Annotated in this window: 228 protein-coding genes, 5 pseudogenes and 2 riboswitches (1 of these 235 running past the window's edge); of the genes and pseudogenes, 113 read left to right on the top strand and 120 right to left on the bottom strand. The window is 73.3% G+C overall.

The features are described 5' to 3' along the window. From odhI to GA0070214_RS01120, 7 genes are all read left to right on the top strand, one after another. A protein-coding gene (gene odhI, locus GA0070214_RS01150) for an oxoglutarate dehydrogenase inhibitor Odhl (RefSeq protein ID WP_007071101.1) crosses the window boundary here: on the top strand, nucleotides 1-441 show its 3' portion. The gene continues 12 nt to the left of window position 1, outside the view; 441 of the gene's 453 nt are visible here — the last part of the coding sequence; its start codon lies beyond the left edge, outside the window; its stop codon occupies nucleotides 439-441. Further along, nucleotides 438-1,217 (top strand): transcriptional regulator FtsR, encoded by a 780-nt coding sequence (ftsR, locus tag GA0070214_RS01145; RefSeq protein WP_377463285.1) that lies wholly within the window; start codon nucleotides 438-440, stop codon nucleotides 1,215-1,217. The genes odhI and ftsR overlap by 4 nt, the downstream gene beginning before the upstream one ends. Before the next feature lie 216 nt (nucleotides 1,218-1,433). Further along, nucleotides 1,434-1,898 carry a bifunctional nuclease family protein gene (locus GA0070214_RS01140; RefSeq protein ID WP_091258060.1) on the top strand — a complete coding sequence of 155 codons (465 nt, stop codon included), beginning with the start codon at nucleotides 1,434-1,436 and terminating at the stop codon, nucleotides 1,896-1,898. Between the two features lie 208 nt (nucleotides 1,899-2,106). After that, complete coding sequence (locus tag GA0070214_RS01135) at nucleotides 2,107-2,685, top strand: MerR family transcriptional regulator (protein WP_091258058.1); 579 nt, start codon at nucleotides 2,107-2,109, stop codon at nucleotides 2,683-2,685. A gap of 457 nt (nucleotides 2,686-3,142) precedes the next feature. Continuing rightward, nucleotides 3,143-3,532, top strand: coding sequence for a group I truncated hemoglobin (locus GA0070214_RS01130; RefSeq protein ID WP_091258055.1), 390 nt, complete (start codon nucleotides 3,143-3,145; stop codon nucleotides 3,530-3,532). Between the two features lie 2 nt (nucleotides 3,533-3,534). Further along, nucleotides 3,535-4,686, top strand: coding sequence for a globin domain-containing protein (locus GA0070214_RS01125; protein ID WP_091258053.1), 1,152 nt, complete (start codon nucleotides 3,535-3,537; stop codon nucleotides 4,684-4,686). Continuing rightward, nucleotides 4,683-5,396, top strand: coding sequence for a DivIVA domain-containing protein (locus tag GA0070214_RS01120; protein WP_091258051.1), 714 nt, complete (start codon nucleotides 4,683-4,685; stop codon nucleotides 5,394-5,396). Before GA0070214_RS01125 ends, GA0070214_RS01120 begins: the two co-directional genes overlap by 4 nt. A gap of 51 nt (nucleotides 5,397-5,447) precedes the next feature. Here the strand turns inward: GA0070214_RS01120 and GA0070214_RS01115 are convergent, their stop codons facing one another. Continuing rightward, complete coding sequence (locus tag GA0070214_RS01115) at nucleotides 5,448-6,101, bottom strand: NAD(P)H-binding protein (RefSeq protein WP_091258048.1); 654 nt, start codon at nucleotides 6,099-6,101, stop codon at nucleotides 5,448-5,450. Nucleotides 6,102-6,184: 83 nt separating this feature from the next. On the opposite strand from GA0070214_RS01115, the gene GA0070214_RS01110 reads away from it, so the two are divergent. Continuing rightward, the gene (locus GA0070214_RS01110; RefSeq protein WP_091258047.1) at nucleotides 6,185-7,042 is read left to right on the top strand and encodes an NAD-dependent protein deacetylase; all 858 of its coding nucleotides are present in this window, start codon (nucleotides 6,185-6,187) and stop codon (nucleotides 7,040-7,042) included. Nucleotides 7,043-7,108: 66 nt separating this feature from the next. Continuing rightward, nucleotides 7,109-7,207, top strand: a riboswitch (glycine riboswitch). Nucleotides 7,208-7,280: 73 nt separating this feature from the next. Continuing rightward, entirely contained in the window at nucleotides 7,281-10,103 is a 2,823-nt protein-coding gene (gcvP, locus tag GA0070214_RS01105) for an aminomethyl-transferring glycine dehydrogenase (protein WP_091258046.1), read from the top strand. Between the two features lie 94 nt (nucleotides 10,104-10,197). Here gcvP and GA0070214_RS01100 read toward each other — a convergent pair whose 3' ends face one another. Continuing rightward, complete coding sequence (locus GA0070214_RS01100; protein WP_091258044.1) at nucleotides 10,198-10,398, bottom strand: DUF5999 family protein; 201 nt, start codon at nucleotides 10,396-10,398, stop codon at nucleotides 10,198-10,200. Nucleotides 10,399-10,521: 123 nt separating this feature from the next. Between GA0070214_RS01100 and GA0070214_RS01095 the strand changes: the two genes are divergently transcribed. Further along, nucleotides 10,522-11,715: a chorismate-binding protein gene (locus GA0070214_RS01095; protein ID WP_091258042.1), complete on the top strand. Its 1,194-nt coding sequence runs from the start codon at nucleotides 10,522-10,524 to the stop codon at nucleotides 11,713-11,715. A gap of 38 nt (nucleotides 11,716-11,753) precedes the next feature. On the opposite strand, the gene pip is transcribed toward GA0070214_RS01095, so the two are convergent. Continuing rightward, nucleotides 11,754-12,701 (bottom strand): prolyl aminopeptidase, encoded by a 948-nt coding sequence (gene pip / locus GA0070214_RS01090; protein ID WP_091258040.1) that lies wholly within the window; start codon nucleotides 12,699-12,701, stop codon nucleotides 11,754-11,756. Nucleotides 12,702-12,751: 50 nt separating this feature from the next. Here pip and GA0070214_RS01085 point away from each other — a divergent pair, with 50 nt between their 5' ends. Then, a complete protein-coding gene (locus GA0070214_RS01085) occupies nucleotides 12,752-13,240 on the top strand; it encodes a MarR family winged helix-turn-helix transcriptional regulator (protein ID WP_091258039.1) in 489 nt (162 codons plus the stop codon). Between the two features lie 100 nt (nucleotides 13,241-13,340). Here GA0070214_RS01085 and GA0070214_RS01080 read toward each other — a convergent pair whose 3' ends face one another. After that, entirely contained in the window at nucleotides 13,341-14,147 is an 807-nt protein-coding gene (locus tag GA0070214_RS01080; protein WP_091258038.1) for an ABC transporter permease, read from the bottom strand. Next, on the bottom strand, nucleotides 14,144-15,103 hold the full coding sequence (locus tag GA0070214_RS01075; RefSeq protein WP_091258037.1) for an ATP-binding cassette domain-containing protein: 960 nt from the start codon (nucleotides 15,101-15,103) through the stop codon (nucleotides 14,144-14,146). Before GA0070214_RS01075 ends, GA0070214_RS01080 begins: the two co-directional genes overlap by 4 nt. Nucleotides 15,104-15,176: 73 nt before the next feature. On the opposite strand from GA0070214_RS01075, the gene GA0070214_RS01070 reads away from it, so the two are divergent. Beyond that, complete coding sequence (locus GA0070214_RS01070; RefSeq protein ID WP_244167490.1) at nucleotides 15,177-15,965, top strand: TetR/AcrR family transcriptional regulator; 789 nt, start codon at nucleotides 15,177-15,179, stop codon at nucleotides 15,963-15,965. A gap of 10 nt (nucleotides 15,966-15,975) precedes the next feature. Next, nucleotides 15,976-16,485 carry a peptide deformylase gene (gene def, locus GA0070214_RS01065; RefSeq protein ID WP_091258034.1) on the top strand — a complete coding sequence of 170 codons (510 nt, stop codon included), beginning with the start codon at nucleotides 15,976-15,978 and terminating at the stop codon, nucleotides 16,483-16,485. A gap of 51 nt (nucleotides 16,486-16,536) precedes the next feature. Here def and GA0070214_RS01060 read toward each other — a convergent pair whose 3' ends face one another. The 3 genes from GA0070214_RS01060 to GA0070214_RS01050 all read right to left on the bottom strand — a co-directional run bounded on the left by GA0070214_RS01060 (nucleotide 16,537) and on the right by GA0070214_RS01050 (nucleotide 19,848). Continuing rightward, complete coding sequence (locus tag GA0070214_RS01060) at nucleotides 16,537-18,111, bottom strand: VWA domain-containing protein (RefSeq protein ID WP_091258032.1); 1,575 nt, start codon at nucleotides 18,109-18,111, stop codon at nucleotides 16,537-16,539. A gap of 159 nt (nucleotides 18,112-18,270) precedes the next feature. Beyond that, nucleotides 18,271-19,044: a GNAT family N-acetyltransferase gene (locus tag GA0070214_RS01055; RefSeq protein ID WP_091258030.1), complete on the bottom strand. Its 774-nt coding sequence runs from the start codon at nucleotides 19,042-19,044 to the stop codon at nucleotides 18,271-18,273. A 33-nt stretch (nucleotides 19,045-19,077) separates the two neighbouring features. After that, nucleotides 19,078-19,848: a sulfite exporter TauE/SafE family protein gene (locus GA0070214_RS01050; RefSeq protein WP_091258028.1), complete on the bottom strand. Its 771-nt coding sequence runs from the start codon at nucleotides 19,846-19,848 to the stop codon at nucleotides 19,078-19,080. A gap of 186 nt (nucleotides 19,849-20,034) precedes the next feature. Here GA0070214_RS01050 and GA0070214_RS01045 point away from each other — a divergent pair, with 186 nt between their 5' ends. Then, nucleotides 20,035-20,814 (top strand): endonuclease/exonuclease/phosphatase family protein, encoded by a 780-nt coding sequence (locus tag GA0070214_RS01045; protein WP_091259767.1) that lies wholly within the window; start codon nucleotides 20,035-20,037, stop codon nucleotides 20,812-20,814. Between the two features lie 12 nt (nucleotides 20,815-20,826). Here the strand turns inward: GA0070214_RS01045 and GA0070214_RS01040 are convergent, their stop codons facing one another. The 3 genes from GA0070214_RS01040 to GA0070214_RS01030 all read right to left on the bottom strand — a co-directional run bounded on the left by GA0070214_RS01040 (nucleotide 20,827) and on the right by GA0070214_RS01030 (nucleotide 23,853). Continuing rightward, nucleotides 20,827-21,708 (bottom strand): bifunctional 5,10-methylenetetrahydrofolate dehydrogenase/5,10-methenyltetrahydrofolate cyclohydrolase, encoded by an 882-nt coding sequence (locus GA0070214_RS01040; protein ID WP_091258026.1) that lies wholly within the window; start codon nucleotides 21,706-21,708, stop codon nucleotides 20,827-20,829. A 13-nt stretch (nucleotides 21,709-21,721) separates the two neighbouring features. Then, a riboswitch (ZMP/ZTP riboswitch) is annotated at nucleotides 21,722-21,803 on the bottom strand. Beyond that, the gene (locus tag GA0070214_RS32700; protein ID WP_091259764.1) at nucleotides 21,796-22,827 is read right to left on the bottom strand and encodes a hypothetical protein; all 1,032 of its coding nucleotides are present in this window, start codon (nucleotides 22,825-22,827) and stop codon (nucleotides 21,796-21,798) included. (Overlaps the previous riboswitch by 8 nt.) Before the next feature lie 18 nt (nucleotides 22,828-22,845). Continuing rightward, entirely contained in the window at nucleotides 22,846-23,853 is a 1,008-nt protein-coding gene (locus GA0070214_RS01030) for a tyrosine-type recombinase/integrase (RefSeq protein WP_091258024.1), read from the bottom strand. A 96-nt stretch (nucleotides 23,854-23,949) separates the two neighbouring features. Here GA0070214_RS01030 and GA0070214_RS01025 point away from each other — a divergent pair, with 96 nt between their 5' ends. After that, complete coding sequence (locus GA0070214_RS01025; protein WP_091258023.1) at nucleotides 23,950-24,819, top strand: aminoglycoside phosphotransferase family protein; 870 nt, start codon at nucleotides 23,950-23,952, stop codon at nucleotides 24,817-24,819. Nucleotides 24,820-25,040: 221 nt separating this feature from the next. Then, nucleotides 25,041-26,264: a neutral zinc metallopeptidase gene (locus GA0070214_RS01020; protein WP_139141729.1), complete on the top strand. Its 1,224-nt coding sequence runs from the start codon at nucleotides 25,041-25,043 to the stop codon at nucleotides 26,262-26,264. Nucleotides 26,265-26,333: 69 nt separating this feature from the next. Here the strand turns inward: GA0070214_RS01020 and GA0070214_RS01015 are convergent, their stop codons facing one another. Continuing rightward, nucleotides 26,334-27,296, bottom strand: a complete 963-nt coding sequence (locus tag GA0070214_RS01015; protein ID WP_139141728.1) for a helix-turn-helix domain-containing protein — start codon at nucleotides 27,294-27,296, stop codon at nucleotides 26,334-26,336. Between the two features lie 73 nt (nucleotides 27,297-27,369). Further along, nucleotides 27,370-27,807, bottom strand: a complete 438-nt coding sequence (locus GA0070214_RS01010; RefSeq protein WP_091258018.1) for a YybH family protein — start codon at nucleotides 27,805-27,807, stop codon at nucleotides 27,370-27,372. A gap of 411 nt (nucleotides 27,808-28,218) precedes the next feature. Between GA0070214_RS01010 and GA0070214_RS31660 the strand changes: the two genes are divergently transcribed. Continuing rightward, the gene (locus tag GA0070214_RS31660; RefSeq protein ID WP_167364169.1) at nucleotides 28,219-29,484 is read left to right on the top strand and encodes a COG1361 family protein; all 1,266 of its coding nucleotides are present in this window, start codon (nucleotides 28,219-28,221) and stop codon (nucleotides 29,482-29,484) included. Between the two features lie 65 nt (nucleotides 29,485-29,549). Here GA0070214_RS31660 and GA0070214_RS01000 read toward each other — a convergent pair whose 3' ends face one another. Further along, complete coding sequence (locus tag GA0070214_RS01000) at nucleotides 29,550-30,464, bottom strand: RNA polymerase sigma-70 factor (protein ID WP_091258014.1); 915 nt, start codon at nucleotides 30,462-30,464, stop codon at nucleotides 29,550-29,552. Between the two features lie 168 nt (nucleotides 30,465-30,632). Between GA0070214_RS01000 and GA0070214_RS00995 the strand changes: the two genes are divergently transcribed. After that, complete coding sequence (locus GA0070214_RS00995) at nucleotides 30,633-31,118, top strand: carboxymuconolactone decarboxylase family protein (protein WP_091258012.1); 486 nt, start codon at nucleotides 30,633-30,635, stop codon at nucleotides 31,116-31,118. Nucleotides 31,119-31,181: 63 nt separating this feature from the next. Here the strand turns inward: GA0070214_RS00995 and GA0070214_RS00990 are convergent, their stop codons facing one another. The 6 genes from GA0070214_RS00990 to GA0070214_RS00965 form a co-directional block, all read right to left on the bottom strand. Next, the gene (locus GA0070214_RS00990; protein WP_091258010.1) at nucleotides 31,182-33,560 is read right to left on the bottom strand and encodes an ATP-binding cassette domain-containing protein; all 2,379 of its coding nucleotides are present in this window, start codon (nucleotides 33,558-33,560) and stop codon (nucleotides 31,182-31,184) included. 83 nt (nucleotides 33,561-33,643) lie between these two features. Then, nucleotides 33,644-34,054, bottom strand: coding sequence for a VOC family protein (locus GA0070214_RS00985; RefSeq protein ID WP_091258008.1), 411 nt, complete (start codon nucleotides 34,052-34,054; stop codon nucleotides 33,644-33,646). A 5-nt stretch (nucleotides 34,055-34,059) separates the two neighbouring features. Next, nucleotides 34,060-34,512, bottom strand: coding sequence for a helix-turn-helix transcriptional regulator (locus GA0070214_RS00980; RefSeq protein ID WP_091258006.1), 453 nt, complete (start codon nucleotides 34,510-34,512; stop codon nucleotides 34,060-34,062). A 53-nt stretch (nucleotides 34,513-34,565) separates the two neighbouring features. Further along, complete coding sequence (locus tag GA0070214_RS00975) at nucleotides 34,566-35,510, bottom strand: TerC family protein (RefSeq protein WP_091258004.1); 945 nt, start codon at nucleotides 35,508-35,510, stop codon at nucleotides 34,566-34,568. Nucleotides 35,511-35,650: 140 nt separating this feature from the next. Further along, nucleotides 35,651-36,502: a pyridoxal kinase PdxY gene (pdxY, locus tag GA0070214_RS00970; protein WP_091258002.1), complete on the bottom strand. Its 852-nt coding sequence runs from the start codon at nucleotides 36,500-36,502 to the stop codon at nucleotides 35,651-35,653. Nucleotides 36,503-36,536: 34 nt separating this feature from the next. Further along, nucleotides 36,537-37,109 (bottom strand): GNAT family N-acetyltransferase, encoded by a 573-nt coding sequence (locus tag GA0070214_RS00965; RefSeq protein ID WP_091258000.1) that lies wholly within the window; start codon nucleotides 37,107-37,109, stop codon nucleotides 36,537-36,539. Between the two features lie 182 nt (nucleotides 37,110-37,291). Here GA0070214_RS00965 and GA0070214_RS00960 point away from each other — a divergent pair, with 182 nt between their 5' ends. Together GA0070214_RS00960 and GA0070214_RS32695 are read left to right on the top strand one after the other, a co-directional pair. Further along, nucleotides 37,292-38,713 (top strand): OFA family MFS transporter, encoded by a 1,422-nt coding sequence (locus GA0070214_RS00960; RefSeq protein ID WP_091257998.1) that lies wholly within the window; start codon nucleotides 37,292-37,294, stop codon nucleotides 38,711-38,713. After that, nucleotides 38,710-38,835 (top strand): MFS transporter small subunit, encoded by a 126-nt coding sequence (locus GA0070214_RS32695; RefSeq protein WP_262284204.1) that lies wholly within the window; start codon nucleotides 38,710-38,712, stop codon nucleotides 38,833-38,835. Before GA0070214_RS00960 ends, GA0070214_RS32695 begins: the two co-directional genes overlap by 4 nt. Nucleotides 38,836-38,885: 50 nt before the next feature. Here GA0070214_RS32695 and GA0070214_RS00955 read toward each other — a convergent pair whose 3' ends face one another. Then, a complete protein-coding gene (locus GA0070214_RS00955) occupies nucleotides 38,886-39,614 on the bottom strand; it encodes an SDR family oxidoreductase (RefSeq protein WP_091257996.1) in 729 nt (242 codons plus the stop codon). Between the two features lie 77 nt (nucleotides 39,615-39,691). Between GA0070214_RS00955 and GA0070214_RS00950 the strand changes: the two genes are divergently transcribed. From GA0070214_RS00950 to GA0070214_RS00940, 3 genes are all read left to right on the top strand, one after another. Next, nucleotides 39,692-40,534, top strand: a complete 843-nt coding sequence (locus GA0070214_RS00950) for a patatin-like phospholipase family protein (RefSeq protein WP_091257994.1) — start codon at nucleotides 39,692-39,694, stop codon at nucleotides 40,532-40,534. Between the two features lie 67 nt (nucleotides 40,535-40,601). Next, nucleotides 40,602-41,282, top strand: coding sequence for a hypothetical protein (locus GA0070214_RS00945; protein WP_091257992.1), 681 nt, complete (start codon nucleotides 40,602-40,604; stop codon nucleotides 41,280-41,282). A gap of 194 nt (nucleotides 41,283-41,476) precedes the next feature. Next, complete coding sequence (locus GA0070214_RS00940; RefSeq protein ID WP_091257991.1) at nucleotides 41,477-42,367, top strand: GNAT family N-acetyltransferase; 891 nt, start codon at nucleotides 41,477-41,479, stop codon at nucleotides 42,365-42,367. A 65-nt stretch (nucleotides 42,368-42,432) separates the two neighbouring features. Here GA0070214_RS00940 and cydB read toward each other — a convergent pair whose 3' ends face one another. Beyond that, on the bottom strand, nucleotides 42,433-43,431 hold the full coding sequence (gene cydB, locus GA0070214_RS00935; protein WP_091257989.1) for a cytochrome d ubiquinol oxidase subunit II: 999 nt from the start codon (nucleotides 43,429-43,431) through the stop codon (nucleotides 42,433-42,435). Nucleotides 43,432-43,444: 13 nt separating this feature from the next. After that, nucleotides 43,445-44,860 (bottom strand): cytochrome ubiquinol oxidase subunit I, encoded by a 1,416-nt coding sequence (locus GA0070214_RS00930; protein ID WP_208602609.1) that lies wholly within the window; start codon nucleotides 44,858-44,860, stop codon nucleotides 43,445-43,447. A 211-nt stretch (nucleotides 44,861-45,071) separates the two neighbouring features. On the opposite strand from GA0070214_RS00930, the gene GA0070214_RS00925 reads away from it, so the two are divergent. The 4 genes from GA0070214_RS00925 (at nucleotide 45,072) to GA0070214_RS00910 (ending at nucleotide 48,020) form a co-directional block, all read left to right on the top strand. Then, nucleotides 45,072-45,485 carry a VOC family protein gene (locus GA0070214_RS00925; RefSeq protein ID WP_091257985.1) on the top strand — a complete coding sequence of 138 codons (414 nt, stop codon included), beginning with the start codon at nucleotides 45,072-45,074 and terminating at the stop codon, nucleotides 45,483-45,485. Nucleotides 45,486-45,588: 103 nt separating this feature from the next. After that, nucleotides 45,589-46,365, top strand: coding sequence for a lysophospholipid acyltransferase family protein (locus tag GA0070214_RS00920; protein WP_091257983.1), 777 nt, complete (start codon nucleotides 45,589-45,591; stop codon nucleotides 46,363-46,365). Between the two features lie 73 nt (nucleotides 46,366-46,438). Beyond that, complete coding sequence (locus tag GA0070214_RS00915) at nucleotides 46,439-47,089, top strand: flavodoxin family protein (RefSeq protein ID WP_091257981.1); 651 nt, start codon at nucleotides 46,439-46,441, stop codon at nucleotides 47,087-47,089. Between the two features lie 88 nt (nucleotides 47,090-47,177). Then, nucleotides 47,178-48,020 carry an SDR family NAD(P)-dependent oxidoreductase gene (locus tag GA0070214_RS00910; RefSeq protein WP_091257979.1) on the top strand — a complete coding sequence of 281 codons (843 nt, stop codon included), beginning with the start codon at nucleotides 47,178-47,180 and terminating at the stop codon, nucleotides 48,018-48,020. Nucleotides 48,021-48,023: 3 nt separating this feature from the next. On the opposite strand, the gene GA0070214_RS00905 is transcribed toward GA0070214_RS00910, so the two are convergent. After that, a complete protein-coding gene (locus GA0070214_RS00905) occupies nucleotides 48,024-48,386 on the bottom strand; it encodes a DUF4180 domain-containing protein (protein WP_091257977.1) in 363 nt (120 codons plus the stop codon). Next, a complete protein-coding gene (locus tag GA0070214_RS00900) occupies nucleotides 48,379-48,831 on the bottom strand; it encodes a helix-turn-helix domain-containing protein (RefSeq protein ID WP_244167489.1) in 453 nt (150 codons plus the stop codon). Before GA0070214_RS00900 ends, GA0070214_RS00905 begins: the two co-directional genes overlap by 8 nt. A 99-nt stretch (nucleotides 48,832-48,930) precedes the next feature. On the opposite strand from GA0070214_RS00900, the gene GA0070214_RS00895 reads away from it, so the two are divergent. From GA0070214_RS00895 to GA0070214_RS00880, 4 genes are all read left to right on the top strand, one after another. Further along, a complete protein-coding gene (locus tag GA0070214_RS00895; RefSeq protein WP_091257973.1) occupies nucleotides 48,931-49,698 on the top strand; it encodes a glycerophosphodiester phosphodiesterase family protein in 768 nt (255 codons plus the stop codon). 16 nt (nucleotides 49,699-49,714) lie between these two features. Further along, nucleotides 49,715-51,112 carry an MFS transporter gene (locus GA0070214_RS00890; RefSeq protein ID WP_091257971.1) on the top strand — a complete coding sequence of 466 codons (1,398 nt, stop codon included), beginning with the start codon at nucleotides 49,715-49,717 and terminating at the stop codon, nucleotides 51,110-51,112. A 62-nt stretch (nucleotides 51,113-51,174) separates the two neighbouring features. Next, nucleotides 51,175-51,894 carry a thymidine kinase gene (locus GA0070214_RS00885; protein ID WP_091257969.1) on the top strand — a complete coding sequence of 240 codons (720 nt, stop codon included), beginning with the start codon at nucleotides 51,175-51,177 and terminating at the stop codon, nucleotides 51,892-51,894. Nucleotides 51,895-51,921: 27 nt separating this feature from the next. After that, on the top strand, nucleotides 51,922-52,677 hold the full coding sequence (locus tag GA0070214_RS00880; RefSeq protein ID WP_091257967.1) for an NPCBM/NEW2 domain-containing protein: 756 nt from the start codon (nucleotides 51,922-51,924) through the stop codon (nucleotides 52,675-52,677). 6 nt (nucleotides 52,678-52,683) lie between these two features. On the opposite strand, the gene GA0070214_RS00875 is transcribed toward GA0070214_RS00880, so the two are convergent. Next, nucleotides 52,684-53,145, bottom strand: coding sequence for an Rv0361 family membrane protein (locus GA0070214_RS00875; protein WP_091257964.1), 462 nt, complete (start codon nucleotides 53,143-53,145; stop codon nucleotides 52,684-52,686). A gap of 120 nt (nucleotides 53,146-53,265) precedes the next feature. Between GA0070214_RS00875 and GA0070214_RS00870 the strand changes: the two genes are divergently transcribed. Then, nucleotides 53,266-53,637: a VOC family protein gene (locus GA0070214_RS00870; RefSeq protein ID WP_091257961.1), complete on the top strand. Its 372-nt coding sequence runs from the start codon at nucleotides 53,266-53,268 to the stop codon at nucleotides 53,635-53,637. 48 nt (nucleotides 53,638-53,685) lie between these two features. On the opposite strand, the gene GA0070214_RS00865 is transcribed toward GA0070214_RS00870, so the two are convergent. Continuing rightward, complete coding sequence (locus tag GA0070214_RS00865) at nucleotides 53,686-54,513, bottom strand: SDR family oxidoreductase (protein ID WP_091257959.1); 828 nt, start codon at nucleotides 54,511-54,513, stop codon at nucleotides 53,686-53,688. A gap of 91 nt (nucleotides 54,514-54,604) precedes the next feature. Between GA0070214_RS00865 and GA0070214_RS00860 the strand changes: the two genes are divergently transcribed. Then, complete coding sequence (locus GA0070214_RS00860; protein ID WP_091257957.1) at nucleotides 54,605-55,006, top strand: winged helix-turn-helix transcriptional regulator; 402 nt, start codon at nucleotides 54,605-54,607, stop codon at nucleotides 55,004-55,006. A gap of 4 nt (nucleotides 55,007-55,010) precedes the next feature. On the opposite strand, the gene GA0070214_RS00855 is transcribed toward GA0070214_RS00860, so the two are convergent. Genes GA0070214_RS00855 through GA0070214_RS00840 form a run of 4 tightly spaced genes read right to left on the bottom strand, consistent with a single transcriptional unit; the run spans nucleotide 55,011 to nucleotide 57,932 of the window. Next, nucleotides 55,011-55,856 carry an LLM class flavin-dependent oxidoreductase gene (locus GA0070214_RS00855; RefSeq protein ID WP_091257954.1) on the bottom strand — a complete coding sequence of 282 codons (846 nt, stop codon included), beginning with the start codon at nucleotides 55,854-55,856 and terminating at the stop codon, nucleotides 55,011-55,013. A gap of 29 nt (nucleotides 55,857-55,885) precedes the next feature. Next, entirely contained in the window at nucleotides 55,886-56,260 is a 375-nt protein-coding gene (locus GA0070214_RS00850) for a VOC family protein (protein WP_091257952.1), read from the bottom strand. After that, a complete protein-coding gene (locus tag GA0070214_RS00845; RefSeq protein ID WP_208602608.1) occupies nucleotides 56,257-56,898 on the bottom strand; it encodes a TetR/AcrR family transcriptional regulator in 642 nt (213 codons plus the stop codon). Before GA0070214_RS00845 ends, GA0070214_RS00850 begins: the two co-directional genes overlap by 4 nt. 41 nt (nucleotides 56,899-56,939) lie before the next feature. Next, nucleotides 56,940-57,932, bottom strand: a complete 993-nt coding sequence (locus GA0070214_RS00840; RefSeq protein ID WP_091257951.1) for a tyrosine-type recombinase/integrase — start codon at nucleotides 57,930-57,932, stop codon at nucleotides 56,940-56,942. Nucleotides 57,933-58,168: 236 nt separating this feature from the next. Here GA0070214_RS00840 and GA0070214_RS00835 point away from each other — a divergent pair, with 236 nt between their 5' ends. Continuing rightward, nucleotides 58,169-59,203 carry a helix-turn-helix transcriptional regulator gene (locus tag GA0070214_RS00835; RefSeq protein WP_091257950.1) on the top strand — a complete coding sequence of 345 codons (1,035 nt, stop codon included), beginning with the start codon at nucleotides 58,169-58,171 and terminating at the stop codon, nucleotides 59,201-59,203. A gap of 59 nt (nucleotides 59,204-59,262) precedes the next feature. Here the strand turns inward: GA0070214_RS00835 and GA0070214_RS00830 are convergent, their stop codons facing one another. The 5 genes and pseudogenes from GA0070214_RS00830 to GA0070214_RS00810 all read right to left on the bottom strand — a co-directional run bounded on the left by GA0070214_RS00830 (nucleotide 59,263) and on the right by GA0070214_RS00810 (nucleotide 62,074). Further along, nucleotides 59,263-59,688 carry an Hsp20/alpha crystallin family protein gene (locus tag GA0070214_RS00830; RefSeq protein WP_091257949.1) on the bottom strand — a complete coding sequence of 142 codons (426 nt, stop codon included), beginning with the start codon at nucleotides 59,686-59,688 and terminating at the stop codon, nucleotides 59,263-59,265. 75 nt (nucleotides 59,689-59,763) lie between these two features. Next, nucleotides 59,764-60,225: pseudogene (locus tag GA0070214_RS00825) on the bottom strand (GNAT family N-acetyltransferase); the annotation flags it as partial. Nucleotides 60,226-60,312: 87 nt separating this feature from the next. Next, entirely contained in the window at nucleotides 60,313-60,834 is a 522-nt protein-coding gene (locus tag GA0070214_RS00820) for a DUF2087 domain-containing protein (protein ID WP_091257946.1), read from the bottom strand. Between the two features lie 100 nt (nucleotides 60,835-60,934). After that, a complete protein-coding gene (locus GA0070214_RS00815) occupies nucleotides 60,935-61,501 on the bottom strand; it encodes an isochorismatase family protein (RefSeq protein WP_091257944.1) in 567 nt (188 codons plus the stop codon). Nucleotides 61,502-61,570: 69 nt separating this feature from the next. Next, nucleotides 61,571-62,074, bottom strand: a complete 504-nt coding sequence (locus GA0070214_RS00810) for a MarR family winged helix-turn-helix transcriptional regulator (protein WP_091257942.1) — start codon at nucleotides 62,072-62,074, stop codon at nucleotides 61,571-61,573. A gap of 68 nt (nucleotides 62,075-62,142) precedes the next feature. Between GA0070214_RS00810 and GA0070214_RS32980 the strand changes: the two are divergent. Then, nucleotides 62,143-62,763, top strand: a pseudogene (locus tag GA0070214_RS32980) (MFS transporter); the annotation flags it as partial. A 94-nt stretch (nucleotides 62,764-62,857) separates the two neighbouring features. Beyond that, entirely contained in the window at nucleotides 62,858-63,379 is a 522-nt protein-coding gene (locus tag GA0070214_RS32050) for an MFS transporter (RefSeq protein WP_208602607.1), read from the top strand. Nucleotides 63,380-63,390: 11 nt separating this feature from the next. Here the strand turns inward: GA0070214_RS32050 and GA0070214_RS00800 are convergent, their stop codons facing one another. Both GA0070214_RS00800 and GA0070214_RS00795 read right to left on the bottom strand, forming a co-directional pair. Then, entirely contained in the window at nucleotides 63,391-63,786 is a 396-nt protein-coding gene (locus tag GA0070214_RS00800) for a cupin domain-containing protein (protein ID WP_091257940.1), read from the bottom strand. Nucleotides 63,787-63,813: 27 nt separating this feature from the next. Beyond that, nucleotides 63,814-64,299, bottom strand: a complete 486-nt coding sequence (locus tag GA0070214_RS00795; RefSeq protein WP_091257938.1) for a GNAT family N-acetyltransferase — start codon at nucleotides 64,297-64,299, stop codon at nucleotides 63,814-63,816. 98 nt (nucleotides 64,300-64,397) lie between these two features. Here GA0070214_RS00795 and GA0070214_RS00790 point away from each other — a divergent pair, with 98 nt between their 5' ends. Further along, nucleotides 64,398-65,945 (top strand): glycosyltransferase family 39 protein, encoded by a 1,548-nt coding sequence (locus tag GA0070214_RS00790; RefSeq protein ID WP_091257936.1) that lies wholly within the window; start codon nucleotides 64,398-64,400, stop codon nucleotides 65,943-65,945. A gap of 39 nt (nucleotides 65,946-65,984) precedes the next feature. Next, nucleotides 65,985-66,803: a TIGR04222 domain-containing membrane protein gene (locus GA0070214_RS00785; protein ID WP_091257935.1), complete on the top strand. Its 819-nt coding sequence runs from the start codon at nucleotides 65,985-65,987 to the stop codon at nucleotides 66,801-66,803. 49 nt (nucleotides 66,804-66,852) lie between these two features. Here GA0070214_RS00785 and GA0070214_RS00780 read toward each other — a convergent pair whose 3' ends face one another. Continuing rightward, a complete protein-coding gene (locus GA0070214_RS00780) occupies nucleotides 66,853-68,331 on the bottom strand; it encodes a vWA domain-containing protein (protein ID WP_091257933.1) in 1,479 nt (492 codons plus the stop codon). A 228-nt stretch (nucleotides 68,332-68,559) separates the two neighbouring features. Here GA0070214_RS00780 and GA0070214_RS00775 point away from each other — a divergent pair, with 228 nt between their 5' ends. The 7 genes from GA0070214_RS00775 to GA0070214_RS00745 all read left to right on the top strand — a co-directional run bounded on the left by GA0070214_RS00775 (nucleotide 68,560) and on the right by GA0070214_RS00745 (nucleotide 75,624). Next, the gene (locus GA0070214_RS00775) at nucleotides 68,560-70,020 is read left to right on the top strand and encodes a hypothetical protein (protein WP_091257930.1); all 1,461 of its coding nucleotides are present in this window, start codon (nucleotides 68,560-68,562) and stop codon (nucleotides 70,018-70,020) included. Between the two features lie 37 nt (nucleotides 70,021-70,057). After that, nucleotides 70,058-70,642: a hypothetical protein gene (locus tag GA0070214_RS32975; RefSeq protein ID WP_377463337.1), complete on the top strand. Its 585-nt coding sequence runs from the start codon at nucleotides 70,058-70,060 to the stop codon at nucleotides 70,640-70,642. A gap of 615 nt (nucleotides 70,643-71,257) precedes the next feature. Continuing rightward, a complete protein-coding gene (locus GA0070214_RS00765) occupies nucleotides 71,258-71,737 on the top strand; it encodes a hypothetical protein (RefSeq protein ID WP_091257927.1) in 480 nt (159 codons plus the stop codon). 47 nt (nucleotides 71,738-71,784) lie between these two features. Next, nucleotides 71,785-72,243: an HNH endonuclease gene (locus GA0070214_RS00760; RefSeq protein ID WP_091257925.1), complete on the top strand. Its 459-nt coding sequence runs from the start codon at nucleotides 71,785-71,787 to the stop codon at nucleotides 72,241-72,243. A 320-nt stretch (nucleotides 72,244-72,563) separates the two neighbouring features. After that, complete coding sequence (gene rox, locus GA0070214_RS00755) at nucleotides 72,564-74,048, top strand: rifampin monooxygenase (RefSeq protein WP_091257924.1); 1,485 nt, start codon at nucleotides 72,564-72,566, stop codon at nucleotides 74,046-74,048. Between the two features lie 84 nt (nucleotides 74,049-74,132). Then, nucleotides 74,133-75,155, top strand: coding sequence for an RNA polymerase subunit sigma-70 (locus GA0070214_RS00750; RefSeq protein WP_091257923.1), 1,023 nt, complete (start codon nucleotides 74,133-74,135; stop codon nucleotides 75,153-75,155). 13 nt (nucleotides 75,156-75,168) lie between these two features. Further along, nucleotides 75,169-75,624: a DUF6069 family protein gene (locus GA0070214_RS00745; RefSeq protein ID WP_091257922.1), complete on the top strand. Its 456-nt coding sequence runs from the start codon at nucleotides 75,169-75,171 to the stop codon at nucleotides 75,622-75,624. A gap of 10 nt (nucleotides 75,625-75,634) precedes the next feature. Here the strand turns inward: GA0070214_RS00745 and GA0070214_RS00740 are convergent, their stop codons facing one another. Then, the gene (locus GA0070214_RS00740) at nucleotides 75,635-76,120 is read right to left on the bottom strand and encodes a DnaJ family domain-containing protein (protein WP_091259758.1); all 486 of its coding nucleotides are present in this window, start codon (nucleotides 76,118-76,120) and stop codon (nucleotides 75,635-75,637) included. A 176-nt stretch (nucleotides 76,121-76,296) separates the two neighbouring features. Next, complete coding sequence (locus tag GA0070214_RS00735) at nucleotides 76,297-76,836, bottom strand: DUF1062 domain-containing protein (protein WP_244167486.1); 540 nt, start codon at nucleotides 76,834-76,836, stop codon at nucleotides 76,297-76,299. Nucleotides 76,837-77,175: 339 nt separating this feature from the next. Between GA0070214_RS00735 and GA0070214_RS00730 the strand changes: the two genes are divergently transcribed. Beyond that, nucleotides 77,176-77,598, top strand: a complete 423-nt coding sequence (locus GA0070214_RS00730; protein WP_091257920.1) for a YkvA family protein — start codon at nucleotides 77,176-77,178, stop codon at nucleotides 77,596-77,598. 181 nt (nucleotides 77,599-77,779) lie between these two features. Here the strand turns inward: GA0070214_RS00730 and GA0070214_RS00725 are convergent, their stop codons facing one another. From GA0070214_RS00725 to GA0070214_RS00705, 5 genes are all read right to left on the bottom strand, one after another. Then, entirely contained in the window at nucleotides 77,780-78,328 is a 549-nt protein-coding gene (locus GA0070214_RS00725) for a GNAT family N-acetyltransferase (protein ID WP_091257919.1), read from the bottom strand. A gap of 184 nt (nucleotides 78,329-78,512) precedes the next feature. Further along, entirely contained in the window at nucleotides 78,513-79,022 is a 510-nt protein-coding gene (locus tag GA0070214_RS00720) for an NUDIX domain-containing protein (protein ID WP_091257918.1), read from the bottom strand. A gap of 9 nt (nucleotides 79,023-79,031) precedes the next feature. Further along, nucleotides 79,032-79,856, bottom strand: a complete 825-nt coding sequence (locus tag GA0070214_RS00715; protein WP_091257917.1) for an SDR family NAD(P)-dependent oxidoreductase — start codon at nucleotides 79,854-79,856, stop codon at nucleotides 79,032-79,034. Then, nucleotides 79,853-81,166, bottom strand: a complete 1,314-nt coding sequence (locus GA0070214_RS00710; RefSeq protein WP_091257912.1) for a flavin-containing monooxygenase — start codon at nucleotides 81,164-81,166, stop codon at nucleotides 79,853-79,855. The genes GA0070214_RS00715 and GA0070214_RS00710 overlap by 4 nt, the downstream gene beginning before the upstream one ends. A 56-nt stretch (nucleotides 81,167-81,222) precedes the next feature. Beyond that, nucleotides 81,223-81,873 carry a TetR/AcrR family transcriptional regulator gene (locus GA0070214_RS00705; RefSeq protein ID WP_244167485.1) on the bottom strand — a complete coding sequence of 217 codons (651 nt, stop codon included), beginning with the start codon at nucleotides 81,871-81,873 and terminating at the stop codon, nucleotides 81,223-81,225. 71 nt (nucleotides 81,874-81,944) lie between these two features. On the opposite strand from GA0070214_RS00705, the gene GA0070214_RS00700 reads away from it, so the two are divergent. Further along, complete coding sequence (locus GA0070214_RS00700; RefSeq protein WP_091257910.1) at nucleotides 81,945-83,300, top strand: MFS transporter; 1,356 nt, start codon at nucleotides 81,945-81,947, stop codon at nucleotides 83,298-83,300. On the opposite strand, the gene GA0070214_RS00695 is transcribed toward GA0070214_RS00700, so the two are convergent. Beyond that, nucleotides 83,255-84,673, bottom strand: coding sequence for an MFS transporter (locus GA0070214_RS00695; RefSeq protein WP_091257908.1), 1,419 nt, complete (start codon nucleotides 84,671-84,673; stop codon nucleotides 83,255-83,257). The genes GA0070214_RS00700 and GA0070214_RS00695 overlap by 46 nt on opposite strands. A gap of 97 nt (nucleotides 84,674-84,770) precedes the next feature. Between GA0070214_RS00695 and GA0070214_RS00690 the strand changes: the two genes are divergently transcribed. The 3 genes from GA0070214_RS00690 (at nucleotide 84,771) to GA0070214_RS00680 (ending at nucleotide 87,191) form a co-directional block, all read left to right on the top strand. Further along, on the top strand, nucleotides 84,771-85,349 hold the full coding sequence (locus tag GA0070214_RS00690) for an XRE family transcriptional regulator (RefSeq protein ID WP_091257905.1): 579 nt from the start codon (nucleotides 84,771-84,773) through the stop codon (nucleotides 85,347-85,349). Between the two features lie 26 nt (nucleotides 85,350-85,375). Continuing rightward, nucleotides 85,376-86,527: a hypothetical protein gene (locus tag GA0070214_RS00685; RefSeq protein ID WP_091257902.1), complete on the top strand. Its 1,152-nt coding sequence runs from the start codon at nucleotides 85,376-85,378 to the stop codon at nucleotides 86,525-86,527. Nucleotides 86,528-86,600: 73 nt separating this feature from the next. Continuing rightward, nucleotides 86,601-87,191, top strand: a complete 591-nt coding sequence (locus tag GA0070214_RS00680) for a pyridoxamine 5'-phosphate oxidase family protein (RefSeq protein WP_091257900.1) — start codon at nucleotides 86,601-86,603, stop codon at nucleotides 87,189-87,191. Between the two features lie 7 nt (nucleotides 87,192-87,198). Here the strand turns inward: GA0070214_RS00680 and GA0070214_RS00675 are convergent, their stop codons facing one another. Beyond that, the gene (locus tag GA0070214_RS00675; protein WP_091257898.1) at nucleotides 87,199-88,680 is read right to left on the bottom strand and encodes a peptide MFS transporter; all 1,482 of its coding nucleotides are present in this window, start codon (nucleotides 88,678-88,680) and stop codon (nucleotides 87,199-87,201) included. Nucleotides 88,681-88,902: 222 nt separating this feature from the next. Between GA0070214_RS00675 and GA0070214_RS00670 the strand changes: the two genes are divergently transcribed. After that, nucleotides 88,903-89,244, top strand: a complete 342-nt coding sequence (locus GA0070214_RS00670) for an RNA polymerase-binding protein RbpA (RefSeq protein ID WP_046564157.1) — start codon at nucleotides 88,903-88,905, stop codon at nucleotides 89,242-89,244. A 67-nt stretch (nucleotides 89,245-89,311) separates the two neighbouring features. Here GA0070214_RS00670 and GA0070214_RS00665 read toward each other — a convergent pair whose 3' ends face one another. From GA0070214_RS00665 to GA0070214_RS00635, 7 genes are all read right to left on the bottom strand, one after another. After that, on the bottom strand, nucleotides 89,312-89,827 hold the full coding sequence (locus tag GA0070214_RS00665) for an FxsA family protein (protein ID WP_091257897.1): 516 nt from the start codon (nucleotides 89,825-89,827) through the stop codon (nucleotides 89,312-89,314). Nucleotides 89,828-89,882: 55 nt separating this feature from the next. After that, nucleotides 89,883-90,671, bottom strand: a complete 789-nt coding sequence (locus GA0070214_RS00660; protein WP_091257895.1) for a polyprenol monophosphomannose synthase — start codon at nucleotides 90,669-90,671, stop codon at nucleotides 89,883-89,885. Between the two features lie 25 nt (nucleotides 90,672-90,696). Next, complete coding sequence (gene lnt / locus GA0070214_RS00655; RefSeq protein ID WP_091259754.1) at nucleotides 90,697-92,301, bottom strand: apolipoprotein N-acyltransferase; 1,605 nt, start codon at nucleotides 92,299-92,301, stop codon at nucleotides 90,697-90,699. A gap of 69 nt (nucleotides 92,302-92,370) precedes the next feature. Further along, nucleotides 92,371-92,769: a hypothetical protein gene (locus tag GA0070214_RS00650; RefSeq protein WP_091257892.1), complete on the bottom strand. Its 399-nt coding sequence runs from the start codon at nucleotides 92,767-92,769 to the stop codon at nucleotides 92,371-92,373. After that, nucleotides 92,766-93,074 carry a hypothetical protein gene (locus GA0070214_RS00645; RefSeq protein ID WP_091257890.1) on the bottom strand — a complete coding sequence of 103 codons (309 nt, stop codon included), beginning with the start codon at nucleotides 93,072-93,074 and terminating at the stop codon, nucleotides 92,766-92,768. The genes GA0070214_RS00650 and GA0070214_RS00645 overlap by 4 nt, the downstream gene beginning before the upstream one ends. Before the next feature lie 483 nt (nucleotides 93,075-93,557). Then, nucleotides 93,558-93,971, bottom strand: coding sequence for a (R)-mandelonitrile lyase (locus tag GA0070214_RS00640; RefSeq protein WP_091257888.1), 414 nt, complete (start codon nucleotides 93,969-93,971; stop codon nucleotides 93,558-93,560). A gap of 10 nt (nucleotides 93,972-93,981) precedes the next feature. Further along, nucleotides 93,982-95,004 carry a zinc-dependent alcohol dehydrogenase family protein gene (locus GA0070214_RS00635; RefSeq protein WP_091257886.1) on the bottom strand — a complete coding sequence of 341 codons (1,023 nt, stop codon included), beginning with the start codon at nucleotides 95,002-95,004 and terminating at the stop codon, nucleotides 93,982-93,984. Between the two features lie 112 nt (nucleotides 95,005-95,116). On the opposite strand from GA0070214_RS00635, the pseudogene GA0070214_RS00630 reads away from it, so the two are divergent. Continuing rightward, nucleotides 95,117-95,401, top strand: a pseudogene (locus tag GA0070214_RS00630) (MmyB family transcriptional regulator); the annotation flags it as partial. A gap of 157 nt (nucleotides 95,402-95,558) precedes the next feature. Here the strand turns inward: GA0070214_RS00630 and GA0070214_RS00625 are convergent. From GA0070214_RS00625 to kdd, 6 genes are read right to left on the bottom strand one after another with little or no spacing between them, the layout of a single operon-like run. Further along, nucleotides 95,559-96,893, bottom strand: a complete 1,335-nt coding sequence (locus GA0070214_RS00625; protein ID WP_091257884.1) for a glutamate mutase L — start codon at nucleotides 96,891-96,893, stop codon at nucleotides 95,559-95,561. Nucleotides 96,894-96,951: 58 nt separating this feature from the next. Continuing rightward, complete coding sequence (kal, locus tag GA0070214_RS00620) at nucleotides 96,952-97,344, bottom strand: 3-aminobutyryl-CoA ammonia lyase (protein WP_091257882.1); 393 nt, start codon at nucleotides 97,342-97,344, stop codon at nucleotides 96,952-96,954. Beyond that, complete coding sequence (gene kamE, locus GA0070214_RS00615) at nucleotides 97,341-98,093, bottom strand: lysine 5,6-aminomutase subunit beta (RefSeq protein WP_091257881.1); 753 nt, start codon at nucleotides 98,091-98,093, stop codon at nucleotides 97,341-97,343. Before kamE ends, kal begins: the two co-directional genes overlap by 4 nt. Then, entirely contained in the window at nucleotides 98,090-99,649 is a 1,560-nt protein-coding gene (gene kamD / locus GA0070214_RS00610; RefSeq protein ID WP_091257878.1) for a lysine 5,6-aminomutase subunit alpha, read from the bottom strand. The genes kamE and kamD overlap by 4 nt, the downstream gene beginning before the upstream one ends. Next, on the bottom strand, nucleotides 99,646-101,217 hold the full coding sequence (locus GA0070214_RS00605; RefSeq protein ID WP_091257876.1) for an amidohydrolase: 1,572 nt from the start codon (nucleotides 101,215-101,217) through the stop codon (nucleotides 99,646-99,648). The genes kamD and GA0070214_RS00605 overlap by 4 nt, the downstream gene beginning before the upstream one ends. 5 nt (nucleotides 101,218-101,222) lie before the next feature. After that, nucleotides 101,223-102,284 (bottom strand): L-erythro-3,5-diaminohexanoate dehydrogenase, encoded by a 1,062-nt coding sequence (kdd, locus tag GA0070214_RS00600; protein ID WP_091257874.1) that lies wholly within the window; start codon nucleotides 102,282-102,284, stop codon nucleotides 101,223-101,225. Between the two features lie 143 nt (nucleotides 102,285-102,427). On the opposite strand from kdd, the gene GA0070214_RS00595 reads away from it, so the two are divergent. Next, entirely contained in the window at nucleotides 102,428-103,834 is a 1,407-nt protein-coding gene (locus GA0070214_RS00595) for a KamA family radical SAM protein (protein ID WP_091257868.1), read from the top strand. Nucleotides 103,835-103,944: 110 nt separating this feature from the next. Here the strand turns inward: GA0070214_RS00595 and GA0070214_RS00590 are convergent, their stop codons facing one another. After that, a complete protein-coding gene (locus tag GA0070214_RS00590; RefSeq protein ID WP_091257866.1) occupies nucleotides 103,945-104,139 on the bottom strand; it encodes a CsbD family protein in 195 nt (64 codons plus the stop codon). Between the two features lie 118 nt (nucleotides 104,140-104,257). Then, nucleotides 104,258-104,965: an SDR family NAD(P)-dependent oxidoreductase gene (locus GA0070214_RS00585; protein WP_091257863.1), complete on the bottom strand. Its 708-nt coding sequence runs from the start codon at nucleotides 104,963-104,965 to the stop codon at nucleotides 104,258-104,260. 101 nt (nucleotides 104,966-105,066) lie between these two features. On the opposite strand from GA0070214_RS00585, the gene GA0070214_RS00580 reads away from it, so the two are divergent. Both GA0070214_RS00580 and GA0070214_RS00575 read left to right on the top strand, forming a co-directional pair. Beyond that, entirely contained in the window at nucleotides 105,067-105,906 is an 840-nt protein-coding gene (locus tag GA0070214_RS00580) for a helix-turn-helix transcriptional regulator (protein WP_091259752.1), read from the top strand. A 48-nt stretch (nucleotides 105,907-105,954) separates the two neighbouring features. Continuing rightward, nucleotides 105,955-106,566, top strand: coding sequence for a histidine phosphatase family protein (locus tag GA0070214_RS00575; RefSeq protein ID WP_091257860.1), 612 nt, complete (start codon nucleotides 105,955-105,957; stop codon nucleotides 106,564-106,566). A gap of 55 nt (nucleotides 106,567-106,621) precedes the next feature. Here GA0070214_RS00575 and GA0070214_RS00570 read toward each other — a convergent pair whose 3' ends face one another. From GA0070214_RS00570 to GA0070214_RS00540, 7 genes are all read right to left on the bottom strand, one after another. Further along, entirely contained in the window at nucleotides 106,622-108,328 is a 1,707-nt protein-coding gene (locus GA0070214_RS00570; protein WP_244167484.1) for a CDP-glycerol glycerophosphotransferase family protein, read from the bottom strand. A 293-nt stretch (nucleotides 108,329-108,621) separates the two neighbouring features. Beyond that, nucleotides 108,622-109,104, bottom strand: a complete 483-nt coding sequence (locus GA0070214_RS00565; protein ID WP_091257855.1) for an Lrp/AsnC family transcriptional regulator — start codon at nucleotides 109,102-109,104, stop codon at nucleotides 108,622-108,624. Between the two features lie 91 nt (nucleotides 109,105-109,195). Continuing rightward, nucleotides 109,196-110,338, bottom strand: a complete 1,143-nt coding sequence (locus tag GA0070214_RS00560; RefSeq protein ID WP_091257853.1) for an acyl-CoA dehydrogenase family protein — start codon at nucleotides 110,336-110,338, stop codon at nucleotides 109,196-109,198. Continuing rightward, nucleotides 110,335-111,450 (bottom strand): M24 family metallopeptidase, encoded by a 1,116-nt coding sequence (locus GA0070214_RS00555; protein ID WP_208602642.1) that lies wholly within the window; start codon nucleotides 111,448-111,450, stop codon nucleotides 110,335-110,337. Before GA0070214_RS00555 ends, GA0070214_RS00560 begins: the two co-directional genes overlap by 4 nt. Before the next feature lie 43 nt (nucleotides 111,451-111,493). Continuing rightward, nucleotides 111,494-112,579, bottom strand: coding sequence for an FUSC family protein (locus GA0070214_RS00550; protein WP_167364168.1), 1,086 nt, complete (start codon nucleotides 112,577-112,579; stop codon nucleotides 111,494-111,496). Between the two features lie 99 nt (nucleotides 112,580-112,678). Then, nucleotides 112,679-113,515 (bottom strand): siderophore-interacting protein, encoded by an 837-nt coding sequence (locus GA0070214_RS00545; RefSeq protein ID WP_091257849.1) that lies wholly within the window; start codon nucleotides 113,513-113,515, stop codon nucleotides 112,679-112,681. Then, entirely contained in the window at nucleotides 113,512-114,549 is a 1,038-nt protein-coding gene (locus tag GA0070214_RS00540; protein WP_091257847.1) for an ABC transporter substrate-binding protein, read from the bottom strand. Before GA0070214_RS00540 ends, GA0070214_RS00545 begins: the two co-directional genes overlap by 4 nt. A gap of 85 nt (nucleotides 114,550-114,634) precedes the next feature. On the opposite strand from GA0070214_RS00540, the gene GA0070214_RS00535 reads away from it, so the two are divergent. The 5 genes from GA0070214_RS00535 to GA0070214_RS31655 all read left to right on the top strand — a co-directional run bounded on the left by GA0070214_RS00535 (nucleotide 114,635) and on the right by GA0070214_RS31655 (nucleotide 118,482). Beyond that, nucleotides 114,635-115,693 (top strand): FecCD family ABC transporter permease, encoded by a 1,059-nt coding sequence (locus GA0070214_RS00535; protein ID WP_377463333.1) that lies wholly within the window; start codon nucleotides 114,635-114,637, stop codon nucleotides 115,691-115,693. After that, nucleotides 115,690-116,715, top strand: a complete 1,026-nt coding sequence (locus GA0070214_RS00530) for a FecCD family ABC transporter permease (RefSeq protein WP_091257844.1) — start codon at nucleotides 115,690-115,692, stop codon at nucleotides 116,713-116,715. Before GA0070214_RS00535 ends, GA0070214_RS00530 begins: the two co-directional genes overlap by 4 nt. Nucleotides 116,716-116,741: 26 nt before the next feature. Continuing rightward, nucleotides 116,742-117,584: an ABC transporter ATP-binding protein gene (locus GA0070214_RS00525; RefSeq protein ID WP_091259750.1), complete on the top strand. Its 843-nt coding sequence runs from the start codon at nucleotides 116,742-116,744 to the stop codon at nucleotides 117,582-117,584. Between the two features lie 202 nt (nucleotides 117,585-117,786). Continuing rightward, nucleotides 117,787-118,005, top strand: coding sequence for a hypothetical protein (locus tag GA0070214_RS00520; RefSeq protein ID WP_139141727.1), 219 nt, complete (start codon nucleotides 117,787-117,789; stop codon nucleotides 118,003-118,005). 333 nt (nucleotides 118,006-118,338) lie between these two features. After that, the gene (locus tag GA0070214_RS31655) at nucleotides 118,339-118,482 is read left to right on the top strand and encodes a hypothetical protein (protein ID WP_167364167.1); all 144 of its coding nucleotides are present in this window, start codon (nucleotides 118,339-118,341) and stop codon (nucleotides 118,480-118,482) included. Between the two features lie 19 nt (nucleotides 118,483-118,501). Here the strand turns inward: GA0070214_RS31655 and GA0070214_RS00515 are convergent. Further along, nucleotides 118,502-120,159, bottom strand: a pseudogene (locus tag GA0070214_RS00515) (FAD-binding dehydrogenase). A gap of 96 nt (nucleotides 120,160-120,255) precedes the next feature. On the opposite strand from GA0070214_RS00515, the gene GA0070214_RS00510 reads away from it, so the two are divergent. After that, entirely contained in the window at nucleotides 120,256-121,446 is a 1,191-nt protein-coding gene (locus GA0070214_RS00510) for a PucR family transcriptional regulator (RefSeq protein ID WP_091257841.1), read from the top strand. A 53-nt stretch (nucleotides 121,447-121,499) separates the two neighbouring features. Beyond that, entirely contained in the window at nucleotides 121,500-121,880 is a 381-nt protein-coding gene (locus GA0070214_RS00505) for a YccF domain-containing protein (RefSeq protein ID WP_208602606.1), read from the top strand. A gap of 27 nt (nucleotides 121,881-121,907) precedes the next feature. On the opposite strand, the gene GA0070214_RS00500 is transcribed toward GA0070214_RS00505, so the two are convergent. After that, a complete protein-coding gene (locus GA0070214_RS00500) occupies nucleotides 121,908-123,053 on the bottom strand; it encodes an RNA polymerase sigma factor (RefSeq protein WP_091259746.1) in 1,146 nt (381 codons plus the stop codon). A 5-nt stretch (nucleotides 123,054-123,058) separates the two neighbouring features. Next, nucleotides 123,059-123,463: a YciI family protein gene (locus tag GA0070214_RS00495; RefSeq protein ID WP_091257840.1), complete on the bottom strand. Its 405-nt coding sequence runs from the start codon at nucleotides 123,461-123,463 to the stop codon at nucleotides 123,059-123,061. Between the two features lie 263 nt (nucleotides 123,464-123,726). On the opposite strand from GA0070214_RS00495, the gene GA0070214_RS00490 reads away from it, so the two are divergent. The 9 genes from GA0070214_RS00490 (at nucleotide 123,727) to GA0070214_RS00450 (ending at nucleotide 135,205) form a co-directional block, all read left to right on the top strand. Then, nucleotides 123,727-124,458 carry an FkbM family methyltransferase gene (locus GA0070214_RS00490; protein WP_167364199.1) on the top strand — a complete coding sequence of 244 codons (732 nt, stop codon included), beginning with the start codon at nucleotides 123,727-123,729 and terminating at the stop codon, nucleotides 124,456-124,458. Between the two features lie 195 nt (nucleotides 124,459-124,653). Continuing rightward, nucleotides 124,654-125,655, top strand: a complete 1,002-nt coding sequence (locus GA0070214_RS00485) for a LacI family DNA-binding transcriptional regulator (RefSeq protein ID WP_091257836.1) — start codon at nucleotides 124,654-124,656, stop codon at nucleotides 125,653-125,655. A gap of 121 nt (nucleotides 125,656-125,776) precedes the next feature. After that, nucleotides 125,777-127,453 (top strand): ABC transporter substrate-binding protein, encoded by a 1,677-nt coding sequence (locus tag GA0070214_RS00480; RefSeq protein ID WP_091257834.1) that lies wholly within the window; start codon nucleotides 125,777-125,779, stop codon nucleotides 127,451-127,453. A gap of 71 nt (nucleotides 127,454-127,524) precedes the next feature. After that, the gene (locus GA0070214_RS32970) at nucleotides 127,525-128,691 is read left to right on the top strand and encodes an ABC transporter ATP-binding protein (protein ID WP_091257832.1); all 1,167 of its coding nucleotides are present in this window, start codon (nucleotides 127,525-127,527) and stop codon (nucleotides 128,689-128,691) included. Further along, complete coding sequence (locus tag GA0070214_RS00470) at nucleotides 128,688-129,665, top strand: ABC transporter permease (RefSeq protein ID WP_091257830.1); 978 nt, start codon at nucleotides 128,688-128,690, stop codon at nucleotides 129,663-129,665. The genes GA0070214_RS32970 and GA0070214_RS00470 overlap by 4 nt, the downstream gene beginning before the upstream one ends. Before the next feature lie 3 nt (nucleotides 129,666-129,668). Continuing rightward, a complete protein-coding gene (locus GA0070214_RS00465) occupies nucleotides 129,669-130,706 on the top strand; it encodes an ABC transporter permease (RefSeq protein WP_208602605.1) in 1,038 nt (345 codons plus the stop codon). Beyond that, nucleotides 130,703-131,701 (top strand): ABC transporter ATP-binding protein, encoded by a 999-nt coding sequence (locus GA0070214_RS00460; protein WP_091257828.1) that lies wholly within the window; start codon nucleotides 130,703-130,705, stop codon nucleotides 131,699-131,701. The genes GA0070214_RS00465 and GA0070214_RS00460 overlap by 4 nt, the downstream gene beginning before the upstream one ends. Nucleotides 131,702-131,748: 47 nt before the next feature. Then, the gene (locus GA0070214_RS00455) at nucleotides 131,749-133,161 is read left to right on the top strand and encodes a GH1 family beta-glucosidase (RefSeq protein ID WP_091257826.1); all 1,413 of its coding nucleotides are present in this window, start codon (nucleotides 131,749-131,751) and stop codon (nucleotides 133,159-133,161) included. 151 nt (nucleotides 133,162-133,312) lie between these two features. Then, nucleotides 133,313-135,205, top strand: a complete 1,893-nt coding sequence (locus tag GA0070214_RS00450; RefSeq protein ID WP_341845044.1) for a ricin-type beta-trefoil lectin domain protein — start codon at nucleotides 133,313-133,315, stop codon at nucleotides 135,203-135,205. 43 nt (nucleotides 135,206-135,248) lie between these two features. Here the strand turns inward: GA0070214_RS00450 and GA0070214_RS00445 are convergent, their stop codons facing one another. Continuing rightward, nucleotides 135,249-136,481, bottom strand: coding sequence for an ROK family transcriptional regulator (locus GA0070214_RS00445; protein ID WP_244167483.1), 1,233 nt, complete (start codon nucleotides 136,479-136,481; stop codon nucleotides 135,249-135,251). Between the two features lie 297 nt (nucleotides 136,482-136,778). On the opposite strand from GA0070214_RS00445, the gene GA0070214_RS00440 reads away from it, so the two are divergent. The 3 genes from GA0070214_RS00440 to GA0070214_RS00430 all read left to right on the top strand — a co-directional run bounded on the left by GA0070214_RS00440 (nucleotide 136,779) and on the right by GA0070214_RS00430 (nucleotide 141,072). Beyond that, complete coding sequence (locus tag GA0070214_RS00440) at nucleotides 136,779-137,906, top strand: low temperature requirement protein A (RefSeq protein ID WP_167364166.1); 1,128 nt, start codon at nucleotides 136,779-136,781, stop codon at nucleotides 137,904-137,906. 68 nt (nucleotides 137,907-137,974) lie between these two features. Further along, nucleotides 137,975-139,333 carry a carbohydrate-binding protein gene (locus tag GA0070214_RS00435; RefSeq protein WP_091257818.1) on the top strand — a complete coding sequence of 453 codons (1,359 nt, stop codon included), beginning with the start codon at nucleotides 137,975-137,977 and terminating at the stop codon, nucleotides 139,331-139,333. 245 nt (nucleotides 139,334-139,578) lie between these two features. Further along, nucleotides 139,579-141,072, top strand: a complete 1,494-nt coding sequence (locus GA0070214_RS00430; protein WP_091257816.1) for an MFS transporter — start codon at nucleotides 139,579-139,581, stop codon at nucleotides 141,070-141,072. Nucleotides 141,073-141,211: 139 nt separating this feature from the next. On the opposite strand, the gene GA0070214_RS00425 is transcribed toward GA0070214_RS00430, so the two are convergent. Further along, nucleotides 141,212-141,622: a nuclear transport factor 2 family protein gene (locus tag GA0070214_RS00425; RefSeq protein WP_167364165.1), complete on the bottom strand. Its 411-nt coding sequence runs from the start codon at nucleotides 141,620-141,622 to the stop codon at nucleotides 141,212-141,214. Between the two features lie 31 nt (nucleotides 141,623-141,653). On the opposite strand from GA0070214_RS00425, the gene GA0070214_RS00420 reads away from it, so the two are divergent. Further along, nucleotides 141,654-142,067: a contact-dependent growth inhibition system immunity protein gene (locus GA0070214_RS00420; protein ID WP_091257812.1), complete on the top strand. Its 414-nt coding sequence runs from the start codon at nucleotides 141,654-141,656 to the stop codon at nucleotides 142,065-142,067. Between the two features lie 69 nt (nucleotides 142,068-142,136). Here GA0070214_RS00420 and GA0070214_RS31650 read toward each other — a convergent pair whose 3' ends face one another. The 4 genes from GA0070214_RS31650 to GA0070214_RS00400 form a co-directional block, all read right to left on the bottom strand. Beyond that, nucleotides 142,137-142,298 (bottom strand): hypothetical protein, encoded by a 162-nt coding sequence (locus GA0070214_RS31650; RefSeq protein ID WP_167364164.1) that lies wholly within the window; start codon nucleotides 142,296-142,298, stop codon nucleotides 142,137-142,139. Between the two features lie 12 nt (nucleotides 142,299-142,310). Next, nucleotides 142,311-144,116: a glycoside hydrolase family 15 protein gene (locus GA0070214_RS00415; RefSeq protein WP_091257810.1), complete on the bottom strand. Its 1,806-nt coding sequence runs from the start codon at nucleotides 144,114-144,116 to the stop codon at nucleotides 142,311-142,313. A gap of 43 nt (nucleotides 144,117-144,159) precedes the next feature. Beyond that, the gene (locus GA0070214_RS00410) at nucleotides 144,160-144,636 is read right to left on the bottom strand and encodes a hypothetical protein (protein WP_091257808.1); all 477 of its coding nucleotides are present in this window, start codon (nucleotides 144,634-144,636) and stop codon (nucleotides 144,160-144,162) included. 664 nt (nucleotides 144,637-145,300) lie between these two features. Next, the gene (locus GA0070214_RS00400) at nucleotides 145,301-146,272 is read right to left on the bottom strand and encodes a helix-turn-helix transcriptional regulator (protein WP_091257804.1); all 972 of its coding nucleotides are present in this window, start codon (nucleotides 146,270-146,272) and stop codon (nucleotides 145,301-145,303) included. A 91-nt stretch (nucleotides 146,273-146,363) separates the two neighbouring features. Here GA0070214_RS00400 and GA0070214_RS00395 point away from each other — a divergent pair, with 91 nt between their 5' ends. The 4 genes from GA0070214_RS00395 to GA0070214_RS00380 all read left to right on the top strand — a co-directional run bounded on the left by GA0070214_RS00395 (nucleotide 146,364) and on the right by GA0070214_RS00380 (nucleotide 150,869). Continuing rightward, the gene (locus tag GA0070214_RS00395) at nucleotides 146,364-146,879 is read left to right on the top strand and encodes a VOC family protein (RefSeq protein WP_091257802.1); all 516 of its coding nucleotides are present in this window, start codon (nucleotides 146,364-146,366) and stop codon (nucleotides 146,877-146,879) included. A 138-nt stretch (nucleotides 146,880-147,017) separates the two neighbouring features. Beyond that, complete coding sequence (rph, locus tag GA0070214_RS00390; RefSeq protein ID WP_091257800.1) at nucleotides 147,018-149,618, top strand: rifamycin-inactivating phosphotransferase; 2,601 nt, start codon at nucleotides 147,018-147,020, stop codon at nucleotides 149,616-149,618. A gap of 171 nt (nucleotides 149,619-149,789) precedes the next feature. Then, a complete protein-coding gene (locus GA0070214_RS00385) occupies nucleotides 149,790-150,506 on the top strand; it encodes a hypothetical protein (protein WP_091257798.1) in 717 nt (238 codons plus the stop codon). 60 nt (nucleotides 150,507-150,566) lie between these two features. Then, nucleotides 150,567-150,869, top strand: coding sequence for a hypothetical protein (locus GA0070214_RS00380; RefSeq protein ID WP_091257796.1), 303 nt, complete (start codon nucleotides 150,567-150,569; stop codon nucleotides 150,867-150,869). A gap of 50 nt (nucleotides 150,870-150,919) precedes the next feature. Here the strand turns inward: GA0070214_RS00380 and GA0070214_RS00375 are convergent, their stop codons facing one another. Then, complete coding sequence (locus tag GA0070214_RS00375; RefSeq protein WP_244167482.1) at nucleotides 150,920-151,312, bottom strand: TIGR03618 family F420-dependent PPOX class oxidoreductase; 393 nt, start codon at nucleotides 151,310-151,312, stop codon at nucleotides 150,920-150,922. A 5-nt stretch (nucleotides 151,313-151,317) separates the two neighbouring features. Beyond that, nucleotides 151,318-151,911 (bottom strand): dihydrofolate reductase family protein, encoded by a 594-nt coding sequence (locus GA0070214_RS00370; RefSeq protein WP_091257791.1) that lies wholly within the window; start codon nucleotides 151,909-151,911, stop codon nucleotides 151,318-151,320. Nucleotides 151,912-152,001: 90 nt separating this feature from the next. Here GA0070214_RS00370 and GA0070214_RS00365 point away from each other — a divergent pair, with 90 nt between their 5' ends. Continuing rightward, nucleotides 152,002-152,451 (top strand): winged helix-turn-helix transcriptional regulator, encoded by a 450-nt coding sequence (locus tag GA0070214_RS00365; protein ID WP_091257789.1) that lies wholly within the window; start codon nucleotides 152,002-152,004, stop codon nucleotides 152,449-152,451. 43 nt (nucleotides 152,452-152,494) lie between these two features. Continuing rightward, nucleotides 152,495-154,873: a phage holin family protein gene (locus GA0070214_RS00360; protein WP_377463255.1), complete on the top strand. Its 2,379-nt coding sequence runs from the start codon at nucleotides 152,495-152,497 to the stop codon at nucleotides 154,871-154,873. Here the strand turns inward: GA0070214_RS00360 and GA0070214_RS00355 are convergent. Beyond that, on the bottom strand, nucleotides 154,806-155,387 hold the full coding sequence (locus GA0070214_RS00355; RefSeq protein WP_091259742.1) for a DedA family protein: 582 nt from the start codon (nucleotides 155,385-155,387) through the stop codon (nucleotides 154,806-154,808). The genes GA0070214_RS00360 and GA0070214_RS00355 overlap by 68 nt on opposite strands. Next, entirely contained in the window at nucleotides 155,384-156,148 is a 765-nt protein-coding gene (locus GA0070214_RS00350; RefSeq protein ID WP_091257786.1) for an MBL fold metallo-hydrolase, read from the bottom strand. Before GA0070214_RS00350 ends, GA0070214_RS00355 begins: the two co-directional genes overlap by 4 nt. An 83-nt stretch (nucleotides 156,149-156,231) precedes the next feature. Between GA0070214_RS00350 and GA0070214_RS00345 the strand changes: the two genes are divergently transcribed. Genes GA0070214_RS00345 through GA0070214_RS00335 form a run of 3 tightly spaced genes read left to right on the top strand, consistent with a single transcriptional unit; the run spans nucleotide 156,232 to nucleotide 159,014 of the window. Next, complete coding sequence (locus GA0070214_RS00345) at nucleotides 156,232-156,660, top strand: MmcQ/YjbR family DNA-binding protein (protein ID WP_091257784.1); 429 nt, start codon at nucleotides 156,232-156,234, stop codon at nucleotides 156,658-156,660. Between the two features lie 51 nt (nucleotides 156,661-156,711). Further along, nucleotides 156,712-158,115, top strand: coding sequence for a Si-specific NAD(P)(+) transhydrogenase (sthA, locus tag GA0070214_RS00340; protein ID WP_091257781.1), 1,404 nt, complete (start codon nucleotides 156,712-156,714; stop codon nucleotides 158,113-158,115). Between the two features lie 26 nt (nucleotides 158,116-158,141). Next, nucleotides 158,142-159,014 (top strand): class I SAM-dependent methyltransferase, encoded by an 873-nt coding sequence (locus GA0070214_RS00335; RefSeq protein WP_091257779.1) that lies wholly within the window; start codon nucleotides 158,142-158,144, stop codon nucleotides 159,012-159,014. 14 nt (nucleotides 159,015-159,028) lie between these two features. On the opposite strand, the gene GA0070214_RS00330 is transcribed toward GA0070214_RS00335, so the two are convergent. After that, complete coding sequence (locus tag GA0070214_RS00330; protein WP_208602604.1) at nucleotides 159,029-160,129, bottom strand: DNA glycosylase AlkZ-like family protein; 1,101 nt, start codon at nucleotides 160,127-160,129, stop codon at nucleotides 159,029-159,031. An 82-nt stretch (nucleotides 160,130-160,211) separates the two neighbouring features. Here GA0070214_RS00330 and GA0070214_RS00325 point away from each other — a divergent pair, with 82 nt between their 5' ends. Together GA0070214_RS00325 and GA0070214_RS00320 are read left to right on the top strand one after the other, a co-directional pair. Further along, entirely contained in the window at nucleotides 160,212-160,550 is a 339-nt protein-coding gene (locus GA0070214_RS00325) for an ArsR/SmtB family transcription factor (protein WP_208602603.1), read from the top strand. Further along, nucleotides 160,547-161,029 (top strand): SRPBCC family protein, encoded by a 483-nt coding sequence (locus tag GA0070214_RS00320; protein WP_091257777.1) that lies wholly within the window; start codon nucleotides 160,547-160,549, stop codon nucleotides 161,027-161,029. Before GA0070214_RS00325 ends, GA0070214_RS00320 begins: the two co-directional genes overlap by 4 nt. A gap of 72 nt (nucleotides 161,030-161,101) precedes the next feature. On the opposite strand, the gene GA0070214_RS00315 is transcribed toward GA0070214_RS00320, so the two are convergent. Both GA0070214_RS00315 and GA0070214_RS00310 read right to left on the bottom strand, forming a co-directional pair. Further along, nucleotides 161,102-161,896, bottom strand: a complete 795-nt coding sequence (locus GA0070214_RS00315; RefSeq protein ID WP_091257775.1) for a S1 family peptidase — start codon at nucleotides 161,894-161,896, stop codon at nucleotides 161,102-161,104. Between the two features lie 133 nt (nucleotides 161,897-162,029). Continuing rightward, nucleotides 162,030-162,926 carry a helix-turn-helix domain-containing GNAT family N-acetyltransferase gene (locus GA0070214_RS00310; RefSeq protein ID WP_091257774.1) on the bottom strand — a complete coding sequence of 299 codons (897 nt, stop codon included), beginning with the start codon at nucleotides 162,924-162,926 and terminating at the stop codon, nucleotides 162,030-162,032. A 313-nt stretch (nucleotides 162,927-163,239) separates the two neighbouring features. Between GA0070214_RS00310 and GA0070214_RS00305 the strand changes: the two genes are divergently transcribed. Further along, nucleotides 163,240-165,702 carry a S8 family serine peptidase gene (locus GA0070214_RS00305; protein ID WP_091257772.1) on the top strand — a complete coding sequence of 821 codons (2,463 nt, stop codon included), beginning with the start codon at nucleotides 163,240-163,242 and terminating at the stop codon, nucleotides 165,700-165,702. Nucleotides 165,703-165,816: 114 nt separating this feature from the next. Here GA0070214_RS00305 and GA0070214_RS00300 read toward each other — a convergent pair whose 3' ends face one another. Next, entirely contained in the window at nucleotides 165,817-166,245 is a 429-nt protein-coding gene (locus GA0070214_RS00300; protein WP_091257770.1) for a DUF6010 family protein, read from the bottom strand. Between the two features lie 96 nt (nucleotides 166,246-166,341). Here GA0070214_RS00300 and GA0070214_RS00295 point away from each other — a divergent pair, with 96 nt between their 5' ends. Further along, nucleotides 166,342-167,280, top strand: coding sequence for a GlxA family transcriptional regulator (locus tag GA0070214_RS00295; protein ID WP_091257768.1), 939 nt, complete (start codon nucleotides 166,342-166,344; stop codon nucleotides 167,278-167,280). Nucleotides 167,281-167,312: 32 nt separating this feature from the next. On the opposite strand, the gene GA0070214_RS00290 is transcribed toward GA0070214_RS00295, so the two are convergent. Beyond that, nucleotides 167,313-168,074: a hypothetical protein gene (locus tag GA0070214_RS00290; RefSeq protein ID WP_139141726.1), complete on the bottom strand. Its 762-nt coding sequence runs from the start codon at nucleotides 168,072-168,074 to the stop codon at nucleotides 167,313-167,315. A gap of 111 nt (nucleotides 168,075-168,185) precedes the next feature. Next, nucleotides 168,186-169,658 (bottom strand): M1 family metallopeptidase, encoded by a 1,473-nt coding sequence (locus GA0070214_RS00285; protein WP_091257764.1) that lies wholly within the window; start codon nucleotides 169,656-169,658, stop codon nucleotides 168,186-168,188. A gap of 85 nt (nucleotides 169,659-169,743) precedes the next feature. On the opposite strand from GA0070214_RS00285, the gene GA0070214_RS00280 reads away from it, so the two are divergent. Continuing rightward, a complete protein-coding gene (locus tag GA0070214_RS00280; protein ID WP_091257762.1) occupies nucleotides 169,744-170,100 on the top strand; it encodes a VOC family protein in 357 nt (118 codons plus the stop codon). A 25-nt stretch (nucleotides 170,101-170,125) separates the two neighbouring features. Here the strand turns inward: GA0070214_RS00280 and GA0070214_RS00275 are convergent, their stop codons facing one another. The 3 genes from GA0070214_RS00275 to GA0070214_RS00265 all read right to left on the bottom strand — a co-directional run bounded on the left by GA0070214_RS00275 (nucleotide 170,126) and on the right by GA0070214_RS00265 (nucleotide 171,798). Next, the gene (locus GA0070214_RS00275; RefSeq protein ID WP_244167481.1) at nucleotides 170,126-170,560 is read right to left on the bottom strand and encodes a ChaB family protein; all 435 of its coding nucleotides are present in this window, start codon (nucleotides 170,558-170,560) and stop codon (nucleotides 170,126-170,128) included. Nucleotides 170,561-170,584: 24 nt separating this feature from the next. Continuing rightward, complete coding sequence (locus GA0070214_RS00270; protein ID WP_091257760.1) at nucleotides 170,585-171,028, bottom strand: phage holin family protein; 444 nt, start codon at nucleotides 171,026-171,028, stop codon at nucleotides 170,585-170,587. Between the two features lie 110 nt (nucleotides 171,029-171,138). Beyond that, the gene (locus tag GA0070214_RS00265) at nucleotides 171,139-171,798 is read right to left on the bottom strand and encodes a helix-turn-helix transcriptional regulator (protein WP_091257758.1); all 660 of its coding nucleotides are present in this window, start codon (nucleotides 171,796-171,798) and stop codon (nucleotides 171,139-171,141) included. Between the two features lie 103 nt (nucleotides 171,799-171,901). On the opposite strand from GA0070214_RS00265, the gene folE reads away from it, so the two are divergent. From folE to GA0070214_RS00245, 4 genes are all read left to right on the top strand, one after another. Further along, nucleotides 171,902-172,498: a GTP cyclohydrolase I FolE gene (gene folE / locus GA0070214_RS00260; protein ID WP_244167480.1), complete on the top strand. Its 597-nt coding sequence runs from the start codon at nucleotides 171,902-171,904 to the stop codon at nucleotides 172,496-172,498. A gap of 20 nt (nucleotides 172,499-172,518) precedes the next feature. Continuing rightward, complete coding sequence (locus GA0070214_RS00255; protein WP_091257754.1) at nucleotides 172,519-173,751, top strand: NAD(P)/FAD-dependent oxidoreductase; 1,233 nt, start codon at nucleotides 172,519-172,521, stop codon at nucleotides 173,749-173,751. Between the two features lie 81 nt (nucleotides 173,752-173,832). Beyond that, on the top strand, nucleotides 173,833-174,579 hold the full coding sequence (locus GA0070214_RS00250) for a helix-turn-helix domain-containing protein (RefSeq protein ID WP_244167479.1): 747 nt from the start codon (nucleotides 173,833-173,835) through the stop codon (nucleotides 174,577-174,579). 58 nt (nucleotides 174,580-174,637) lie between these two features. Beyond that, nucleotides 174,638-175,297, top strand: coding sequence for a dihydrofolate reductase family protein (locus GA0070214_RS00245; RefSeq protein WP_091257752.1), 660 nt, complete (start codon nucleotides 174,638-174,640; stop codon nucleotides 175,295-175,297). A gap of 37 nt (nucleotides 175,298-175,334) precedes the next feature. Here GA0070214_RS00245 and GA0070214_RS00240 read toward each other — a convergent pair. The 4 genes and pseudogenes from GA0070214_RS00240 to GA0070214_RS00225 form a co-directional block, all read right to left on the bottom strand. Continuing rightward, nucleotides 175,335-175,508: pseudogene (locus tag GA0070214_RS00240) on the bottom strand (VOC family protein); the annotation flags it as partial. A 46-nt stretch (nucleotides 175,509-175,554) separates the two neighbouring features. Further along, nucleotides 175,555-175,842: a GNAT family N-acetyltransferase gene (locus GA0070214_RS00235; RefSeq protein WP_091257750.1), complete on the bottom strand. Its 288-nt coding sequence runs from the start codon at nucleotides 175,840-175,842 to the stop codon at nucleotides 175,555-175,557. 60 nt (nucleotides 175,843-175,902) lie between these two features. Continuing rightward, the gene (locus GA0070214_RS00230; protein WP_139141725.1) at nucleotides 175,903-177,114 is read right to left on the bottom strand and encodes a hypothetical protein; all 1,212 of its coding nucleotides are present in this window, start codon (nucleotides 177,112-177,114) and stop codon (nucleotides 175,903-175,905) included. Nucleotides 177,115-177,219: 105 nt separating this feature from the next. Next, nucleotides 177,220-178,578, bottom strand: coding sequence for a glycoside hydrolase family protein (locus GA0070214_RS00225; protein ID WP_208602601.1), 1,359 nt, complete (start codon nucleotides 178,576-178,578; stop codon nucleotides 177,220-177,222). A 370-nt stretch (nucleotides 178,579-178,948) separates the two neighbouring features. Between GA0070214_RS00225 and GA0070214_RS00220 the strand changes: the two genes are divergently transcribed. The 8 genes from GA0070214_RS00220 to GA0070214_RS00185 are packed head-to-tail and all read left to right on the top strand — an operon-like array spanning nucleotide 178,949 to nucleotide 187,990. Further along, a complete protein-coding gene (locus GA0070214_RS00220; RefSeq protein ID WP_091257745.1) occupies nucleotides 178,949-179,995 on the top strand; it encodes a LacI family DNA-binding transcriptional regulator in 1,047 nt (348 codons plus the stop codon). 39 nt (nucleotides 179,996-180,034) lie between these two features. After that, entirely contained in the window at nucleotides 180,035-181,630 is a 1,596-nt protein-coding gene (locus GA0070214_RS00215; protein WP_091259731.1) for an FAD-dependent oxidoreductase, read from the top strand. A 27-nt stretch (nucleotides 181,631-181,657) separates the two neighbouring features. Beyond that, on the top strand, nucleotides 181,658-182,941 hold the full coding sequence (locus tag GA0070214_RS00210) for an ABC transporter substrate-binding protein (RefSeq protein ID WP_091257744.1): 1,284 nt from the start codon (nucleotides 181,658-181,660) through the stop codon (nucleotides 182,939-182,941). Between the two features lie 11 nt (nucleotides 182,942-182,952). After that, a complete protein-coding gene (locus GA0070214_RS00205; protein WP_091257742.1) occupies nucleotides 182,953-183,900 on the top strand; it encodes a carbohydrate ABC transporter permease in 948 nt (315 codons plus the stop codon). Next, complete coding sequence (locus GA0070214_RS00200; RefSeq protein WP_091257740.1) at nucleotides 183,890-184,732, top strand: carbohydrate ABC transporter permease; 843 nt, start codon at nucleotides 183,890-183,892, stop codon at nucleotides 184,730-184,732. Before GA0070214_RS00205 ends, GA0070214_RS00200 begins: the two co-directional genes overlap by 11 nt. Further along, entirely contained in the window at nucleotides 184,729-185,643 is a 915-nt protein-coding gene (locus GA0070214_RS00195; RefSeq protein WP_091257738.1) for an ROK family protein, read from the top strand. Before GA0070214_RS00200 ends, GA0070214_RS00195 begins: the two co-directional genes overlap by 4 nt. Continuing rightward, nucleotides 185,640-186,347, top strand: a complete 708-nt coding sequence (locus GA0070214_RS00190; protein WP_091257736.1) for an N-acetylmannosamine-6-phosphate 2-epimerase — start codon at nucleotides 185,640-185,642, stop codon at nucleotides 186,345-186,347. Before GA0070214_RS00195 ends, GA0070214_RS00190 begins: the two co-directional genes overlap by 4 nt. 2 nt (nucleotides 186,348-186,349) lie before the next feature. Next, nucleotides 186,350-187,990, top strand: coding sequence for a DUF4127 family protein (locus tag GA0070214_RS00185; protein WP_091257734.1), 1,641 nt, complete (start codon nucleotides 186,350-186,352; stop codon nucleotides 187,988-187,990). A gap of 77 nt (nucleotides 187,991-188,067) precedes the next feature. Here GA0070214_RS00185 and GA0070214_RS00180 read toward each other — a convergent pair whose 3' ends face one another. The 12 genes from GA0070214_RS00180 to GA0070214_RS00125 form a co-directional block, all read right to left on the bottom strand. Beyond that, nucleotides 188,068-188,436 (bottom strand): hypothetical protein, encoded by a 369-nt coding sequence (locus GA0070214_RS00180; protein WP_139141724.1) that lies wholly within the window; start codon nucleotides 188,434-188,436, stop codon nucleotides 188,068-188,070. 51 nt (nucleotides 188,437-188,487) lie between these two features. Then, nucleotides 188,488-188,976, bottom strand: a complete 489-nt coding sequence (locus tag GA0070214_RS00175; protein ID WP_091257731.1) for an EndoU domain-containing protein — start codon at nucleotides 188,974-188,976, stop codon at nucleotides 188,488-188,490. Then, nucleotides 188,969-189,457 carry a WXG100-like domain-containing protein gene (locus GA0070214_RS00170; protein WP_377463243.1) on the bottom strand — a complete coding sequence of 163 codons (489 nt, stop codon included), beginning with the start codon at nucleotides 189,455-189,457 and terminating at the stop codon, nucleotides 188,969-188,971. The genes GA0070214_RS00175 and GA0070214_RS00170 overlap by 8 nt, the downstream gene beginning before the upstream one ends. Nucleotides 189,458-189,465: 8 nt before the next feature. Continuing rightward, on the bottom strand, nucleotides 189,466-189,792 hold the full coding sequence (locus tag GA0070214_RS00165; RefSeq protein ID WP_091257727.1) for a WXG100 family type VII secretion target: 327 nt from the start codon (nucleotides 189,790-189,792) through the stop codon (nucleotides 189,466-189,468). 28 nt (nucleotides 189,793-189,820) lie between these two features. Then, nucleotides 189,821-190,642, bottom strand: a complete 822-nt coding sequence (locus GA0070214_RS00160; RefSeq protein ID WP_139141723.1) for a hypothetical protein — start codon at nucleotides 190,640-190,642, stop codon at nucleotides 189,821-189,823. A gap of 83 nt (nucleotides 190,643-190,725) precedes the next feature. After that, nucleotides 190,726-191,661, bottom strand: coding sequence for an ion transporter (locus tag GA0070214_RS00155; RefSeq protein ID WP_091257724.1), 936 nt, complete (start codon nucleotides 191,659-191,661; stop codon nucleotides 190,726-190,728). A 139-nt stretch (nucleotides 191,662-191,800) separates the two neighbouring features. Next, nucleotides 191,801-192,100 (bottom strand): DUF1330 domain-containing protein, encoded by a 300-nt coding sequence (locus tag GA0070214_RS00150; RefSeq protein WP_244167478.1) that lies wholly within the window; start codon nucleotides 192,098-192,100, stop codon nucleotides 191,801-191,803. 51 nt (nucleotides 192,101-192,151) lie between these two features. Then, complete coding sequence (locus GA0070214_RS00145) at nucleotides 192,152-192,868, bottom strand: copper homeostasis protein CutC (protein ID WP_091257721.1); 717 nt, start codon at nucleotides 192,866-192,868, stop codon at nucleotides 192,152-192,154. Continuing rightward, complete coding sequence (locus GA0070214_RS00140; protein WP_091257719.1) at nucleotides 192,865-194,982, bottom strand: ABC transporter ATP-binding protein; 2,118 nt, start codon at nucleotides 194,980-194,982, stop codon at nucleotides 192,865-192,867. Before GA0070214_RS00140 ends, GA0070214_RS00145 begins: the two co-directional genes overlap by 4 nt. Before the next feature lie 13 nt (nucleotides 194,983-194,995). Further along, nucleotides 194,996-195,919, bottom strand: a complete 924-nt coding sequence (locus tag GA0070214_RS00135) for an ABC transporter permease (protein ID WP_091257717.1) — start codon at nucleotides 195,917-195,919, stop codon at nucleotides 194,996-194,998. After that, on the bottom strand, nucleotides 195,916-196,875 hold the full coding sequence (locus GA0070214_RS00130; protein ID WP_091257715.1) for an ABC transporter permease: 960 nt from the start codon (nucleotides 196,873-196,875) through the stop codon (nucleotides 195,916-195,918). Before GA0070214_RS00130 ends, GA0070214_RS00135 begins: the two co-directional genes overlap by 4 nt. A 77-nt stretch (nucleotides 196,876-196,952) precedes the next feature. Further along, on the bottom strand, nucleotides 196,953-198,758 hold the full coding sequence (locus GA0070214_RS00125) for a peptide ABC transporter substrate-binding protein (RefSeq protein ID WP_091257713.1): 1,806 nt from the start codon (nucleotides 198,756-198,758) through the stop codon (nucleotides 196,953-196,955). A 289-nt stretch (nucleotides 198,759-199,047) separates the two neighbouring features. Between GA0070214_RS00125 and GA0070214_RS00120 the strand changes: the two genes are divergently transcribed. The 5 genes from GA0070214_RS00120 (at nucleotide 199,048) to GA0070214_RS00100 (ending at nucleotide 204,554) form a co-directional block, all read left to right on the top strand. After that, the gene (locus tag GA0070214_RS00120) at nucleotides 199,048-200,193 is read left to right on the top strand and encodes an ROK family transcriptional regulator (RefSeq protein WP_091257710.1); all 1,146 of its coding nucleotides are present in this window, start codon (nucleotides 199,048-199,050) and stop codon (nucleotides 200,191-200,193) included. A 12-nt stretch (nucleotides 200,194-200,205) separates the two neighbouring features. Then, nucleotides 200,206-201,675: a M81 family metallopeptidase gene (locus tag GA0070214_RS00115; RefSeq protein WP_091257708.1), complete on the top strand. Its 1,470-nt coding sequence runs from the start codon at nucleotides 200,206-200,208 to the stop codon at nucleotides 201,673-201,675. A gap of 4 nt (nucleotides 201,676-201,679) precedes the next feature. Further along, a complete protein-coding gene (locus GA0070214_RS00110) occupies nucleotides 201,680-202,639 on the top strand; it encodes an ROK family protein (RefSeq protein WP_091257706.1) in 960 nt (319 codons plus the stop codon). 118 nt (nucleotides 202,640-202,757) lie between these two features. Further along, nucleotides 202,758-204,182 carry a M1 family metallopeptidase gene (locus GA0070214_RS00105; protein WP_091257704.1) on the top strand — a complete coding sequence of 475 codons (1,425 nt, stop codon included), beginning with the start codon at nucleotides 202,758-202,760 and terminating at the stop codon, nucleotides 204,180-204,182. 126 nt (nucleotides 204,183-204,308) lie between these two features. Continuing rightward, nucleotides 204,309-204,554 carry a hypothetical protein gene (locus GA0070214_RS00100; protein ID WP_139141722.1) on the top strand — a complete coding sequence of 82 codons (246 nt, stop codon included), beginning with the start codon at nucleotides 204,309-204,311 and terminating at the stop codon, nucleotides 204,552-204,554. A gap of 47 nt (nucleotides 204,555-204,601) precedes the next feature. Here the strand turns inward: GA0070214_RS00100 and GA0070214_RS00095 are convergent, their stop codons facing one another. After that, nucleotides 204,602-205,570, bottom strand: coding sequence for a GlxA family transcriptional regulator (locus GA0070214_RS00095; RefSeq protein ID WP_091259727.1), 969 nt, complete (start codon nucleotides 205,568-205,570; stop codon nucleotides 204,602-204,604). 62 nt (nucleotides 205,571-205,632) lie between these two features. Beyond that, entirely contained in the window at nucleotides 205,633-205,986 is a 354-nt protein-coding gene (locus GA0070214_RS32180; RefSeq protein WP_244167477.1) for a hypothetical protein, read from the bottom strand. Here GA0070214_RS32180 and GA0070214_RS00085 point away from each other — a divergent pair. Together GA0070214_RS00085 and GA0070214_RS00080 are read left to right on the top strand one after the other, a co-directional pair. Continuing rightward, entirely contained in the window at nucleotides 205,985-206,623 is a 639-nt protein-coding gene (locus GA0070214_RS00085) for an HD domain-containing protein (RefSeq protein ID WP_091257701.1), read from the top strand. The genes GA0070214_RS32180 and GA0070214_RS00085 overlap by 2 nt on opposite strands. Before the next feature lie 62 nt (nucleotides 206,624-206,685). Next, entirely contained in the window at nucleotides 206,686-207,624 is a 939-nt protein-coding gene (locus GA0070214_RS00080) for an NADP-dependent oxidoreductase (RefSeq protein WP_091257700.1), read from the top strand. 56 nt (nucleotides 207,625-207,680) lie between these two features. Here the strand turns inward: GA0070214_RS00080 and GA0070214_RS00075 are convergent, their stop codons facing one another. Beyond that, nucleotides 207,681-207,968 carry a DUF2277 domain-containing protein gene (locus GA0070214_RS00075; protein WP_091259724.1) on the bottom strand — a complete coding sequence of 96 codons (288 nt, stop codon included), beginning with the start codon at nucleotides 207,966-207,968 and terminating at the stop codon, nucleotides 207,681-207,683. 159 nt (nucleotides 207,969-208,127) lie between these two features. Between GA0070214_RS00075 and GA0070214_RS00070 the strand changes: the two genes are divergently transcribed. Continuing rightward, entirely contained in the window at nucleotides 208,128-208,823 is a 696-nt protein-coding gene (locus GA0070214_RS00070) for a suppressor of fused domain protein (RefSeq protein WP_091257699.1), read from the top strand. An 85-nt stretch (nucleotides 208,824-208,908) separates the two neighbouring features. On the opposite strand, the gene GA0070214_RS00065 is transcribed toward GA0070214_RS00070, so the two are convergent. From GA0070214_RS00065 to GA0070214_RS00035, 7 genes are all read right to left on the bottom strand, one after another. Further along, nucleotides 208,909-209,556 (bottom strand): response regulator transcription factor, encoded by a 648-nt coding sequence (locus GA0070214_RS00065; RefSeq protein ID WP_091257697.1) that lies wholly within the window; start codon nucleotides 209,554-209,556, stop codon nucleotides 208,909-208,911. A 14-nt stretch (nucleotides 209,557-209,570) separates the two neighbouring features. After that, nucleotides 209,571-210,896 carry a sensor histidine kinase gene (locus GA0070214_RS00060; protein WP_091259722.1) on the bottom strand — a complete coding sequence of 442 codons (1,326 nt, stop codon included), beginning with the start codon at nucleotides 210,894-210,896 and terminating at the stop codon, nucleotides 209,571-209,573. Between the two features lie 17 nt (nucleotides 210,897-210,913). Continuing rightward, nucleotides 210,914-211,684, bottom strand: a complete 771-nt coding sequence (locus GA0070214_RS00055; protein ID WP_139141721.1) for an ABC transporter permease — start codon at nucleotides 211,682-211,684, stop codon at nucleotides 210,914-210,916. Beyond that, nucleotides 211,681-212,406: an ABC transporter ATP-binding protein gene (locus GA0070214_RS00050; RefSeq protein ID WP_091257694.1), complete on the bottom strand. Its 726-nt coding sequence runs from the start codon at nucleotides 212,404-212,406 to the stop codon at nucleotides 211,681-211,683. Before GA0070214_RS00050 ends, GA0070214_RS00055 begins: the two co-directional genes overlap by 4 nt. 98 nt (nucleotides 212,407-212,504) lie before the next feature. Continuing rightward, nucleotides 212,505-212,873, bottom strand: a complete 369-nt coding sequence (locus tag GA0070214_RS00045) for a YciI family protein (RefSeq protein ID WP_091257692.1) — start codon at nucleotides 212,871-212,873, stop codon at nucleotides 212,505-212,507. Nucleotides 212,874-213,022: 149 nt separating this feature from the next. Next, entirely contained in the window at nucleotides 213,023-214,261 is a 1,239-nt protein-coding gene (locus GA0070214_RS00040) for an RNA polymerase sigma factor (RefSeq protein ID WP_091257690.1), read from the bottom strand. Between the two features lie 43 nt (nucleotides 214,262-214,304). After that, nucleotides 214,305-214,676 carry a YciI family protein gene (locus tag GA0070214_RS00035; protein ID WP_091257688.1) on the bottom strand — a complete coding sequence of 124 codons (372 nt, stop codon included), beginning with the start codon at nucleotides 214,674-214,676 and terminating at the stop codon, nucleotides 214,305-214,307. 126 nt (nucleotides 214,677-214,802) lie between these two features. Here GA0070214_RS00035 and GA0070214_RS00030 point away from each other — a divergent pair, with 126 nt between their 5' ends. The 4 genes from GA0070214_RS00030 (at nucleotide 214,803) to GA0070214_RS00015 (ending at nucleotide 218,343) form a co-directional block, all read left to right on the top strand. After that, nucleotides 214,803-215,300, top strand: a complete 498-nt coding sequence (locus tag GA0070214_RS00030; protein ID WP_091257686.1) for a DinB family protein — start codon at nucleotides 214,803-214,805, stop codon at nucleotides 215,298-215,300. A gap of 744 nt (nucleotides 215,301-216,044) precedes the next feature. Further along, nucleotides 216,045-216,614: a GNAT family N-acetyltransferase gene (locus GA0070214_RS00025; protein WP_091257683.1), complete on the top strand. Its 570-nt coding sequence runs from the start codon at nucleotides 216,045-216,047 to the stop codon at nucleotides 216,612-216,614. Between the two features lie 86 nt (nucleotides 216,615-216,700). Continuing rightward, on the top strand, nucleotides 216,701-217,081 hold the full coding sequence (locus GA0070214_RS00020; protein ID WP_091259720.1) for a VOC family protein: 381 nt from the start codon (nucleotides 216,701-216,703) through the stop codon (nucleotides 217,079-217,081). Between the two features lie 233 nt (nucleotides 217,082-217,314). Beyond that, nucleotides 217,315-218,343 (top strand): LuxR C-terminal-related transcriptional regulator, encoded by a 1,029-nt coding sequence (locus GA0070214_RS00015; protein WP_091257680.1) that lies wholly within the window; start codon nucleotides 217,315-217,317, stop codon nucleotides 218,341-218,343. 45 nt (nucleotides 218,344-218,388) lie between these two features. Here GA0070214_RS00015 and GA0070214_RS00010 read toward each other — a convergent pair whose 3' ends face one another. Beyond that, on the bottom strand, nucleotides 218,389-221,346 hold the full coding sequence (locus GA0070214_RS00010; protein ID WP_139141720.1) for a M4 family metallopeptidase: 2,958 nt from the start codon (nucleotides 221,344-221,346) through the stop codon (nucleotides 218,389-218,391). A 182-nt stretch (nucleotides 221,347-221,528) separates the two neighbouring features. Further along, nucleotides 221,529-221,903, bottom strand: a 375-nt coding sequence (locus GA0070214_RS00005) for an FG-GAP-like repeat-containing protein (RefSeq protein WP_208602599.1), incomplete at its 5' end; no start/stop codon positions are given.

Genomic DNA, 221,903 nt, shown 5'->3' with positions numbered 1-221,903 from the left:
GACGACGAGTTCCCCCCACTCGACGTCACTTCGACGCTCAATCTCGGTTCGCTCGACGAAGTGCTGGAGGGCCCGGACACCGATGTGGTGCCGAGTCGCATGTCCGGCTCGTTGCCGCCCGGGATGGCGTTGCTGGTGGTTCGCCGGGGTCCGAATGCGGGCGCCCGGTTCCTGTTGGACCACGATGTGACGACGAGTGGCCGGCACCCGGACAGTGACATCTTCCTCGACGACGTGACGGTGTCGCGGCGGCACGCCGAGTTCCACCGGGACGGTGGCACGTTCACGGTGCGGGACGTGGGCAGTTTGAACGGCACGTACGTGAACCGGGAGCGGGTCGAGGCGGCGACGCTGAGCAACGGTGACGAGGTGCAGATCGGGAAGTTCCGGGTGGTGTTCATCGCCGGTCCGCGTCCGGAGGAGGAGGCCGGCCGGGGGTGAACGGGCCTGCGGCTTCGACGTCGCCCGGTGCGGCGAACGACCCGTCGGGCGCCGCGGCGCGGGCGGCTCCGCTGATGAGTATCGGCGAGGTGTTGGCGCAGTTGCGGGTGGAGTTTCCGGACGTCACGATCTCGAAGTTGCGGTTCCTGGAGGCCGAGGGCCTGGTGGAGCCGCAGCGGACGCCGGCGGGGTACCGGAAGTTCAGCTGGGACGATGTGGCGCGGTTGCGGTTCGTGTTGACCGCGCAGCGGGACCAGTACCTGCCGTTGCGGGTGATCCGGGACCAGTTGGCGGAGTGGGATTCGTCGGGTGCGGGGCCGGGGCGGCAGCGGCCGAATCTGGTGGCGGTCGGTCCTGGTGGTGAGGTGCCGGGCCGGGAGGTGGCGGAGTCCGCCGAGTCGCCGGAGGTGCGGCTGGGCCGGGCGGAGCTGATCTCCCGGAGCGGGGTCGACGAGTCGACGCTGGCTGAGTTGGAGCGGCTGGGTGTGCTGGTGGCGGATCCGCCGGGCTGGTACGACGCGGATGCGTTGATCATCGCGCGGGCGGTGGCGGGTCTGGCGGCGTACGGGTTGGAGCCGCGGCACCTGCGGGCGTACCGGACGGCGGCGGATCGGGAGGTCGGTCTGTTCGCGCAGTTGGTGGCGCCGTTGGCGCGGCAGTCGGATCCGGCGGCGCGGGCGCGGGCGGCGGAGACGGCGCGGGAGTTGGTGGCGTTGTCGCAGCAGTTGCACGCGGCGTTGGTGCGGGTGGGGCTGCGGTCGACGTTGGGCCGGTGAGGTGTGGTGTGGGGCCGGGTGTCGTGGGGGCGCCCGGCCTTCGCCGTGGGTGGGCGCGGAAAGATCTGTGGCGGGAAGCGTGTCGTAGGCTTGCCGGGGTAACCCGTTGCGGCGAGGCGTGGTGCACGTAGCGGATGGGACTCCCGTGTCGCGGTCCGTGTACCGTGCAGGGAAGGGCGCGGTGCGGGCGTAGGTGACAACGACACGGAGGCGGCGGTGCGCGAGCTGAGCGTGGTCGGAGTTCGGGTGGAGCTGCCCAGCAACCAGCCGATCGTCCTGCTGCGGGAGGTCGAGGGGGACCGCTATCTGCCGATCTGGATCGGCGCGGTCGAGGCGACGGCGATCGCCTACGAGCAGCAGGGGGTCAAGCCGGCGCGGCCGTTGACGCATGATCTGCTGCGGGACGTGCTGGCGGCGTTGAAGGCGCCGTTGCACGCGGTGGAGATCACCGAGTTGAAGGAGAACGTCTTCTACGCCGATCTGTTGATCGGTGACGGCGTTCGGGTGTCGGCGCGGCCGAGCGATTCCATCGCGTTGGCGTTGCGGGTCGGGGCTCCGATTCGTTGTGCCGAGCAGGTGCTCTCCGAGGCGGGGATCGTGATTCCGGACGAGCAGGAGGACGAGGTCGAGAAGTTCCGGGAGTTCCTGGAGCAGGTGCGTCCGGAGGACTTCGCGGGTTGAGGTGGCCGGCCGGTGGGCCGGTGTCGCGCGGCGGCGGTTGTCACGGTGGGTGACGGCTGGCCGCCGTCGGTGATCTTCGGGCCGGGGGTGCGGCGTGTCGCGGTGTCTCCTGCCGGTGAACTCCGGGTGCCGGCGCTAGGGTTGCGGTGTCGAGGGGTGCGCGCACGGGGAGACGGCGTGGCACCGCACGGGCGGGGAGGTAGTCCGGATGCATGAGCCGCGAGATCCTGGTCCGACTACGGAGCAGCAGCCCGACCCGGTCGTCGACGGTGAGGTGGGCTACCGGGGTGTGACCGCGTGTCACGCGGTGGGGATCAGCTACCGGCAGTTGGACTACTGGGCGCGCACGGGTCTGGTGGTGCCGAGCGTGCGGGACGCCTCGGGTTCGGGGACGTCCCGGTTGTACTCCTTCCGCGACCTGGTGGTGTTGAAGGTCGTGAAGCGGTTGTTGGACGCCGGGGTGTCGTTGCAGAACATCCGGAAGGCCATCGACGCGTTGCGGTCGCGTGGTGTGGAGGATCTGGCGGGCATCACGTTGATCTCGGACGGGACGACGGTGTACGAGTGCCGGTCGCCGGAGGAGGTCGTCGACCTGTTGCAGGGCGGCCAGGGGGTGTTCGGCATCGCGATCGGTGGCGCGTTCAAGGAGATCCAGGGTTCGTTGTCGCATCTGCCGGCGGAGCCGGTGGGTGGGCAGCCGGAGCCGGCCGCCGCGCCGGCGGAGGCGGAGTCCGAGTCGGTGGGTGACGAGTTGGCGGCGCGGCGTGCGCGTCGTCGGGCCGGCTGAGCCGGTCGTCTGCTCTGCGGGGCCGCGCCACGCCCAGAACGGGTACGGCGCGGTCCTGTTTTTTGGGTCACAGCGCGTGTCGTCGGGTCGGTGGGGTGCGGGGTGCCGGTCCGGCCGGGGTGGCCGGTCGGGTGCGGTGGCGGCGACGTGCGCAAACGGTGATCGTGTGGAGGGTCCGGGGGTGCTGTCCGAAAGGGACCGTGCCTCGATCTGGGATCGACGCAGCGTGTCGGTGTGCTCGCGGGCGGCGAGCGCTGCCCGGGGACGGTTGACTGTCCGTGATCGACGGATGTCGGGAATCCGATAGGGCAGGGCTGAACCGTTTCGGCGGGCACGCTATGGTCCGACACGGCCGCTTGCGCGTGGCCGTTCGGTGGAGCCGGAAGCGACGCGCGTGGGCTGCCGGTTGCCCCTCCGCGGCGCTGGTCGCGTTGCCCCCCTCCCGGAAGGACTCACCATGACGGTGACCGAAGAGACGACCCCGATCTCCCACTACGAGCGCATCGGCGGCGCCGCCGCCGTGAAGGCCGCGGTGGAGCTGTTCTACGAGAAGGTGCTGGCCGACCCGGAGCTGGCCGGCTACTTCACCGACGTGAACATGCCGGAGCAGCGGCGGCACCTGGCGTTGATGCTCGCCGTGGTGCTGGGCGGCCCGAACGAGTACGCGGGTCGGGGGCTGGCTGAGGCGCACCAGCCGCTGAACATCCCGGTGGCGCACTACGCGAAGGTCGGTGAGCACCTGACCGCGACGCTGGCGGAGCTGGGTGTGCCGGCCGAGGTGATCGCCGACGTGCGGGTCGTGCTGGGTCAGGTGCAGGACCAGGTCGTGTCGACGGGGAACGCCTGAGCGTGGACGCGGCACGGCTCAAGCAGAGCTGGAGCCTGGTCGCCGCGCACGGTGACCAGGTGCCGCTCTACTTCTACTCGACGCTGTTCCTGGCGCACCCGGAGACCCGGCAGATGTTCCCCACGAACATGGCCGGGCAGCGGGACCGTCTGGTGAACGCGTTGGGGCACATCGTGTCCCACGTGGACCAGGTGGACCGGCTGGTGGGGTTCCTCCAGGATCTCGGTGCGGATCACCGCAAGTTCGCGGTGCGCGCCGAGCACTACCCGGCGGTCGGTGAGGCGCTGCTGGCGACGCTGCGGCACTTCTCCGGCGAGGCGTGGACCGACGAGCTGGCGGCCGACTGGGCGGCCGCGTACGGGTTGGTCGCGCAGGTGATGGTGGACGCGGCGCAGGCGGCGGAAGCGAAGTCGCCGCCGTGGTACGTGGCGGAGATCCTCGGCCACGAGCGGCGCACGTTCGACGTGGCGGTGCTGACGGTGCGCCCGCAGTATCTGCTGCCGTTCACCCCGGGCCAGTCGATCGGGGTGTCGCATCCGGCGGTGCGGTCGTGGCGGTACTACTCGCCGGCGAACGCGCCGCGCCCGGACGGGACGTTGGAGCTGCACGTGCGGGCCGCGCCGGGTGGCGCGGTGTCGTCGCGGCTGGTGTACGGGTGCGCGGTGGGCGACCAGTTGCACCTGGCGGCGCCGGTGGGTGAGCAGTTGACGTTGTGGCAGGCCGGGTCGTCGGATCTGCTGCTGCTGGCCGGTGGCACCGGCTGGGCGCCGGTGAAGTCCCTGCTGGAGCAGGTCGCGGCGGAGGGTACGGGCCGCCGCGTGGACCTGTACGTGGGGGCCCGGTCCCGGTTGGAGTTCTACGACAGCGAGGCGATCGACAAGTTCGCCGCCTCGTACCCGTGGCTGCGGGTGACCTACGTGGCGGGTTCGGACCCGCGGCGGCCGGGTGAGTTCGTGCAGGTGGCCGATCAGGTCCTGACCGACGGGGACTGGCGGTCCCGGCACGTGTACGTGTGCGGCTCCGACGAGATGGTGAGCCATTCGGTGGCGACGCTGACCAACGCCGGTTACCAGCCGGGCCAGCTGCATCACGAGGGTTTCGGCAAGCACTGGTACGGGCCGGCGTTCCGGACGACGACGGAGGTGGCTCCATGAGCGCGACCCCGATCAGCAGGTACGAGGCGGGCCAGGTGACCGGCGGCGGGGTGCAGGTGCGCCTCACGGCGGACCGGGTGCGCCGGTGGGAGTTCGGGTCGGCGGCGTTCACCCGCCGCGGCTACGACCACGCCGACGTCGACCGGTTCCGGCTGCAGGTGGCCGACGAGCTGGATCTGCTGGCCACGCAGCTGGCGAACCTGCGGGCGGAGAACGAGCGGCTCAACGACCACCTGGAGCTGCACCGGCACGGGGTGATCCCGAGCGCCGACAACGCGGCGGCGGTGCCGGCGGCGAAGGAGGTGAACCTGCTGTCGGCGGCGCAGCGGGAGGCCGAGCAGATCATCGCGCAGGCCCACGACTACGCCCGCCGGGTCGCCGAGTACGCGCGGATGCAGTACGAGAGCTACATGCGGGCCGCGGCGGAGGAGGCGAAGCAGGAGGCGGAGCGGGCGGTGACGGAGTACCGCAGCACCGCCGGGGTGAACTTCGACGACTCGGTGGCGACCCGCGAGGCGCTGCGGATCTTCGGCGAGATGATGATCTCGCACATGCAGGCGGCGGCCCGGCACCTCGACGACGGCAGTGAGCAGTTGGCGCGGACGATGGACCGTATCGCCGTGGAGGCCGCGGGTGCCGTCGGCGGCGCCCGGGTGGACGGCGGCCGGGTGCGGGAGGTGGCCGTGGCCCCCCGTCACCAGCAGCGGTGAGCTCCCCCCGGCCGGCCCACACCTGCGCGGGCCGGCCGGGACCGGCGCGGGTCAGGTGACCGCGCGGACGGCCTCGCCGATCGGGGTCTCCCCGCCGACCAGTTCCAGGGTGAGCCCGGCGGTGTCCGGGGCGGACAGCAGGGCGAGCAGCACCCGGGCCACGTCGGCGCGGGTGACGGCGCCGGGGTCGACGTGCGGGGCCAGGGTGATCCGGCCGACCGGCTCGTCGTCGGTGAGCCGGCCGGGGCGCAGCACGGTCACGTCGAGGTCCCGTCCGGTGAGGTCGTCCTCGGCGGCCTTCTTCGCCCGCAGGTACGCCGCCCACACCTCGTCGGTGCCCGCCCGCGGGGGCCGGTCCACGCCCATCGAGGAGACCAGCAGGTAGCGGCGGACCCCGGCGCGTTGCGCGGCGTCGGCGAGCAGCACGGCGGCGGCCCGGTCGACGGTGTCCTTGCGGGCCGCGCCGCTGCCGGGGCCCGCGCCGGCGGCGAAGACCACCGCGTCGGCGCCGGCCAGCTGCCCGGCGACGGTGTCGACGTCGGTGTGTTCCAGGTCGCAGACGACCGGTTCGGCGCCGGCGGCGCGCAGCGCGGCCGCGTGGTCCGGGTTGCGGATCAACCCGACGGCGGTGTCGCCGCGGCCGGCGAGTTCCCGCTCCAGCAGTTTCGCGATCTTCCCGTGGCCTCCGGCGATGACGACGCGCATGCCCTCAACCTAGCCCCGCCGCCGGCCCCGCACCGGGTGAGCGGCGGGCCCGGGCTGGCCGGCGGCGGGGCGGGCGAGGCAGCATGGACGCCGTGACCGAGACGTTCGACGCGTTGACCCGGCTGGTGGGCGCCGGGGACGTGGTGGTGCTCAGCGGCGCCGGCCTGTCCACCGAGTCGGGCATCCCGGACTACCGGGGGCCCTCCGGCGCGGCCCGCCGGCACACCCCGATGACCTTCCAGGCGTTCACCCGGGACGCCGACGCGCGGCGGCGCTACTGGGCGCGCAGCCACCTGGGGTGGCGGCTGATCGCCCGGGCCGCCCCCAACGACGGGCACCGGGCGGTGGCCCGGCTGCAACGCGCCGGCCTGCTGGGCGGGATCATCACCCAGAACGTCGACGGCCTGCACACCGAAGCCGGCGCCACCGGCGTCATCGAGCTGCACGGCCGCCTCGACGGGGTGACCTGCCTGGACTGCGGGAACCTGACCTCCCGCGACGAGCTGGACCGGCGGCTCACCGAGGCCAACCCGGGTTTCGACGCGCACGTCGCGCACGTCAACCCCGACGGCGACGTGGACCTGCCCGACGAGGCGGTGGCCCGGTTCCGCACCGTCGACTGCGGCATCTGCGGCGCCGGCATGCTCAAACCCGACGTGGTGTTCTTCGGGGAGACGGTGCCCGCGCCCCGGGTCGCCGACTGTTTCGCCCTGGTCGAGCGGGCCCGGGCGCTGCTGGTGCTCGGCTCCTCCCTGACCGTCATGTCGGGGCGCCGGTTCGTGCTGCGCGCGGCGAAGCTCGGCATTCCGGTGGCCATCGTCAACCAGGGCCCCACCCGCGGCGACGGGCACGCCACCGTCATCCTCGACGCGCCGCTGGGCGCCACGCTGACCACCCTGGCCGACCGGGTCGCCGCCGGGGCGGTGCCCGCCGCCGTGTGACCGGCCCGCCGGCGGGGTACGACATGAGCCGGAAACATGGTCGCTGGTAGCGTTGACCATGCCGGTACCACCCACGTGGGAGAGACCGCCCGGGAACCACCCGGACGGCGCCGAAGGGGCAGATTCTCCCCGGAACCTCTCAGGCAAAAGGACCACGTGGGCAGGCGCTGTGGAGCGCGTCAGCGCGACTCAGGGGGAGGCCGACCCGTCGACCTCGCCCCCGCAAGGAGCGCAGCGCATGACCGCAGAGCAGTTCGCCGACCGGCACATCGGCCCCGGCCCGGACGACGAGCGCCGGATGCTGGAGACCGTCGGGCACAGCTCCATCGACGAGCTGATGGACGCCGCGATCCCCGAGGTGATCCGCTGGCACGGTGCCCTGGACCTGCCCGCCCCGGCCAGTGAGCGGGAGGCCATCGCCGAGCTGCGCGCCCTGGCCGCCCGCAACACCGTCGCCGTGTCGATGATCGGGCTGGGCTACCACGGCACGCACACCCCGGCGGTGATCCGCCGCAACGTGCTGGAGAACCCCGCCTGGTACACGGCGTACACGCCGTACCAGCCGGAGATCAGCCAGGGCCGCCTCGAGGCGCTGCTGAACTTCCAGACCATGGTCACCGACCTGACCGGGCTGGCCACCGCGAACGCCTCCATGCTCGACGAGGGCACCGCCGCGGCCGAGGCCATGACCCTCGCCCGCCGCGCGTCGAGGACCAAGAGCCCGGTGTACGTGGTCGACGCCGACACCCTGCCGCAGACCATCGCGGTGATCACCAGCCGCGCCGAGCCGCTCGGCATCGACGTGCGGGTCCTCGACGTGGAGCGCGACGAGCTGCCTGGTGAGTTCTTCGGCCTGCACCTGCAGTACCCGGGTGCCTCCGGCGCGGTCCGCGACCACAGCCCGCTGGTGGCGGCCGCGCACGCCGCCGGGGCGCTCGTGACGGTCGCCGCGGACCTGCTGGCGCTGACCCTGCTGCGTCCGCCCGGCGAGATCGGCGCCGACATCGCCGCCGGCACCACCCAGCGCTTCGGCGTACCCATGGGCTTCGGTGGGCCGCACGCCGGCTACCTGGCCGTCCGGTCCGGGCTGGAGCGGATGCTGCCCGGCCGCCTCGTCGGGGTGTCCAAGGACGCCGACGGGAACCCGGCGTACCGGCTGGCGTTGCAGACTCGCGAGCAGCACATCCGCCGGGAGAAGGCCACCAGCAACATCTGCACCGCCCAGGTGCTCCTCGCGGTGATGGCCGGCATGTACGCCGTCTACCACGGCCCGGACGGGCTGCGGGGCATCGCCGCGCGTACCCACGGGGCGGCGGCGCGGCTCGCGGCCGGGCTGCGCGCCGGCGGCGTGCAGGTCGCGGACGTCGCGTTCTTCGACACCGTCACCGCGACCGTGCCCGGGCGGGCCGCCGAGGTGGTGGCCGCCGCCGCGCAGCGCAACGTGAACCTGCGGCTGGTCGACGCCGACCGGGTCGGGATCTCCTGCGACGAGACCACCACGGCGGCGCACCTGGCGGCGGTGTGGGCGGCGTTCGGTGTCGACGGCGTCGCCGGCGACGTGGACACGGCGCTGCCGGACGGCCTGGCCCGCACCAGCGACTTCCTCACCCACCCGGTGTTCCGCACCCACCACTCGGAGACGGCGATGCTGCGCTACCTGCGCCGGCTGTCGGACTTCGACTACGCCCTGGATCGGGGCATGATCCCGCTCGGGTCGTGCACGATGAAGCTGAACGCCACGACCGAGATGGAACCGGTCACCTGGCCGGAGTTCGCGCACCTGCACCCGTTCGCCCCGGCGGAGCAGACCGCCGGCTACCGGGAGCTGATCGCCCAGCTGGAGGGCTGGCTGGCCGAGGTCACCGGCTACGACGCGGTCAGCGTGCAGCCCAACGCCGGGTCGCAGGGGGAGCTGGCCGGGCTGCTGGCCATCCGGGCCTACCACCGGCAGCGCGGCGAGGGGCACCGCGACGTGTGCCTCATCCCGTCGTCGGCGCACGGCACCAACGCCGCGTCGGCGGTGATGGCCGGCATGCGGGTCGTGGTGGTCGGCTGCGACGACGACGGCAACGTCGACCTCGTCGACCTCGACGCGAAGATCGACAAGCACCGGGACGCCCTCGCCGCGATCATGGTGACCTACCCGTCGACCCACGGGGTGTACGAGACGGGCATCGCGCAGCTGTGCGCGAAGGTCCACGACGCCGGCGGTCAGGTGTACGTCGACGGCGCGAACCTCAACGCCCTCGTCGGGTTCGCCAAGCCGGGCCGGTTCGGGGCGGACGTGTCGCACCTGAACCTGCACAAGACGTTCTGCATCCCGCACGGCGGCGGCGGCCCCGGCGTGGGCCCGGTGGCGGTGCGCGCGCACCTGGCGCCGTTCCTGCCCGGCGACCCGCTCGCCGCGCACGTCGACGGGCGGCCGGCGATCTCCGCGGCGAACCACGGGTCGGCGGGCATCCTGCCGATCCCGTGGGCGTACCTGCGGATGATGGGCGCCGAGGGCCTGGCCCGGGCCACCGGCGTGGCGGTCCTCGCCGCGAACTACGTGGCCACGCGGCTGCGGCAGCACTACCCGGTGCTGTACGCCGGCAACAAGGGCCTCGTGGCGCACGAGTGCATCCTGGACCTGCGGCCGCTGACCAAGGCCACCGGGGTGACCGTGGACGACGTGGCGAAGCGGCTCATCGACTACGGCTTCCACGCCCCGACCATGTCGTTCCCGGTGGCGGGGACGCTGATGGTGGAGCCGACCGAGAGCGAGGACCTGGCCGAGCTGGACCGGTTCTGCGACGCGATGATCGCGATCCGCGCGGAGATCGACAAGGTCGGCTCGGGGGAGTGGCCGGCGGGGGACAACCCCCTGTCCAACGCGCCGCACACCGCGGCGATGGTCTCGGGTGACGAGTGGCCGCACCCGTACCCGCGGTCGGTGGGCGCCTACCCGGGCGCGGTGGACCGGGCGGGGAAGTACTGGCCGCCGGTGCGGCGGATCGACGGCGCGTACGGCGACCGGAACCTGGTCTGCTCGTGCCCCGCGCCGGAGGCGTTCGAAAGCTGAGGCGCAGCGCGCCGGGGCGGTGCAGTGCCGCCGCCCCGGCCGGCGCGTCGGCCGGTGGGGCCGACGCGTACGCGCCATGACGGAGCGTGATCGTTCAGGCGACGAGGGCGTGCCGGGCGGGGCCGCGGTGCGGGGCGATGGTGCTGCCGTCGGGGAGCAGCTCACCGGTGTCCTCGAAGACGATGACACCGTTGCAGAGCAGGCTCCAGCCCTGCTCAGGGAAGCAGGCGATGACGCGTGCGGCTTCGCGATCGGTCGCCTCGGCGGAGGGGCAGGTGGGTAGGTGCTGGCACATCGGGTTCTCCGGACTGTGGGGGCACTGTGTCATGGTTCACATGACCAGTGACGCACAGTACCAAGCGTAAGTGCACGCTATCGAGCAAGGATGCGGCTTGTTCACCCGAAATCGGCTGAACGGATGAGCATGAACCGACCGGACGGTGTGGAAGCGCTCCCAAAGACGGGGATCGACGTGCCCGCGGCGCCGCCGCAGTGCCGGGCCCGGCTCGTCGAACGCGCCCGGCTGGAATGGTGGCTCGCCGACGGCGGCGACCCCGCGGCGCTCGCCGAGCAGTTCCTAGCCGCGCACGGCGTGGATTTGTCCGACCTGGGCCGGCCGGCCGCCCACGACCCGCACGGCACCTGCGGCGCCGCCCTGTTCCTGTCCGCCGCCGCCGGGGCCCGCGCCGCCGGCGGCCCGGTGGGCGCGCCCACCCCGGTGCCGGCGCTGCCGGACCTCGTGGCGGTCGTCTACGGCCACGCCGACGCGCCGGTCCCGCCGGCCCGCCCCGGACCCGCCGGCGGCTGGTGGCTGGGCCCGTGGCGGGACAGCTGGACCCCGGCCGCGCACGCCGAGGCGGTGGCGGCGGTCCGCGCGGCCATCGGGCGCGGCGACGTCTACCAGGTCAACGTGGTCGGCCACGCCGCCGCCGGATACGCCGGCGACCCGCTGCCCGCCCTCGCGCGGCTGGCCGGCCTGCCCGGCGCCCGCTACGGCGGCACCCTGTCCGGGCTCGGCTGGGCCATCGGCTGCGCCTCACCGGAGACCCTCGTCGCGATCGAGGACGGCCGCCTGGTCACCCGGCCCATCAAGGGCACCCGCCCGGCCACCCCGGCCGGCCGCCGGGAGCTGCTCGCCTCGGCCAAGGAACGCGCCGAGCACGTCATGATCGTCGACCTGGAGCGCAACGACCTGGCCCGGGTGGCCCGCACCGGCTCGGTGCGGGTCGACGAGCTGTTCGCCGTACGCCGGTGGTGCGACCTGTGGCAGGCCGAGTCGACCGTGTCCGCCGCGCCCGCCGACGGGCTGGGCCTGGCCGCGCTGCTGCGCGCGGTCTGCCCCGGCGGGTCGGTGACCGGCGCCCCCAAGCTCGCCGCGCTGCACGAGATCGCCGCCCGGGAGCCGGTGGGCCGCGGCGCCGGCATGGGCGCCCTCGGCTGGGTGGGGCCGGGCCGCGTCGACCTGGGGCTGACCATCCGCACCGCCGCCGCGGACGCCGACCGGCTGCACCTGTGGGCCGGGGGCGGCATCACCTGGGGCAGCGACCCGGCCGCCGAGGTCGCCGAGGCCGCCGCGAAGGCCGCCCCGATCCGCGCCCTGCTCGCCGCCTGACCCGCTCCGGTCGGCGCCGCCGAAGACGGCGGTGCGGGTCAGGCGCGGGCGAAGGCGTCCAGGGCGGCCACCACCCGCTCGCCCACCCCGTGGCCGCTGCCGTGGCCACCGGACTCGACGATCTCCAGCCGGGCGTCGGGCCACTCCCGGGTGAGCTGCCAGGCGATGTCCGGCGGGCCGCTGACGTCCAGGCGACCCTGCACCAGCACGCCGGGGATACCGGCCAGCCTGCCGGCGTCGCGCAGCAGCTGCCCGTCCGGCAGGAAGCCCAGGTTGCTGAAGTAGTGGGTGACCAGCCGGGTGAACCCGGCCCGGAACACCGGGTCGGCGTAGCGGGGGCTGGCCTGGAACCCGCCGGCCAGGGAGACGTGCACGTCCTCCCAGGCGCACCAGTCCCGGGCGGCCTGGTCGCGCACCTGCGGGTCCGGGTCGTTGACCAGCCGGGCGTACGCGGCGGACAGGTCGCCGTCGCGCTCGGCCGGCGGCACGCCGTCGCGGAACCGGGCCCACTCCTCGGGGAAGATCCGGCCCATGTCCCGGGTCACCCAGTCGATCTCCCGGCGGGTGTTGGCGACCACGCTGAACAGCACCAGCGCGGTGACCCGCTCCGGGTGGCGCTGGGCGTACGCCAGGGACAGCGACGAGCCCCACGAGGCGCCGCAGAGCAGCCACCGGTCGACGCCCAGGTGCGCGCGCAGCCGTTCCATGTCGGCCAGCAGGTGCGCCGTGGTGTTGACCGACAGGTCGGTGGCCGGGTCACTGGCGGGCGGGGTGCTGCGGCCGCAGCCGCGCTGGTCGAACAGGACGATCCGGTAGGCGGCCGGGTCGAACAGCCGCCGCCACGAGGCGTCCGCGCCGGAGCCGGGGCCGCCGTGCACGACGAGGGCGGGCCGGCCGTCGGGGTTGCCGCAGGTCTCCCAGTGGATCCGCTGGCCGTCGCCGACGTCGAGCCGGCCCTGCGCGTACGGCTCGATCGGTGGATACATCGGGTTCCCCTCCCACGGCCGGATACAACAGCGCTGTTACATTAGCGGACGTGACCGCCACTTCCGACCGCGAGGCCCTCGGCACCCTGCTGCGCCACGTCCTGGAGGTGCTCGACGGCGATGTCGCCGCCGTCTACGCCGACCTCGACCTGCCCGACTACCGGCCGCGCTACTCACCCCTGGTGCGGGTGCTCGTCGCCGACGGTCCGCTCGCGATCCGCGACCTGGCCGCCCGGGTCGGCGTCACGCACTCCGCGGCCAGCCAGACCGTGGCCCAGATGGCCCGCGCCGGCTTGGTGGTCCTCGCCCCGGGGGCGGACGCCCGGCAGCGCATCGTCACCCTCACCGACCGGGCACGCGCGCTGCTGCCGGTCGTCGAGGCCGAGTGGGCGGCCACCACCACCGCCATGCGGCGCCTGGACGCCGAGCTGCCCGTACCCCTGGCCGACGAGCTGTACGCGGTGCTCGCCGCGCTGCGCCGCCGCCCGCTGCGCGACCGCATCGCCGACACCGGCCTGGCGCCCACCCGGCCGGCCTGACCCCGCTCGGCCCGCCGGGCGGCGGCCCGAGCCGCGCCCGCCGCGGGCCGGGACCGAGCGGCGCCCGGGCCGAGCCGCCGGCGCGCGAAGCGGCCGCGGCTCAGCGGCCCAGGCGTTGCCAGCGGCGCACGGACAGCGGCAGGAACACGGCGACCAGCAGCAGCGGCCAGGCCACCGCCAGGGCCACGGCGTGCTCGGCGGGCCAGGAGCCGGCGCCCCAGCCGGGGTTGCCGAACAGGTCCCGGGCGGCGGCGACGGTGGCCGACAGCGGGTTCCAGGCGGCGAGGGCGGCCAGCCAGCCCGGCATGGTGGCCGGGGCGACGAAAGCGTTGGAGGCGAAGCCCAGCGGCCACACGAGGATCTGCAGCGCGGCGACGGTCTCGGGGCGGCGCAGCAGCAGCGCCAGGTAGACGCCGAGCCAGATCATGGCGAAGCGTAGGAGCAGCAGCAGCGCCACGGCGGCCAGGGCGCGCAGCGGGCCGCGGTGCGGCTGCCAGCCGACGAGGACGCCGCAGCCGAGCACCACGGCCAGGGCGGCCGCGGAGTGCAGCAGGTCGGCCAGGGCCCGGCCGGTGACCACCGCGGCGCGGCTCATGGGCAGCGACCGGAACCGGTCGGTCACGCCCCGCGCGGTGTCCACGGCCACCGCCGTGTAGGTGGTCTCCACGCCGAAGAGCATGGTCATGGCCACCATGCCGGGCAGGAGGAACTCCCGGTAGTCGGCGCCGTCGGGCAGTGCCATGGCGCCGCCGAACAGGTAGCCGAACATGAGCAGCAGCAGGACGGGGAACAGCAGGCCGACCAGCACCTCGCCGGGGCGCCGGGCCCAGTGCGCGAGGGTGCGGCGGGTCAGGGTGGCGGTGTCGGCGGCGGCCCAGCGGGCCCGCGACAGCGGCAGGGCGGTCATGCCGGCACCTCCGTGCGGGAGTCGGTGAGGTGCAGGAACACCTCGTCGAGGGTGGGGCGGCGGACCGCCACGTCGCCGGCGCGCAGGCCGGCGGCGTCGACGGCGCGCAGCACCGCGGCCAGGGCGGCGACCCGGTCGGTGACCGGGACGCTGAGGCGCAGCGCGGCGCGGTCGACGGTGGGCACGGCGCCGGTGGCGGCGGTGATCGCGGCGGCGGCCGGGGTCAGGTCGTCGGGGTGGTGCAGGACCACGTCGACGCGGTCGCCGCCGAGGGTGGACTTCAGTTCCTCCGGGGTGCCGGCCGCGGTGACGCGGCCGTGGTCGAGCACCCGGACGGTGTCGGCGAGCCGGTCGGCCTCCTCCAGGTACTGGGTGGTCAGCAGCACGGTGGCGCCGGTGTCGACCAGGTCGCGCACGGCGTCCCAGACGTCGCTGCGGGCGCGCGGATCCAGCCCGGTGGTGGGTTCGTCGAGGAACAGCACCGGCGGGTCGACGATCAGCGCGGCGGCCAGGTCCAGCCGACGGCGCATCCCGCCCGACCAGGTGGCCACAGGCCGGTCGGCGGCCGCGCGCAGGTCGAAGCGGTCGAGCAGCTCGTCGGCGCGGGCCGCCGCCCGGGCCGGGGAGAGGTGGTGCAGCCGGCCGAACAGCACCAGGTTCTGCCGGCCGCCGAGGATCTCGTCGACCGCCGCGTGCTGGCCGACGAGCCCCAGGTGCGCGCGGGCCCGGTCGGCCTGGCGGCGCACGTCGTACCCGGCGACCCGGGCCGTCCCGGCGTCGGCGCGCAGCAGGGTGGTGAGGATGCGCACCAGGGTGCTCTTGCCGGCGCCGTTGACCCCGAGCACCGCGCAGACCGTGCCCGCGGGCACCGCGAGGTCGACGCCGTCCAGGGCGACCACGTCGCCGTAGCGCTTGTGCAGGCCCTCCGCCTCGATGGCCGGTCCGTCCCGTCGCATGGACTCCTCCGCTCCTCGTTCCGGTACGCCGTACCGTACACCATACGACAACAGTGGTCGGTACAGTCGGCGGGTGACCACCGAGTACAGCGGCACCGGGGACCCGGCGCGCAGCCTCGCCCTGCTGTGGCGTACCCGGGAGAAGGCCAGCCGCAAGGGCGGCGACCTCTCCGTGGACCGGATCGTGCGGGCGGCCATCGAGGTCGCCGACGCCGAAGGGCTGGCCGCGCTGTCGATGCGCCGGGTCGCCGAACGGCTCGGGGTGGGCACCATGACCCTCTACACGCACGTGCCCGGCAAGGGTGAGCTGCTCGACGTCATGCTCGACACCGTCTACGGCGAGACCGCCCGCCCCGAGCGGGTCGAGGGTGGCTGGCGGGGCCGGCTCGCGCAGATCGCCCGGGAGAACTTCGCCCTCTACCTGCGCCACCCGTGGCTGCTGCAGGTCGCCACCACCCGCCCGCCGCTGGGCCCGAACCTGATCGCGAAATACGAGTACGAGCTGCGCGCCGTCGACGGCATCGGCCTGACCGACCTGGAGATGGACGCCGTGGTCACCCTGGTCACCGGCTACGTCCACGGGGCGGCCCGCCCCGCCGTGGAGGCCGCCCAGGCCAGCCGGGACACCGGGATGACCGAGCAGCAGTGGTGGCACGCGCACGCCCCGTACCTGGAGAAGGTCATGGACCCGAACCGGTTCCCCCTCGCCGCCCGGGTCGGCACCACCGCCGGGCAGGAGTACCAGGCCGCCGGGGACCCGGCGCGCGCCTTCGAGTTCGGGCTGGCCCGCCTGCTCGACGGCGTCGAGGTCCTGGTGCGCGACCGGGCGGGTGCCGCACCCGCCGGGGTAACGGGCGGATAGCCTTCCGGGCATGACTATGCGCCCGATCCGGATCATCGGCGACCCCGTGCTGCGCACCCCGTCCGAGCCGGTCACCAGCTTCGACGCCGAGCTTCGCGCGCTCGTGCAGGACCTCATGGACACGCTGCTCGGCGCGCCCGGCCGGGCCGGCGTGGCGGCCCCGCAGATCGGGGTGAACGCGCAGGTGTTCGTCTACGACGCCGACGGGCACCGCGGCCACCTGGTCAACCCGACGCTGGAGCTGTCCGAGGAGCGCCAGGACGACGACGAGGGCTGCCTGTCCATCCCCGGGCTGTACTTCCCGACCCAGCGGGCCATGCACGCCACCGCGCGCGGCTTCGACCAGCACGGCCAGCCGCTGACCATCGCCGGCAGCGGGTTCCTGGCCCGCGCCCTGCAGCACGAGACCGACCACCTGCACGGCCGCCTGTACGTGGACACGCTGCGCGGCGACACACGCCGGCGGGCGCTGCGGGAGATCCGCGCCGGCCGGTTCGACTCGCCCAGCCGGGGCCGCTGACCACGGCGGGGGTGGCCGGGACGGCCACCCCCGCACGTCGGTCCCGAACGGTCACTTCGGCGGCGGGGCCACCAGGCAGGTCGCGGTCGAGGTGTTACCGGAGTCGTCCACGCCGGTGATGATCGCGTCGCCGCGCAGCGTCACCTTGTAGTCGATGTCGCCGGTGCCGTCCTTGACCCGGGACTGCGCGCCCGGCGCCTGCACCAGCTTGATCTTCGTGCCGGCCGGGAACGGCCCGAACCGCACCGACGGGTCCGCGGCGTCGCCGATGTACACGACGACGGCGGTGTCGACGATGTCCGTCGCCGTGAGCTGGTAGAACCCGTCCGGGTTGTACGAGCCGGGGACGTTGCCGCCGCTCGGGTTGTTGGTCGGCACGCACCGCGTGACCGGCGCGGTGGTGTCGACCACCCGCATCACCGCGGTGTCGTTGCCGGTGTTGCCGGCCGCGTCGGTGGCGGTGCAGGTGACCGTGGTGGCGCCCAGCGGGAAGGTGCCGCCCGGCGGCGGCGCGCACGTCGGGGTGAGCGGGCCGTCGACGTTGTCCGTGGCGCTCGCCGGGTAGGTGATGACCGCGCCGGCGGGGCTGGTGGCCTCCACGGTCCGGTCGTCCACGACCACGGTCGGCGGGGTCACGTCGTTGACCGTCACCGCGATGTGCTCGACGAACGCCGGCCCACCGGGAAGCCCGTTGAGCAGGAAGTCCACCGTGCAGTGCAGGGTGGCGCCCTGCGACGCGTCACCGGCGACCGTGATGGTCTCCGCGAACGGCACGTCGGTGCCGCTCTGCTGGGTCTTCGACGGCGCGTCGAAGCCCACCGACAGGCCCGGGTCGCAGAGCACCTGCGGGGTGACGGTCACGTCGAGGTCCCGCAGCCCGGACAGGATCGCCGCCGTGACGGTGTCCGGGGCGCTGCCGACCACCTGCCCGCCGGTGGCCGCGGCCACCCCGGTGGCCTGCCCGGTCGCGTCGAGGCCGCCGCCCCCGCCGGTGACGTCGACCGCGAGCACGCGGGCGTCGTCGGCCTGCAGCGCGGCGGTGGCCTGCGCCAGGGTGTGCCCGGCGCTCGGGTCGTGGCTGGGCGCGTCACCGACCAGCACCACGATCCGGCTGCTGCCGGCCCGGTAGGCGATGGTGCCCTCGGACACCTGGAACAGGCCGTTCACCCACGCCTCCGGGACGTCGCCGCCGCCCCCGGCGACCAGCCCGTCCACCGCGGTCTGCAGCGCGGTGGCGTCGCCGGTCAGGTTCTGCCGGACCCGGAACAGCTCCGCGCCGTCGCCCTCGTCGCGGTAGGACGCCACCGCGAACTGGGCGCTGGGCTGCGCCCCGCGCACGTTGTCGATCACCTGCTGCAGGTTCGTGCGGACGTTGGCGATCGCCGCGCCCATGCTGCCGGTCGTGTCGACCAGCAGCACCACGTCCGGGTTCGGCGGGATCGGCGGCGTCGACACCACCTTGCTGATCGCAATCGTGGCGCCCGGGTCGGCGGACCGGTCCACGGTCGCCGGGTCGACGCCCGGCGCCGCCCACGCGGGCGTGGCCCCCACGGTCACCAGCGCGGTCACCGCGGCCGCGACACCCACCGCCGTTCTTCGCCCCCGGGGCAATGCTGTGAAACCCATCGTGTCTCCTTCAGCTCCGCCGCGCCCGCCCCGGGCACGGCCTCGAAGCCAGACGCTAGGGGCTGCGCCGCGCCGGGCCGGTCAGACACAAGCCCAGGTCAGGGTCGGGTTGTTGACCCGGCGTGGCGGCTGGACAGGACAGACTGACCGGTCAGGCGGTCACGGCAGGCGGCGCAGCGCGCACTCGGTGAACTCGGCCACCCGCGTGAAACCCAGCCGCTCGTAGAGGCGCACCGCCGCGGTGTTGTCGGCCTGCACGTTGAGCGTCACGTGGTCGACGGTGGGCCGCAGCCCCGCGCAGACCGCGGCGACGGCCGCACCGGCCAGGCCCCGCCCCCGCACGTCCGGGTGGGTCGTCACGTTGCCCAGGGCGGCCACCCGCCACGTCGGCGACCACACGTGCACCCCGGCCACCGCCACCAGGCGGCCCGCCTCCCGCACCCCCACGTACCGGCCGGTGTCCAGCATCCGCGGGTCGAACCAGTTACCCGGGTACGCCGCCGCGTACAGCTCCCGCAGCTCCGGCAGGTCCGCGCGGCCCAGCGGCTCCCCGGCCGGCGCCACCGCGCCCAGCCGGGCCGGGTCGGTCAGCGCCATCCGGTGGTGCACGGCCGCGTCGGACACCGCGTACCAGCGGGCCACCGTCGCCTCCAGGCCGGGGGAGAGGTGCGCCCACAGCCGGGCCGGCAGCACCGGCGCCGCCTCGGCCAGCAGCTCCGCCAGGTCCCCGGCGCGCTCCGGCGCGGCGAACGCCAGCAGCGTGGGCAGCTCCACACCGTGGTAGAGCAGCACCACCTGATCGTCGCGGCGGAACCAGGACGTGTACGGCCAGAAGAAGTCGTCCAGGTCACCCAGCTGGTACGCGTGCAGCACCGGGTCCCGGCCCAGCAGCTCGGCGAGGACGGCACGATCGTGTTCGGCGCGGACGGGCACCCGCCGATGATCACATGCCGGCAGCCGGCGCCGTCACGCCACCCACTGGTCGTAGCCCAGCTTGCCCACCAGCGCCAGCACCACGACCAGCAGCACCACCCGCACGAAACCCGCGCCGCGCCGCAACGCCATCCGCGCGCCCACCGCCGCCCCCGCGATGTTGCACACCGCCATCGCCGCGCCCAGCAGCCACCACACGTGCCCCGTCGCCGCGAACACCACCAGCGCACCCAGGTTCGTGCCCGCGTTGACCACCTTCGCCATCGCCGACGCGTGCACGAAATCCGACCCCAGCAGCGCCGTGAACGCCAACACCAGGAACGTGCCGGTGCCCGGGCCGATCAACCCGTCGTACAGGGCGATGCCCAACCCGGCCAGCGCCACGGTCGTCGCCACCCGCACCGGCGTGCGCCGCTCCGGATACGACACCACCCCCAGCCGCGGCCGGGTCAGCACGAACACCGCCACCGACACCAGCACCACGAGCACCACCGGCCGGTACGCCCCCGCCGGCACCGCACCCGCCAGCGCCGCACCCAACCCGGCCGTCAACACCGCCAGACCCGCGGCCGGCCCCGCCACCGCCCAGTCCAGCTTCGTGCGCCGCGCGTACGTCACCGCCGCCGTCGACGTACCGAAGATCGCGGCCAGCTTGTTCGTGCCCAACGCCGTCGCCACCGGCACCCCCGGCGCGCCCAGCAGCAACGCCGGCAACAGCAGCAGGCCACCGCCGCCCACCACGGCGTCCACCCAGCCCGCCAGGGCGGCCGCGCTCAACAGGGTCGTCAGCGACACAGGGTCCACGGGCCGCCATTCTGCCCACCCCAGGACCCCGACGAGGCTGCCCTGTGGCCAGCCTCACCGCAGCTCACCGCCCCCGGCGCCGCCGCAACCACAGCCCCACCGACGCCACCGCCACGAACACCAGCATCGAACACAGCAACGCCTTCAGCACCCGGCAAGACTGCCACGCGGACGTAGGGTGTGCAGGTGCGCCTGGCCACCTTCAACCTGCTGCACGGCCGGTCCCTCACCGACGGCCTCGTCGACCCCGACCGGCTCGCCGCCGCCGTCACCGCGCTCGACGCCGACGTCCTCGCCCTGCAGGAGGTCGACCGCGACCAGTCCCGCAGCGGCAACCTCGACCTCACCGCCATCGCCGCCCGCGCCCTCGACGCCCCCGAACACCGCTTCGCCGCCGCCGTCGTCGGCACCCCCGGCGAACAGTTCCGCCCCCTCACCCACGACGACGACGGCCACGGCGAACCCCTCTACGGCGTCGGCCTGGTCAGCCGCCACCCGGTCCGCTCCTGGCAGGTCACCCGCCTGCGACCCGCCCCCGTCCGCTCACCCATCTACGTCCCCGGCCCCGGCGGCGGGCTCGTGCTGCTGCGCGACGAACCCCGCGTCGTCCTCGCCGCCGTCCTCGACACCCCCCACGGGCCGCTCACCGTCGCCGCCACCCACCTGTCCTTCGTGCCCGGCTGGAACATCCTGCAACTGCGCCGCGTCGTACGCGCCCTGCGCACGCTGCCCGCCCCGCGGATCCTCCTCGGCGACCTCAACCTGCCCGCCGGCCCCGCCGCGCTGCTGTCCCGCTGGCGACCGCTGGGCCGCCGCCCCACCTACCCGGCCGGGCAACCCCGGGTGCAGCTCGACCACGTCCTCGCCGACCGGCGCGGCCTCGACCGGCTGCCCCCGGTCACCGCCGTCGACACCCCGCTGTCCACGATCTCCGACCACCGGCCGCTCATCGTCGACCTCGGCTGACCGGGCCGGCGCTCAGCCCAGCCCCGACGCCCGCTGCGCCGCCCGCACCGCGTTGCGGAACAACATCGCCACCGTCGTCGGACCCACCCCGCCGACCCGCGGCGTGATCGCCCCCGCCACCTCGGCACACGACTCGTCCACGTCCGGCAGCAACCGCCGCCCCTCGTAACGCACCCCGCCGCCCACCACCACACCACCCGGACGCACATGCTCCGGCTGGATGATCCCCGGCACCCCGGCCGCCGCCACCAGGATGTCCGCCCGCCGCGTGTACCGCGCCCAGTCCGGCACCCCCGTGTGCACCACCGTCACCGCCGCGTTCGCCGTCGGCCGCTTCTGCGCCAGCAGCATCGCCAACGGCCGGCCCAACGTGGCGCCCCGACCCAGGATCACCACCTCCCGGCCCGCCACCGGCACCCCGTGGAACGCCAGCAACGCCTCGATCCCCGCCGGCGTGCACGGCAACGGACCCGGCAGGCCCAACGCCAACCGGCCCATGTTCACCGGGTGCATCCCGTCCACGTCCTTGTCCGGGTCCAGCTCCGCCAGGGCCCGGTCGTAGTCCAGGTGACCCGGGATCGGATACTGCACCAGCACCCCGTGCACGGCCTTGTCCGCGTTGAAATCCGCCAGCACCGCGTGCAGGTCCGCCTGCGACGCCGAGGCCCGCAGATGCACGTGCGGCGACACGAAACCCAGCTCCGCCGCCTGCCGCTGCTTGATCCGGATGTAACCCGCGCTCGCGTCGTCGTCGCCCACCAGCACCGTCGCCAACGCCGGCGTCACACCCGCCGCGCGCAACTCCACCACCGACTCGGCGACCTCCGCCAGCACCTGCGCCGCCACCGGCGCACCCGGCAGCAGCCGAGCCGTCGTCGTACCTGAAGAAGACATGCCGCACCCCGCCCGCGGGAGCCCAGGCGGTCGACCCCCACGACGAGCTCCCCGATGGTTGACCCATCCCCGTGCCGCCAGTCGCGTTCACCCCCAGCCTGCCACAGCGCGCTCCGCGACCGCATCCGCCACCGCCTGCCACCGCGGCAACGACCCCAGCAGCGCCGCCGCCCGCCGCCGGCGATCCGCCGCCGACGCCACCCCCAGATCCGCCACCGCCGCCTCGAACGCCGGCCGCAACACCCGCTCCCGCTCCGGCGCGTCCACCGCCAGCACCGCGTGACACCGCGCGTACGTCACCACGATCCAGAACATCGCCTCCCGGTGCGCGCCCGCCGCCACCAGCTCCGCGCTCCCGTCCACCACTACCGGCCGCCCCACCGCCGACAGGTCCGCCGAGAACGGAAACGGGGTACGCCCCACCCGCGCCGCCTCGTCGAACGTCACCGCCAACCCCGCCAGGTGCTCCCGCACCCGGCCCGGACCCACCCCGCCGCCGTCGAGCGACGCCAGCAACTCCTCGTACCGGTCGGCGAACCCGTACGCGGCCAGCACCTCCCGCGCCCGCACGTACCGCCGCCGCACCGTCGGATCCCGCAACCCCGCCACCGCCGGCAGCAGCGCCAGCACCGACGTGGGGAACACCCACCCCAGCACCTGCTCCGCCAGCGACGCCCGCCCGTCCAGCCGTGCCAACCCGCCCTCGACGCGCCGCCGCACCCCGGCACACCGCCGGCGCACCCACACCCGATCCGCGTACCCGGCCGCCACCCGCTCCCGGATCGCCGCCAGCCGGCCCGACGGGTCCGCGATCACCGCGTCCGTGCGGAACATCGGCGCGAACACCCACGACCCCAGCACCTCCTCCGGCGACCCCAGCTCCGCCCACGTCAGCGCCGAGACCTCCAGCAGCACCCCCCGGTGGCGGAACTTGCCCACCTTCGCCGCCGGGCCGTCCCGCACCAGCAGCACGTCCACGTCCGACGACGCCGGCAGCACCGCCCCGTCCGGCAGGCCCACCGTCGACCCGCTGAAGAACGCGCCCCCGATCGACGGGTCCCGGCGCATCGCCTCGCGCACCCACCCGGCCGCCACCGCCCGCGCCGCACCCACCCGCATCCCGGCCATGCTGCCCGCTCAGGGCGCCGCCCGCCGCGCCACCAGGCCCGCCAGGGCCCGGTTCGTGCGGTTCGACGCCACCGCCGCGCGCTGCTGACCCGCCGTCACCTCGATGTACGTCTGCGACGACGCCAACGACGCGTGCCCCAGCAACCGCATGATCTCCGCGGCGCTCGCCCCGTCCTCGGCCAGCCGCGTCGCGAACGTGTGCCGCAACGCGTGCAGCCGCGCACCCCGCGGCACCCGGTCACTGATCCCGGCCCGCCGGAAACACGACTCCACCAGATACTGCAGGCCACCCCGCCGCAGCGCCGCACCCCGCCGGTCCACCAGCAGCGGCGAGTCCGGCCGGACACTGCGCGACCCGAACCGCCGCCGCCGGCTGTCCAGATAGTCCGCCAGCACCCGGTCCACACCCGCCTCGATCGGCACCGTCCGCGGCCGCCCACCCTTGCCGGCCACGTCAACCCGGCGCTCACCGTCCCGGCCGGCCACCGACGCCACCCGCAGCGCCAGCAGCTCGGACAGCCGCAGGCCCGCGCACAGCGCCAGCGCCAGCACCGCCAGGTCCCGCTCCGGCCACGGGTCGCGCTGCCGGCCGTCCTCGCGGGCCACCGCGGCCAGCAGTTCCTCCGGGGTGTCCTCGCCGCGCAACGGCTTGGGCTGGGGGAGCGGGGTCCGGGGCCGCCCCACCGCCGGCATGGGATTGCCGGGTACGACGCCCTCGGCGACCAGGAACGTGAAGAAGCTGTTCCAGGTGGACCAGGCACGATGGACCGACGCGGCGGCGCGGGGCGCGGCGAAGCGGGCGAACGCCGCCCGCATGACCCGGGGGGACAGGGCGGTGACCGGGAGCCGGTCGAGGGGGAGGGGAGTGGTCCCGTCCTCGGTGGCCACCAGTCCCGCGATGGTGGCGAGGTCCCGCCGGTAAGCCGCCAGGGTGTGCGGGGAGGGCTTGCGGGTGGCCCGGGCGGTCAGGAACTCCTCGATCAACCGCCCTACCGGTTCGTCCGGTTTGTCATGCATAAGGCATATTATGCATGATTTTCGCGTTCGTGTCAGCGGCCGATCCCGGGGGAGCGACCCCCGGAAACCACTTGTCGCCCCCCGCAGACTGGGTCCGTGGTGGACATCGACGAAGAACTCGTACGCCGGCTCGTCACCGCACAGTTCCCACGGTGGGCGCACCTGCCCGTCGCCGCCGTGCCGCGGCAGGGGTGGGACAACCGCACGTTCCGCCTCGGCGACGACCTCGTCGTGCGCCTGCCCAGCGCCGAGGGCTACGTGCCCGGCGTCGCCAAGGAGGACCGCTGCCTGCCGGACCTGGCCCGCCACCTGCCGCTGCCCGTACCCGAACCGGTGGCCACCGGAGCGCCCGGCGCCGGCTACCCGTACCCCTGGTCGGTGCGGCGCTGGCTGCCCGGCGACACCCTCGAGGCCGCCGGGAAGGTCGACCGGCCGGCCGTGGCGCGTGATCTCGGCGCGTTCCTGGCCGCGCTGCGGCGGGCGCCCACGGCGGGCGGCCCGGTGGCCGGGCGGCACTCCTGCTTCCGGGGCTGCCACCCGAGCGCCTACGGCGACGACGTCGAGCAGGCCCTCGACGTGCTGCGCGACCGGGTGGACACGGCCGCCTGCCGGGACGTCTGGGCGCGGGCGCTGACCTCCGCCTGGCCGGGGCCGCCGGTCTGGTTCCACGGCGACGTCGCGGCCGGCAACCTGCTCGTCGCGGGCGGGCGGCTGGCCGCCGTCATCGACTTCGGCACCTGCGGTGTCGGGGATCCGGCGTGCGACCTTGTGCCGGCCTGGACGTGGTTCCTCGGCCCGGAGCGCAAGGTGTTCCGGGAGGCGGTCGGCCTGCCCGACGACGCCTGGCGGCGCGCCCGCGGCTGGGCGTTGTGGAAGGCGCTCATCACGCTGGCGGGCGCGCACGGCCGGAACGAGGAGCAGTCCCGGATCCTCGCGGCGGTCCTGGCCGACCCGGTGGTGGGCTGACCCCTCTCGGGGAGGCCCCGGAACTGCTTACTTGACATAATGTACATTATCGACTTTGGCGCGGATGCGGCGTTGACGCTGGCGGTGCCGTCTGAATTCGGTCATGGCGACTTCCCGCCACCTGCGGGCTCTGTCGTTTCGTTCAGCCGGGCCCGATGCTGACTGCACCGGAGCCGTCCGCGATGCGGGCGGCTCCTGGCCGAACAACCCAGGGAGCGTACATGAGGAAAAGCGCCCTTTGGCTGGCCACCGCAGTCTCCAGCATGGCCCTCGTCGTGGGGCCCGGACTGCCGGCCGCCGCAGCTGACCCCGCCCTCGCGACGACCGCGTCGCAGGCCTACACCTACGACCTCGCCACCGCCACCACGAGCGACCCGGTGACCCAGGCGAAGATCGACAGGATCGCCGCGCAACTACCCGCGGACTGGCGTGCCCGGCTCGCCGCCGTGCGGGCCGAGTCCGGCATCGAGCCCTCCGGCCTGCGCAACGCCATCGCCGCAGCCATCGACCCCGGCGACTACGAGTGCGGCGACACCGCCTTCAGTGCCTGGGCCGACGAGATGATCGGCGGCATCGACATCGGCACGCTGTTCGTCCTGGTCATCTTCGGGGTCCTGGACTACCCGACCTACGACGCGGTCCTGTACGGCTCGTCGGCCGACCAGTCCGACTACGGCCTGCCCGCGGAGTACCAGAACTCGATGTCGCGGGCCTTCCGCGCCGCGCAGAAGTTCTGGGACGTACCGCTCGGCGACGTCGACTTCTTCGCCATGCAGAACGACATGCTGCAGGACCCGGAGCGGGTCGCCCGGATGGTCACGCTGTTCCTGGGTCTGAGCGGTGACGACGCGCGCAGCATCGCCGAGCAGCTCATCGCGATCATCGACTCCGACCCGGGTCTCGCCGGTGGGGACAGCCCGCTGTTCACCCTGAACGCCTTCGCGTTCAGCGCGGCGGACGAGACCGGGCCGCCCTTCGCGGGCCTGCCCGACAAGATGGTCTTCGGCGAGGGCATGTTCACCGCGCTGGAGGTGCTGGGCATCAGCGACGCGGGCCCGCGCGCGGTGCTCGGTCACGAGATGGCCCACCACGTGCAGTACGAGGCCGGCCTGTTCGACAGCCCGCTGACCGGTCCCGAGGCGACGCGCCGCACGGAGCTGATGGCCGACGCCTTCGGCACCTACTTCGTCACCCACGCGCGGGGTCTGGCCCTGAACGACCGCCGGGTCCTGGAGGCGGAGCGGGCCTTCTACGAGGTGGGCGACTGCTCGTTCACCGCGAACGGCCACCACGGCACCCCGAACCAGCGGCTCCGGGCCTCGACGTGGGGTGCGGATCTCGCCGACGGCGCCCAGAAGCAGGGTCACATCCTGCCGTCGGCCACCCTCGATCTGCAGTTCGAGCAGCAGCTGCCGGTGTTCGTCGCGCCGGACGCGAACGAGTGATCCGACGCGGCTGAAACCGGGCCGGCTGTCCCCCGTGGACGGCCGGCCCGGTTTCGGTTCGGCGGCGGTTCAGAGCCAGCCGCGGCGGGCTGCCTGCACCCCCAGCTGGAACCGGCTGCGGGCGCCGAGTGACTTCTGCAGGGCGGCGATCCTCCTGGTGACCGTGCGTTCGCTGACTCCCAGCTCCCGCGCGATCGATTCGTCGGTGAGGCCCGCGCCGAGCAGGGTGAGCAGGTGCCGGTTCGACTCGCTGGGGCCACCGTCGGGCGCGCCGTCGAGGGGTATGGCGGAGATGGGCACGCCGAGTGCCCAGAACGATTCGAAGACGCCGATCAGGGCGTCGAGGAAACCGCCGCCGAGTATCACCAGCCCGTGCAGGCGCTCGGCGCCGGGCATGGGTGCGGTGAGGACCGCCCACCGGTTGTCGGCGATGGTGAGGTTGCAGGGGATGTTGGGGAAGACCCGGGCGCTCTCCCCCGCTGAGATCGCCTGCTGGACGAGCGCCATGGCCGTGGGCTGCCGGAGGATGTGCGTGCTGTAGACCACGCGGTACGTGACGCCCCGCTGCATGGCCTCGGCGGACCCGGGTGCCTGCGCCAGCTCGGGCGCGCCGTTGCCGACGGGCCCGACGGACAGTGCCATGACCTGGGTGCGGACCTCGCGGTGCAGTTTCTCCTGGGCCGCGATCGTGCTGTCGGTGGTGGTGAGCACCTCCAGGTAGTCGGGCAGGGGTGACTGCTGCGCCCACAGCCGCCCCAGCGCCTCGGAGCCCTGTCGGGCCGCCGCGGCGGCGCGCAGGTGTTGTTCGGCGAGGACCTCGAGGGTGAGCCGGGGCGGCAGCGGGACCCAGCTCTCCCCGTCGAGCCTCACGAGGCCGAGGCCGGCCAGCTCGTCGAGGGCCTCGTCGACGGCGTTCACGTCGATGCCGAGCCGTGCGGCGAGCGTCTCGCGCTGTGGAGGTCCGCCCTGCACGAGGGCAAGGTAGGCGCGTTCGGTCAGGTCGGACATTCCGAGGTCGCGCAGTGCACCCACAACTGGTGTCTATCACGGTCTCTGGCTGGGCGGATGCCCCGTCGTTGCGGCTCGACCGGCCCCGGGCCGCCGGTCAGGGCCGGAGGTCGACCACTCCCTTGCCGGTGCGGATGTCGAGCGGCACGGAGACCTGGTCGTGGGCGATGAGCCAGGTCCCGTCGATCTTCTGGAGGCAGAAGGTGGCCCGGACCCACATGCCGTTCGTCGCGGTCCCGTCGTGCAGTGTGCCGCTGAGCCGGCCGAACGCGTGTCCGAACGCGACGTCGTCGCCGACGGTGAGGGTCAGGTCCCGGACCTCGTAGGACACGGTGTCGAAGAACGCGAAGACGTTCGCCCAGTTCTTGAGTTTGGCGTCGATCCCGACGTGTTGCAGTGGCGGTTCGACGTCGAAGGACACCACGTCCGTCGTGTAGAGCCTTCGCAGGGCCTCAAGGTCCTTGTTCCGCAGTCCTTCGACGATCCCGTCGATCTGCTGACGGATGCTGGTGTCGTCTGCGTCGTGTCGCGGCATGTTCTCCTACCTCTCCTTCGGAGGAAACTGTCCCGTGCCCGGCCGTGTTCGGCGGCGAAGGCTGATCTCGCGCTCCATGTGCGAGAGCTTGTGCGGATTACGCGCGGGGCGCGGGACGGCCTGGCGGACTCCCCCGCCGTCGCCCAGGAAGACGACGTCCGGGGCCAGGATGTCGAGCAGCCCTACAGGTCGCCCGTCTCGGTCGCCCGCTGGAACGCCGCGAGCGCGTCCCGGCTCTGCGCGGTGGGCAACGGCTGGAGGACGACTGCACCCTGGCGCCTGTTCAAGCGCGTGCGAAGTCGGAGGGCTTCCTGTGTGGCCCGACACGGGCCACGCGAGGGATATCCGAATCCGGCCGGTTGCCGATAGTGTCCACGGATCGCACCGTCCGTTCATCCGGAGGGCTCCGTCATGAGGTTCGGACTTCCGTGGCTGCCCCGAACGGTGGCCACCGTGCTGCTTCTTCTCGGAGGGGTCGGCGTGCCCGCCGCGTCCGCCTCGGCGGCGCCGACGCCGCCGGCGGGTACGGACCTCACCGTCGACCTGTCCGGCGGGACGATTGCGCTGGGGGTCACGAAGAAGACGCTTCACCTGAAGATCAGCAACCGGGGCGACGCGACCCCGACCCGGGTCGTCGTCCGGGTCGACGCGTCGGAGCTGGACGCGTTGGATTTCAGGCTCACGCTCTGGCCGACCGGCGGGCTGGCTGAGTGCGACGGGGACTTCTCCGGCTGGTACTGCGACCTGCTGCCGGATCAGCTTCCGGGGCCGGGCGAGACGGTGGACCTTCCCGTTGTCGCCACCGTCCAGACCGGAGAGCCACTCGCGGGCCGGATCAAGGTGACGGTCGAGGTCGAGCCGGTCGACACGAATCCGGCCGACAACATCAGGTGGTTCCCGATCGAGGTGGTCGATCACTCCGAAGCCGACCTCTCGGTGGTCGCGCCGGACGTGACGCAGTCGGTGCGGATCGCTGCCGACGGCAGCCTCGAATCCACCGGCACGTTGAATCCGGGCGAGACGGGCGCGGTGCGCTACACGATCGCCAACCAGGGGCGCAAGGCGGTCGACGGCGTCAAGGTCGAGCTGCGCCTGCCCACGGGCGTCACGTTCACCAGGCCGCCGGGCGAGTGCGTCCTGGGTGACGCCGGGCGTGCGGCGGTCTGCACCTACGACCGGCTGGCCCTCGTTCCTGTCGAGCAGGACACCGACCCGAACGACCAGCGCCACTCCGCCGTCGAGCTGTACCACCTGGTGACCGTGTCGGCGGCCACGAAGGCGCCGGTCACGTTGCGAAACGGGACCGTCCGGGTCGAGGGCCTGAGCGACCCTGACTCGGATCGTTCCGGCCCGGTGCGGAGCGTCCTTCCCGCGAACGCCGTCGCGGTACGGGCGGTCGATGTGGACGACAGCGACAACCAGGACGGGTTCGCGGTCGTGGTGGTCGCGAACAGCAGCGGCGGCGGTGGTGGTGGCGGCGATCCCGGTGCGGGTGGTGGCGCTGGTGGTGGTGGCGAGCCCGGTGGCGAGCCCGGTGGCGGTGGTGGCGGTGGCGGTGGCGGCAGCTTGCCGATCACCGGGTCCCGGGCGGGGCTGACCGCCGGGACCGGCCTCGCCCTGCTGGTGGGTGGCGGCGTGCTGCTGCTCCTGACCCGACGGCGCCGGGCCAGCCGCTGACCCTCGACGGGTGACCGGTGTCGGCGGTGCGCAACTGACGGAACTGGTGGCCACGGCAGGTGCGTTCACCGGCTCAGGCTGACCTCTCGCTCCATGTGGGACAGCTTGTGCGGGTTGCGTACGGCGTAGAGCCCGGTGACGAGCCCGTCGTCGATGCGTACGGCCAGGACGGCTTCGATCTCGCCGCCCTGCTCCATGATCAGCGCCGGGTAGCCGTTGACCTGTGCCGGCCGCAGCGACATCAGTTCGGCGATCTTGCCCAGCCCGGCGGCCAGCAGGCGGGCCACCTTGTCGGCGCCGACGACGGGCCGCGGGACGGCCTGGCGGACTCCCCCGCCGTCGCCGAGGAAGACGACGTCCGGGGCCAGGATGTCGAGCAGGCCCTGCAGGTCGCCCGTCTCGGTGGCCCGCTGGAAGGCCGCGAGCGCGTCGCGGCTCTCGGCGGCGGACACGGCCCCGCGGGGCCGGCGCGCGGCGACGTGTTCCCGGGCGCGGTGGGCGATCTGGCGGACGGTGGCCGGGCTCTTGTCGACGGCTTCGGCGATCTCGTCGTAGCCGAGGTCGAACACCTCGCGCAGCACGAACACGGCCCGCTCGGTGGGGGTGAGCGTCTCCAGCACCAGCAGCATCGCCATGGAGACGCTGTCGGCCAGCTCGACGTCCTCGGCGACGTCGGGTGCGGTGAGCAGCGGTTCGGGCAGCCAGGGGCCGACGTAGGACTCCTTGCGGCGGCCGAGTGTGCGCAGCCGGGCGAGGGCCTGGCGGGTGGTGATCCGGACCAGGTACGCGCGCTGTTCCCGCACCGTGCCGAGGTCGACGCCCACCCAGCGCAGCCAGGTCTCCTGGAGGACGTCCTCGGCGTCGGCGGCGGAGCCGAGCATCTCGTAGGCGACGGTGAACAGCAGGTTGCGGTGGGTGAGGAACACCTCGGTGGCGGGGTCCGGGCGGTCGTCGGGTGCGCTCTGCGCCGTGCCGGCCATGGGTGGCTCCTGTTCGGTTTCGACGGTGTCCCCCATGAGATGCCGGGGCGGGGCACCGTTGTGACACCGGGCCGGGTGTGGGGTGCGTCACGTGGTCGCCCTGTCACGGGGACGGGCCCCCCGGCATCTCGTGGTCGTCAGATGGGACACCACGAGGGAGGACGAGCCATGGAAGCTCGATTCGACATGATGGCCAACGAGATCGCCGTGAAGTTCGCCAAGCGGTTCGCCAACGCCGCGATGGTGATCCACCAGTCGCCGCTGCCGAGTTCCACGCAGGAACTGGTGTCGCTGCGGGCCAGCCAGATCAACGGGTGCGGGTGGTGCATCGACATGCACACCAAGGAGGCCGCGGCCGCCGGTGAGACGGCGGTACGGCTCAACCTGGTCGCCGCGTGGCGGGAGTCCACCGTGTTCACCGAGGCCGAGCGGGCGGCGCTGGCGCTCGCCGAGGAGGGCACCCGGCTCGCCGACGCCCACCAGGGGGTGTCGGACGAGACGTGGGAGGCGGTGCGCAAGCACTACGACGACGACCAGATCGCGGCGCTGGTCGCCCTGGTGTCGCTGATCAACGCGGCGAATCGGATGGCCGTGATCGTGCACCAGCGGGGCGGTTCGTACGAGGCGGGGATGTTCGCCGCGGCGCTCAACTGACCGGAGGGTTCGGCACCGGGGACGGCGTGGACATGGGGCCAGGCCGTCCCCGGTGCGGCCGGGTCAGGCGCCGACGTAGGCGGCGAGGTGTTCTCCGGTGAGGGTGGAGCGGTCGGCGACGAGGTCGGCGGGGGTGCCCTGGAAGACGATCCGGCCGCCGTCGTGGCCGGCGCCGGGGCCCAGGTCGACGATCCAGTCGGCGTGGGCCATGACGGCCTGGTGGTGCTCGATGACGATGACCGACTTGCCGGAGTCGACGAGCCGGTCGAGCAGGGCGAGCAGGTGTGCGACGTCGGCCAGGTGCAGGCCGGTGGTCGGCTCGTCGAGGACGTAGACGCCGCCGGTGTCGGCCATCCGGGTGGCCAGCTTGAGGCGTTGGCGCTCGCCGCCGGACAGCGTGGTCAGCGGCTGGCCGAGGGTGAGGTAGCCGAGGCCGACGTCGGCGAGCCGGTCGAGGATCTTGTGGGCGGCCGGGCTGCGGGCGTCGCCGGCGCTGAAGAACTCCTCGGCCTCGGTGACCGACATGGCGAGGACCTCGCTGATGTCGCGGCCGCCGAACCGGTATTCCAGCACCGACGCCTGGAACCGCTTGCCCTCGCACACCTCGCAGGTGGTGGCGACGCCGGCCATCATGGCGAGGTCGGTGTAGATGACGCCGGCGCCGTTGCAGGTGGGGCAGGCGCCCTCGGAGTTGGCGCTGAACAGCGCGGGCTTGACGCCGTTGGCCTTGGCGAAGGCCTTGCGGATGGGGTCGAGCAGCCCGGTGTAGGTGGCGGGGTTGCTGCGCCGGGAGCCGCGGATGGCGCCCTGGTCGACCGTCACGACGCCGTCGCGGCCGGACACCGAGCCGTGGATGAGTGAGCTCTTGCCGGAGCCGGCCACGCCGGTGACGACGACGAGCACGCCGAGCGGGATGTCGACGTCGACGCTCCGGAGGTTGTGGGTGTCGGCGCCGCGGACCTCCAGCACGCCGGTGGGGGTGCGGACGGTGGGCTTGAGGTGGGCGCGGTCGTCGAGGTGCCGGCCGGTGAGGGTGCCGCTGCCGCGCAGCCCCGCGACGGTGCCTTCGAAGACCACCTCGCCGCCGGCGGTGCCGGCGCCGGGACCGAGGTCGACGACGTGGTCGGCGACGGCGATGGTCTCGGGCTTGTGTTCGACGACGAGGACGGTGTTGCCCTTGTTGCGCAGTTGCAGCAGCAGGTCGTTCATCCGCTGGATGTCGTGGGGGTGCAGGCCGATGGTGGGCTCGTCGAAGACGTAGGTCACGTCGGTGAGCGAGGAGCCGAGGTGGCGGATCATCTTGGTGCGCTGTGCCTCCCCGCCCGAGAGCGTGCCGGAGGGCCGGCTCAGCGACAGGTAGCCCAGCCCGATCTCGACGAAGGAGTCGAGGGTGTGCTGCAGCTTCGCCAGCAGCGGCGCGACCGACGGCTCGTCGAGGCCGCGTACCCAGGCGGCGAGGTCGCTGATCTGCATGTCGCACGCGTCGGCGATGCTGATCCCGTTGATCTTCGACGAGCGGGCCGCCTCGCTGAGCCGGGTGCCCCCGCAGTCGGGGCAGGTGGTGAAGGTGACGACCCGCTCGACGAACGCGCGGATGTGCGGCTGCATCGAGTCGACGTCCTTGGCGAGCATCGACTTCTGGATCTTCGGGATCAGGCCCTCGTACGTCAGGTTGATGCCCTCGACCTTGATCTTGACCGGCTCCTTGTAGAGCAGGTCGTGCAGTTCCTTCTTCGTGAACTTGCGGATCGGCTTGTCCGGGTCGAAGAAGCCGCAGCCGCTGAAGATGCGCCCGTACCAGCCGTCCATGCTGTAGCCGGGGACGGTGAGTGCACCCTCGTTGAGGGACTTGCTGTCGTCGTAGAGCGCGGACAGGTCGAAGTCGGTGACCGAGCCCATGCCCTCGCAGCGGGGGCACATGCCGCCGGTGATGCTGAAGCTGCGCCGCTCCTTCGTGGTCTGCCCGGCGCGCTGGACGGTGACCGCGCCGGCGCCGCTGATGGAGGCGACGTTGAAGGAGAACGCCTGGGCCGAGCCGATGTGCGGCTGGCCGAGGCGGCTGAAGAGGATGCGCAGCATGGCGTTGGCGTCGGTGACGGTGCCGACGGTCGAGCGGGGGTTGCCGCCCATCCGTTCCTGGTCGACGATGATCGCGGTGGTCAGCCCGTCGAGGACGTCGACCTCGGGCCGCGCGAGGGTCGGCATGAAGCCCTGCACGAAGGCGCTGTAGGTCTCGTTGATCAGCCGCTGCGACTCGGCGGCGATGGTGCCGAACACCAGCGAGCTCTTGCCGGAGCCGGAGACGCCGGTGAACACCGTCAGCCGCCGCTTCGGGATCTCGATGCTGACGTCCTTGAGGTTGTTCTCGCGTGCCCCCTGCACGCGGATCAGCTCGTGGGTGTCGGCGACGTGCTGCGCGGGCGACGGGGTGTCCGTCCTCATCGTGTCTCCATCTGTCGCGTGGGCCGCGGTCGCGGCCCCGTCCGGCGTCGGCTCGCTCGATCTGACCATGTCGGTCCGACAGGTCAGCGCAGCTCCTTGATGCGGATCAGGTTGCCCGCGGGGTCGCGGAACGCGCAGTCGCGGACCCCGTAGGGCTGATCGATCGGCTCCTGGACGACCTCGGCGTCGCCGGCCTGGAGCTTCTCGAAGGTGGCGTCGAGGTCGTGGGTGGCCAGCAGGATCCACCCGTAGGTGCCCTTGGCCATCATCTCGACGATGGTACGGCGTTCCTCGTCGGTGACACCGGGGTCGGCGGCCGGCGGCGCCAGCAGGATGGACGTGCCGGGCTGCCCGGCGGGGCCGACGGTGATCCAGCGCATCCGGCCCTGTCCGACGTCGCTGCGGACCTCGAACCCCAGGATGTCGCGGTAGAAGGCCAGGGAGGCCTCCGGGTCGTCGTGCGGGAGGAAGGTGGTGTCGATGGTGATGTCCATGGCAGTCAGGCTAGGTGGGGCGCGACGGCGGGCGCTTCTCGATTCCTGATCGGTCTGGTGACCTGCTTCGCCACGCAGGGCGGCAGCTCGGCGGCCCCGCCGGCCGCGGCCCGGGCCCGGTAGGTGCTGGGCGGGATGCCGACCAGCTCGGTGAAGCGGGTGCTGAAGGTGCCCAGCGAGGAGCAGCCGACCGCGAAACAGACGTCGGTGACGCTGAGGTCGCCGCGGCGCAGCAGCGCCATGGCCCGTTCGATGCGCCGGGTCATGAGGTAGGCGTACGGGGACTCGCCGTAGGCCAGCCGGAACTGGCGGCTGAGGTGCCCGGCGGACATGTGGGCGCCGCGGGCGAGCGCCTCGACGTCCAGTGGCTGGGCGTACTCCCGGTCGATCCGGTCGCGGACCCGGCGCAGCCGGGCGAGGTCGCGCAGCTGCTGCGCCCGGTCGGAACTGCTGCTCACCTGCCCGATCGTGCCATGTGCCGTCGGGGTTGCCCACCGCGGTGCGGGGCGTGTCAGGGTGCCCGGGCGCTGCGGCGGGCGGCCACCGCGCTCCAGCCGATCGCGGTGGCGAGCGTCAGCACCACCACGGCGAGGGTGAGCCAGACGGGCAGCTTCCCCACCGGGGTCTCGGCGAGGATCAGCTTCACCCCGGCGAAGGCGAGCAGCACCGCCAGGCCGTAGCGCAGGTAGCCGAAGTGCCGCAGCAGGCCGGCCAAGCAGAAGTACAGGCTGCGCAGGCCGAGCACCGCGAACGCGTTGGCCGTCCAAACCAGGAAGGTGTTGGTGGTGATGGCCAGGATCGCCGCGACCGAGTCGATCGCGAAGACGACGTCGGTGGCCTCGATCGCCACCAGCGCGACCAGCAGCACGGTGCCCTTGCGGCGGCCGTCGACCCGGACGGTGAAGCGGCCGTCGTGGTAGCGGGACTCCGCCGGCACCAGCCGGCGGAACAGGCGGACGGCGACGTTGCGGTCGGGGTCGACGTCCGGCTCGCCGCGCACGGCGAGGCGCCAGCCGGTCCAGATCAGGAACGCGCCGAGCACGAGACCGGCCCAGGCCAGCCGGTCCAGCAGTTCGGCGCCGGCGAAGATGAACACCAGCCGGAAGCCGAGCGCGCCGAGCACCCCCCAGAACAGCACCTTGTGCTGGTAGACGGACGGCACCCGGAAGTAGTCGAACAGCAGCGCGAAGACGAACACGTTGTCGACCGACAGCGCCTTCTCCAGCAGGTAGCCGGAGTAGTAGGCCACGGCCGGCCCGCTGCCCCGCCAGAGCCAGATCACCAGCCCGAAGGTGACCCCGGCGGTGATCCACACCGCGCTCCACCGCAGCGCCTCGCGCAGTTCGATGACGTGGTGGTCGCGGTGGGAGAACACGTCGACGGCCAGCATGACGGCGATGACCGCGCCGACCGCCACCCAGGCCCAGACCGGCGCCGCGAAGGTGGTCTGGTCCATCCGGCGTCCTCCGCATCCGCAGCAGGGCGGGGCCGGGCGCCCGTGCCGGCCGGCCGGGGCCGGCGACGGGCTGCGTCATTCCCGAGCCTAGGCGAGCCGCCGCCCGGGGTACGGCGGTCCGGCGAAGTCCGCCCGTGGGCTCAGCGCAGCCGGCGGGCGCCGAACCGGGTGGGCGGGTCGGCGATGGCGTCCTGGGCGGCGACCAGCTGCAACTCCCGGGTGCCGGCGGCGAGGGTGGCCTCCAGGACGGCGTAGACGGAGTTGGTGGTGCGCTCCAGCGCCGCCTCCGGCGACCCGGACGTGGCGAGGTGGGCCAGGTAGAGCGCGGCGGTGACGTCGCCGCCGCCGTTGGGGGTGATCGGCAGCAGCGGTGTGGTGACCGCCCAGGCGCCGGCGTCGGAGACGGCCACGACCTCCAGCGACCCGGCGGGCAGGTCGCCGTGCAGCACGCTGGTGACCAGCACGTGCCGGGGGCCGCTGTCGCGGACGACGTCGACGGCGGCGAGCAGGTCGTCCAGGGTGTCGGTGCTGCGGCCGGCGAGGAACTCCAGCTCGAACTGGTTGGGGGTGACGATGTCGGCGCGGGGCACGACGGTGTCGCGCAGGTACTCGGGGATGCCCGGGCGGACGAACATGCCGCGGCCGACGTCGCCCATCACCGGGTCGCAGCAGTACAGGGCGTCCGGGTTGGCGGCCTTGACCCGGGCGACCGCGTCGAGGATCACCGCGCCCATCGCCGGGTCGCCCTGGTAGCCGGACAGGACCGCGTCGGCGGTGCCGAGGACGCCGCGGTCCTCGATGCCGGCGATCACCTCGGCGACGTCGGCGGGCGGCAGCAGCGGCCCGCGCCAGGCGCCGTAGCCGGTGTGGTTGGAGAAGTGCACGGTCAGCACCGGCCAGACCTCGTGCCGGAGCCGTTGCAGCGGGAAGACGGCGGCGGAGTTGCCGACGTGACCGTAGGCGACCGACGACTGGATGGACAGGATCTTCACCGGCTCATCGTCGCATCCGCCGTGGCGGCGCCGGTCAGGTGTCGGTGCGCAGCCGGGCGTGCACGTGCATGTCGTGCCAGCCGTCGAGGTGCCGGGCGGCGCCGCGGTTCGTGCCCTCGGCGGCGAGGCCGGCCCGTTCGGCCACCCGGCAGGAGGCCGGGTTGGCGGTGGAGTGCCGCAGCCAGACGCGGTGCAGGCCGACCCGGTCGAAGGCGAACGCCGTCAGGGCGCTCAGGGCGCGGGTGGCGACGCGCCGGCCGCGGGCGTCGGGCAGCACCCAGTACGACACCTCGGCCTGGGCCTCGGGCAGGTCGACCGCGCGGAGGCTGATCTGGCCGAGGACGGCGGTGCCGTCGGTGATCGCCCAGCCCGCGCCGGTCTCCTGCCGCCACCGGCCGGGCCAGGAGTCGAGCCAGTCGCGGGCCTCGTCGCCGGTCATGGCGCGGCAGTGCCAGCGGCGGATCGCGGGGTCGGCGTACGCGGCGAGGACGGCGGGCCGGTCGTCGGGGCGCCAGGGGCGCAGGAGCAGGTCGCCGGCGTCGAGGTCGGGTTGGGGCCGGCCGGCGAGGGTGCCCGGGGCCAGGGCCGGGGTGGTGAGCAGCGGCATGCGTTCATGATCCACCACGACGGGCGGTGACCGCCGAGCGACGGCGGGTGCGGGGGCGCGAGCTGCGGTGACCGTTCGGCTCAGGGTTTCGACCGTCCGGCGCGTGACGGGTTTCGCCGCACGGCCCCGCAGGGGCATGAAACGGGTGAATCTCTCGCCATCCTTCCGGAGAGGAAGCAATCATGCTTTCCGCACTCGATCGTCGGCACACCGTCGCGCCGCCGGGCTACAGCCGCTGGCTGATACCGCCCGCGGCGTTGGCGATCCACCTCTGCATCGGGCAGGTCTACGCCACGAGCGTGTACAAGAACTCGCTGATCGCGCACTTCGACACCGGGCAGACGGCGATCGGGGTGATCTTCAGCATCGCGATCGTCATGCTGGGGTTGTCGGCCGCGGTGGCGGGCACGTGGGTGGAGGCGAACGGCCCGCGCAAGGCCATGTTCGTCTCGGCGTGCTTCTGGGCGGCCGGGTTCCTGGTCGGCGCGCTGGGCATCGCGACGAAGCAGCTGTGGCTGCTGTACCTGGGCTACGGGGTGCTGGGCGGGATCGGGCTGGGGATCGGGTACATCTCCCCCGTCTCCACGTTGATCAAGTGGTTCCCGGACCGGCCGGGCCTGGCGACCGGGCTGGCGATCATGGGGTTCGGCGGCGGGGCGATGGTGGCCTCTCCCCTGTCGCGGCAGTTGCTGTCGTTCTACGACCCGGGCTACGACCCGGCGAACGCCGGCTCGACGGCGTCGGGCAGCGCCCTGGTGTGGCTGTTCCTGACCCTCGGCGTCGGCTATTTCGTGATCATGATGTTCGGGGTGTTCAACGTGCGGGTGCCGGCCGCGGACTGGCGTCCGGCCGGGTTCGACCCGGCGAAGGTGGCGGCGAAACCGCTGGTGACCACGGCGAACGTGTCGGCGGCGAACGCCGTGAAGACCCGGTCGTTCTGGCTGCTGTGGGTGGTGCTGTTCTGCAACGTGACCGCCGGGATCGGCATCCTCGAGCAGGCCAGCCCCATGATCCAGGACTTCTTCCGGGACAACGGCACGTCGGCGGTGTCGGTGGCGGCGGCCGGCGGGTTCGTGGGCCTGCTGTCGCTGTTCAACATGGCCGGCCGGTTCGTGTGGTCCTCGACGTCGGACCTGATCGGCCGCAAGCCGATCTACCTGGTGTACCTCGGGGTCGGCATGGTGCTGTACGTGCTGCTGGCCCTGGTCGGGCAGGCGGCGACGGCGCTGTTCGTGCTGTTGGCGTGCGTGATCCTGTCGTTCTACGGCGGCGGGTTCGCCACGGTGCCGGCGTACCTGCGGGACCTGTTCGGCACGTTCGAGGTGGGCGCGATCCACGGCCGGCTGCTGACGGCGTGGTCGGCGGCCGGGGTGGCCGGTCCGCTGATCGTCAACGCGTTCCTGGACGCGCAGGGCAAGCCGGGCACGTTGACGGCGGCGGCGTACCGGCCGGCGCTGTTCACGATGGTCGGGGTGCTGGCGGTCGGTTTCGTGGCGAACCTGCTGATCCGGCCCGTGCCGGAGCGGTTCCACGAGCCGGCTTCGGGCCGGGACGGTGTCGAGGATGCGGCGCAGCCGGTGACCGCGGAGAGGAGCGGGTCGTGAACGAGCAGGCCGGTGGCGGGCAGCGGGTCCGCCTGGTGGTGTCGTGGGTGGTGGTGTCGGCGCTGCTGGGATACGGGGTGGTGCAGACGGTGATCACGGCGGCGAAGCTGTTCACCCACTGACGGAAGGACGCCGGCGGCCCGGGACGGAACTCCCCCGGGCCGCTGCGGTGTCAGAGGCCGCCGGCGATGCGCAGGACGGCGCCGGTGGTGTAGGTGGCGTCGGGGCCGAGGAGGAACGCGATGGCGCCGGCGACCTCGTCGGGCTCGCCGGCCCGGCCCAGCGGGATGCGGCCGGCCGCGGTGTCGGGGCGGTCGGGCGCGCCGGAGAGGGCGTGGATGTCGGTGCGGATGATGCCGGGGGCGACGGCGTTGACCCGGATGCCCCGGGGGGCGAGCTCCTTGGCCAGGCCGACGGTGAGGGTGTCGGTGGCGGCCTTGACCGCGGCGTAGTGGATGTACTCGCCGGGGCTGCCGAGGGTGGCGGCGGCGGAGGAGACGTTGACGATGGCGCCGCCCCGGGCCATCCGGCGGGCGGCCTGCTGGGCGCAGAGGACGTACCCGACGAGGTTGACGTCGACGACCTGGCGCAGGTCCTCGACGCGCAGGTCGGCGAACGGCCCGATCGGGCTGGTGATGCCGGCGTTGTTGACCAGGCCGGTGAGCGGGCCCAGCGTCGCGGCGGCGTCGAAGAGGCGCTGGACCTGCTCGGGGTCGGTCGTGTCGGCGGCGACGGCGACACCGCGGCGGCCGGCGGCGCGCACGTCGGCGAGGACCGCGTCGGCGGCGGCGTGGTCGCTGCGGTAGCCGACGACCACGTCGTGACCGGCGGCGGCGAGACGGCGGGCGGTGGCCGCGCCGATGCCGCGCGCCCCACCCGTGACGATGGTGACGGAGGTCAATGTTCTCTCCCCTGCCCTGGCGGTGCCGGTGACGTTACCGTGATCGGCGCGGCAGCCGGTGGAGAGGACGGTCACACATGACGCGGGCGTTGGTGCTGGGTGGCGGTGGGGTGACCGGCGTGGCCTGGGAGTTGGGGCTGCTGGCCGGGCTGGCGGCGCGCGGGCTGGACGTCACCGGCGCGGAGCTGGTGGTGGGCACCTCGGCCGGTTCGGTGGTCGGCGCGCAGGTGTGCTCCGGCACGCCCGTCGAGGAGCTGTACGCGGCGCAGCTGCGTCCCGCCCGCGGCGAGGTGGCGGCCCGGCTGGGGGTCGGGGTGCTGGCCCGGTGGGCGTGGGCGGGCGCCCGGGGTCGCGACGAGGTGCGGGCGCGCGCCCGGGTCGGTGCGATGGCCCTGGCGGCGCGTACCCCGTCGGAGGAATCGCGGCGGGCGGTGATCGCGGCGCGGTTGCCGCTGCGGCAGTGGCCGGCGCGGCGGCTGCTGGTGACCGCCGTGGACGCGGCCTCGGGCGAGTTCGTGGTCTTCGACGCCACGACGGAGGTGGCGCTCGTGGACGCGGTGGGCGCCAGCTGCGCGGTGCCGGGGGTGTGGCCGCCGGTGACCATCGGCGGCCGGCGGTACGTCGACGGTGGGGTGCGCTCGGCGGTCAACGCGGACCTGGCGGCCGGCGCGCGGGCCGTGGTGGTGCTGGCGCCGACGCGGGCCGGGTTCGGGCCGATGCCGCGGCTGTCGGCGCAGGTGGCGCAGTTGCGCTCGGCGGGTGCGGCGGTGGCGGTGGTGTCGCCGGACCGGGCGGCGCGGGCGGCGATCGGGCGCAACGTGCTGGACCCGGCGCGGCGGGCCGCGTCGGCGCGGGCCGGGTTCGCGCAGGCCGCCGCGGTGGCCGAGGAGGTGTCGGCCGTCTGGACGGCCGGGGGTTGATCTTCCGGGTGTCGGTGCCGGCTGGTATCAAGGCAGGCATCAGACACGGGTACGGAAGAGGGCTGTGATGGCGGGCCAGGGTTTGTCCACTGACGAGGTACAGGGCATCCGGGAGGCGCTGGCGGCCGGCCGCAAGCCCAAGGTGGTGTTCACGGCGGCGGCCGGGCAGATATCGGGCCAGCTGGGGCAGGTGGTGGAGCTGACCGACCCGGACGTGTCCGAGGAGTTCGTGGTGGTGCGGTTCGGCCGCGACGAGCTGCCCTTCTCCCCCACCGACGTGGCGATCGCGCCGAAGGGGGCCGGGCGGCGGCCGGCGGAGCCGAAGCCGGAGCCCCCGGTCGCGGCGGCGCCCGCGGAACCGGAGTTCGTATTGGACGCGCCGCCGGTGCCGGCGCCGCGGCGGGAGGAGCCGAGGGTGGAGCAGCAGGCGGAGCCGAAGCCGGCGCGGCGGGCCGTGAAGGCGGTCAAGCCGAAGGGGCCGGCCGGGTTGACGGTGACCCTGGCCTACGCCGAGGGCGAGTGGACGGTGGCGGCGCAGCAGGGCGCGAAGGCCCTCGCCAAGCCGTACGTGGTGAAGCCGGCCGAGGCGCTGCGGATGGTCGCGCTGGTCGACGTGCCCGGCGTGCAGGAGGCGGTGGAGCAGATCCTGGCCGCCGAGCGGGCCGAGGCGGAGCAGCAGGCGGAGAAGCTGCGCGCCGAGCTGGCCGAGATCGAGGCCCGGCTGGCGGAGCTGCACGAGGCCCGCTGAGCCCGCCGCCCGCGCCCCGGCCGGAAAACCCCTCGGCCGGGGCGCGGGCGCTCTGCTACGGTTCCGCGGCGTCCTCGAATAAGACCGGAGGGAGGTGAGCGCCATGGCACGCACGAATGTCACGCGCTCCCACCCGGCCGCGAGGACGTCGGGTTCCTGAACCGGGGAGCGTGCCGCTTCCTGGAAGGACCTTCATGACCGACCTGGTCATCCGCCCGCTCGTCGCGGGCGAGGAGCACCTCTTCGACTCCCTGCCCGACCCGGGGCTGGTCGGGCGCGCCGTGCTCGGCGAGACGTACGCCGCGGGCGGCTTCCGCCCCGAATGGACCTGGGTGGCGCTGCGCGACGGCGTGGTGGTCGCCCGCGCCGCCTGGTGGGCCGGGCCCGACGACCCGGCGCCGCTGGCGCTGGACTGGTTCGACTTCACCGACGCGCGGGCGGCCGTGGAGTTGCTGCGCACGGCGCCGCTGCGCGCCGAGTACTCGATCCTGCTTCCGCACCGCTGGCGGGACGATCCCGCGGTGCGGGAGCAGGCGCAGGCCCGCATCGACGCCGCGACGGCGGCCGGCATGCGGGTGCTGGTCGAGCGGTACCGCTACCGGTGGACGCCCGACTGCGGCCTGCCGGCCCGGCCGGGCCGGCTGGAGTTCCGGGCCGAGCCGGACGACGCGGTGATCCTGGACGCGCTGTGCCGCATCGGCGAGGGCAGCCTGGACGCCCACTTCCAGGCGGCGGCGGCCGCGCACGGCCCGCTCGCGGCGGCCCAGGAGGACCTGGACCTGCTGCGCTGGATGCCCAGCCCGCGCGACTGGTGGCGGATGGCGTACACCCCGGGCGGGGAGCCGGTCGGCCTGGTCGTGCCGGCCCGCAACCCGGCCGGCCACGTCGTGGGGTTCGTCGGCGTGCTGCCCGGCCAGCGCGGCCACGGCTACGCCTTCGACCTGCTCGTCGAGGGCACCCACCTGCTCGTCGAGGCGGGCGCCGACGCGGTCGTGGCGGCCACCGACCAGGGCAACGCCCCGATGGCGGCCACGTTCGCCCGGGCCGGCTATCCGGTCGAGTGGGAGCGCATCGACCTGGTCTGAGACGCCCCGCGGGGCCGGTGCGACCCCCTCGCACCGGCCCCGCGTCACCCGCGCCCGCAGGCTCGTCAGTGTTGCGGGATGTTCTGTACCCCGATCCGCCGGCGGAACACCCAGTAGGTCCAGCCCTGGTAGGCCAGCACGATCGGGGTGAACACGACGGCCACCCAGGTCATGATCTTCAGGGTGTAGGGGGTGGAGGCGGCGTTGGTCGCGGTGAGCGTGCCGGCCGCGTCCAGGGTGGAGGGCAGCACGTTCGGGAACAGCGCGGCGAACAGGGTCGCCACGGCCAGGGCGATGGCCACGGCGGTGCCGGTGAACGCCCAGCCCTCCCGGCGTACCCGGGCGGCGGCGAGACCGCCGAGCAGGGCGAGGGCGGCGCCGACGGCGAGCACGACGGCGGCCGCGCTGGAGCGGATGGTCAGCGTCCAGGCCAGGAAGGCCACCGCCACCACGACGGTGCCCGCGCCGACCTTCACGGCCAGCGCGCCGGCCCGCTCCCGGATGTCGCCGGTGGTCTTCAGGGCCAGGAACACGGCGCCGTGGGTGAGGAACAGGCCCAGGGTGGTCACCCCGCCGAGCAGGGCGTACGGGTGGAGCAGGTCGAGCAGGCCGCCGGCGTACTCGTGGTCGGCGGTCAGCGGCACGCCGCGCAGGATGTTGGCGAAGGCGACGCCCCACAGGATCGCCGGCAGCAGCGAGCCGACGACGATGGCGGTGTCCCAGCGGCGCTTCCAGGACGCCTCGGGGCGCTTGTGCCGGTACTCGAAGGCCACCCCGCGGGCGATCAGGGCGAGCAGGATCAGCAGCAGCGGCAGGTAGAAGCCGGAGAAGAGGGTGGCGTACCACTCGGGGAAGGCGGCGAACATGGCGCCGCCCGCGGTGATCAGCCAGACCTCGTTGCCGTCCCAGACCGGGCCGATGGTGTTGATCAGGACGCGGCGTTCCCGGTCGTCGCGGCCCAGCACGGGCAGCAGCATGCCGACGCCGAAGTCGAAGCCTTCGAGGACGAAGTAGCCGGTGAAGAGCACGGCGACGAGGAGAAACCAGACGGTCGTCAGTTCCACGGTGGGCTCCGGGTCAGTAGGCGAACGCCAGCGGGCGCTCGGCGTCGTCGGTGTCGTCGTCCGCGGCGGGCTGCGGGCTGACGTCGGGCACGCCGGCCTTGGCGTAGCGGACCAGCAGCTTGAACTCGATCACCGCGAGGGTGGCGTAGATCAGGGTGAAGGCGGTGAACGAGGTGAGCACCTCGGTCAGCGAGACGCTGCGGGACACGCCGTTGCGGGTGAGCATCTCGCCGAAGACGATCCACGGTTGGCGGCCCATCTCGGTGAAGATCCAGCCGAAGGAGTTGGCCAGCAGCGGCAGCGCGGGCATGACCAGGCCGGCGCGCAGCAGCCACCGGCTGGTCGGGGTGCGGCCCTTGCGGTGGGTCCAGAGCACGAGCAGGGCGATCGCGGCGGCGGCCATCCCGAGGCCGATCATAAAGCGGAAGCTCCAGTAGGTGACCGGGATGATCGGGGTGTAGCTGCCGGCGCCGTACTGGCTGGCGTACTGGGCCTGGAGGTCGTTGATGCCGTGCACGGTGCCGTTCGGGTCGCCGGTGCCGAGGTAGGACAGCAGGTGCGGGATCTTGAGGGCGAAGATCTCCCGGCTGCCGTCGAGGCTGCCGACGGTGAGCACGGAGAACGAGGCGGGGCTCTCGGTGGTGTAGAGGCCCTCGGCGGCGGCCATCTTCATGGGCTGCACCTGAGTCATGATCTTGCCCTGGATGTCGCCGGTGAACAGCACGAGGGCGGCGGAGACCAGCACGACCCAGGAGCCGAACTTCGTGGCGAAGCGGTAGGCGTCGGTGTCGGCGCTGCCCCGGTTGCGGATGACGTGCCACAGCCCGACGGCCACGATGAGCGACCCGGCGACCAGGAACGCGCCGGCCAGGGTGTGCGGGAAGGTGATCAGGGCGACCTTGTTGGTGAGCACGGCGACGAAGTCGGTCAGTTCCGCCCGGCCGGTGTCGGGGTTGACCCGGTAGCCGACCGGGTTCTGCATGAACGAGTTCGCGGCGAGGATGAAGTAGGCGGACAGGTTGGTGCCGATGGCCGCGGCCCAGATGGCGGCCAGGTGCAGCCGCTTGGGCAGCCGGTCCCAACCGAAGATCCACAGGCCGATGAAGGTGGACTCCAGGAAGAACGCGACCAGGGCCTCGATGGCCAGGGGCGCCCCGAAGATGTCGCCGACGAAGCGCGAGTAGTCGCTCCAGTTCATGCCGAACTGGAACTCCTGCACGATGCCCGTGACCACGCCCATGGCGAAGTTGATGAGGAAGAGCTTGCCGTAGAACTTGGTGAGCTTGAGGTACCGCTCCTTGCCGGTGCGGTGCCACAGGGTCTGCAGGATGGCCACCAGCACGGACAGGCCGATGGTCAAGGGCACGAAGAGAAAGTGGTAGACGGTGGTGACACCGAACTGCCAGCGGGCGACGTCCAACGCGTCCACCTGAAACCCCCAGCTGTGCATACTACGAGACGTAGTAAATACTACTCGGCGTCGTAGAAGAATCGGCAGGGCCACTGGGCCCGAACCGGCCCGGGACCAATGACCCTGATCACCTCCGAACCGGTCAGGATTCGAGAAGCGCGGGTACGCGGCCGCTCCGTAGCGTGACCGATGTGCACATGATCGGCAGGCACGGAGAAGGAGACAACGCATGAAATCCCACGTCAGCTCGATCCTCCTGGGCGTACGCGACATGGAGCGGTCCAAGCGGTTCTACACGGAGGGTCTCGGCTGGAAGGTCGCGCAGGACTACGGCGTCTCGGTGTTCTTCGCACCGGACGGCGGCTCGCCCGTCGGCTTCTACGGCCGCGACGGCCTGGCCGAGCAGGTCGGCACGAGCCCGGACGGCAGCGGCTTCAGCGGGCTGGTCCTCACCTACGTGGTCCGCAGCGAGGCGCGGATCGACGAGGTCATGGCGGAGGCCGAGAAGGCCGGCGCCACGATCCTCAAGCCCGCCGGCCCTCTGCCGTGGGGCGGGTACGGCGGTTCGTTCGCGGACCCGGACGGCTACATCTGGAGCCTCGGCTACAGCGCCCAGGGCGAGAACCAGCCCTACGCGGAATAGCGGCCTCCGGCCGGTGCCCAGCGCGGCTGGGCACCGGCCGCCGCCCGCGCACCCCGGGATCGGTTCCCCCGCTCACCCTGGCGCGTGGCACCATCCAGCACTGATGGACACCCCGATCACCCACTGGCGGGCGCCCCTGCTCTGGCGCGCCGCGCAGCTGGCCGCCCGCGGCCTCGTCGGCCTGGTCGGCCGCCTCGACGTCAGCGGCGACGTGCCCGAGCACCTGCGCCGCGGGCCGCTGGTGCTGGCCGCCAACCACATCAGCCCCTTCGACCCCGTGGTGCTCACGGCGGCCTGCCAGGTCCGCGGCATCCACCCGCGGATCATGGCCACCGGCGGGCTGTTCCGCGCCCCGGTGATCGGCGCCCTGATGCGCCGCGCCGGGCACATCCGCGTCGACCGCGGCACCAGCCGGGTGCACCACTCGCTGGAGATCGCCGCCGGCGCGGTGGCCGGCGGCTCGGTGGTGCTGGTCTACCCGGAGGGGCGCATCGGCCTGGACCCCGGCATGTGGCCCGAGCGGGGCAAGACCGGCGCCGCCCGGCTCGCCTTCGCCGCCGACGCCGCCGTCGTCCCGGTCGCCCAGTGGGGCTCCCACGAGGTGGTGCCCTACCGGGCGCCCAGGGGCATGCTGCGCGGCCTGGCCCGGGCGGTGCGCCGGCGGCCCGTCATCCGGGTGCGGTTCGGCGCCCCGGTGCTGCTGCGCGACCTGCACCCCGGCACCCCGGGCGCGGCCCGGCGGGCCACCGACCGGATCATCGACGCGATCACCGACGAGCTCGTGCCGCTGCGCCCCGACGAGCCGGACCGGCCCCGCCACGTCGACCCCGGCCGGCCCACCGAGACGACCCGGACGCACCGCCGCCGGCCGGCGCGCTGACCGGACGCGCTTCGCCACCACCGACCCGGGGTATGCGAAACCGTCACCCCCGGCCGGCCGAGAGGAAGCGATCGTGACGTCCATTCGGGCTCTGGTGCTCAACTGCACGCTGAAGCCGTCCCCCGCCCCGTCCAGCTCGGAAGTGCTCGGTCAGGAGGTGCTCGACGCGCTGGCCGACCAGGGCGTCGCCGGGGAGATGATCCGGGTCGTCGACCACTCGGTGCGCTTCGGGGTCTCCACCGACGAGGGCCACGGCGACGGGTGGCCCGCCATCCGCGCGAAGCTCCTCGCCGCGCAGATCCTGGTGATCGCCACTCCGATCTGGCTCGGCCAGCCGTCGGCGGTCTGCAAGATGGTCCTGGAACGGCTCGACGCCGAGCTGTCCGAGACCGACGCCGAGGGCCGGCTCCGCACGTACGGCAAGGTGGCCGGCGTCGCCGTGGTCGGCAACGAGGACGGCGCGCACCACACCATCGGCCAGGTGCAGCAGGCGCTCAACGAGGTCGGCTTCACCTGCCCCGCCGCCGCAGCCACCTACTGGGTCGGTGAGGCGCTGCACAAGACCGACTACATCGACGCCCGCCCCAAACCGGACACCACCGGCCGTACCACCATGGCGCTGGCGCTCAACAGCGCGCACCTGGCGCGGCTGCTGGCCGAGCAGCCGTACCCGCCTCCGCAGACCCGCGACGCCGGGGTCGGCCCGAGCCGCCAGCCGGGCTGACGCGCCTCACGTCGGCGTTCCGCTGCGCCGACCCGCCGCCCGGTGCGACCCTGCGAGCGGAACGCGGCAGCCGACGGCGGAGGCGGGGATGAGCGCACCAACGGTCCTGATCACCGGCACGTCCACCGGCATCGGCCTGGAGACCGCCGTGGGCGCGGCCCGCGCCGGCTGGCGCACCGTCGCCACCCTGCGCGACCCCGCCCGCGCCGATCGGCTGCGCGCCGCCGCCGACGCCGCCGGGGTCGGCGACCTGCTGGAGGTACGCCGGCTCGACGTCGTCGACCAGGCCGCGGCGGCCGCCTGCGTGGCCGACGTGGTGGCCCGCCACGGCCGGCTCGACGCGGTGGTCAACAACGCCGGCGCCGGTCACGTCGGCACCCTGGAACGGGAGACCGTCGACGCCGTCCGGGCCGTCATGGAGGTCAACTTCTTCGGCGTCCTGCACGTCACCCGGGCCGCCCTGCCGCACCTGCGCGCCACCCGGGGCCGGCTGATCACCGTGACCAGCGTGGGCGGGGTCGTCGGGCAGCCGTTCAACGAGGCGTACTGCGCGGCGAAGTTCGCCGTCGAGGGGTTCATGGAGAGCCTCGCCCCGGTCGCCGCCACCCTCGGGGTCAGCGTCACCGTGATCGAGCCGGGCGCGGTGGCCAGCGAGTTCGTCGCCAACGTGGGCCTGGACACGGAGGCCGCGGTGGCCGCCGCCGGGGTGTACGGGCCGGCGCTGCGCGCGTACCTGGACCGCAGCGCCGCCGCGTTCGCCACCGCCCAGTCACCGGCGGACGCCGCCGCGGCGGTGGTGGCGACACTCATCGACCCGGAGCCCGCGCCCCGGGTGCAGACCTCCCCCGCGGCTCGGCAGTTCGTCGGCGTGAAGCTGGCCGACCCCGACGGGCTCGGGGTGACCGCGCTGACCGCCGGCTGGGTGCGCTGAGGCTCAGCCGCCCAGCCGGGCGTCCAGCGCCGCCAGGTCGGGCACGAACCAGACGTGGTCGTGGCGGTTGGACTCGGCCACCAGGGCCCGCAGCGCGCCGCTGGCCGCCAGGTGCGCGGAGATGTCACCGACGACGACCAGCCGCAACCGGTAGTTCACGAACTTCTGCATGATCTCCCCGGCGAAGCGGCTGCCCAGGGCGAAGAAGCTCGGGTCGAGCCGCTCGGCGGGCACGGCGACCACCTCGGCGCCGCCGAAGGCCGCGCCGATCAGGTCGAGGGCCGCCTCGGTGGTGGCCACCGGCGGGCCGGCCGGGTCGCAGACCAGCACCGGCACGCCGGCCCGCTCCTGAAGCACGTCAGGCATCGCCGGTCTCCGTCCCGGTGCGCAGGCCGTTGTCGCCGGCCAGCACGGCGTCGACCAGGTGCAGCAGGTCGGCGGTGGCGGCGGCGTCACCCAGAATCACGATCTTCATGCGGTGGCGTTCCTCGTCGTGGACGGTCTGCACGCGCAGCGGGCGTGCCGGGTCGTGGTGGGTGTTGACACCGGCCAGCACCAGCGTGGCCAGGCGGTCGGCGGCGGCCCGGTCGACGCCGTCGACCTGCACGATGCTCGACACCTCCAGCGCCGGCGGGCCGGCGGCCGGGGCGGGCCGGCCGGTCAGCGCGTCCAGGTCGGCGCGGGCCACCCGGTACTGCTTGCCGATCCGCACGGCGCGCAGCCGGCCCGTGCGGATGTAGCCGCGCACGGTGCGCACGTGCAGCCCGAGCAGGTCCGCCACCTGCTCCACCGAGTACATGCCATTACCCATCGTTCCCTACCTTAGCGCCGCCAGGGAAGGATAGGGAAGTTCGTTGCGGCGACGCCAGCCGGTCACCGGGACGCCACCCACGCCCGGCATACTTCCGGCGTGCAGCCCCGTCACGGCTACCTCGACGCCCCCGCGCCCCTCGCTTTCGCCCACCGTGGCGGCGCGGCCGAGGGCGACGAGAACACCGCCGCCGCGTTCGCCCGCGCCATCGCCATCGGCTACCGCTACGTGGAGACCGACGTGCACGCCACCGCCGACGGCGTGCCGGTGATCTTCCACGACCCCACCCTGCGCCGGGTCACCGGTGAGCCGGGCCGCATCGCCGACCTGCGCTGGGCCGACCTGGCCTCGGTGCGCGTGGGCGGCGCCGCCGTGGTGCCCCGCCTCGACGAGGTCCTCGGCGCCTGGCCCGAGGTCCGGTTCAACGTCGACGTCAAGGCCGACGGCGGTGTCGTGCCGACCGTCGACACGGTGGCCCGCACCGGGGCCGGCGACCGGGTGCTGCTCGCCTCGTTCAGTGACGCCCGGCTGGCCCGGCTGCGCGCCCTGGCCGGCCCGAAGGTCGCCACCAGCCTCGGCATGCGCGGGGTGGCCCGGCTGCGGATGGCCTCCCTGCACGGGCGGTCGCTGCGGCTGCCCCCGTCCGTGGTCGCGGCCCAGGTCCCCGTCCGGTACGGGCGCCTGCCCGTGGTCGACCGGCGCTTCCTCGACTACTGCCACCGAATCGGCTTGCAGGTGCACGTCTGGACGATCGACGAACCCGCCGAGATGCACGACTTACTTGATCTTGGTGTGGATGGCATCATGACCGATCACGTCGGCGTGCTGCGCGACGTCTACCGCAGCCGCGGCCACTGGGCCGCCTGAACCTCCGAGGACCCCGATGGCCGCAACGGTCGCCCCCACCGTCGACGAGCCCGCCCAGCCGGGCAGCACCCGCCGGGAACGCACCGGCTGGTACTTCTACGACTGGGCGAACTCCGCCTTCCAGACCACCGTGATCACGGTCTTCCTCGGGCCGTTCCTCACCACCGTCACCGAGCTGGCCGCCGGCTGCGAACTGGGCGCGGACAGCTGCAACGGCTACGTGCACCCACTGGGCATCCGGGTCGCCGCCGGCTCCTACTACCCGTACCTGATCTCGCTGTCGGTGTTCCTCACCGTGTTCGTGCTGCCGGTGGTCGGCGCGATCGCCGACCGGTCCGCGCACAAGAAGCGGCTGCTGGCCCTCGCCGCGTTCACCGGCGCCGGCGCGACCATCGGGTTCGCCTTCGTCACGGGCGACCGCTACCTGCTCGGCGGGGCGCTGTTCCTCATCGCCAACATCTCCTTCGGCGCCGCCGTGGTCGTCTACAACTCGTTCCTGCCGCAGCTCGGCGGCCCCGACGACCGGGATGCCATCTCCAGCCGCGGCTGGGCCATCGGCTACCTCGGTGGCGGGCTGCTGCTCGCGCTGAACCTCGTCGCCGTCACCGTGCTCAGCGAGGAGGGCAACCCGCAGCGCACCCTCGACCTGGCCCGCTGGTCGATCGTCTCGGCCGGCGTCTGGTGGGCGGCGTTCACCCTGCTGCCGCTGCGCTGGCTGCGCGAACACCCCGCCGCCGCGGCGGCGGCCCGGGCCCGCGACGGCAACGTGCTCACCGACGGGTTCCGGCAGCTCGGCCACACCCTGCGCAACATCAAGGCGTACCCGCTGACGCTGTTCTTCCTGCTCGCCTTCCTGGTCTACAACGACGGCATCCAGACCGTCATCACCCTGGCCAGCCAGTACGGCACCGAGGAACTGAAGCTGGAGCAGAGCACCCTGATCGTGACGATCCTGCTGGTGCAGTTCCTGGCCTTCGGCGGCGCGCTCGCCCTCGGCGCCCTCGCGCGGCGCATCGGCGCCTGGAAGACCGTGCTGCTGTCCCTGGTGCTCTGGACCGGTGTGATCATCGCCGCGTTCCGGCTGCCCGCCGAGGCGCCCCTGCCGTTCATGGTGCTCGGCGGGTGCATCGGCCTCGTGCTCGGCGGCAGCCAGGCGCTGAGCCGGTCGCTGTTCAGCCAGCTCATCCCCACCGGCAAGGAAGGCGAGTACTACGGCTTCTACGAGATCAGCGACAAGGGCACCAGCTGGCTCGGACCGCTCGCCTTCGGCCTGGTGTTCCAGCTGACCTCGTCGTACCGGGTGGGCCTGGTCTCCCTGCTGATCTTCTTCGTGCTCGGCTTCGCGCTGCTGGCCGCCGTGCCGATCCGCCGGGCCATCATCGCCGCCGGGAACACCCCGCCCCGGGTGCTGTGAGGCCTGCCCGCGGTCCCGCGCGCGCAAGATCCTTCCGCGTCGATGGGCTAGGCTGCCCCGACGTGACCGACGACGCCGCTGCCGCCCCGATCTGCCTGGCCCGCCCCCTCCCGGGTCCCGGCGACGACCGTTCCGGCGGCTGCGCCGCCGCGCGCGCCGTGGACGGCCGGCCACTGCACGCCGCCGCGCTGAAGTTCTTCTGGGGCCCGATGGACTGCGGCAAGTCCACGATGGCCCTGCAGATGAACTACAACCACGCCCGGCAGGGCCGCCGCGGCCTGGTCACCACCCGCATCGACCGCTCGCTCGGCCCGCAGGTCACCACCCGCATCGGGCTGGCCCACTCGGCCGTCGAGGTGACCGACGAGCTGGACCTGCGCGACCTGGTCCGCGACGCCTGGGCCGAGGGAGTCCGCGTCGACTACCTGATCTGCGACGAGGCGTCCTTCTACAACCTGGACCACATCGAGCAGATGGCCGACTTGGTCGACAACTTCGACGTCGACGTCTACGCCTTCGGCCTGGCCACCGACTTCCGCTCCTGCCTGTTCCCCGCCGCGCAGCGGCTGTTCGAGCTCGCCGACGAGGTGGCCCGCATCCAGGTCGAGGTGCTCTGCTGGTGCGGCCGCGAGGGGCGGCTGAACGCCCGGGTCGTCGAGGGGCGGGTCGTGCGCGAGGGCGAGCAGGTCGTCATCGGTGACACCGTGGACACCGCCGACGTGCGCTACCAGGTGCTGTGCCGGCGCCACTACCGCTCCGGGGACCTCGGCCCGCGCGCCTGACGGGCGCGCGCCTGGTACAAACGGCCCGTGCGGACCGACGTCATCACCACGGCACCGGACGAGGGCCGACGCGCCCGTCTGCTCCCGCAGGGCGTCGGCGTGGTCGCCGACGTGGCGGCGGTGGCCGCGCTGCTGGCCGGCGGCGGCCGGCCCATCGTCCTGGCGGCCAGCGCGGGCGCCGTCCTGGCCGCCGGCTACCTCCTGGTACGCCGCCTGGGGCAGCCGGTCGACCGGACCGCGCTGGTGGGCCTGGCCGTGGCGGTCGCCGGAGCGGCGATCTTCGGGTACGCCCTGAAACCCGCACCGGACTCCCCCCGCGCCGCGGCGCAGGACCGCCCGACGGCACCGGACACCTCCACCACGGACGCGCCTCCGTCGCGCGCCAACGGCGAGACCTGGTTGTTCGACCTTCCACCCGTCGAGGGCGGCGAGGGTTGGCGGCAGCGCGACGCGACCGTCTCCGGACAGCGGTACGAGCAGAGCCTCGTCGCCTCGACCTGCCGTGCCACCAACGACGAGGCGGCGTCGTTCAACCTCGGCAAGCGCTTCACCCGCTTCCGCGCCACCGTCGGCGTGGCCGACACCGCGCCGGACGACTACCGCACCGAGTTCACGGTCCAGGTCGACGGCGAGACGGTGTTCCGCCGGGAGTTGGGGCTCGCCGACACCGCCGGGGTGGACGTGCCGGTCACCGGTGGGCTCCGACTCGTGCTGAGGGTCCGGAGCGTGGGCCTCACGGCCTGCGACGACGCCGCGGTGTGGGCCGAGCCGACCCTGCGGTGAGCGCGGTCAGAACGGATCGCCGCAGACCCGCCACTTCCCGTCCTCCTGCACGATCGGCAGTTCCCGCTCCTCGCTGCCGCCGCCGTCGCGGGTCAGCCGCACTTTCACCGTGCCGCGCGGCCGGCCGCCCCGGGTCTGCACCGCCACGTCGACGATCTCGTAGCCGCTGACCTGCGGCGGCGTGCGGACCCAACTGCCGAAGCCGACCTGGCTCCACTTCCCGCGCGCCTCCCGGCACAGCTTGTCGTACGCCTGGTCGGTCTCTCCCGCGGCGACCTCGCGGAAGAAGGCGTCGGCGGTGTCCCGGACCGGGCCGTTGGCCTGGAGCACCACCTGCAGGTTCCAGGCGCCGAGGCCGGCCACCCCGACGAGGCAGGTGCCCAGCCCGAGGACGGCGACCAGCGCACCGGCGCGTACCGGCCGGCGGCGGCGCCGGGCCGGCCGGCTTCCCGCCCGCTCCCTGACCATCACCACCGACGGTAGAGAACGGCGGGCCGGCGCGCAGGGACTTGTGGCCCGCCGGGACGCGTGGCGATTCGCCGGATGATCCTGACAGCAGGTGGCAGGTACCGGCGGCAGACTGCCGGCATGACAGTGAACGCCGACCTCGCCATGGTCAACCTCGACAGCTCCGACCCGGCCGCCCACGCCGCGTTCTACTCCCGCGCCCTCGGCTGGGAGGTCACCCACAGCCAGGCCGAATACGCCATGATCAGCAAGGACGGCACCTCCATCGGTTTCGGCCTGGTGCCCGGCTACGCGCCACCGGCCTGGCCGGACGGGACCGGCGGCAAGCGCTACCACCTCGACCTCTACGTCGACGACGTGGCGCTCGCCGAGAAGGACCTCGTGTCGGCCGGCGCCACCCGGCCGGAGTTCCAGCCGGGTGGCGAGCGGTGGACCGTGCTGCTCGACCCGATCGGCCAGCCGTTCTGCCTCTGCCCCCGCCCGCAGGGCTGACGACCCTCGCCGGCCCGCCGGGGTTGCCCGCCGGGCCGGCGGGATCGGTCAGCGGAAGTCGGCGACGTGCCGCGCCGCCCAGTCGGCGAAGCTGCGCGGCGCCCGGCCGAGCAGGCGGGCGACGTCCGGGCTGACCCGCTGCTCGGCCGGCGACGGCGTGCCCAGGATGCTCAGGGTCGCCGCCACCACCGGCTCGGGCATGAACGCCAGCAGCTGCTCCCGCGCCTGCCGCGGGGTCTGCTCGACGAACCGGACCGGCTCGCCGAGCGCCGCCGCGAGTGCCGCCGCCCGCTCCCGCGGCGAGACCGCCGCCGGCCCGGTCAGCTCGTACGTGCCGCCGGCGTGGCGCCCGTCGCGCAGCGCGAGCGCCGCCACCTCGGCGATGTCGGCCGGGTCGACGCTCGGCAGCGCCACGTCGCCGAACGGCGCGTGCACCACCCGCCCGGCGCGTACCCCCGGGGCCCAGGCGAGGGCGTTGGAGTGGAAACCGCCCGGGCGCAGCACCGTCCACTCCAGCCCGGACGCGCGGACCGCCGTCTCCTGACCCGGCGGATGGCGCTTCGTCGCCACGCCCTGCGAGGACAGCAGGACCACCCGGCGTACGCCGGACTGCCGCGCGGTGTCCAGGATGGCACCCGGGTCCGCGCCGCCGGTCAACTGCTCGCCGGTGAACAGCAGGAACAGCGCCTCGGCGCCGTCGAACGCCGCCTTGAGCCCGGTCGGCTCGGCCAGGTCGGCGCGGACCGCCCGGACGCCGGACGGCAGCTCCGCCGCCGAGACACGCCGGGACACGGCCGTCACCGCCTCACCCGCTGCGGCCAGCGCCCGCACCAACGGCCGTCCGACGTTCCCCGTCGCTCCGGTAACCACGATCATGATGTGCCCCTCTCGATGTGCGATGTGGAGCACGCTAATCGCCTGCGTATAGTAGGTACCTAGAGGAAAGTGACGGCATCCGGAGGGGAATGTGAGCAGCACCACCTGGCAGCCCCGGACGGGCGGCGACCCGGAACAGGCGTGCCCGATCGCCCCGGTGGTCGACCTCGTGTTCAGCCGCTGGACCACGCCGATCCTCTGGGCCCTGCACGAGTACGGCCGGCAGCGCTTCGTCGAGCTGGAACGGCGGCTGGTCACCATCACCCCGAAGGTGCTCACCCAGCGGCTGCGGCAGCTCGAACGCGACGGCCTGGTGCTGCGCACCTACCACGCCGAGGTCCCGCCCCGCGTCGAATACGAGATCACCGAGCTGGGACACAGCCTGGCCCCGATCTTCGCCCACCTGGCACAGTGGTCGGCCGGCAACCTCGACCGGGTCGAGCAGGCCCGCGAGGACTACGACGCCCGCCAGCGGCCGCCGCGCGGGCGCTGACCGGTCACCGCAGCGGGCCCCGGGCGACCGCCGACCGCATCTCGGCCGGGTCACCGGCCGGAACGTACTCCAGCCACCAGGTCGCGCCGGCCGCCGCCACCTCCGCGAGGTAGGCCCGCTCGGCCCGCTCATCGGGTCGCCGCCGCCGGCCGCCGATCACCACGTCGAACGGCTGCCCGTCGGCGCGGGCCGCCGGCAACGCGGCGACCAGCTCGCGAATCTCGTCCGGGGTGAAGTCGGACCAGCCCGCGGTGTCGGTCAGCTTGTAGGGCACGATGCCGTCCGCGCGGGCGGCCCGCCGCAGCACCGCCCCGGCCTGGGTGCTGCCGCCGACCCAGACCGGCACCCGGGGCGACTGCACCGGCGCGGGTCGCAGGGCCACCCCGTCGGCCCGGTAGTGGGTGCCGTGGTGCGTGACCCGCTCCCCGCCGAGCAGCCCCACCAGCAGGTCGAGGCCCTCGTCGAGCATCGCCGCGCGGGTCCTCAGGTCGGTCGGCTCACCGAACGCGGCGAGCCCCCGGTCGGCCGGGTCACCGACACCGACCGCGACCCCGGCCCGGCCGCCGGAGAGGTGGTCGAGGGTGAGCACCTCCCGGGCCAGCTTGGCCGGGCGACGCCGGGGCAGCGCGGTCACCGTGGTGCCCAGCCGGATCCGGTCGGTGCGGGCGGCGACCGTCGCCAGCACCAGCCAGGGATCCCAGGTGGGCGGGTCCTGCCCCGCGTGGTGGATGAGGTAGTCCTCCAGAAACACCCCGTCCCAGCCGGCCCGCTCGGCCAGTTCGCCGAGCGCGACCAGATCGGACACCGTCACCGAGGCGCCGCCGCAGGAGATCTCCAGCCCGTGCCGCATCCCGGCACCCTACGGCCGGGGTACGACGGTCAGGCCGGCGACATCACCTCGAACAGGTTCCCGGCGTCGTCGCGGAAGAACAGTCCCCGGGCGCACAGGGGGTGGTCGGTCCGGCCGTTGTCCGGCGCCCCCGGCTCGCTGCCGTACGGCACGCCGGCGGTCCGCAGCCGCGCCAGGATCGCCTCGAAGGTGGCCGGGTCGACGTCGAAGGCCAGGTGATGCCCCTCCGGCGCGGGCACGCTCATGAAGTCCAGGGTTAGCTGGTCGTTGATCCGCACCGGGGCGAAATGGCCGTGCCGGCCCGCGGGCGCCAGCACCGGCAGGCCCATCACCTCGGCGAAGAATCGGGCGGCGGCATGGTGGTCGCGGGCAGGGACGATGGTGTGGTTGAGGGTGACGGTCATGCGCTCTCCTCGGGGGTGGGCGGCGCGAGCGCGCCGTGCAGGAACAGGTCGACCAGCTCCGCCGGGGTCGGCCGGTCGTCCGCGAGCGGTGGTCGGCCGGGCAGCAGGACGGCGAGGAACAGGGCGGCCAGCCGGTCGGCCGGCAGCCGCAGCCGGTCCGCTTCCGGGGCGAACAGCGCGGCGACCGCGGTCCGGGTGGCGTCCGCGGACTCGCGGCGCCCGGCGCCGTCGGGCGGCGGGTGGTCCCCGCTCGGGGTTCGCCGGCTCCGGCCGGGGCGGCCGGCGGTGTGGGCGACGGCGAGCACCGCGCCCAGCCGGTCCAGGTGGGCCAGCAGCGCTCCGGCGGCCTCGGTGAGTCGGTCGGCCAGCGGCTGGTCCAGCGGGATCGCGGCCAGCTCGGCGAGCACGGTGTCGGGGCGCAACGCCTCGGCGACTGCGGCGTCGAGCAGGGCGTCCTTGTCGGGGAAGGCGCGGAAGACGGTCGCCTCGCCGATGCCGGCGGCGCGGGCCACCTGGGCGGTGGTGACCGCCGCCCCGTGCGTGGTGAGCAGGGGCAGCGCAGCCTGCACGATCATCGCCCGGCGCTCGTCGGGGCTCATGCCGGGCGCGCGACGGCGGGGTTGCTGCGAATCGGTCATGCCGACCAGCATGCGGAGTGAGTACTCACTCCGTCAAGGGACTATCCGCGCCGACGGGCGCGCGCCGCCCAGATTGCGTACGCCGGGTCGCGGTCCAGGTTGTGGCGGTCCCGGTCGTAGCGGCGGGTGGTCCGGGGGTCGGCGTGTCCCATGGCGTCCTGCACGTCCTCCAGCGGCACCCCCTCGGCGCGGGCCGTCGTGGCGAACGCGTGCCGCAGCGAGTGCGGGGACAGCTTCGCCCAGGCGGGGATCCCGGCGGCCTGGGCCAGCCGCCGCACCAGCCGGAACACCGCGTGCCGGTCCAGCCGCCCGCCGGTCGCGGTGACCAGCAGCGGCCCGGTCAACTCCGGCACGCTCACCCCCTCGGCGGCGGCGCGCGCCGCCAGGTAGGCGTCGATCGCGTACGCGGTGCCGGGCGTGAGCGCCCGCCGGCGCACCTTGCCGCCCTTGCCGACGAACCGCACGCTGCGGTGCCCGCGCTCGGCGCCCAGGTCGGCGAGATCCAGCGAGACCAGCTCGCCGACCCGCAGCCCCAGGTCGGCCAGCAGGGCGATGGCGGCCCGGTTGCGGGCGGCGGTCGCACCGGTGTCCGCGTCGGCGGCGGCGAGCAGCGCGTCCACCTCGTCCGGGGTGAGCCCGACCGTGGCGGAGTGGTCCCGGTCGACCCGGGGACGGTCCGCGGCGGCCACCGGGTTGGCCTCCACCGCGCGCAGCTTGACCAGGAAGTCGTACCAGCTCGACAGTGCGGACAGGCGGCGGGCCACGGTGGCCGGGGTCAGCGGCCGGCCGCCGCGCCCCGACGGTGTGGCCTCCAGCTCCCGCCCGTAGGCGTTGACGTCGAGGAAGCTGGCCCGCAGCGGGTCCAGCTCCCGGCCGGCGCACCAGCTCAGCCAGCCGGAGACGTCCCGCCGGTACGCGTCGCGGGTGTGCTCGGACAACCGCCGGTTGCGCAGCCACGCCTCGGTGAAGTCGGTCGGCCCGCCGCTCAGGGCGGCCGGGGTCGACCCGCGGGGCAGCACCTCGGGACGCAGCATGTGAGAAAGGCTCTCAGCCGGCCGGGCTATTCGCGACGAGGCGCGCCCGACGATCTCACGCCGTCTCCTCCACCAGCCGGCCGGCGTCCAGCCGCCACCGTCGGCCGCCCCCGACCGCCTCGGCGAACCAGGTGTCGTGGCTGACCATCACCACCGTGCCGCGGAACTCGCGCAACGCCGCCTCGACCACCGGGCCGGGCCGCCAGCGGATTTCCGGCGCGGGATACCGTCACGGCGTGCGTGCCAGCCGCCTGGTCTCCCTGCTGCTGCTCCTGCAGACCCGGGGCCGGATGACCGCCCAGGAGCTCGCCGACGCCTTGGAGGTCTCGGTCCGGACCGTCTACCGGGACGTCGACTCGCTCGGCGCCGCCGGCGTCCCCGTGTACGCCGACCGCGGCCCGGCCGGCGGCTACCAGCTGCTGGAGGGCTACCGGACCCGGCTGACCGGGCTGACCGCGCCGGAGGCCGAGGCGCTGTTCCTCGCCGGGATGCCCGGCCCCGCCGCCGACCTGGGCCTCGGGCCGGTGGTGGCGGCCGCCGAGCTGAAGCTGCTCGCCGCGCTCCCCGGCGAGCTGGCCGACCGGGGTGGCCGGGCCCGGCAGCGGTTCCACCTGGACGCGCCCGGCTGGTTCCGGCATCCCGAACCCACCCCGCACCTGGCCGCGCTGGCCCGGGCGGTGTGGGAGGACCGGCTCGTGGAGATGCGCTACCGGCGCTGGCGGGCGCCGCGCGAGGTGACCCGGGTGGTCGCCCCGCTGGGCGTGGTGCTCAAGGCGGGCCGGTGGTATCTGGTGGCCCGCTGCGACGACCAGGTGCGCACCTACCGGGTCGGTGCCGTCCTCGACGTGGGGGTCACCGACGAGCGCCACGAGCGGCCCGCCGACTTCGACCTGGCCGACTACTGGCGGGAGTGGACCGAGCGCTACGAGCGGGACGTCTACCGCGACCGGGCCCGGATCCGGCTGACCGTGGCGGCGCTGGAGTTCATGCCGTACGTCTTCCCGCCGGAGATGAGCCGGGGCGCCCGGGCGGCGGCCGGCGAGCCCGGCCCGGACGGCTGGCTGGAGACCACCGTGCCGATCGAGTCGGTGAAACACGCCCACACCGAGCTGCTCAAGCTCGGCGCGGAGGTGGAGGTGCTGGAGCCGGCCGAGCTGCGCGAGCGCCTCGCCGCCACGGCGCACGCCCTGGCGCGGCTCTACCCCGCCGCCCCGGATACGCCGGCGGGGGCGGCCGGTTCCCCGGCCACCCCCGCTCACCCAGGTCCCTGACGCCTCGGGCTCACCCGGTGGCGCTGGTCAGGCGCTGATCTTTCCTGTGCTGCGCCGGGTCAGGCGCTGATCTCCCGGCGGCCGTTGCTCGCCGCGGAGACGGCGATCCGGCGCGGCTTGGCCCGCTCGGAGATCGGGATGCGCAGGGTCAGCACCCCGTTCTCGTAGCCGGCCTCCAGCTTGTCGGTGTCGAGCGTGTCGCCCAGGAAGAGCTGCCGGGTGAAGGTGCCCATCGGCCGCTCGGCCGCCACCAGTTCGACGGCGTCGCCGTCGGGTCGCCGCCGCTCGGCGCGGACGGTCAGCACGTTGCGCTCCACCGTGCAGTCGATGCTGTCCGGATCGACGCCGGGCAGGTCGAAGGCGGCGTAGAAGAAGTCGCCGTCGCGGTAGGCGTCGAGGTGCATGACCGCCGGGCGGGCCGTGGTGCCGAAGAACTGCTCGGCGAGCCGGTCGATCTCACGGAACGGGTCGGTACGCATCAACATGGCCGTGCCTCCTCGGTTCTCCTGGCCGAAGGTGTCAAGTTGAGTCGGGGTGACTCAAGTTCTCGATTTCTTGTTTTAGCGCGCTGGGAGCGCGTCGTCAACCCGGGCCGGCAGCAGCTTCTCGAACCAGTGCTGGGCGTACCGGTCGGCGTTGAAGGCGGGGATCTCCCGGTAGCCGTGCCGCGCGTACAGGGCGCGTGCCTCCACGAGGTCGCTGCGCGTGTCCAGCCGGATCCGGTCCACTCCCGCGCCCCGCGCGTACGTCTCGACGGCGGCGAGCAGCGCCGCCCCGCCGCCGGCGCCGCGGTGCGCCGGGCGGACGTAGACCCGGGTCAGCTCCGCCCAGCCGGGCCGCCAGCGCAGCCCCGCGCAACCGGCCAGGTGCCCGTTACGGCGGGCCAGCAGGAGCAGCCCGGTGGGTGGGGCCAGGTCGTCGCTCGGCGACTCGGCGAGGGCGGCGCTCACCTCACCCGGCCGCTCGGGCCGGCCGTGCCAGCGGCGGACCATCTCGGCCAGGTACTCGCGCAGCACGATCCGCGCGTCGGCCGTGTCGGGGGCGGTGCGGTGGGTGGTCCAGGTGCTCCCGCTCGATCCTCACCGGCCGGTCAACGGCTTTTCCGGGGGTCAGGGTCGCCAGTAGACGCCGTGGTCCCGGGTGAGCAGCAGGTCGTCGACCAGGTAGCGGCGCAGCGTCACGTGGTCGGCCTCGCCGCCCTCGCACCAGCGCCGCAGCGCGTCGTCGACGGCCCGTTCCGGATAGCGCACGCCCGGTTCGAAGGAGCGCTCGGTGATGTGCTCCAGCAGCACCCGGCGGCGGCCGCGCTGGGCGGGCAGCCGGGTCAGCGTGCCGTCCCGGAGGAAGGTGCGCAGGATCGTCTCCCGGGGGTCCGCCGCCGGGGCCGGCGCGGGCGGGCCGCCGGCGCGCGCGTAGTCCCGCAGCCGTTCGCCGTCGACCCGCAGCCCGGCCCCGTCTTCGGTCAGCACGCCGACGTCGGTGAGCCGGCGGACCGCGGTGGCGGCGTCGCGGGCGGACAGCCCGGTGCGGGACACGACGGCGGGGATGTCCCCGGCGCCGAGCACGATCGCGGCGAACACGGCGCGGCGGCGCTCGTCGGCGAGCGCCCCCGCGAGGGTCTGTGCACTCATGACGGCAGCCTGCCAGCGCCCGCGCCCGGGCGGCCACGGAATTTCCGCCGAATGACCAGCGGCGATCCGTGGCCGGGAGGGCCGGCGCCGGCGGCTCGGCTCAGGCGGGGACCGGCGCGGCGAAGTCGACGTCGGCGGTGTCGACCGTGCCGGCGGTGCGGCCGGGCGCGGAGTGGAACCGCCAGTAGAGGTTGGTGTGCGCGATGACCTGCTCGGGCGCCGGGGCGCCGTAGGCCGAGAGGTCCTCGGTGGTGTGCGCGTCGGCGACCAGCGTCGCGTCGTAGCCACGGGTGATCGCGCCGTGCAGCGTCGAGCGGATGCACGCGTCGGTCTGCGCGCCGGTCACGACGAGCCGGCTGACGCCCCGGGTGGCGAGGACGGACTCCAGGTCGGTCTCCTCGAACGAGTCGCCCCAGGCCTTGTGCACCAGCGCCTCGCCGTCGCGGCGCACCAGCTCGGGCACGTACTGCCACTGCTCGCTGCCGGTGGGCAGCTCCTCGCTGCGGTGCTGCACCCAGACGACCTCGACGCCGGCCGCGCGGGCCCGGTCGACGAGGGTGGCGATGTTGCCGACCACCCGGTCCCGGTCGTGGGCGTGCTGGACGACGCCGTTCTGCACGTCGATGACGAGCAGGGCGGTGTGCGGTCGGTCGACGAGCGTGCTCATGGCGCCTCCCTGGACGGCCGTTGGCTGGTCGGTCACCAACCTAGTCCCGCCCACCGACAGTGCGGGCGCTCAGATCCGGCCCGGCGGTGACCCGGCCGCCAGGGCGACCCGGCGGAGCAGGTCGGACAGGACCCGCCGCTCCGCCGCGGTCAGCACGCCGAGGACCCGGTGCTCCTCGTCGCCGACCACCCCCATGGCACGCTGCCACGCGGCCCGGCCGGCGTCGGTGAGCTCCACGTCGATCCGGCGGCGGTCCACCTCGGACGGGATCCGCCGCACGAAGCCCCGGCGGACCAGCGCGTCCATCCGGGCCGTGATCGAGGCGGGTGCCATCCGCAGGTCACCGGCGATCTCCGAGGGCGCGGCCCGGCCGCCCCGGCCGGCGAGGGCGTGCAGGGTGCCGTACTCCTTCTCCTGAAGGTCGAGTGCGGCCAGCGCCCGGTCCTTCACCTCGCGCAGGTGCCGGCTGAGCAGCGACATCCGGACGACCGCACCCTCGATGTCGGGGTCGAGGTCGGGAACCACGGGCAGCCAGCGTTCGACGTGCTCGTCGACGGGGTCGCGGTCGGTCATCCGCCAACGGTACGCCGACGCCGAAATATTCGTTGTCGAAATATTCGGCGTCGAAGTATCCTCCCGGAGTGACGCATCCCCTCCGGCTCCGCGCCTTCCGCCTGCTGTTCCTCGGCCGCACCGTCTCCGCGCTCGGCGACGCCGTGGTGCCCACCGCACTGGCGCTGGCCGTGCTGCGGGCCACCGGCTCCACCACCGCCCTCGCCGTGGTGCTCGGCTGCGCGATGGTGCCCCGGCTGCTGCTGCTCCCCCTTGGCGGCGTCGTCGCCGACCGCTTCGACGCCCGGCGCGTGGCCCTCGGCACCGACCTGGTGCGCTGCGTCGCCCAACTGGTCGTCGGCGTCGAACTGCTCGGCGGCGCACCCACCCTGACCCACCTCGCGGTGGCCAGCGCCGTCGGCGGCGCGGCGTCGGCGTTCGCCATGCCGACCTCGTCCCCACTGGTCGCCGGCACCGTCGACGCCGACGGCCGGCAGCGGGCCAACGCGCTCATGGGCGCCACCGGCAACGCCAGCCGCCTGGCCGGGCCGGCCCTGGCCGGGCTGCTGGTCTGGACCGCCGGACCGGGCTGGGCGTTCGTGCTCGACGCCGCCTCGTTCGCGGTCAGCGCCGCGCTGCTGGCCGTCATCCGGGTGCGGCACGTGCCCGTCCCGCACCGGTCGCTGCGCGCCGACCTGGTGTTCGGCTGGCGCGAGGTCCGCGCCCGCGACTGGTACTGGAGCAGCCTGCTCGCCCACGGCGTCTGGAACGGCGCCGCCGGCGGTGCTGCTCACCCTCGGCCCGGTGGTCGCCGTGGACCGCCTCGGCGGCGAGGGCGTCTGGGTGCTGCTCCAGCAGGCCGGCGCGATCGGCCTGCTCGCCGGGTCGCTGCTCGCCGCCCGGGCCCGCCCCCGCCGGCCGGTGCTGCTGGGCAACCTGGCCCTCGCCGCGTACGCGGCGCCCCTGCTGCTGCTCGCCGCCGCCGCGCCCGCCCCGGTGACCGTCTCCGCCTACTGCCTCGCGCTGATCGCCCTCGGCTTCCTCAACCCCGTGTGGGAGACCGTGGTGCAGGGCCAGTTCCCGCCCGAGGTGCTCGCCCGGGTCACCTCGTACGACTGGCTGATGTCGCTGGGCGCCATGCCGCTCGGGTACGCCCTCGCCCCGCTCGCGGCCGGAGCGTGGGGCGCCCCGGCCCCCCTCGCGGTGGCCGGGGCGCTGGTCCTGGTGGCCTGCGTCGGGACGGCGGCCGTCCCCGGCGTACGCCGGCTGGGCTGGCCGGCCCCGGCCCCGCCGGCCGTCGCGGAGCCCGCACCGGCCGGACGCTGAGGCGGGCCGGCCTAGAGCCGGTGGCCGGTGGTGGCGTCCACGTGCCCGGGCACCTCGTCGTGCCGCTCCCCCACACTGGACGTGCCGGACGGCTCGAACATGAGGATCGACGCGCCGTCCGGCGCGGAGGGCCGGTGCTCCACCCCGCGCGGCACCACGAACACGGCGCCGCGCGGCAGCACCACCTCGCGTTCCGCGCCGTCCGCGCCGTCGCGCAGGGCGATGCGCAGCTCGCCGTCGAGCACCAGGAAGAACTCGTCGGTGTGGTCGTGGGCGTGCCAGACGTGCTCGCCGGCCACCTTGGCGATCCGGACGTCGTAGTCGTTGACGGTGGTGACGATGCGTGGACTCCACAGCTGGTCGAAGCGCGCCAGGGCGGCGGCCAGCTCGATCGGCTCAGTGCTCATCGGTCCATCCTCGCCCGTCCGCGCCGTTCACAGGAAGCGGTGCATGACGTGCAGCCCCACCCGCCCGAGCGTGGGATGCGCGAACGACTCCGGCACGGTGCCGACGACCGTGAAGCCGAGCCGCCGGTACAGCTCGACGGCCGCCGTGTTGGCCTCCACCACGGCGTTGAACTGCATGGCGGCGAAGCCCTGCCGCCGGGCCCAGTCCAGGGCGTGCTCGCACAGGGCCCGGCCGACGCCGCGGCCCCGGGCGCCGGCGGCCACCAGGAAACTGGCCGTGGCCACGTGCGCGCCCGGCCCCGACCGGTTCGGCCCCATCTTCGCGGTGCCGAGCACCGTCCCGTCCTCCTCGGCGACAACGGTGCGGCCCGGCGGCCGTTCCACCCACACCTCGTGGGCCACCTCCTCCGGCCACGTCGGGTCGTAGGGGAAGGTCTCCTGGGCGACGATGACGTCCTCGACGATCGGCCAGACCTGGGCCCAGTCGGTCTCGGCGTAGTCCCGGATGCGCATCCCGGGCACGCTAGTCGTGGCGACCGGCGGCCGGTACCGATTTCGGTCCGGGTGTCGCGGGGCAGCGTGAGGTGGCCCGGCGGGACCATCATGGACACGTGGCCGAACCCGTCACCGACCTCGACCGCCCCGGCACCGGGGCGTCCGCCGCGCCGACGACCCCGCCGCCCGGGCCGCGTACCGCCGCACCCTGGCTGGTCGGCGGGGCCGTCACCGCCGTGCTGCTGCTGCTCGCCGGCCGCTACGGCTACCACCGCGACGAGCTCTACTTCCTGCTCTGCGGCCGGCACCTCGACTGGGGCTACGTCGACCAGGGCTCGCTCGTGCCCGCCCTCGCCCGGCTGGCCGACACCGTCGCGCCCGGCAATCTGGTGCTGCTGCGCACCCCGTCGGCGCTGATCGCCGGCGCGGCGGTGGTGCTGGTCGCGGCGCTCGCCCGGGAGTTCGGCGCCGGCCGGGGCACCCAGCTGGCCGCCGCCGTGCTGGCCGCCGCGGCGGGGGTGGTGCTCGCCCCCGGTCACCTGCTCAGCACCACCACGGTCGACCTGCTCGTCTGGCTCGCCGCGGCCTGGTTCGCGGTGCGGATGCTGCGCACCGGCGACACCCGGTGGGCGCTCGCCCTCGGGCTGGTGCTCGGCGTGGGCATGCTCAACAAGCTGCTGCCCGCGCTGCTCGGCGTCGGCCTGCTGGCCGGGGTGCTGATCGCGGGCCCGCGCCGGCTGCTGCGCGACCGGTGGGTGCTGGCCGGCGCCGGCATCGCCGTCCTGCTCTCCGTGCCCTACGTCGCCTGGCAGGCCGCGCACGGCTTCCCCCAGCTCTCGGTGGCCTCGTCGATCGCCGACGGCGACAGCTCCTACAGCGGCCGCCTCGACGCCGTGGTGCTCCAACTGATCATCATCAGCCCGTTCGCCACCCCGGTCTGGATCGCCGGCCTGGTCGCGTTGCTGCGCCGGCCCGCCTGGGCGGCGTACCGGGCGATCGGCTGGGCGTGGCTCGTGGTGTTCGCGATCGTCCTGCTCGCCGGCGGCAAGGGCTACTACGACGCCCCGCTGCTGCTCGTGCTCACCGCGGCCGGCGCCGTGGTCACCGCCGACTGGGCGCGGCGCGGCGCCGCCCGGGCCCGGCAGGCGCTGCTCGCCACCGCCGCCGCCCTCATGGTCGCCAGCAGCGCGATCCTGCTGCTGCCCACCCTGCCCGCCGACCGGCTGCCGGGGTTCGTGGTCGACGTCAACTACGACGCGGGCGAGACCATCGGCTGGCCGGCCTTCGCCGACTCGGTCGCCGCCGTGCACCGGAACCTGCCGCCCGGGGAACAGGCCCGCGCCGTCGTGCTCACCGGCAACTACGGCGAGGCCGGCGCGCTGGCCCGCTACGGCCCGGCCCGCGGCCTGCCCCGGGCCTACTCCGGGCACAACAGCATGGCCTCGTTCGGCCGCCCGGCCGACGACGCCGACCTGGTCATCGCCGTCGGCTGGGAGCGCCCCGATCGCCTGCGCGCCTGGTTCACCGAGGTCACCGAGGCCGGCCGGGTCGACCAGCGGGTCGACGTGGACAACGACGAGAACGGCGAGCCGATCTTCGTCTGCCGCGGCCTGCGCCGCCCCTGGTCGCAGATCTGGGACAGCGAGGTGACGCACGCCTCCTGAGCGCCGGGCCACCGGTGCGGCCGGGCCATACTTGTCGCCATGCTCTGGGGTGTCAGCGGACCGCTCTTCCTCCTCGACTACCTGGGGGCGGTCGCCGTGGCCCTCGCCGTCGCCCTCGCGGCGCGGGAGCTGACCGGCCGGCGGGCCCGGGGCGCCACCCCGGACACGATCGAGCTGGCCTACCTCACCGACCGGGCCCTGCTGGCCCTCCAGGTGGCCGTGGCCGCGCTGCACCGCGCCGGCGTCGTACGCCTCGGCGAGCTGGCCACCCTGTCGGTGGACGGCCCGCCGCCGCCCCGGTCGGCCGCGCTGGTCCGCGCCCTGCACGCCGCGCTGCGCCGGCCGCAGACCTGGGCCGCCGTGCTCGCCGACCCCGGCGTCGGGCGGGCGCTGCGCCGGCTGGTCGGCCGGCTCGTCCGGGACGGCTGGCTGCTCACCCCGGCCCAGCGGCGGCGGGTCGCGCTGGGCACCCTGCCGCTGTTCGCGGTCGCCGCGGTCGGGGTGACCCGGCTGGTGGACAGCGCCGTCGAGGGGCGGGACGCGGGCGGGCCGGCCTCCGTGGTGGGCCTGCTCCTGTGCTGCCTGGCCACCGCCCTCGGCGGCTGGTGGCTGTGCGAGGTGCCGGAGACCGGCGCGGCGGCCCGCCGCCTGCTGCGCCGCCAGCGCCGGGAGCACGCCGAGCTGGATCCGCAGCGGCGGCCGGCCTGGCGCGAGCGCGGCACCGACCAGCTGCTCACCGCGATGGCGCTGTTCGGGCCGCGCCCGCTGCTCGCCGTGGACCCGGCCCTCGCCGTCCAGGTCGGTGTCGACCCGGAGCGGGGCCGCCCTACCCCCGAGCGGAAACCCGCCCGCCGTTGACCCGACGGCCGGCCGGCACCTCCCCTGCCGGGCGCCGGCCGGCGCCGGGTCAGCGCAGCTCGTCGGCCGAGCGGATCACCCGCGCCAGGTCCCGCACCTCGGGATCCTCGGTGGCGGCGGCGGCCCCGTCCGCGATGGTCGCCAGGTCGGCCAGCCCGACCGGCCCGCCGGACTCCGCACCCCGCAGCGCCTCGGCGAACCAGGCCGCCGCGTAGCAGGCCCGCAACCGCGGCGACGCCGTGGCGAAGCTTCCCTGCACGTCGGCGACCGTCACCGACCCGTACGTCTCGGCCGGCGTCCGCTCGGCCGGGTCGGTCCAGCGCACCTGCACCTGGGCGATCCGGTCCGACGGGGCGGCGCCCTCGGCGAGCCGGACCGCGTACAGCGCCGTGACGCTGTGCCCGGGACCCACCTCGCCGCCGTCGACCCGGTCGTCGCGGAAGTCCCCGTCGGCCAGCGCCCGGTTGTCGTAACCGACCAGCCGGTAGGAGCGCACCGCCTGCGGCGCGAAGCTCACCTGCACCTTGGCGTCCAGCGCCCGCACGCTCAGCGTCGCCGGCAGCTGCCGCACGAACACCTCGCGGGCCTGCTCCCGCTCGCTGACGTAGACGGCGAAGCCGTCGCCCCGGTCGGCCAGCTGCTCCATCAGCTCGTCGCCGTAGTCGCTACCGACGCCCACGCCGAGCAGGGCGATCTGCTTCTCCGCCTCGGCGCGCACCCGGCGCAGGATCGGTTCCGCCTCGGTACTGCCGGTGTTCGCGAGGCCGTCGGAGAGCACGATCACCCGGTTCGTCCGGCCGGGGCGGAAGCCGTCGCGGGCCACCCGGTAGCCGAGCACCAGGCCGGCCTCCAGGTTGGTGCTGTCCCGGGTGTGCAGCGAGTCGATCGCCGAGTGCAGCGTGCGGGCGTCGGCGACCGGCGTCATCTCCCGGACCACCCGGGCCTGGTTGCTGAACTCGACCACGGCGATGGAGTCGGTGGGACGCAGCTGATCCACGAGCGTGTGCAGGGAATCGCGCACCAGGTCGAGCCGGCCGGGCTCACCCATCGACCCCGAGACGTCGATGACGAAGGTGAGCGCCGCGTCGGGGCGGCGCTCCTCGTCCTCGGCGCGGGTTTGCAGGCCGATCCGCACGAGCCGCTCGTCGCCGCCGGCCTCGTGGGTCTGCGGCAGGCGGGCGCCGTCGACGTGGACGGCGAAGCCGTCACCGGCGGGCTGCGGATAGTCCTGGCGGAAGGAGTTGACGAACTCCTCCGGCCGGACCGTGCCGCGCTCCGGCAGCCGGCCGTCCATGATGAGCCGGCGGGCGTACCCGTAGGAGGCGGTGTCCACGTCGACGGCGAAGGTGGACAGCGGGTCGTCCGAGGCCCGGGTCTCGTCGCCCGACCAGGGGATGCCGCCGTTCGGGCGGACTGGCGCGGGGCCGGCGTCGCTACGCCGCCCGCCGCCGTCGGAGCCGCACGCGCTGACCGTCAGGGCGGTGGCGAGCGCCACCAGCAGCAACGCCGACCGTCTGATGTGGACCATGGCTTCCTCCGAGGGGCTGGGGACGGGTCATGGTCATTGACGCAGACCGGCGTCGCCGCGGATCCCGTCGTGGCCGAGCCGATACCCAAGCGCGACCGTCGTGACCGATCCGTGCGCGGGCCGTGACCTGAGCGGGCCGCCGGGCGGCCCTCGGCGGACGTCGGCGCGGCCGATGCGGCAGAGTGAGCCCACGGCCGGCGGCGGCCGAAACGAGCAGGAGGTGGCGGCGTGGACGGCCCGACCGGGGTGGTGTTCCCCGCGACCGGCGACGGCCGGCGCAGCACGACCGCGCTGGGGCGGGCGGTGGTCGCCGACGCCCTGCGCGCGGTGGACCCGGTCGGCGCCCGCGCGGCCGAACACGAGACCGACTGGCGGCACGGCTACGTCGGCCACTTCCGCCGGCTCGTCGAGGCCGGCCTGCTCTCCCGGGAGGCCGCGCTCACCGTCGCCCGGGACGGGCTCGCCGCCCTGCACGCCCGGATGCGCTACGTGCCCGCCGACGGCGCCGAGGTGGCACTGGACGAGGCGTGCGCGCTGCCCGACGGGGAACCGCCCCTGGAGACGGCCACGGTGACCGGCGCCGGCCCGGTGGAGCGCGAGCTGTCCGTCCCGTACCGCGGGCAGCGCCTGCGCGGCGACGACCTGCGCCGCCGCCTCGACGCCTGGGTCGACGCGGGCGTCATCGAGCCGAGCTGCGCGGAGGCCGTCCGCGCCGTGCAGGCCGAGCCGGACTGGTTGGACCTGCGCGACCTGCGGCTCGTGGTGCTCGGTGCGGGCGCCGAGATGGGCCCGCTGCCGTCCGTGCTGCGCTGGGGCGGGGACGTGGTCGCCGTCGACCTGCCCCGCCCGGAGATCTGGCGCCGCCTGCTGCGTGTCGCCCACCGGCACGGCGGCCGGCTGCACCTGCCGGTGCCGCCCGGCACCGACGAGGCCGCTCTCGCCGCGGGCGCCGGCGCCGACCTGCTGCACCGACTGCCGCAGGCGGTCCGCTGGCTCGACGGCCTGGACGGCCGGCTCGTGCTCGGCAACTACGTGTACGCCGACGGAGCGACCAACGTCCGGGTCGCCACCGCGGTCGACGCGCTCACTGTCCACCTGGGGCGGCGCCGGCCGGACACCGCGCTGGCCTTCCTGGCCACCCCCACCGACGTGTACGCGGTGCCCGCCGAGGCCGTCGCCCACGCCGAACGCGGGTACGCCGCCCGCGGCCTGGCGCGCCGGTCACTGCGGCTGCTCTCCGGCGGGCGGCTGCTGCACCGCAACTACCCGCCGGGCGCCGACCCGGGGATCAACGACAGCCTGGTGCCGCAGCAGGGGCCGAACTACGCGCTGGCCAAGCGGCTGCAACGCTGGCGGGCGGCGGTGGCCCGGGACGCCGGCAGCACCGTGTCGTTCACCGTGGCCCCGCCCACCCGGACCCGCTCGGTGCTGCGCAACCGCGCTCTCGCGGCCGCGTACGCCGGGGCGCACCGGTTCGGCATCGAGGTGTTCGAGCCGGCCACCAGCAACACGCTGATGGCCGCGCTGCTCGTGCACGACCTGCGCACCGGCGGTGGTCCGGTCCAGGACCACCCGTGGCGGGACGAGGCGTACGCGGCGGCGCACGGCGGACTGTGGCGGGTGCCGTACGCCCCGCGCAGCGCGCTCGGCCTGGCCGTGCTGCTGGGACTGGGCGGCGCGCGGGCCTGACAGGTTTCCTTCTCTCGGGCGCCGGGAAGGCACCGGCATGGCCGAGACCTTCGCAGATCAGGACCTGACCACCCTGCGGTCCATCGCGCGCGGGGCCGGAATAACGGACACCGAGCGCATGCCGCACGACGAGCTGGTCGACATGTTGCGCCGCGCGGGGCTGGCCGATCCGGACGCCCGGCCGGTCGACACGAGCCTGGCCGATCCGGGTGACCCGGGCGTGCCCGGCGCCTACCACGCGCAGGGCGTCGGACGGCGCGAGTCCGCCGGCGGCGCGGGCGCGCAGACCGCCGACTGGCCGGACCAGCCGACCGAGGATCCGGCCGGGCTGTCCGGGCTGCCGCGCAGCAGCCTGAGCCTGGGCGACGAGAGCACCGGCGGGCGTGCCGCCGAGGAGGCGATCGGCGCCCGGCCCGGTGAGTCCGGCACCGAGATCGACGACCGCGTCCAGGACGACCGGGGTGTGCAGGGCGACATCCAGGATCCGGCCGGGCTGTCCGGGCTGCCGCGCAGCAGCCTCAGCCTGGGCGACGAGAGCACCGGCGGGCGTGCCGCCGAGGAGGCGATCGGCGCCCGGCCCGGTGAGTCCGGCACCGAGATCGACGACCGGACGCAGCCCTGACCGACCCGCTCCGCGAGCCACCCCACTGCGGGGGTGGCTCGCGGAGCATTGTGGACGTTAATCCTGTTTCGTCGCTCAACGCATCTCTGCGCCGTCTGGGGCGACCATGCCTGCCTTTCCGGATATGCGAATGATGAAAGGTAAGCCGCTCGCCTCACCTCTGAATCTGGGCAAATAACCACAAGCTCCCCAATAGCCTCAGCCGGTGGCTTCACGCATGTCGTTCGACCGGTCTCACCGGAGCTCGCGTACGACCGGACGGGACACGGCGAACCCATCCCCGGCGCGTCCCGCCACGGTGGAGCGCGAACCACCCACGGTGAGGACGTGAACGTGTGCGACACGAACATTCAAATCGCCACAACTTGTTCAATCCGTCGCACACTTGACTGACGTTGGCGGGCACCCCGGACCGGGTGCGCCCGCCACCGGAGACGACGTCACCGCGGGCCGGCCGCCCGCGGCGGCGTGAAGGCGGTGATTGGGGTGATCACCGCGGCCGGCACGGGTCTCGCCCTCCTACGGGCCCGTGCCGGCCACCCCCGACCCGGGCGGCGCACCGGCCGCCCCGAACTCACGACGCCTGGCCCCTCGCAGGTCAGAAGCGGAGCGAAGATGGCGATGTGGCACCCGCCGACCCCGGCGGAACAGGAGCTGTGGAACGCCGTGGTGGCCGGGGTGCGGGCGGCCGACGGGTCGGACCTGGCCGGGGTCGACGCCGCGGTCGACCGGCTGGCGCGGCTGCCCCACCCGTGGGCGCACCACGTCCTCGGCGACACCGCCGCGCTCCTCGTCGAGGAACTCGACCCGGAGGGCCAGGACGTCTGGCCGCTGCTGGCGGCCCACCTCGACGACGGCGGACCGACCTCCCCGGCGACCCGGCCGCGCGGGGCGTCGCCGTACCCCGGCGGCCGGCGACCGGCGCACGGTGGCGAGCCGGAGTCACTGCGGCAGCGGCTGCTGCTCATCGCCCGGCTCGCCGACGCCACCCAGGTCGGCGTCGGAGCATTCCTCGACGTGGCGCTCGCGGAGAACGACGCCCGGGTCCGGCGCGCCCCGTCCCGCGCACTCCCCCACTGCCGCCTGGGCCAGTGAACCCCCGTGGCCGCCGGCCCGTCGGTGCCCCTTCCTATGCTCGGGCGGTGCTGTCGCAGGTGACCGGCCTCTCCCGGCATTTCGATGAGGAATCCCTGAAGGCGTACCTGCTCGCGCGGTCGGAACGGTTGCCGACCGGCTGCCTGATCGTGCGCGGCTACGGCAGCCGGCGCGGAGTCCACCAGAAGGTCGCCGGGCGGGCGTGGGCCCATGTCGCCGCCTACGCCGTGTTCGTCGGCGACTACCAGCCGGACCTCGCCGTGCAGCACGTGTGCGATGCCCCGGACTGCATCGAGCCGACCCACCTCCGCCAGCTCAGCCACGCCGAGAACTGCCGGCAGCGCAGGCAGCGGCCGCAGTGCCGCAACGGGCACGACCGGGAGCTGGACCCCGCCACCGGCCGGCTCCGGAAGGTGTGTCGGCGCTGCAACAGCGAGGCGCAGCGGCGGTGGCGGGAGCGCCGCGCCGCTGAGGTCGCCGAAGCGAGGGCCGGCTACCACTCGTAGCGCCGATTACAACAGCGTAATTGCTTACGCACACGAACTGTCATTATGGTGCATCCCTGGTTTGCCCCCTTTGTCCGTCCCGATAAACGGATTGGTGTTACCGGTAATCCGGAAATCAGGTCGGATGGGCAGCGCGAGGAAAGAGCTGGACGGGTGATGCCCAGGCTTGTAGCTTGCAGGTGCCCGTGACGCCGCCCGAGGAGGTGAGACCCATGAACGCTGTATCGCTGTGGGTGCTCCCCATCCCGTCACGGCCGGGCGATTGACCTAGGTGTCGCCGGGAGCGCCTCGAAAGCAGGCACTCCCGAAAGGCAACACCCATGCACTCTCTGCCGTTCACCGCCGAGCCGTCGCCGTCCTCCGGCACCGGCCGCGGGCACCTCACGTACGACGTGGTCATTGCCGGGTGCGGGCCGACCGGTGCGCTGCTGGCCGCCGAACTGCGGCTGCACGACGTGCGGGTCCTCGTCCTGGAGAAGGACACCGAACCCGCGTCGTTCGTCCGCATCGTCGGCCTGCACGCGCGCAGTATCGAGCTGATGGCGATGCGCGGGCTGCTGGACCGCATCCTCGAACACGCACGACGGCGTCCGGCCGCCGGTTTCTTCGCCGCCATCAACAAGCCCGCCCCCAAGGGCCTGGATTCCGCGTACGCCTACCTGCTGGGCATCCCGCAGCCGGTCATCGTCCGACTGCTCGAGGAACATGCGATCGAGCGCGGTGCGCAGGTCCGGCGCGGTGCTGCGGTGGCCGATCTCGCCCAGGACGACGACGGGGTGACCGTCGCGCTGGCCGACGGGGAACGGCTACGCACGCGCTATCTCGTCGGCTGCGACGGCGGGCGCAGTACGGTGCGCAAGCTGCTCGGCGTCGGCTTCCCCGGCGAGCCCTCGCGGAACGAGACGCTGATGGGCGAGATGCACGTGGGTGTGCCGCCGGAGGAGATCGCCGCCAAGGTGGCCGAAGTCCGCGAGACCCAGCAGCGGTTCTGGCTCCGGCCCTTCGGCGGGGAGGTCTACAGCGTCGTGGTCCCCGCGGCGGGAGTCAGCGATCGCGCCGTACCGCCCACACTCGAGGACTTCCAACAACAGCTGCGCGCCATCGCCGGGACCGATTTCGGCGTGCACTCCCCACGCTGGTTGTCCCGCTTCGGGGACGCCACACGGCTGGCCGACCGGTATCGGGTCGGGCGGGTGCTGCTGGCCGGCGACGCGGCACACATCCACCCACCCATCGGCGGACAGGGCCTCAACCTGGGCGTTCAGGATGCCTTCAACCTCGGCTGGAAACTGGCCGCGCAGATCAACGGCTGGGCGCCGGAAACACTGCTGGACACCTACCAGGCCGAACGTCATCCGGTCGCCGGGGACGTCCTGGACAACACCCGCACCCAGATGGAACTGCTGTCCACCGAACCGGGCGCGCAGGCCGTGCGCAGGCTGCTGACCGAACTGATGGACTTCGACGAGGTGAACCGCTACCTGATCGAAAAGATCATCGCGACCGGCATCCGCTACGACTTCGGCGCGGGCCCCGACCTGCTCGGCCGCCGTATGCCCGACATCGAGGTGAAACAGGGCCACCTCTACGGCCTGCTGCACGGCGGCCGCGGCCTGCTGCTGGACCGCACCGAACGCCTCACCGTCGGGGGCTGGTCGGACCGGGTCGACTACCTCGGGGATACGACTGCGGCACTGGATGCTCCGTGCGTCCTGCTGCGCCCCGACGGCCACGTCGCCTGGATCGGCGACGACCAGCAGGACCTGGACGATCACCTCGCCCGCTGGTTCGGCAGGCCCAAGTAGGGCCGACCGGGCCCCGGTGATGAGTTGTCGCGCCCGCACCCGTCACACCTACGACAGGACACGACGAGACGGAAGGATGACGTGATGAGTGCGGGCACGCGGCTGAAGGAACTGGGCGTGAGCGGTCTGGGCGAGGTCGACGAGTCGACGTTCTCGGGAATGGCGCAGCGGCACCGGCGGGAGCTGCACGTGCACTGCTACCGGATGCTCGGGTCCTTCGAGGACGCCGAGGACACGGTGCAGGAGACGTTCCTCCGTGCCTGGCGGCGGCGGGAGACCTTCGAGGGGCGGTCGACGTTCCGGGCCTGGCTGTACCGGATCGCCACCAACGCCTGCCTGGACCTGCTCGCCAGGTGCCGGCCGGAACCGGCGACCGGCGGCGAGGTGCGGTGGCTGCAGCCCTACCCGGACCGGCTGCTCGACGAGCTGCGCGCGGGCGGCGCGGACGAGCCGGAGACCGTCGCCGTCGCGCGGGAGACGATCGAGCTGGCGTACCTGGTCGCGGTCCAGCACCTCGCGCCGCGCCCACGGGCCGTGCTGATCCTGCGGGACGTGCTCGGCTGGCCGGCGAAGGACGTCGCGGAGCTCCTCGGGGACTCCGTCAACTCCGTGAACAGCGCGCTGCAGCGGGCCCGCGCCGGTATGCGGGAGCACCTGCCGGCCGAGCGGCAGGACTGGACCGGCGAGGAGATGGACGCCGGGACGCGCGACCTGGTGCGCCGCTTCACCGACGCCAGCGTGGCCACGGACATCGACCGGCTCGCCGCGATGCTGCGTGACGACGTCCGCTGCTCGATGCCGCCCACGCCGGGCCTCGACGTCGGGCGCGACGCGGTGGTGAACAGCTGGATCGAGGACGGCTTCGACCAAATGACGGGCCTGCACGCCGTGCCCACCTCGGTGAACCGGCAGCCCGCCGTCGCCTTCTACCACTGGCGGGAGCGGGAGAACGCGTACCTGCCGCTGACGATCGACGTCCTGCGCGTCACCGGCGGGGCGATCACGGAGATCACCATCTTCCACGACGACCAGTTCCCGCGGCTCGGGCTGCCGGAGCGCCTACCGGCGGACGGCACGGAGCAGTTCCACCGGCCCGGCACCCGATGACGGAGGGAACGACATGGACAGCATGAATGACACCGGGGTCGTCGCGAGCCCGGCGGTGGGCCGGACCGGCCAGAGCCGCCGACTCCGCGGGCTCGCCGGCACCGGCGTCGTCGCCACGCTCGCGGCGATGGTGGTCACGACCCTCGCCGCCGCGCTTGCCCGGGCCGCCGGCGTCGACTTCGAGATCCCCGATCGCGGCGAGACGATCCCGTTGCCCGGGTTCGCCGTGGTGACCGGCTTCTTCTCGGTCGTGGGCGTCGTCATCGCCGCGGCTCTGCTGCGGTGGAGCGCGCGCCCCGCCCAGCGCTTCGTGTGGACGGCGGTGTCGCTGACCGCGATCTCGCTGGTCCCGCCCCTCCTTGCGGGGGGAGACACCGCCACCACGACCGCCCTCCTCGGGCTGCACCTCGTCCCTGCGGCGGTGATGATCCCCACCCTGGCGCGGAGCCTCCACACCCGGAGCGGTTGACGGTGGTGGCTCAGCGCCGTCGCCAGGGCCACCACGGGCGACGGCGCGGCGGCGTGGCCGTCGCCGGGGGCGCCGGCTCCGCGGCGGCGGTCACCCGCTCGGCGGCGGCCCGCTCCCGGGCGGCGCGCCAGTCGCGGACCGTGTCGTCGGCGTTGACCGGGCGCACCACCACGCGTGGTCCGGTGGGTGTGCGCAGCCAGGCCACCACCTCGGCGTTGAGGGCCGCCACGTACGCCCGCACCGACTCTTCGGTGGGCAGGTCACGGACTTCGGCGGGGAGCTTCTCGATGCGGCGGCGCAGTTGCAGCGGGGTGGGCAGCAGAAGGTCGCCGGGCAGCTGTTCGCGCTCCAGGAAGCTGCGGATCCACCAGCCCTCGTCGTAGGGCAGGTCGCGGCCCGGGATCGGCTTGCCGGCCCCCGGCAGGTTGTCGAACTCGCCGCGCTCCTGGGCCGAGCGGATCTGCGCCTCGACCGCGGCCTCCCAGCCTGTCGTCACCGCCGTCACCTCCCGTTCCCACCGTATCCGCCGGTCACCGACCCGTTTCAGCGCCGACCGGGACCCGCCTGTTCCCGGGGCTGAGGAACTCGACCACGAAGCTCCGTGTGTCCGGTATCGGCTGGTTTCGTGGGTGTAGCCGGGCGGGCCGCGGTGGCCCGCCCGGCTCCACCGGGCTAGTCCCCGGCCGTCACGGTGAAGGTGAAATCGGCACTGGTCGAGCGGCGCAGCGAGATGTCGCACTTGACGCGGCGCAGCACCTCGGTCCTGCTGAGGCCGAGCCCCTGCGCGATGAGCCGTTCCGGGCGCACCGGCACCGGGTCCTCGAAGACGACGTCCACCCGCACCGGCCACGTCTCGTCGAGCCGTTCCGGCGGGGTGTCCAGCCGCCAGGCATCCGTCCAGTCCAGGGTGAAGCGGTTGCGCCGGGCGAGCAGCGGATCCAACAGCCGGGACGCCACCAGCTCCGGATCGTTGACGTGGTAGCCGTGCAACTCACCTGGATCGATGGACCTGACCGCCGCCCGCTCGTACACGGTGAGCTTGCTCGTCCGGTCGCAGGACACGCAGCGGACCAGCAACCACACGTCCAGCAGCTTGCCGTTGGCGTTGACCCGGAACCTGCCGTCGCCGGTGGTCGCCGACTCCGACCGGCAGTCCACGCACCGCAACGACAGCAGCGGCAGCCTGGTCCGACGGACAACCCAGGGCAGCACGATATGAGGGGATGAAGACATGACTCGCTAGACCTGATCTCTCGACCTGACACGAGGCCGATCACGCGCGGCCTCAATCGCTGTACGACCGGGCGCACAGGGGCAGCCCGGCGGAACCGACGGGAGCGTCGGCTACCGGTGAGCGGAAGAAGATGTCAGGTCTAGAGAGCAGGCGGGGTCACGCGGTTTTGTCCTCTGTCCTCGGTGCGACGGGTTGCGGGCAACCTACGGGACCGCGGAAGCAGGGCTCAAACGGTTTACGACTGACCCTCATGTCTCGGGGCGTACATTCCTCGTGGGCCGGCGGGCGGCCCGTACCGGGCGGGAGGTACCAGCGGCGTGCGTGACTGGCTCATCGGCCTCGGGGTCGCGGTGGTCTGCCTGCTGGCCAGCTGGGCGCTGCTGGTGCTGCTCGCGCGGCGGCTGCCGCCGGGCATCCTGCGCGACCTGGCGGCCTTCATCCCGGACTGCCTGACCACCGTGCGCCGGTTGCGCCGCGACCCCCGGGTGCCGCGGCGGGCCAAGGTCGCGATCGTGTTCGCGGGGCTCTGGCTGGCCAGCCCGATCGACCTGATCCCGGAGTTCCTGCCGGTCATCGGCCCGCTGGACGACATCGTGGTGGTGGCGCTCGCGCTGCGCTACGCCGGCCGGCAGGTGCCGCGGCAGGTGCTGCTCGACGCGTGGCCGGGTGAGCCCCGGCTGCTGCTGCGCCTGCTCGGCCCGGCGCCGACCGGCGAGAGCACCGAGGGGCGCGAGCGCTGAGCGGCCTGCTGGCGGCCTCGGCGGCGGCGTTCCTGCTGGCCGTGCTGTCCGCGGTGACCGGCTTCGGTGGCGCGGTGCTGCTGCTGCCGGTCTTCACCGCGCTGTTCGGGCTGCGGGTCGCGGTGCCCGTGCTCACCCTCACCCGGCTGGCCGGCAACGGGGCCGCTGAGCGCGTCCCGGCTCAGGGCAGCAGGCGGACGTGGCGGTGGCCGTCGCGCGGGAACGGCGGCCGGGCCGGCAGCACCTCCGCGAAGGCGTACCCGCTCTTCTCCGCCACCCGGCAGGAGGCCGGGTTGTCCACCTGGTGCAGCAGCTCCAGGCGGGTCAGGCCGCTCGCGCCGAAGCGGGCGAACGCCCAGCCGGTGACCGCCTCCACGGCCCGCGGCGCGACGCCGCGCCCGCGGGCCGGCACGGCCGTCCAGTAGCCCACCTCGGCGGCCGGACGCCCGGGCGTGACGTCCTTGAGCACCACGTTGGCCACGAGCCGTTCCCCGTCGGGCGCGGCCTCCAGTACCGCGAAGCTGAACCGGTTGCCGGCCGCCCAGCCCTGCCGGCTGCGGCGCAGGAACGCCCTGGCCTCCGCCCGGGTGGTCACCGGGTACCGGGTCCAGCTGCGCAGCACCGGGTCCCGGTAGGCGGCCAGCAGCGCCTCGGCGTCGTCGTCGCGCCACGGCCGCAGCAGCAGGCCGGGGGCGGAGGGGGTGGCGGCGGCGTGGAGCACGATCGGCATCCCGGTAGTGTGGCCCGTCACGCCGCCGCGCCGCGAGCCCGCCCTCGCCGGGTGGTACCCGGTGGGCAGGGTCCGGGCAGGACGGACGGCGGGGAGGTCGCGGTCGGCGGGTTGGTGGTAATCGCCGCCCCCACTTTCTGACCGGAGGTGCGCCCGCCGCGGACAGCGGCCGCCGCGTCGAGCGTCAGAGGTTGTCCGGCTGGTGCAGCGCCGGGTGGCGCTCGCCCGGGGCGGCGTACCAGGCGGCCCGGTCGTCGCGCAGTGCCGTGGAGATCCGCAGCCGGGACCAGTCGTCCAGTTCGGGCAGGTCGTCCGGGTCGAACCAGCCGACGGCGAGGGACTCGTCGCCGTCGGCGGTGGGCGCCCCACCGACCACCCGGCAGTGGAACCAGACGTTGAGGTATTCGCAGGCGTCGCCGTTGGGGTAGACCACCGGGTGGGTGGCGACCCCGCCGATCCGGTCGATCTCCACCTTGACGCCGGTCTCCTCGTAGACCTCGCGCACCAGCGCGTCGGCCGGCTGCTCACCCGGGTCGACCATCCCGGCCGGGACGGACCAGCGGCCGTTGTCGCCCCGGCGGGCCAGCAGCAGCCGCCCCGTGTCGTCGGTGACCACGCCGCTGACCCCGTACAGCATCAGCAGCTCGGGTCCGATGTGGCGGCGCATCCGGGCGACGTAGGGCGACAGCGGCATGGCGGCACCCTACCGGCCGGGCTCCCGATGCCGCCGCACCATGCCGGCGGCCAGCGGCGCGCCGTCCAGGTCCCCGGCGGCCAACCGCCCCGCGACGGTACGGCGTACCAGCCGGTCGGCCAGCGCCGGCGCGTGGCGGGCGAGGGCCAGCTCCAGCCGCCCCCGCCCGGTGGTGGCCACGTCCCGGGGCGCCCGGCGGGCGGTGGCGGCGCGCAGGATCGCCGCGACGACCCCCTCGACGGGCTCCAGCCGGGACACCCCGCTGAGCGACAGCCCTGCCTCGGCGGTGCTGTCGTGGATCGGTGAGGCGACCATGCTCGGGTAGACGACGCTGACCCCGACGTGGGTGCCGACCTCGTGGCGCAGCGCGTCCGCGTACGCCACGAGGGCCCGCTTGCTCACCCCGTACGCGGCCGCGAGGGGCAGCGGCAGCACGGCCATCCGGCTGGCCACGAAGAGCACCCGGCCGCGGGCGGCCTCCAGGGCGGGCAGCGCCGCCGCCGTGGTACGCCACGCGGCGAGCAGGTTCACCTCCAGCTGCCGGCGGACCACCTCGTCGGGCGGCAGTTCGGCGGGGGCGGGTCCGCCGACGCCGGCGTTGTTGACCAGCAGGTCCAGCCCGCCGAGCCGGTCCACGGCGGTGGCCACCGCGGCCGGCACGGCGGCCGGGTCGGTCAGGTCGCAGCCGAGCACCGGCACCTCGCCGTGCTCGTCGGGGTGCAGGTCGAGCCCGACGACGTGGGCGCCCGCGCCGGTGAGCGCGGCGCACAGGTGCCGCCCGAAGGTGCCGCGGGCGCCGGTGACCAGCACCCGCCGTCCGGCCAGCCCGCTCACGGCCGCACCTCCGTCCGGCGCCGCCCGGCGGCGAGTTCCCGCTCCAGTTCGGTCAGGTACGCGTCGAAGTCGACCCGCATGTGGGGCCGGCGCTGCCCCCACCGGGTGGTGGCAGCGCGCAGCTCGGCGCGGCAGGCGGCTGCCTGCCGGGCCCGGTCCGGCGGTGCCCAGGTGCCGGCGAGCCGCGCGGCGACGAGCCGGGCCTGGGCCTCGACCAGCGGGAACGCCGCGCCGGTGGACTGCATGAGCCCCACGAAGGCCAGCCCGGGGGCGTCGAGGTGGAACACGTGCCGGTAGAGGGGCAGCCGGTCGGCGCCGTCACCGAGCAGGTCGGCGTCGAGGAAGGGGATCTCGACCCGGTAGCCGGTGCACCAGACCACGAGGTCCACCTCGTCGGCGCGGCCGTCGGTGAACTCGACCTTGGTGCCGGCGAACCGGGCGATGCCGGGGCGGGCCTGGATGTCGCCGTGGGTGAGCCGGGACAGCAGCCCGTCGGACAGCGTGGGGTGGTCCTGGAGGAAGCCGTGGGCGGGGGCGGGCAGCCCGTACCGGGCGGGCGGGCCGACGGTGGCGGTGAGCATGGTCTGGCTGACCCGCTGGCGCAGCCGCCACGGCAGCCGGCGGGCCAGCGCCCCGTTGAGGGTGTCGGAGGGTCGCCCGAGCAGGTACTTGGGCACGACCCACACGCCGCGGCGCAGCGACAGCAGGGTGCGCGTGGCGGCGTACGAGGCGTCCACGGCGATGTCCATGGCGGAGTTGCCGCCGCCGACGACCAGCACCCGCCGGCCGGCGAGCTGCTCCGGTCCCCGGTAGTCGTGGCTGTGCAGCTGCTCCGCGGCGCAGTCGCCCGGGTACGGGTCGGGCCGCTTCGGCACCCGGTTGTGCCCGTTGGCGACCACCACCGCCTCGACGTCGAGGTGGACCGGTCCGTCGGGTCCGGTGGCGTGCACGGTCCAGCCGCCGTCGGCCGCCCGGGTGACCCGCTCGACGGTGTGCCGCAGCCGCACGGCGTCGCGCAGCCCGAACCGGTCGGCGTAGTCGGTGAGGTAGCCGGCGATGCGGGTGTGGTCGGGGTAGTCGGGCCAGTGCGCCGGCATCGGGTGGTCGGCGAACTGGGTGCGCCCCTTGCTGGTGTTCAGGTGCAGCGTCCGGTACGCGGGCGAGCCGGGCGACCCGTACACCCAGAGGCCGCCGACGGTGTCGGCGGTCTCGAACGCGACGGCCGGCACGCCGGCGTCGGCCAGCGCCTTGAGGGTGGCCAGTCCGGCCGCGCCGGCGCCGATGACCGCCACCCGGGGTGGTGCCGCCATGCCCCTGCCTCCTTAATCCAACGACCGCTGGATAATCCCCGGCGGGCGGCGGCCCGTCAAGGGGTGGCCGGCGGGTACAGGCCGTCGAGGAAGCGGTGCACGAACGCCCGGAACTCGCGCCGCTCCCGGGCGCCGGAGCCCTGCTGCGCGGCGAGGGCCACCACGTGCCCGTGCACCGCCCAGACCAGGCTGCGCACGGTGACGTGCGGGGCCGGCTCGACCAGCGCGCCGCCCGCCGCGGCGGCGGCGAGCAGCTCCTCCACCAGGGTGTAGAGCGGTGCGGCGTAACGCTGGTCGAGGTCGGCGTGCCGGTGCGGCTCCAGCCAGCGGCGCAGCCACAGCGCCGTGGTCTCCGGCCGGTCCTCGAGGAAGTCGACGAACACGTCGACCAGGTCGTGCAGCGCCCGCAGCGCGTCGGCCGGCCCGGTGGCGAGGGCCGCCCGGGCGCGCTCACCGGCCGCCTCGAGGACCTCCCGTTCGGCGGCGAAGACCCGGGCGAAGCACGCGTCGTAGAGCTGCGCCTTCGTACCCGTGTGGTGGGCGACGGTGGCCACGTCGACGCCCGTCGCGGCGGCGACGTCGCGCAGGCCGACCGCGTCGAAGCCCCGCTCGGCGAAGAGCGTGGTGGCGGCGGCGAGCACCAGGTCGCGGGTGGGCCGCTGGTCGTCGCGGCGGGGCCGGCCGGGTCGGCGGCGGGGCATGGTCATCCCGCCATTGTTGCCCCTACAATCCAGCATCCGTTGGATTGGGGGCGGCGCGCCCCCGGGAGGAGGCGGCCATGACCGGGCTCGACGAGCGGCACCGGACCGCCGCCGCCCTGCCGCGCGGCCCGCTGGCCGGCTTCGCCGCCGGCTCGCTCGGCATGGGCGTCTGGGTCACCGTGCCCGGACTGCTGCTGCTCTACTTCCTCACCGACGTCCTCGCGGTCGCCCCGTGGCTGGCGGGCCTGACCCTGCTGCTGCCGAAGATCGCCGACGTGCTGCTGCACCCCTGGATCGGGCACCGCTGCGACGTCGAGCAGGCCCGCCGTGGCCACCGGCGGCGGCTGCTGCTCGCCGGCTGCGCCCTGCCGCTGGCCTTCGCCGCGCTGTTCGCGGTGCCCGGCGGGCTCAGCAGCCCCGCCGCCGCGGCCTGGGTCGCGCTGTTCTTCGTCGCCGGGAACCTGCTCTTCGCCGCCTACCAGGTGCCCTACCTCGCCACCCCGGCGGACTTGCGGATCGGCTACCACGAACGGACCCGGCTCATGGCGTTCCGGATGGTGGTGCTCACCCTCGGCATCCTGGTCTCCGGGCTGCTCGCGCCGCTGCTGGCCGGCGGGGACGCCGCCACCCGCGGCGGCTACCTGCGGATGGCGGCGCTGCTCGCGGTGGGGATGCTCGCCGCCATGGCGGTCGGCGTCGCCGGGATCGACCGGCTGCGCCGCACCGCGGCGGTGTCCTCGCCGTCGCACGGGGCGGGCGGGTGGCGGGCCCTGGCGGCGAGCCTGCGCGACCGGCAGTTCCGCTGGCTGGTGGGCGCCTACCTGGCCATGTCGACCACCACCCACCTGGTGCTGGCCGGGGTGCCCTACTACGCCGAATACGAGCTGGGCCGTCCGAAGCTCACCACCGTGCTGGTCGCCGCGTTCGTCGCGCCGGCGCTGCTGGTCACCCCGGCCTGGCTGGCGGTGGCCCGGCGGGTCGGCAAGCAGCGGGCGCTGCTTGCCGCGCAGCTCGCCTTCGCCGCCGGCGCGCTGGTGCTGGCCGTCGGCCGGCCGGCCGGGCTGCCGGTGCTGGTCGCCGCCGTGGCGGTGCTCGGGGTGGCGTTCGCCGGGATGCAGCTGCTGCCCTTCTCGATGCTGCCCGACGTGATCCGCGCCGCTGATACCGATCGGGCCGGCACGTACACCGGGGTGTGGACCGCCACCGAGGCCACCGGCGCGGCGCTCGGCCCCTACGCCTACGCCCTCTGCCTGGCCGCCGGGGGCTTCGTGGCCTCCGCCGCCGGGCAGGCCGTCACCCAGTCGGCCGGTGCGCTCGCGGCGATCCGGTACGGCTTCGGCCTGCTGCCCGCCGCCGTCATGGTGGTCGCCGTGCTGCTGCAACGCCGCTACACCCTCGACGCCACGGCCCGCGCCGACGCCGGCGGCGAGTGACGGGCGGCGCGCGCGACGACGAACAGGAACAGGCCGCAGGCCGCGACCAGGACCCACCCCGGGCGGGACGCGCGGGCCAGGCCCGCCGGTGCGACCCCGGCGACGAGCCCGCCGGCGACGGCGATGCCGATGGCCGAGCCGAGCTGCCGGGCGGTGGAGGTGATCGCCCCGGCGACGCCGGCGCGGGCCGGGGGCAGGCCGCTCACCGCCGTGTTGGTGATGGGCGCGTTGGCGAAGCCGAAGCCGATGCCGATGAGCAGGTAGGCCGGCACGAGTTGCCGGGGATCCGGGTCGGGCCGCAGGCCGACCAGGCTGAGCCCGCCGACGGTGAGGAACGTCCCGGCGAGCAGGAGGGGCCGGCGCGCCCCGTACCGCCCTGCCAGCCGGCCCGACAGCGGCGCGCAGACCGTCGCGCCCAGCGCCAGGGGCAGGGTCGCGGTCCCCGCCGCGAGCGGGGTCCAGCCGTGCCCGTGCTGCAGGTACAGCGTGGTGAGCAGCAGGCTGACGGTGAGCGCGACGAACACGGCCACCGCGCCCAGCACCGCCGTGGTGAAGGCCGGCCGCCGGAACAGCCCCAGCTCCATCAGCGGCTCGGGGCGACGCCGCTCGACCGCCACGAAACCCGCCGCGGCCGTGGCGGCGACCAGGTACGCGGCCCAGGCCGGCGGTGACGCCCAGCCGACGCGCGGACCCTCGATGAGCACGGCGACGCTGACGCACACCATGACGGTGAGCAGAACCTGCCCGGGCAGGTCGAGTCGCCGGGCCCGCGCCGCCCGGGACTCCGGTACGAACAGCGCGCTCAGCACGAGCGCGGCCACCACGACCGGGACGTTGATCCAGAACACCGACCGCCAGCCGAACGCCCCGATGAGCGCGCCGCCGGCGACCGGTCCGGCCGCCATGCTGAGCCCGAACACGGACGCCCAGATCCCGATGGCCTGCGCCCGCTCCCGCGGGTCGGGCATCGCGTTCACCACGATGGCCAGGGCCACCGGGCTGAGCATCGACGCGCCGATCCCCTGGACGGCCCGCGCCGCGACGAGCGCGCCGAGTGACGGCGCGACCGCGCACGCCAGCGACGCAGCGCCGAAGACGAGCAGGCCGCAGCGGAAGACCCGGCGCCGGCCCAGCCGGTCGGCCAGCGCTCCGGAGGAGATCAGCAGGCTGGCCACCGCCACGGTGTAGGCGTCCACCACCCACTCCAGGCTCCGGGTGCCCACCCCCAACCCGTGGCCGACGGCGGGCAGGCCGACGTTGACGATCGTGGTGTCCAGGCCGACCAGCAGCATGCTGAGCGCGCAGATCGCCAGCACCGCCCACCGCCGGCGCACGGTCAGGTCGGGTCGCACCGTCAGGGATGTCGTGGCCATCCGCTCACCTCCAGGGTCGGGGAACCTGCCCCGCCATGCTCGGGCCGGGCGGAGCCCCGGCCCCAGCACTTTTGCGGAAACCGCAAAGATGGCAGGCATGGAAGCTGACGTGGCCGAACTCCTCGACGGCATCAGGCCCCGGCTGCGGGCGCTGCGCCGCGACCGCGGGCTCACGCTGGAGGCCCTCGCGACCCGGACCGGCATCTCGGTGAGCAAGCTGTCCCGGCTCGAGTCGGGCAAGCGGCGCCCCACCCTGGAGCTGCTGATCCCCCTGGCCCGCGCCCACCGCGTCGCCCTGGACCAGTTGGTGGCGGCGCCGGCCACCGGCGACCCCCGCGTCCACCTGCGACCCCATCGGCGGCGCCGAGGCGGCGTGGTGGTGCCGCTGACCCAGTATCCGGGGCGGGTCCAGGTCTTCAAGCAGGTCCTCGCGCCGCGCGAGCCGAGCCTCGTCACCCACGCAGGCTACGAATGGCTCTACGTCCTCGCCGGCCGCCTCCGCCTCGTCCTCGGTGACCGCGAGTTCACCCTCTCCCCCGGCGAGGTCGCCGAGTTCGACACCGGCGAGCCGCACTGGTTCGGCCCGGCCGGCACGGACACCGTCGAGATCCTGCACCTGTTCGGGCCGCACGGCGACCAGGCCGTCGTCCGCACCGGCCCGTCGACGCCGTCGTGACCCGCGGCAACTAGACTTCGCCGCCGATGGACGCCCAGCCCGCCCCCGAGACCCGCCCCTGCGCCCACTGTGGACGGGACGTGCCGCAGCGCGCCGGCGCGGGCCGCCCCTTCCGGTACTGCCGGGACAACGACGGCGCCTGCCAGCGGGCCTCGCGCAACTCCCGGATGCGCCACCGCAACGCCCCCGGGCTACCGGGGCAGGTGGCCCGCACCTGGGAGGCGGTCGACCGGCTCGACCAGATCGTGGAGACCCTCACCGAGGCGCTGCACGCCGAGCTGTCCCCGGCCGGGGTGGAGCGGCAGCTCGCCGAGGTGCGCGCCGAGACGGCCACCCAGGTGGCGGCGGCACACGCCGAACGCGACGAGGCCCGCCGGGACGCCGAGGACGCCGCCGCGGCCGCCGCCCGGGCCCGCCAGGACGCGCAGGCGGCGCGGGCCGAACGCGACACCGCCCGGGAGCGGGCCGACCGGGCCGAGGCGGCGTCCACCGCGGCGGCCGACCGGGCCCGGCACGCCGAGGCGGCCCGGGACGAGGCGCGGGGTGCGGCCGGGGCGGCGCAGGCGCTGCGGGTGCAGGCCGAGCGGGACCGCGACGCCGCGCGCGACGAGCTGCGGACCGTGCGGGCCGAACGCGACGGTGAGCGTCGGCGGGTCGCCGACCTGACCGCCGAACGCGACGCCGCCCGGGTCGACGCCGAGCGGGCCACCCGCTCGGCGGGCGAGGCCCTCGATCGGGCCGAGGGCCTGCGTGCCGACGCCGACCGGGCCCGCGCCGACGCCGAGACGGCCCGTGCCGCCGCCACGGCGGCCCGTGACGAGGCCGACCGGGCCCGCGCCGAGGCCGAGCAGGCGCGGCGGGCCGGGCAGGAGGCCGCCGAGCAGGCTCGCGAGGAGGCCGCGCAGGCGCAGGCCGCGCGGGAGCGGGTCGAGGCCGGCCGGGCGGAGGCCGTCGCGGCGGCCGCAGCCGCCCGGGAGGAGCGGGACGCCCTCGCCGCGGACCTGACGGCCGCGCGGCAGGCCGCCGCCGCCGTCGAGGCCCGGCTGGCCGAGCTGACGGTACGGCTGGCCGCCGCCGAGACCGACCGCGACGCCGCCCAGCGTCGCGCCGGCCAGCTCGCCGACCAGGTCAGCGACCTGGCCAGCGCCCTGGCGCGGCTCGGCTCCCGCACCGGCTGACGCGCGGACCGCCCGCCGGCCACGGGCTGGGACGGGGCGGCAGGAGATCGCCGCCGGCGAGCATGATCAGGGCATGGGTAAGACGTACGAGCGCATCGACGGGCGGCTGCGGACCTTCATCGAGGCGCAGCCGATGTTCTTCACGGCCACCGCCCCCCTCGCCGGCGACGGCACCATCAACCTCTCCCCCAAGGGCCTGCGCGGCTCCTTCGCGGTGCTCGACGAGCTGACGGTCGCCTACCTGGACTTCGCCGGCAGCAACGCCGAGACCGTCGCGCACCTGCGGGAGAACGGCCGCATCACGCTGATGTGGTGCGCGTTCGACGGCCCGCCGAACATCGTCCGGGTGCACGGTCGCGGCGAGCCGGTGTTCCGCGACGATCCGCGCTGGCCACAGCTGCTGGGCCATTTCCCCGGCATCGACCCGGGCCCGCACGGCCTGCGGGCGATCGTCGTGGTCCACGCCGAGCTGATCCGCGACACCTGCGGCTACGCCGTGCCGCTGATGACCTACGAGGCCGACCGTGACCTGCACGGGCGGCGGTTCGCCCGCGAGGACGACGCGTCGCTGAGCAGGTACTTCGAGGGCAAGGACCACGTCGCCACCAGCATCGACGGGCTGCCCGGCCTGCCGCTGCCGCTGCCACCCACACCGGCCGGGTGATTCCCGGTCAGTGGATGCCGGCCATGAGGTGCCGGATCTGGCGGGTGAACATCACCGCGGCGAGCCCGAGCACCACCGAGGCCAGGCCGAAGGTCAGGAAGTAGGTCGGCTCGGACCAGCGGTCGGCGAGCCGGGCGACCTGGCCGCCGATCGCGTCGCCGACGGCGGTGGCGAGGAACCACAGGCCCAGCATCTGGCTGGCGTACTTGACCGGGGCCAGCTTCGTGGTGGCCGACAGGCCGACGGGGCTCAGCGCCAGCTCACCGGCGACCTGGATCGCGTACACGGCGACCAGCCACCACGGGGACACCAGGTCGCCGCCGACGGCGGCCTGCGCGGCGGCGGCCATCAGCACGAACGACAGACCGTTGAGCACCAGGCCGACGGCGAACTTCGTCGGCGTGGAGACCCGGTGGCCGAGCTTCAGCCACAGCGCGGCGGCCAGCGGCGCCCCGATGATGATCAGGATCGGGTTCACCGACTGGAGCCAGGACGCCGGGAAGGTGAAGCCGCCCACGTTCCGGTCGGTCTGGTCCTCGGCGAAGATGTTCAGCACCGACCCGGCCTGGTCGTAGATCAGCCAGAACGCGGCGGCGAAGACGAACAGCCACACGTACGCCTTCATGCGGCTGCGCTCGGTGCCGCTGATCTCCCGGTCGGTGAGGATCCGGGCGAAGTAGGCGATGGTGACCAGCACGGTGACGACGGTGAGCAGGTTCACCACCGTGTCGACGGTGAACAGGCCGATCAGGGCGAGCACGGCCAGCACCACGAGCACCACCACGGTGACCACGGCGATGCGGGTCAGCGCCCGCCGCCGGTCCGCGCCGAGCAGCGGGTCGGCCGGGCGGGCGCCGGCGTCGCCCAGGTTGCGCCGGCCCAGCACGTACTGGAGCACGCCGAAGGTCATGCCGATGGCGGCGGCGCCGAAGCCCAGATGCCAGTTGATCTTCTCGCCGAGGAAGCCGGTGATCAGCGGGGCGATGAACGCGCCCAGGTTGATGCCCATGTAGAAGATCGAGAAGCCCGCGTCGCGGCGCGGCGAGTCCCGGTCGTAGAGGTCGCCCACCATGGTCGAGATGTTGGGTTTGAGCAGGCCGGTGCCGAGCACGATGAGCGTCATGCCGGCGAACACGCTCCACCGGGCGGGGACGGCCATCACGTAGTGGCCGGCCGCGATGACCACGCCACCCCAGAGGACGCTGCGCCGTGCGCCGATGAGCCGGTCGGCCACCCACCCGCCGGGCAGCGCCATGAGGTAGACCATGGCGTTGTAGGTGCCGTAGACGGCGTTGGCGGTGGACTCGCCGATGGCCAGGCCCTCGTCGGCGACCGACGCGGTCAGGTACAGCACCAGGATGGCCCGCATGCCGTAGAAGCTGAACCGCTCCCACATCTCGGTGAGGAACAGGGTGGACAGGGCCCGCGGGTGACCGAAGAAGGTCTTCCCGCCGGGGGGTCGCACCTCGGCCGGCGCGTCACCGGGCATCGTCACCTCCGCAGGGCGTGGAGGCGGCTAACATCCCCGTTGACAGTCGAAACACTCCACCGATTCGGCCCGGCCGGGGACGACCCCGCCGGGCAGCTGTCATGACCGGCTACCCTTGAGGATCCCGACCCCGCGCCGGGCCTTCGGCGTGGCCGGGAATGGGCCGGCGGTGACGGACCGTTACACCTGAAGACCAGCACCACGAACGAGGGGAAGTCGATCATGGGCGAGCGTATGCTGCGCGGTAGCCGGCTGGGCGCAGTCAGCTACGAATCCGACCGCAACACGGAGCTCGCGCCGCGTCAGACCCGCGAGTACCTCTGCGCGAAGGGGCACCAGTTCGAGGTGCCGTTCGCCGTCGACGCCGAGGTCCCGACGACCTGGGAGTGCAAGTTCGACGGCAGCGTCGCCCGCCTGGTCGACGGCAGCGAGCCCGAGCAGAAGAAGGCCAAGCCGCCGCGCACCCACTGGGACATGCTGCTGGAGCGGCGCTCGATCGCCGAGCTGGAGGACATCCTCGCCGAGCGGCTCCAGGAGGTCCGCACCCGCCGCGGTCGCGCCTGAGCATCCGTAACGACGACAAGCGCCCCCGGGATCACCCCGGGGGCGCTTCGTCATGTCTGTCCGGTTCTCACCGGCCGGGTTCGATGATCTCCCCCTCGATGGCCCGGCCCGGCTCGGTCACGGGCGGCTGCTGCGGGGCCGGGGTGGGTTGCGGCGCGCCGCGGCGCACCCGCACCCGGCGCGGCCCGAACAGGTCACCGGCGACCATCGACGACACCCGGCGCTCGGTGGCCCGGCGCACCCCGGCGCCGGCGAGCCGCCGCACCGGCGGCACCAGCAACAGCAGCCCCGCCACGCCGCTGACCAGGCCGGGCAGCGCCAGCAGCAGCGCACCCAGCAGGCCCACGAGGCCGTCGGTGACCTGCCGGCCCGGCGGCTGCCCGGACTCCGCGGCGGCCCGGAAGCCGCGCCAGGCCCGCATGCCCTCCCGGCGCAGCAGCACCAGGCCCAGCAGCGAGGCCGCGAACACCAGCAGCACCGCGAACCCGAACCCGACGCCGCGGCCCACCAGGATGAAAACGGTCAGCTCCAGCAGCGTCAGCAGCAGCAGGGCCGGTGGTACGTACTTCAGTCCTCGGCGCATCTCACCTCATCCGCCCGGGGTGTCATCACGCCCCTCCAGCATGACACGCCCGCGCTCACGGCCAGCGGGCCAGCGCGTCGGGGCGGCGCGCCGCGGCCCGCCGGTCCCGCAGCCCCCAGGTGGTGATCCGCCACAGCGCCTCGGCCACGATCAGCGGGCTCATCTTGCTGTCGCCGTGCTCCCGCTCGGCGAACGTGATCGGCACCTCGACCATGCGCACCCCGGCGCGGTGCGCCAGCCGGGACAGCTCCACCTGGAACGCGTACCCCTGGGACCGCACCGAGGCCAGGTCGATGGCGTCCAGGGCGGCCGCCCGGTACACCCGGTACCCGCCGGTGGCGTCGGAGACCGGCACGCCCAGCGCCAGCCGCGCGTACAGGTTGCCGGCGCGGGACAGCAGCAACCGCCGCAGCGGCCAGTTCAGCACCCGCGCGCCGCGGGTCCACCGGGAGCCGATCACCATGTCGGCGTCGCGGGCGGCGTCCAGCAGCGCCGGCAGGTCCTCCGGGGCGTGTGAGCCGTCGGCGTCCATCTCCACCACGGCGTCGTAGCCGCGCTCCCGGGCCCAGGCGAAGCCGGCCAGGTAGGCCGCGCCGAGCCCGTCCTTGCCGGGACGGTGCAGCACGTGCACGTGCGGGTCGGCGCCGGCCAGGCCGTCGGCGATGGCGCCGGTGCCGTCGGGGCTGTTGTCGTCGGCGACGAGGATGTCCACGCCCGGCGCGGCCTCCCGCACCCGGGCGACGATCCGGTGCACGTTGTCGGCCTCGTTGTAGGTGGGGATGACCACGAGGACCCGTCCCACCCCGGGATGGCCGACCGTCCGCCTGTCGGCTACCACGCCCACCGTGTACCGCCTCCCGCTCGTCGTCCTACCCCGGGTCGACCTCCCGGCGGCGGCGCAGCACCGCCGCGCCGGCCAGGGCCGCGACGGCGAGCGCCGCGAGGGCCACCTCCGGCCACACCCCGGCCGTGGTGGCCGGGGTACGCCCGTCGCCGAGCCGCATCTGCCGCACCACCACTGCGGCGGTGTTGAACCCGGTGGCCCCGTCTACCCGCCCGTCCGGGGAAACGAACCCGGACACACCGACCGTGGAGGCCATCAGAGCGGCGCGACCGTGCTCGACGGCGCGCAGCCGGACCATGGCCAGCTGCTGGCGGGCCTCGGCCACGTCGAAGGTGGCGTTGTTGGTCTGCACCACCAGCAGCTGCGCGCCACCGGTGACGGTGTCCCGGACGATGCCGTCGTAGGCGACCTCGAAGCAGATCACGTCGCCGAGGATGGCCGGGCCGGTCTCCAGCACGCCGGGGGTGGCGCCGGGGACGAAGTCGGAGCGGACCCGGTCGACCTCGGAGCTGACCATGCGGGCGATCTCGCGCAGCGGCACGTACTCGGCGAACGGGACGGGGTGCCGTTTGGTGTAGAGCTGGTCCAGGTCGGGGCCGCTGCCGGGGCGCCACAGCAGGCCGGCGTTGCGGACCTGGCCCTCGCCGGGGCCGAGCAGCACCGCGCCGACGAGGATCGGCGCGCCGATCGCGTCGGCGGCCTGGGTGATCCGCTCGCCGGCGCCGGGGTTGCGCAGCGGGTCGATGTCGCTGGAGTTCTCCGGCCACACCACCAGGTCCGGGTGGCGTTGGGTGCCCGCGGCGACCTGTTCGGCCAGTTTCAGGGTGGCGTCGACGTGGTTGTTGAGCACGGCCTGCCGTTGGGCGTTGAAGTCCAGCCCGAGGCGGGGCACGTTGCCCTGGACGATGGCGACGGTGACGCCGTCCCCGCCGCCGCGTACGCCGGCCGGGACGGCGGGGCCGGCGGCGAGCACCGCGGCCAGGGCGGCGGCCAGCCCGGCGACGGGCCGCCACAGCCCGGCGGGCTGGCGCCAGTCGCGCCAGGCGAGGGTGAGCAGGATCCCGCCGGCGAGGGCCACGGCGAAGGTGACCAGCGGGGCGCCGCCCAGCGCGGCCAGGCGCAGCAGCGGGGAGGTGTCCTGGCTGAACGCCAGCCGCCCCCACGGGAACCCACCGAACGGGGTGCGGTCGCGCAGCGCCTCCTGCCCGACCCACAGCACCCCGGTGACCAGGGGCCACGCCGCGCGGTGCCGGTCGACCAGCGGGGACACCCAGGCGGTGGCGGCGCCGAGCAGCGCGAGGTAGCCGGCCTGCAGCAGCGACAGCAGCAGCCACGGCAGGTAGCCGGTGTGCAGGTTGGTCCACTCCAGCAGCGGCGCGAACAGCGCCACCCCGGCGAGGAAGCCCAGCCCGGCGCCGGCGCGCAGCCGCCGCCGGTGCGCCGCGGCGGCGAGCAGCGCCACACCGGCCGGGGCGAGGGGCCACAGCCCGTACGGGGGGAAGGCGACAAGCAGCGCCAGACCGGCCAGCAGGGCCGCCGGGACGGCCAGTTTCAGCGGCAGCGGCCGTCCGCCGGCGCCGGGGCGTGCCCCGCCGGTGGCACGGGTCTCTTCCCGGTCGAGCGTCGTCACCGGCACCTCACCACGATCACGCGCCGAAGGCTACCCGGCGGACGGCCCCGCCGGCCCGTCCGGGCCGGGTCAGTCGGGCAGCAGGATCAGCGGCAGGGCGTCGGTGCCGTAACGGGCCTCGCCGGTGAGGATCGGCGCGTCGTGGTCGAGGCAGGCCAGCACGGTCGCGGCCAGGTCGACCCGCCCGGTGAAGCCCCGCCAGTACGCCAGTTCCTGCCACGCCCCGCCGTCGGTGGGCAGGACGGCGCAGGCGTCGAGGGCGAGCAGCCGGCGCAGCGCCGCCCGGTCCTTCGGGTCGTCGACGCCCGCGTACGCCTCGGCGGCGGCGACCGCCGCCACCCCGAAGCGCACCCCGTCGGCGATCACCTCGTGCAGCGTCTCCCCCACGTGCACCGACCCGGCCAGGTACGCCAGCAGCGCCGACCGATCGAGGACCAGCCGCACGGGTGGGCCGTCGGGGTCGCTCACGCGGCGGTGCCCCGGGCGGCGAGGTCCTCGCCGTCGGTGGCGGCCTGCCGTGCCCGCTCCCGGATCGCCTGGTAGCGCTCGGCGGGCCAGGCCACGTCGACGGCGGCGCGTGCCGCCCGCGCCCGGGCGACGCCTTCCTCGGTGACGGTGACGCCCTGGTGGGCCAGCTCGGCGTCGAGGGCTTCGCGGCGCATCAGTGCCCGCGCGGCGTGCACGAGGAAGGCGCTGGCGTTGGGTTCCCGTTCGAGGCGTTCGGCGACGTCGGGCGGGACCGAGATCGACAACTTCCGCACCGCTCCGGTCATACCGCGCAGCATAGCCGGTGGCACCGCCTCGGGCGGGTCTTCGGCGGGCACGAAAATCGGGGCGCGGCTCGCGCCGCGCCCCGATGCTCCCAGGCCCTTCCCGGCCGGTGGGGCGAGGACGATCGGCGCCGACCTTCGGACCGACCCGACGTGGACTGGCTGCCCCCGCCTGGCCGTTGTCTACTGGCCGTGCCTCTCACCCTGCCCGTACACCGGTAATCGCGGCCGGTTCGCGCCGCCCCGCCGACCCCCGCCCGCTGGACCTGGCCGCCGCAACCTTCCGGTCGCTCGGCCAGCGGACGAAGGGACGAAGCGAACAACAGCCGCTTCCCGTGGTAGGACTCAAAGACGGTACGGCGTGCACCCCCGCCGCTGTCAACCCACCTCGGCCTGTCGTGTGTTGCGACACGGCGTGTCGCGTCGGCGCGTCTCGATGCGAACGCCGGTTCTCCGAGGGTTGTCGAGGGCCGGACACGGGGGCATTCAGGGGTTTCCCTGGTGCGCCGCCTGGTACTGCTCGTCGGGGAGGGGTTCCAGCCAGGTGGTGGGGTCCTGCCCGCCGGGCAGCGCCTCCAGCATGGCCAGGTGGCTCATGAACGTGTTCCCGGTGGCGCCGTGCCAGTGCTCCTCACCGGGCGGGCAGATGACGGTGTCGCCGGCGCGTACGCGCAGCACCGTCCCGTCGCGGGTGCCGACCAGCCCCACCCCTTCGGTGACGTGCAGGGTCTGCCCGACGGCGTGGGAGTGCCAGTGGGTGCGGGCGCCCGGGGTGAAACGCACGAGCGCCACGGTCATCCGGGACGGCTCCGTGCCGTTGTAGACGGGGGTCAGGTAGACGTCGCCGGTGAAGTTCCGGGCGGGTGTCCTGACGGTGGGGTTGACGGGCCGCAGTTCCATCGACGCTCCTTCAGGGTCGCAGCAGGGTCTTGACAGCGCGGCGTTCGTCCATGGCCCGGTAGCCCTCGGCGGCCTGGTCGAGGGGCAGGTCGAGGTCGAAGACCTTCCCCGGGTTGATCGTGCCGTCGCCGATGAGGCGCATCAGTTCCGGCAGGAACCGCCGCACGGGTGCCGGGCCGCCGTGCAGGTGCGCCAGGGACCAGAACAGCTCCATGCCGGGCACGGCCACGTCGTGGGTGACGCCGACGAACCCGACGTGCCCGCCGGCGCGGGTCGCGTGGATGGCCTGCATCATCGACTCCTGCGTGCCGACCGCCTCCACCACCGAGTGCGCGCCGAGCCCGCCGGTCAGGTCCTTGATCCGGGCCACGCCCTCGTCGCCGCGTTCGGTGACGATGTCGGTGGCGCCGAACTCGCGGGCGAGCCTCTGCCGGGACTCGTGCCGGCTCATCGCGATGATCCGTTCGGCGCCCAGCTGCCGGGCGGCGAGGACGGCGAGCAGGCCGACGGCGCCGTCGCCGACGACCGCGACGGTCCGGCCGGGGCCGGCCTGGGCGGCGACCGCGGCGAACCAGCCGGTGCCGAGCACGTCGGAGGCGGTCAGGTAGCTGGGGATCAGGTCGGCCGGCGGCACCTCGGGCGTGGCGACCAGGGTGCCGTCGGCGAGGGGCACCCGCAGGAGCTGTGCCTGCGAACCGAGCATGCCCATGGGGACCCGGTGCACGCAGGCGGATTGGTAGCCGGCCCGGCAGATCTCGCAGGTGTTGTCCGACGCCCAGAACGAGCCGACCACGAACTGGCCGGGCGTGAGACTCGTGACGTCGGCGCCGACCTCCTCGACGATGCCGACGTACTCGTGGCCCATCGGCGTCGGGCCCTCCACCTTCTGCACCCCGCGGTACGGCCACAGGTCCGAGCCGCACACGCAGGCCGCCGACACGCGGATGATCGCGTCGGTGGGTTGCTCGATCCGCGGATCCGGGCGGTCCTCCACCCGGACGTCGCCGGGTGCGTGCATGACGACGCCACGCATGTCGTTCTCCCTTGCCGATGAGTGATCTTCCTGCGAGTTCCCCGCTGCGGGTCCAGGTAACTCCGTTTCCGCACGGGCAGGGAGTTCCTGCTGAGGGGTGTACCGGCAGTACATGGCTGCCGCGGCCGCCGCCGCCCTGCAGCTCGACGACGCCGAACGCGCCCACCTGCTGCACCTGGCCCAGGCCGTCGACATCCTGCGCACGGAGGCGGGCCGGGACCCCCACGACAAGGACCTGCACGACCTGGTGGGCGAGTTGTCCACCCGCAGCGACGCGTTCCGCACCCGCTGGGGCGCCCACAACGTGCGGCGGCACGGTACCGGCACCACACGCTTCCACCACCCGGCCGTCGGGGACCTCACCCTGGCCTTCGAGACGCTCGCGATGACCGCCGAACCCGGCCTCTCCCTCGTGATCTACACCGCGGAGCCGGGATCCGCCGCGGCGGGACAAGCTGCGGCTGCTGGCCTGCTGGGCGGCCTCCCGGGAGGCCGACGCCCGCGGCGAGCGGCTCCCCGCCGAATAGGTATCGCGACGGCGCGGTGCCGGGCGTTCAGCCGGCGAGGTGCCGGCGCAGCAGCGCGGCCGCCGCACCCGGGTGGTCGGCGGCGAGCAGGCCACCGGCGGCCAGCACGTAGTCGACGTCGACGACGGCCCGGGCTGCCCGCGGCAGCGGCCACCCGCCGGCATGGTCGCCGAGGACCGCGGCGAGCACCCCGGCGGCGTCGCCGGGGTGGGCGTGCCGCAGCACCCCGCCGGAGCCGACCATCAGTTTGACGTCGCGCAGGTCCCGGCCGGCGCGCTCCCCGGTGGCGGCGCCGCGGGCGTGCCGGCGCAGCGCCACCGTCGCGGCGAGCGCGGCGATGCGCCGGTCGGCGGCCCGGTCGGCGTCGGCGGCGGGCAGGAAGCCGGGGTCGGCGGCCCGCACCGCCGCCGCCGCGGCCAGGTCGTCGGCCTCGCCGGGGGCGAGGAGGCGTTCCTCGGCGGCGGCGCGGACCACACCGGGGGCGCTCCACCGCATGCCGAGGTCCCCCTCGACGGTGCGGGCCCGCCACAGGGTGCCGGCGACCTCCTGGCTGGGGCCGGTGTCCCGCTCGTCCGGGGTGAGCACCGAGTACACGTCGGTGGTGGCGCCGCCGACGTCGACGACGGCCAGATCGCCGCCGAGGGCGTCGGCGAGGACCTCCACGCCGGTGAGCACCGCGTCGGGGGTGGCGGCCCGCACCAGGCGGGCGAACCGGCCGCCGCGGGACAGCTTCTTGCCGCCGATGACGTGCCGCAGGAACACCTCCCGGATCGCGGCGCGCGCCGGCGCGGGCGCGAGCACCCCGATGCGGGGCAGCACGTTGTCGGCGGCCGTGACCGGCACCGCCGCCGCGGCCAGCAGGGCGTGCAGGTCGTCGCGGGCGTCGGCGTTGCCGGCGAGCACCACCGGCACCCGCCAGCGCGCCCGCGCCAGCCGGGTGGCGTTGTGGGTGAGGGTGTCGGCGTCGCCGCCGTCGGTGCCGCCGACGAGCAGCACCACGTCGGGGCGGGCGGCGCGCAGCGCGGTCAGGTCGGCCTGACCGAGCCGCCCGGCGGCCACGTGCACCACGTTCGCCCCGGCGGACAACCCGACGCGCCGGCCGGCCTGCGCGGTGACGAGGGGCTCGTAGCCGACGACGGCCAGGCGCAGGCCACCGCCGGCCGACGAGCAGACGTACCAGGGCAGGTCACCGGCGGTGAGCCCGGCGGTGGCGGCGCCGACCGCGGCGTCCAGGCCGTGCAGCACGTCCGTGCCCACGGTCGTCGGCGCGGCCGCCGCCGCGACGAGCCGGCCGCCGTCGAGGTCGACCACCGCCGCCTTGGTGTACGTCGACCCGACGTCGGCGCAGACGGCGAGGTTCACCCGGAGCTGTCCTTCCTTCGCGACTTCGGAACTCGCAACCCCGGCTCGCTCCTCGCGCTCACGCCGCTGGGGGGACGACCACCGTGCCGGTCGCGGTGACCGCCACGATCGGCTCGGCGAGGACCTCGGCGGCCGACTCCGACTTGTCGGGGCGGCCCCGGCACACCACCCGGGCGGCGAAGTCGATGGTGCGGCTGCGGGTGCCGACCCGGGTGACGGTGGCGATCACCTCGAGCACGTCACCGGCCTTCATGGGCGCCTTGAACTGCACGTCGGAGTAGGAGGCGAACAGCCCCTCGTCGCCGTCGGTGCGGATGCACACCTCGGTGGCGACGTCCCCGAACAACCCCAGCGCGTACGCCCCGTCGACGAGGTTGCCCGCGTAGTGGGCGTGGGAGTACGGCACGTACCGGCGGTGGGTGACGGTCAGGCCGACCCGGGGATCGCTCATGCTCTCGCCTTCTTGTCCGTGATGAGGGCGTGGACCAGGTAGCTGGCGACCTCGCCGGGGGTGGTGCCGCGGCCGAAGATCCGGTCGACGCCCAGCTCCCCGGTCATGGTCTCGTCGAAGCGGGGACCGCCGACGATCAGCAGGGGCCGCTTGCCCGCGGGCAGGGCCTCCCGGAACGCCGCGGACATCTCCCGGGTGTTGTGCAGGTGCGCGTCGCGCTGCGTCACGACCTGGGAGACGAGCACGGCGTCGGCCTTCTCCTGCCGGGCCGCCTCGACCAGCTCGGGCACGCTGACCTGCGCGCCCAGGTTGGTGACCTTCAGCTCCCGGTAGTACTCCAGGCCCTTCTCCCCCGCGATGCCCTTGACGTTGAGGATCGCGTCGATGCCCACGGTGTGCGCGTCGGTGCCGATGCAGGCGCCCACCACGGACAGCTTGCGCCGCAGCCGCTGCTTCACCACCGTGTTCACCTCCTTGGCCGACAGCAGCGGGAAGTCCCGTTCCACCACCTGCACCTTGTCCAGGTCCACGAGGTGGTTCACCCGCCCGTAGACCACGAAGAAGGTGAACCCGTCGCCCATCTGCTTGGCGTGCACCAGCATCGCCGGGTCCATGCCCATCTTGTTCGCCAGCTGCACCGCGGCGCCCTCGGCGCGCTTGTCGTGCGGCACCGGCAGCGTGAACGACACCTGCACCATGCCGTCGCCGGTCGTGTCCCCGTACGGCCGGACGATCTTCTTCTCCGTCATGCCGCCTGCTCCAGGATGTCCGTGGCCGGGTTGTAGTAGTCGGCCTCGTGCCTCGCGACACCGTCGAGGCCCTTGCCCCGGTCCGCGGGCCGCTTCATGATCCCGAACGTGCCCTCGGCGATCGCCGTCAGCAGCGACTGGTCACCGATGCGCTCCAGCAGATCCACGGCCTCCCCGAGCACCCGGTGGGCGCGCTGCTGGATGAACCCGCCCGGCGCCGGCACGAAGTCCTCGTGCAGCCCGCCCGCCGCGCCCAGCACGTACCGCACGTTCTGCAGGGCGATGTCCCGGTCCGACAGCCACGGGGTGACCACCGCCTCGGTCATCATCCCCACCAGCAGGATGCCCTGCCCCGTCATGGTGCCCACCAGGTTGAAGAACCCGTCGAGCAGGTTGCCGCGGAACACGTCACCGGTCATGTGCTTCGTCGGCGGCATCCACTTCAACGGCGCGTCGGGGAACAACTCCCGCGCCAGCAGCGCGTGCGCCAGCTCCAGCCGGAACGACTCCGGCAGGTCCGGGTTGATCTCGAACGCGTGCCCCAGCCCGAGCTGCCAGTCCGCCAGCCCCGCCTCGTGCGCGAAATACTCGTTGAGCAGCTGCGACACCGTCACCGTGTGCGCCTCGTCCACCGCGTCGGCGGTGGTCAGGTAGTTGTCCTCACCGGTGTTGATGATGATCCCGGCGCGGGCGTGCACCTGCCGGGAGAACCGCTGGTCCACGAACGTGCGGATCGGGTTGATGTCCCGGAACAGGATCCCGTACATCGAGTCGTTGAGCATCATGTCCAGCCGCTCCAGGCCCGCCAGGGTGGCCATCTCCGGCATGCACAGACCCGACGCGTAGTTCGTCAACCGCACGTACCGGCCCAGCTCCCGCGACGACTCGTCCAGCGCCGCCCGCATCAACCGGAAGTTCTCCTGCGTCGCGTACGTGCCGGCGAAACCCTCCCGGGTGGCGCCCTCGGGCACGTAGTCCAGCAGCGACTGCCCCGTCGAGCGGATCACCGCGATGATGTCCGCCCCGGCCCGCGCCGCGGCCTGCGCCTGCGGGATGTCCTCGTAGATGTCACCGGTCGCCACGATCAGGTAGATCCACGGCCGCTGCTCCGGATCCCCGTACCGCTTCACCAGGCGGTCCCGCTCGGCCCGCCGCCGGTCGATCTGCCGCACCCCCGCGGCGACCGCCTTGCGGGCCGCCCGCCGGGCCGCCGTGGCGGCCTTGCCGGTCGGCTGGGTGAACCGCACCGACCCGGCGGCGGCCTTCTGCGCCAGCAACGTCACGTCGCCGATCTGCTCCCGCGCGAGAGCGTCGAACACCGGCGCCGCCACCCCGTGGCCCAGACCGACATCGGCCACCACCGCGTCCACGAGACGGTTCACCCACGGGATCCCGTCCGGGTCGGCGCCGGTCACCCCGGCCAGCCGCAGCACCGCCCGCTCCACCGACACCGTGGTGTGGCTGCGCGCCAGATCCACCACCGGCTGCCCGGCCCGGCGCGCCAACTCCCGCGCCCGCGCCACCAGCGCCGGATCCAACCCAAGCTTGCCGCTCACGAAACGCCTTCCTGATAGATCACGTCACCGCGCAGCACCGTGGCCCGGCACACCGGCAGCGGCGTCGGATCCTCCGCGCCGCGCGCCTCCGGGTCCTCGGCCTGCAACACCGGCAGCCCCCGCTCCACCCCGGCCGGGGTCTCCCACACCGCGAACGTCGCCGGCGCCCCCAACGCCAGGACCCCCTCGTTGTCCAGGTGCACCGCCCGCCACCCGCCCCGGGTGTGCGCCGCGAACGCCGCCCGCACACTCATCCGCTGCACCGGGTTGTGGTGCGCCGCCGCCGCCCGCACCGACCCCCACGGGTCCAGCGGCGTCACCGGCGAATCCGACCCGAACGCCAGCGCCACACCCACCCCGTGCATGGCGCCCATCGGGTTCGACTCCAACGACCGGGACAGCCCCAGCCGCGACTCGTACATCCGGCCCGCCCCGCCCCACAACCGGTCGAACGCCGGCTGCATCGACGCCACGATCCCGTACTCCACGAACCCGGCGATCAACCGCTTGCTCATGATCTCCGCGTGCTCCACCCGGTGCCGGGCCGCCCGCAACCGGTCCACGCCCACCTTCTGCGCGGCCTGCGCGAACCCCTCCAGCACCGTGCCGATCGCCGCGTCCCCGATCGCGTGGAAACCGCCCTGCAACCCGTGCGCCGAGCAGTCCAGCAGATGGTCACGCACCTGCTCCGCCGTCACGTACCCGTGCCCGCACGCCCCCGGCTCCCCGTCCAGGTACGCCGCCGACACGTGCGCCGTCCGCGAACCCAGCGCCCCGTCGGCGAACAGGTCACCCCCGGCGCCCACCGCGCCCAGCTCCCGCGCCCGCGCCGCGCCCAGCAGCTCACCCCAGTACCCGTACACCTCCGGCACCCCGGCACCCGAGATCGCCAGCAGCCCGGTGAAGTCCTCCTCGTCGGAGATGTCCGGACCGCCGCACTCGTGCACCGCCGCGATACCCAGCGACGCCGCGTGCGCCAGGGCCCGCCGCTGCGCCGCCACCCGCTGCGCCCGCGTCACCGACGCGAACGCCGCCGCCCGCACCACATGGTGCGCGTCGCGCCGCAGCCAACCCGAAGGGTCGAAACCGGCCGCCGCCGCCGCATCCGGGCACGCCGCCAGCAGCGCCGCCGACACCAGCGCCGAATGGATCGACGCCTGCGACAGGTACACCTTGCGGCCCCCCGCCGCCCGGTCCAGCGCCGCCGCGTCCGGCAGCACCGGCTCCGCCCAGAACGACTCGTCCCAGCCGTGCCCCAGCACCACCGCGTCACCCGGCAAGCCGGCCGCGAACGCGGCCACCGCCTCCAGCAGCCCGGACGCCGACCGCACCGCCGACAGGTCCAGCCCCGACAGCGCCAACCCCGTGTCCGTGGCGTGCACGTGCGCGTCCACGAACGCCGGCGTCACCAGCGCCCCGCCCAGCTCCACCACCCGGTCGGCGGCCGGCGCGTCGCCGTCGGCGCCCAACCAGGCGATCCGCCCGTCACGCACCAGCAACGCCGTCGCGCTCGGGTCGGCCGGACAGTGCAGCACTCCGCCGCGGTACAAGGTCGAGGGGTTCGTCATGATGCTCAGTCTGCCGCCAGGCGGGCCTCGAACAGACGACGCACCCCCGGCTCGCCGCGCAGCAGGTCCAGCGCCAGCTCGGCGTGACCCGGCACGTACCCGTTGCCCACCAGCATGGTCACATCCGCGGCCAGGCCCTCCGCGCCCAGCGCCGCCGCCGCGAAGCTCGTCGCCATCGAGAAGAAGATCACCGTGCCGCCGTCCTCGGTGGCCAGGACCGCCCCGTGCTCGCAGCCCGGCACGTCCACGCAGACCACCGTCACGTCGGCGGGGGCGCCCAGCGCCGTGGTCACCGCCGTGGACAGGCCCACCGGGTCGCGGGCGTCGGCCAGCGCCACCACGTCGGCCAGGCCGGCCGCTTCGAGGGCGGCGCGCTCCCCGGCCACGGGCACCACCCCGACGGTACGGCCGGCACCCGCCCGCCGCGCCGCAGCCAGCGACAGCGAACCGCTCTTGCCGGCCCCGCCGATCACCGCCACCGTCACCGGGCGCGGGTCCTCCTCGCGGCGGCGCCGCGCCACCTGCTCGGCCACCACGCGCGCGGTCAGCGCGGGCGCGCCGCACACGTCCAGCACGGCCAGCGACAGCTCCGGGTGCAGGTCGGCCGGCAGGACCGCGGCGATCGACCGGGCGAACAGGATCGCGTACCCGTCGCAGGGAACCTGCTCGCTGCGCCCGTCCCAGCGGGCCAGCCCGTCGAGGATCGTCAGCGGGGTCAGCGTCAACGACACCAGGGTGGCCACCCGGTCGCCCGGCCGCAGGCCCAGCGGGGACCGCTTCCCGGCCTCGTCCACCGTGCCGATCAGCATGCCGCCGGAGCCGGTGACCGGGTTCTGCATCTTCCCCCGGATCGAGATGATCTCCAGCACCTCGGCGCGGACCTTCTCCCCGTCGCCGCCGTGCTTCTCCGACAGCTGCCGGAAGCTCGCCGCGTCCAGGTTCAGCCGCTCGACCCGGATCCGCACCTCGTTCGCGGCGATCCGCGGGTCGGCGTCCAGCCGCCACGCCGCCTGCGGCAGCACCCCCGCCGGTTCCACGACTCGGTGCAGACCCACCGGTGACGTCACGCCGACCCCCCAATGTCCAGCCGCCCGAAACCCCGGTCAGGGCTCGCGTCGCGGGAAAACTTCCGGCAGACTAATTTCTTCACCGGATATTTTCCAGTAGCCTTCGGGATCGCTGATCACCCGCACCACAGTCAGGAGGGGCCGTGACCCAGACCCAACCGGTTGAGACCATCCCTCAACCCCGTCACGCCCCGGTCGCCGTACCGACCGCCGGGCAGCCGTACGAATACCGCCGCAGCCCCCTGGTCGAACCCGACTGGACCCGCTTCCCCGGCTGGCGCCACGTCACCCGCGAGCAGTGGGAGAACGCCCAGTGGCAGCGGGTCAACTGCGTCAAGAACATCAAGCAGCTGCGCACCGTCCTCGGCGACCTCGTCGACGAGACCTTCTACGCCGACCTCGAGGCCGACCAGAAGGCCCTGGCCACCATGTCGATGCTGGTGCCGCCGCAGATGCTCAACACCATGGTGCCGTTCGAGCCCATGAGCACCGAGGCGTTCCTCGCCGACCCGATCCGCCGCTACATGATCCCCGTCGCCTCCGACCGGCGCACCGACTGGCCCTCGCACCCCTACGCCAGCCGCGACAGCCTCCACGAGCACGACATGTGGGTCGCCGAAGGCCTCACCCACCGCTACCCCACCAAGGTCCTCGCCGAGCTGCTCTCCACCTGCCCGCAGTACTGCGGGCACTGCACCCGGATGGATCTCGTCGGCAACTCCACCCCCGCCGTCGACAAGCTCAAGCTCACCCTCAAGCCCGTCGACCGCTACGACGCCCACATCGCCTACCTCAAGGCCCACCCGGGCGTCCGCGACGTGGTCGTCTCCGGCGGCGACGTGGCCAACGTGCCGTGGAAGAACCTCGAGTCCTACCTCATGCGGCTGCTCGAGATCGAGACCATCCGCGACATCCGCCTCGCCACCAAGGCCCTCATGGGCCTGCCCCAGCACTGGCTCCAGGCCGACGTCGTCGAGGGCCTCGAACGGGTCGCCCGCACCGCCGCCCGCCGCGGCGTCAACCTGGCCATCCACACGCACGTCAACCACCGGCAGTCGATCACCCCGCTGGTCGCCAAGGCCGCCCAGACCGCCCTCGACGTCGGCGTCCGCGACGTCCGCAACCAGGGCGTGCTCATGCGCGGCGTCAACGCCACCAGCGCCGACCTGCTCGACCTCTGCTTCGCCCTCCAGGGCGAGGCGGGCATCCTGCCGTACTACTTCTACATGTGCGACATGATCCCCAACGCCGAGCACTGGCGGGTCCCCGTGTGGCACGCCCAGCAGCTCCAGCACGACATCATGGGCTACCTGCCCGGCTACGCGACCCCGCGGATCGTCTGTGACGTCCCGTTCGTCGGCAAGCGCTGGGTGCACATGCTCACCGAGTACGACCGTGAACGCGGCATCTCGTACTGGACCAAGAACTACCGCACGTCGATCGAGTCCGCCGACCTCGAAGCGCTCAACAAGCGCTACGCCTACTACGACCCGATCGACACCCTGCCGGAGGCCGGTCAGGCCTGGTGGAGCGCCCACCGCGACGACTGACCCGCACCACCTCGTCGCCCCCGCGAGCCACCCGGCCCGCGGGGGCGACGCGCATCCAGGCGCACGCCGGCGGGCCCCCGAATCCACCCGGGGGCCCGCCGGCGCACGAATCACTTGTCGAAGGCGTCGCGGACGTTGCGTCCGGCCTCCTTGACGTTCTGCCCGGCCTGCCGCGCCCGGGCGGCGCTCTGCTCGTTGGCGCCCTCGGCCCGCAACCGCTCGTTGTCGGTGGCGTTGCCGATCCGCTCCTTGGCCATGCCGGCCATCTCCTGGGCCCGGCTCTTCGCCTTGTCGGTGAAGCTCATCCCGCCTCCTCGGCTCGTTCGGGCTTCCGCGGTTGCGTCCCCGGTGCCGGTTCCCCCAAACGCTGTGCCGGAGCGCACGTCGTGTAAGGCATCCTAGGAAGATAGGTTGTGAGCGGGTTCACCAGGGCAACGGGCCGGAGGAATCGAAGTAACCGGCGGTCGGGCCGTCCCGGCCCACCTGGGCCATCCGGACGATGATCTCCGCGCCCTCCTCGACGGTCTGGGTGCCCGTGCGCCCGTTGAGGTCCGTAGCGGTGAACCCCGGCTCCACCGCGTTGATCCGCATCCCGGGGAACGCCTTGGCGTACTGCACGGTGAGCATGTTGACCGCCGCCTTCGAGGCGGGATACGCCACGCCGGGGTAGCCGTACGCCGGGTCCGCCGGGTCGGTGAGCCGGGTCACCGAGGCCAGGCCACTGCTCACGTTCACCACGACCGGGGCGGCCGAGCGTTGCAGCAGCGGCAGGAACACGTGGGTGACCCGGACGGTGCCGAAGACGTTCGTGTCGAACAGCGTCCGCATCACCTCAGCGGTCGTCTCGGCGGCGCCGATGACGCCGTTGCCCTCCGTGCGGCCCTCGATCCCGGCATTGTTGACCAGCACGTCCAGTCCCCCGCCGGCCTCGACGATGCGTGCCGCGGCCGCCACCGAGGCGTCGTCGGTGACGTCCAGCGGGACGAAACGCGCACCCAGCCGCTCGGCGGCGCGGCGGCCGCGCTCCGCGTCCCGGCTGCCGATCCAGACGGTGTGCCCGGCGGCCACCAGCCGGCGGGCGGTCTCGAACCCGAGCCCCTTGTTGGCTCCGGTGATCAGTGTCGTCGTCATGGCACAAGGCTCCGCCCGCACCAGGCGGCCAGCCAGGCGCCGGTTTTCCTGGGACTGCCAGGGCCACCCGGTCGGGAGGGCCGCCGGGCAGACTGGTGAGCGTGACGGAGGCGGAGTTCGGGCAGGCGGTTCGGCGCTGGCGCGACCGGGTGCCGCCCGAGGCCGCCGGGCTGCCCGCCGGCCGGTCACGCCGGGCGGCCGGACTGCGCCGGGAGGAGTTGGCCCTGCTGGCCGGAATCTCGGTCGACTACCTCACCCGCCTCGAGCAGGGCCGCGCCTCCCACCCGTCGGCGCAGGTCGTCGCGGCGCTGGCCCGGGCGCTGCGGCTCTCCGGCGTCGAGCGGGACCATCTCCACCGGCTGGCCGGGCTCGCGCCACCCGGCCCGCAGGTCATGCCCACCGAGGTCACGCCGAGCGTGCAGCGGCTGCTGGACCGGCTGACCGGTACCCCGGTCGCGGTCTACGACGCCTCCTGGACGCTGCTGGTGGCCAACCCGCCGTACGCGGCGCTCATGGGCGACCCGTCCGGGTGGCGGGGCGAGCAGCGCAACGGCGTGTGGCGGCACTTCCTCGGCACCGGTTCGCGGGTCCGGCTCAGCCCGGAGGAGCGACGCGGGTTCGAGGCCGCACTGGTCGGCGATCTGCGCGCCGCCGCCGCCCGTTACCCGGCCGACCCGCGGTTGGGCCGGCTCCTGGCCGACCTGCGGGCACACAGCCCCCGGTTCGCCGAGCTGTGGGACGCGGGCGCGGTCGGCCGGCACACGGCGGCGCGCAAGACCGTCGACCACCCGCACGTGGGGCCGCTGACCCTCGACTGCGACGTGCTCACCGTGGCCGGCAGCGACCTGCGGATCATGGTCTACTCCGCCGATCCGGGCAGTACGGACGCCGAACGTTTCGCCCTGCTGACCGTGCTCGGCACCCAGTCGTTGCGAGGGTGACCTCCCGCCACGGGAGCCCGGACCGCCGGTCCGTGGTTGACTGGACGGGTGAGCGAGATCCTGCTGATCCGGCACGGCGAGACCACCTGGAGCGCCAGCCGCCGGCACACCTCGTACACCGATCTGGAGCTGACCCCCGACGGCGAGCGGCAGTCGCGGGCGCTCGCCGCGGCGCTCGCGGGCCGGCGCTTCGCCCGGGTCCTGTCCAGCCCCCGGCAGCGCGCGACCCGCACCGCCCACCTCGCCGGGCTCACCGTCGACGCCACCGACCCGGACCTGGCCGAGTGGAACTACGGCGCCTACGAGGGGCGCACCACCGTGGACATCCACGAGGAGAACCCGCGGTGGAACATCTGGACCGACGGCTGCCCCGACGGGGAGTCCCCCGCCGAGGTCGGCGCCCGGCTCGACCGGGTGCTCGACCGGGTGACCCCGCTGCTGGAGCGGGGCAGCGTCGCGCTGGTCGGCCACGCGCACAGCCTGCGGGTCCTCGGCGCGCGCTGGATCGGCCTGCCGCCGTCCGCGGGCGGGCTGCTGCGGCTGGACACCGCAACCGTGAGCGTGCTCGGTCACGAGCACGGCCGGCGGGTCATCCTGCGGTGGAACCAGCCGGTGCCGCAGACGACCACGACCGGCCCCGACCGGGCGGCCCGGCACTGACCGTTCACCGGCCGGCTCCGGTTCGGCGGCGACGCCGAACCGGAGCCGTCGACGGTCAGAGGTAGCGACCGGCCTCGTCGAGGAAGCGCTGCGCGTACCGGTCCGCCGGGATGTCCCCCAGGTAGTACTTCTTGAGGTCGCGCCGGGTGGCGGCCAGGGGGTCGCTGCCGAGCAGGTCGTCGAGGGCCGCGTCGAGGCCCTGCACACGGCCGCCGTGGGCGTCGATCACATAGGCCGCCCGGGCCAGCGGGAACGCCTCGGCGAACTGGGCCGCCGGCGTCGAGACGGCCACCATCACGAAGGGCTTCTCCGAGTACAGGTAGTCCGCCACCACGCTCGACACGTCCGACACCATGGCGTCCGAGGCGTTGAAGCAGTCGGCGACCGTCATGGCCACCTCCGCCTCCGCGCCGAAGACGTGGGGCCGCCCGTTCGTCCGGCGGTCGTCGGCCAGCAGCGTGCGGATCCGCTCGCACTCGCGGGTCAGCTCCACGGACCGCTTCGAGTACGGGTGCGGCCGGAAGACGACGCTGCACCCGCGAGCGACGAGCGCCTTGACGATGTCGTAGCCGGCCAGCAGCGACGAGTAGTTGGAGTCGGCGTAGAAGCCGGCCCAGGTCGGGGCGTACAGGACCCGGGGGTTGGCGATCGACGCGATCGGCCCGGTGGCGATCTCGACGTTCTCGACCTGGGGGCGCCCGACGATGGTGAACATCTCCGCGGGCATGCTGACGCCGTTGGCCGCGAACCGGTCGATCGCGGCCTGGCCCGCCACGAAGTTCTTGTCGTAGATCCGGAAGACCGGGTTGTGGCTCGGCACCTTGTCGCTGTCGCCGTGGTTGAGCTGGATGTGCTTCAGGTTCGTGTACCGGATGACGTGGTTGTTCACCGTCGCGGTGTTGACGTAGAAGGCCGCCCGCAGCGACGGGGCGATGACGTCGTCCAGCTGGTTCAGCCCCATCCGCATGACGACCGGCACCTTGGTGAGGGCCACGACCTCGTCGAAGTTGGTCTGGTTGCGCACCAGCACGAAGAACTTCCGGCCGAGGCGCTCCAGGTAGGGCAACCACATCGCGAGCTGGTAGGCGGTGCCGGCGGGGGCGTTCCAGTGCACCACGAAGGCCGGCTCGTAGGCGGTCAGCGCGGCGAGCAGCTTCCTCTCCTGGCCGCGCCGCGCCCGGAACGCCCGCAGCCCCTGCAGCGCGGTGAACCCGGTGAACCCGAGCGCCACGGCGGCCACCGCCAGCGCGATCCCCCCGGACAGGTCGGTGAACGCGCAGACCAGCGCCACGAGCACCGCGGCGCCGTTGACCAGCGCCACCCGGCCCGGGTTGGGGCTCCGCTCCGGCTGCGACCCGAGGCCGGGCAGGTTGGCCGCGACGGGGTAGACCGCCTCGTACATGGCCGCCACCAGCGGTTCGATGAGCACCGCCAGGCTCGCGACGGCGACACCGACGGCCAAGGTGGGATCGAGACCGCGGACCGCGCCGAGCAGGTACGCGCAGGCGAGCAGGAGCACGCGCGCCACGACGGAGCTGCCGGCGACCACCGGGCCGGCGCGCCAGGTCCGGGCCAGCAGCCCGACCGCGACGACGGCCGGGGCGAGCGCCCAGAGGCGGGAGTCGCCCACCGCCGCCAGCAGCAGGGCGGCAAGGGCCGCCAGCTCGACCGTCAGGGCGGGCAGGCGCGCGCCGGCGGCCGACGTCCGCGCCTCCGCCAGCCTTCCGCTCAACCGGGACCGGCCCGGCTTCGCCGCCGTCACCGCCCGATCCCCATCGACGACGGGCCGATCCACCGTGGCCGCCTCGCCCGGCCCCGGCATGTCGCCAGCAGGTTCTGATGCAACGCCAACTCCTTCTTCGCCGTGCTGAACCCGCTCCGCGAGCCGTCGCGGCTCGGTGAACGGTGGGTTCACAGTAGGCGAACCGCGGGGGCGGGCCCGCACGTCCCCGCCCCTGGCGGCGCACGCGCCACCGCACCTGTCCGGTCCGGCGACATCCATGCCGTTCGGCGGTGAGGTGGTGGTCGAGCCTGGAGCCTTGTCGGCCCGCCGGCTCAGCCGACGCCGCGCAGCCGGTGCTGGTCCACCGGGTCCGGGCCGACCTTCGGCGGGCGGTGTTCGTACGGGGTGGAGAGCACGACGGTCGTCCGGGTCGTGACGTTCGCCGCCGTCCGGATCTCCTGCAGCACCCGCTCCAGGTCCGCCGGGCTGGCCACCCGCACCAGCAGCAGGTAGAAGTCCTCGCCGGCCACCGAGTAGCACGAGTCGATCTCGGGCAGGTGGGCGAGCCGCTCCGGGGCGTCGTCCGGCTGCGAGGGGTCGAACGGCCGGATCGCCACGAACGCGGTCAGCGGCAGCTCCAGCGCCTCGAACGACACCCGGGCCGTGTATCCCTTGATGACGCCGCGCTGCTCCAGCCGGCGGACCCGCTGGTGCACGGCCGACACCGACAGCCCCACCTTCTCGGCGAGGTCCGTGTACGACAGCCGACCGTCCCCGGTCAGTGCGGCGACGATGGCGCGGTCGATCTCCTCCACGCGGTGCAACCTACCTGGAAAAGCGCTCCCACGGTGCACCCGGCCCGCCACCGTGACGCTGTGCGGGCCGGGTCGTCGCGCAGCGGGTCGATCAGCCCTTGGCGAGGGCCCGGGAGATGACCAGCCGCTGGATCTGGTTGGTGCCCTCGACGATCTGGAGCACCTTCGCCTCGCGCATGTACCGCTCGACGGGGTGGTCGGCGACGTAGCCGGCGCCACCGAGCACCTGCACCGCGTCGGTGGTCACCCGCATGGCCATGTCGGTGGCGAACAGCTTCGCCTTCGCCGCCTCGATCGAGTACGGCCGGCCGGCGTCGCGCAGCCGGGCCGCGGCCAGCGTCAGCGCCCGGGCGGCGGAGATCTGGGTGGCGTGGTCGGCCAGGGTGAAGCCGAGCCCCTGGAAGTCGATGATGGGCCGGCCGAACTGCTGGCGCTCCCGGGCGTAGCCGATGGCGTAGTCCAGGGCGGCCTGGGCGAGGCCGACCGCGCAGGCGGCGATGCCGAGCCGTCCCGAGTCCAGGGCCGACATGGCGATGGTGAAGCCCGCCCCCTCGCCGCCGATGAGCCGGTCGGCCGACACCCGGGCGTCGTCGAAGGCGATCTGGGCGACCGGGGAGGCGTGCAGGCCCATGGTCCGCTCGGCGGCCTGCGGGTGGATGCCCGGGGTGTTCCGGTCGGCCAGCAGGCAGGAGATGCCCTTCGGGCCGGGGCCGCCGGTGCGGCAGAAGATGTTGTAGAAGTCGGCGACCCGGGCGTGGGTGATCCACGCCTTGGTGCCGGAGACGACGTAGTCGTCGCCGTCGCGGACCGCCTTCGTGGTCAGGGCCGCGGCGTCGGAGCCGCCCTGCGGCTCGGACAGGCAGTACGCCCCCAGCAGCTCGCCGCCGATCATGTCGGGCAGCAGCTTGCGCTGCGCGTCGGTGCCGAACTGGGCGACCGGGTAGCAGGACAGGGTGTGCACGCTGACCGCCTCGGCGACGGCGAGCCAGCGGCTGGCGAGGATCTCCAGCACCTGGAGGTAGACCTCGTACGGCTGGGCGGCGCCGCCGTGCTCCTCGGCGTAGGGCAGGCCGAGCAGGCCGGCCCGGCCCAGGGTGCGCAGGACGTCGCGGGGGAACTCGGCGCGCTCCTCGAAGCCGGCGGCCCTGGGGGCGAGCTCCCGGTCGGCGAGTTCGGTGGCGAGGTCCAGCAGGTCGTGGGCCTCGTCGGTGGGGAGGATCCGGTCGACAGTCATAGCGCGATGAGCTCCGTGGGGGTGGTGTTGAGCCGCTGCCCGCCGTCCGTCGTGCAGACGACGATGTCCTCGATCCGGGCGCCGTGCCGCCCGGCGAGGTAGATCCCGGGTTCGACCGAGAACGCCATGCCGGCCTCGAGCGGCCGGGGGTTGCCGGCCACGACGTACGGGTCCTCGTGGGTGTCGAGGCCGATGCCGTGGCCGGTGCGGTGCAGGAACGCGTCACCGTGACCGGCGGCGGCGATGATGTCCCGGGCGACCGCGTCGAGCGCCTCGGCGGTCACCCCCGGGCGGACGGCCGCCACGGCGGCGCGCTGCGCCTCGTGCAGGACGGCGTAGTCGTCGGTGAACTCGGCCGGGGCGGGACCGCCGGCGACGTAGGTGCGGGTGCAGTCGGAGCGGTAGCCGGACGGCATGGTGCCGCCGATGTCGACGACCACGGGCTCGCCCGCCCGGATCGGCCGGTCGCCGGTCAGGTGGTGCGGGCTGGCGCCGTTCGGGCCGGCGGCCACGATGACGAAGTCGACGCGGACGTGCCCGGCGGTCCGGATGGCGGCGGCGATGTCGGCGGCCACCTCGGCCTCGGTCCGGCCGGGGCGCAGCCACTCCCCCATCCGCCGGTGCACCGCGTCGATCGCGGCGCCCGCCTCGGCCAGGGCGGCCACCTCGGCGGGCGACTTGCGGATCCGCAGCTCGCGCAGCACCTCGGAGGCGAGCCGCTGGGTCGCGTCGGGCAGCGTGGCGCGCAGGGCGAGCACCTGCTCGGCCCACATCCGGTCGGCGAGCCCCACGGCGGTGGCCGGGCCGGGCAGCGCGGCCCGCACGAGCGGCCACGGGTCGGTGCCGTCGGCGTGGTCGACGATCCGGTAGCCGGTGCCGGGCGCGGCCTCCGCGCCGGGGCGTTCCAGCACCGGCACGATGAGGGTGGGCTCGCCCTCGGCGGGGAGCACCAGGCAGGTGAGCCGCTCCCCCTCGTGCGCGTCGTAGCCGGTCAGGTAGCGCAGGTCGGAGCCCGGGGTGAGCAGCAGCGCGTCCAGCCCGGCGGCGGCCGTGGCGCGCTGGGCGGCGGCCAGCCGCTCGGCCGGGTACAACTCGTCGGTTCCCACCCCCAGAGCTTAACGGTCGTTTGGGCGGTGGCGGGACCCCGGTGGCCGTTCAGACCCCGGCCATCCGGTCCGCCTCGGCCTTGGTCAGCCCGGACGCCTGCAGCAGCTCGCCGACCACGATGAACACCTGCGAGGCGACGATGGTGCCGGAGAAGCCGAGCCCCGCGGTCCGGGCCCGGCGGGCCGCGGCGGCGGCGTGCAGGGCCCGGGACCGGGCGATCTCGGGGGTCCGGCCGGCCAGGAAGTCCCGGTGCAGCAGCCGCAGCGACTGCCCGAAGGTCTCGATCGCCTTCGGCAGGTCGGCCGGCACCGGCTCCCGGGCGTCGAGCAGCGCGACCACCCGGCGGACCATGTTGCGGCTGTTGGTGAAGGCCAGCTCCAGGTGGTTGGCGGCGTGCTCGTAGCGGCGCAGCTGGGACCGGCGCCCCCACCGCCACGGGGACAGCGACGCCACCTCCGCGGCCGCCGCGACGATCTCGGTGGTCTGTCTCCGCTCCGCCTCGGCGGACTGGAGCCGCTCCAACGCGGCGTCGGCCCGTCCCGGGTCGCCGGCGGCGAGGGCCTCGGCCGCGACCGTCAGCTGGTGGGCGAACAGGTCCAGGGTGGGACCGGCGGCCCGGTGCACCACCCGGACCGGGTTCAGCGGCAGCAGGAGCAGCGCCACCACCACGGCCACCCCGCCGCCGACCAGGGCGTTGGCGGTCCGCGGCACGGCGAGGTCCGGTCCGGCGGGCTCGACGGTGCCCAGCAGGACGGCCGTGCTGCCGGCCTGCACCATCACCGCCCCGCTGCCGCGGAACACCACCGCCGCCGAGATGGCCAGCGCGACGACCAGCCCGGTCTGCACGGGCCCGTTCCCGATCACCTGGATGATCACGTCGCCCACGAGCACCCCGAGGACCACCCCGCCGAGCAGTTCGGCGGTGCGGCGTACCCGGTTGCCGATCGCCGCGGCGATGGTGCCGACGGCGGCGGCGGGCGCGAACAGCGGCTGCGGGTTGTGCAGCAGGGTGTTGGCGATGTACCAGGACAGCCCGGCCGCCAGCCCGGCCTGGAGGGCGACGATGAAGTACCGGCGCAGCCGCTCGTACGCCTCCTGGGCGTGCCGCCGGGCGACGGCCACCACGCCGGTCACGGCGCGTCCCGGCGGTCCGGGCGCCACCGGCGGTACGGCCCGGGCGCGGTCACGCTCCCCTCTACCCCGGCGGCGCTCCGGTAGTCCCGGCGGCGCCCGTCAGGCGCTTGCGGCCTCGGCCCGGAGGTCCTCCTCCGACGCGCCGCGCCGCCAGTAGCCGGCGAAGGTGACCCGGCGCCGGTCCAGGCCGCGCTCGCCGACGAGGTGCCGGCGGACCGCCCGGACCATGCCGGCCTCCCCGGCGATCCACGCGTACGGTGCGGCGCCGGGCAGTCGAGCGGCGCGCAGCGTGTCGGCCAGCAGGCTGCTGCCGGGTGTGGTGGCGCCCCGGACCAGCCAGGTCACCTCGGCGCGGGCGGCGCTGGGCAGCGGCTGGATGTCGCCGGCCGCGGGCACCTCGACGAAGGCCCGGACCGGGGTGCCGGCGGGCAGCCAGTCGAGGATGCCGCCGACGGCCGGCAGCGCGGTCTCGTCGGCGACCAGGAGCACGGAGTCGGCGCCGGTGGGCGGCTGGAAGCGCACCGTGCGCTCGTCGGGCACGGCCGGGCCGAGCAGCAGCACCCGGTCACCGGGGCGGGCCCGGCCGGCCCAGCGGGTGGCCGGGCCGGTGTCGCCGTGGCGCACGAAGTCGATGTCCAGCTCGCCGGCTTCGGGGCGCTGCGCGCGGATCGTGTAGGAGCGCATCACCGCCCGCACGTCCGGATCCAGGGCCCGCCAGGCCGCGTACCAGTCCTCCCCCGCCTCGACGGGGACGACGGGGGCGTCCTGGCCGGGGTGCGGCAGGAAGACCGAGACGCTCTGGTCCCGCCCGCCGCCGGCGAACCCGCCGAGGTCCGCGCCGCCGAAGGTGACCCGGACCAGGCAGTCGCCCACCGCCCGGGTGGCGGTCACCCGGGCGGCGTAGAACCGGTACCGCAGGGCGACGGCGGTGGTCACGCCGTGACCTTCCTGGCGCCCCGGATGGCGGTGGCGAGGTTCTCCAGCAGCGGGGCGGCGCCGGCGTACGAGAAGCGGGGCACCGCGTCCCACGGGGTGACCTGGTTGGCCTTGACCGCGGGCAGCTGCGCCCAGGTGGGCTTGGCGGCGAGGTCCTTCGGCTGCAGGGCGGTGGGGCGGTTGTCGAGCAGGATGAGGTCGGCCGGGAACTTGGCCGTGTTCTCCCAGCTCAGCGCCTCGAAGTAGTCGCCCTGTTCGAGCTTGGTCGGCACCACGATGTCGACGCCGAGTTCGGCGAAGTACATGAGGTCGGTGCTGACCTTCGGGTTGGAGACGTAGAACAGGTCGGGGCTGCCGGAGGCGGCCATCACCTTGATGCCCGGGTTCGCCTTGACCGCCTGGCGCACCGCGTCGGCGGCGGCGGTGAACCGGGCCTTCGCGTCGGTGACCTTCTTCGCGTTCAGATCGGCGCCGAGGGAGCCGGCGAGTTCGGCGTACCGCTCGATCGGCTTGGTCATCGGCACGCGGGCGGTGGTGATGGCGACGCTCGGCGCCAGCGGGAGGATCTTCGCCTTGCTCTCGTCCGGGACGTACCAGAGCGCGCCCGGGTCGTACATGTGGGTGACCAGCAGGTCGGGCCGGAGGCCGGCGTACTTCTCGAGGTTGAACTCGCCCCACGCGTTGCCGAGGATCTCGACCTGCTCGACGTTGAGGTCGCCGGCCTGCGGCTCCTTGCTGCCGTCGGCCTTCTTCGTCTCGCCGAACACGCCGACGATCTGCTTGTCGAGTCCGAAGTCGACCAGGGCGGCGGCGACTCCGGTGAAGGCGACGATCCGGGACGGTCGCGCGGCGGCGTCGACCTTCTCGGACCGGTCGTCGGTGAACGACCAGGGGCCGCCGATCGGGCCGGCGCTGGTGGGGGCGTCGCCGCCGTCCTTGCCGCAGCCGGCGAGGAGAGCGGTGAGGCCGGCGGCACCGGCGGCGGCGAGGAGGCCACGGCGGGAGAGCCGGCGGCTGGACACGATGTCGGGCATGGCGAAGTCTTTCGGTACGGGTCGGCGAATGACCATGGACAGCGAGGTTAGGCTAACCTAACCCACGTTCCCGTCAAGGCCCTTCCTGCCCCCGGAGCCCACGCTGTCCGTCATCACCCCACCCCGAAGCGGCGCCGTCGCCGCACCGGCGTCCGGCCGCCGCCGGCTCCGGACCGGCGGGCTGGCCCTCGGCGTGCTGCTGCTCGCCGCCGTGGCCGTGCTCAGCCTCGCCCTCGGCGCGAAGCCGCTCCCCCTCGCCGACGTGTGGCACGGCCTCACCGACCCGGCCTCCCCCGAGTACGCCGTGGTGCACCAGGGACGGCTGCCCCGGACGCTGCTCGGCCTGGCCGCCGGCGCGGCGCTCGGCGTCGCCGGTGCGGCCATGCAGACGCTGACCCGCAACCCCCTCGCCGACCCCGGCCTGCTCGGCATCAACGCGGGCGCGTCGGCCGCCGTGGCCACCGCCACCGTGCTGCTCGGCGTCGCCGACCTGGACCACCAGGTCTGGTACGCGCTGCTCGGCGCCGCCGCGGTCACCGTCGCCGTGCACGCGATCGCCGGCGGCCGGCAGGCCACCCCGGCCCGGCTGGCCCTGGCCGGGGCGGCACTCAACGCGGCCCTCTACTCCTACGTCAGCGCCATGATGCTGGTCGACAGCACCTCGCTGGAGCGCATGCGGTTCTGGACCGTCGGCTCCCTGGCCGGCGCGCGCACCGACACCGTGCCGAGCCTGCTGCCGTTCATCCTGGTCGGCCTGCTGATCGCCCTGCTGGTGACCCGCCCGCTGGCCGCCCTGGCCCTCGGCGACGACTCGGCCCGGGCGCTCGGCGCCCGGCCCGGCCTGGTCCGGGGCGCCGTGGTCGTCGCCATCACGCTGCTGTGCGGGGCGGCCACCGCGGCCTGCGGGCCGATCGTCTTCGTGGGGCTGCTCGCCCCGCACCTGGTGCGCGCCCTCACCGGTCCGGACCCGCGCCGGCTGCTGCCCTGGTGCGCGGTGTTCGCGCCGGTGCTCCTGCTCACCGCCGACGTGGCCGGCCGGGTGCTGGGCCGCCCCGGCGAACTCCAGGTGGGCCTGGTCACCGCCGTGCTCGGCGGGCCGCTCTTCCTGCACCTGGTCCGGCGCGGACGGGTGGGCCGGCTGTGATCGTGCTGCGCCTTCCCGGCGGGCTGTCGCTGCGCCTGCGCCCCCGCGCCTTCGTCGTCGGCGTGGCCGGCACGCTGCTCGCCCTCGCCCTCGCCGTGCTGGCCGTCGGCGCCGGCGACTACCCGATCGCCCCGGCCGACGTGCTACGCGTCCTCGCAGGCGGCGGCAGCCCCGCCGACCGGTTCATCGTCACCGAGCTGCGGCTGCCCCGGCTCGTCACGGCCCTCGCGGTCGGCGCCGCCCTCGGCCTGGCCGGCGCGGTGTTCCAGTCCCTGACCCGCAACCCGCTGGGCAGCCCGGACGTCCTCGGCGTCACCTCCGGCGCGGCCACCGGCGCGCTGGTCGTGGTGGTGCTCGGCGGCGGCAGCGCCGCGCTGGCCGGTGCGGCCGCCGCCGGTGGAGTGGCCACCGGCCTGCTGCTGTACGCCCTGGCCGGCCGGCACGGCGTGGGCGGGTACCGGCTCGTGCTGGTGGGCATCGGGGTCACCGCGATCCTCACCGGGGTCAACGGCTGGCTGCTCACCCGCGCCCCGCTCATGGACGCCGCCCGCGCCGCGCTCTGGATCACCGGCAGCCTGGACGGCCGGGGCTGGGCGAACGCGCTGCCCGTGCTCGGTGCGCTGGCAGTGCTGCTGCCCGCCGTGCTGCTGGCCCGCGCCCCCGCGCTGCGGCTGCTGGAGATGGGCGACGACTCGGCGGCCGGGCTCGGCGTGCCGGTGCGCCGCGTCCGGGTCGCCGCGCTCGGTTCGGCCGTGCTGCTCGTCTCGGTCGCCGCGGCGGCCGCGGGGCCGGTGTCGTTCCTGGCGCTGACCGCGCCGCACCTGGCCCGCCGGCTCACCCGCGCGCCCGGGCCGAACCTGCTGCCGTCGGCGGTCGTCGGCGCGGCCCTGCTGCTCGCCGCCGACCAGCTGGCCCAGCACGCGGTCGCGGGCCGGCAACTGCCCGTCGGTGTGGTCACCGGCGTGCTCGGCGGCGGCTACCTGGCCTGGCTGCTCGCCGGCGAACGCGGGGGCCGGCGATGACCGGCCCCGACGAGAAGGGAACCCTGATGCGACCCGACACCTCCCGGCTGGTCGGCGAGGCGCTGACCCTCGGCTACGACCGGCGCACCGTCGCCGAGGACCTGACCGTCGCGGTTCCCGACGGGTCGTTCACCGTGATCATCGGGCCGAACGCGTGCGGCAAGTCAACACTGCTGCGCGCCCTGGCCCGGCTGCTGCGCCCGGCCCGGGGCACCGTGCTGCTCGACGGCGCCGACATCCACCGCCGGCCCGCGCGGCAGGTGGCCCGTACCCTCGGGCTGCTCCCGCAGTCGGCGGTCGCCCCGGACGGGCTGACGGTGGCCGAGCTGGTGTCCCGGGGCCGCTACCCGCACCAGGGCCTGCTGCGGCAGTGGTCCCGAGAGGACGAGCGGGTGGTCGACCGGGCGATGGCCGACACCGGGGTCGCCGAGCTGGCCGACCGGCCGGTCGACGAGCTGTCCGGCGGGCAGCGGCAGCGGGTCTGGATCGCCATGGCGCTGGCCCAGCAGACGCCGCTGCTGCTGCTCGACGAACCGACCACCTACCTGGACATCGCCCACCAGGTCGAGGTGCTGGACCTGTGTGCCCGGCTGCACGAGGAGCAGGGCCGCACCCTGGTGGCGGTGCTGCACGACCTGCACCAGGCCGCGCGGTACGCCACGCACCTGGTGGCCATGCGCGCCGGGCGGGTGGTCGCCGCCGGGGACCCGCGGCGGATCGTCACCACCGAGCTGGTCGAGGAGGTGTTCGGCCTGCCCTGCCGGATCATCGAGGACCCGGAGACCGGCACGCCGCTGGTCCTCCCGACGGTGCGCAGGTCCGGCAGCGACGGAGAGCCCGCCCCCACCGTCGCCGGAGGCCGGTGCTGATCGAGGACCCGTATGGACCGGCGCCCGTCAACGTTGGTGCGGCCGGTCGCCGGGTAAGCGAGTCGGGACCGTGAACCGACAACGGGGCGAGACGGACGACAGCGGCCACATGGTGCGGCGATGCCGACACCGGCACGACCAGCCCGCGACCCGGCGGATGCCGACCGGGTTCCCCGTCCGTCCGCTGACCGAAGGAGGAACGATGGCCCGCGATCCCGCTCAGATGAAGACCGGCGAGCTGCGCAAGCAGGCGGAACGCGCCGGAATGCGCAACGTCGACCAGATGAACAAGGGCGAGATGATCCAGAAACTCGGTGGGTCGGCCAACGCCCACCAGGGCGGCGGCCAACGGCAGAAGGACCCCCGCCCGAAGGGGATGAGCCCGAAGGACTACAAGAACGTCCCCGGCAACCAGACCTGACCGACCAGCCGATGCCCGGTGCCCCGCCCGTTTCGGGCGGGGCACCGGGCATCTCCACCCTGCGGTCCACCGGTTCCGTGCGGACCTGCCCGTCCTCAAGAGGAGGATTGCCGGTTTTATCGGCGGTCGCCCGCGTCCATCTTCTCCGGCGGATCGGCGCCGTCGCCGTCCCGCTGCCGGCGGCGGTCGCGCCTGCGCTCGACCAGCGCCACGACGAGCACCTCCCCCTCCGGCCACAGCTCGATCCGCTCCCCCGGCCGTGACGGCGCGGCCGCGCAACGAACCGCCCGGGACGGGCTCGCCCGCGAACCGGATTCCCCCGACGGCCTGCTGGTGCTGGGCCTGGCGCAGCGGAACAGCCGGCCCGTCGAGGCGGTCGACACGCTGCGGCGTTTCCTGGCCGTCGCACCGGAGCACCCGGCCGCCGCGGAGATCCGGCGGCTGCTCACACCGGGCGCGGAACCTGCCGGGCGCTGACGATCGGCCGGTGTCCGGGCTACCCGACCGCAGCCGCGGCGGCCCGGCCGGCCGTGCGGCCGGAGAAGAGGCAGCCGCCGAGGAACGTGCCCTCCAGGGCGTTGTAGCCGTGCATGCCGCCGCCCCCGAAGCCGGCGACCTCGCCGGCGGCGTACACCCCGGCGAGGGGTTCGCCGTCGGGGCGCAGCACCCGCCCGGACAGGTCGGTGTGCAGGCCGCCGAGGGTCTTGCGGGTCAGCACGTGCAGCTGCACGGCGATCAGCGGGCCGGCGGCCGGGTCGAGCAGCCGGTGCGGGGTGGCCACCCGGATCAGCCGGTCGCCCCGGTAGCGGCGGGCGCCGCGGATGGCGTGCAGCTGGGCGTCCTTGCCGAACGGGTGGGCGATCTCCCGGTCCCGCGCCTCGACGACCCGGCGCAGCGCCGTCGCGTCGAGCTGCGGCCCGCCGCTCTCGGCGGCCAGCTTGTTCATCCGGTCGACCAGCTCCGGCAGGCCGTCGGCGACGACGAAGTCCGCGCCGTGCCGCTTGAACGCCTCCACCGGGCCGGGCGCGCCGGGGCGGACCCGCTGGAGCACCTGCCGCACGCTGCGGTTGGTCAGGTCCGGGTTCTGCTCCGAGCCGGAGAGCGCGAACTCCTTCTCGAGGATCTTCTGGGTGAGCACGAACCAGCTGTAGTCGTGGCCGGTGGCGCGCAGATGGCGCAGCGTGGCGAGGGTGTCGAAGCCCGGGAACAGGGGCGCCGGCAGCCGCTCGCCGGTCGCGTCGAGCCACAGCGAGGACGGTCCGGGCAGGATGCGGATGCCGTGCCCCGGCCAGACCGGGTCCCAGTTGCGCAGCCCTTCGGTGTAGTGCCACATCCGGTCGGGTTGATCACCTGACCGCCGGCCGTCTCGGCGACGGCGAGCATCCGGCCGTCGACGTAGGCGGGCACGCCGGTGACCATCCGGGCCGGTGGGGTGCCGAGCCGCGCCGGCCAGGCCCGTCGGACCAGGTCGTGGTTCCCGCCGATGCCGCCCGAGGTGATGATCACGGCCTGCGCCCCGTACGCGAAGTCACCGACCACGGTCCGGGAGGTGGGCCGGCCGCGCGGGGCGTCGTCGGGGGCCAGGATCGCGCCGCGGACGCCGGTGACCGCACCACCGCTGGTGACCAGCTCGTCGACGCGGTGCCGGAACAGCAGCCGGATCCGGCCCTGCTCGGCCGCGGCGCGGACCCGCCGGGCGAACGGTTCGACCACCCCCGGGCCGGTGCCCCAGGTGACGTGGAACCGGGGCACCGAGTTGCCGTGCCCGTGCGCCGCTCCCCCGCCCCGCTCGGCCCAGCTCACCACCGGGAAGACCCGGTGGCCCAGGCCCCGCAGCCAGGCGCGCTTCTCCCCGGCGGCGAAGTGCACGTACGCCTCCGCCCACCGGCGGGGCCAGTGGTCCTCCGGGCGGTCGAACGCGGCGCTGCCGGTCCAGTCCTGCCAGGCCAGCTCGACGGAGTCCCGGATGCCCATCCGCCGCTGCTCGGGCGAGTCGACCAGGAAGAGCCCGCCGAACGACCACCACGCCTGCCCGCCGAGGTTCTGCTCCGGCTCCTGGTCCAGCAGCAGCACCCGGCGGCCCGCGTCGGCCGCCTCGGCGGCGGCGACCAGGCCGGCCAGTCCGGCGCCGATCACGATCACATCGGTATCCACGGCACCGACCGTACGTAGCGGGATGCCAAAATCCTTGGTCGGGGCGTGCATGATCCGCCGCCGGGTTTGTCACCGCGATGACAAAAGGAGCCGACGATGGCGGACACACTGCTCGACATCGAACCCGGCCTGGCGCGGCTCGCGCCGGCCGTCGGTGAGCAGCTGCGCGGGCTGCGGGCCCCGCTGCACGAGCGGATCCTGGAGACCGTCCGCGCCGCCATGCGGGCGCAGGGCCGGTCGCTGACCGGCGGGCAGGGGCGCGGGCTGTCCCTCGGTGTGCGTACCGCGGTGGACGCCTTCGTCGACGCGGTCGCCGAGCCGGCCCGCGACCTGGCCGCCACCCGGGCCGTGTTCCACGAGCTGGGCCGCACGGAGTACCGGGAGGGGCACCGGGTCGACGCGCTGCGCGCCGTGCTCACCCTCGGCGGCCGGGAGATCTGGGCGTTCCTGGTCGCCCACACCACGCCCGCCGGTCCCGCCCCGGCGGACCTCTACGTGGTCGCCGGTGCGCTCTTCGGCTACGTCGACGCGCTGGCCGGCGCCGCCGCCGAGGGGTACCTCGACGAGCAGCGTGCGGCCGCGCGGGACTGGGCGACCACCCGGCGGCGGCTCATCACCCTGCTCGTGCAGCCGCAACCGCCGGCCGAGGCCGCGCTGCGCGCCGCCGCCGACGCGGCCCGCTGGCCGCTGCCCCCCACGGTCGCCGTGCTCAGCGTCGACGGCGACGACGCCGACCACCTAAGCCGCACCATCGGCGGCGGCGCCATCGCCACGGTCATCGACGACGCGGTACGGATCGTGCTGCCCGACCCGGACCTCCCGGGCCGGCTCGACCGGGCCCGCCAGGCACTCGCCGGGCGGCGGGCGGCGCTCGGGCCGAGCGTGGCGCTGGGCCGGGCCCGGCTGTCGTACCGGATCTCCGGGCGGGCCCTGGCGCTGCGGCGCGACGGGGTGCTGCCCGCCGACCCGGTCGTCGGGGACGAGCACCTGCTCACCCTGCTGCTGCGCTGGGAGCCGGGCCTGGCCGACCACCTCGCCGACGCCTGCCTCGCGCCGCTGGCCGGCCTGCGGCCGGCCGCCCGGCGGGCCCTCGCGGAGACGCTGCACGGCTGGCTGCGCCGGCAGGGGCAGGTGGTCGCCGTGGCCGAGGACCTGCACACCCACCCGCAGACCGTGCGCTACCGGATGCGCCGGCTGCGCGAGCTGTTCGGCGCGGACCTCGACGATCCCGACCGGCGGCTGGTGCTCCACCTCGCGCTGCGGCACCGCCTCGGCGAGGGCCGCTGATCCCCAGGGTGCTGCCGTGCGGTGACCTTGCGGGCGGTGGCCACGATGGGAGTGTGCTTCGCTTCCTGCTGAACCTGTTGTGGCTCGTCTTCGGCGGTGGTGCGGTCCTGGCCCTGGGCTACGGGGTCGCCGCCCTGATCTGCTTCGCGCTGGTGATCACCATTCCGTTCGGGGTGGCCTCGCTCCGCCTCGCCTCGTACGCGCTGTGGCCGTTCGGCCGCACGCTCGTTCCGAAGCCCGGCGCCGGGGTCGCCTCCGGCCTGGCGAACGTGCTGTGGGTGCTGCTGGCCGGCTGGTGGCTGGCTCTGTCGCACATCCTCGCCGGCGTCGCGCTCTGCGTCACGATCATCGGCATCCCGTTCGGGGTGGCCAACTTCAAGCTCGTCCCCGCCGCACTCTGGCCACTCGGCCAGGAGGTCGTCGAGACGCCGTGAGTCGGACCACCGCACCCGGCGGGCCGCTCAGCGGCGCAGCCGCGCGTTGAGCCGTGCGGCCTGCCGGGTGAGGTGGTCGCGTTCGGCGAGGCTGGACGCCGACCGGGCGGCCTCGGCGTAGAGCCGGGCCGCGGTCCCGGGGTCACCGTCCCGCTCGTGCAGGTACGCCGCGACGGCGGCATACCTGGGCAGCGCGGGGTCCAGCTTCGCCAGGGCCGCGAGTCCCGCCCTCGGCCCGTCGGCCTCGCCGACCGCGACGGCCCGGTTGAGGCGGGCCACCGGGCTGTCGGTGAGGCGCACCAGTTCGTCGTACCACTCGACGATCTGCACCCAGTCGGTCTCCTCGGTGGTCCGGGCGTCGGCGTGGAGCGCGGCGATGGCGGCCTGGGCCTGGAACTCGCCCAGCCGGTCACGGGCGAGCGCCCGCTGGAGCACCTCGACGCCCTCGGCGATCAGCCGGGTGTTCCACCGGCCGCGGTCCTGCTCGGCCAGGGGCACGAGCCGGCCGTCGGGGCCGGTCCGTGCCGGACGTCGCGCATGGTGGAGCAGCATCAGCGCGAGCAGTCCCGCGACCTCCTCGTGGTCGATCCGGGCCGCCAGCTCGCGGGTGAGCCGGATCGCCTCGGCGGCCAGGTCGACGTCGCCGGAGTAGCCCTCGTTGAAGACCAGGTAGAGCACGCGCACCACCGTGGCGACGTCACCGGGCTGGTCGAACCGCACCTCCGAGACGGTCCGCTTGGCCCGGCTGATCCGCTGGGCCATGGTGGCCTCCGGCACCAGGTAGGCCTGCGCGATCTGGCGCGTGGTCAGGCCGCCGACCGCGCGCAGCGTGAGCGCGACGGCCGAGGCCGGCGTCAGGGACGGGTGCGCGCACAGGAAGTACAGCTGGAGCGTGTCGTCCACCCCCTCGACCGGGCCGGGCATCGGCTCGGCGTCGACGCGTACCTCGCGGTGCCGCCGGGAGGCGTCGGCGCGGACGGCGTCGAGGAACTTCCGCCAGGCCACCGTGACCAGCCAGCCCCTCGGGTCGCGCGGCGGGTCGTCCGGCCACCCGCGTACCGCCTCGATGAGGGCGTCCTGGACGGCGTCCTCGGCCGCCGCGAAGTCGGCTCCGCGGCGGACGAGGATGCCGATCACGGTGGGGGTGAGGGTCCTCAGCAGGGCCTCGTCCACCGTGGTCACTCCGTGATGGTCGGGGGCTCGGTGAGGAACGGCCGCACCTCGAGCCACTCGTGGATCGGCTTCCCGCCGGCACCCGGTGCCGCGGACAGCTCACCGGCGAGCGCGAGCGCCCGGTCGTAGCTGTCGACGTCGATCACCATCCAGCCGGCGATCAGGTCCTTGGTCTCCGCGAACGGGCCGTCGGTGACCGGCGGCCGCCCCTCGCCGTCGTAGCGGACGAACGTGCCCTCCGGGGAGAGCGCCTGACCGTCGACGAACTCGCCGGTGCCCTCGAGCCGGGCGGCGAAGTCCCGCATGTACTGGATGTGGGCCGAGACCTCCTCCGGCGTCCACTGGTCCATCGGCACGTCGTTGACCGCGGCCGGGGCGCCCCGGTAGTGCTTGAGCAGCAGGTACTTCATCGTGTTCTCCTCAGTGCGGTACGGCCGTCGTCGCCGTGTTCACCCGGGGGACGGAGCCGCCCCCGGGTTCTCGACATCGCACCGCGACTTTTTCTGGCGGTCTTGATGACACCACACACTCCCCCTAAAGCGTCCTAGGAGGCTAGGGATGAGGCAGGGCGCGGCCTCACCCGAAAGAGGCTCGCGAACGGGTGAGCGCGGCTAGCGTCGGAGTGGTGGGCGGTCATATCGGGGTGATCGAGGCACTCAAGGCAGACCCCACCATGTCGGGCCTGCGCCGGTCGCTGGAGACGTACTACGGCGACCCGGCCCGCGACACGGCGATGGACGCCTTCTACGCGCCCCTGGTCCGCCCCGGCGACCTGGTCTTCGACGTCGGCGCCCACGTGGGCGACCGGCTCGGCAGCTTCCGGCGGCTGGGTGCCCGCGTGGTGGCCGTCGAGCCGCAGCCGCTCTGCACCCGGGCCCTGCACGCCCTCTACGCGGGCGACGAACGGGTGACCGTGGTGGAGGCGGCGTGCGGGGCGCGTACCGGGCCGGTGCGGCTGCACGTGAACTCGGCGAACCCCACCATCTCGACGGTGTCGGCGGGATTCCTGCAGTCGGCCCGCGGGGCCGGCGGCTGGGCGCACGAGGTCTGGGACGCCGAGATCGAGGTGGCCGGCACGACGCTCGACACCCTGATCGCGGCGCACGGCGTGCCGGCCTTCGTGAAGATCGACGTGGAGGGCTTCGAGGACGCCGTGCTGGCCGGGTTGAGCCGGCCACTGCCGGCACTGTCGTTCGAGTTCACCACCATCGAGCGCGACCTGGCCGTGCGCTGCCTGGACCGGCTCACCGGGCTGGGGTTCACCTCGTTCACCGTGGCGCTCGGGGACGAGATGGCGTTCGCCCTGCCCGGCTGGCGGCCGTCGGACGAGGTGGCGGCGTACCTGCGGGCCCTGCCGTACGAGGCCAACTCCGGCGACGTCTACGCCCGCACCGGCCCGGCGTAGTTCGCGCATCGACGCTGCTCACACCCTTGATCGGCGGCGCCGTCCAGAGGCACTTTTTTCAGGTTTCGAACTTAGCCATGTTTCGTTACGCGCCCGTTATTGACGTGACCGCCGCCACTTCGGTTGACTGCGACGGAACCGCTTCCGCAACCGGTTCCGAAACATCCGCCTCACCCTGCGACCCGGGAGCGTCACGTGCCGATCACCATCGCCGACGTCGCCACCCGTGCCGGGGTGAGCAAGACGACGGTCTCGCGGGTGCTCAACGGCAAGGGCGAGGTGCACGTGCGCACGGCCGACCGGGTCCGCGCCGTCATCAACGCCCTCGGGTACGTGCCGAGCGCCCGCGCGGTCGGCCTGGCCCGCGGGCGTACCCGGGTGGTGGGCATGCTGGTCCCCGCCCTGACCTGGCCGTGGATGGGCGAGGTGCTCCAGGGCGCGGCCGACGTGGTCGAGGCCGAGGGGTACGGCATGCTGCTGTTCACCTGCACCCACGGCGACGAGTCGATGCGGCGGTTCGCCTCCCAGGTCTCCGCGAAGTCCTTCGACGGCCTGCTCGTGGTCGAGCCGGAGGGCACCCTCGACTACATCACCGAGCTGCACGAGCGCGGCCTGCCGGTGATCCTCATCGACGACCGCGGCCACCAGCCCGGCTTCCCGTCGGTGCGGACCACCAACGAGGCCGGCGCGCGGGCGGCGGCGGCGCACCTGCTGACGCACGGGCGGAAGCGGCCGCTGGTCGTCACCGGCCTGAGCCGCTTCGGCTGTACCCGGGAGCGGCTCGCCGGGTTCGCGGCCGGCTACGCCGACGCCGGCCTGCCCATCGATCCCGCCCTCGTCGTGGAGGGCGACTTCACCTTCGAGTGCGGGCGGGTCGCGGTGGAGAACCTGCTCGCCGACGGCGTGCCGTTCGACGCCGTCTTCGCCCACAACGACCTCTCCGCCGCCGGGGCGCTCCAGGCGCTGCGGGACGCCGGCCGGCGGGTCCCGGAGGACGTGGCCGTGGTCGGCTTCGACGACCTGCCGCTGGCCGGGCACACCCATCCACCGCTGAGCTCGGTGCGCCAGCCGTTGCGGGAGATGGGTGCGGTCGCCGCCCGTACCCTCATCGCCCACCTCGGCGGGACGCCGCTGCCCGCCACCCCGACCGTGATCCCGACCAGCTTCACCGTCCGCGCGTCGACCGGCGCGACCTGACCTCGCCACCGCTGTAGCACCACCCGCACCGGCGGGCGCCCCGCCCGCCGGTGGTAACACCGCACACCCTTCATCCGCCACATCCCGCTCGAGGACCGCGGGAGCACCGAGGGAGACCTCCATGAGAAGAAGGCAACTCCTCGCCGTCGCGCTGGCCGGCGCGATGGCCACCGGCGTCGCCGCCTGCGGCGACAGCCCGAACGCCAACAAGAAGAACGGCCAGGCGGCCACGGTGCTGAACGTCGGCATGCCGAACGGCCCGCAGGCCGAGAACAACAACCCGTTCCTCACCACGTCCGCCGCGGCCTCGCTGGGCTACCGCTGGCAGATCTACGAGCCGCTGATGATGTGGAACCCGGTGAAGCCGGCCGACCCGTTCAAGCCGTGGCTGGCCACCAAGGCCGAGTGGTCGCAGGACTACACCTCGGTGAAGGTCACCATCCGGGACAACGCCACCTGGTCGGACGGGCAGAAGGTCACCGCCGAGGACGTCGCCTTCACCTACAACCTGGTGAAGAAGTACCCGGCGCTGAACGACCAGGGCGTGCCCTACACGGACGCGACCGCCAGCGGCAACGAAGTCACCATCAAGATGGAGAGCCCGCAGTTCGTCAACCAGCAGAAGGTGCTGTGGCGGGTGCCGATCGTGCCCAAGCACATCTGGGAGAAGATCAGCGACCCGACGACCGACACCGTCAAGCAGCCGGTCGGCAGCGGCCCGTACACCCTGAAGTCCTTCACCCCGGCCAGCATGACCCTGTCGGTGCGCGACAAGGGCTACTGGCAGGACCCGCCGAAGGTCAAGGAACTGCGCTACACCTCCTACACGGACAACAGCGCGCAGACCACGGCCCTGGCCAACGGCGAGTCGGAGTGGAGCTTCGTCTTCATCCCGAACTACCAGGCCGTCTTCGTGGCGAAGGACCAGGAGCACCACAAGGTGTGGGCGCCGCCGGTCCTGGGCATCCACGGTCTCTACCTCAACACCACGAAGAAGCCGTTCGACGACCCGGCGCTGCGCCGTGCCATGAACATGGTCATCGACCGCGCCGACATCTTCACCACGGCCGAGGCCGGCTACTTCCACCCGCAGGTGAAGAGCGTGACCGGCCTGCCCAGCCCGGCCGGTGACTCGTTCATCGCGCCGGAGTACAAGGGCCAGGACCACAAGGTCGACGTCGAGGGCGCCAAGACGCTGCTGACCGGCGCCGGCTACAAGCTGGAGGGCAACACCCTCAAGGACAAGACCGGCAAGGCCGTCACCGTCAAGCTGACCGACCCGGCCGGCTGGTCCGACTACCAGACCAGCCTGGAGATCGTGAAGGACAACCTGTCGAAGATCGGCATCGCGGCCACGGTCGACAAGGCCAACCAGGACGCCTGGTTCCGCAACGTCGAGCAGGGCAACTTCGAGGCGACCTTCCGGTGGACCGAGAGCGGCGCGACGCCGTACGACATCTACCGGACCGTCATGGACGGCCGGCAGCTCAAGCCGATCGGCACCGCCTCGCCCGCCGGCAACTTCGGCCGCTTCAACAACAAGGAGGCGACCGACGCCCTGGTCGCCTACGCGAACGCGACCGACGAGACCGCGCGCACCACCGCCATGAACACGCTGCAGAAGATCTTCGTCGACCAGATGCCGATGATCCCGGTCGGCGCGGACAACATCGGCGGCGCGTACAGCACGAAGAACTGGACCGGATGGCCGGACGACTCGAACCCGTACGGCGCCATGCAGCCCACCCAGCCCAACGCCGTGGACGTGGTCCTGCACCTCAAGCCCGCCAACGGCTGACCTCGCCAACCGCCTCCCCGGCCGGCTCCCGGCCGGGGAGGCGCACCCCCACGCTCAGACAGGAACTCGGCATGACGTTGAGCGAGAGCGCGGCGGCGCCGGTCGACGAGGTGGTGCTGGAGGCCGTCGGCCTGACCAAGCACTTCCCCGTCCGCAGGCGGCTGCGTGACCTCTTCTCCCGGACGCCGGCCGTCGTGCACGCCGTCGACGACGTATCGTTCGCGCTGCGCCGCGGCCGGGTGACCGCGCTGGTCGGAGAGTCCGGCTCCGGCAAGTCCACGGTGGCGCGGCTGCTGGCGCAGATCTATCCCCGCACCGCCGGCGACATCCGCCTGCACGGCACCTCGACCCGGGTGCGCGGTGGCCGGCCGTTCCGGTCGTACGTGCGGCGGGTCCAACTGATCCTGCAGGATCCGTTCGCCTCGTTGAACCCGGTGCACACCGTCCGCTACCACCTGACCCGGTCGCTGCGGATCCACGGCAACGCCGGGCGCGGCGCCGAGGAGCTGGACGCGGCCCTCGCCAAGCTGCTCACCCGGGTGAGCCTCACCCCGCCCGAGCGCTACCTGGACGCGTTCCCGCACGAGCTCTCCGGCGGCCAGCGGCAGCGCGTGGCCATCGCGCGGGCGCTCGGCGCCGACCCGGAGGTGCTCCTCGCCGACGAGCCGGTCTCCATGCTCGACGTCTCGATCCGCCTCGGCGTGCTCAACCTGCTGCAGGACCTCAAGCAGCGGCTCAACATCGCCATCCTCTACATCACGCACGACATCGCCTCGGCCCGCTACTTCGCCGACGAGACGATCGTGATGTACGCCGGGCGAATGGTCGAGGGCGGCGACAGCGAGACCGTCACCCAGAGCCCGGCCCACCCGTACACGCGGTTGCTCACCGACTCCGCGCCGGACCCGGAGCGGATCACCGGCGACGGCGCCGGCGCCGACGCGGCCGCCGGTGCGGACCGCGGTCAGGGCGAGCCGCCGAGCCTGATCGCCCCGCCGTCGGGCTGCCGGTTCCATCCCCGGTGCCCGCACGCCATGCGGCGCTGCACCACCGACCTGCCGCCGCGACTGGACATCGCCGACCGGCCCGGCCACTGGGCGGCCTGCTGGCTCTACGACCCGGACACCGTCGCCGCCGACGCCCCCGGCTCGGCCGCGCCCGACGCCGACCCGACCGTGCCACCGCCCGCCTCTGCGGTCGAGCGGGACGACACCGCCACCCTGGGGGAGGCACGATGAGGTTCCTCCTGCAGCGCACGGCCTTCTACCTGTTCACGGCGTGGGCGGCCATCACGCTCAACTTCTTCATTCCGCGGCTGGTCCCGGGTGACCCGGTGCAGTCCCTCATCTCGCGCAACCAGGGCCGGATCAGCGCCGACGCCATCGACTCGCTGCGCGTGCTGTTCGGGCTGGACTCCGACGCGAGCATCTGGGAGCAGTACCTGGACTACTGGGGGCAGCTGCTCCACGGCGACCTGGGGCTGTCGTTCACCTTCTTCCCCACGCCGGTGTCGACGGTGATCGGTGACAGCCTGCCGTGGACGGTCGGCCTGGTCGGCATCACCACGGTCATCAGCTTCCTCCTCGGCACCGCGCTCGGCGTCGGTGCCGGCTGGCGGCGCGGCTCCTGGGTCGACGGGCTGCTGCCGGCCACGACGTTCCTGTCCTCGATCCCGTACTTCTGGCTGGGCCTCGTCGCCATCGCCGTGTTCACCGGGCCGGGAAGCTTCTTCCCGTCCTCCGGCGGCTACGAGGCGGGTCTCGTGCCGGCGTTCGACGGGTACTTCATCCCGAGCGCGATCAAGCACAGCGTCCTGCCCGCCGCCACCATCCTGGTCTCCTCGATGAGCGGGTGGATCCTGAGCATGCGCAACATGATGGTGACGGTCTCGTCGGAGGACTACATCACCGTCGCGCACGCGAAGGGCCTGTCGGAGCGCCGGGTCGCCCTGAGCTACGCCGCCCGCAACGCGCTGCTGCCGAACGTCTCGGGCTTCGCGCTGTCGCTCGGCTTCATCGTCGGTGGCACGCTGCTCGTGGAGATCGTGTTCTCCTACCCGGGCCTCGGTTACCAGCTCTTCCAGGCGGTCGGCTACAAGGACTACCCGCTCATGCAGGGGATCTTCCTGATCATCACGATCTCCGTGCTGGTGGCGAACCTGCTCGCCGACGTCGCGTACCTGCTCCTCGACCCACGGACCCGAAAGAGCTGAGCGATGACCATCTCACCGTCGAGCATCGAGCAGGTCATTCCCGGCCAGGGGGCGATGGCCCAGCCGTCGGCCGCGCCGGGCCGGGCGAAGCGGCGCCGGTTCCGGTTCGTCGCCAACGCCAAGGCCGCCACCGGCCTGGTCATCCTGGGCATCTACTGCCTGTTCGCGGTCATCGGGCCCTGGGTGGCGCCGTACGACCCGAACGCGCGCAGCGCCGACGTGCTCCAGGGGCCGTCGGCCCGGCACTGGTTCGGCACCACCCACCTCGGTCAGGACATCTTCAGCCAGATCCTGGTCGGCGCGCGCAGCGTCATGCTGGTGGGCCTGCTCGCCGGCGTGCTGGCGACGATCCTGTCCATCCTCATCGGCGTGACGGCCGGCTACATCGGCGGGGTGCCCGACGAGGGGCTGTCGGCGCTGTCCAACGTGTTCCTGGTCATCCCCGCCCTGCCGCTGATCATCATCGTGACGTCGATCGTCGAGCAGGCCAGCGACACGCTGGTGGCGCTCATCATCGGCTTCACCTCGTGGGCGTGGGGCGCCCGCGTGCTGCGCGCCCAGACCCTGTCGCTGCGGCGCCGCGACTACGTCGAGGCGGCCCGGGCCACCGGCGAGCGGACCTGGCGGATCATCCTGTTCGAGATCCTGCCCAACCTCACCGCGATCATCGCCTCCGGCTTCGTGGGCACCGTCATCTTCGCGGTCATGTCGGAGATCACGCTGGCCTTCATCGGCATCTCGTCGATCTCGTCGTGGAACTGGGGCACCATCCTGTTCTGGGCGCAGGGCCAGCAGGCCCTCGCGCAGGGCGCCTGGTGGTGGTTCGTGCCGGCCGGGCTGGCCATCGCGCTGCTCGGCACCGCCCTCGCCCTGATCAACTTCGGCATCGACGAGTTCGTGAGCCCCCGGCTGCGCAGCGCCGGCAAGACCCGGATCCGCACCGCAGACGGTCGCACCGTGCGGATGCGGGTCGGCTTCACCCCCGTGCTGGCCCCGGCCTCCCGTCCGGTACCGGCCCCCCGAGAGGAGGTCGCACCATGAGCGATCCGGTGCTGGAGATCCGCGGGCTGCGGGTCGACTACGGGCTCGGCGACGCGGCGGTGCACGCCGTCCGGGACGTCGACCTGACCCTGCACCGCGGCGAGGTGCTGGGGCTGGCCGGGGAGAGCGGCAGCGGCAAGTCCACCCTGGCGTACGGGCTGACCCGGCTGCTGCCGCCGCCCGGCGTGGTGAGCGGCGGCCAGGTGGTCTACCACCCGGTCGACGGCCCGCCGGTCGACGTGCTGACCCTCAGCCCGGCGCAGCTGCGGCAGTTCCGCTGGGCGGAGACGTCGATCGTCTTCCAGGGCGCCATGAACTCGCTGAACCCGGTGCACAAGGTCTCCACCCAGCTGCTCGACGTGATCAAGGCGCACGACCCGACGAGCACGGCGGCGGGCCGGCTGGCCCGGGCCCGGGACCTGCTGCGCCTGGTCGGCATCGCCGCGGACCGGCTGGACAGCTACCCGCACCAGCTCTCCGGCGGGATGCGGCAGCGGGTGATGATCGCCATGGCGCTGGCGCTGGAGCCGCAGGTGGTCATCATGGACGAGCCGACCACCGCCCTGGACGTGGTGATGCAGCGGCAGATCCTCGGCCAGCTCGCCGAGCTGCGGGAGCGCCTCGGCTTCGCGGTGCTGTTCATCACCCACGACCTGTCGCTGCTGGTCGAGTTCTCCGACCGGATCGCCATCATGTACGGCGGCCGGATCGTCGAGGAGGCGCCCGCCGCCCAGCTGTACCGGCAGGCCCTGCACCCGTACACCGAGGGTCTGCTGCACTCCTTCCCGGCGCTGCGCGGACCGCGCCGGGAGCTGACCGGCATCCCCGGCTCGCCGCCGGACCTGCGGGCCATGCCGAAGGGCTGCGCGTTCCACCCGCGCTGTCCGAAAGCCTTCGACCCGTGCGACAAGAAGGTGCCGGTTCTGGGCGCCGCCGAACCGGGCCGGGACGTCGCCTGCTGGCTGCACCCGGTCGCCGCCCCGGTCCCCCACTGACCCCCGCTCTCCGTCCGACCGAACGACCCGCTACCGCGAGGAGAACCATGGACACCGACCTCACCCGCCCCAGCACCACCGGGCAGGCCGACCCGATCGACACCCTGCCGCCGACCTTCCGGTGGGGGGTGGCGACCTCGTCGTACCAGATCGAGGGCGCGGTGGCCGAGGACGGCCGGACCCCGTCGATCTGGGACACCTTCTGCCGCGTGCCGGGCGCGGTGGCCAACGGCGACCACGGCGACGTGGCCTGCGACCACTACCACCGGATGCCGCAGGACGTCGCGCTCATCGCCGACCTGGGCCTGGACACCTACCGGTTCTCCGTGGCGTGGCCGCGGGTGCAGCCGGGCGGCCGCGGGCCGGCGAACCCGGCCGGGCTGGCCTTCTACGACCGGCTGGTGGACGAGCTGCTGGGCCGCGGGATCGACCCGTGGGTGACGCTCTACCACTGGGACCTGCCGCAGGAGTTGGAGGACGCGGGCGGCTGGCCGAACCGGGACACCGCCCACCGGTTCGCCGACTACGCGGAGCTGGTCTTCGGCGCCCTCGGCGACCGGGTGAAGACCTGGACCACGCTCAACGAGCCGTGGTGCTCGGCGATGCTCGGGTACGCGTACGGCAACCACGCCCCGGGCCGGCGGAACCTGGGTGACGGGATCGCCGCCGCCCACCACCTGCTGCTCGGGCACGGGCTGGCGGTGCAGCGGCTGCGCGCCGCGGCGACCACCCCGATCGAGCTGGGCCTGACCGTCAACCTGTCCACCGCGGACCCGGCCAGCGACAGCGCGGCCGACCGGGACGCGGCGCGGGCGGCCGACGGGCTGGGCAACCGGCTCTACCTCGACCCGGTGTTCCGCGGCTCCTACCCCGAGGACGTGGTGGCCGACCTGGCGGCCGAGGGGGTGCGCATCCCGGTGCAGGACGGCGATCTGGAGGTCATTTCGTCGCCGATCGACGTGCTCGGGGTGAACTTCTACTTCGGGCAGGTGCACTCCGGGGTGGACGAGCAGGGCCGGGAGCGCGACGACGACGGCCGCCCGGTGCGCCGGGTCATCCGCCGGGACCTGCCGCGCACCGCGATGGACTGGGAGATCGTGCCGGACTCCTTCACCGAGCTGCTGGTCCGGCTGCACCGGGACTACCCGGGCGTGCCCCTGGTGATCACGGAGAACGGCGCGGCCTTCGACGACAAGCCGGACGCCGACGGGTTCGTGGCCGACGACGACCGGGTGGCGTACCTGACCGAGCACCTGCGGGCGGTGGCCCGGGCCCGGCAGGCCGGCGCGGACGTGCGCGGCTACTTCGCCTGGTCGCTGCTGGACAACTTCGAGTGGGCGTACGGCTACGACAAGCGGTTCGGCATCGTGCGGGTGGACTACGACACCCAGCGGCGCACGCCGAAGCGCAGCGCGCACTGGTACCGCGACACCATCCGGCGGGTGCGCGGGGAGCGCTGACGGGCCGCTCGGGGCGGCCGCCCGGGGGCATCCCGGGCGGCCGCCCCGCCGTGCCCGCCCACAAACTCGGACTCTTTTTTCATATCTTGACATAAGCAGGTGCGAGGGGTTTTCTCATTCGCGGATGTCTATTTATCCGGAAGGAGCATCCGTGTCCCCCACCACCGTTCCCCGACTCGCCGGCCGCGCCACCCTGGCGCTCTGCCTCGCCGCCGGCACCCTCGCCCTCGCCCCGCCACCGGCCGCCCAGGCGGCCGGCGAGAGCGTCAACGTCTGGCTCACCACCACCTCCGACTCCGGCGGGCGGACCGTCACCCGGGGCCTGCAACAGCAGAGCCCGCTGGCCTTCGCCGCCACCAGCCCGGGCGCCACCCACACGATCACCGTCGACGAGAACACCCGCTACCAGCCGTTCGAGGGCGCCGGCGCGTCCATCACGGACACCACGGCGTACCTGCTGCGCGGCGGACCGGTGAGCGCGGCGACCCGGGACGAGGTGATGCGCAAGCTGTTCAGTCCCACCGACGGCATCGGCCTGTCCTACGTGCGCAACCCGATCGGCGCCTCCGACCTGTCCCGGCCCGGCAACGTCTCGCTCGACGACACCTGCTGCGACCTGAACGACTTCGGCGCCAACGGTTACGACACCAACGTCGAACTGCTCACCGCGCAGGCCCGGCAGCTCAACCCGGCGCTGCGGGTGATGGTCGTGCCGTGGAGCGCGCCCGGCTGGATGAAGGACAACGGCCGGATGGACCAGATGGGCTGGCTCAAGTGGGAGTACTACGCCACCTACGCCCAGTACTTCGTGAAGACCATCCAGGCGTACGCGGCCCGGGGCGTGAAGGTCGACTACCTCTCGGTGCAGAACGAGCCGAACTGCTGCCAGTCCGGCAACCCCACCGCCATGGACTACCCGGGGATGAGCTGGAACTCCTCCGGCCTGGTCGAGCTGACCAAGAACTTCGTCTACCCGGCGTTCCGCGCCGCCGGCATCACCACGAAGGTGCTGGTGCACGACTGGAACTACGGCGACTACGGCACGATCGGCGCGGGGCTGCTGGCCGACAGCGCCGTGCGCACCGATCCGCTCTTCGGCGGCATCGCCTGGCACGGCTACTGGGGTGACCCGGCGGTCGGCAGCCAGGTGCACGGCCAGTACCCGGCGGTGCCGCAGTTCAGCACCGAGCACTCGGGCGGCACCTGGATCGGCAACCAGCACAACGAGGACATGGCCGACATCGTGAACTACGCCCGGAACTGGAGCCGGAGCGTGGTGAAGTGGAGCCTCGCGGTCAACCAGTTCATGGGCCCGCACAACGGTGGCTGCGGCACCTGCACCGGCCTCATCACCGTCCAGGAGGGCGGCGCCCGCGCCGGCCAGGTCGACTACACGATCGAGTACTACACGACCGGGCACCTCACCAAGTTCGTCCGGCCCGGCGCGCTGCGGATCGACTCCACCGCCAACGGCACGGTGCAGAACGTCGCGTACCGGAACCCGGACGGCACGAAGGCGCTGCTCGCGCACAACGGCGGCGGCTCCGCCCAGTCGATGAAGGTCGTCTGGGGCGGCCAGTCCTTCACCTACACCCTGCCCGCCCGCACCACCGCCACGTTCACCTGGGCGGGCACGCAGTCCGGCGGCGGGGGCGGCACGCCGACCGGCCCGATCACCGGCATCGGCGGCAAGTGCCTCGACGCCACCGACAACAGCAGCGCCGACGGCACGCCGGCGCAGATCTGGAGCTGCACCGGCGGCGCGAACCAGCAGTGGACCCGGGCCGCCGACGGCACCATCCGCGTGCTGGGCAAGTGCCTCGACGTCTCCGGGGGCGGCACCGCCGACGGCACCAGGGTGCAACTGTGGACCTGCAACGGCAGCGCCGCCCAGCGGTGGACCTGGACGGCCGCGCGGGACCTGGTGAACCCGCAGGCCAACAAGTGCCTCGACGTCACCGGCAACACGTCGGCCGACGGCACGAAGACGCAGATCTGGAGCTGCACCGGCGCGGCCAACCAGAAGTGGAACCTTCCGTCCTGACCCGGGGCCGGGCCGGCGGCGCTCCCGCCGCCGGCCCGGTCGCTCAGCGGGTGCGCGTGCGGGGCCGGCGGGCCGGCGGCACCGGCGCCGGGGACAGCCGGGCGGCCGGTTCGCGCGGCACACCGCCGTCGCGCAGCAGCCGGGCCATCGGCAGGGTGGCCGCGCCCATCGCGACCGCGTCCGGTCCGAGCCGGCACAGCTCGATCGACGTCTGGGCGTACGGCTGGCGCAGCGCGTGCCGCGCGGTGACCTCGCGGATCTGCGGCAGGTAGCGCTCGCCCAGGGCCAGGCCGGCCCAGCCGCCCAGCACCACCCGCTCGGGGTTGAACAGGTTCACGAGGTTCGCCACCCCGGCACCCAGGTAGCCCACCGTGTCGTCGAGCACCTTCGCGGCGGTGCGGCTGCTGGCACGCAGCAGCTCGCCGAAGGCGGTCTCCTCGTCGCCGCCGGCCGCGGGGCGGCCCCGGTTGGCCTGCCGGAACCGGTCCAGCACCCCTTCCGCCCCGACGTACGCCTCCAGGCAGCCGAGGTTGCCGCAGCGGCAGCGGCGGCCCCCGTACACGATGGTGGTGTGCCCCCACTCGCCGGCGCTGCTGTGCGCGCCGCGGTAGCCCACGCCGTCGGCGACCACGCAGGCCCCGACGCCGGAGCCGACCAGGGCGACGACCGCGTGCCGGACGCCGCGCCCGGCGCCGAACCACATCTCGGCCTGGCCGAGGGTCTTGGCGCCGTTGTCGATGTGCACGGGGATGTCGGTGCCGGCGCGGAGCATGGCGCCGAGCGGCACGCCGTCCCAGCCGAGGGTCTGGGCGTGCACGACGGCGTCGGCGGTGCGCTCGACGGTGCCGGAGACGGCGACGCCGAAACCGAGCACCGCGGCCGGGTCGACGCCGGCCTGCTCGATCACCGCGGCGAGGCCGTGCAGCAGGTGGTCGGTGACCCGCCGGGGGTCGGGCTCGGCGGCGGCGATCGGGTACTCCGCCTTGGCCAGGGCGGTCATGGCCAGGTCGAACAGCTCGACCTGCACCCGGGTCTCGCCGACGTCGGCGCCGACCAGGTAGCCGTAGGCGGGGGCGACCCGGAGCAGGACCCGGGGACGGCCGCCGTCGGACTCGACCGAGCCGGCCTCCTCGACCAGGCCCTCGGCGATCATCTCGCCGACCAGGTTGCTCACGCTGGCCAGGCTGAGCGCGGTGGACTGCCCCAGCTCGTGCCGGCTCAGCGGGCCGTCCAGCCAGATCCGGGTGAGCAGGACAGAGCGGTTGGCACGACGCATGTCGCGCACGGTGGTGCGTCTGGCGTCCACGTCCGCCTACCTCTCCGGTCACCATCCGCGGCGACCCGCCCCGGACACGTCACCCAAGGTTAATGCGGTGAACCAAGTAGTGAAGAACGTGGGCCGCCGCCCGCGACGACCCCGGGGTTCCGCGTTCGGCGGATCGCCGCGGCGCACGTCGGTTAGCTTGAGCCACGGGGCGGGCGCCGGCCGAGCTCGGTGACGGCCCTCGGCGCCGCGAGATCAAGAAGGCCTGCTGTGGTGGATGGCGGACGTCGGTCGGTTACGCGGACCATGATGGCGGGCTCCCGATCCGATCTTCTGGAGCTGTTCTTCGATCTCTCGCTGATCGCCACCCTGACCCTGACGTCGGAGAAGATGGCCGGCGAGGGCTGGACGGGGCTGGCCCAGGCCCTGCTGACGTTGTCGACGCTGTGGGCGGTCTGGGTGACCACCACGTCGTTCACCGACCTCTACAGCCCTCAGGAGCGCCCCATTCAGCTCGTGGTGCTGGGCATCATGTTCGGCGGCATGCTGATGTCGGCCGCCCTGCCGACCGCGTTCGACGGCCACGGGCTGATCTTCGGCGCCACCTGGGCCGGCATCAACTGGAGCCGGGGGCTGGTGATCATCGTGGCGCTCCGCAGCCGTCCGGAGCGGGAGCGGCCGATCCGGGTCCTGCTGTGGACCATCGTCTCCGGCAGCCTGTGGCTCGCCGGCGGCCTGGTCGCCGATCCCGGCGGCCGTCTCGGGGTGTGGCTGGTCGCGCTGGCCGTCGACTACGTGGCGTTCGGCTTCCGGTTCCCGATCCCCGGCCGGCCCCCGCTGCCGCGGTACAGGGTGGTGCCGGAACACCTCGCCGAGCGGTATCAGCAGATCTACGTCCTCACCCTGGGCGAGCTGATCCTCGTCACCGTCCTGACCCTGAGCCACATGCCGTTCAGCATGGACCGCGTCGGCGCGTTCGCCACCGCGTTCGTCGCGACCGTGCTGCTGTGGTGGAGCTACGCCCGCGGCGCCGGCGCCCGCCTGCGCGGCGCGATCGAGCGGGCCCCGCACCGCTACCGGCTGGTGCAGACCAACCCGTACGCCCACTGGCTGATGGTGGTCGGCGTGGTGGGCCTGGCGGCGGGCTTCAGCCGGGTCATCGCGCAGCCGGGCGCACGGCCGGAGGCGAACCAGGCCGCGCTCGTGCTCGGCGGTGTCGTGCTCTTCCTGGTCGGCCGGGCCACCCTCGACCACGAAGTGCTCGGGCGCGTCCCCCTCTCCCACGTGGTCGGCGTCCTCGCGGCCGTCGCCCTCGTGCCGGCGGCTCCACGCCTGGGGAATCTGATGCTGAGCCTGGTCGCCACGCTCGTCCTGTTCGGCGTCGCGGCCGCCGAGTTCGCCCGCCGGCAGCGCGAGGGCGTGGCGGCAACGCCCTGAGCCGACGAGGCATTTACATTTAACAAAGTTAACTGATAACCTCCGGCGCATCGATGAGGAGGTATGTCATGCGACTTCGACGCGGGTTGACCGCACTGCTCGGCGGCGCCGCCCTGCTCGCCGCCACCGCCGCCCTGCCCGTCGCCACCGGGCTCGCCGCCGCGCAGACCGCCCTGGTGGCCTGCTCCGCGCCGGCCTGGGCGGAAGGGGTCACCTGGACCGCCGGCAGCCGGGCCACCTACGCCGGCCGCCTGTACCAGGCGCTGGTGACGCACACCCCGCCGGCGGGCGCCGGCTGGACCCCGCCCGCCACCCCGGCGCTCTGGTCCGACCTGGGCGCGTGTGACGGCGGCACCCCGACGCCGAGCCCCACCACGAAGCCGCCCTCCCCCACCCCGACGCCGACGTCGTCACCGTCCCCCACCGCGACGCCCACCCCGACCCCGACCTCGACGACGCCGCCCGGCGGCAGCACCTGCGCGCTGAAGTCCCGGCCGGCCGGCAAGGTGCTCCAGGGCTACTGGGAGAACTGGGACGGCGCAGCCAACGGCGTGCACCCCGGCATGGGGTGGATCCCGGTCACCGACTCCCGGATCACCGCCCACGGCTACAACGTGGTCACCGCGGCGTTCCCGGTGATCCGCGCCGACGGCACCGTGCTCTGGGAGAACGGCATGGACGCCGGCGTCAAGGTGCCCACCCCCGCCGAGGTGTGCCAGGCCAAGGCCGCCGGCCTGACCGTCCTGCTGTCGATCGGCGGCGCGACCGCCGGCATCGACCTCGGCTCCAGCGCGGTCGCCGACCGGTTCGTCGCCACCGTCGTGCCGATCCTCAAGCGGTTCAACTTCGACGGCATCGACATCGACATCGAGACCGGGCTGACCGGCAGCGGCAACATCAACCAGCTGTCCACCTCGCAGGCCAACCTCGTGCGGATCATCGACGGGGTGCTGGCCCAGATGCCCGCCGGCTTCGGGCTCACCATGGCCCCCGAGACCGCGTACGTCACCGGCGGCAGCGTCACCTACGGCTCGATCTGGGGCGCGTACCTGCCGATCGTCAAGAAGTACGCGGACAACGGCCGGCTCTGGTGGCTGAACATGCAGTACTACAACGGCTCGATGTACGGCTGCGCGGGCGACTCGTACCCGGCCGGCACCGTGCAGGGCTTCACCGTGCAGACCGACTGCCTCAACACCGGCCTGGTCGTGCAGGGCACCACCATCCGCGTCCCGTACGACAAGCAGGTCCCCGGGCTGCCCGCCCAGATCGGCGCCGGCGGCGGGTACCTGAGCCCGGCGCTGGTGGCGCAGGCGTGGAACACCTACCGGGGCAGCCTCAAGGGGCTGATGACCTGGTCGGTCAACTGGGACGGTTCGAAGGGCTGGACCTTCGGCGACAACGTCAAGTCCCTCCAGGGCCGCTGAGGCCGCGCGGGGCCCCGCAGGCGCGCGGGGCCCCGCGCCGGGCGCGCGGATTGACGTCCTCCTGCCCTGGTCGATCCGGCGCGTGGCCCGAGCCGCTGGGCTAACCTCTGACCGAGGGCCGCGGGTCTCCCCAACGCCCATGAGCCGCTCTTCGCACGCTCCCGCCCGCCGCCGACCGGCGGGCCGGTGGCCGGCTCCCCCGCGGCGGTGTCCGCACGGGAACCACGGCACGTGCGAGGGCGCAGATGACAGTACGACCTCAGGGCCTGCCCTGGCGGTCCACCGACTTCCGGCTGCTCGTCGCCGGCCAGACGGTCACCCAGCTCGGCACCGACGTCACGGCGATCGCGTTCCCGCTGATCGCCGTGCTGCTCCTGCACGCCACACCGTGGCAGTTGGGCGTCCTCGTGGCCGTGCAGAACGGCGCGTTCCTCCTGCTCGGGGTGCCGGCCGGGGTCTGGCTGGACCGGCGGCGGCTCCGGCCGGTGCTGATCACCACCGATCTGGTCCGGTGCGCGGCGCTCGTCGCGGTCACCGTGACGGCCGCGCTGGGCCGGCTGACCCTGCCGCTGCTCATCGCGGCGGCCGCGGTCATGGCCGCCATGCGGGTGCTGTTCGACATCGGCCACCAGTCGTACCTGCCGAGGCTGCTGCACCGGGCGGACCTGCTCCGCGGCAACTGCACGCTGGAGACCGTCCGCTCCTCGGGGCAGGTCGCCGGCCCAAGCCTCGGCGGCTGGCTCACCCACCTGGTCGGCGCGACGAACACCCTGCTGGTCGACGCCGTGAGCTTCCTGATCAGTGCCGCCTGCCTGGCCCGGATCCGGGCCCGCGAGCCGGCGCCCCGGCCGCCCGCCCGGGCCGGCACGGCCCACGAGGCCCGGGAGGGACTGTCCCACGTCCTCCGGGATCCGGTGCTCCGCGCGATCGCGGCCACCAGCGCCCTGGTCAACCTGCTGTTTACTGCCGCCTCCGCCCTGATCATCCTGTTCCTCGTCGACACCGTCGGCGTCTCGCCCGGTGCCGCCGGTGTGCTGCTGTCCGCCGCTCCCGCCGCCGCGCTGCTGGGCGCCGTCACGGCGGGCCGGCTCGCCCGCCGGATCGGCCTGGCCCGCACCATCTGGCTGTCCGCGGTGGCGAGCAGCCCGTTCAACCTCCTGGTCCCCCTGACCGGCTGCGGCTGGGGCCTGGCCTTCTTCGTGGTCGGACTCCTCGGCAGTGGCGCCGGCCAGGTCGTCTACGGCATCGCTCAGACCACCTACCGGCAGGCGACCGTGCCCGCACGCCTCCAGTGCCGGGTCAACGCCACCATGCGGTTCCTGGTCATGGGCGCGCTGCCGCTCGGCGGCCTGCTCGGCGGCGCCCTCGGGGAGCTCATCGGCATCCGCTCGACCCTGTTGGTCATCGGCGCCGGCCTGACGCTAGCCCCGGTTCCGTTGCTGCTGTCCCCGCTGCGGCACGGCCAGGACGTTGCGGTACCGGGGCCGCCCAGCGACCCGCCCCTCCGGACTGCCGCGACGCCCACGGCCTCCGCCGGCCGTCGGTCGACTCGTCGCGCAGGCCCCGGCGCTTCGGGGTCCGGCACCACCTGTCGGGCGCGGCGGGTGGCCGGGCGTGGCCCGGGCGCGACCGGCGTGGGTGCGCCGGGTAGGCCGGGACCGGGCTGGTCCCCGCACCCGCGGCGTCCCTTGACCCGTCGGAGAGGAGTCGGGCGCGATCCCGGAGGCCGTCGGCCGTGAGCCTCCGGCCACTTCTCGCGCACGGCTCGGCAGAGGGTGACCGAGGTCCGCTCGGACGAACCGATGCGCGCATCTTTCGCCTGCCGGTCCCGTCCCGCCGACCGGGGCACGTCCCGTCCCGTCGCTGCGACGGTGCCCGTCACCCGTCTCGGCCCGGGGCGGCACGCCACCGGGACCGCCACTCCGGTGCCGGGAAGGGCTCGGTCACGTAGATCGTCTCGCGGGCCACCCGGTCGCCGCGGAACTCCAGGATGTCGACGGCGGGCCGCCACTCGCCGCCGTCGTACCGGATGCGCAGTTCCGCCACCCAGGCGTCGCCGCCGCCGCGCACCCGGACCACCTCCAGGTCCACGTCGGCCGGGTACGCGCGCCGCCACTCCCGGAAGTTCGCCACGCCCTCGAAGCGCTCGCCGGACTGCGGGAACTCCAGCACGGCGTCGTCGTGGTAGATCTCGTGGGCGGCGTCCTCGTCGGCACCGCTGTGGTCGATGTAGTGGCGCAGCACGGCCCGGACGCGATGCGAGAGCCGACCGTCGTTGCCCGTGGCCACCACAGGGAGACTCAGAATTACCCTGACTGTCGTGACGACGATCGAGCAGCTGGAACGGGCCACCTGGCCCGATCCCGGTCCGGACGCATCGGCTCTTGTGAGGCGCTGCTCCGCGCTGGCACGTACGCCGCTGGACGAATTCACGGTCGAAGACCTGCGCCTCATGCTCGGTCAACAGATCGCCGTGCCGGCGCTGTTGCCTCTCGCGCTACACGTGCTGCTCCAGGACCCGCTGGCCGAGGGCGACTACTACCCAGGCGACCTGCTCGTGAACGTGCTCGGGCTGCCTGAGCCGTCCTGGTCGGGCCTGCCCGCAGAGCGGGGTCAGTTGGTATCCGTGCTAACTGAACTCGTTGCCAGTTCTCCGCCCCTGGACCCGGGTCTCAAACCACGCGACCCGGCCCGGCTGGTCCGCGACACCGTCCTGCGGTTTCTCTCTCGATGAGGCTCTGTCTCGGGCGACCTCCGGACCCGTGCGGGACCAGTTCCCGCAGTCGCCCGACGGCGAGGGCGATCAGCCGTACACCCAGAAGGCCGCACAGCAGAAGAAGACCGTCAGCAGCACGGCCGAGGTGAGCAGCAGCACGACCAGCGTCAGCAGCTCGCTGCGCACCCTCGGCGCCGGCAGCTCGGACGCCGGGTTGTCGTCGGTGGGATCGTGGTCGGGGTCGGGCACGTCGTGATCATGTCAGGTCGGGGTTCGATCGGGGCTGTCGCGGATCGCGAGTGCAGCCTGGACGAGGGCGGCGTGGGTCAGCGTCTGCGGATAGTTTCCGAGGTGGGCGCCGGTCGCGGGGTCGAGTTCCTCGGCGTAGAGGCCCAGCGGGCTGGCGTGGTCGAGCAGTTCCTGGAACAGCTCCTCGGCCTCGCGGCGTCGCCCGGTGCTGGCGAGGGCCTGGACGAGCCAGAACGAGCAGGGCAGGAAGGCGCCTTCGGTGCCGGCGAGGCCGTCGCGTCCCGGCGGGTAGCGGTAGAGCAGCGGGCCGCCGGCGGAGAGCCGCTCGCGGATGGCGTCGACGGTCCCCCGCACGCGGGGGGACGCCACGTCGTCCAGGCCGAGCAGCGGGAGAACGAGCAGAGCCGAATCCAGGTCCGGCGTTCCGTAGCTACGGACGTAGCTGACCTGGGCCGGGTCGAAGCCCCGCGTCCGGACCTCGGCGGCGATGGCGTCCCGGGCCTCCTGCCAGCGCCGGCGTTGCCGGTCGGGAAGCGGGTGGGTGTCACCGATGCGGAGTGCCCGGTCGAGGGCGAGCCAGCCCATGAGCTTCGAGTGCACGTGGTGGCCGGGTTCGCGGACCTCCCAGATGCCGGCGTCGGGCTCGTTCCAGCGGCCGGCGACGACGTCGGCGAAGCCGCGCACGGCCCGCCACGTCTCGGAGTAGAGGCGGTGCCCGGCCTGCACGAACACCCAGGCCGCGTCGACCACCCAGCCGTAGCCGTCGAGCTGGTGCTGGTTGGCGGCGCCGTTGCCGGACCGGACCGGCACGCTGCGGAGGTAGCCGGGCCAGCCGGGCAGCTCCCGTTCCCGCGGCACGTGGCGGCCGGTCAGGGTGAACAGTGCCGGCAGGCGCGGGCGTTCCAGCCGGCTGGCGTGCAGGAGCCACGCGAGGAAGCCGTGGGCCTCGTCGAGCTTGCCGACGCCGAGGAACGCGTTGACCCCGATGCTGGCGTCCCGGGGCCAGACGTAGCGGTAGTCCCAGTTGCGTGCCCCTCCGGGGTTCTCGGGCAACGACGTCGTCGGCGCGGCGACCGGGGCCTGCGACGGTGAGTAGGTGAGCAGCCGCAGGGTGAGCAGGCTGCGGACGACGGCCTCCCGGAACGGCAGCGAGCCGTGGATCTCGGCCGTCCAGTCCCGCCAGCGGGCCTCGTCGCCGAGGACGAGTTCCCAGGCGGCCTCCGGCTCGACGTGGATCAGCGGTTCCCGGTCCGCCACGGCGAGGACGAGGGTGACGGGGCGGCCCGGCGCCACCTCGACGGAGGCGGGCCGGCCCGGTTCGACCGTGACCCCGGGTGTGCAGTCCAGGGATACGGCCAGCGCCCCCCACTGGCACACCAGGGCGTTGCCGCGGTGGCGGAGTCGGGGCCGGCGGTGCCGTACCCCGAGGCGGGGGTCGAACTCGACGACAGCACCCACTGCGCCACCCTCGACCGACAGCCGTCGCACGAGCAGTGTCGTGGGCAGCAGCCGTCCCTTGATCTCGGCCACCATCGACTCGGTGAGGGTCAGCCGCCGGCCGCCCACCTCCCACGTCGTCTCCAGCGTCGCAGTGTCCTGCCGGTAACGCCGCTCGACGATCGGGGCCGGCGTGGCCGGACCGGCCCGGAAGGTCCCCGCGGCGGGGCCGCCCACGAGGCGTCCGAACAGGGGCTCACCGTCGAACCGGGGTACGCAGAGCCAGTCGATCGCGCCGTCGCCGCTCACGAGGGCAGCGGTGCGGGTGTCGCCGAGCAGCCCGTAGTCGCTGATCGGTGCCGGCGGTCGGGGGTCCGTCACGGCGGGCTCCCCTCAGGTCCTGTGGTGCGCACCCGAAGGCCGATCAACCGGCGCGCAGGAGCAGCCCGAGCACGACCCCGTAGATCACGTGGACCACAGCCGTGACCGCGGGCGTCTGGACGCCGTAGTTGAGGGCGAACAGGCCGGGTGGCTCCAGCACGGCAGTGCTGGACGGGCCGGCCCGCAGCGAGGCCATCCGCGGATGGACGCCGGGCAGCAGCGGCAGGATCACCGTCAACGCGATCGCGACGTGGAGCCCGCCGAACAGCGCGCCGATCCACCAGGTGGCGCGGTGCAGCAGGGCGAACGCGACCGCGTACCCCAGGGCGAAGCCCTGACCGGCGAGGAGGTGGATGAAGAAGCCGACGACCCGGGCCCGGTCGGGGTCCTCGGTCACGAGGGTGCCGAGCACCAGGGGAAGGTCGAGGCGGGTCAAGCCGGCCATCTGTGCGCTGATCATCGCCGCGGTGAGCGCAGCGGTGGCGACCAGCCCGAACACCGCCCATCCGGCCCAGTCCATCTCAGCGGTGGCCGCCGCGGCACGCCCCGGCGGCCGGCGGCCCCGCACGCCTGTCGAGCGGTGGCCGCCCGGCGTTCCGGACGCGGCCCGGCACGGTTGTCTCGGCCATCGATGCCTTCCGGCTGTACCCGCGGGCGTGTGCGGCCCCGGACCGGAGCCCGCCCCGCTACGACTGTCGACTCTCCACCCTAGGCGCACCACACCTCGCGACCGGGTCGCTTGCCCGGACGAGCAGCGCGAATAGCCCGACCGAGTGAGCCGGTCCGCGGAGCTAGGCGGGCGTGGCCGGCTGGCACAACGGTTCACCGGTGGCCGGGTCCTGGCACAGGTACCGGCTGCCCGCGTGCATCCACCCCCAGAGGCTGTCCTCGAACAGGGGCTGCCGGCAGTGCTGGCAGGTCGGCCGCCGCCCCTCCCCCGGCTCCGGTTGTCCGGCCGGAGCGGCGCCACCACCGGCGGCCGGTGCCACCGCCGGGGCTTCCTGCACGGCGGCGCCCGCCGACGGCGGGCCGGGCCGCCGCTGCGGATGTGGGACGGACGTCGTGGGCTCCACCATGAACACTTCCCCGCACTCGACTCGATTGGGCGGCAGCTCTCGGTCCCGAGTTCCCGCCCGCACCCTGGAAGGCGCTGTATAAGACCGGCGCTGCGGCTCGCCGTGCCGTTACGCGACCGGTCGAGGACGCGGCCCCGCCGTGCCGGACCGGAACAGCGCGGCCGTCGACCTGAGGTGGGCGACCAGCTCGGGCGGGCCGTTGACGGTGAACGGCAGCCCGATCGACGCCAGCCGCAGCGCGTGCCACTCGGGGGTGTCCGGCGGGGCGAGCCACCGGCAGGTGCCGTCCGGCTGATCGGTCAGGGTGCCCGGCGGCGGCCCGCCGAGGCGATCCACCACCCGGGCGGCCGGTGCGTGCAGCATGACGTCGGCCTTACACGTGGGGGCCATGCGCATGGTCCGGCTGGCGACGAAGGCGGCGACGTCCCCGCCGGGTACGTCCCTCGTGGTCGCCCGGGCGCCCGTCGCGACGGCGGTGGTGACCCGGTCCAGCCGGAAGGTCCGCCAGTCGTCGCGGTCGAGGTCGAAGGCGAGGAGGTACCAGCGCCGCCCGGCCGTCACCAGGGCGCGCGGCTCGACGTGCCGGCCCTGGTCGCGGTACCGGAACCGCAGCCGCTCGTGGTTGGCAATCGTCGCGGAGGTGACGACCAGCGTGTCCGGGTCCACCGGCGCCATGGCCGGTGCGAACGGGTGGGCCACAGTGGAGGAGGCCAGGGTGTCGACCCTGCGGCGCAGCCGCGCCGGCAGCACCTGCAGCAGCTTGGCCAGTGCCCGCACCGCCGCCTCGTCCACCCCGGCCACCGGCTGCGCCGCGGCCGTGCGCAGCCCGATGGCCATCGCGACGGCCTCGTCGTCCTCGAGGAGCAGCGGCGGCATCGCCGCGCCGGCCGCCAACCGGTACCCGCCCAGCCCGCCCTGCTCCGCGTACACCGGATAGCCCAGGTCCCGCAGCCGGTCGACGTCCCGTCGCAGGGTCCGGCCGGACACCCCGAGCCGCTGTGCCAGCTCGCTGCCCGGCCACAACCGTGGGGTCTGCAACAACGACAGCAGGGACAGCAGCCGGGCACGCGGGTCGGACATGGCCGTCATTGTGCCGCGGGAGTAGGACGGGATCTGACCTATACGGGTCCTAGCGTGGGCGCAGTTCGTCACGACACGAGGGAGATTTGCCATGAGCCGCACCGCGCCCGCCGGGTACACGACCGCCGCGCCGTGGATCGTCACGCCGGACACCGGGCAGTTGCTGGACTTCGTCACCGCGGTGTTCGACGGTGTCGAACTCGGACGGGTACGCCTGGAGGACGGGACGATCGGCCACGCCGAGATCCGCGTCGGCGACACGATCCTGCTCGCCTTCGACCGGCAGCCGGACTGGCCGGCCATGCCGTCGCTGGTGCGGGTCTTCGTCGCCGACGCCGACGCCGCGACCGAGCGCGCGGTCGCCGCCGGGGCGCGCGTGGTCACCGCACCGGCCACCCACGCCTTCGGTCAGCGGGGCGGACGGGTGCGCGACCCGTTCGGCAACATCTGGTGGATCAGCGCGGTGGTGGAGGAGGTCGCACCCGAGGTGGGGATGCGGCGGCTCGCCGAACCGCGGTACGCCGAGGCGATGCGCGACGCGCAGGAGACCCTGGACCGGGAGTTGAGCGGCCGCACCGAAAGCGTGGTCAGTCGCCCGTTGATTTGATTGGGTGACTTCGCGAGACATTTCGCGGCCCCACTTTAACGTATATCGGACCGGGGGCCTTGCCGCAAGACCCGGGTCGTGCCGCAGAATCGTCGGCCGGACGGAGAAACGGACGAAGAATTGGGGCACGACATCGCGATGACCGAGCAGTACGTGTCAGATTTCCACGAGGTCGACGAGACGCAGGTCGCGGTCGTCGGCGGCAAGGGCGCGCACCTGGGGGCGTTGTCGCGGATCGACGGCATTCGCGTGCCGGCCGGATTCTGCGTGACGACGGATGCCTTCCGGAGGATCGTGTCCGAGGCGCCGGCGATCGACGAGCGACTCGACCGGCTGTCGCGCCTGGAACCGGACGACCGGGAGGCGATCCGCACGCTCAGCGCGGAGATCCGCCGGACCATCGAAGGGATCGCGCTGCCCGACGACGTGGCGGCGGAGATCAGCCGAGCGCTCGCCCGGCTCGGCGAGCGAGCGGCCTGTGCCGTCCGGTCCAGCGCGACGGCCGAGGACCTGCCGACGGCATCCTTCGCCGGCCAGCAGGACACGTACCTGAACGTCGTGGGGCCGGCGGCGGTCCTCCAGCACGTCAGCCGGTGCTGGGCCTCACTCTTCACCGAGCGGGCCGTGACCTACCGCCAGCGGAACGGCATGGACCACCGCCGGGTCCAGATGGCCGTCGTCGTGCAGAAGATGGTCTTCCCGCAGGTGGCCGGCGTGCTGTTCACGGCCGACCCCGTCACGTCCAACCGGAAGGTCGCCTCCGTGGAGGCCAGCTTCGGCCTCGGCGAGGCGCTGGTCTCGGGGCTGGTCAACGCGGACGCGTACACGGTGCGGGACGGTGCGATCGTCGACCGGACGATCGCCACCAAGCGGCTCGCCATCCACGCGCTGCCGGGCGGCGGGACGACGGAACAGGCGATCGACCCGGAGCGGCAGGAGCAGCCGGCGCTGACGGATGCGCAGGTCCTGCGGCTGGTGCAGCTCGGCCGGCGGATCGAGGCCCACTTCGGCCGCCCTCAGGACATCGAATGGTGCCTGGTCGACGACGACTTCCAGATCGTCCAGAGCCGGCCGATCACCACGCTCTTCCCGATCCCGCAGGCCGGCGACGGAGAGAACCATGTCTACCTCTCGGTCGGTCACCAGCAGATGATGACGGACGCCATGAAGCCCCTGGGCTTCTCCATGTGGCAGCTGACGGCCATGGCGCCGATGCACGAGGCCGGCGGAAGGCTGTTCGTCGACGCCACCCGGGCGCTGGCAGCGCCGTCGAGCCGCGCGGGCCTGCTGGAGATGGCGGGCAAGGCCGATCCGCTGACCAGGGACGCCCTGGAGACCCTCATCGACCGGGGCGACTTCATCCCGTCGCTTCCCGATCAGGGTCCGGCGGGACCGCGCGCCGGCGGCGCGCCCGCCCCGATCGAGACCGATCCGGCCATCGTCACCGAGCTGATCGACCGCAGCCAGACCGCTCTCGCCGCCCTGCGGCGCGACATCGCCGCGAAGTCGGGACCGGCGCTGTTCGATTTCCTCCTCGCGGCCTTCGAGGAGCACAAGCGGCTCCTGGGCGACCCGCAGAGCATGCAGGCGATCATGGCGGGGATGGAGGCCTCGTGGTGGCTCAACGAGCAGCTGCTCGCGTGGCTCGGCGAGAAGAACGCCTCCGACACGCTCACGCTGTCCGCGCCCCACAACGTCACGTCGGAGATGGGACTCGCGCTCCTGGACGTCGCCGACGTCATCCGCCCGCACCCGGAGGTGGTGGCCTTCCTGGAGAAGGTCGAGGACGACGGCTTCCTGGACGAGCTGCCCAGGCTCCCGGGGGGCCGGGAAGCGCGCGACGCCATCCGGGACTACCTCGACACGTACGGGATGCGCTGCGTCGGCGAGATCGACATCACGAGGCCACGCTGGAGCGAGCGCCCCACCGCGCTCGTGTCCCTCATCCTCGACAACGTCCGGAACTTCGAGCCGGGCGCTCGCACGCGGCGCTTCGAGCACGGGCGCCGGGAGGCGCAGAGGAAGGAACAGGAGGTCCTGGAGCGCCTGCGGGCCCTGCCGGACGGGGAGCGGAAGGCCGGGGAGACCAAGCGGATGATCGACCGGGTCCGCACCTTCATCGGCTACCGGGAGTATCCGAAGTACGCCATCGTGAGCCGCTACTTCGTCTACAAGCAGGCCCTGCTGAAGGAGGCCGAGCGGCTCGTGCGGGCCGGTGTGCTGCGCGAGCAGGAGGACATCTTCTACCTCACGTTCGCCGAGCTGCACGACGTCGTCCGCACGGAGCACGCCGATGATCAGCTCATCCGCCGGCGCAGGGACGAGTTCCGGTCGTATCAGGCGCTCGTCCCGCCCCGGGTGCTCACGTCCGAGGGCGAGGGCCTGTCCGGGGCGTACCGGCGCGACGACGTGCCGGACGGCGCCCTGGTCGGCCTCCCCGTCTCCGGCGGGATCGTCGAGGGGCGGGCCCGCGTCATCCTCGACGTGGCCGAGGCCGATCTCGAACCGGGCGACATCCTGGTCACCGCCTTCACCGACCCGAGCTGGTCACCCCTGTTCGTGGCGGTGGACGGGTTGGTGACGGAGGTGGGCGGCCTCATGACCCACGGTGCGGTGATCGCCCGGGAGTACGGCCTACCCGCCGTCGTCGGCGTGCACGACGCGACAAGGCTGATCCGGGACGGGCAGCGGATCCGCCTGCACGGCACCGACGGCTACGTCGAGATCCTGCCCGACTGATCGCCACGGTCCGCCGGATGCCGGCGCCGCGGTAGGCCCGCGTGCCGCCAGGCGTCGAGTCGCTCGACAGGCTCGGCGATCCTGGCGGCGCCGGCGGGTCGGGGTGGACGGACGTCCCGGCGGCAACCTCGGAGGACCCGGCCCGGGCTGCCGCAGTGCCATGATGACGACGTGATCATCCCCGGATATCTGGACGGGTACGAGCCGCCGTTTCCACACTCCCCGCTGGTCGACGGGTCGGCCCTGATGACGCATCCACTGTTCTGGCCCACGTTCCTCTTCGCCGTCGGCGAATCGGCGACAGCGCCGGAGGCCTTCGGCGTCGATCCGGCCGACCTGGAGCAGATTGCCGACACCTTCCTCGACCCACACAGTTGGCCCGTGTTCTCGCTGCCACTTGCCGGGCGTTGTCGCCTGCACGTCGTCATGCGCAACGCCCGAGACGACGGCGGCGTCGACTACGTGCTCGATCCCGGCACCGGCGACGCGCGAATCCCCCTGGCGGCCGTCGAGGGCCACTTCCGGGGGCCGGCGTTCGCATGGCCGGAAGTCGTCGCCGCCGCGCACCATCCGGACCACGACCACACCCCGGCCGAGCGGCTGCTCCTGATCCTCCCGGCCTGCGCCGACAGCAACCGGCCGGGCAGTGCCGTGGACCTGGTCGCGGAAGCGCTGACTGCTGTCGGCGCTCGGTCCGAGGTGTGCCAGGTCGGCGAGGAACTGCTGCACAGCAGGTACTGGGCACCGTGCCGATGGGCGAGCACCGCTGATGGCCTCGTCGCCCTCGGACCTCATGCCTACCGCCGCCGCGGAGGTGAGCTGTCGCCAGACCAACTCCGCCTCGTCGCCGACTCGCTCCAGCCCTCGGGAAGCATCGTGGGTACCTGATCAAGCTGGCGCGGCCTTGTCGCGGCAGGGTGGATAGTCGGGTTTCGAGAGGTGGTGCCCATGGAGCGGTTCGAGGGCCGGTGTTCCCTGGACTGGTGGGCGAACCCGTCCACCCTCCTCGCCAGGGTTGACATCGCGGTGGTCATCGCGGACAGCGGCGGCGGCTGGGACGCGCGCGGCCGCCTGATCCACGACGACGACGAGGGGCGCCAGGGGCTCGCCTTCCTGTGCGGCCTCGATCCCGTCTTCACGCTGAGCTTCGAAGACGGAAGCTCCGTCCCCGTCACCGTGCACGCTCTCGACGATCAGGGGCGGTTCGTCCTGGCCGAGCACACCGACCCTGCGGTGCGCCGGCTGCCCTGATCGCCACGCCCGCCGGCCCGGTTCAGCCGACTCCGCTCGGTCGAGTTGGCTCAGCCGACGTCGACGGTCTGGTGGTCGGCTTCGATCACGGCCACGACACGCTCCTGCCCACGGGGGTACGGCTGATCGGTGTACTTGGCGACCAGCCGGTCGATGATCTGCCACGCCGCGTCACCCTCGACCCATTCGACGACGCGGCCGCGGACGACGACCGGCGTGAACGGGTTGTCGGCCGGTGCGACGGACAGCGCCATGCGCTGGTCGTGGCGCAGGTTCCGCGCCTTGCGTGTCGCCGGGCCGGTGAAGAAGACGACGCGGTCGCCGTGCGTACCGATGTAGACGGGGGTGGTGTGCGGCGAGCCGTCGGGCCGGACGGTGGCGAGGTGGGCGATCGGGGCGCCATCGAGCACGCGCCGCACCTCGGGGTCGAGGCCGCCGGTCACGGTGCTCATCGCACGACCTCGTAGTGCAGGTGGGTGACGCCGGGGGCCGCGACGGCCTCGACCAGGCGCAGGCGCACGTGCGCGGGCAGCGGCTGGAAGAAGGGTCGCCCGCCGCCGAGCAGGATCGGCACCTGGTGCAGGATCACCTCGTCGACGAGGCCCGCCGCCAGGGCCTCGGTCGCGACGCCGCCGCCCATGAGTGCGACGTCCTTGTCGCCGGCGATCTCGCGGGCCGCGGCAACGGCGTCGGCGATGCCGGTGCTCACGAAGGTCTGCCGGTCGTTGCGCTGCGGCGCCGGCCGATGGCTGAGCACGACCAGCGGCGCGTCGGGGTGCGGGGTGCCGCCTCCCGACCAGCCGGAGTCGTCGTAGGTGTGGCGACCCACCAGGCTGGCGCCGACGCGTGCGGCCAGGGCGTCGAAGACGCGGGCGCTGGGCTCGCTCAGCCGGAACCCGTCGAACACCCCGCTGGGCGTGTCGCCGTCGAAGTACCAGTCGAACAGCATCGGCGCGTCGCCGAGCCCGCGACCGGTGCCGGGATCGCGACCGGTGATGTAGCCGTCGACCGACACCGACAGTGCGACGAGGACCTTGCTCATTCCGCTCACCCCTTCTGGGTTCCTTCAGGAGACTTCGCCACCGTAGCAGTCAGGGTTCCTTGAGGGAACCTCAAGTGGTAGATTGATTCCATGCAGCGCACCGACTTCGGCCAGATGGCCTGCTCGATCGCGCGCACGCTCGACGTCATCGGCGAACCCTGGTCGCCGCTGATCCTGCGTGACGTGAACGTCGGCCTGACCCGGTTCGAGCAGCTCCAGGCCGACCTCGGCATCTCCCGCAAGGTCCTCACCGAACGGCTCAACCACCTGGTCGCCCACGGCGTGCTGGAACGCCGGCCCTACGACCGGAGACCCCGCTTCGAGTACGTGCTGACCGAGAAGGGCACCGAGCTGGTCGACCTGCTCATGGTCATGGTCGGGTGGGGCGACCGGTGGCTGGCCGGTGCGGCCGGCCCACCGGTGCTCTACCGCCACCACGCCTGCGGCCAGGTCAGCCATGTCGAGCTGCGCTGCGCGCACTGCGGGCAGCCGATGCACGCCGGCGACGTCGACCCGCTGCCCGGGCCCGGGGCCGCCTGACCACCCCTCTCGCGGATCTTGCCAGCTCAGGTGTGGCATTGTCATGGGAATGGAGCCGGACGCGGACGCCGATGGCGACCGGCGCCTTCCCCAGCCCGGCCGCGTCGGCCTGCGGGTGCTGCGCGACTACCGGCCCACGGTCGCCCGGCTGCGGAGCCTGCTGCGCAGCGCGGTCACCTCGTTCGTGGTGCTCAGCGTGACGCTCTGGCTGCTGCCGGGGGTCACCGCCAGCGGGCTGCTCGCGACGCTGTGGCTGGTCGGTCTGATCGCCGCGATCGGCGCGGTGCTGCGCCCGGTGCTGTTCGCGCTGGCCACCCTGCTCGGCGGGCTCGGCGCACTCGTCATCGGCGTGTCCGTGCAGGCCGTCGTCATGTACGTCGCGCTGCGGCTGGACCCGGAAGCGGACGTCGCCGGGTTCGCCGACGCCTTCGCCGCCGCGTGGCTCGCCGTGGCGCTCGCGGCGGTCGTGAACTGGCTCGCCGACGCCGGCACCGACGACGCCTTCGTCAGCGAGATGCTGTGGGTGATGACCCGGGTGCGGCGCCGGCGGGAGCGGCGCCTCCATCCCGGATGGCGGCACCGGCTGCGGCACGGCCGTGCCGCAGCGGTGGCAGCCCAGGCGCACAAGCCCGACGGCCTGCTCGTCGTCCAGCTCGACGGCGTGGCCGCGCCGCTCGTGCAGTGGGCCATCCGCGCCGGCAACCTGCCCACCATCGGCCGGTGGCTGCGCACCGGCAGCCACCGGCTGGCCGGCTGGCACACCGGCCTCCCGGCCACCACGCCCGCGGCCCAGGCGGGCCTGCTCCACGGCGACGTCCGCCGGCTGCCGGCCTATCGCTGGTACGAGAAGGCGACCCCGAACGACGACGGCGGCCACTCCCCCGGCCGGCTCGTGGTCACCAGCCGGCCCCGCGACGCCGCCGAGATCGAGCAGCGCCTCTCCACCGGGCAGGGGCTGCTGCGCGACGGCGGCGTCAGCATCAGCACCGTCTTCTCCGGCGACGCCCCCACCAGCCTGCTCACGGTGAGCCGCGCCGGGCTGCCCGGCCGGTCCACCCGGGGCTACGCGGTCTTCATGGCCAGCCCGTACGGTTTCGCCCGCGCCGTCGTCCGCGGCGCCGGGCAGGTCGTCCGCGAGCTGTACGAGGCGCGACGGCAACGGCTGCGCGACATCCGGCCCCGCGGCCGGCGCAGCGGCTCCTACCTGGCGCTGCGCCCGATGGCCAGTCTGCTCAGCGACCTGAACGTCTCGCTCATCGCCGAGCAGATGGCCGCCGGGGCGCCGGTCGTCTTCTGCGACTTCCTGGACTACGACGAGGTCGCCCACCACGCCGGACCGGCCCGCCCGCAGGCGATGGCGGTCCTCGAGGCGCTCGACCAGACGCTGGGCGTCCTGCAGCGCCTGGCGGGCGAGGCGGCCCGGCGCTACCACATCGTGGTGCTGAGCGACCACGGGCAGAGCCAGGGCGCCACCTTCCGCCAGCGGTACGGCGAGTCCCTCGCCGACGTGGTCGCCCGGCTCGCCACGCCCCCGGTACGCGAGGTCGCAGCCGACGGCCGGACGACCGCCGCCGGCCCGGTCCCGCAGGTGGCCGCCGCCGAGGTCACCGGCCCCGACGAGGAGTGGGGACGGCTGAACACCCTGCTCACCGAGGCGGCCGGCTCGGGCGGGGCGACCGGCACGGCGACCCGGCTGGCGTTGCGCTCGCACGCCGACGGCGGTGAGGTCAGCCTCGGGCCCGCCGACCGCGAGGAGGCGGCGACCCACACCGACCCCGCCACGGTGGTGGTGGCCTCGGGCAACCTCGCGATGATCTACCTGGCCCGCCACCCGGGACGGCTGACCCGCGAGCGCGTCGACGCCGTGGCGCCGGGGCTGATCGACGGCCTGGCCACGCACCCCGGCGTCGGGCTGGTCGTGGTCGACTCCGCGGCCGGCCCCCTGGCGATCGGGGCGCGGGGCTGCCACCGCCTGCGCGACGGGCGGGTCGACGGCGAGGACCCGCTGGTCCCGTACGGTCCGCGGGCGCGCCACGACCTGCTGCGCCACCAGGCGACGGAGCACGTGGGCGACCTCGTGGTGATCAGCACGGTGGATCCGGGCCTCGAGGAGGTGGCGGCCTTCGAGGAGCTGGTCGGCTGCCATGGGGGGCTCGGCGGCTGGCAGACGCAGGCCCTGCTCGTCCATCCCGCGGACTGGCCGCGCGACGGCGAGCTGGTCGGCCCGGACGCCGTCCACCGCCAACTGCTCGGCTGGCTGTGCCGGCTGGGCCTGCGCCGGCCCGACGAGCACGCCGGCGACGCGTCGGGGCGGGCGGACGGCTCCGGGGATGGGAGGCCGGCGCGGGCGGCGGCTACCGCGTCGCCAGCGGATCCTCCCGCGCCTCCCGGCGCCGGCTCAGCCAGCCCAGCGCCTGGGTGACCACCACGACGAGCAGGATGGCGGCCACGACGCTCTCCCAGGGCTCGGGGAAGACCGCGCGGCCGAGGACCCCGATCGCGGCGTAGAGCACCGACCACAGCAGGCTGGCCGGTGCGTTGGCGACGGCGAAGCGGCGCCAGGCCAGCCCCGCCACGGCGGCCGCCAGCAGCACCGGGATCCGGCCGCCGGGAATGAGCCGGGACACCAGGAGCGTCGAGACCCGCGCCTCCCGGACCCGGGCCGGCACCCGGTCGATCCGCTGGCCGCCGCGCAGGCCCGGCACCCGGCGGGCCATGCTTCCGCCGCCCCAGCCGAGCAGGCGGAACGTCGCGAGGTCGCCGACGTACGCGCCGAGGGCGCCGGCGAGCACCACCAGGACCACGGTCACCGGATGCTGGTGGGCGGCGAGCGCGGCGGCGCCGCTGACCGCCGCGCCGGTCGGCACCACGGGCACCACGGAGCCGAACAGCACCACGAGGAGCAGCGAGCCCAGCGCACCCAGGGTCGCCGTCACGGCCGGCACACCGCGAGCGACTCGCCCGGCCGCAGCACTCGTACCTCGGTGGCCGGGGAGACCGCCGCCGCCTGCCGGGCGAACTCGTCACCGGGCCCGTGGAAGCGGTCCGGCCGGACCGCGTCGAGGCCGACGGGCCAGAAGGTGCCGTAGTGGATGGGCACGGCCCACGCCGCCCCGGCCCGCCGTACCGCCTCGGCGGCCCCGGCCGGGTCGAGGTGGCCGGGGCCGAGCGTCGGCCCCCACCCGCCGACCGGGATCAGCGCGAGGTCCAGCGGCGCGAGGGCCACCATCTCGTCGAAGAGGCCGGTGTCCCCGGCGAACCAGGTCCGCGCGCGACCCTCGACGAGGTAGCCGAGGGCGGGCGCCCGGTGCCGGGACCAGGGGCCCCGACCGGCGTGGTGGGCGGCGGGCACGGCGGTGACGTCGAGCCCGCCGATGGTGATCCGCTCGCCGATCGCCAGCTCCGTGCACCGGCCGGCGGCCGACGCGCCGAGGGCCTGGCGGACCAGCGGCCCGGCTCCCGCCGGGACCACCAGCGCGGTGTCCGGAGGCAGGCGGCGCAGCGACGCGAAGTCCAGGTGGTCGGCGTGCAGGTGCGACACGAGTACGGCGTCCGGGGCGGCCGGCAGTCGCGGAGCCGTTCCCCGGCGCCGCCGCAGGTGGGCCAGCCGGTTCCGCAGCAGCGGGTCGGTCAGCAGCCGGGTGCCCGCGTCCTCGATCCACACGGTGCTGTGCCCGTACCAGGTCAGCTCGACCACGACACCCGCACCAGCTCGGTCACGCCTGCCACCGTATCCGGAGCGGGGCGGAACTGTCGGAGGGGGCGCGTAACGTGCCGCGCGTGACCGATCCTGGCGACGTCCCACCCGAGATCCTCGATCGGCTCCGGCCGGTCTGCCTCGGCCTGCCGGAGACCTACGAGGAACCGGCGTGGGTGGGCACCCGCTGGCGGATCCGCAAGCGGACCTTCGCCCACGTGCTCACCGTCGACCCCGATCACCAGGCCGCCTACGCCCGGGCGGCCGCCACCGACGAGCCGATCTGCGTGCTGACGTTCCGCTCCCCCGGCGACGAGATCGCCGGCCTGCTGGCCGGCGGCCCTCCCTTCTTCAAGCCCGGCTGGGGCGCCGACGTGGTCGGCATGGTGCTCGACGACGGGACCGACTGGGACGAGGTCGCCGAGCTGATGACCGAGAGCTACTGCGTCCTGGCCCCGAAGAAGCTGGCCGCGCGGGTCGGGCCACCGCTGTCGCGGCCCGGGCCGCACTGAGGCGTCGATCAGCTCTGGCGCGCGCCGCGTCGGGCTGCCACGCTGGCGGTTGTGTACGACTACGACCTGCTGGTGCTGGGCTCCGGTCCGAGCGGTCAGAAGGCCGCGATCGCCGCGGCCAAGCTCGGCCGGCGGGTCGGCATCGTGGACCGCCGCGACATGATCGGTGGGGTGTGCATCAACACCGGCACCGTCCCCTCCAAGACGCTGCGCGAGGCCGTCCTCTACCTGACCGGCCTGAGCCAGCGGGACCTCTACGGCAGCAGCTACCGGGTCAAGGAAGAGATCACGGTCAGCGACCTGGCCGCCCGGACCCAGCACGTGATCAGCCGGCAGACCGACGTGATCCGCAACCAGCTGGCCCGCAACCGGGTCGCGATGATCACCGGCACCGGGCGGTTCGCCGACGCGCACGCGGTCTGGGTCGACGGCGGCTCCGGCCGTGAGTCCCGGGTCACCTTCGACAAGATCGTCATCGCCGCAGGCACCCGGCCGGCCCGGCCGGACAGCGTCGACTTCGACGACCGGACCATCGTGGACTCCGACGGGGTCATCAACCTGCAGGCCGTACCCCGCAGCATGGTCGTGGTGGGCGCCGGCGTGATCGGCATGGAGTACGCGTCCCTGTTCGCCGCCCTCGGCACCAAGGTGACCGTGGTGGAGCGCCGCGACCGGATGCTCGAGTTCTGCGACGAGGAGATCGTCGAGTCGCTCAAGTACCACCTGCGGGACCTGTCCGTGACGTTCCGCTTCGGCGAGGAGGTCGCCGCCGTGGAGAAGCACCAGACCGCGGCGCTGTGCGTCCTGAAGAGCGGCAAGCGGATCGTCGCCGACACGGTCATGTACTCGGCCGGCCGCCAGGGCCAGACCGACGACCTGGCGCTGGAGGCGGCCGGCCTGGCGGCGGACCACCGGGGCCGGATCCAGGTCGACGCGAACTACCGCACCGCGGTCGACAACATCTACGCCGTCGGCGACGTCATCGGCTTCCCGGCGCTGGCGTCCACCTCGATGGAGCAGGGTCGCCTGGCCGCGCAGCACGCCTGCGGTGAGCCGGTGCGCGCGATGCCGGAGTTGCAGCCCATCGGCATCTACACGATCCCGGAGATCAGTTTCGTCGGGAAGACCGAGGAGGAGCTGACCGACAGCTCGACCCCGTTCGAGGTGGGCATCGCCCGCTACCGCGAGCTGGCGCGGGGCCAGATCGTCGGTGACTCGTACGGCATGCTGAAGCTGCTCGTCTCGCCCGACGACGGACGGCTGCTCGGAGTGCACGTGTTCGGGACCGGGGCCACCGAGATCGTCCACGTCGGGCAGGCCGTGATGGGCTGCGGCGGGACCGTCGACTACCTGGTGGACGCGGTGTTCAACTATCCGACCCTGGCCGAGGCGTACAAGGTGGCCGCGCTGGACGCCGCCAACAAGATCCGCAACATCACCCGGATCGACGGCTGACCGTCCCGGAGAGAGAGTAGGACCCGATGCCGAGCACGCCGCCGGCGAGCCGCACCGCGGTGCTGGTCTGCCAGGGCCGCGCCGCCGCGGACGGGCTCACCGCCGCCGACCGGTTCGCGGATCCGACCGCCCTGCCCCTGCTGCGCCCCGACGAGCGGGAGGCCGTCCAGCAGGTCCGCGACGGTGCCCCGCCCCCGGGGTGGCGGCAGCGGGTCGACTACGAGACGGTCCGCGCCTCCGCCGAGCTGATGGTCCCGCGGACGATCTTCATCGACGACGCGGTCCGCGCCCGCCGGTGCCCGCAGCTGGTGATCCTCGGCGCCGGGCTGGACGGCCGCGCCTGGCGGATGCCGGAGCTCGCCGAGGTGACGGTCTTCGAGGTCGACCAGCCGGCCACCCAGCGGGACAAGCGCGACCGCGCCGCCGCCCTGCCCGGCACGCCGCCCCGGTTCGTTCCGGTGGACTTCGGCCGCGACCGCCTGGCCGGGACGCTGGCTGCCCACGGGCACCGTGCCGACGTGGCCACCACCTGGATCTGGGAGGGCGTCGTGCCGTACCTGACCCGGGCCGAGGTGACCGCCACGGTGGCCGAACTCGCCGCCTGCTCCGCGCCCGGCAGCCGCCTGGTCGTCAACTTCCAGAGCCCCGCCACGTCCGCGCGGGTGGGCCGCGTCGTCGCCCGGCTGCTGACGGCCTCCACCGGCCGGTCGAGCGTCTGGGCGAACGAGCCGTGGCGCTCGACCTGGACGCCCGCCGCCATGGCCGCCCTGCTCGGCCGGCACGGCTATACCGTCACCGCCGGCGAGAACCTGCTCGGCACGGCGCGGGCACTGGCCCTACCGGTCCGCCACGCGAGGTCGCTGCGCCACGGTCAGGTCATGGTGGCCGACCGGGCCTGACCGCCGGCGACGGTTCAGGAGGCCAGGGCCAGCTTGAGCCCGAGCCACCGCGCCAGCTCCTCGATCTCGTTCCGCACCGCGTTCGTCATCGCCCTGGTCAACGCCACGTCCTGGTGGATCGCGTCGACCCGGAGCACGCCCGCCCTGCGGTCGGCGGTGGCGTCGAGCTTGCCGACCAGGCGGTCGCCGTAGAGGATCGGCAGCGCCCAGTAGCCCCAGCGGCGCTTGGCGGCGGGCTTGTACATCTCCAGCTGGTAGTCGTACTCGAACAGCTCGGTCATCCGCCGGCGGTCGTAGACGAGCCGGTCCAGCGGGGACAGCAACGCCGCGCGGCCGGTGAACTCCTGGTCCAACAGCTCGGGGTGCACCCGCCACTGGCCATTCACGCCCTCGACCACCGCGGGCTCCCCCACCGTCCCCACGTCGTTCGGTTCGCCCGCGCTCTCCGGTGCCCGGGGGCGCGCTATGCCCAGCGCGCGCAGCCGCCGCTCCGCACGGATCCGGCACGCCTCCTCGTACGGCACCGCCTCGTCCGGGTAGACCCGTTCGGCGAGGTCCCACAGCCGGTCGGCGCCGCGCCGGCCGGCGGCCGCGACCTCGCCGCGCTGGACGAGAAAGTCGATCATCTTGGTGACGTTGCGGTTGTTCGTCCAGCCGGATGAGCGCCAGGAAACCACGCACGTGTCCGGCAGTTCGCGCGACGACAGCGGCCCGTCGGAGCGGAGTCGGGCCAGGATGTCCAGCCGGCAGCCGTTGTTGGCGTCCACCCAGTCCCGCAGGCCCTCCTGCCAGTCGCGCAGCGGCGGGCGGCCCGGCCACTCGGCCATCTCGGCCCGGAAGAGTGCGAGGTCTTCGGGCGGGCGGACGAAGCCGTGCAGCTCCAGCAGGGCCTGCTCGTCGAGGGCGTCGCGCAGCTGGGCCGGCGAGTACGTCGAGCCGAGGCGGCTCCACAGGACCAGATCGGCGCTGCGCGCGACGGCCGCCGTCGGGTCGTTCTGCAGCAGCGTCAACCGGCGGACGACGTCGAACATCCCGCTCGGGCGGTCGGCGTCGAGCAGTTGGGCGCGCACCGCGAGGCGGCGGGCGTCACGGCGGGACAGTTCGTGCACGGTCACGAGCCGAGCCTAGGAGGCGGGTACGACCACCGGAAACCGCCGTTCGTTGACATGTGACCATCTGGTCACCTATTCTAGTTCCGTGAGCGACGACGACGATCTGGTGTTCAAGGCGCTCGCCGATCCGACCCGACGTGCCCTGCTCGACCGGCTCTTCGCCCGCGACGGTCAGACGTTGACGGAGCTGGAGTCCGAGCTGGCGATGACCCGCTTCGGTGTCATGAAGCACCTGCGCCTGCTGGAGGAGGCCGGTCTCGTGGTCACCAGGCGGCAGGGCCGGGAGAAGCTGCACTTCCTCAACCCGGTGCCGATCCGGCTGATCCACGACCGGTGGATCGACAAGTACACCGAGCACCACACCACGACGCTGCTGGACCTCAAGGCGGAACTCGAACGCGACGACCCGAAGGAGAAGCGATGACCACCACGACGACGGCCGGGACGACCAAGGTCTACCGGGTCTACATCAAGGCCACCCCGCAGGCGATCTGGGACGCGATCACCAAGCCGGAGTGGACCCGGAAGTACGGCTACCAGGGCCTCGCCGACTTCGACCTGCGGCCGGGCGGCCGGTACCGGGCCCTGGCCATCCCCGAGCACCGGGAGGCAGGGATGCCCGAGGTGCCCGTCGAGGGCGAGGTGATCGAGGTGGACCCGCCCCTCCGGCTGGTCCAGACGTGGCGGCCGACCTGGCTGGACGAGCCGGCCACCCGGTTGACCTACGAGATCGCGGAGCGGGGCAACGGCGTCACCTCCCTGACGGTGACCCACGAGCTGGCCGGCGCCCCGCAGACCCTGGCGCAGGTCAACGGCGAGGTCGAGAGCGCCGGCGGTGGCTGGCCCGAGGTCCTCAGCGACCTGAAGTCGCTGCTGGAGACCGGCAGCTCGCTCTACGCCTGACCACTCGCCGAGCCGAGGCGCAGGCGGCGGGCGGCCCGACTCGCGAGTCGGGCCGCCCGCCGGGTGGTGCGGTCAGCCGCCGAGGCTCGCCGCGGCCGAGGCGATGGCCGAGGAGAAGTAGCTGACCTGGGTGTAGACACCGGGGTAGTTGGGGCGGGCACAGCCGTTGCCCCAGCTCACGATGCCGACCTGGATCCAGGCGTTGCTGGCGTCGCGGCGGAACATCGGCCCGCCCGAGTCGCCCTGGCAGGTGTCCACGCCGCCGCTGGCGTACCCGGCGCAGATCTCCTCCGCCGGGATGAGGTCGCCGCCGTAGTTGGCGTTGCAGGTGGCGTCACTGACGAACGGCACGGTCGCCTTGAGCAGGTACCGCTGCTGCGCGCCGCCCTCACGCGCCGCGCCCCAGCCGGCGACCGTGAACGTGCCGTTGTCGTACGCGGTGGTGTTGGCGATCTTCAGCGTGCTCAGCCCGGTGACCGGGGTGGCCAGGCGGATGAGGGCCCAGTCCTTGCCATTGCCGTTGTAGCCCGGGGCCCGGTAGACGTAGTTCGACCGTACCGTGATCCGGCTGGACGACTGGAGGTCGACCACGCCGAGGGTCGCCGTGATGCTGGTGTTGGTGCCCGTGCCGCCGACGCAGTGGGCGGCGGTGAGCACCAGGCGGGGGCTGTACAGCGCGCCGCCGCAGCCCATCGAGAGCCGCACCATGAACGGGAACTCGCCCTGAGCGGCGCGGGTGCCGCCGACGACGTTCGGCGTGAAGGGCGCGGGGTCGGCGACGGCGGGTGCGGCGAGGGTGAGGCTGCCCGCGGTCACCGCGGCCAACGCGGTGGCCAAGAGGCCGGTGAGGGTGCGCCAGCGAACCATGAATTCCTCCGCATCAGGACCGGCACGCCTCGTGAGCGCACCTGATTCGAGATTGCGGACAGCATATTGATATCAATGGATTTGCTGGCCATATCCTTCGGATCGTATCCCTCCGGTATGGACGCCCGGCGCGTCACGGCGTCAGGCGCTTCTCGAACCAGTGGTGCGCGTAGGGCTCGTCGTTGTACGGCTCGATCTCGCGGTAGCCGGCGGCGCGGTACATGGCGATCGCTTCGGTCAGGTTGCGGTTGGTGTCCAGCCGGACGGCGGTCCAGCCGCGCTCGGCGGCGTACCGCTCCAGCCCATCCAGCAGGCGCCGGCCGACGCCGAGCCCCCGGACGCTGTCCGCCACCCAGACGCGCTTGATCTCCGCGGGCGCCTCCGGGTGCAGCTTGACCGCGCCGCAGCCGACCGGCTCGCCGTTGAGGGTGGCGAGCAGGAACACACCCGCCGGTGGGACGAGTTCCTCGTCGCGGACCGGCCTGCTGAGTGCCGGGTCGAACCCGTCGTCGAACCGCTGCGCGATCTCGCGGGCGTAGGCCCGCACCGAGGCACGGGCCCGGGGGTCTCCCGGCGGGCAGGGCGCGACGACGACCATCGAGCCGACGAGCAGCCGCTCCACCTCCGCCATCGCGGCCACCAGGCGCTCGCGGCGCCGGTCGCTGAGTGGTTCGAGGATGGACCGGGCCAGCCCGTCGGACCGCTCGTCCAGCTCGGCCCACTCCGCCCGTCCGGCGCCGGTGAGCGTGGCGACCCGTACCCGTCCGTCGCCGCCGGTCCGCTCGGCCGGGCCGACGGTCACGAGCCCGTCGCCCTCCAGGGTGCGCAGGAGCCGGCTGAGATAGCCGGAGTCCAGCCCGAGCCGGGCCCGCAGTGCGGCGACCTCGGCGCCGTCGGGGCCGATCTCCCAGAGCAGCCGCGCCTGGGCGAGGGGCCGGTCGCGGGACATGTACTGGTCGTCGAGAGCGCCGACCCGCTGGGTGACGGTCCGGTTGAACCGCCGCACGGTGGCGATGAGCTCCGAGTTCATCTGCCTGACTTTAGTCAGGCTTTATCGCCGTCCACCACCGGCCAGGCCCGCCCGATCGGCGTGTCGGTCGCCACTGAGGATTCGCAGCTCGCCTTGCCCTGGCTGTCCACGACGACCTCAGCCGGCCGGACACGGCGGCGACCGTGCGACAGGCGTAGGAGCCGACGTCGGCCACCTTCCACAGGTGTCCGATGACCTGCCGCAGGTCGGTCCGTAGGTTCGGTTCGACCGTCGTGGCGACTGGCCCGCGTCCGCGCCGACAAGGGACCTCGAGCCACTGGTCGACGGGTGGTGTGGGGAGAGGAGCACGCAGATGCGAAGAGGGAAGCTTGCCCGGCGCGGCTCGGTGCTGGCCTTGGCGGTCGTGGCCGCGGGCCTGCCGGCGACCGGCGCCCTGGCCGGGCCGGGGGCCGACGAACGCGCGGCCTGCGCGCAGTGGTCGTACCCGGAAGACCCCGGCTTTGTCGCCACGAGTCCAGAGGAGCTAGCTGCCGCTAAAGCCAGTTGGGAAACGCCGGAATACGGCAATTATACCGGCCACAATCCTTCCACTCCTGGCACAGCGGTCAATTCCCCATGGCAGCTCACCGCGGTAAACGCCTCCACCGCCTACGCCCTCGGGTACTGCGGTCAGGGCGTCACGCTGGGCATGATGGATTCGGGCTACCGGCCTACACACGAAGCATTTCAGACCGAGCTGATCGAGCCGGTGAAGGGGGAGGGTGTCTACGGCACGTCCGGCTACGGGTATCGTGGCGCGACCCCGTCGAACCCCTTCACTGCGGGCGAGTGGTTCACCGTGGCCGGTGATCAGGCGAGAACGAGTGACTACTCGCACGGGACCGGCATGCTTGGGGTCACCTCCGGCATGCGCGATGGCAGAGACCAGCACGGCATCGCCTTTGGATCGAAGATGTACGTCGCCAAGACCGGCGGCTCCGACAGCCAGTCCCACGGCCCCTTCCACGACTACGTGTACTGGTACACAGCCAATAAGGCCCTGGTCGACGCTGGTGCCCAGGTCATCAACAGCAGCTGGGGCTCTTTCGTCCAGACTCTCGACAGAACCCGCTATGACGGCCTGGGGAACGATCGCGGGGTCAACGGCAATCGCGCCAACGCCTACCAGGTGGCTGGCAAGGACAGCGCCAGCGCCACGGCAATGGCGACCATTATCCCCAACGAGTACCTGAAGGATCTGGAGTACCAGTATTTCTTCTTCAAGAAGAGCTACTCCGAAGGCGGCATTCAATACAACCCGAACCACCCCGGACGTTCCTTCATGGACGCCATCTGGGACGCCATCAAGGACAGCGGCACCGTCAACGCAAGGTCGGCCGGCAACAACGACTGGAGCAACCCGTATTTCCGCCCGGCGTATCCCCTCTTCAATCCCTCGGCGGAGAAGCAGTGGATAGCCGTCGGCGGGGTGCAGCCGCCCACCGCGACCAATCCCGAATACACGAAGCAGTTCGGGTACAACGAGGCGGGGCTCGCCAAATGGTGGAACGTGTCCACCCCTTCGAACAACGTTCGGACCACGAGCAGCGGTGGTGACACCAACTATTCGAACTCAAGCGGCACGTCACCGGCAACGCCCGTCGCGACATCGGTGATGGGGGTTCTGCTCTCCCGCTACCCGGACATGGACGCCAAGCAGGTGCGTGAGCTGATGTTCACCACGGCGAACAACAAGATGTCCGACGGTGTGAGATTCCTCGGCACCGGGCAGACCTCCCCCTCCGGGGAGTCCATCGCCTGGACCGCTCCCGACGGTCTTCCGGACGAGCGCTGGGGCTGGGGGATTCCCGATCTGGCCAAGGGCATGTACGGCCCCGGCCAGCTGCTGAGCCCCATGACGTACAACATGGACAAGGCACCCCTGGACGTGTGGTCGAACGACATCAGCCAGATCGCGATCAAGGAGAGGGAGAGGGAGGATCGGGAGTGGCTGGCGGGCTACAAGGAGCACGGCATTGCGTACGCCGGTGACTTCAGTCCCAACGTGCTGAACCCGGACGGCACGCTTGACGAACAGGCCTTCATGCTTCAGGGCATTCTGGGTGATCCCCACGTCCAAGCTGTCACCAACGGCCATCCCGAGCTGTACGACAAGATCACCTATGCGGACGCCGTCAAGTGGCGCAAGGAATGGATGGACCAGCGCGCGGCCTACATCCAGAACAACATCGACAACAACCTCTACACGGCCTCTCTGACCAAGCAAGGTCCCGGCACGCTGATCATGACGGGCGACGCCACCTACGAGGGCGGCACGACGGTGGAAGGCGGCAAGCTTTCGATCACCGGCTCGCACGCAAGCTCGATCGACGTCCAGGGCGGCACGCTCGGCGGCAGTGGCAGCGTGGGTGCCAGCGTGACCGTCACCAGCGGCGTGCTGCGGCCCGGGCTCGCGTCCGACGAGGCCGCGCAGCTCCCCGGCACCTCCGCGGGCAACGTTCTGAACGTCGGCGGGAACGTGACCGTCGGCGGGCAGGGTCGCGTCGCCGTCACGATCTCCGGCGACCGCGACTACACGAGCGTCCGGGCGGCGGGCAAGCTGGTGCTGGACGGCGAGCTGGACCTGGACGTGCGGGGCAAGCTGACCCCGGGCACCGTGTTCACGATCATGAGCGGTAGCTCGATCAAGGGCGCCTTCCACGCGCTGCCCGAGAACCGGGCCCTGAACGTGGGTGGTTACCTGTTCCGGGTGTCCTACAAGAACAACAGCATGACCCTGACCGTCATGCACCCGGTGCCGAACAACGGGAAGTAGGCCGCGGTCCGCGGCTCGACCATGGTCGAGCTGTGGTGAAGGGACCGTGAGGAAGGGCAGGCCGCGACGCGGGGACCGGCGTCGCGGCCTGCCAATTCGTCCGGACGGCGCTTCTCACGCCGCACCGCCCGGGTAGGTGCGACGGCCCGCCGTCCGGTGGGTCCAGGACCGCCACAGATCCGGTACGGACCGGCCGCCCGCGAGGCACCACACGGCGATGACCGGGTCGCAGATCGCGCAGCCCAGCGAGGAATCCGCCGCGAACGGCAGGATCGGCCCGCCGTACCGGTGGTGCAGCAGGTCCCAGGCCGTGTGCATCAGCCACGCCACGCCGATCCACCGCCAGGACCGCAGCCCGCGGAAGGCGGCGTACGTCATCGCCGCGGTGAACAGCAGCTCCCACACCCCGAAGCCGCCGCTGAGGTAGGCGGCGCCCGCCCCGGCGACCATGACGGCGTTGACGGGCCGGCGGTGCACGGCGGGGATCAACGAGTTCAGCGCGGCGTAGGCCAGCCCGATCAGCACGGGCGCGATCACGAACATGCAGGCAACCTACGATCGGGGCCGCGGGACGAACAGTGGCGCGAGCGCCAACCATCAACGGCTCGCCGCCACGGCACCCGGGGGTAGCCTCGGCGCGTGCACGCGGTGGCGGTGGCGGCGTTCGACGGGGTGGTCGGCTTCGACCTGGCGACCGCGCTCGAGGTGTTCGGCAGGGCGCGGCTACCCGGCGGCGCGCCGGCCTACCGGGTGACGGTGTGTGCCGAGCGCCGTGAGGTCGACGCGGGTTCCTTCGTGCTGCGGGCGCCCGGGCGCCTCGACGCCCTGATCGACGCGGACACGGTGATCGTGCCCGGCATCGCGGACCTCGCCGTACCGACCTCGGCGCCACTGCTCAAGGCCGTGCGGACGGCGGCCGCCCGGGGCGTCCGGGTGGCGTCGATCTGCGTGGGCGCCTTCATCCTGGCCGAGGCCGGCCTGCTCGACGGCCGCCGCGCCACCACCCACTGGTCCGCCGCCGCGGAGCTGGCCCGCAGGCATCCCACCGTCACCGTCGAGGAGAACCTGCTCTACGTCGACGAGGGTGACGTGCTGACCTCGGCGGGGGCGGCCGCCGGGCTCGACCTGTGCCTGCACATGGTCCGGCGCGACCACGGCGCCGCCGTCGCAGCGGAGGTCGCCCGCGCCTCGGTGATGCCGCTGGAACGCGCCGGCGGCCAGGCGCAGTTCATCACCCACGAACCACCCACCGCGAGCGGCTCCCTCGCGCCGCTGCTGCAGTGGCTCGCCGGCAACGCCGTCCGCGACATCGACCTCGACGACATGGCCGCCCAGGCCGCCGTCAGCGTGCGCACCCTGCTGCGGCGCTTCCGCGCCCAGACCGGAACCACGCCGATGCAGTGGCTCACCCACCATCGGGTGCGCCGCGCGCAACACCTGCTGGAGACCAGCGACCTGCCCGTCGAGCGGGTGGGGCAGGCGACCGGCTTCGCCTCGGCGACCACATTCCGCGACCGCTTCAAGGAACTCGTCGGCGTCAGCCCGTCGGCGTACCGGCGCACGTTCTCCGCCAACTGACGCACGTCGGGTTGCGAACCCGCCACCCGGTCTCAACCGCCCAGCCCGAGCTGGGGATACAGGGCATCGGGAGCGGCGACCGCTCCCTGCGGCCGCGTGACGTCGACCGCCGCGCCGAAGCCGCTGTAACGCAGGGACGCGTTCGGCATGCCGTTAACGGCGGCCGGGATCAGGAAGGTGACCAACCGGCCCTCGGCATCGAGCGTCGCCCGGAACGGGTTGCTGCGCGCGGCGTCGGGAAACCCGTCCGGACCGGCGCGGAAGGTGATCCCGTTGCCGGCGCCCACCCGGGTCAGGTCGATGGTCCCGACAATCTGAGAGCCGGCCGACCGTGCGGTGACGATCGCCTTGATGAGGCGCGCCGATCCGCCGGGGTCGTTCCTGCCCGGGGCGAAGCTGAGGGCGAAGTCTGCCGGCACCCGCGCCGGGTCGAGGGCCAGCCACTCGTGGCCGACCCCCGGCAGGTCCACCTCGCTCCTCAGGTAGACCTCGTCACCGATCATCCGGATCTCGACGGCCTGACCGGACGCCGAGACCGTGGCGACGGCACGCTTGTGGACGTTGTCGACGTACGACAGCGTCGTGACCTGGCTTGCGATGTCGACGTCGGCGCGGAAGCTCGTCCGGTCGACGAACTGCGTGCCCGACCTCAGCAGCTCGATCGCCTCGGCGGTGGTGGCGCCGGTGGTGGCGTCGGCGCTGACGGTCGACGCCGGGGCGGCGGGGCCGTTTCCCGTCCGCGCGCTGGCCACGCAAGCCAGCAGGAGGATCGCTCCTGCGGAGACGGCGGCCACGACCGCTCGACGGGTCACAGCCGCAGGGTAGGAGGCTCTCGCAAGGCCGCGACGGACACCGCCGCGGCGCGCCCCGCCGGCCACCGGCCGGGCGCGCCGCAGCGACTCGCCTCACGCGACGGTGACGGCCTTCGGCGTGGTCTTCGAGTCCAGCCAGGTGTTGATGAGCTTGGTGAAATCGCGGCCGGTCTGCTTGTTCACGAAGGCGATGAACGACGCCCGGTCCTGCTGGGTGTTGCGCTGGTCCTGCACCCAGGCCCGGGCGAGCGCGAAGAACGCCTTGTCGCCCAGCTTCCGGTGGATCTCGTGGAGCATGGCCTCGGGGCAGAGGTAGACGTTTCCCTCGGCGAAGTTCTTCGGGTTGGGCTTGCCGGGCGGGCCGAGCTTCTTGCGCGCGGCGGCGTCGGCGTCGCGCAGGTACCGGTCCAGGCTGGCGTCACTGAGGTGCAGGGTCTCCTTGGTGTACAGGTCCTGGGCGTACTGGGCCCAGCCCTCGTTCAGCCACAGGTCGGTCCAGGTGGTCGGGGTGACGGAGTCGCCGAACCACTGGTGGGCGTACTCGTGCAGCAGGTCGCCGCCCCACCGGTCCCGGCGGGCCTTGGTGTTCTCGATCTTCCGGCCCATCGTGATCATCTGCTGCGTCTCCATGCCGGACGCCGAATCGACCACCACGACCCCGCCGGACGGGAACGGGTACGGGCCGAACTTCTTCTCCAGCCAGGCCAGGTACTGGGGGGACTTCTTGAGGTACGGCAGCAGCTTGTCGTCGGTGCCCTTGCGGTACCAGTAGGTCAGCGGGATGCCACGGGGCCCCTTGGCGGTCAGCTTCTGGTACTTCCCGACGGCGAGCGTGGTCAGGTACGTCGCGACCGGGTCGGCGCTGCGGTAGGTAAAGGTGGTGCCGGACTGCCCGGCCGGGGTGCCGCTGGCGATGGCGGTCCAGCCGGCCGGGACGGTCACCCGGATGTCGTAGAGGGCCTCGTCGGACGGCTGGTCGTTGGCCGGGTACCAGGTGAAGGCGCCGAACGGCTCCTGCATCGTCCAGAGGCCGCCCTCCTTGGTGACGGTGAGGCCCAGGGCCTCCACGTCCTTGCGGTGCGAGGGCATGGGCGTCGTCTTCGGCTTGCCGTGGTATCTGACCACCAGCGTCACCGGCTTGTCGGCGACGACCGGGGCGGTCACGGTCAGCTTCTCCTTCGCGACGGTGCCGGTCACCGCCGTGCCGTCCAGCGTCACCCCGTCGACCTGGTAGGGCATGAAGTCGAGGACCAGGCTGGGGGCGTCCTTGGTGGGCCGGATCCGCAGGGTGGCGGTGCCCGTGAGGGTCCTGGTCGTCGGCGCCCAGTCCAGCGCCAGGTCGTAGTGCAGGACGTCGAGCGTGTCGGTGCCACGGGCCGGGTAGACCCTGTCGGCCACCGGGGTCGAGCGCCCGGCCTGCCAGGCGGTGTAGTCGACGGCCGGGGCGGTGGGGCTCGGCGTGGTCGTGGGGGTGGACGAGCCGGTGGCCGGGGCGGCCGGGTCGGTGGTGCACGCGGTGACGAGCAGCGGTGCGAGAAGCAGGATCAGTGGCACGTGGCGACGCATCAGCGCACCATACGGCAGAGATCCACTTCCGTGGGGCCCGCGATGTCGGCGCAGTTCGATGGGCCCGCTCCGGCAGGATGGGCACATGGCGAACGTCTGGTCCGGTGTCACGATCGACTGCCTCGACCCGCAGCGGGTGGCCCGGTTCTGGAGCGCCCTGCTCGGTCGCGAGCCCGGCCCGTCGCAGGAGGGCTGGGTCTACCTCGGCGAGCGGGGTGACCCCCAACCGCGGCTGGTGTTCCAGCCCGTGCCCGAGCCTCAGACCGGCAAGGTGCGGACTCACCTCGACATCACCGTCGCCGACATCGACGAGGCCATGACGGAGGTCATCGAGCTCGGTGGCCGGTTCACCGGCGAGCGGCACGACTACGAGGAGGGCGTGGTTGTCGTCATGGCCGACCCGGAGGACCACGAGTTCTGCCTGGTCGAGTACTACGGTTGACCGCGGCCCCCGACTGGCCGTCGGTTCACCTCCGCCGGGCGCGGGCGGTAGCCCGGGCGTTGGCCTTCTCGATGGCCTGGACCAGCTCGTCTCTGTCCAGGCTCTGCGGATCGTCGATGCCCACCCGGCGGGCCACCTCCTCGAGGTGCCCCCTGCTGGCGTTGGCGTCGACCCCTTGGGCGGTCGGGCGGGCCCGGTCGCGGGAGGCCGGGGTGCCCAGCGCCGCCTGCGGGTCCGACGGCCCCTTGTGCTCCTTTGGCTCCCAGTGGTCGCCGACCTTCTCGTGCGTGTGCTTCAACGACGCGAACGCCGTGCGGTGCGCCCGCTCCCCGTCGCCATAGGTCTCCTCGGCCGACTCCAGCGTCTTCTTGTACGTGCGGACCGCCTTGTCGTCCGAACGCGCGACGGTCGACGGCACGTCGTCGCGCATCTGCTCGGCCTGCTCGTGCTTGTCCGGCATGACATCCCTCCCTTCCGGCCCTCGTTACCGGCCCAATTCGTCACGGGCGGCATCGGTGCCGGCCGGGACCACCCTGGAGGCGGTCGCGGACACCATGTCACGCACCTCGTCAGCGAGCCGGGCCGAACTGCCACCGGCTGCGCGCAGCTGCTCCAGCCCCATCGCGCCGAGGACCACCGCGGTGGCCAGGTAGCCGGCGGTGAGGCCCGCGGACGCCAGCCGGCGAGGCAGGAAGGACTCCAGTAGGCGCAGGACCGTGGTGGAGGCCGCACCGGCGCCGAGGACCAGGCAACCGCCCGCGGTGGCCAGCAGCGCGATGCCCAGCCCGGCCGGGCGGGCAGCCTCGGTCAACTGCCCGCGGACGCCGCGGATCTCCTCGCGGACGACGTCCGCCACATCCTGTGCCAGACGGTCGGTCGGGCTGCCGCTTCGCCCATTCCGGCCCGAACGCCCGGTCGCGTCGCTCATGCGCGCCTCCCCTGAGCTGGTTCACGGGCCCTGCGGGTACCCGGCTGGCCGGGCGACACACCGGAGGGGCCGCGCTTCCTCGGTGCGTGCGGCAGGCGTTGGGGCAGGAGTTACCGCTCCGGTGCGGTGTCCAACCGGACGCAGCAGGCGCCGGGACGTGGCGCGAGCCGGGGCAGCAGGTCGCTGCGGCCGGCGCCGTCGACCAGTCCGGCCAGGAACGCGTGGTTGAGCCCGCACACCAGGGCGGTCTGCCGGCTGGCCAGGGCGTGGAACGGGCAGTTGCGCAGCAGAACCTGACCGTTGCGCGCTTCGGGCTCGAAGCCGAGGCCGGCGAGGGCGCCGACAAGGTCCGCACCGGAATCGTGCACCCCTGCGCCGAGGTCCCGGCCGCGTCGCCGGGCGTGCCGGCGGGCCGCCTCGGGGGCGTCGTGCGGGTCGTCCGCGACCGCGTCGGCGAGGATCTCGGCAATGAGCTCGTAGCGCCGCTCGGGAACCGTGATGGCCACGCCGTCGCCCGCCGCCTCGTAGACCTTCGGCGTCCGGCCGCGGCCCCGGGGCTGGTCGGCCGGCGTCCCGTAGTGGGACCGCAGCAGCCCGGACTCGACGAGCTTGTCGAGGTGGAACGCGGTGAGGTTGCGGGACATCCCGTGGGCCTCGGCCGCCTCCTCGCGGGTGACCGGATGGTCGGAGCGGCACACGTAGTCGTACAGCGCCCGCCGGGACCGGTCGACGAGCGCGGCCATCGCGCTCCAGCGCTCCCCCGTGCTCATGGCGAGAGGTTATCACCAACGCGGGCTATTGAAATTCGGTGCGGGGTGGGGCAGCATGATCGCTATCACCAATGACCGTTGGTTAAAATCCCTGGGGGTCCGAGTGAGTGTCAGCGCGCTGCGAGTGCAGCACCAGCGTCCCCGCCGGGACCCGGCCGCCGCCGAACGCGCGGCCGCGGAGTTCCTGACCGCGCTCGGCGTGGACCTCTCCGCCGACGGGCTCGCCGACACCCCGGGCCGGATGGCCCGCGCCTACGCCGAACTGCTCACCCCGCGCGAGTTCCAGCTGACCACCTTCGACAACGACGAGGGGTACGACGAACTGGTGCTGGCCCGGGCCATCCCGATCCGGTCGGTCTGCGAACACCACCTGCTGCCGTTCGTCGGCGTCGCGCACGTCGGCTACCTGCCCGGCGAGCGCATCCTCGGACTGTCCAAGCTGGCCCGGGTGGTCGAACTGTTCGCCCACGGCCCGCAGGTCCAGGAACGCCTGACCAAACAGATCGCCGACTGGCTGACGGGCCAGCTCCGCCCCCGCGGCGTCGGCGTGGTCATCGAGGCCGAACACCTGTGCATGACGCTGCGCGGTGTGCAGGCCGTCGGCAGCAGCACCATCACGTCCACCCTGCTCGGCACCCTGCGCGACGACCACCGCTCGCGCGCCGAGTTCTTCACCCTGACCGGGGTCGGTCCCCGCTGATCGACGAAGGGAGCGCACCGATGTCGAACACCGGCACGTTCGTGATCGTGGGCGCCGGGCTCGCCGGCGCACGGGCCGCGCAGACGCTGCGGGAGGAGGGCTTCGACGGCGGCATCGTGGTGATCGGCGACGAGCCCGATCGACCGTACGAGCGGCCACCGCTGTCCAAGGGTCTGCTGACCGGCCGCGCCGAGCCCGACAGCGTGTTCGTGCACGACGCCGGGTGGTACGCCGAGCACGACGTCGACCTGCGCACCGACACCCGCGCCGTCGCCGTCGACCGTTCCGCCCGGCGGGTCCGCCTCGCCGACGGCATGGACAGCCATTACGACAAGCTGCTGCTGGCCACCGGCGCCACGCCCCGCGACCTCGCGGCGCCCGGCGTCGGCCTGGCCGGGGTGCTGCGGCTGCGTACCCTCGCCGACAGCCGTCGCATCGCCGCGGCGCTGGTCGAGGGCGCGCGCCTCGTGATCGTCGGCGCGGGGTGGATCGGCCTGGAGGTCGCCGCGGCGGCCCGGCAGCGCGGCGCCACCGTCGACGTCGTCGAAACGGCCGCCCTGCCGTTGCGCCGGGTGCTCGGCGACGAGATCGCCCGGGTGTTCGCCAACCTGCACCGGGACCACGGCGTCACCTTCCACTTCGACGCCGAGGTCCGGGAGATCCGCGGGACCGGTCGCGTCTCCTCGGTCCTGCTGGCCGACGGCACCGACCTGCCCGCCGACTCGGTGGTGGTCGCCGTGGGCGTGCGGCCGAACACCGAACTGGCCACGGACGCGGGTCTCACCGTCGACAACGGGATCGTCGTCGACGCGTCCCTGCGCACCGCCGATCCGGACATCCACGCCGCCGGTGACGTCGCCAACGCCTACCATCCCCTGCTGCGCCGGCACCTGCGCGTCGAGCACTGGGCCAACGCCCTGAACGGGGGTCCGGCGGCGGCCCGGGCGATGCTCGGCCAGCCGGTCAGCTACGACAACCTGCCCTACTTCTACACCGACCAGTACGACCTGGGCATGGAGTACGTCGGGCACGCCCCGCCCGGGGCGTTCGACCGGGTCGTCGTCCGGGGCGACGTGGCCAAGCGGGAGTTCATCGCCTTCTGGACCGCCGGCGGACGGGTGCTCGCCGGCATGAACGTCAACGTGTGGGACGTCGTCCCGTCGATCCGGCGGCTCGTCACGTCGCCCGACCCGGTCGACCTCGACCGGCTCGCCGACCCCGGCGTGCCGCTCGACGCGCTGCGATCCGGCTAGGGCCCGCATCGACGCAGGCGCTCGGTGGTCGTGGCGGACCTGACGGTCGACGTCGGTAGCCTCGGCGGGGAATCTCGGCAGGTGACGACGGAGGAGAACGTGGGCTTGCGGTTCGAGCATCGCGACACCGAGATCGACGGGAGCCTTGTCGACCGCGTCTGGCGCACCCGCTCCGGCGCCGAGGAGACGATGACGTCGGCAGCACGCACCTGCTGGCAACTAGTCCTGTCGCGGACGCAGGGACGCCTCCACGCCGGCCTGCGCGGGCCGGAGACCAGGGCGACCACGGCGCCGGTCCCGCCGGACACCGAGTTCCTCGGTGTCCGGTTCGCCTTCGGCGCGGTCCTTCGGCCGCACCCCGGCGCCTCGGTCGTTGACGGATACGTGTCGTTCCCAGTGACGGAATCGGGCCGGATCGTCATCGGCGGTGAGGGGTGGGAGGCGCCGACGTTTGAGAACGTCGAGCACCTCGTGCGGCGCCTGCAGGACGCGGGTCTGCTGGTGCCATCGCATCTCGGCGACGGGGAGCAGGTCACCGGGCGGTCCGGAGCCAGCCCGACCGAGCGCACCCTGCAGCGTCGCTACCGAGCGGTCACCGGGCTGTCGCGGACCGCGGTGCGCCAGATCGACCGCGCGAACGCCGCAGCAACGATGCTGCGCGACGGCCTTGACTGGCACCCGGTCGTCGAGACGTTGGGGTACTTCGACCAGGCCCACCTCGCGCGTGCGCTGCGTCGCTACGTCGGGTGCACCGCACGCGAGCTGCAGGCGGGCGGCTTCGCGGCGATGTCGTTCCTGTACAAGACCCACCCGGGGCCCGGCAGCTAGCGTCCGTCTGCCGACCGGCCCGGCCGGCTGTCCGCGACCCAAATTCAGGGGGAGAACTGTGCTGCTCAGCGTCAACACCTTCGTCAGTCTCGACGGCGTCATGCAAGGACCCGGAAACCCCGACGAGGACCGCTCCGGCGGCTTCGACCGGGGCGGGTGGCTCGTGCCGCACGCCTCGACGCACACCGACGAGGTGGTCCAGAGCTGGTTCCGTGAGGCCGACGCGTTCCTCTTCGGCCGCACCAGCTTCGGCCTGCTCGGCGGGTACTGGCCGAAGGTCACCGACCCTGACGACCTGATCGCCGCCAAGCTCAACACGCTGCCGAAGTACGTCGTCAGCTCGACGCTGACCGACGATGAGGCCGACTGGAGCCCGACGACGGTCCTACGCGGTGACGTGGCCGACGAGGTGCGCCGCCTCAAGGAACTCCCCGGCCAGGAACTCCAGGTGCACGGCAGCTGGAAACTCGTGCAGACGCTGCACCAGGCGGGCCTCGTCGACGTCTATCGGCTGCTCCAGTACCCGGTCGTCGTCGGCACCGGGAAGCGCCTGTTCCCGGACGGGTCGGCGCCCGCGACGTTCACAACCGTCGACGAGAGCTCGCGGGTACTGCCCGGCGGCGTCGTCTCGCTGACTCTCCACCCCACGAGCCTCGGCGCGATCTCGGCAGGCGCGTACGCGGTCGACGAAGGGCGCTCGGCGACGGTCCTGGGCTGACATCCCGCGCCGCCCCGGAGGTCGGTCAGGCTGGGGTGAGAAGGCAGAATTCGTTGCCTTCCGGGTCGGCCAGGACCGTCCAGGGGACGTCGCCCTGGCCCACGTCGGCGGGTGTCGCCCCGAGATCCTTGAGGCGGGTGATCAGCTCCGCCTGATGGGCCGCCGAGGTGGTGGCGAGGTCGACGTGGACGCGGTTCTTCACCGTCTTGGGTTAAGCCGCGTTGCCATGCCGATGATCATAGGGGCCGGCGCCGGACTCACTTGGACGGCGTGACCGGGGGCCGGAGGCCGAGCCACTGCTCGGCGTCCCAGGCCTGGAACCGCTCCACCTCGGTGAACCCCAGCTTCGCGGCGAGGCGCATCGAAGCCGCGTTGGCGGTCTGGGTGGTGAGCACCACCGGCTCGCCGGGCAGGACGGTGTCGAACCAGTCGGACGCCAGCAGCTCGATGAACGCCGCACGGTCCCGGGCCTCGGCTCCACGGAGCACGAGCCGCTCGGTCCGGATCGGCTCGGGCGGCCAGGCGACGGGTCCGAGTCCGGTCATGCCGGCCAGCCAATCAACAGACCAGGCGGCGATCAAGACTTCGGACCCCTTCGGTGTCCGTCACCCGTCCTGGCCGGCGTAGGCCCGTAGCGCCTCGTGGGTCGTCGGCAGGCCGTGTTGGCGGAGCGGGCCCTGCGGCCCCGAGGGGCCGAACACCTGCGGGTTGTCGATGAGCCAGGCGACCACGGCCCGCTGCGCCGCCGTCAGTTCCGCGAAGCCGCGGCGGTGATCCGGCTCCATCCGCGGGAACGCGCGCGCCAGCACCACGTTGAAATGGTTGTGCCAGTTCGACGTGGGTTGCTCGGCGAGCGCCGCCGCGACGAGGTCCGACCGCACCTCCCCGGCCACCGGTGCGGCGAAGGCGTCGAGCACCTCGAGTGCCACGTGGCTGGGGCTCGCACCCCAGATCGTCTCCGCGGCGTCCGGTCGGCGATCGACGGCCCATCGGCGTAGCTCGGCTATCGCCGGGCCCGGCACCTGCGCACCGCCCAGCTGCGCCCACGCCACGGCGGCCGCCCATCTCAGGTCGGGATCTGGGCCGGCAAGGTTCCGGTCGAGCAGGTCCGCGACCGGCTGCGTCAACGCACCGCCGACCAGCCCCAGCGCGATCAGCGCCCCGCCCACGATCGACGCCGGACGCTGGTCGTCGGAGGCGATGACCAGCAGGCGCGGGCGGATCGACGCCCACTCCTCCGAGAACCAGGCCAGAGCATGGATAGCCTCCCCCACCACCTGGGCGTCCGCGTCGGTCAGGCAGGCCGACAGCAGCGGGACGCCGGCCCGGACGGCGTCGTACGTGGCGAGGGCGTACCGGCGCTCGATCAGGCGCAGCTCGGACCTGGTGAGCGGAGGAGGCTGCCGCTGCCCGGTACGGACGACCTCGTACCAGTCCCTCATCGCCTGCGACCAGCGGCGCCAGGTCTCCTCGGGGACCTGGGCCAGGTCGTTGCGGAGGCTCCCGACGGGGAAACCGCCGGCGGGTATGTGGTACGGCGAGTAACCGACAGCGAGGCAGGAGAGCAGCTGGATGACCTCGTGCCGGGCCGGCGTGGTGGGGTCGGCCACCAGCTCCAGCAGGAACGGGACGGCGAGCGCGCTGGCCTCGTAGCGGGTGCCCTGGTGGTAGATGTTGCCGTACAACTCGTACATCGCCGCGCCACGGACCTCGGCGTCTGACGACCGCAGGTCGCGGATGAGGGCGGGCACGTCCTCGGCACTTCCGTAGGCGTGCGTCAACGACGCCCAGTCGATGCCGTCCAGATCACGTAGCACGCGGCGCATTCTCCACGCCGGGCGCGCCCACCGCAGTCCCGGGTGCACCAGCCACCCGAGCCGGCGGCACCCAGCGGCGCCGGCCGGCTTCGTCGGGCGGGAGGATCAGTCGGTGCCCTGGTCGTGCGGGACGGTGACGGTGACGGTGCAGCCGACCGGCCGGCCGAGCTCGTCGTGGCCGGCGTATGTGAGCTGGTAGACCCGGTCCCCGCCGTCGCCGGCCCGCTCGGCCCGCAACTTCCCGCTCGTGTCCGGCGTACCGGTGACGAAGTCGCTGACGTCGGCGGCGTCACCGCCGGTCACGCCGGTGAGGGTGAACGCGTTCGGGCCGAGGACGCCGTCGTGCAGGTCCGCGGTCACGTTGATGTCGACCAGCTCGTGGTTCGGCGGCCAGAGGACCGGCCGGTCCACGGCGCAGTCGAGCTGCCGGGCCGGCAACGGGTTCGGCAGGGTGGCGGTGGCGTGCCCGATGGTGGCGGTGAGCCGGCCGCCTGCCTCGTAGTACATGTGCGCGGTCCGGCCGTCGAAGTAGAACGTCGGCGCGGCCGAGCGGCCGAGGTCGGGGGCGGCGGTCATCGAGTCGTGCACGACGCCGAGGTGGATCTCCTGGTCGAAGTCCTCCCCCACGTCCACGGCGTGCATGTTGCCGTCGGCGGCGTGGTAGATCACCAGGTTGCGGTCGTTCCAGCGCAGGAAGAACGGTCCCGAGGCGTTCGGGCCCTCGTCGCCCTGCGGGGTCACGATCGGTTCGGGCTGCATGGTCCAGGTGCGCGCGTCGTTGGAGACGGCCCAGCGGATCCGCCGGGACACCGGCCCGGTGGGGCCGGGCGCCCCGCCGGTGGGGTTGTCCATGAAGACCATGAGGTACCGGGTGCCCAGGCGCGGCACGGACTGTTCGAACACCCGCGCGTAGGAGGTCTCACCGCCGGTGGTCTCGTTCCGGCTGACCGCGGTGCCTCCGTAGTCGAAGTGGATGCCGTCGTCGGAGGTCGCGTACCGGGTGATCGAGTTCTCGCCGTGGAAGTAGAGGAATAGCTTCCGCTCCCCCTCGATCCACACGGCGTGCGGCGAGGAGATGTGGCTGACCGTGGAGTAGTACGGCAGCCAGGTGTTGCTGATCAGGGGGTTGGCGGTGTACTCGGTCCACGGGCCGTCGATCGAGTCGGAGTACGCGAGGGCGATGCCGCCGGGACGCTCGTGCGGCGCGTAGTACAGGTAGTAGGTGCCGAGCGGGTTGGCGAAGTAGTCGGCGGCCCGGATGACGCTCGGGAAGATGAACTCGTTCGTCGGGTTGTAGGCCAGGGTGCTCTTGTCGAACGCGGTGCCCTGGTAGGTGAACTGCGGGAAGTCGAGGCCGGGATCGGCGGCGGCCGGTGCGGCGCCGGCCAGAGCGGCGACGAGCAGGCCGGCGCCGGCCGTGGCCAGGGCGGCGCGCCGGGAGGACGGGACGGGTGGCTTCGTCATGCGGCTTCCTCTTCGGTCGGTGCGATCGGGTGACGGTTCGCGAGCAGCGCGGGATGACTCTCAGTAAGAACACAGGGGACACCGAACGGCGGACGCAACCTGGCGTCGCCGTGCTAATACGTATTAGCATCTATGTTTCTCGAATGTTGCTCGCTCGGCAGCGCTCCTGTCAAGAGGCGGCCCGGCGCGGCGGCGATCCGCCCGGATGACCCGCACCCCCTCCGCCGACCGGATCGCTAATGCGCATTACTCCTGCGGTTTCATCGCGCCGAAATCTTCCGGCCACCTCTTGACACACGCCGGACCACCCGCCAGGCTCCTTCCCAACGCCGAGCGCTAATACGCATTAGCCGCACCGGAAGGACCCGACGTGACCGCTCCCCTCAGACGTGTCACCCAGCGTGACATCGCGCGGATGGCCGGCGTCAGTCAGGCGACCGTGTCGCTGGTGCTCAACAACCGCACCGACGCCGACGTCCGCATCGCCCCGGAGACCCGGGACCGCGTGCTGCGGGTCATCGCCGAGACCGGCTACGCCGCCGACCCCGTGGCGCGCCGGCTCGCCTCGCGGTTCAACCGGATCATCGGCGTCTTCACCTACGAGCCCGCCTTCCCCAGCGGCAGCCGGGACTTCTTCCACCCGTTCCTGCTCGGCATCGAGGAGTACGCCGAGCGGGTCGGCTGCGACCTGCTGCTGTTCACCAGCGCACCGGTCGTGGACGGCCGGCGACGCATCTTCCACCAGGACAACCGGCTGCGCCTGGCCGACGGGTGCATCCTGCTCGGGCGCGAGATCGACGGCGCGGAGCTGCAGCGGCTCAACGGTGACGGATTCCCGTACGTCGCCGTCGGGCGCCGCGACGACGCCGGCGGGCCGGTCCCCTACGTCGGCGCCGACTACGCCGCGGCGGTGGCCCGGCTCGTCGAGACGGCGCTGCGGCACGGCCACCGCCGCCTGACCTACGTGGGCATGGGCATGACCGCCGAGTCCTCCCAGGACCGGCGCCAGGGTTTCGGCGCCGCCGCGGCCACCGCGGAGAGCGCCCGCCAGGTGTCCGCGGCGCCCGGTTCGGCCGACGCGACCCTCGACGACCTGCTGGCCGACGGCAGCACGGCGGCCTTCGTGGAGGACTTCGCCACGGCGGTGGCGCTGGAGGCCGCCGCCCGCCGGCGCGGCCTGACCGTGCCCGGTGACCTGTCGATCGTGACCCTCGGCGACCCGACCGTCCCCGTCCCCACCGACATCGTGTTCACCGGGTTCCGCATCCCCCGCGAGGAGATGGGCCGGCAGTCGGTCGAGGTGCTGACCGGCGTCATCGACGGCAGCGCGGGCGGCCTCCAGCAGCGACTTCTCCCCTGCGAACTCGTCGAGGGCAGCACCCTCGGCACCCCTGATCCGGCGGTCGACCGGCCCTGAGCGGTCGGCCGCGCAACTGGAAGGAAGCAAGTGGTCATCATGCGTGCGGACGTCCTCGTCGTCGGGGGCGGACTGGGCGGTGTCGCCGCGGCGCTCGCCGCGGCCCGGACCGGCCGGTCCGTCATCCTGACCGAGGAGTTCGACTGGCTCGGCGGGCAGCTCTCCAGCCAGGCCGTCCCGCCGGACGAGCACTCCTGGATCGAGCAGTTCGGCGCCACCGCCAGCTACCGGGCGCTGCGCAACGGCATCCGCGACTACTACCGTCGCCACTTCCCGTTGACCGAACGCTCCCGGGCCTGGACCGACCTCAACCCGGGTGCGGGCTGGGTGAGCCGGCTCTGCCACGAGCCGCGGGTGGCCGTCGCCGTCCTCGAGGAGATGCTCGCCCCGTACCGGGGTTCGGGCCGGCTGCGGGTGCTGCAGCCGTACCGGCCGGTCGCCGCGGAGACCGACGGCGACCGGGTGACCGGCGTGACCCTGGCGCACCGCGACCGGGACGAGCGGATCGAGGTGGTCGCGCCGTACGTCCTGGACGCCACCGAGACCGGTGAGCTGCTGCCGCTGACCGGCACCGAGTACGTCACCGGGTTCGAGTCTCAGGCGGAGACCGGTGAGCCGAGCGCCCCGGCCGAGGCCCAGCCCATGAACATGCAGGCGGTCTCCGTCTGCTTCGCCATCGACCACGTCGACGGCGACCACACCATCGACCGTCCCGCGGGATACGACTTCTGGCGCGACTACAAGCCCGACTTCTGGGGTGACCGGCTGCTGTCCTGGAAGTCGCCGCACCCGCGCACGCTGGAGATCGTCGAGCGCAGCTTCACCCCCAACCCGGACGACGACCCGCTGAGCGTCAACGCCGACCAGCGCGTCAACCCCGGCGACGGCAACCTGTGGACGTTCCGGCGGATCGCCGCGCGGCGCAACTTCACCGACGGCGCGTACGGCAGCGACATCACGCTGGTCAACTGGCCGATGATCGACTACTTCGAGGGTCCGGTCATCGACGTGCCGAACGCGTCGTGGCATCTGGCCAAGGCCCGCGAGCTGTCGTACTCGGTGCTCTACTGGCTGCAGACCGAGGCGCCCCGGCCCGACGGCGGCACCGGCTTCCCCGGCCTGCGGCTGCGCGGCGACGTGACCGGCAGCGCCGACGGCCTGGCCCAGGCCCCCTACATCCGCGAGTCCCGCCGGATCCGGGCCGAGTACACCGTCGCCGAGCAGGACCTGTCCCTGGCGGTGCGGGGCGACCACGGCGCGGTCAGCTACCCGGACGCGGTGGGCGTGGGCATGTACCGGATCGACCTGCACCCGTCCACCGGCGGCGACAACTACATCGACGTCGGCTCCTGCCCGTTCGAGATCCCGCTCGGCGCGCTGATCCCGCAGCGGATGGAGAACCTGCTGCCGGCCGGCAAGAACATCGGCACCACCCACGTCACCAACGGCAGCTACCGGCTGCACCCGGTCGAGTGGAACGTCGGCGAGGTCGCCGGTCTGCTCGCCGACTTCTGTCTGGCGCGGGGCGAGTCCCCGCGTGCGGTCCGCAACACCCCCCGTCTGCTGGCCGACTTCCAGGACCGCCTCACCGCGGCCGGCGTGGAACAGCGCTGGCCGCGGATCGCGGGCTACTGAACACACACCCCCGGTGAGGAGAAGATTGTGAGAGCAGGAAAGGCCCTGCGCGGCGTCGCCGTGGCGCTGGCCGGCGCGCTCGCCCTGACCGCCTGCGGCGGCGGTGGCGAGTCCGCCGACAGCGGCCCGGCGAAGCTGCGGATGACCGTCTGGTCGGCCAACGAGGCGCACCTCAAGCTGTTCAACGAGATCGCCGACGAGTACCGCAAGAACCACCCGGACGTCGCGGAGATCAAGTTCGACCCGCTGCCGTTCGACAACTACACGACCACCCTGACCACCCAGATCGCCGGCGGGAACGCGCCCGACCTCGCCTGGGTGTTCGAGAACTCCGCCCCGGACTTCGTCGCCTCCGGCGCGCTGCAGCCCCTGGACGACACCCTCAAGAAGGCCGAGGGCTACCAGTACGAGGACCTCTCCCCCGCCACGCTCAAGCTCTGGCAGAACGACGGGAAGCTCTACGCGTACCCCTTCTCGACCTCGCCGTTCGGGGTCTTCGTCAACACCGACATGGTCAAGAAGGCCGGTCAGAAGACCCCGGCCGAGCTGATCGCGGCCGGGCAGTGGACCTGGGACAACGCCCTGGCCACCGCCGCGGCGGCGGGGGCGAAGTCCGGCAAGGCCGGCCTGGTCATCCGGGACTTCGACTACAAGGGCTGGGACAACCTGTCCACCTTCTGGACCGGGTGGGGCGCCCAGGCCTGGAGCGAGGACGGCAAGACCTGCGGGTTCAACAGCCCGGAGATGGTCGAGGCGATGACCACCCTGCACAAGGCCACCTTTACCCAGAAGGCGCTGCCCGGCCCGGGCACGACGGCCGACTTCTTCGCCGGTGACTCGGCCATGACGGTCACCCAGATCTCCCGCGCCTCGCTGCTCAAGGACGGCGGCTTCGGCTGGGACCTGGTGCCGCTGCCGGCCGGGCCGAAGGGGAACTACGCGGTGGTCGGCCAGGCCGGCCTCGGGGTCATGAAGAAGAGCCCGCACGCCAAGCAGGCGGCCGACTTCCTGGCCTTCTTCACCAACCCCACGAACTCGGCGAAGCTCGCCCAGTTCTTCCCGCCGCCCCGGCAGTCCCAGCTGACCGCCGAGACGCTCGCCAAGACGAACCCGAAGCTCAAGCCGGAGCAGCTGCAGAAGGTCGTCATCGACGGCATCACCAACGGTGTGGTCAAGCCCAACCACGCCGGCCAGGCCGAGCTGAGCCAGCAGGTCCGCGCCGGCCTCGACCCGCTGTGGCAGCCGAACGCGGACATCAAGGCCGTCCTCGACGGCGTCTGCGCCAAGATCCAGCCGCTGCTGGCGAAGTAGGGCTGACGATCATGACCCAGACGGACACCAGGGTGGGCCCGGCAACCGCCGGGCCCGCCCCGGGCCGGGCCCGGCCGTTCTGGACCACCCGCCGCCGGGACCAGCTCACCGGTTACCTGTTCATCACCCCGCAGCTGCTCGGCAGCGCCGTCTTCGTGATCCTGCCGCTGGTCCTCGTGGTCTGGTACAGCCTCCACGAGTGGAACGTGCTCGCCGGGACCTTCGACTTCGTGGGCACCGACAACTACCAGGCGCTCGCGGACGATCCCAACCTCGGCGCGGTGCTGCGCGCCACCGGGCTGTTCTCGGTCGGCCTGGTGGTGCTCAACCTCGGCCTGGCGCTGCTGCTGGCCGTCCTGCTCAACCAGAAACTGCGGGGCACGATCCTGTTCCGCACACTGTTCTTCTCCCCCGTGGTCGTCTCGCTGGTGGCCTGGACCATCGTGTGGGGCTTCCTGCTGCAGGACAACGGCGGGCTCAACAGCCTGCTCGACACCGTCGGCATCGACGGGCCGAACTGGCTGCGCGGCGAGGGCACCGCCATGGTGTCGGTGATCGTCGTGCAGGTGTTCAAGAACGTCGGCCTGAACATGGTGCTGTTCCTGGCCGCCCTGCAGGGCGTGCCGGCCGAGCTGTACGAGGCCGCGCAGGTCGACGGGGCGAGCCGGCTGCGCCAGTTCTGGCGGATCACCGTGCCCCTGATCAGCCCGACGATCATGCTCACCTCGATCATCACCGTGGTCGGGTCGCTGCAGGTCTTCGCGCAGATCGCGGTGCTCACCCAGGGCGGGCCGGGCACGTCGACGACAGTGCTCGTCTACTACCTGTACCAGCAGGCCTTCCAGTTCCATCACTTCGGCTACGGCGCCACGCTGTCGATCGTGCTGTTCGCCATCGTGCTCGCCCTGACCGTGCTGCAGTGGCAGATGCGCAAGAGGTGGGTCTTCCATGAGTCGTGACCTGTCGCGGCGGACCAAGCTGGTGCTCTACGGGGTGCTGCTGGTCCTGGCGATCCCGTTCGTCTTCCCCACGTGGTGGATGGTCACCTCGTCGCTGAAGCCGGTGGCGGACATCTTCGCCTTCCCGCCGGACCTGCTGCCGACCAACCCGCGCCTCGACGCGTACCGGCGGGTGTTCGAGTTGCAGCCGTTCGGGCAGCAGTACCTGAACAGCCTCTACATCGCGCTGGTGGTCACGGTCGGCACCCTGGCCGTGTCGGCCCTGGCCGGATACGCCTTCGCGCGCATCCGGTTCCGCGGCCAGAACGTGTTGTTCCTGGTCGTCCTCGCGGGCCTGCTCATTCCCAGCGAGGTGACGATCGTGCCGCTGTTCCAGATGTTCTTCAAGCTCGGCCTGGTCAACACCCACTGGCCGCTGATCCTGGTGCCGATCTTCGGCGCGCCCAGCGTGCTGGCGACGTTCATCATGCGGCAGTTCTTCATCAGCCTCCCCGGTGAGCTGGAGGAGGCGGCCCGGGTCGACGGGCTGGGCCGGTTCGCCACGTTCTGGCGGATCGCCCTGCCGCTGTCGCGGCCGGCGCTGGGCGCGGTGGCCATCTTCACCTTCCTGCACAGCTGGAACCTGTACCTGGAACCGATCGTGTTCCTCTCCTCGCCGGAGAAGTTCACGCTGCCCCAGGCGCTCACCCAGTTCGTCGACGCCTACGGCGGCCCCATGTGGGACGTGCAGTTGGCCGCCGCGTCGATGACCGCGCTGCCGGTCCTCGTGGTGTTCGTGATCGCGCAGAAGCAGTTCGTCGAGGGCCTCGCGCACACCGGCCTCAAGGGATGACGGCACCGGTCGTCGGCATCGACATCGGCGGCACCAAGACGGCGGCCGCGCTGGTCGGCCGGGACGGGCGGGTGCGGGAGCGCCGCGAGGCGCCCACGCCCGCCCGGTCCGGGCCCGAGGCCGTGCTGGACGCGGCCGCGCGGCTGGCCGCCGACCTGCTCGGCGCGGCCCCCGGGCCGGTCGGGGTGGGCACGGCCGGCACGGTCGACCCCGCGACGGGCGGCATCCGGTACGCCACCGACAGCCTGCCCGGCTGGACCGGCACCCCGGTCGCCGACGCGCTGGCCGCCCGGCTGGGTCGACCCGTGCGGGTCACCAACGACGTGCACGCCGCGGCGCTCGGCGAGTGCTGGGCCGGTGCCGGGCGGGACCGCGCCCACGTGCTGCTGGTGGCCGTCGGCACGGGGCTCGGCGGGGCGATCGTCCGCGACGGCCGCGTGGAGGCCGGTGCCCGCGGCGCCGCCGGCGCCGTCGCGCACCTGCCGGTCCCGGGCGCCGAGCGGCTGCGGTGCGGCTGCGGCCGGCACGGGCACCTGGAGGCGATCGCCTCGGGCAGCGGGCTGGCCTCCGCGTACGCCCTCGACACCGGAACCCGGGTCACGGGCCGGACCGTGGCGGACCGCGCGGCGGCCGGCGACGCGGTCGCCCGGCGCGTCGTGGACCGGGCCGGAGCCGCGCTCGGCGCGGCCCTGGCGGGGTTGGTTTCCGTGCTCGATCCGGACGCCGTCCTGGTGGCCGGCGGTGCGGCCGGCGCGCTGCTGCCCGCCGCGTCGGCCGCCTACGCCGCCGAGGTGCCGGCGGGCTGGGCCGATGTTCCGCTGCGGCCCGCCGCGCTGGGCGCCGACGCCGTCCTGGTCGGCGCGGCCCGGCTGGCCATGGACAGTCTCGACCTCGAAAGGACCAGCGGGTGAACGCACTCGACGAACTGGCCGGCGGGCTGGTGGTGTCCTGCCAGCCGCTGCCCGACGACCCGGACGACCCGATGCGGGACCCGTACGTGCAGGCCCGGGTGGCGGCCGCGGTGGTACGCGGCGGCGCCGTGGCGGTCCGGGTCAACGGACCGGACGACATCGCCGCGGTACGCCCCGTCGTCGACGTGCCGGTGATCGGCCTGTACAAGCACGGCACCGAGGGCGTCTTCATCACCCCGACCGCGGCCCACGCCCTCGACGTGGCGCTGGCCGGGGCGGACATCGTCGCGATCGACGCCACCGACCGGCCCCGGCCGGACGGCCGCACCTTCGGCGACACCGTCCGCCTGATCCGCGAACGGACCGACGCGCTGATCCTCGCCGACATCTCGACCGCGGCCGAGGGTGTCGCCGCCGTCGAGGCCGGCGCGGACGCGGTCGCCACCACGCTGTCCGGCTACACGCCGGCCAGCCCACCGACTGACGGGCCCGACCTCGGGCTCGTGGCGCGACTCGTCGCACAGCTGTCCGTGCCGGTGCTCGCGGAAGGGCGGTACCGCACCACGGAACAGATCGGCCGGGCCTTCGCGGCGGGTGCGCACGCGGTGGTGATGGGCAACGCCGTCACCTCACCGCTGTGGATCACCCGCCGGCTCGTGCCGGCCACCCCCCGCGCGGCGAGCGCTCCGGAGAAGAGGGAGTGAGCATGAGAAGACGTACCCTCCTGGCCACCGGCGTGGCCGGGCTGGCCACCGTGGCCCTCGGCCGCCCGGCCCTCGCCGGGCCCGCCGGGCGGCAGCCGACCGTGGCGCTGGTGCCGCTGGACGACCGGCCGGTCAACACGTACGCGCCGCAGATGACCGCGGCGAGCGCAGGCGCCCGGGTGCTGCTGCCGCCGCGGGAGCTGCTGGGCCGCTTCTTCACCCCCGGCGACGGGGCCGCCATCGCCCGCTGGCTCGGCACCACCGACGGCGCCGACGGGTACGTGATCTCGGTGAGCATGCTCGCCTACGGCGGACTGATCGCCTCCCGGACCGCCGCACCGACCCTGGCCGCCGCCCTGGACAACCTGGCCGCCATCCGGAACCTGCGCGCGGCCCGACCGGACGCCGTGATCGAGGTGCACGACACCATCCAGCGCCTGGCGATCACCAGCACCGGCACCGAGCTGGACCGGTACCGCGACGCGCTGGTCAGCTGGGCGAAGCTCTACGACCAGGTGGTCAACCTCGGGCAGGAGGAGCTGCGGGCCCAGCTCGACGCCGTCCGGGCGCAGATCCCGGACCAGGTCGTCGAGGACTACCTCGCGGCGCGGGCCCGCAACCACCAGGTCAACCGCCTCATGGTCGAGTGGGTGGCCGACGGCACCATCAGCCACCTCGTGCTCTCCGAGGACGACACCGCGCCGGTCGGCCTGGCCCGGGCGGAGCGGGTGGAACTGGAGGCGCTCGTCGCCCGGCTCGGCGTCGGCGACCGCGTGGAGATCTTCCCCGGCGCCGACGAGGTCGACGCGCTGCTGGTCGCCCGGGTGATCGCGGCCGGCACGACGCCCACCTACCGGGTGGAGTACGCCGGCGTCTCCGGCGAGAGCTGGACCGCGCAGCTGGAGGGCATCCCGTTCGCGGAGAACATCCGCCGGCACGTGGCCGCCGTCGGCGGGCGGGTCGTCGGCGGCGACGCGGACATCGTGCTCGCCGTGAACACCCCCTCGGCGGCGCCCGGTCAGCGGGCCGCCGACCTGGACGCGTTCGTCGGGCGGATCGGCGCGCTGCTGGCCGCCGGCACCCCGGTCGTCGTGGTGGACCCGCTCATCGTCAACAAGGCCGACCACGACCTGGTCGCGCGGATGGAGAGCGGCCTGGACCTCGCGGCGCTGCTGTCGTACTCGGGGTGGAACACCGGCGGCAACGCCCTCGGGCTGGCGCTCGGGCACGGCACCGCGCGGTGGGCGTACCTGCGCTCCTCGGGCAGCGGGTTCGGGGTGCCCGAGCTGCGGGGGCCCGGCCAGGCGCACGCCGAGTACCTGCTCTACCGGTTCGTCAAGGACGACCCGTGGAAGAACATCGTGCAGGTCGAGGCGTACGCGCACGCGCGGGCGCAGGGCTGGGACCCGCTCGCGCTCACGCCCGCGCAGAAGAGCTACTTCGACGGCTGGGTACGCGAGCGGCTGGTGCCGCTGACCGAGCGGTACTTCGCCGACCACTTCGCGGGGCACAGCATCGTGCTGGGCCGGCGCGGCGCGACGACGTTCACGGCGACGCTGGCGCGCTTCGAGTCGGCGCGGGTCGAGCTGCCGTGGGACCGGCTCTTCGAGGTGATCCTGGAGCCGCGACTGCAGCTGTCCTGACCGGACGACCGGGTCGCGCCGGCATTGGCCCGCCGGCGCGACCGGCCGGTACCGGACGGGTCCGCGGCCGTCCGGCCTCAGTCCGTGAGGCGCAGCAGTGCCCGGCCGGGGAACGGCCGGCCGTTCTCCCCCTCCCAGGTGGCCAGGTGCCGCTTCTTCTCGGCGGGTGACGGCGCCAGGAAGTCGAAGTAGCGGAGGATCACGTCGCGGGCCTCGTCGACGGTGTAGGTCGTCCCGGACGGCACCGGTCCGAGGCTCTCCACGGTCACGCCTTCGGGCGTGCAGCGGACGACGGCGGAGTTACCCTCGAACTCCTCGTACGCGGAACGTCCGGACGTCACATCGTCGATGCACTGCAGCAGTTCCAGGCAGTCCGGGGCGTACGTCTGGATGTCGCTGACCAGCTGGGAGCCCAGGTCACGGAAGTGCCCGTTGCGCGTCGTCATGGAAGGCGCGCCGTACTGGTTCCGCTCGAACTCGATGCCGTGCTGCATGTGTCAGTTGCCCCCCGCCACCGGCCAGGCCGAATACCACGTCGTGCCGCCGGGATTGTAGAAGCCCTCCACCAGCAGCCCGTTGGCCCTACCCTGCCACTTGTTCGGATCCCCGGGGTGGGGACCCCCCGCCCGGAACGCGCCCTCGATCGTCTCGTCGACGCGCTGTGGCGTCCAGTTGTCCGGGAAGAACGTGCTGGCGCCCCGTTTCTGGCGCCAGACGCCGGTCGCGTCCTGCACGTCGACCCGGGCCCGGTACGTGCCGTCCACGTAGCGTTCCAGGATCATCTCCCGACCGTTGGCGTCGACGCGGACCCGCGCTCCCGGCGGGTTCTCGCCCAGGAAGCGGTGGTGGAAGCCGGTGCCGCGGGGCGGGCTGGCGTTGGTGTTGACGTGGCCGCGGAAGACGTGCTCGTAACGACGGTGGCGCATCCGCGCCCGGAGCCACTTCTCCACGGGCCGGAACAGGCCGGCCTTGCCGCGGCTACCCACCGAGCACCGCGTCGGTCGCCATGGTCAGCAACTGGTCGATGAGGGCGCCGGTGATGAGTTTGAAGATCGGGATCTCCAGCAGCGACGCCCCGAAGGTGACCGCGGCCGTCGCGATCGCCTGCGCGATCTGGATGGCCAGCAGCGTCAACTGCACGATCACGTTGATCTTCAGCGCGAGCACGATGCCGGCGCACACCATCAGCCCGGCACCGATCAGCGCTGCGGCGCCGGCGCCGTCGTCGAGGTTCGTCTTCGCCGAGTCGCCTGCCTCCCAGGTCGCCTGGAAGCGCTCGATGGCGGCGTCGCGATTGTCGGTCCAGACCTGCCGCGCCGACCGATCGGCCTCGGCCACGGGAGCCGCCAGTCGGTCGGGGAACGCCAACCACGCCTGCCCCATCTCCAGCAGCTTCGTCTCGTCGGCCTCGGGCCAGGTGTACCCGAGCACGCCCAGCAGGGACACCAGCTCGGAGGGAAGCGTCATGCCCATGGTCAGCCCAACATCTCGCGCAGGCGGCCGAGGTGCTCGGCGATGGCCCGCTCGGTCTCCTGATAGTTCATGCCCATCACCCGGCTCAGCTTGCCGATGTCCTCGATCTCGACCAGGTTGGCGTCGTAGGTCTCCATCGCCAGGTCCCGGATCGTCTCGTACACCATCCCGATGAGCGAACCCAGATCGTCACCGCCCCAGGGCGTGCCGAAGGCCGCCAGTTCGGCGTTGAAGGCGGAAACCGCGGAGCGGATGCGCTGCGCCGAGGCGAGGATGTTGTCGCCCGCGTCGATGATCGCCTCCGGGTTGATCTCGATCTCACCGGTCATCGCCTGTCACCCTGACCCTCGCTCATCGTCACGGCTCCCGGATGCGGGCCATGATGCCGGTCAACGCCCCGGTCAGCGCGGCCATGTGCCGCGCGCTGGCATCCTGCAGCTCGGCCACCCGCCGGCTGAGGTCCTCCCCGACCGGCCCCGGAGCTACGGCGTCCGCCGTCTCCACCCCGTCCAGCGCCTGGTTCACCGCCTCGACGACCAGCTCGCCGAGCTGCCAGGAGGTGAGCCGGCCGGCGCGCAGCTCCAGACGGACGACACGGCCGGCGCTGTCGACCTCCGCCGACACGTGTCCCGCGTCGTCGGATCCCACACCCCGCCGCTCCGGCTCGTGGGACTCGCCGGCATCGGACGGAACTCCCCGCGCCGACCTGAGCACCTCCATGACCCCGCCGAGCAGGTCGGACGTCTCCTGGGTGGGGACGTCGCCGCCGAGTCCGGTGCGCGGGCCCACCTTGGCGATCGCCTCGTTGAGCGCCCCCTGGAGGCGGCGCCACGCCAGCTCGCTCTCGGCGACGGCCGCCGCGAGACTGTCGGCCAGTCCGGACAGCTCCGGCGTGGGCTCGGTGCTCATCGGGTTGGCGCGGGCAGCGGCGAGCGCGTTGTTCGCCGCTTCCTCGACGACGGGGGCGAGATCATCACCGGACAGCCGCATCAGCTGCGCGGCCAGCTCGACCGACCGCAGGCGGCCCGCCGACGCGACGACTCTGACCTGCCCGTCCGCGGCGTCTCCGTGGCCCTCGGCGGCCGCCCCCGGCCGGGAACGGTCCGCCTGCAGCTCCGCCAGCTGCCGGCGGTAGGCATTCACCCGCCGCGCGAAGTCCACATCGCCGTCGTCTGGCATCCCGTAGCCTCCCCGTCACCGCACCAAGACCCTAGCAACCAACACCAACCGTATCGGCGTCTCCTGTGGACGGACGAGGGCCTTCAGCCCGCGCGTTCGCGGTGCTGGCGCGGTCGGTGCTGCCCGTCCTCGCGGCCGATGCGCAGTTCCCGTTCGAGTTCGCCGATGACGGCGCGCAGGTCGTCCAGCCGCTGGGTGAGGGCGATCCGGTCGAGTTCGTCGGGGATCCCGTCGCCGTCCTCGTCGTAGTCCGGCGACAGCCGCTCGGTCATCTCCAGCCGGCGGGCCTCCTCCATGGAGTTGACGATGACCGCGATGAGGATGTTGAGCAGCAGGTTGACCGTGATCAGGACGTAGCTGACGTAGTAGACGAGGGTCCACGGCGACACCGCCATGCCCTGCTGGAGCAGGTCCGGCAGCGTCTCCAGCGAGAGCAGCACGAACAGGGTCAGCAGCGAGCGGCCGATGTCGCCGTACTGCTCCGGGTACCGCTCCCCGAAGATCAGCCAGCCGGCCATGCCGTACACGTAGAGGGTGACCGCGGCCAGGGCCAGGAATCCCGCGACACCGGGCAGGCTGCGCCACAGCGCCGCCACGATGGTACGCAGCCCGGGTGAGAACCGCACCAGCCGCAGCACCCGGGCGACCCGCAGGAACCGCAGCACCCCCGGGTCACCGTGCAGGCCGGGAACGAAGATGCTGGCGATCACCAGGAAGTCGAAGACGTTCCAGCCGTGCCGGAAGAAGTCCTGCGGCCGGCGACCGTAGGCCAGCACCCGGATCGCGATCTCGACGACGAAGACGAGCCGGAAGAACCACTCCAACCAGGGCAGGACAGGGTGCGCCGCCCCGACGGCGCGGTAGGTCTCGAAGCCGAGCACGACCCCGTTGAGCATGATGACCACGACGATCACCACGTCGAAGGCACGCGAGTCGGCGATCAGCCGGCAGCGCTCCGCCAGGCCCGGTCGCCCGGCCGGCGGTGCGTTGCGCTGCCGGGGCACGGTGAACGGCCTCACCGGCGCCGCCCGCCCACACTCCCACCGGGACCGTCGGACTGAGCAGGTGCGTGGTGCCGGGCAAGCATGCGGAACAGCCTAGAGGTGCGGCCCGGTCGCGCCCGTCGCCGTCCCCCCGGGCCGTCCGTCCCGGCCGGCGTCAGGGCGTCGCTTCGATGATGCGCAGGTCACGGTCGGCGCCGTCGCCGAGCGCCCGCAGCGCCTCCTGGTAGGCGGGGGTCTCGTGGGCGGCGAGCGCGGCGTCCACACTGTCGAACTCGATCAGCGTGGTGCGCTCCCGCACGCCGGACTCGAACGCGTGCGCCGCCACCCCACGCGCCAGGAACGTGCCGCCGGCGGCGCGCAGCGCCGGGCCCGCCAGTTCCGCGTACGCGGCGACCTTCTTGTCGTCGCTGATGGACCGGTAGGTGGTGATCCAGTAGGCCTTCGGCACCGTCACTGACTCCCGCTCATGAGGTGGGCACTGCCCCGCTGGGCTGCCCTACGCAGGTTAACGGTCCTGGACGGGTGTGCGGGCACGCGTGGCGTCGACAACCCGGCGTACCTCGTCGCCGTCGGTGGCCTCGCGGCCGTCGCGCCGCACGGGCGCCCGCAGGTGCACCTCCCGTGCTCCGGTCTCGGCGAGCACCTGCCGGACGTTGTGCGAGCGGATGCCGCCGCCGGCGATGACCCGCAACCGGTCGCCGGCCCGCTCCCGCAGCGCGGCGATCCGCGGGGCGCCGGCCAGCGCGGTCGGCGCCCCGCCCGAGGTGAGCACCGCGTCGGCGCCGAGGTCGACGAGGTCCTCGACCGCCTGCAGCTGGTCGCGGACCTCGTCGAAGGCCTTGTGCACCGTCACCGGCAGCGGTCCGGCCGCCTCGATGAGGCGCCGCAGGACGGCCAGGTCGAGGTCGCCGGCGGTGGTGAGGGCACCGACCACCACCCCGACCGCGAGACCGTGCGGATTGGGCAGGCCGCGGATGGCCGCGATGTCGGCGAGCATGACCTGCTCCTCGACCTCGCTCACCCGGAAGTCACCGCCCCGGGGGCGGACCATCACCCGTACGGCTGCCCGCCGCAACGTCCGGAGCGCGACCTCGACCGTCCCCAGGCTGGGGGTGGTGCCGCCCTGGCCGAGGTCGGCGCACAGTTCCAGCCGGTCGGCGCCGGCGGCCTCGGCCACCAGCGCGGTCGGCACGTCGCTCACGCAGATCTCGACGGTGGTCATGCGATCGCCCCGGCCGGGGCGGCCGCCGCGGCCGACTCCGGACGCAGCGGGAAGTGGCAGGCCACCTGGTGTGCGTCGCCGGCCAGCGGCGGCTCGGTCGCGCAGATGTCCTGGGCCAGGGGGCAACGGGTCCGGAACCGGCACCCGGCGGGCGGGTTCAGCGCGCTGGGCAGCTCGCCCCGGATGGTCGCCCCGTCGCGGGCGGCCGCGGGATTCGGCGTGACGGAGGGGACGGCGTCGATGAGCGCCTGCGTGTACGGGTGCCGGGCGGCGCGGACCACGTCCCGGGCGGGCCCGACCTCGACGAGCTTGCCGAGGTACATGACGCCGATCCGGTCCGCCATGTAGTCGACGACGGACAGGTCGTGGCTGATGAAGACGTACGCGAGGCCGAGCTCCCGCTGCAGGTCCCGCATGAGGTTGAGGACCTGCGCCTGGATGGACACGTCCAGGGCGCTCACCGGCTCGTCGCCGACGATCAGCCGGGGTTGCAGGGCCAGCGACCGGGCCAGCCCGATGCGCTGCAGCTGGCCGCCGGAGAACTCGTGCGGGTAGCGCTCGAGGACCCGCCGGGACAGCCCCACCTGGTCGAGCAGCGTGGCGATCCGGGCCCGCCGCTCCGCCGTTCCGCCCACCTTCTGGATCTCGAGGGGTTCGGCGAGGATGGCGTCGACGCGCATCCGCGGGTTCATCGCGGCGTAGCTGTCCTGGAACATCAGCTGGACCTGGCGGTGCATCCGGCGGCGCTCCCGTCCGGCCAGGCCGGCGATGTCGGTGCCGTCGAGCATGATCTGCCCGGCGCTGGGCTGTTCCAGCCCGACGGCGAGCCGGCCCACGGTGGACTTGCCGCAGCCGGACTCGCCGACCAGCCCGAAGGTCTCGCCCGGGCCGACGTCGAACGACACGTCCGCCACGGCGCTGACCTGCCCGGCGGTCCGGCGCAGCAGGCCACGGCCGTGCGCGGCGTAGTTCTTGACGAGGTTCCGCACCGACAGGACGGGTTCGGCCGCCGGCTCAGCGGGTCCGGCCGGCGCACCGGCCGGATCCGGCGCCGGCTCGACCCGTGCCGGGGTGGGCAGGCCGACCGGCGCGGCGGGCTCCGCCGGCACCGGGTGCAGGCAGGCGTGCTGGTGCTCGCCGGCCGTCAGGGTCACGTCGGTGGTCCGGCACTCGTCGGTGACGTGCCGGCAGCGTGGCGCGAAGCGGCAGCCGGTCAGGGGCCGGGACAGGTCCGGCGGCAGGCCCGGGATGCTGTAGAGGCGGGCGTGCTCGCCGGACTCCCGGATCGCCGACTCGGGGAGCGCCTCCATGAGCGCCTGCGTGTAGCGGTGCCGCGGCGAGCGGAACAGCTCGCCGGTCGCGGCGGTCTCGACCACCCGTCCGGCGTACATGACGGCGACCCGGTCGGCGCGGCCGGCGATCACTCCGAGGTCGTGGGTGACCAGGATGACGGCCATCCCGAACTCTTCGCGCAGGTCGTCGATGAGTTCGAGGATCTGCCGTTGGGTGGTGACGTCGAGCGCCGTGGTCGGCTCGTCGGCGATGAGCAGGCGGGGTGAGCAGACCAGTGCCATGGCGATGGCGACCCGCTGCCGCATGCCGCCGGACAGCTCGTGCGGGTAGTTGTCGACGATCCGGTCCGGGCGGGGCATCCCGACCCGGCGCAGGATCTCGATGGTCCGCTCCCGGGCCTCGGCCCGGCCGACCCGTTCGTGCACCCGCAGCGGTTCGCCGACCTGGACGCCGATCCGCATGGTCGGGTTGAGCGAGGTGAGCGGGTCCTGGAAGACCATGCCCATCCGGACGCCGCGGATGCGGCGTACCTCGTCGGCCGGCAGCGACCGCAGGTCGCGGCCCTCGAAGAGGATCTGTCCCCCGGAGACCCGGCCGCCGGGTGGCAGCAGGCCCATGATCGAGAGGGCGGTCATCGTCTTGCCGCTGCCCGACTCCCCCACGACGCCGAGGGTCTCCCCCGGCATGACCTGGAGACTGACCCCGTCCAGGGCGTGCACCGTGCCGCGGCGCAGCGCGATGTCGGTGTCGAGGTCGCGCAGTTCCAGCAGGGGCTGGGTTCCGCCGGCTGCCGGCGTGTGCCGGCCGGACGTTTCGATCATTTTCTGCTCCTGCTCAGCGTCGCCGGAGGCGGACCTCGAAGGCGTCCCTCAACCCGTCGCCGATGAAGTTGAAGGCGAGGACGATGAGGATGATGGCGATGCCGGGCGGGTACAGCAGCCACCAGTGGCCGCTGTAGGTGTCCGCCAGGCCGTCGGAGAGCATCCCGCCCCAGTTCGCCGCGGGTGGGGGGACGCCGAGGCCGAGGAAGGACAGGTACGCGACGTAGAGGATCGCGTCGGCGACCTGGAAGGTCGCGTTGACGATCACGGTGCCGATGGCGTTCGGCACGATGTGCCGACGCACGGCCCGGCCGCCGGTGCCGCCCATCCCCCGCATGGCCTGGACGTACTCGCGGGAGCGCAGGGTCAGTGCGTCACCCCGGACCAGCCGCGCCGGTCCCAGCCAGGCGAAGGCACCGATGATGACGATGAGCATGGACACGCTCGGCGTGACGATGGCGGCGAGCAGCATGAACAGGAACAGCGACGGGATCGACATCATCGCGTCGACGACCCGCATCATGGCCGAGTCCACCCAGCCGCCGGCGAACCCGGCGACGGCGCCCCAGATCGTGCCCACGGCGGTGGCGAGGATCCCGGCGGCGAGGCCGACGATGATCGAGGTCTGCCCGCCGAGCATGAGCCGCCCCAACTGGTCGTAGCCGACCCCGTCGGTGCCGAGCGGATGCCCCTGGTCACCGGGGGCCAGGTGGACCTTGGTGAGGTCGGTGTGCACCTGGTCGGTGTGGTAGAAGAGCGGGCCGAGGAAGCAGATCGCGGCCAGCAGGACGAACAGGCCCAGGCCCACCAGGGCGAGCCGGTTCTCGCAGAAGACGACCAGGCCCTGCCGCCAGAGGCCGCGCACCGGCGCCTCGTCGGCGTCGGCCGGCCGGTCGGGGACGGCACCTGGGCGGACCGCCTCGGAGAGTGTGGTCATGACGCGCTCCGCTGGAGTCGGACCCGGGGATCGACGGCGGCGTAGAGCAGGTCGGCGACGAGCGCGCCGACCACCGTCGCGATCGAGATGATGACGGTGACCCCGAGGAGGATCGGGAAGTCACGCTTGAGCGCCGCCTGCCAGAACAGCTGCCCCATGCCGGGGAAGTTGAACAGCGACTCGACGACCAGCGCGCCGCTGAACAGCGCGGGCAGGTACATCCCGAGCAGCGCGATGACCGGGAACAGTCCGTTGCGCAGCGTGTGCCGCAGCACCACGCGCCGCTCGGAGAGGCCCTTGCTGCGGGCGGTGCGGACGTAGTTCTCGTTGAGGTTGTCGACCATGGCGGAGCGGACGTACCGCGAGTAGACCGCGATGGTGACGATGGCGAGGGTGATCGTGGGCAGGACCAGCCCGGCCGGGTCGGCGAGCACCTCCGCCACGGTGAACCCCTGCGGCGCCTCGGGCGGCAGGATCGGCCAGACCTGCGAGAAGAGGATGATCATCATGAGGCCCATGAAGAAGATGGGCGTGGCGTACGCCAGCAGCGACAGCGACGTGATGGCGTAGTCGGGCCACCGGTTGCGGCGTACCGCCTGGATCACGCCGAGCGGGATCGCCAGCACGATGGCGAGCACGGTCGACAGCAGCGACAGCACCATCGTCTTCGGCAGCCGCTGGCTGATCGCCTCGACGACCGACTGGTTGAGCTGGTACGAGTAGCCCAGGTCGCCCCGCAGCAGGCGCTGCACGTACATGCCGTACTGCTGGATCCAGGGCCGGTCGTAGCCCATGTCGTGGTTGAACGCCGCGAGCTGCTCCAGCGTCGCCTCCTTGCCGAGGGTGGCGCGTGCCGCGCCCCCGGGCAGCAGGTGCAGGATGAGGAACGCGATCACCGTGACGAGCACGACGACGACGAGGGCCTGGCCCAAGCGCGTGATGAGGTACCGGACCACCTGGGCCCCGCCTCCTCCCCGGTCGGGGCCCCGGCGGCGCGGTGGGCGCCGCCGGGGCCGGGACGATCAGTGATCGGTCACTTCCAGGACCAGTCCTGGAAGTACATGAAGTTCATCGGGTCCTGCGGCTCGACCCCCTGCAGGCCGGACCGGTACGCCGAGATCTGGAACACCGGGTTCGGCATCCAGAGCACCGGCAGGTCCTTGGCGAGGAAGTCGTTGTACGCCTTGAGCGCGCTCTCGTCGCCGGAGAACTGGGTGGCCTCGATGAGCTTGTCGGCCTCCGGGTTGCTGTAGCTGCCCAGGTTCACCGGGGCGCCGGTGGCGAAGAGCCGCTCGCCGCTGGCGAACGCCGGGTAGTACCAGCTGCCCTGCGAGCCGAAGAAGGACATGTCCCACGAGCAGGTGGCGTCCGTCGGCTTGCAGGCCGGGGTGACCGCGACCGAGTCGGGCACCTCCTTGATGGTGAGCTGGATGCCCAGCTTGGCCATCTGCGACTTGATCTCGGCGAACATCTTGGTCGTGGCGGCGAAGCCGGTCTGGCTGGTCACGGTGAGGTTCAGCGCCGTGCCGGCGGCGATGCCGTCGCCGCACTGGTTCGCCCCGGTGCCCGGCGTCTGGCAGGTGGTCTGCCCGTCCGGGGTGACCTTCCAGCCGTGGCTCTCCAGCAGTTCCTTCGCCTTGGCCGGGTCAAAGGAGTACGCGCAGCCGGTGGCGTCGGCGCCGTTGGTGCCCGGCTTGGCCGGGACCGGGCCGCAGGTCGGCGCGGCCGTGCCGGACCAGATCACCTTGCTGATCGTCGGCTGGTCGATGAGCATCTGCAGCGACTGCCGCAGGTACGGCTGCTTGAACAGCACCCCGGTCTTCGGGTTGTTGAAGTTCAGCTGCAGGTAGGTGACGGACCAGCCGTACCACGGCGAGACCGTGTAGCCCTTGGACTTGAGGTAGCCCTCCTGGGACAGGTTGGCCGCGGGCACGTAGCCGTAGTCGATGTCACCGGCGCGCAGGACGTTGAACTCGGCGTCGTCGCCGGTGAACGGCCGCAGCACGATCTTGGCGAGCTTCGGCTTGTCCGTGCCGGAGTAGGTCGGCTGGGCGGCGAGGGTGACCTCGCCGTTCGGCACGTACTTCGCCAGCTTCCAGGGGCCGCTGGTGACCTTCCACAGCTCGTTGGAGTCGTACGTCTTGGGGTCCTTGGCGGCCGCGGTGAGGAAGTCGAAGACCTTCTTCGCGCCCGCCGGCGTGCTGGCCAGGTCGCTCACGGCCGCGGTGGCGGAGTCCTTGTCCCAGGCGTGCTGCGGCATCGGAGTGATCTTGTTGAGCTGGTTGTCGACGAACCAGGCGGTGTTGAAGACCTTCGTGGTGGTGATCGAGAAGGTCTTCTCGTCCTTGACCGACCACTGCGCGATGTTGTCCGGGAGGCCGCCGGCCCGGTAGGACGCCCACTTGTCCTTGTTCGCCTTGACCAGGTCGTACCAGAACTGGATGTCCCTGGTGGTGACGGGCTTGCCGTCGGACCAGGTGTTGTCCTTCAGCGTGATGGTCAGCGTCTTGCCGCCGTCGCTCACCACCGGCGCCTCGGCCATCGAGCGCTGCGAGTCGATGTTGTACTGCGCCGTGCCGTCCAGCTTGTACTGGTAGAGGGACCGGTACAGCGCCTGGCCGAAGATGGCGTTCTCGCCCTGGGTGAAGCCGGGTGCCGAGATCGGCAGGATCCAGTTGGGGGTACGGAAGGCGACGGTCGCGGTGTCCTTGCCCTGGCTCCCGCCGTCCTTCGACGAACCGCTGCCACCACCGCAGGCGACCAGACCCGCCCCGAGAGCGACCGCGCTGGCTACCGCGACCGCGCCGCGGAGGGCGCGCCGGGGAAATCTGCTCCTCATGAATCTCCTCGATTGATGTGCACTGCCCCGCGTCTCCGGGCGCTACCGGCGGTTGCCACGCGTTCGGCCACCTGGTGCTGCTCCTCGACGTTCGACGCGGAGAATGTATCCGGGCCGAAGTGTGGAGTCAACGAAAGTTACCCTCTTTATTCGGAGACTTCAGCCAGGGTACGATCGAAGTCGGCGAAGCATCGACCGAAACTCTTCGCGTGGGCTCCGGGGCGCACCCTGCCGGGCACTGCGACACTGAGGCGGCGCCGGAGGACCGCCCGAACAAGGAGAGGCACCCTTGGAACCATCGATCTCCGCCACGCTGCGAGACCAGACCCTGAGCCTGCTGGCCAGCGGCACGGTCACCTCGCGCGCCGACCTCATCGAGGCGTTGCAGGTCGCCCCCTCGACCGTCACGAGCGTGGTCCGCCGGCTGCTGGAGGAGGGCGTCATCCTCGAGGAGGGGGTGGGCCGGTCCACCGGAGGACGGCGCCCCCGGATCCTGCGCCTGCGGGAGACCAAGGGGGTCCTCGCCGTCGCCGAGCTGGGCGGCAGGCACGCCCGGGTGGGGTTGTGCGCGCCCGACGGGGGGCTGCGCGCCACCGAGGAGGTGGCCATCGACATCGCGGCCGGACCGGCGGAGGTGTTCGAGGTCGTCGGCGCGACGGTCGACCGGCTCCAGGCGGCGGCCGCGCCCGGCCAGGAGGTGCTCGGCGTCGGTGTGGCCCTGCCCGGTCCGGTCGAGTTCCCGGGTGGACGGCTGATCGGCCCGGCCCGGATGCCCGGCTGGAGCGGCGTCGACGCGCGGGCCCGTCTCGCCGAGCGCTTCCCGGTGCCGGTCGTCGTCGACAACGACGCCAAGGCGGCCGCGATCGGCGAGTACGTCACCCGGCGCGACGAGTTCGGCGACATGATCTACGTCAAGGCCGGCACCGGCATCGGCGCCTGCCTGGTCAGCGGCGGTCAGATCTACCGCGGCGGGCGCGGGCTCAGCGGCGACGTCACCCACGTCCGCGTGGCCGACAGCGGCGAGCGGGAGTGCTCCTGCGGCAGCCGGGGCTGCCTGGAGACCGTTGCCAGCGGCGCCGCCCTGGCCCGCCAGCTGGCCGAGCAGGGCTCGTCGGCGACCACGATCCGGGACATCGTGGCAGCGGTCAGCGACGCCGACCCGACCGTGGTGACCATGGTGCGCCACGCCGGCCGGCTGCTCGGCGTCGCCCTCTCCGGCCTGGTCAACTTCCTCAACCCCGACGCCGTCGTCATCGGCGGCGCACTGTCCAGCCTCGACGTCTACGTGGCCGCGACCCGCGGAATGCTCTACGAGCGCTGCCTACCGTCCATGACCCAGTCCCTGACCATCGAAGCCAGCGTGGCGGGCCCGGATGCGGCCCTGGTCGGCCTCGGGCACCTGCTGCGCACGACGACCGACGTACGACCCTCCTGAGGAGCAACACCCGTGCCCCGACCCCTCCGCGTCGCCATCGGCGGCATCCACATCGAGTCCAGCACGTTCTCGCCGCACCTGAGCACCGCCGACGACTTCGAGGTCACCCGGGGCGATGCGCTGCTGGCCCGATACGACTGGCTCTCCCCCACCCAGCCCTGGGCCGCCGACGTCGAGTGGATCCCGCTCGTGCACGCCCGGGCCCTGCCCGGCGGCGCGGTGGACCGGGCGACGTACGAGGCCTGGGCCACCGAGCTGGTGGAGAAGCTGGGCGCGGCCGGCCCCGTGGACGGCATGCTGCTGGACATCCACGGCGCGATGACCGTCGTCGGGAGCAACGACGCGGAGGGCGAACTCGTCACCGCCATTCGGTCGGTGCTCGGGCCGGAGCCGTTCGTCTCCGCCGCGATGGACCTGCACGGCAACGTCTCGCAGGTGCTCTTCGACGCCTGCGACCTGCTCACCTGCTACCGCACCGCCCCGCACGTCGACGTGTGGGAGACCCGTGAGCGCGCCGCCCGGAACCTGGTCGAGGCGCTGCGCCGGCAGCAGCGTCCGCACAAGGCGCTGGTCCACGTGCCGATCCTGCTGCCGGGCGAGATGACCAGCACCCGCGAGGAGCCGGCCCGGGGGCTCTATGCGCGGATTCCCGACATCGAGTCCCGGGACGGCGTCGTCGACGCGGCGATCTGGATCGGGTTCGCCTGGGCCGACCAGCCGCGCTGCCGGGGCGCGGTCGTCGTCACCGGCACCGACGCCGCCGCCACCACCGAGGCGGCCCGCGAGCTCGGCGGGCACTTCTGGGCGGCCCGCGACGAGTTCGCCTTCGTGGCCCCCACCGGATCGATGGACGAGTGCCTCGACACCGCCCTGGCCGCGGCCGCCGATCCGGCCCGGCGACCGTTCTTCATCAGCGACTCCGGCGACAACCCGGGGGCCGGCGGCGCGGACGACGTCACCTTCGCCCTCGAACGGATGCTGGCCCGCCCCGAGATCCGCGACGGCTCCCGTCGTGCCGTGTTCGCCTCGCTGGTCGACCCGCAGGCCGTGGCGCAGGTCGCCGACCAGCCGCCCGGCTCGCCGGTCCGGGTGACCGTCGGCGGTCGGATCGACTCCCGGGACCCGGGGCCGCTGCCGCTCGACGGGATCCTGGAGGCGGTCGCCGACGATCCCGACGGCGGGCGGTGCGTCAGCGTGCGGGTCGGCGGGCTGAGCGTCTTCGTCACCTCCCGCCGGATGCAGTACCGCCTGCTGGACTCCTACGCCCGGCTGGGCGTCAAGGTCGACGAGGTGGATCTCGTCGTGGTGAAGATCGGCTATCTCGAACCCGAACTGTTCGAGGCGGCCGGCGACTGGCTGCTGGCCCTGACGCCGGGCGGCGTCGACCAGGATCTCGCGCGGCTGCCGTACCGGAACGTGGTGCGACCGGTGTTTCCCCTGGACCGCGACTTCACCGCGGACCTCGCCGTGGTGACCGGGTGATCGCGTGACCCAGCCCGAAGGTCAGTGCGTCCTCGCCGTCGACGTCGGCGGAACGACCATCAAGGGTGCCGTGGTCGGCGAGGACGGCCGGCGCCGGCACACGCTGACCGCGCCGTCGCGCGCGGACGACGACCCGGTCAAGGCGGTCCGGTCCCTGTGCCTGCAGCTGCTCGACGACGCGCTCGATCTCGGCGCCACACCCGCCGCGATCGGCGTGGTCACGCCGGGCCTCGTCGACGAGACGAACGGGGTGGTGCGGTACGCCGCCAACCTCCGGTTCCGCAACGTGCCGCTGCGCGCCCTCGTCGGGGACGACCTCGGGCTCCCGGTGGCGGTCGGGCACGACGCGCGGGCGGCCGGCGTCGCCGAGGCGGTGGCCGGGGCGGCCCGTGGCCTGGACAACTTCCTGCTGCTGCCGCTGGGCACCGGCATCGCCGCGGCGGTGGTGGTGCACGGCGAGCCGGTGCCGGGCGCGACCGGCTCGGCCGGCGAGGTCGGTCACATGCCGGTGCACCCCGGCGGCGAGCCGTGCAGTTGCGGGCAGCGGGGCTGTCTGGAGGTCTACGCCTCCGCCGGCGGGCTGGCCCGCCGCTACGCCCGGCTCGGCGGAACCCCGGGCTCGGACAGCCGAGCCATCGCCGACGCGGTGGCCACCGACCCGGTCGCCGCCGCGGTCTGGAACGACGCGACCCAGGCGCTGGGGATCGCCCTGGCCACCCTCACCCTGACCCTCGACCCGGCCCGCATCGTTCTCGGCGGCGGGCTGGCGGACGCGGGCGAGCTGTTCTTCGACCCGGTACGCGACGCCCTGCGCGCGGCGCTCGCCTGGCGGACCCCGCCCCCGGTGCTGCGCTCCGCCTTCGGTCCGCAGGCCGCACAGATCGGCGCCGCCGTCCTGGCCCGACGGCTCGCCGGGCTGTCCGTTCCCGACGGCTGGGGCGCACCGGAGCCGGGAGAGGGATGAGCCGGTTTCCTCTCTGACGTGGCCCGAAGACCTTGACGACGCCGGTGCGGTGCGGGTGGATTGGGCCTACACGTCCGGCGGCCGGCGCCGCCGCGGCAGTCCAAAGGAGAGGATCCACATGACAGTCCCCCGCCTGCGCGGTGCCGCGCTCGCCACAGTCACCCTGGTGGCTGTCGGTTCGGTGGTGGCACCGGGCTCGGCCGGCGCCGCACCGGGCAACCCCGGAGCCCCGCGCTACTCGGCCGGCGCCGCGAGCGTCGGCGACCCGTACTTCCCGGACGAGGGCAACGGCGGATACGACGTCCAGCACTACGACCTCACCTTCTCCTACGACCCGGCGACGCGGTACATGACCGCCACCGCCACCATCACGGCGATCGCCACGCAGGATCTCGACCGGTTCAACCTGGACTTCCGCGGTCCGCAGATCTCGTCGCTGACCGTCAACGGGCACGCGAACGGCTTCACCCGGGACGGCCAGGAGCTGGTCGTCACGCCCCGCCCGAAGCTCAAGACCGGGCAGGCCTTCACCGTGGTGGTGAGGTACGCCGGCGTACCGGGTCCGATCACCGACCCGGACGGGTCGATCGAAGGCTGGGTGCCCACCGACGACGGCGCCTTCGTCGTCGGTGAGCCGCAGGGCACGCCGGCCTGGCTGCCCACCAACGACCACCCGACCGACAAGGCCACCTTCCGGTTCACCGCGACCGTGCCGCAGGGGCTCACCGCCGTCGGCAACGGCCAGCTCCTGTCCGAGGAGACCCGGAACGGCTGGACCACGTTCACCTGGGACTCGACCGAGCCGATGGCCACCTACCTGGCGACGATCACCATCGGCACCTTCGTGGTCACCCGGTCGACCACGCCGAGCGGGATCCCGGTGTACGTCGCGGTCGACCCGCGGCAGGTCGCCGGGTCCGCCGCCGCGGTCGCGCAGATCCCCAGGATGATCGACTTCTTCTCGGCGCAGTTCGGCCCGTACCCGTTCGCCTCGACCGGCGCGATCATCGACCGGGCCCCCGACGTGGGCTACGCCCTGGAGACCCAGACCAAGCCGATCTTCTCCAGCGCCGCGAGCGTCGGCACGATGGCGCACGAGCTGGCACACCAGTGGTACGGCGACTCCGTCTCCCCGCAGCGTTGGTCGGACATCTGGCTCAACGAGGGCTTCGCCACCTACGCCCAGTGGATGTACACCGAGTACAACGGCGGCGCGTCGGTCAGCCAGACCTTCAACAGCAGCAGCAACTACGGTCGCGCCGCGTCGTCGTCGTTCTGGCAGATCATCCTCGCCGACCCGGGCCCCGAGGACATGTTCAGCAACATCCCGTACAACCGGGGGGCGATGACCCTGCACGCGTTGCGGGGCAAGGTCGGTGACGCCACCTTCTTCCGCATCCTGCGCGAGTGGGCGGCCGGCCACCGGTACCGCCACGCCGCGACGGCCGACTTCATCGCCCTCGCCGAGCGGGAGTCCGGACAGAACCTCGATGCCTTCTTCGACGTGTGGCTGTTCCAGAAGGGCAAGCCCACGAGCTGGTGACGTCGGTGGGGTCCCGCGCCCGAGACGGTCGCGGGACCCCACCTCAGGTAAGCCGCCGTGTCCATTGGCGGCGTTGGCCCGATTCCCCGGCTGACGGTCTCGCGAGCTGTCTCCTACGCTAGGCAGGTGTCGGAGATTGAGCGCCCTGAGCAGCTGGCGCGACAGCTCGTGCAGGCTGCGTCGCACGAGGAACCGCCGCGCGTTCTCGAAGCGATAGCCACGGAGCACCTGCGAGCCGGCGTTTCCCGAGAAGCTCTCCTCGACGTCTGCGCGGTAGCTCGCCAACTGTGCGAGGACGAGCCTGCCGAGGAGCACATCCTGGACCTGATGGATCGCCTCTCGGGCTGGTGTGCTCCGAGCGCCCGTCTTTGACCTGACCGCATTCGGGCGGGCCTGAGTCGCAATGGACGGCCGAGGTGCTAGCCGGCGCGGCGGGCCGTGCTGAACCGGCGTTGGTAGGCCGCGGGGCTGATCGACAGCTTCCGCGCGAAGACCCGTCGCATGCTCTCGTAGCTGGGGAACCCGGCGAGGGTCGCGGCCCGCGTCGCGGTGTGTCCCTGGTCGAGCAGTGCCCTTGCCATGTCGAATCGGATGTTCTCCACGTAGCGGGCCGGAGTCGTGGACAGCTCGTCGTGGAAGAGCCGGGTGAGCTGCCGGGTGCTCACGTTGAGGTGTTTCGCGAGTGCACCGAGCGAGTGGTCGCCGCGGGGGTTCGCCGTCACCAGATCGGTGACCGTGCGGAGGGCCGGCGAGCGGGGCGGCGGTCCCTGCAGCGGTGCCGAGAACTGGGACTGGCCGCCCGCACGCTGCATGTACACCACGAGGGCGCGGGCGACGCCGCGCGCGAGGTCGGGCCCGTGGTCCTCCTCGACGAGAGCGAGCGCCAGATCGATTCCGGCCGTCACTCCGGCCGAGGTGTACGTGGTGCCGTCGCGGACGTAGATGGCGTCGGGCTCGACGCGGCACGTCGGACACCGGGCGGCAAGCTCGTGCGCGGCGCGCCAGTGCGTGGTCGCGCGCTTGCCGTCGAGGAGGCCGGCGGCGGCCAGGACGAACGCCCCGGTGCAGATCGACGCGACCCGGCCCGCCACGGCCGCCGGTGTCCGTGCGGCGTCCGCCAGGTCGGCGGGGACACTCGTGCGCGGGTAGCGGTCGGACCCGGCCACCAGCACCGTGCCGAAGGCCGGTTGCGCGGAGACCGCGCCGTCGACCGCGATCCGGACCCCGAGGTTCGACGTGACGTCCGCGCCGGTGGGCGACAGCAGCAGGATCCGGTAGTCGGCACCGAACCGGTTCGCCTCCTTGAACACCTCGGCGGGACCGGCGACGTCCAGCAACGTCACGCCGTCGTAGACGAAGATCGCGACGCGATGGGAATTACCGTTCACCAATCCGATCCCTTCCGGCCCGATCCGCGCGGTGAGCGGCCGGACCTGGTCACCGCCCAGCCTCACATCCGGGATCTCAGCACGTCGACCTCACAGCCGGGCGCGAAGGGGTCGAATCCGTGCTCGATCAGCCAGCGAACTGCCAGCAGGCTTCGCAACGACCACCACGAGTGGATCACGTCGAGGTCGATGTCGGTGCCGTAGCCGGCGAGGACGTCGTCGAGGTGCTCCTCGCGTCCGAGCGTCTCCGGCCGGCACGGCCCGGCCGGGGCGGCAGGGCGCTTCGTGCAGCGGTCCCCTGTCCGGATATAGGTGGTTCCTGGCCGGACGAAGGCGGCGCCGTACGACGATCGGTGGGCAGCATGGACCTCGGAAAGATTGGTTCCCCACGCAATTGCCGGAGGGTCATAGATCATGCCAGAGGTCATCGCGGGGTGGGAGATCCCGGAAACCGCGGCGGTCGCCGAAGCGACCAGGCGTATTCAGGAGACGACCAGCCCTCTCATCTACCACCACTCCCGGCGCGTCTTCTTCTTCAGCCTGATGCACGCGCACAGGCTCGGCGTGAAACCGGACCCGGAACTGCTCTATCTGGCGGCCATGTTCCACGACACCGGCCTCCTGACTCCCTTTTCCGACGTCGAGCAGCGCTTCGAGGTCGACGGCGCCGACCACGCCCGCACGTTCCTCCTGGGCCGGGGCTTCTCGACGGCCGCCGCCGAGACGGTGTGGACGGCGATCGCGCTGCACACCACGCCGGGCATCCCCCACCGGATGGCGCCGGAGATCGCGACCACGCACCTCGGTGTCCTGACCGACGTGCTCGGCTTCGGCCTGGACGGGCTGGAACACGATCAGCTGGCCGAGATCCTCGCCGTTCACCCGCGAGGAGACTTCAAGAACGAGTTCCTGCGCACCTACGTCGACGGGCTGAAGAACCGCCCCGAAACCACGAACGGCACCGTGAACTCCGACGTGCTCGAACACTTCATCCCCGGGTTCCAGCGCGTGACGACGGTCGAGCGCATCCTCGGCTCGCCCTGGCCGAGCTGAGCGGATCCAGGCTCCCGCCTGATCAGCCCATACCGACGAGCTTCTCTTGGAAGGATCCGAGCATGCGAGCGATCACCGTGCGCGACCGTGGCGCGGGTGTCAGCGGGCTCACCCTGACCGACATGCCCTACCCCCACGCTGCGGAGAACGACGTCATCGTGCGCGTGCACGCTGCGGGATTCACCCCCGGAGAGCTCGACTGGCCGGCGACGTGGACCGATCGCGCCGGCCGTGACCGGACACCCAGCATCCCCGGGCACGAGCTGTCCGGAGTCGTGGTCGAACTCGGCTTCGGAACCACCGGCCTCACCGTGGGCCAGCGGGTGTTCGGGCTGACCGACTGGGCCCGCGACGGAAGTCTGGCCGAGTACACCGCGGTGGAGGCCCGCAACCTCGCCCCCCTCGCGGCCGACATCGAGCACACCGTGGCCGCCGCCCTGCCGATCTCCGGGCTGACCGCATGGCAGGGACTGTTCGACCACGCCCACCTCAGGACCGGACAGACCGTCCTCATTCACGGCGCCGCGGGCGGCGTCGGCTCGATCGCCGTTCAACTCGCGCGGGAGGTGGGCGCCCGCGTGATCGGCACCGGCCGAGCCGACGACCGTGAGCTCGCGCTCCGCCTCGGCGCGCAGACCTTCCTCGACCTGGGCGCCGACGATCTGCAGCAGGTCGGCGAGGTGGACGTGGTGTTCGACGTCATCGGCGGCGACGTCCTCGCAAGATCGACCGAACTGGTACGCCCGGGCGGCACCGTCGTCACCATCGCCATGCCACCCACCGTGCAGCCCAGGGACGGGCGAGCCATCTTCTTCGTCGTCGAACCCGATCGCGCGCAGCTGGCCGACCTCGCCGAGCGTCTCCGGACCGGACGGCTCACCCCCCTCGTGGGCGCCGTGCGACCGCTGTCCGAGACGGCCTCCGCGTTCGATCGCCGCCACCGCACACCCGGCAAGACGATCATTCAGGTCGCGGACGAAGAAGGAACGCCGCACGCGTGATCGGTGTGCGACCGCCAGGGCCGTGCCGACCGCCGGCCCGGCCGGATCGGGCGCCGTCAGACCGAGGTTGCCTCCCGGGGTCCGTACCGTTCGGCGGCGCGCGCCCTGGCCTTGGCGGCCTCCACCTCGCGGTCGCGGGGAGGCGCCTTCGTCACGAGGCCGTCCAGCAGGGTTCGGGTGGCCGCCGTCACAGCGCGGACCGCCTCTGCGAACGCCTCCTCGTTGGCTGCGGACGGCCGGGTCGTGCCGCTGACCTTGCGCACGTACTGGATGGCGGCGGCTTCGATCTCATCCTCGGTCGCCGGCGGTTCGAAGTTGTGGAGCACTCGAATGTTCCTGCACATCCCCCTACCATGCCAGGCCGGGCGGACAACCGGCATGCCCCGCCCCAACCTGATCATGGTCTCGCCGACTACCAGGGCGGCGGCTGACCTGCGTACCGAACGCCGCCGGCCGGCGGCTGCGCCGTACCATCGTCGGGCCGTGGCCTACGCTGCGTCGTCATGGACGAGCCGCGCGGGTCAGGAGTTCTCCGTCATCAGTCGCTGCACGAGGGGTTCGTGCCGGCGCAGGGCCCGCAGCAGGCCTTCGCCGACGCGATCGACCGACACATCGAGGAGCACTTCGGGCCGGTCGAGTTCGTCTACCACGAGATCGTCTCGCACCTGGTCGGTGTACATGTCTACGTCGTGGCACCGACGGAGGAACGCCCGTACCGGACGCTGATCACTTCTGGGATGAGTGAGCTGCCGATGACGGTGCCGGAGGGCCACGACATCAGCCCGTACGCCGAACTGATGCTCAGCCTGCCCGCGGACTGGCCGCTGGGCAAGGTGGCCGGGCTCGACGATGCCACCGGGTGGCCGCTGCGAGTCCTCAAGGAGGTTGCTCGGCTGCCGCACGAGTACGGGACCTGGATCGGCGAGTGGCATTCCGTGCCGAACGGTGATCCCGCGCAGCCGTACGCCGAGGGCACCCCGTTCGCCGGAGTCGTCGTCACCCCGATGCTGCGTGTGCCACCCGAGGCTCGGGCGATCGACGTCCCCGGCGGCGTCCGGATCGCGTTGCTCGCGCTGGTCCCTCTGCACCCGGATGAGATGGCGGTCAAGCTCGAACGCGGCACCGACGCGCTCATCCAGGTGCTTGATCGCGGTCGCGTCACCGAGTTGCTGGACCCGCAACGGCCCTCGTACGCCTGACAGCTGTCGGCGCGACGGCGTCGGGATCGGCAGGGCGGAGACAAACCGCCGCGTCCTGCCCTGACGGCGTCCGCGTCACGTGGCGTCAGCCGCCGCTGACATGGCGGAGGACGGCCAGGACCCGGCGGTTGTCGCTGTCCGAGGACGGCAGGCCGAGTTTCGCGAAGATGTTCGCCACGTGCTTCTCCACGACTCCGGAGGTGATGACGAGAGCCGCCGCGATCCCGGCGTTGGATCGTCCCTCGGCCATCAGCGACAGCACCTCACGCTCCCGCGGGGTCAGCGACGCCAGCCCGGCTGTGTCCTGCCCGGCCCGCATCAGGTGGCCGACCACCTCCGGATCCAGTGCGGTGCCACCGGACGCCACCCGGGTCAGCGCGTCCACGAAATCGGCGACGTCAGCGACACGGTCCTTGAGCAGGTATCCGACGCCGGTGGGCCGGTCGGCGAGCAGGCGGGTCGCGTAGCGGGTCTCCACGTACTGGGAGAACACCAGCACACCGACGTCGGGGTGGTCGCGTCGGATGTCGATCGCGGCGCGCAGCCCCTCGTCGGTGTGCGTGGGTGGCATGCGGATGTCGATGACGGCCACATCCGGTACGGCGGAGGCGATCGCGGACCGCAACGCGTCCGCGTCGGCCACCGCCGCGCACACCTCGAACCCGCGGTCGGTGAGCAGCCGGACGAGGCCTTCGCGCATCATCGCGGCATCCTCCGCGATCACGACCCGCATGTCGTCGCCTCCGTTCACACGTGTGTGGGCAGCTCGATGTCGACCCGGGTCGGGCCGCCGGCCGGACTGTGGACGCGCATCCGGCCGTCCACGACGGCGATGCGGCGGGCGAGGCCGGACAGGCCGGGGCCGTCCGGGTTCGCCCCGCCGATGCCGTCGTCCCGGACGGTCAACGTCAGGCGCTCGCCGGATCCGGCGACGCCGAGCCCGACGCGGGTCGCCCGGCTGTGTTTGGCCGCGTTCGCGAGCAGCTCGGAGGCGCAGAAGTAGGCGATGGTCTCGATGGCGGGCGCCGGGCGGTCGGGCAGCTCGACGTCCACCGCGACCGGGATGGCGCTGCTCGTCGCGAGTGTCGCCAGCGCGTCGCCGAGACCGCTGTCGAGGACCGGCGGGTGGATCCCGCGCACCAGGTCGCGCAGGTCGGCGAGGGCCTCCTTAGCTCCGCGGTGGGCGAGCGCGACCAGTTCGCGAGCCTGGGCGAGGTCGGGTGGCGGGCCGTCGGCACCGAGCTTCTCGGTCGCCATGCCGAGGTTCATCGCCAGCGTGGCCAGCCGGATCTGCGCACCGTCGTGCAGGTCCCGTTCCAGCCTGCGCATCATCGCGGCCGCGTCGTCGATCGCGCGGGCCCGGGTGACCTGCAGCTCGCGTACCCGCTCGGCGAGCCGGCGCGGCCCGAGCAGCCGTCGCATCGCGGCGACGTCCAGCGCCGTGCCGGCCCGCATCAACCACGGTGCGACCAGCAGCATGGCGAGGCCGGCCGCGGCGATGACGAACGCTCCGGCGAACGTCCGCGCGCCGATGGCGCCGAACGGCGTCAGCGCCCACACCGGTCCGAGGCTCGTTCCGGCCGGGTGGTTGCGGAACAGCGGCCACCACACCGGGTAGCTGAGGTTGACGAGGCCGAACACGTAGCAGAACGCGCCGTAGCCCTCGGGGATGGCCAGTGGCACCTTGAGCAGGCCGTACCCGACGGCGCGCCAGCCCGGTCCGTCGGCGACCACGGCGCTGATCCGCTTCGAGAGCCGGGGCGGCGGGGCGTCCACGTGCACCTCGAGCAGCCGGTCGGCGAGTGTGCGGTGCACGGCTCCCATCGCGCGCCCGATCGGGGCGGCCAGCACGACCAGGAGCGCGACGGTGAGCGGGAGCAGGACCAGGAACAGCGGTGCGACGGCAGGTGCGGGCTGCTCCGACATGGCTCCGGTCGCCCAGAGGACGAGGGCGCCCAGGGCCGGCAGGATCGCCGGCACGCTGAGGATCGCGGCCGCGCTGACCACGCCGGCGACGCAGAACACCGCCCGGCGCAGGGCCAGCGTGGTGAACGGGGCGCGCAGCGCGGTCATCGGCCCATTGTCGCCGGTCACGCGTCGCGATGGCGGAGCAGCACTCCGCCGGACAGGATCGCCACCGCCGCGTACCCGCACATCAGCAGCGCGCTGATCCAGCCGTTGAACAGTCCGGGTACCGGAGTGGTCACCGCGATCGAGTTGAGCAGCATCAGCAGCGGGACGAAGCGGCCGACCTGGATTCCGCTCTCGCCGAACAGGCCGGCCACGATCATCGGGACGAACATCAGACCGAACAGCGTGCCGATGGCGGCGCCGGAGTGCCGCACGATCGTGCCGATGCCGACCCCGATCAGTGCGGTGACGCCCAGGTACACGCCGGTCAGCACGACCGCGCGCAGGATCGCCGGGTCACCGAGGGATGCGGCCGGGATGGCGGTGCCGCGGATAGCGAGCTGCCCGCTCAGGTAGCCGGCGAAGCTCGCGGCCTGGCCGACGCCGAGGGCCGCGCCGCCGCACACGGCGGCCTTCGCGGCCAGGACGATGCGACGCCGCGGGACGGCGGCGAGCGTCGAGCGGATCATCCCGCTGCCGTATTCGCCGGTCACCATCAGGACGCCAAGCGCTCCGAGGAGCAGTTGGGCCACGATGGCGCCGCCGAGGCTGTTGTTGAGGATCTGGGCGGCGGTGGCGACCGGGGTGTGCGATCGGTACCCGAGTCCCACCCCGGCCCCGGCCGCGGCCATCGAGAGCACCGCGGCGATCGCCAGCCACCACGTCGACCGGACGCTGCTCAGCTTGATCCGCTCCATCCGGGCCGCGTGCCGGAATCCGTACCTGTTCATGACGCTCCCACTCCGCGATAGTCGGTGGTTCCCGAGGTGAGCCGGAAGAACGCGTCCTCCAGGCTGTCGTCGCCGGCGGCGAGTTCGGCGACGGTCGTCTCGGCCAGCAGCCGGCCGCGGCCGATGACGACCAGCCGGTCGGCGGTCAGCGCCATCTCGGCGATCAGGTGGCTGGACACGAACACCGTCCGGCCCTCGGCGGCGAGGGCGCGCAGCAGGTCCCGGATCCAGCGGATGCCCTCCGGGTCCAGTCCGTTGACGGGCTCGTCGAGCAGGAGGACGCCCGGGTCGCCGAGCAGGGCCACCGCGACGCCGAGCCGCTGGCGCATGCCGAGCGAGTACGTACCGGCACGCCGTGTTGCCGCGTCGGACAGGCCGACGATGCGCAGCACCTGCTCGACCCGGGAACCGGGGATGTCGTTGCTCGCGGCCAGCGCGGTCAGGTGCGCACGGGCGCTGCGGCCGGGGTGGAACGCCCCCGCGTCGAGGAGCGCACCGACCGTCTTCAACGGCCAGCTGAGGTCCGGGTACCGGACGCCGCCGATCAGTGCCTCGCCGTGGTCCGGTGCGTCCAGGCCGAGGATCATCCGCATCGTCGTCGACTTGCCGGATCCGTTCGGGCCGAGGAAGCCGGTCACCACCCCTGGCTTGACCCGGACGCTCAGCCCGTCGACGGCGACCCGGTCGCCGTAGCGTTTCGTCAGCTCACGTAGTTCGATCATACGATCGACGCTAGGCAGCGCCGCCGGCGCTCAGAAGCCGGAAACCCTCCGACTCCGCCTGGGGGTTTCCACCCCCAGGCGTCGTGGGGATGTCGCCGTCACCTGTCAGCCTGGCGGACCATCGCGTCTCTCTCGGGGTCCGGCAGGAGCTCCCGGACCTCCTGTGCGCAGCGGCAGGCGGTGGCGATCTTGGCGGCCCACTCCAGCGCCTCCTCACGGGAGGCCACGTCGACGACCACGAACCCGCCGATGACCTCCTTGGTCTCCGGGTAGGGACCGTCGGTGACCATCCCGTCCGTGGCCACGACGCTCGCCTGCTGGCGTTCGAGCCCGGCACCGAACACCCACACACCGGCGTTGACGGCCTCCTGGATCACCGCGTGCGCGGCCTTGCCCACGTCGGGCAGCTCCTCGGCGCGGATGTGGTCCATGGCGCCGTCGTTGAACGAGATCAGGTACTGCGGCATCTGCTGGCTCCCTTGTCCCGGCGGCCTTCTCCGGCGGCCGCCTGTCACCCGTGCTACGAACGGCCGGCCCCGGATCCGACGCTATGCCAGAAGAATCTTGGCACGGGACCCTCCGCCGCTCGGCGCGCCCGGATCCTGGCCGGCCGGGGTCAGCTCAGGGCGGCCACCTTGCGCAGCAGCACTGAGCGTTCGCGCTGGTTGGCGCACAGCCGGGCCGCCAGCTCCAGCTCGGCGCGCGCCTCCGGTCGCCGTCCGAGCCGGGCCAGCAGTTCCCCGCGTACGGTCGGCACCAGATGTGAGCCGGGGAGCCGGTCCGCGGCGATCAGCTCGTCCACGATGGCGAGGGCCTGCCCCGGGCCCGAGGCCATGGCGACGGCGACGGCCCGGTTGAGGTCGACCACCGGCGAGGGCGCGACCCGGCCCAGCGCCTCGTAGAGCACCACGATCCGGTCCCAGTCGGTTGCCTCGACCGAGGGCGCCGACGCGTGGGTGGCGGCGATCGCGGCCTGCAGGCCGTAGGGGCCGAGGCCGCGAGCCGAGGCCTTGGACAGCGCGGCCAGCCCACGGCGGATCGCCGAGACGTCCCACAGCCGCCGGTCCTGGTCCTCGAGCAGGATCGGTGAGCCGTCGGGGGCGGTCCGGGCCGGGAAGCGCGCGGCCGTCAGCTCGCACAGCGCGAGCAGGCCGTGCACCTCGGGCTCGTCCGGTTGCAGCGCCGCCAGCGTACGGGCCAGCCGGATCGCCTCGTACGCGACGTCGGGGCGCAGCAGCCGGTCGCCCGCGGTGGCCGTCGACCCCTCGGTGAAGATCACGTAGAGGACGCTGAGCACGCCGCCCAGCCGCTCCCGGCGCTCGCCGGCCGGCGGCAGCTCGAACGGCACCCCGGCCGCCGCGATCGTCTTCTTGGCCCGGGTCACGCGGGCCTGCACGGTCGGCACGGGCACGAGGAACGCGCGGGCGATCTCCTCGCTGGACAGGCCGCCGACCACGCGCAGGGTCAGCGCCACCCGGGCCTCCGGGGAGAGCACCGGGTGGCAGCTGACGAACATCAGCGCGAGCACGTCGTCGTCGATCCTGTCGGGGTCGACCTCCTCGTCGACCGCCGAGTCGACCGCCGAGTCGACCGCCAGGTCGGCCGCGAGCAGGGCGTACCGGTCCTGGAGGGCGGCCCGGCGGCGGATCGCGTCGATCGCCCGCCGCCGGGCCGTGGCCATCAGCCAGCCGGCCGGATTCGCCGGAGCGGCAAGTGGCCACGACTCCAGCGCCTCGGCCACCGCCTCCTGGGCCGCGTCCTCGGCCAGCCCGAAATCGCCGGTGAACCGGGTCAGCGCGGCGACGATCCGCGCCGACTCGATCCGCCAGACGGCCTCGACATCGGCCGTACCCATCAGCTCTGGCCGGTGCTCTCGCGCCCGGCCCGGTCCCGGACGTTCACTCGCCGACCTGCGGGACCTCGTCGCTGCCGGGCACCCGCCGGACCTCGATCTTGGAGCCGCGGGCGGCCGGGACCCGCTTGGCCCACTCGACGGCCTCCTGTTTCGAGGCGACGTCGAGCAGGAAGAAGCCCCCGAACAGTTCCTTGGTCTCGCCGTACGGCCCGTCCGTGACGACCGGGGCCTCGCCGCTGAAGTCGACCACGACGCCCTGGCGTGGATCGTCCAGGCCTTCCGCCGCGAGGAGGACGCCGGCCTTGACCATCTCCTCGATGAACTGGCGGGTCGTGGCCATCATCTGGTCGATGTCGGCCATCATGGCCGCGTTCGACTCGTCGGTGCCTCGCATGATCAGCAGGTACTTCGGCATCGCGTGCTCCTCGTTCGGCGCGGCCGCCTCTCGGCCCTCGCACCCTAACGTCGAACGGGTCGCCCGCGGATCGACACGGCCCCGGAGAAATCTGTCGCCGCGGCGACGGTCTGGAATGCTTCGCCCATGCCTTCCTTCCCGCCCACCTTCGCCGACCAGGTCGTCGCACAGCCGGCCCAGGCCCAGTTCGAGGCGTTCCTCGACGAGCACCGCGGCGCGCTCAACGCCTGCTTGGACGGGCTCACCGAGGAACAGGTACGCCGATCATTGGTGGCCTCCGGGACCACGCTGCTGGGTCTGGTGAAGCACGCGACCTTCGTCGAGAAGGTCTGGTTCGACGAAGCCGTCACGTGCCGGTCGCGCGCTGAGATCGGCATCCCCGAGGTGTCGGACGAGTCGTTCATCCTCGATGCCGACGACACGATCGCCACCGTCCAGCGGGCACACCGCGAGGCCTGCGAAGCGTCCCGCCGTGCGACGTCATCCCTGGATCTGGACGACATCCTGCCCGGGCACCGGCGGGGCCCGGTACCACTGCGCTGGGTGTATCTCCACATGCTGCGCGAGCTCGCCCAGCACTGCGGGCACGCGGACATTCTTCGGGAGCAGCTCGTCAACGGGTAGTGCGCGGACGCCCATGCCGCCGACGCCCAGTTCGGCGCCAGGACGAAATGGGGTGGCCTCGCCGGCCCGTCCCGCCCTACCGTCCAGCTGGATCTCCTTCGCCGACCCACGCACAGAGGACTTCACCGCGCGTGACACCGCCTGCTCGCTAGACCTGACACCTCCCGCATCGGTCGCCGACGTCGCCGTCGGCTCCTTTCCCATGCCTTCCGTCAGGTCTTCGGAGAGATATGTCTACGCGTCCTCATACCGTGCTGTCCTGGACCCTCCGGCGCGCGCGCCTTCCCCTGCTCGCGTTCGGCTGCGTCCACTGCCATTCCAGCCTCCGGCCCGTCCAGCTCCCGGTCGTCGTCGACGACCTCGCGTCCGTTCGCCCCGAACGGCTCATCGCTCATGGGGTCGGGCATCAGCCGCGGGGAGACCGCTCGCCGCACCAGGATCGGTATCCCGCGGTCGTTCCTCCTGCACCGGGCCGCCGCCGTGGGCCCGAGCCGGGGCGAGGAGCACGGTGGCCGTGCCCCGGTCTGCATCGCGCGGCAGTCCGCGCGTGGTCGCTCCGCACCGGGCGCGAACCAGCGTCGGGGCCGGCCCGACACCGGCGACGACGGTGAGCCTCGGGTGCCCACGTCCGGACGTGCCGATGAGCGCGCACGTCCGGATGTGGGCACCCGCCCGCCGAGAAACCCGTTGCGAGTGGCCGGCACCGGAGATCTGGTTGACCGGCCACCGATCACCGGAGGGAACATGACGCCCGTGCCGCTGCCCACCCCCACGCTGCACACCACTCGCCTGAGACTGCGCCCCTTCGACGACGCGGATGCGAACGACCTCTTCGCGCTGCACAGCAACGCCCGCGTGCTGCGCTACTGGGACGCGCCGCCGTGGAGCGACCGCGGGCGCGCCGAACGGTTCATCGCGTCCTGCCGGCAGATGGCCGAGGAGGGCACCGGCGCGCGGCTGGCCGTGGATCGCCACTCCGACGGGGCGTTCATCGGCTGGTGCAGCCTGAACCGGTGGAACCCGGACTACCGCAGCGCAGCGCTGGGCTACTGCTTCCACGAAGCAGCGTGGGGCCACGGCTACGCGACGGAGACCGGGCACGCGGTGCTGCGCTGGGCATTCGACACGCTGGACCTGAATCGCGTCCAGGCTGAGACCGACACCCGCAACCTGGCCTCTGCCCGCGTCTTGGAGAAGCTCGGGTTCGTGCGTGAAGGCACGTTGCGGGAGGACTGCATCGTGAACGGCGAGGTCTCCGACTCGTGGGTCTACGGGCTGATCAGGCGGGAGTGGCGGCCCTCGGCCGAGCTCTGACGGGAACGAACACGGTCCGGCCAAGCCGTCTGCTTGCACCGGCGGCCATACTGACCGTGCTGTCCCGGGGTCTGACCACGAAGGAGGTGGCCGCCGTGCCGCTCGGTCGGCTCCACCATCTGATCGTCGACTGCCCGGATCCGATGGTCACGGCGCGTTTCTGGAGCGCGGTCCTCGGCGACCCGATCACCTACGCGGACGAGGACTTCGTCGTCGTGTCGGCCAGCACGTCGGCGTCCGGGCTGGCGTTTCAGCGCGCCGCCGACCTGACGCCGCCCACGTGGCCGGAGCCGGCAGTCCCGCAGCAGATGCACCTCGACGTCATGGTGGACGACCAGGCGGCGGCAGCGGAGGCAGTGCTCGCGCTGGGCGCGCGACCGCTGCCCGGCGATCACGTCTACGCCGATCCGGCCGGCCACCCGTTCTGCCTGATCAGACGCCCGACCTGGGCGCCACCCGTGAACTGAGCTCCGCCCCGGCTCGTGCCGCAGGACCGGCGAGGCCCACCTCCCGGCTCGACGTCCATCGGCTGGTACGGGGTCCTCGGTTCGCCATTTCGGCTGGTAGAACTGCATCGGCTGCGCAGCAGCCTGGGCCACCGCAGTCCCGCCGACCACGAGGCCGCCCCGGCGGTCCGACCACCACACCGATGGTGTCCGCCACGGCGGAACGAGCTCAGAGCACAGGAGTGTCAGTACGGATGGACGGATCTGCAGGCAGTCCGTGGGCGGTGACCGGTCTGGATCCACTGGCCGGGCGGGTGTTGGAGCATTTGGTGGCCGTGCCGTCGGCGGATGTCACCGAGGTGGCCGCCGCGGTCGGGGTGTCCCCGGCGGAGGCGGGGCGAGCACTGCGGCACCTGTCGGACTCCGCACTGGTGCTGCGGATCGACGGCACGACACCGCGATGGGCGGCCGGGCCGCCACGGTCATCGCTCAGTGCGCTGCTGGCCCGGCGGCGGGCCGAGCTGGCCCGCGTCGAGGGCATCGTGGAGCGGCTCCACGAGGTGTACGAGGCGGTGTCCGGGCCGCGCGCCGCGCACCTGGTGGAGGTGCTGGAGCGCGCGGACGAGGTGCCGGCGCGCTACGGGCAGCTGCTGAAGGGGAGTTCGGTCGAGATACTGCATCTGGCCAAGCCGCCGTATGTGACGGCCACGCAGGCGCCCGTCGGCGAGTCGGGAGTGGCGCCGGGGGTGCGGCTGCGGTCGGTGTACGAGACGGACGGGTTCACCGACGCGGTGTCGCTCGAGACGGCGCTGCGCGGGACGGGTCAGGGCGGGGAACTCCGGCTGGCGTCCGGGCTGCCGGTGAAGTTGGTGGTGTTCGACCGGGCGGCGGCGCTGCTGCCGGTGCGCGGGGACCGGCCGGCGGCGGGTTCCCTGGTGGTGCACTCCCCCGCGCTGGTGGTGGCGCTGGTGGCGCTGTTCGAGAGCGTGTGGGAGCGCGCCGAGCCGGTGTCGCTAACGAGCCTGCACGGCGGGGCGGCCCCGAAGGGCGGTCTGACGACCGTGGAGCCGGATCGGCGGACATGGGAGATCCTGCACATGATGGCGACCGGGATGAAGGACGAGGCGATCGCCCGCGTGCTCAAGGTGAGCCGCCGTACCGTGCAGAAGCATGTCAGCGACGCGGGTGCCCTGCTCGGCGCCCGGACCCGGTTCCAGATCGCGCTGCTTGCGGCGGAGCGGGGGTGGCTGAAGGAGCACGACGCCGCGCCGGGACCGCTGTGAGGGGGTCCCGGCGCGGCGTCGTGCGGCGCGCCTCCTAGCCGGGGCTCACGTGCAGGACTTGGCCCCCTTCGCGTACGCCAGGCCGAAACCGCCCGCCGACGAGTCCATGAAGATCACCTCGCGTCCCGTGCCCGCTGTGGCGAACATCTGCGCGCCCGGGCTGCACGACGCCGGGCCGACGTACGTCCCGTCGAAGGTGTACTGCTTGAGCTTCGGGTTGAGCGCGTTGTCCGGGTAACCGCCGGTCGAGAGCCAGAGGTCCGCCGGGGCCTCCTCGGTGACCGTGAGGGTCGTGTCGGACAGCGTGAGGACGTCGGCACGGATCGCCTGCGGGGAGTTCTCCTCGAAGAGCAGGTGGCTGGTGCCGGTGGCGAAGTCGAAGAGCCGCACGGAGTCGTTGAACGTCCCCTGGCTCCACTCGCCGTCGACGTAGCGGCCGTAGTCGCGGTTGATCACCCAGGCGACGCCGGTGCCGGACACCTGGGGGTAGCTCATCGTCTCGGCGCCGGGGTCGCCGCCGGCGAAGGTCGTCCTGCCCGTCGCGATGTCGTACACCTCGACGCCCAGCGACCACCAGTTGCCGTTGGCGTCGGGCTGCGGGTAGTCCTCGTACCGGACATACGAGATCTTCCCGTTCCGGACGCTCGGCGCCGTCGCGTTCCCGAGCCAGTCGGGGTGCGCGAGCGTGTGGACGGTCCGCGAGCTGCCCTGCAGGTAGCGCACGACGTCGCGGTACCCCTGCTCCGGGTCGTACTGGCTCCAGGTGACGACGGTGCCGTCGAAGGCCAGGCCGTCGATCCGGTACGGGGAGCTGTAGAGCTCCTCGACGTCGCCGCCACCGACGGGCGCCGACAGGATGCGGTTGGTCTCCCACGTCGGCGAGTCGGGGTCCACCGCGATCGACAGCCACACGACCCGCTTGCCGTCGGTGTGCGGGAAGCTGTGCGGGTTCCCGTCGTTCGGGGAGATCCGGTACGGCGTGACCTTGCCGTCGGTGCGGCCCACCCAGATCGACGGCGGCTGTGTGTGGTTCGCGTCCGACCGCGGCACGGTGAACCAGCCGCCGGCCATGCTCGCCTTCATGTCGCTGTACATCCCGGTGTTGAGCCGGTCGACCAGGAGGTCGGTGTTCTTGCCGTACAGGTTCGCCTTCCACTTCGCGGTGATCCCGCGCGAGTCGAACGCCGCCCGTACCACCTTGAGGTCCTTCTGGCTCAGGCCGGAGGACTTGGCGGCGGCGAGCACCGCCTCGCGGGCGTCGACGAAGTCGGACATGGGCGTGAGGTAGTCGGTGAGCGCCCGGTAGACGATCTTGTCGGCGACCGCGCCGCCGAACGCCTGACGCAGGTCCCACAGCGCGCCGGACACGATCGTCGAGTTGAGGTGCACGCCGCCGTCGTCCATTTGCGGCGTGTCCATGAGGTGCTGGAAGTCCGCCGTGGTGGCGCCGTCGTCGAGGTTGCGCAGGGCGCACTTCGTGGGCGTCAGGGTGCGGCAGAGGTCGCCGCCGATGAGGCTCGCCTCGGGGTCGGACATCGGCGTGCCCGCCGCGTCGAGGTCGATGGCGTTGCCGAAGTAGTCGGCGATCGCCTCGTTGAGCGCGCCCGGCTGGCCGGCGTAGACGAGGCTGGCGGAGTTCTCCACCACGCCGTGCGTCATCTCGTGGCCCACGACGTCCGGGTCGGCGGCCAGCGGCAGGTACTCGTCGTCGCCGCTGCCGTACACCATGCGGGTGCCGTCCCAGTAGGCGTTGACGAACGGGTAGCCGCCGTAGGTGATGCCGACGATCGAGTTGATCGGCATGCCGTCGTCGTCGAGGCTGTTGCGCCCGAGCTCCGTCTGGAACCACTCGAACACCTTCGCGGCGTCCCAGGCCGCGTCCACGGCGCCGGCGTCGGTCAGGTCGGCGCCGAGCGTGCTCGACGGCGACGCGAACGGGCCCACGCCCTCGGGCAGCTGGCCGTCGAGAAGCTCGTAGTAGTCCCGGCCCCGAGCGTCCCAGGTGGTGATCGGCACCGTCCGGCCGTCCGGGAGGGTGTGGGTCTGGTCGATCATGAGGTAGGGGCCCGCGTCGTCGATCCGGACGAGCGGGAGCGGCACCGTGGCGCCGTGCAGGCTCCTGCCCTCGCCGACGACCGGCGTCGTGCCGTTGCCCGACGGGGGCGGCTCCGACACGGCGCGCGGCGCGACGCCGGTCCCGGCGGCGGCGAGGGCGGCGGCCTGCTGCGCGGTGGCGAAGGTCTTGATCCGGCTGACGCTGAGCAGCGTCACCCCGTTCGTCGCGCCCACGTACACGTCGCGGAGCACGGGCTGGCCCGTGACGACGTCCTTGCCCTTGACGAGCACGTGCCGCGCGAGCACGCCGGTGCCGGTCGGCATGACCACGAGTCCCTGGTCGGTGCCGCTGAGGTCGGCGTGGGCCGCGTCGGGCGTCGTGCCGCGCCGCGGGGTGCCGGCCACGACGGCCGCACCGGGGTGCAGGCTCTTGCGCACGTCCTCGACCGCTCGGGAGGTCGCGACGTCCGCGGGAATCGGGGTGGCCGTCGTGTCGACGTCGAGGTCCGTGAAGTAGCTGCCGGACGTGCCGGTCACCGCACGCTTGCCGGCCTTCTTCTCCATCCGCACCACGTACTGGGCGCCGAACACGGGCAGGCCCTTGTACTTCTGGTTCAGCCGGACCGTCTCCCGCGTGCCCTGCGTGTCGACGCTCGCCGTGGTGAGCGTGCCGGCCGGGTCGGCGATCTTGTAGCGGTCCTTGTGGCCCGTGAGGTGGGCCTTGGCGGCCTTGTCCGGTGCGATCGTGGCGTCGACCGGTTCGGCCAGGTCGTCCACGAGCGCGGGGGTGTCCGTGGCGGGCGCCACGGTGGCCGGGACGGACGCCTCCGCGGCGGTCGTCGTGCCCGTCGGCGACGGGGTAGCCGCGTTCGCGGCCTGGGCGGTTGTTCCGAGGAGGGCGGCCGCCGCCAGGATGGCGAGGGCGGGTGGTGCCTTGAGTCTGCGCATCTGTTGCTCCTGCACGCTGGTCCAGCGCCCGGCCGGCTCCTTGCGGCACGGGATTCGATCACCATCACCGCGTTGTCGGCACCGGCACAAGAACGACTTTGCGCACCTGCACAAGTCAGAAGCCCCGCGCGGGGCGATGCGCGAGCGAGCGGCGCCGGTTGGCCGGCGCCGCTCGCTTCGCTTCAGAGGGTGGTTTCGCCGGGTAGGCCGAAGTAGTCGTGCCATTTGGTGCTGGGGGCGAAGGTGGTGCCGGTGGACAGTGCGACGTAGACGTCGTTGGTGGTGGTTTTGGTGAAGACGATGAGGTCGTCTTTGCCGTCGCCGTTGGCGTCGCCGAGGTAGGGGAATTCGCCGGTGAGGCAGAAGAAGTCGTGCCATTTGACGGTGGTGCCGGTGAAGGTGGTGCCGGTGGAGGTGGCGGCGTAGACGTCGGCGTCGGGGTTGCAGGTGAAGGTGACGATGTCGTCTTTGCCGTCGCCGTTGATGTCGCCGACGCGGGGTTGTTCGGTGCCGACGGCGAACAGGTCGTGCCATTTCTGTGGCGGGCCGAAGGAGGT

Origin of the sequence: Micromonospora chaiyaphumensis, assembly GCF_900091435.1 — a bacterium.
Classification (GTDB): domain Bacteria; phylum Actinomycetota; class Actinomycetes; order Mycobacteriales; family Micromonosporaceae; genus Micromonospora; species Micromonospora chaiyaphumensis.
The sequence above is the reverse complement of the archived record's forward strand: the minus strand, read 5'-3'. Positions and strand labels throughout refer to the sequence as shown.

Coding starts and splice junctions, on each gene's coding strand:
- GA0070214_RS01135 (WP_091258058.1), top strand. CDS start 2,107: ATGCATGAGCCGCGAGATCCTGGTCCGACTACGGAGCAGCAGCCCGAC.
- GA0070214_RS01130 (WP_091258055.1), top strand. CDS start 3,143: ATGACGGTGACCGAAGAGACGACCCCGATCTCCCACTACGAGCGCATC.
- GA0070214_RS01120 (WP_091258051.1), top strand. CDS start 4,683: ATGAGCGCGACCCCGATCAGCAGGTACGAGGCGGGCCAGGTGACCGGC.
- GA0070214_RS01115 (WP_091258048.1), bottom strand. CDS start 6,101: ATGCGCGTCGTCATCGCCGGAGGCCACGGGAAGATCGCGAAACTGCTG.
- GA0070214_RS01110 (WP_091258047.1), top strand. CDS start 6,185: ATGGACGCCGTGACCGAGACGTTCGACGCGTTGACCCGGCTGGTGGGC.
- gcvP (WP_091258046.1), top strand. CDS start 7,281: ATGACCGCAGAGCAGTTCGCCGACCGGCACATCGGCCCCGGCCCGGAC.
- GA0070214_RS01100 (WP_091258044.1), bottom strand. CDS start 10,398: ATGTGCCAGCACCTACCCACCTGCCCCTCCGCCGAGGCGACCGATCGC.
- GA0070214_RS01095 (WP_091258042.1), top strand. CDS start 10,522: ATGAGCATGAACCGACCGGACGGTGTGGAAGCGCTCCCAAAGACGGGG.
- pip (WP_091258040.1), bottom strand. CDS start 12,701: ATGTATCCACCGATCGAGCCGTACGCGCAGGGCCGGCTCGACGTCGGC.
- GA0070214_RS01080 (WP_091258038.1), bottom strand. CDS start 14,147: ATGACCGCCCTGCCGCTGTCGCGGGCCCGCTGGGCCGCCGCCGACACC.
- GA0070214_RS01075 (WP_091258037.1), bottom strand. CDS start 15,103: ATGCGACGGGACGGACCGGCCATCGAGGCGGAGGGCCTGCACAAGCGC.
- def (WP_091258034.1), top strand. CDS start 15,976: ATGACTATGCGCCCGATCCGGATCATCGGCGACCCCGTGCTGCGCACC.
- GA0070214_RS01060 (WP_091258032.1), bottom strand. CDS start 18,111: ATGGGTTTCACAGCATTGCCCCGGGGGCGAAGAACGGCGGTGGGTGTC.
- GA0070214_RS01040 (WP_091258026.1), bottom strand. CDS start 21,708: ATGTCTTCTTCAGGTACGACGACGGCTCGGCTGCTGCCGGGTGCGCCG.
- GA0070214_RS32700 (WP_091259764.1), bottom strand. CDS start 22,827: ATGCGGGTGGGTGCGGCGCGGGCGGTGGCGGCCGGGTGGGTGCGCGAG.
- GA0070214_RS01030 (WP_091258024.1), bottom strand. CDS start 23,853: ATGCATGACAAACCGGACGAACCGGTAGGGCGGTTGATCGAGGAGTTC.
- GA0070214_RS01020 (WP_139141729.1), top strand. CDS start 25,041: ATGAGGAAAAGCGCCCTTTGGCTGGCCACCGCAGTCTCCAGCATGGCC.
- GA0070214_RS01010 (WP_091258018.1), bottom strand. CDS start 27,807: ATGCCGCGACACGACGCAGACGACACCAGCATCCGTCAGCAGATCGAC.
- GA0070214_RS31660 (WP_167364169.1), top strand. CDS start 28,219: ATGAGGTTCGGACTTCCGTGGCTGCCCCGAACGGTGGCCACCGTGCTG.
- GA0070214_RS01000 (WP_091258014.1), bottom strand. CDS start 30,464: ATGGCCGGCACGGCGCAGAGCGCACCCGACGACCGCCCGGACCCCGCC.
- GA0070214_RS00995 (WP_091258012.1), top strand. CDS start 30,633: ATGGAAGCTCGATTCGACATGATGGCCAACGAGATCGCCGTGAAGTTC.
- GA0070214_RS00990 (WP_091258010.1), bottom strand. CDS start 33,560: ATGAGGACGGACACCCCGTCGCCCGCGCAGCACGTCGCCGACACCCAC.
- GA0070214_RS00985 (WP_091258008.1), bottom strand. CDS start 34,054: ATGGACATCACCATCGACACCACCTTCCTCCCGCACGACGACCCGGAG.
- GA0070214_RS00975 (WP_091258004.1), bottom strand. CDS start 35,510: ATGGACCAGACCACCTTCGCGGCGCCGGTCTGGGCCTGGGTGGCGGTC.
- GA0070214_RS00965 (WP_091258000.1), bottom strand. CDS start 37,109: ATGCCGCTGCTCACCACCCCGGCCCTGGCCCCGGGCACCCTCGCCGGC.
- GA0070214_RS00960 (WP_091257998.1), top strand. CDS start 37,292: ATGCTTTCCGCACTCGATCGTCGGCACACCGTCGCGCCGCCGGGCTAC.
- GA0070214_RS00950 (WP_091257994.1), top strand. CDS start 39,692: ATGACGCGGGCGTTGGTGCTGGGTGGCGGTGGGGTGACCGGCGTGGCC.
- GA0070214_RS00945 (WP_091257992.1), top strand. CDS start 40,602: ATGGCGGGCCAGGGTTTGTCCACTGACGAGGTACAGGGCATCCGGGAG.
- GA0070214_RS00940 (WP_091257991.1), top strand. CDS start 41,477: ATGACCGACCTGGTCATCCGCCCGCTCGTCGCGGGCGAGGAGCACCTC.
- GA0070214_RS00925 (WP_091257985.1), top strand. CDS start 45,072: ATGAAATCCCACGTCAGCTCGATCCTCCTGGGCGTACGCGACATGGAG.
- GA0070214_RS00920 (WP_091257983.1), top strand. CDS start 45,589: ATGGACACCCCGATCACCCACTGGCGGGCGCCCCTGCTCTGGCGCGCC.
- GA0070214_RS00910 (WP_091257979.1), top strand. CDS start 47,178: ATGAGCGCACCAACGGTCCTGATCACCGGCACGTCCACCGGCATCGGC.
- GA0070214_RS00905 (WP_091257977.1), bottom strand. CDS start 48,386: ATGCCTGACGTGCTTCAGGAGCGGGCCGGCGTGCCGGTGCTGGTCTGC.
- GA0070214_RS00900 (WP_244167489.1), bottom strand. CDS start 48,831: ATGGGTAATGGCATGTACTCGGTGGAGCAGGTGGCGGACCTGCTCGGG.
- GA0070214_RS00890 (WP_091257971.1), top strand. CDS start 49,715: ATGGCCGCAACGGTCGCCCCCACCGTCGACGAGCCCGCCCAGCCGGGC.
- GA0070214_RS00875 (WP_091257964.1), bottom strand. CDS start 53,145: ATGGTCAGGGAGCGGGCGGGAAGCCGGCCGGCCCGGCGCCGCCGCCGG.
- GA0070214_RS00870 (WP_091257961.1), top strand. CDS start 53,266: ATGACAGTGAACGCCGACCTCGCCATGGTCAACCTCGACAGCTCCGAC.
- GA0070214_RS00865 (WP_091257959.1), bottom strand. CDS start 54,513: ATGATCGTGGTTACCGGAGCGACGGGGAACGTCGGACGGCCGTTGGTG.
- GA0070214_RS00855 (WP_091257954.1), bottom strand. CDS start 55,856: ATGCGGCACGGGCTGGAGATCTCCTGCGGCGGCGCCTCGGTGACGGTG.
- GA0070214_RS00850 (WP_091257952.1), bottom strand. CDS start 56,260: ATGACCGTCACCCTCAACCACACCATCGTCCCTGCCCGCGACCACCAT.
- GA0070214_RS00845 (WP_208602608.1), bottom strand. CDS start 56,898: ATGACCGATTCGCAGCAACCCCGCCGTCGCGCGCCCGGCATGAGCCCC.
- GA0070214_RS00840 (WP_091257951.1), bottom strand. CDS start 57,932: ATGCTGCGTCCCGAGGTGCTGCCCCGCGGGTCGACCCCGGCCGCCCTG.
- GA0070214_RS00830 (WP_091257949.1), bottom strand. CDS start 59,688: ATGTTGATGCGTACCGACCCGTTCCGTGAGATCGACCGGCTCGCCGAG.
- GA0070214_RS00820 (WP_091257946.1), bottom strand. CDS start 60,834: ATGAGTGCACAGACCCTCGCGGGGGCGCTCGCCGACGAGCGCCGCCGC.
- GA0070214_RS00815 (WP_091257944.1), bottom strand. CDS start 61,501: ATGAGCACGCTCGTCGACCGACCGCACACCGCCCTGCTCGTCATCGAC.
- GA0070214_RS00810 (WP_091257942.1), bottom strand. CDS start 62,074: ATGACCGACCGCGACCCCGTCGACGAGCACGTCGAACGCTGGCTGCCC.
- GA0070214_RS00800 (WP_091257940.1), bottom strand. CDS start 63,786: ATGAGCACTGAGCCGATCGAGCTGGCCGCCGCCCTGGCGCGCTTCGAC.
- GA0070214_RS00795 (WP_091257938.1), bottom strand. CDS start 64,299: ATGCGCATCCGGGACTACGCCGAGACCGACTGGGCCCAGGTCTGGCCG.
- GA0070214_RS00785 (WP_091257935.1), top strand. CDS start 65,985: ATGCTCTGGGGTGTCAGCGGACCGCTCTTCCTCCTCGACTACCTGGGG.
- GA0070214_RS00780 (WP_091257933.1), bottom strand. CDS start 68,331: ATGGTCCACATCAGACGGTCGGCGTTGCTGCTGGTGGCGCTCGCCACC.
- GA0070214_RS32975 (WP_377463337.1), top strand. CDS start 70,058: ATGGCCGAGACCTTCGCAGATCAGGACCTGACCACCCTGCGGTCCATC.
- GA0070214_RS00765 (WP_091257927.1), top strand. CDS start 71,258: ATGGCGATGTGGCACCCGCCGACCCCGGCGGAACAGGAGCTGTGGAAC.
- rox (WP_091257924.1), top strand. CDS start 72,564: ATGCACTCTCTGCCGTTCACCGCCGAGCCGTCGCCGTCCTCCGGCACC.
- GA0070214_RS00750 (WP_091257923.1), top strand. CDS start 74,133: ATGAGTGCGGGCACGCGGCTGAAGGAACTGGGCGTGAGCGGTCTGGGC.
- GA0070214_RS00745 (WP_091257922.1), top strand. CDS start 75,169: ATGGACAGCATGAATGACACCGGGGTCGTCGCGAGCCCGGCGGTGGGC.
- GA0070214_RS00725 (WP_091257919.1), bottom strand. CDS start 78,328: ATGCCGATCGTGCTCCACGCCGCCGCCACCCCCTCCGCCCCCGGCCTG.
- GA0070214_RS00720 (WP_091257918.1), bottom strand. CDS start 79,022: ATGCCGCTGTCGCCCTACGTCGCCCGGATGCGCCGCCACATCGGACCC.
- GA0070214_RS00710 (WP_091257912.1), bottom strand. CDS start 81,166: ATGGCGGCACCACCCCGGGTGGCGGTCATCGGCGCCGGCGCGGCCGGA.
- GA0070214_RS00705 (WP_244167485.1), bottom strand. CDS start 81,873: ATGACCATGCCCCGCCGCCGACCCGGCCGGCCCCGCCGCGACGACCAG.
- GA0070214_RS00700 (WP_091257910.1), top strand. CDS start 81,945: ATGACCGGGCTCGACGAGCGGCACCGGACCGCCGCCGCCCTGCCGCGC.
- GA0070214_RS00695 (WP_091257908.1), bottom strand. CDS start 84,673: ATGGCCACGACATCCCTGACGGTGCGACCCGACCTGACCGTGCGCCGG.
- GA0070214_RS00690 (WP_091257905.1), top strand. CDS start 84,771: ATGGAAGCTGACGTGGCCGAACTCCTCGACGGCATCAGGCCCCGGCTG.
- GA0070214_RS00685 (WP_091257902.1), top strand. CDS start 85,376: ATGGACGCCCAGCCCGCCCCCGAGACCCGCCCCTGCGCCCACTGTGGA.
- GA0070214_RS00680 (WP_091257900.1), top strand. CDS start 86,601: ATGGGTAAGACGTACGAGCGCATCGACGGGCGGCTGCGGACCTTCATC.
- GA0070214_RS00675 (WP_091257898.1), bottom strand. CDS start 88,680: ATGCCCGGTGACGCGCCGGCCGAGGTGCGACCCCCCGGCGGGAAGACC.
- GA0070214_RS00670 (WP_046564157.1), top strand. CDS start 88,903: ATGGGCGAGCGTATGCTGCGCGGTAGCCGGCTGGGCGCAGTCAGCTAC.
- GA0070214_RS00665 (WP_091257897.1), bottom strand. CDS start 89,827: ATGCGCCGAGGACTGAAGTACGTACCACCGGCCCTGCTGCTGCTGACG.
- GA0070214_RS00645 (WP_091257890.1), bottom strand. CDS start 93,074: ATGACCGGAGCGGTGCGGAAGTTGTCGATCTCGGTCCCGCCCGACGTC.
- GA0070214_RS00640 (WP_091257888.1), bottom strand. CDS start 93,971: ATGGAACTGCGGCCCGTCAACCCCACCGTCAGGACACCCGCCCGGAAC.
- GA0070214_RS00635 (WP_091257886.1), bottom strand. CDS start 95,004: ATGCGTGGCGTCGTCATGCACGCACCCGGCGACGTCCGGGTGGAGGAC.
- kal (WP_091257882.1), bottom strand. CDS start 97,344: ATGAGCGATCCCCGGGTCGGCCTGACCGTCACCCACCGCCGGTACGTG.
- kamE (WP_091257881.1), bottom strand. CDS start 98,093: ATGACGGAGAAGAAGATCGTCCGGCCGTACGGGGACACGACCGGCGAC.
- GA0070214_RS00605 (WP_091257876.1), bottom strand. CDS start 101,217: ATGACGAACCCCTCGACCTTGTACCGCGGCGGAGTGCTGCACTGTCCG.
- GA0070214_RS00590 (WP_091257866.1), bottom strand. CDS start 104,139: ATGAGCTTCACCGACAAGGCGAAGAGCCGGGCCCAGGAGATGGCCGGC.
- GA0070214_RS00585 (WP_091257863.1), bottom strand. CDS start 104,965: ATGACGACGACACTGATCACCGGAGCCAACAAGGGGCTCGGGTTCGAG.
- GA0070214_RS00560 (WP_091257853.1), bottom strand. CDS start 110,338: ATGACTGTCGACCGGATCCTCCCCACCGACGAGGCCCACGACCTGCTG.
- GA0070214_RS00540 (WP_091257847.1), bottom strand. CDS start 114,549: ATGCCCGACATCGTGTCCAGCCGCCGGCTCTCCCGCCGTGGCCTCCTC.
- GA0070214_RS00525 (WP_091259750.1), top strand. CDS start 116,742: ATGCGACCCGACACCTCCCGGCTGGTCGGCGAGGCGCTGACCCTCGGC.
- GA0070214_RS00520 (WP_139141727.1), top strand. CDS start 117,787: ATGGCCCGCGATCCCGCTCAGATGAAGACCGGCGAGCTGCGCAAGCAG.
- GA0070214_RS00510 (WP_091257841.1), top strand. CDS start 120,256: ATGGCGGACACACTGCTCGACATCGAACCCGGCCTGGCGCGGCTCGCG.
- GA0070214_RS00495 (WP_091257840.1), bottom strand. CDS start 123,463: ATGAAGTACCTGCTGCTCAAGCACTACCGGGGCGCCCCGGCCGCGGTC.
- GA0070214_RS00490 (WP_167364199.1), top strand. CDS start 123,727: ATGTCGGGCCTGCGCCGGTCGCTGGAGACGTACTACGGCGACCCGGCC.
- GA0070214_RS00480 (WP_091257834.1), top strand. CDS start 125,777: ATGAGAAGAAGGCAACTCCTCGCCGTCGCGCTGGCCGGCGCGATGGCC.
- GA0070214_RS32970 (WP_091257832.1), top strand. CDS start 127,525: ATGACGTTGAGCGAGAGCGCGGCGGCGCCGGTCGACGAGGTGGTGCTG.
- GA0070214_RS00470 (WP_091257830.1), top strand. CDS start 128,688: ATGAGGTTCCTCCTGCAGCGCACGGCCTTCTACCTGTTCACGGCGTGG.
- GA0070214_RS00465 (WP_208602605.1), top strand. CDS start 129,669: ATGACCATCTCACCGTCGAGCATCGAGCAGGTCATTCCCGGCCAGGGG.
- GA0070214_RS00460 (WP_091257828.1), top strand. CDS start 130,703: ATGAGCGATCCGGTGCTGGAGATCCGCGGGCTGCGGGTCGACTACGGG.
- GA0070214_RS00455 (WP_091257826.1), top strand. CDS start 131,749: ATGGACACCGACCTCACCCGCCCCAGCACCACCGGGCAGGCCGACCCG.
- GA0070214_RS00445 (WP_244167483.1), bottom strand. CDS start 136,481: ATGCGTCGTGCCAACCGCTCTGTCCTGCTCACCCGGATCTGGCTGGAC.
- GA0070214_RS00440 (WP_167364166.1), top strand. CDS start 136,779: ATGGCGGGCTCCCGATCCGATCTTCTGGAGCTGTTCTTCGATCTCTCG.
- GA0070214_RS00435 (WP_091257818.1), top strand. CDS start 137,975: ATGCGACTTCGACGCGGGTTGACCGCACTGCTCGGCGGCGCCGCCCTG.
- GA0070214_RS00430 (WP_091257816.1), top strand. CDS start 139,579: ATGACAGTACGACCTCAGGGCCTGCCCTGGCGGTCCACCGACTTCCGG.
- GA0070214_RS00410 (WP_091257808.1), bottom strand. CDS start 144,636: ATGGACTGGGCCGGATGGGCGGTGTTCGGGCTGGTCGCCACCGCTGCG.
- GA0070214_RS00400 (WP_091257804.1), bottom strand. CDS start 146,272: ATGTCCGACCCGCGTGCCCGGCTGCTGTCCCTGCTGTCGTTGTTGCAG.
- GA0070214_RS00395 (WP_091257802.1), top strand. CDS start 146,364: ATGAGCCGCACCGCGCCCGCCGGGTACACGACCGCCGCGCCGTGGATC.
- rph (WP_091257800.1), top strand. CDS start 147,018: ATGACCGAGCAGTACGTGTCAGATTTCCACGAGGTCGACGAGACGCAG.
- GA0070214_RS00380 (WP_091257796.1), top strand. CDS start 150,567: ATGGAGCGGTTCGAGGGCCGGTGTTCCCTGGACTGGTGGGCGAACCCG.
- GA0070214_RS00370 (WP_091257791.1), bottom strand. CDS start 151,911: ATGAGCAAGGTCCTCGTCGCACTGTCGGTGTCGGTCGACGGCTACATC.
- GA0070214_RS00365 (WP_091257789.1), top strand. CDS start 152,002: ATGCAGCGCACCGACTTCGGCCAGATGGCCTGCTCGATCGCGCGCACG.
- GA0070214_RS00360 (WP_377463255.1), top strand. CDS start 152,495: ATGGGAATGGAGCCGGACGCGGACGCCGATGGCGACCGGCGCCTTCCC.
- GA0070214_RS00335 (WP_091257779.1), top strand. CDS start 158,142: ATGCCGAGCACGCCGCCGGCGAGCCGCACCGCGGTGCTGGTCTGCCAG.
- GA0070214_RS00320 (WP_091257777.1), top strand. CDS start 160,547: ATGACCACCACGACGACGGCCGGGACGACCAAGGTCTACCGGGTCTAC.
- GA0070214_RS00315 (WP_091257775.1), bottom strand. CDS start 161,896: ATGGTTCGCTGGCGCACCCTCACCGGCCTCTTGGCCACCGCGTTGGCC.
- GA0070214_RS00310 (WP_091257774.1), bottom strand. CDS start 162,926: ATGAACTCGGAGCTCATCGCCACCGTGCGGCGGTTCAACCGGACCGTC.
- GA0070214_RS00305 (WP_091257772.1), top strand. CDS start 163,240: ATGCGAAGAGGGAAGCTTGCCCGGCGCGGCTCGGTGCTGGCCTTGGCG.
- GA0070214_RS00300 (WP_091257770.1), bottom strand. CDS start 166,245: ATGTTCGTGATCGCGCCCGTGCTGATCGGGCTGGCCTACGCCGCGCTG.
- GA0070214_RS00285 (WP_091257764.1), bottom strand. CDS start 169,658: ATGCGTCGCCACGTGCCACTGATCCTGCTTCTCGCACCGCTGCTCGTC.
- GA0070214_RS00280 (WP_091257762.1), top strand. CDS start 169,744: ATGGCGAACGTCTGGTCCGGTGTCACGATCGACTGCCTCGACCCGCAG.
- GA0070214_RS00275 (WP_244167481.1), bottom strand. CDS start 170,560: ATGCCGGACAAGCACGAGCAGGCCGAGCAGATGCGCGACGACGTGCCG.
- GA0070214_RS00270 (WP_091257760.1), bottom strand. CDS start 171,028: ATGAGCGACGCGACCGGGCGTTCGGGCCGGAATGGGCGAAGCGGCAGC.
- GA0070214_RS00265 (WP_091257758.1), bottom strand. CDS start 171,798: ATGAGCACGGGGGAGCGCTGGAGCGCGATGGCCGCGCTCGTCGACCGG.
- GA0070214_RS00255 (WP_091257754.1), top strand. CDS start 172,519: ATGTCGAACACCGGCACGTTCGTGATCGTGGGCGCCGGGCTCGCCGGC.
- GA0070214_RS00235 (WP_091257750.1), bottom strand. CDS start 175,842: ATGACCGGACTCGGACCCGTCGCCTGGCCGCCCGAGCCGATCCGGACC.
- GA0070214_RS00225 (WP_208602601.1), bottom strand. CDS start 178,578: ATGACGAAGCCACCCGTCCCGTCCTCCCGGCGCGCCGCCCTGGCCACG.
- GA0070214_RS00215 (WP_091259731.1), top strand. CDS start 180,035: ATGCGTGCGGACGTCCTCGTCGTCGGGGGCGGACTGGGCGGTGTCGCC.
- GA0070214_RS00205 (WP_091257742.1), top strand. CDS start 182,953: ATGACCCAGACGGACACCAGGGTGGGCCCGGCAACCGCCGGGCCCGCC.
- GA0070214_RS00200 (WP_091257740.1), top strand. CDS start 183,890: ATGAGTCGTGACCTGTCGCGGCGGACCAAGCTGGTGCTCTACGGGGTG.
- GA0070214_RS00195 (WP_091257738.1), top strand. CDS start 184,729: ATGACGGCACCGGTCGTCGGCATCGACATCGGCGGCACCAAGACGGCG.
- GA0070214_RS00185 (WP_091257734.1), top strand. CDS start 186,350: ATGAGAAGACGTACCCTCCTGGCCACCGGCGTGGCCGGGCTGGCCACC.
- GA0070214_RS00180 (WP_139141724.1), bottom strand. CDS start 188,436: ATGACGACGCGCAACGGGCACTTCCGTGACCTGGGCTCCCAGCTGGTC.
- GA0070214_RS00170 (WP_377463243.1), bottom strand. CDS start 189,457: ATGACGCTTCCCTCCGAGCTGGTGTCCCTGCTGGGCGTGCTCGGGTAC.
- GA0070214_RS00165 (WP_091257727.1), bottom strand. CDS start 189,792: ATGACCGGTGAGATCGAGATCAACCCGGAGGCGATCATCGACGCGGGC.
- GA0070214_RS00160 (WP_139141723.1), bottom strand. CDS start 190,642: ATGCCAGACGACGGCGATGTGGACTTCGCGCGGCGGGTGAATGCCTAC.
- GA0070214_RS00145 (WP_091257721.1), bottom strand. CDS start 192,868: ATGACCACCGTCGAGATCTGCGTGAGCGACGTGCCGACCGCGCTGGTG.
- GA0070214_RS00140 (WP_091257719.1), bottom strand. CDS start 194,982: ATGATCGAAACGTCCGGCCGGCACACGCCGGCAGCCGGCGGAACCCAG.
- GA0070214_RS00135 (WP_091257717.1), bottom strand. CDS start 195,919: ATGACCACACTCTCCGAGGCGGTCCGCCCAGGTGCCGTCCCCGACCGG.
- GA0070214_RS00125 (WP_091257713.1), bottom strand. CDS start 198,758: ATGAGGAGCAGATTTCCCCGGCGCGCCCTCCGCGGCGCGGTCGCGGTA.
- GA0070214_RS00105 (WP_091257704.1), top strand. CDS start 202,758: ATGACAGTCCCCCGCCTGCGCGGTGCCGCGCTCGCCACAGTCACCCTG.
- GA0070214_RS00085 (WP_091257701.1), top strand. CDS start 205,985: ATGCCAGAGGTCATCGCGGGGTGGGAGATCCCGGAAACCGCGGCGGTC.
- GA0070214_RS32180 (WP_244167477.1), bottom strand. CDS start 205,986: ATGATCTATGACCCTCCGGCAATTGCGTGGGGAACCAATCTTTCCGAG.
- GA0070214_RS00080 (WP_091257700.1), top strand. CDS start 206,686: ATGCGAGCGATCACCGTGCGCGACCGTGGCGCGGGTGTCAGCGGGCTC.
- GA0070214_RS00075 (WP_091259724.1), bottom strand. CDS start 207,968: ATGTGCAGGAACATTCGAGTGCTCCACAACTTCGAACCGCCGGCGACC.
- GA0070214_RS00070 (WP_091257699.1), top strand. CDS start 208,128: ATGGACGAGCCGCGCGGGTCAGGAGTTCTCCGTCATCAGTCGCTGCAC.
- GA0070214_RS00065 (WP_091257697.1), bottom strand. CDS start 209,556: ATGCGGGTCGTGATCGCGGAGGATGCCGCGATGATGCGCGAAGGCCTC.
- GA0070214_RS00060 (WP_091259722.1), bottom strand. CDS start 210,896: ATGACCGCGCTGCGCGCCCCGTTCACCACGCTGGCCCTGCGCCGGGCG.
- GA0070214_RS00055 (WP_139141721.1), bottom strand. CDS start 211,684: ATGAACAGGTACGGATTCCGGCACGCGGCCCGGATGGAGCGGATCAAG.
- GA0070214_RS00050 (WP_091257694.1), bottom strand. CDS start 212,406: ATGATCGAACTACGTGAGCTGACGAAACGCTACGGCGACCGGGTCGCC.
- GA0070214_RS00045 (WP_091257692.1), bottom strand. CDS start 212,873: ATGCCGCAGTACCTGATCTCGTTCAACGACGGCGCCATGGACCACATC.
- GA0070214_RS00040 (WP_091257690.1), bottom strand. CDS start 214,261: ATGGGTACGGCCGATGTCGAGGCCGTCTGGCGGATCGAGTCGGCGCGG.
- GA0070214_RS00035 (WP_091257688.1), bottom strand. CDS start 214,676: ATGCCGAAGTACCTGCTGATCATGCGAGGCACCGACGAGTCGAACGCG.
- GA0070214_RS00030 (WP_091257686.1), top strand. CDS start 214,803: ATGCCTTCCTTCCCGCCCACCTTCGCCGACCAGGTCGTCGCACAGCCG.
- GA0070214_RS00025 (WP_091257683.1), top strand. CDS start 216,045: ATGACGCCCGTGCCGCTGCCCACCCCCACGCTGCACACCACTCGCCTG.
- GA0070214_RS00015 (WP_091257680.1), top strand. CDS start 217,315: ATGGACGGATCTGCAGGCAGTCCGTGGGCGGTGACCGGTCTGGATCCA.
- GA0070214_RS00010 (WP_139141720.1), bottom strand. CDS start 221,346: ATGCGCAGACTCAAGGCACCACCCGCCCTCGCCATCCTGGCGGCGGCC.